Origin of the sequence: Brevibacterium sp. CT2-23B, from assembly GCF_013168765.1 — a bacterium.
Classification (GTDB): domain Bacteria; phylum Actinomycetota; class Actinomycetes; order Actinomycetales; family Brevibacteriaceae; genus Brevibacterium; species Brevibacterium sediminis.
Window position 1 is genome coordinate 689143 of the sequence record NZ_JABBYK010000001.1, and the last position, 230686, is coordinate 919828.

Genomic DNA, 230686 nt, shown 5'->3' on the forward strand with positions numbered 1-230686 from the left:
ACCGCACCGGCGGCCGAGCGCACGGCGGAGCTCGCGCAGACGATGCTCATACCGGCGTGGGACGAGCTCGTCGAGAAGGACCCGGATGTGCTCGAGATCTTCGAGGGCGAATCGGAGAAGGAGACGTTCTTCACATCTGCGCGTCGGCTCATCGATTCCTACTTCGTGCTCGAATATCCCGAGCATCTCGAACCGGAGGAGACGGAGAAGTTCGTCCGCACCACACTGGACAGCGGTCTCGAGCTGCGCGGGTTCATCGACCGCGTCGACGTCGCCCCGGGTGGGGAGCGGCGCCTCGTCGACTACAAGACGGGCAAGCAGCCGAAACCTCAGTACGGACGAGAAGCCAAGTTCCAGATGGGCTTCTACGCTCTCGTCGTCTACCGACTCTCGGGCGAGCTCGTCCACACTCTGCAGCTGATGTACCTGGGTTCGCGCAGCGTACTGAAGTCTCATCCGACGATGGCGGAGGTCGAACAGACCCAATTCGAGATCGATGCCGTCTGGAAGGACATCATCGCCTCGGCCGAGTCGGACCGGTGGCGGCCGAAGAAGTCACCGCTGTGCAACTGGTGCACCTTCAAGCCGCTGTGCCCGGCGTGGGGCAACACCGCTCCCCCGACCCCGGAGATCACGAAGATCGTGGGAGCGTAGAGCTCAGGCGCTCTGCTGCGCACGGAGTCGTCGCAGGTCGGCGACGCTGTGGCCTTCGAGACTGTTCCACAGGATCCGCCCCGGACGAGGTTCGAGGTCGATGAAATGCGGGATTCCGATCGCAATGGTGCCGGCCGCCTCGGCACTGGCCAGGCCCGGTTTCGAATCCTCCAGTGCCACACAGTCGGCCGGGTCGAGGTCGAGCAGCGCAGCCCCTCGCAGATAGGGCTCCGGATCCGGTTTGCCGGCGGTCACCTCATCGCCGGCGACGAGACCGGCGAAGCTGTCGGGCGGACAATTGGCGATGACCGCCTCGGCCAGCGGCCGGTACGACATCGTGACCATGACGTTCGGAATGCCTTCGGCCTTGAGCTCGGCCAGCAGCTCCAGCGCACCGGGCCGGAAGGGCACGGATTCGCGGATCTGTCCGATGACGTTGCCCATCAGGGTCTCGACGATCTCCTCAGCGGGCAGATCGAGGCCGGCCTCACGCATCATCCGGGCGGAGACGATGAGCTCGTTGCCGACGAATTCGAGCCCCTGCTCTTCCGACCAGGACAGCCCGTGGGCGTTCATGAGTTCGGTCTCGGCGCGGATCCAATACGGCTCGGTGTCGACGAGGGTTCCGTCCATGTCCCACAGGACGGCGGCAGGGTCGGCTGATGCATGGTTCGTCATACGCCCAGCGTAGTCTGGAACCATGAGTATTCTTCCATCCGGGTCCGGGGCACTCGTCTTCATCGCCTTCGAAGGTCAGGATGCCGATGCTTCCGAAGCAGCCAGCTCACTGGTCAAGGATCTCATCGAGGTCTGGCACCTGGATGACTCCGAGATCCTCGACACCGATGGGTTCTACGAATTCCGCTTCTCCGAACCCGAGATCATCCGCGACGAGGACGGGACGGCGTCGATCGCCTGGCCGGGTGTCGCGGTCCATCGAGGTTTCCTCGGCGAGCAGCCGATCACGGTCATCCACGGTCACGAACCGGGATTGAAATGGCGGGAGTTCCTCTCCCTCGTCCTCGCTCACGTCGGTGACGACGATACCGTCATCCTCCTCGGCGGTCTCCATGCCGAGGTTCCGCACACACGTCCGCTGCCGGTGGTGGCCAACACGGAGGACGCAGAGCTTGCGTCCGAGCTCGGCATCGACGCCAACGGCTATGAGGGTCCCATCGGCATTCTCGGTCTCCTCGGCGTCGCCTGCCGGTGGCGCGGGGTCCGCGCCATCAATCTGTGGGTGGGAGTGCCGGACTATCTGGCCGAGTCGCCGTCGCCGAAAGCCGAACTCGCGTTGGCGAAGGCCGTCGAACGCTATGCCGGCATCGAAATCGACATCCACGTGCTCGAAGAGGAGAGTCGGGCATGGGAGCTCGGCGCCGACGAACTCGTCTCCTTCAACCCGCGGCTGGCAGAACTCGTCCAAGCACTGGAGAAGCAGAACGATTCGACGGAGCTGCCCGAAGCCAGCGGGGATGCCATCGCGGCCGAGTTCGAACGCTATCTGCGCAAACGCGGCCGCGATAAGTGAATCACCGACTCCCGGAGGTCAGGCGGTGAACGCCGGTCGACATCGGTCCTGCGATGTCAGTCGAGCAGGCGGATGCCAAGCAGGGCGTCGACGGCGTCGGCGACTCGGTCGCCGGTGATGGCTGCTGTCTCCGAGGGTTCGGAGTCCGCGTAGTGTTCGGCCCATTCGTCGAGGATCCCCAGAGCCCGCGGGCTGTCGAGGTCATCGGTGAGTGCTTCGCGCAGCAGGCCGATGATGTGCTCACGCAGACCCTGGCGACATTCTGATTCGCATTTGGCCGCATGCTTCCATGCCTGCAGACGTGCTTCGGCGATGGACAGCTGCTCCTCGGTGAAGCTCCAGTCGCTGCGGTAGTGGTTGGACAGGATCACGGTGCGAATGGCCATGGGGTCGACTCCGCGCTCGCGCAGCTTCGAGACGAGGACGAGGTTGCCCTTGGACTTGCTCATCTTCTCGCCGTCGAGGCCCACCATTCCGGTGTGCATATAGGTCTTCGCCATGGGTGTGTCCCGCCAGGCAGCAGCATGGGCGGCACTCATCTCATGGTGAGGGAAGATGAGGTCGCTGCCGCCTCCCTGCACGTCGACGGGGAAGCCGAGATACCGATCGGCGATGACAGTGCATTCGACATGCCAGCCCGGTCGTCCCCGGCCCAGTGTGCCTCCGTCCCAGGACGGTTCGCCTTCGCGTTCGGCCCGCCACAGCAGCGGATCGATGGGATTCTCCTTGCCCGGAGTCTCGGGGTCACCGCCGCGTTCGGCCGAGAGCGCTGCCATGGTCTCGGCGTCGTCATGGCTGACTGTGCCGAACGGTGGGGTGATCTGCGTCGACACACGGTAGTAGACGTCACCGCTGTCGAGAGTGTAGGCGGCCCCCTTGTCCACGAGATCGCGGACGCCGGCGGCGATCTCGTCGACGGATTCGACGACGCCGATGAAGTTCGCCGGCGGGATCACCCGCAGGGCTTCCATATCCTCTCGGAAGAGATCGATCTGCGACGAGGCGAGTTCGCGCCAGTCGACTCCCGTGGCGTCGGCCCTCTCCAGCAGCGGATCGTCGACGTCAGTGGTGTTCTGTGCGTACTCGACCTCGAGTCCCGCATCACGCCAGATCCGGTTGAGCAGGTCGAAGGCCACATAGGTGGAGGCGTGCCCGAGGTGCGTCGCATCGTAGGGGGTGATGCCGCAGACGTAGAGTCGAGCGGTCTGCTTGGATCCGCGCAGCCTGCGCGGGCTGCGTGTGCTCGTATCAAAAACCGTAGGCACCTTGCCGGTGCTGGTCAGACGGGGCAGTTGAGGTTCGGGCCATGACTTCACGGCACCCAGCCTAACCGAGAGGCAGGCGTTCGGCACTTCCGAAGCAAAGTGATGCCGGTTTCAGATCGGCGGCCAGGGAATGACGGTGCGATCGTCCGGTGCGTCGGGGAAGAACTCGGCGGCGAGAAGCCGATCGGCCCGGTCCTTCAGAGCCTCGATCTCGTCTGCCGACAGGCAGTCGCTCAGCTGCGTCCGCAGCCTCTCGTCCATGGTGGCGACTTCCTGAAGCGCATCGATCTCTTCGGCGCAGAACGAGGTGCGAGAGAAACCCCACAGAACGGTGCGCAGCTTCTCCTCATTGTGGAAGGTCAGTCCGTTGTCGATGCCGAAGACGCCGATGTCGGCCGCGGCGGTGCTCGGCAGGCAGCTGCCGGTGATGACATGACCGGCTTTGCGGTCGGCGTTGTTCGCGAGCAGGTCGAAGAAGGCAATGGAACGCAGGCTCTCGTCGACGGAGTGCGAGAGCACGAGGTCACGTCCGTCCTCGGTGCGCAGAGCGAAGATCGGAGTGTGATCGACAGGGATCGCGTTGACCGTCGACAGCGTCACCGCTTCGTCATCGTCGGAGGCTTCGACATAGGCCTGCAGGGATCCGCGGCCGGCGGGCAGATCATCGCGCAGAACCGTCGGCGGAACGACCCCCAGGTCGAGTGCGGCGGAGAGTCGATACGCCGCCACCTCGCGCAGGGCCAGTGTCTGTGCCGGGAAATCGTGCAGGGGCCGCTCCCCCGAGATGGGTTTGTAGACGGCCTTGATCGCCCGGCCCTCGTGTTCGAGCACGAGCAGTCGGGTGTCGTTGCTGGCTCGAGGGATCGATCCCATCTCCGTCCACTCCCCCGCAGCCAGTGCGTCGAGGAGAATCCCGTGGTCCATCACGGTTCAGGCGCGCGGGATCCCGTTGGCCCGGGGACACAGATGGCCATCGGGTTCGAGCGGGAGGGAGCAGAACGGGCAGTCTCCGCGTCCGGCGCTGACGACCTGTTCTCCGCGGCGGGCGAATTCTCGCGCGGCGGCGGCGCCGAGGACGATGCGCAGGACTTCGCGTTCGACCTCGTCGTCATCGGGGTCGGCAGAGGTTCCGGCCTGGGCATCCGCCTCGGTGAGTTCGAAGCATTCGATGACGAGTTCGTGCTTGACAGTGTCCCAGCCCAGGCTCATCGTGCCGACGCGGAACTCCGGTTCGATGGGGACGTTGAGCCCGGCGTTGTCGATGAGATCGTCGAGCGCCGTCTGCGGCACCCGCGCGGCCGGATCCTTGATCATCACCATATCGAGCAGTTCGGTGATCCGGTCGGAGAGGATCTCGACCTGCTCCTTCTCGACGACCACGGTCGTCAGCGCGTTGCCGGACTTCGCCTGGAGGAGGAACGTCCTCTCACCGGGGAGTCCGATTGTGCCGACGACGAAACGATCGGGTGTGGGGTGGTCGTACAGAGCTGCCATGTCTTCAGCCTAGTTCAAAGACTTACATGACGGTCCGGCCTGGGATACATTTGAGTCATGAGCACTGATCCTCGTGAGGCCCTGGACGCATTCCTCGAAGCAGTGAGAGAGCACTACGCTGCATCCGCGCACCGCAATGGTGACCAAGACCCCCGAGTCGAAGCCGCTTATATGGCTTTGGCCGATGCCTTCGAAATCTACGAAGACGCGATCTACACCGCGTTCGACGAAGTCACTCCATTCGAACTCTTCGATGACGTCGAGGATGCCAAGGACGATGACGAGTTCCTCCTCGACGATGACGACGAGGACGACTGAGGGCCTGACAGAGCGTCGGACCTGCCGCTCTAGTCCGACGGACCCCAGGAGATCTGGTCGAGCACTTCGGCGATCTCATCCGCCAGTTCGACCTCGCTGGCGGTGACCTCGGCCAGCTGTGCCGAAGTGCGCGGCGAGACCAGAGTGCTCGCGATACCGTGCTGTCGGTTGAACGCCAGGGCGATGTCCAATGTCGACACGCCCAGAGCGGTCGCGGCACGACGGACGCCGGCAAGCACACGGTTCGACCGCTCGTCGAGGTAGGCACCGGCGTATTCGCTCAGCTCCCCCGCCAACCGCGAATCCTGGGGAGTCGCGTTCCGGTACTTGTCGGTGAGCACTCCGCGCCCCAGTCCCGCTCCGGCGATGAGTGAGACTCCCGCATAGTCGGCGGCCGGAACGAGCTCTGCCTCGGCCTCGCGGTTGAGCAGCGAGTATTCTGCGACGACACACGCGACCGGAATCCCGGCCCCGCGCATCTCCGCCAGCTGCCAACCGGTGTGGTGGGACACGCCCACGTAGCGGATCTTCCCGAGAGTGAGCAGGGTCTCGACCGCCGATGCGGTCTCGGCACGGTCGACCTCGGCATCGAAGACGTCGAGGACGAGCACGTCGAGGTGGTCGCGACCGACTGTGCGCAGCAGGGAATCGACTTGGCTGAGGATTCTCGAGCGCCCGAGTCCGGCCTCGATGTGGCCGGGTTCACTGATGGACACGCCCACCCGGGCCAGCAGCAGAATCTCTTCGGGAAGTCTCAGCCGTCCGAGAACCTCGGCGGAGATCGTAGCCGAGCTGGGCAGCTCGATGAGGTTGCCACCTGCGTCTTTGTACTCATCGACGAGGCGCTGGGCGACCTGGTCATCGACCCGATGCCCCCACTCGAAGGTTCCGAGACCCACATCGCTGACGTCCAGACCGGTAGTGCCGAGGCGTTGGTGCTTCATGCTTCTTGAGGTTACCCGATGCTGCGACTACCGTGGTTTCGTTCCCACCTCATATTCTCAAGGAGTCGTATGTACGACTGGCTGGTCGCTGCCGTGCTCGGAATCGTGCAGGCACTCACCGAGTTCCTCCCGATCTCCTCCTCGGCGCATGTGCGCATCGTCGGCGAACTTATGCTGCCCGGTTCGGATCCGGGCGCGTTCTTCACCGCCATCATCCAGATCGGCACCGAGGCGGCCGTCGTCGTCTACTTCTGGCGCGATATCGTCACAATCATCTCCAAATGGTGCAAGGCACTCGTCGGCAAGCATGATCGCAGGGACCCCGAGGTGCGCCTGGGTTGGCTCATCATCGTCGGTTCGATTCCCATCGTCATCATCGGCCTGCTCTTCCAGGACTACATCGAGGGTGCACTGCGCAGCCTCTGGATCACCGCGACGATGCTCATCGTCTTCGGTCTCATCATCGGCATCGCCGACTGGGCCGGGAAACGCGAACGCACCCTCGAGGACATGAACTGGGGTCAGGGCATCCTGTTCGGCTTCGCGCAGGCGCTCGCCGTCATTCCCGGCGTGTCACGCTCGGGCGGCACGATCATGGCCGGCCGTTTCATGGGCTTCGATCGTCCAGCAGCGGCTCGCTACTCGTTCCTGCTCGCCATTCCCGCCGTCGTCGGTTCCGGTCTCTACGGTGTGGCGCAGACGCTCGGTCGGAGTGAAGCCATGGTTCTCGGCTGGGGACCGACGATCCTCGCCACAGTGATTTCATTCGCTCTCGGTCTCGTCGTCATCCACTGGTTCCTCAAGTACGTGGAGACGAAGTCCTTCGCCATCTTCGTCTGGTACCGCGTCGCCCTGGGCATCGTCCTCTACATCCTGCTCGGCACCGGAGTCCTCGCAGCAGTCTGAGTCCGCACATTTCATTTTGGGCTGTCGTCCGACACTCCAGCATCATCTGATCCCGGCATTCACTTACGAGTGCCGGGATCAGCGCATTCCGCCGCCGCCGACGGCGGCCGATTGGGCGAGTCCGGCGGCGGTCACCGACATCGCCGCGAGCACCGGCTGGTCACCGGAGAAGTCGATGACCGTGAACGAACCGGGAGCGACGCTCAGCCGTTGGAAATCATCCAGCGGCATCCCCAGGGCGTCGGCGATGATCGCCTTGATGATGTCTCCATGGGAGACGATCATCGCCCACCGAGGCGGAGCCGATTTCTCGGTACCGTCCGTGGGCACTGCATCGGCCCGGGATTCGGCATCGGCACGTTCCTCCTCACGCAGCCGGGCCACGAGATCACGGACGCGGGCTGTGGAACGATCGGCCGCCTCGGTGATGGATTCCCCTCCGGGGAACCTGGCCTGCGACGCCGACTTCACTACGGTCGCCCACAGGGGCTCCTCGCCCAGTTCCTTGAGTGGCCGGCCCGTCCATTCGCCGTAGTCGAGCTCGATGACGGCCTCGTCGACGTCGATGCGATCGAAGTCAGCTGTTTCGGCTGCGATCGATGCGGTCTGTTCGCAGCGCTGCAGGGGCGAATGCAGCAGCTGGGTGAAGTGCCGATGCGGCAGCAGTTCGAGGTTGGCCCGCAGTGCCCGGGTTCCCTCATCGGTGAGGGACACGCCGGGTGCGCGTCCGGCCAGGATTCCGGAGACGTTGGCGCTGGAGAGGCCGTGCCGCAGCAGAACGATGACGGGCATACCCTCAAGATTAGCCCAGATCGTCTAGGGTGAGGCTATGAAACGTCAGCGTCCACGTATGACATACGAGTTCCGCAAGGTCTCGTTCTCTCGTGATGTGCCGCGGTCGGTCAGCCTGCAGGAACTCAACGACCAGGCGGAATACGGCCAATGGGAGCTCGCCCGCACCCGCATATCGGTCGGCGGAGTCCGCACCGTGTGGCTGCGCCGGAAGATCATGCCGTTGACGATGAGCAGCTGATGGTGTGAGATCGCCTTCCCTCGTTCCTGTTCTCACTGCCGGCCTCGTCACGATCACTGCAGGAGCGGCGATGTCCCTGCAGGGACGAGCGAACGGTCTGCTCGGGCAGGTGCTCGGACATGCCGTCTTCGCCGGGCTCGTCTCATTCTTCGTCGGCCTCCTCTGTGTCGGCATCGCCTTGGCAGTCTCGGCCCGATCCCGTGCTGCCGGCCGACGTCTCATCGTGCTGCTGCGGGATCGTACGCTGCCCTGGTGGATGCTCCTCGGGGGCTTGAGCGGCTGCCTCGTCGTCATCGCACAGGCCACGACCATTCCGCGGATCGGCGTGGCCATGTTCACGATGGCGTTCGTCTCCGGCCAGGTCACCGGTGGGCTCATCGTCGATGCCACCGAGCTGCCGCCGGGCGGCCGTCAGCGTCTGAGCGTCCTGCGCATCCTCGGCGTGGTCATCGTCCTCGCTTCCCTGGCCTTCGCCGCAGGTGACCGCCTGCAGTCGGGGATTCCGCTGTGGACTCCCCTGCTCCCGCTCGTCTCCGGGGCACTGACGAGTGTGCAGCAGGCGTCCAACGGCCATATCCGGGCTGCCACCGAATCGGCGGTGGTCGCGACGACGGTGAACTTCACGGTCGGCTTCGCAGCACTCGTCGTCGGCACATTCGTCCTGCTCATGACCGGACATCCCTGGCGCGAATTCCCGACCGCGCCGGATCAGTGGTGGATCCTCCTCGGCGGGGCCTTCGGGGTGGTCTTCATCGCCCTGACGACGGTCACCGTAGCCAGGCTGGGTGTGCTGCTGCTCAGCCTGTTCGCGCTCTTCGGCAACCTCGTCGGGGCATTGGCCCTCGATGTGCTGCTGCCGATTCCCGGCTCCGATGTCACGCTGACCACGGTGCTCAGCGCCATCGGAGTGCTCATCGGTATCGTCGTGACGATTCTGCCGGTGCCGGTCGGGCCTTCAACTTCAGCGGTCAGGCCCAAATCAGCGGTCAGGCCTTCATCAGGAAGTCGCCGAGGACCCGCGTCCCGAACTTGAGCGCCGAGATCGGCACCCTCTCGTCGACGCCGTGGAACATGGCCGGGAAGTCGAGGTCGCCGGTCAGCTGGAGCGGAGCGAAGCCGTAGCCGGTGATTCCGAGCTCGGCCATCGACTTGTTGTCCGTGCCTCCGGAGAGCGTATAGGGCAGGACGTTCGCGCTCGGGTCGTCGGCGAGCAGGCTCTTCTGCATCTGCGCGACCAGCGGAGTGTCGAACGGCGACTCGAGCGCCTCGCCTTCGTCCTCGGCGGTGATGTCGATCCCCTCCCCCGCGAGTTCCTTGATCTTGAGCATGACGTCCTCGTGCTGTCCCGGCAGAGTGCGACAGTCGACGTAGGCGGTCGCGGTGCCGGGAATGACGTTGTGTTTGTATCCGGCTTCGAGGAACGACGGGTTGGAGGTGTTCTGCAGGGTCGGTGCCACGAACTTCTCGACCGAACCCAGCTCGGCGAGCAGCTGCGGAATCGTCTCTGCCGTGAACTCGATTCCCGTGAGCTCCGAGACGCCTTCGAGGAGCTTCCTTGTGGCCAGGGGGATCTCCTGCGGCCACGGGTGGTTGCCGATCCGGGTGATCGCGGCGGCGAGCCGCGTGACGGGGTTGTCGTCGTTTCGCTGAGATCCGTGTCCGGCGGTGCCGTGAGCGACGAGGTTGAGCCAGGCCAGCCCCTTCTCTGCCGTCTGGATGAGGTAGATCCGCTGGCCGCGGACGTCGACGGAGTAGCCGCCGACCTCCGAGATCGCCTCGGTGGCTCCCGAGAACAGCTCGGGACGGTTGCGCACCATATGGCGGGCACCGTAGTTTCCTCCGGCCTCCTCGTCGGCGAAGAACGCGATCACGAGGTCCCGACGCGGAGTGAGTCCCTGACGGAGCATGGCACGGACGGACGCGACGATCATCGCGTCCATGTTCTTCATGTCCACCGCTCCGCGGCCCCACAGCAGACCGTCTTTGACGACTCCTTCGAAGGGGTCGACGCTCCAGTCCTCCGCGGCCGCCGGAACGACGTCGGTGTGGCCGTGGACGACGAGTGCCGGAGCCTCCGGCTCGGAGCCCTTCACACGAGCGACGAGATTGGCCCGGCCCGGGGAGGATTCGACGATTTCGGACTTCAGGTCAACCTCGGAGAGCCAGGACGCGATGAGTTCGGCGGCCGGCAGCTCCGGGTTGGCTTTGTTCCCGCCCCAGTTCTGTGTGTCGATGCGGATGAGCTGACGGCACAGTTCGGTGACTTCGTCCTCTGCGGTGCTGAAATCAAACACGGGACTCCCCTCGATGGTGGTTCGATCACGCGGCAGTGCTGTGATCGGCCTGACAGTCACCACCGTATCCCACCCGCGAGCCCGGCTCACAGACGATCGGGCGTGTATCAGCGGGTCAGAAGTTCATCCGTGGTGATCGTGATCGGGGCGGATGATCTTTGAACCCGCAGAAGCTGCCGTTGATGGCCCGGAAGCGAATACGAAAATGGCCTCCGGATCGAAATCCGGAGGCCATCTCCTCGTTGTGCGCGAAGGGGGACTTGAACCCCCACGCCCGATAAGTTGGGCACTAGCACCTCAAGCTAGCGCGTCTACCAATTCCGCCACTCGCGCTGGCAACAGAGATAACTCTACATGCGCGAAACGGTGTCGCAAAATCGAAATCGGCTTTTGTGACGCACTGCACTTATCACGCCATCATTCGAGGTGTGCCACCCGCGAGAGGACGTGCGGTTTGCCGTTCTTCAGGTCGAAGACGGCCGACTCCGCAGCCTCGTGACGACGCCCGGAGGTCAGCGCATAGCCGACCGTGCCGGGCAGCAGGATCGGCTTCGCGAAGGACACATCCCAGCGGTAGGACTCGAGCCGCGGATCCATTGCCGAGAACGCCCGGGAGGCGCTGTACATCCCATGGGCGATCTGCCGCGGGAATCCGAATCCCTTCGCGGCCAGACCGTTGAGGTGGATCGGGTTGTAGTCACCGGAGACCTTCGCATAGCGCTGACCGATGATCGGATCCAGACGCCACAGGGCACTGGGCTGCGGCGCCGTGAACTCGAGGTGCGGCACCTGTGCCTTCGGCTTGGCTCCGGAGAGCTTCCGCCCCTTGGCCAGGTACGTCGAGACCTCGTCCATCACGGGACGACCGTCGACCTTCGCCTCGAGCCGAACCTCGATCGTGGTGCCCTTCGTGTGCTCGAAGGGACCGGCGAGCTCGAGGTGGAAGTCCACAACCTCGCCGAGGCGGGCCTGCGAATGCATATCGACGCGATTGTGGATGTGGACCATCCCCATCATCGGCAGCGGCACTTCGGGGTCGGCCAACAGCTGCATGCTCAGCGGGAAGCCGAGGATGTGCAGGTAGCCGGGGTGGACGATATCGTCCAGACCGTGACCGACGACGTGGGCGAATCCCGCATAGGCGACCGGTTCGAGCGGAATGCTGCGATCGATCGCATGATCCGGCAGCTCCGGACCGGTGCGCGGACCCACCGGCAGGGTTTTGAGCAGGGCACGGGCATAGATGGGAAGCATCGAATCCGCCATCATGCACCCACCATGTTCTGACCGCATACGCGCAGCGTCTGTCCGTTGATGCCGCGGGCACCGCTGGATGCGAGGAAGCCGATGGCTTCGGCCACATCGACCGGCTGCCCGCCCTGCTGCAGGCTCGAGAGCCGGCGCGCGACCTGGCGTGTGAGAGTCGGCATCTTCGCGGTCATATCCGTTTCAATGAAGCCGGGTGCCACCGCATTGATCGCTCCCCCGCGGGCGGCGAAGTCCTCCGCCGAGGCGGCCGTGAGTCCGATGACTCCGGCCTTCGAGGTCGCATAGTTCGTCTGGCCGCGGTTGCCCGCGATTCCCGAGGTCGAGGCCAGGGAGACGACCTGGGCGCCGTCGGCGAAGAGTCCCTTCTCCGCCAGGCGCGCATTGATCATCGTCTGCGCGGCGATGTTGACGGCGATGACAGAATCCCATTTGGCCGCGTCCATGTTCGCCAGCATCTTGTCGCGGGTGATGCCGGCGTTGTGGACGAGGATGTCCACGGGTGCCCCGAGCGCCTCGGTGATCTTGTCCGGGGCATCGGCTGCGGTGATGTCGAGCTGCAGCGACTTGCCGCCGATCCGGTTCATCACCTGCGCCAGCGCCTGACCTGCCTGCGGCATGTCCACGCCGATGACGTAGGCGCCGTCGCGGGCGAGGTTCTCGGCGATCGCGGCTCCGATTCCACGTGCGGCACCGGTGACCACGGCGGTGCGTCCGGCCAGCGGGCCGGCGTCACCGGTGGACATGAATTCGTCCAGGCTCAGCCGCTGACCGGCGTCCGAAGACACCGTGAGGAACTGGCCGGAGACATAAGCGGATTTGCCCGAGAGAAGGAACCACAGGGCCGCGTTCACCGAGGGTGCGGTGAGGTCGACGCCGTCGAGCAGGATTCCGTTGGCGGTCGCGCCGGCGCGCATCTCGTGGGCGACCGACCGGGTGAAGCCGGTGATGCCCTGGGCGGTGGCGGCCTGCTCCGGTGTCTGGCTCTGCGCATCCGGTGCCGTCGAGATTGTGATCACTCGACCGCAGGCGGCCAGTGAACGCAGGGCGGCGCCGATCTCGAGGACGACCGGTGACAGGTCGGCCGGGGACTGCGCGTCGTCGAGGACGGCGATGACGGCCCGCAGCTTCTCGCCGGTCTGGGCGTTGCGACGGACCTCGAGTCCGTTCTCCAGCAGCTGATCGGCCAGCCCCTGGGCCCCGGGACCGGTGCCGAGGACGAGGACCGGTTTGTTCTCATAGGACGCCGGGGTGGAGCCGAAGCGGTTGAGTTCGACCGGCTGCGGCAGACCGAGGGTTTTGGCCACCTGCTTCAGCGGTCCGTTGACGAGGGAGAGATAGGTGTCTTTCATGCTGCCTCCACAATCGCAGTGAGTCCCTGTCCGCCTGCGGCGCAGATCGAGACCAGGGAGCGCTTCTTGCCGGTGGTCTTCAGGTGCTTGGCGGTGCTGGCGATGATGCGTCCGCCGGTGGCCGCGAAGGGGTGGCCGGCGGCCAGGCTCGAGCCGAGCGGGTTGAGCTTGTCGCGGTCGATGGTGCCCAGCGCCGCATCGAGACCGACCTTGTCCTTGCAGAACTCTTCGGATTCCCAGGCGGCCAGGTGCGAGAGCACGGTGGAGGCGAATGCCTCGTGGATCTCGAAGACATCGAAGTCATCGAAGGTCAGACCGTTGCGGGCCAGCAGCCGCGGAACTGCGTAGGCGGGGGCCATGAGCAGACCTTCGTCGCCGTCGACGAAATCGACGGCGGCGGCTTCGGCATCGACGAGGCGCGCCAACGGGGTGAAGCCGTGCTCGTTGGCCCAGTCCTCACTGCCCAACAGCACCGAGGAGGCGCCGTCGGTCAGCGGAGTCGAGTTGCCGGCGGTCATGGTCGCCTCGGTGGCGAGCTTCCTGCCGAAGACGGGGTTGAGCTTCGCCAGGGATTCCACGGTCGAGTCGGCACGCATGTTCGTATCGCGGCTGACCCCGAGGTACGGGGTGGTGAGGTCATCGAAGAAGCCGGATTCCCATGCCGCGGCGAGGTTCTTGTGGGAGGCCACGGCCAGTTCGTCCTGGGCCTGTCGGCTGATGCCCCAGGCGGCGGTGGTGATCGCCTGGTGCTCGCCCATGCTCAAGCCCGTGCGCGGTTCGCCCGTGCTCGGAGCCTGCGGTGCGAGGTAGGCGGGGCGGATCTGGGAGGCGATCTTCGCCTTCTGCACCATTGTCTTCGCACGGGTGAGCTCGAGGAGGATCTCGCGCATCGAATCGTTGATGACGATCGGAGCGTCGGACGTCGAATCCACGCCCGAGGCGATTCCGGATTCGATCTGCCCGGCATTGATCTTGTTGTTGAGGCTGACCACGGCTTCGAGGCCGGTGGCGCAGGCCTGACCGAGATCGAAGGCGGGGGTCGTCGGTGCCAGGGCGGAGCCGAGCACGGCTTCCCGGGTGAGGTTGAAGTCCTTCGAATGCTTGAGGACTGCACCTCCGGCGACCTCGCCGATGTTCTCTCCGGCCAGTCCAAAGCGGGCAACGAGCCCGTCGATGGCCGAGGTGAGCATATCGAGGTTCGTGGCCTTCGAGTACTGCTTGTTCGAGCGGGCGAAGGGAATTCGGTTGCCGCCGAGGATGACGGCGCGGTTGTTGGGAGCGGACATGTGCACCTCCGAGTGGTTGATTTAGCCGATACCGACAGTACCTGATACTGTCGGTTACATGAAATCGATCACAGACGGTCGCTCGACGAGATGGCAGAAGCATCGCGATGAGCGTCGTCGCGAACTTCTGCGTTCCGTGCGGCTCGTCGTCGACGAGTACGGCGACGATATGTCGATGGAGCAGATCTCTGACGCGACCGGGACGTCGAAGTCGGTGCTCTACCGATACTTCACCGACCGGGCAGGTCTGCAGGCGGCCATGGGCGAATGGGCGATGGGCGTCATCGTCCGGTCTCTCGACGAGGCCGCGGCCGCCTCGGCGAAGGGCGAGGGCTCAGCCGCGGCGCAGGAGTCCCTGGCCGCGATGATCCGCGCATTCGTCACGCTCGCCGCGAATTCTCCGAACGTGTATCGCTTCTGCGACACCGCGGTCAACCGGTTCGCGCCCGAGGAGACCGGCGGTTTCTTCAATTCAATTGCCGGGCAGCTGGCCGAACGCCTCGGCCTGAGCGGCGAACAGGCTCGGCTGTGGTCGGCCGGAGCGATCGGTTTCGTCCGCGCCGCCACCGAGACGTGGCTGTCCCGACCGGACCGGCCCGAGGAATTCGCCACCACCATCACCCATTGGCTCTGGGCAACCCTGCCCGAACAACGAGGAGTAGAACAATGAAGCTGTCTCTTGACCCGAAAGCCATCAACGACGTCCTCGACGGGCATTGGGCAGAAGCTCGCCGACGCGGGCGGACCCTGGCCGAAGAGCCGTCGACCCATGACGATCCGGCCGATGATCTCGACACCGCACGAGCGAAGACCCTCGACGGGGTCATGATGATGGCCGAGACCGGGCTGCCGATGACCGGGCTGTCACCGGAGATGGGCGGAAAGAACGAACACGCAACGAACGTCGCCGGGTTCGAAGAGACCGTCACGGCCAACCCGAGCCTGCAGATCAAAGCCGGCGTCCAGTTCGGACTCTTCGGCGGAGCGATCCTCCATCTCGGAGACAAGGAGCAGCATCAGAAGTGGCTGCTCGACGCTCAGTCCGGCCGTCTGCTTGGTTCGTTCGCGATGACGGAGATCGGGCACGGCTCCGATGTGGCGAACGTGGCGACCACCGCCACCTACGATGAGGCGACCGAAGAGTTCGTCATCGAGACCCCTTTCCGGGCCGCAACGAAGGAGTACATCGGCAACGCCGCCCGCGATGCCCGGGCCGCCGTCGTCTTCGCTCAGCTCATCACCAAAGGTGTCAAGCACGGGGTGCATGCCTTTTTCGTGCCCGTCCGCGACGAGGCCGGTGAGCCGATGCCGGGAGTCTCGATCGAAGACGACGGCTACAAGGGCGGGCTCAAGGGAGTCGACAATGGTCGCCTCGCCTTCGACTCCGTGCGGATCCCACGCACCAACCTGCTCAATCGCTACGGAGACGTCACCGCCGACGGCACGTACTCCTCCCCCATCGAATCGCCGGGACGCCGCTTCTTCACGATGCTCGGCACCCTGGTCCAGGGCCGGGTCTCGCTCGACGGCGCCTCCGTGGTCGCATCGAAGATCGCCCTCGACATCGCCGTGCGCTACGGACTCGAGCGCAAGCAGTTCACGGCCGGCGATGACTTCGCCGAGACGACTCTGCTCGACTACGGCCAGCATCAGCGTCGCCTCATGCCGGCCCTCGCCGCCGTCTACGCCTCGGCGTTCGCGCACGAGAAGCTGCTGACCTCCTTCGAAGAGGTCTTCGCCGGAGCCGATGACTCCGAGGAGAACCGGGCTCTGCTCGAGACCCGGGCGGCTGCGTTCAAGGCCGACTCGACCTGGATGGCGCTCGACGTCATCCAGGAATGCCGTGAGGCCTGCGGCGGTGCCGGATTCATGGCGGAGAACCGCCTCGTCGGGCTGCGCGCCGACCTCGACGTCTACGTCACCTTCGAAGGCGACAACACGGTGCTGCTGCAGCTCGTGGCCAAGCGCCTCCTCGGCGACTATGCCAAGGAATTCGCGAACCTCGACGTCGGCGGAGCCGCCCGCTTCATCGGCACCCAGGCCGCCGAACATACGCTCTACCGCACCGGTCTGGCCAATGCCGGACGGGCGATCTCGGATGCGCTGACCCCGAACCTCGGCGACAAGCGGATCAGGTCGGGACGCCTGCAGCGAACCCTGCTCGAAACGCGTCTGGAGGTCATGGTCGCCGGAGTCGCTCAGGCGCTGCGGCCCGCGACGAAGATGCCGGCCGCGCAGGCCGCCGATCTGTTCAACGTCCACCAGCATGAGCTCATCGAGATGGCACGCGCCTATGTCGAGCTCGAGAAGTGGAAGGCGCTGGACGAGAAGATGAAGGAGCAGACCGACGCCGATCAGGCCAAGGCTTTCCGTCGTCTGCGTGACACCTACGGTCTCGGACTGATCGAGAAGCACATGGCCTGGCACCTCATGTACGGTCGCCTGCCGATGTCGCGTGCACGCCAGATCAACGAGACGCTGAACCGTCTGTGCAAGAAGCTTGCCGCCAATGCCCTCGACCTCGTCGAAGCATTCGGCTACTCGGATGTCCACCGTCGGGCCACCATCGCCTCCGGCGTCGAAGCCGAGCGTCAGGCAGAGGCCGCCGACTACTACCGTCGGGCGCGGGCTCGTCAGGACTTCCCGGTCGACGAGAAGCAGCTGCGCAAGGCCGCGAAGAAGAAGGCGAAGGCCGCCGCACGGTGACCGCAGGCCCGTGATCCGGGCACACCAGAAGACCCCCGCAGCGAACGGTCTGCGGGGGTCTTCTGGTGCTTGGGGAGATTCGGGTCGCTGGCTGGCGACTGTGCTCGTCGCCAGCGGGCCCGACTGTCTCAGTCGGCGAGGAAGTCGGCGAGCACCGCGGAGATCTTCTCTGTCTCGGTGAGGAACCCGTCGTGACCGACCGGGGAGTCGATGATGTGGTGTCGCACTCTCCCCGGCAGCGCCTCGGCGAGGATGCCCACCTGTTCCGGCGGGAACAGCCGATCCGAGGACACGGAGACCACGAGGTTGTCGGTGCAGGCGTCGGCCAGTGCGACCGTGAGGTCGGAGGAGCGACCTCGGCGCACATCGTGGTCGCGCAGGGCACGTGTGAGCACGATATAGCTGTGCGGATCGAACCGGGCGGTGAGCTTCTTGGCCTGATGGTCCAGGTACGAGGTCACCTCGTAGTAGTCCTCCGAACGCAGGCGGCGGGAGAAGCGTTCATTGAGGTCGGCATCGTTGCGATACGTCAGGTGCGCGATCTGCCGGGCCAGTCCGAGACCATGACTGGGGAAGCTGCCGACGGCCGAATAGTCTCCGGAGTAGTAGTCGGCGTCGAGTTCGATCGCGCGTTCCTGCATCATCGCCCAGGCGATCTGGTCGGCTTCGCAGAAGGCCGGTGCGGCGATGACCGCGCATTTGCGGACCTTCCGGCTGTCCAACAGAGCGAACTCGAGCGCTCGCGCACCTCCCATGGATCCGCCGATGACGGCGACCCAGGAGTCGATGCCGAGGATCTGGGCGAGATTGTGCTCCAGACGTGCCATGTCGCGGATCGAGACCCGAGGGAATCGGGAGCCGTAGGCCAGACCGTCATCATAGGACGACTGCGGCCCGGTCGTTCCCGAGCAGCCTCCGAGGGAGTTCGCACACACCACGAAGTACTTGTCGGTGTCGACGGCTTCCCCGGGCCCGACGACACCCGCCCACCATTCGGTGACGCGGGTGTCGCCGGTCAGAGCATGCTCGATGAGGATCGCATTGGACCGGTCGGCGTTGAGGGCGCCGAAGGTCTCATAGGCGATCTCGACCGTGCCGAAGGTGTGTCCCGAGTCCGTGCCGAAGCCGAGGATCCGTTCGACGGAAGTGCTCTGGGTGGTCATCTCAGGCCGCGGTCTGCGCCTTCGCCGCAGCTGCCGCGAAGCCCTTGTCGAGGTCGCCGATGATGTCGTCGACACCTTCGATGCCCACGGACAGGCGGACCAGTGCCGGGTTGACTCCGGCCGCCTTCTGGGCTTCCTCGTCGAGCTGAGCGTGCGTGGTCGAGGCCGGGTGGATGACGAGCGAGCGGACGTCGCCGATGTTCGCCACCAGCGAGTGCAGTTCGAGGGCGTCGACGAAGGCCACAGCGGCGTCGTATCCGCCGGCGATGTCGAAGGCGAGCACCGAACCCACGCCGTTCGGCAGGTACTTCTTGGCCAGTCCGTTCCAGGGGCTCGACTCGAGTCCGGCGTAGGCGACGCGGTCGACCTGGCTGTGAGCCTCGAGGTAGGCGGCGACCTTGTTCGCGTTCTCCACGTGGCGCTCGATGCGCAGGCTCAGGGTCTCGATGCCCTGGGCCAGCAGGAATGCGTTCGTCGGACTGAGCGAGGGTCCGAGGTCGCGCAGGCCCTGCACGCGAGCCTTGAGTCCGAAGGACACGTTCACTCCGAAAGCTCCGTCGGCGCCGAGGTCGCGAGCGAAGACGAGTCCGTTGTAGGAAGCGTCGGGTTCATTGAAGCCGGGGAACTTCTCCGGCTGTGCTCCGTAGTCGAAGTTGCCGCTGTCGACGAGGACACCGGCAACGGAGTTGCCGTGGCCGCCGAGGTACTTCGTGGCCGAGTGGAGCACGACGTCGGCACCGTGTTCGATCGGACGCACGAGGTAGGGGCTGGCGAGGGTGTTGTCGACGATCAGCGGCACACCGGCATCGTGAGCGATTCCGGCGATCGCCTCGATGTCGAGGATGTCTGAGCGCGGGTTCGACACGACCTCGCCGAAGAGGAGCTTCGTGTTGTCCTGGATCGCGTTCTTCCACGCCTCGTGGTCGTCGACATTGACGAAGGTGGTCTCGATGCCGAGCTTGCGCAGGGTGACGTCGAGGAGGTTGACGGTTCCGCCGTAGAGGCTGGAGCTGGCCACGATGTGGTCACCGGCTCCGGCGACGTTCGTGATCGCGAGGAATGCCGCGGACTGGCCCGAGGCGGTGAGGACGGCGTGGACGCCGCCTTCGAGATCGGCGATGCGGTTCTCGACGACCTCGTTCGTCGGGTTCGTCAGGCGGCTGTAGACGGGGCCGACGTCGGTCAGCGCAAAGCGCGCTGCGGCGTGGTCGACGTCGTTGAACACGAACGAGGTGGTCTGGTGGATGGGCAGGGCGCGCGAACCGGTGGTCGGATCGGGAACCTGTCCGGCATGGATCTGACGGGTTTCGAATGCCTGGGTCATGGTGACTCTCCTGTATGAGTGCGGTGGCGGTGTCGCTGGTTGAGGCGATGTGATGTGTCTACTGTCATCGACTTCGCCGGCTGGCACCCGCCTGTGTGTCATGTTGGCGTCATCGTGTGTCATGTTTCGTCACACCGTGCCGTGCAGCTGTCATCTGGCAGTGCCGACGTTCACCGGAAGTTCCGCGCCTTCGTCGGCAGCTGCACCTCGAGGGGGACGAGTTTGTGCGCGTAGAGGCTGACCACGTCTCCCCCGCGCTGGATGAGTCCGGTGACGACGAGGGCGTTGCGGGAGGTCGCGACCGTGCGGAAGCGTTTCATCAGCCCGGCCGTGGCTACGACGTTGAGCATCCCGAATTCGTCTTCGAGGTTGATGAAGGTGATCCCCGAGGCGGTGGCCGGGCGCTGCCGGTGGGTGACGATCGCGGCCACCGTCATCCGGGTTCCGTCCGCCGCACGCGCCGCATCCGCGGTCGATGAGTATCCGCGGGCGCTCAGCGTCTCGCGCATCATCTCCGTGGGGTAGCCGTCGACGGTGATCCCGGTGGAGAAGAGTTCGGCCAAGGTCGTATCGAAGGCGTCCATGGTCGGCAGGCTCGGCGCCGAGTCCACGCTCGCCGTTCCCGGCAGCAGCCCCGGATGGGCACCGGCGACTCCCCCGGCCAGCCACAGGGCCTGCCGTCGGTCGAGGTCGAATCCGGACAGGGCCCCGGCCGTGGCCAGCGATTCCAGGGCCTGCTTGCCGATGCCGGTGCGTTCGGCCAGGTCCGCCACCGAGGCGAAGGGAGCGATCTCGCGTTCGGTCACGATCACCTCGGCGAAGGAGCCGACATGCGCGACCGTGTCCAGTCCCAAGCGGATCCCCAGCTCCCCCTCCGAGGCGGTCGTGTCCTTGTCCTCCCCCGCTGAGGCGGTGTCCCCATCCCCGGCTTCTGCGACCCATTCGAGGTCCGTGGCCGCCTGGGACCGGCGGATGTCGACGGGCAGGATCGGCACTCCGTGCCGGCGGGCATCGGCGATGAGCGACTGCGGGGAATAGAAGCCCATCGGCTGGCTGCGCAGCAGACCGGCGGTGAAGGCGGCGTGGTGATGGTATTTGAACCAGGCGGACTGATAGACGAGGTTCGCGAAGCTGATGGCATGCGATTCGGGGAATCCGTAGTTCGCGAAGGCCGCGATGGTGGAGAAGATCGTCTCGGCGGTCTCCGCGTCGACTCCGCGTTCCATGGCTCCGGTACGGAACTTCTCGGCGAGTTCGGCCATCCGCTTCTCCGACCGACGGGAGCCCATGGCCTGCCGCAGCCGGTCGGCATCGGCACCGGTGAACCCGCCGACGTCGATGGCCATCTGCATGAGCTGCTCTTGGAACAGAGGGACCCCGCAGGTCTTGGCCAAGGACTTCTCGAGTAGCGGGTGGAGGTATTCGACCTCATCCAGACCCTGCCGTCGGCGGATATAGGGGTGGACGGAGCCGCCTTGGATCGGCCCCGGTCGGATGAGGGCGACCTGGACGGCCAAGTCGTAGAACTTCTCCGGGCGCAGCCGGGGCAGGGTGGCCAGCTGGGCGCGGGATTCGACCTGGAAGACCCCGATCGCATCGGCACGGCAGAGCATCTCGTAGACGGCTTCGTCGTCGTCATCGATCTCCGCCCGGTCGATGAGGACCCCGGTGTGACGGTGGACGAGTCCGACCATCTCGTGCAGGGCAGTGAGCATGCCCAGACCGAGCAGGTCGAACTTGACCAGGTCCATGGCCGCGCAGTCGTCCTTGTCCCATTGGACGACGGTGCGGTGGCCCATCGTCGCCTTCTCGATCGGCACGACTTCGCCGATGGCACGGTCGGCCAGGATCATCCCGCCGGAGTGGATGCCCAGATGGCGCGGTGAGCCGAGCAGATCCTCGGCGACCTTGAGCACCGGTGCGGGCACCGGTGAGTCCTCGGCATCGGGCAGGCTCGACCACCGGTTGCTCGACTTCGAGAACGCATCCTGCTGGCCGGGGGCATAGCCGAGGCTGAAGGCGGCGTCCCGGATGGCCGATTTCGCACGGTAGGTGATGACATTGGCGACCTGGGCAGCCCGGTCACGGCCGAAATGGTCGTACACGTATTGGATGACCTCCTCGCGGCGGCCGGATTCGATGTCGATGTCGATGTCCGGGTACCCCTTGCGGTCCGGGGACAGGAACCGGTCGAAGAGCAGTCCGTGTTTGACGGCGTCGACGGCGGTGATGCCCAGGACGTAGCAGACCGCGGAGTTCGCCGCCGAACCCCGGCCTTGGCAGAAGATGCCCATATTGCGGCAGAACTCGGTGATGTCGAAGACGATGAGGAAGTAGCCGCAGAAGCCCAGTTGGGCGATCATGTCCATCTCCCGGTCCAGCTGCTCCCAGGCCCGCGGGTGCTCTGCTCGGGATCCGTAGCGGGTGCGGCCGCGTTCGGCGATGAGGCCACGCAGATACGTCTCCCCCTCGGTCTCATCGGGCATCGGTGCCTTCGGCAGGTCGGGACGGGCCGAGGAGAGGACGAAGGAGCAGTCCTGACCGATCCGCACCGCATTGTCCACAGCCTGCCGCGGGAATCGCGCGAGCATCTCCTGGCCGGTGTGGATGCGTGCGCTCGCCGTCGCCGGCAGCCATCCGGCCAGTTCGTCCAGGGACTTCCGCGACCGCACCGAGGCGCGCACCTGAGCCGACTTCCACTCGGCCCGGGTGGCGAAGTGGACGGCATTGCTGGCGATGATCGGCAGGCCCGTCCGCTGGGCCAGATCGCCGAGGTGGCCCAGCCTCTCGTCGTCATCCGGGGTTCCGTCCCGGCTGAGTTCGACGGCGACCCGGTCGGGTCCGAAAAGTGCGGTGAGTTCGCGCAGAGCGCTGAGCCCGCCGTCGTCGTCGCCCAACGCTCGTCGCAGCGGTCCTTTGCGGCAGCCGGTGAGGATCATCCAGTCTCCGTCCTCTGCAGCCAGTTCTTCGAGGTCGAAGAGCGGACGGTTCTTCTCACCGCGCAGGTTCGCCTCGGTGATGACCTGAGAGAGCTGGTGGTAGCCCTCGACGCTGCGGGCGAGGACGAGCAGGTGGGTGGCATCGGGGTCGGTCTGTCCGGGGATCTTCTCGGCCAGCCCGATGGACAGTTCGGAGCCGAACACGGTGTCCAGCCCCACCTCGGCGGCGGCATGGGCGAAGCGGACGGCACCGTAGAGTCCGTTGTGGTCGGTCAGCGCCAGGGAGCTCAGCCCGGCGGCGGCGCCGGCGGCGACGAGTTCTTCGGGGTCGGAGGCTCCGTCGAGGAAGCTGAACTGGGAGTGCACATGCAGCTCCGCCCAGTCGACCTGCTTCCGCAGCAGTCCCGGTCCGCGGTTCGGCCCCTGAGCGCTGCCGGCGCCTGCCAGCTCCTGATAGCGGCTGCGTCCGTCCGAACCGCCGGGGCCGACCGAGACTTGGTAGCGGTCGGGGCGGGAGAACGCAGGAGCATCGGAGCCGTCGGCGTGCTTGTCGACAGGCTGTCTTCCTGCCGGGTTCTCACCAGCAGGCTGTTTGTCCGCCGGGGAGGACGGGATGTCCTTGCCCTCGAGGCGGCGGGCCAGCTTCGACCACGGTGTGCGCGGGTTCGAGAATCCCATCGGGATCTCCTCCTCTCAAGTGGGGTCGTTCTCTCGGTTGGGGTCGTTGGTCGGCAGGTTGCCGGTCAGCGGTAACGGCCGGTGAGGTACCACTGGCCGTGCTCTTTGCTCAGCAGAAGGGCACGGCCGGCATCGGTGACCACCTGCAGCCGGGTGCGGTAGACGGCTCGGTTCGGGTCCCACCATCCGGATTCGATGGGCCAGGAACCGGAGTAGTCGGTGATGGTCTCGGTCTGCCCGGTGGGGAATCTGATCGTCGCCGGGGCCGCACCCAGACCCGAGGGGCGTGCTTCCACCGGTGAGCCGTCCGCGGCGAGCACGTCGACGGCGGAATGTTCGACGGTCGTCGGACGGGGTGCGTGCAGAGCACCGGGCCAGGGAGCGGCGGGGCTGCGTTCGGGGACGGCCGCCTGCTGCCACGGGGTCCACAGGTTCGTCTCTGCCGGGTCCCACCCGCCTTGGATGCCCGGAACCAGGACGGCATCGGGACCGAACAGTCCCTGCAGACGCTCGAGCGTATGGGTGATCTGCCCGGTGTTCTCGTCGAACAGGCTGCGTGTGGCACCGATCGGGGTGGTCAGTTCGGCCGCGATGAGGCGCAGCGCGATGATGCCATCCTCGGAGAAGTCCTCGGCGTCGGGTGCCGGCTCGTCGACGATGTCGAGTTCCTGCGGGTCAGGCTGTGCCGTGCGGGGATTCTGTCCCGGAGGCGAACCCCGGCCCACTCCCGCCAGCCAGCCTTCGGCCTGCCACCGCAGGCGGTCGGCGATCGCATTCTCCTGCATGTCCTCGATCCGCCAGGTCCGGGACGAGGACTGGCCGCCCGCGGCATCGAGTTCGATCGTGATCTGGGTGCAGACCAACCTCTGTCTGCGCACCTTGGCCAACAGGTCGGCACCGAGCTGGCGGGCGAGGAAGCCGAGGGTATCGCTGCGGGTCGTCGGGGCATCGAGGTCGAGTTCGACGTCGAGCTGTTCGCCGCGGACATGATCGGCGAGCGGGGCTCCTGCCCGCCCGGAGGCCAGGTCGTGCAGATGCCGACCGAAGGCGCCGAAGCGTGCGTTCACGTCTTTGGTCGCGAGGCGGGCGAGGTCACCGAGGGTGCGCAGCCCCAGCTGCAGGAAGACCTCGATCAGCGCGGTCGCCTCGGCGCCGGCGTATTCCAGGGTGGTGATCGGCTGGGCGGAGAGGAAGTCCACGGTCTGTCCGGGTTCGACGCGGCGCGCCTGTCCGGCGGCGAGGACCGCGGCGAAGACGGTGTCCGCGATCCCGGGGAAGAACTCCCATCCGGTGTCATCGACAAGCGCCGAGACCAGTGTCTCGACCGCATCGGCTTCGTCGGCGTAGCCGTGTCTGAGCGAGTCGAGAGGGATCGCCAATGTTCCCGGGCTGAGCAGGGTGAACCGTGCGACGAGGTTGTCGAGGGCACCGACGCCGGCACTGAAATGTCGGTTGTCGGCCTCTTCGTCCCAGACCGCGATGTGGGCTTCCGGACAGCGGTATCCCACGGCGCGTTTGTTGTTCCCGGCGGTGATTCCGGCGGCACGGGCCGGAGCATCGGCGGCGATGACCTTGCCGGCGTGGAGGACCGCGACAGGGCGGCCCGGTGCGATGTCGTGTTCGACCGCTGCGGCCACCGCCGGCCAGTCGGGAACAGTGAGCACGAGGGTGCGGCCGGACTCATCCGACATGGCTGATCACCTGCCGCAGCTGTGTGATCGTCGACCACCGAGGATCGTCGTCCGTGCCCGTGGCCGGATCTGTGCCCAGATCCGTTGTCGGGGCCTTGGACGCTCCGCCGTCTGCCACCACTTCCAGCGTCCCCGCGGGGACGCTGGCGGGAGTTCCTGACGGTCCCGGCAGCAGGAACCGGTGGGTTCCCGTCTGTGAACGAGCGCGGACGAGGCAGGACTGCAGACGGCCGTGACCGTGTTCGGCACCCGACCAGCGGGTGTCGGTGATCTCGATCTGCTCCGTACTGCCGGAAAGAGGTCGGAGGCTGATGAGGCTCATTCGTCGTTCACGGATCTTCGCCAGGAGTCGGGCCCGTTCCGAAGCACTCGGGGCGAAGCCGGGGTCGACGAGGATGATGTCGAAGGATTCGATGAGGATCGAAGCCACTCGCAGCCAGTCCTCACCAGGGGTCGCGAGGTTGACGAAATGGTCGAGATCGACACCGAGGTCGGCGATCGAGGACACGGACGGTTCGCCGAGCCCGATGCCGGCACACCACTTCTGCTCCCGGGTCGCCGCAGCGATCGTCGCCAGGCCGCAGCTCAGCGACAGCTCACCGGTGACAGTGACAAGTTCCCCACGCGGCAGACCGCCGCGACGGAACAGCGGAGAGAGCACAGGATCCACCGAATGAGGTGAGATCTTGTCGAACAGTGCCGCAGCCGTGGAGATCCCCGTCTCCCGACTGAGCTGTTCGATGACCGGTGCTGCTGACATGACATCCATTATCGAACTGGTGTTCTAAATTGGCAAGATTCAGACAACAGCTTTGCCTTCCCGGGCGTGTCGCCATTCGGCTTCGAACATCCATGCGATACAGAGGCCGAGGTCAAAGCCGTAACCGCCGCCGACAGTGCCGGGATCGGCCGCTTTCGTGATCTGCCTGACCTTGGCAACGCGAACCGCCGTGTTGAACATCATCCGTCCCCTCACCCGGCTTTCCAGAGGAAGCAGCTGGGAGCCGTCGGGCAAGTAGAAGGCAAAGGCGGCGGGACCGCGCATCGCTCCAGCGAAGTCCGCTCCGGTGCGTTCGATGCGCAGCTGGTATTTGTGTACCATGGTGTGATGTCTGCGACAGAGCAGGATGAGATTGTCCATATCGGTCCTCCCGCCCTGCGACCAAGGGCGGATATGGTGGGCATCACATCGCCTGCGGGCACGGCAGCCGGGGAATTGGCAGCAGACATCACGCACGCTCAGTGCCATTCGCTGTCGCCTGCTCACCAGACGCTTCGAGCGCCCGAGCATGAGGACGTCACCTCCGGCATCCTTGATCGCCCCGCTGATCAGCGCCTCACAGCTCAGGCGCTCCGCCGTCGCCGCAGTGATGCCGCCGAACCCTTCGATCCGGCAGGTCGTATCCGCGCCTCCGCTCGGCGTCCCCGCGGGGACGCTTCCCTCGACTCCTGCCGGATGGTCCGGTTCGCTTTCCGTCCCCGCGGGGACGCAGACGGCGGTCGGCTTTGCGGGGATGCTGAGCAGAGGGGGCTTGAACGCGGGCGCGGCTTCCATCGTGGCGCCGCTGCGGGTGATCACCTCTGCGGAGGCATGAACGAGCAGTCGGGCACGATCGGCGTCGATCGAACCCGTGGGCTCGGCACGAGGGAAGGCGTGGATGATCTCCATCAGGCACATGACCTGGGAGACCGGCTCATAAGGAGCCTCGTCCGCTTTGCCGCCCTCGCCCGCAGCCCCATCCCCATCGGAACCGCCATCATGGACGGGACGTTCGAGAACCTGGCGGGCGGCGTCGAGCATCGCGGCGATCTCTGCGGCGTCGTCTTCCTCGAGTTCGATCGTGATCCGGGTCCGACCAGGTGCCACCTGACGCATGCTCACACTGTCCTGAGCCAGGTACAGAGGGAACGGGCCGTTGTCGATCTTGTCGGCCAGCTGCTGGTAGTTCTGCGAGATCCGACTGATCTGGCTGCCGGTGGCGAGGGTGGCCAGACGCAGCGCCTCATCGTCGCCGATCCGCTCCCCCAGTCGGGTCACTTCCCTCACCTTTGAGAAGCTGACATCACCGCCCGCCAGACTCTTCTTCACCTTCGGCATCTCCCGCAGAGCCTTCATCACGCGCACATACTCGCGAGCCGTGTGCATGCTCACCGACGCCACATGCATCACCCACTCGGTCAGGGTCTTCACACCGACCCATTCCGCCCACAATCCCCGTCTCTCGACCTCGTCGATGAGGGTGATGACGCGGGCATGGCAGAAGGAGATGCATGAGATGCTGCGCCGGATATCCGTCACGATCTGCTCACAGGTGAGGGTGCTGGGGTCCGCATCGGCGTCAGCCCCTCCATAGTCCTTCGGATCGACGCTCAACCCCTCGAGCTCCGCGGTCTCGGCTGCGCGCGGTCGGCTCGATTCCTGTGCAGCCGAACTCGCTCCTGCCTCATCCCACCGAGCCGTGGTCTGCTGTCCCTTGCCCCTCGGGCCCGAGCCTGCCCATGCCTGAGCGGACGGAATTCCGCTCTGGCTTGCCGAGGCCACGGCCGCTTCCCTCACACGTCTTTCCCATTCCATGTCCTCGCCCCACGGATCGACCTGATCTTCGTTGTGCATGGCTTCGCTCCTCGTGCCGTTCGGCCCCGCAGCCCCCATGACCACCGACCGTGCTCCCACTCTAGAACTCGGCACTGACACGAGAATTTCCTCTAATACAAGCTGAACTGATTATTCATTGGTCATCTTCGATTCGTTTTCGTTTCTACTGGTGATGACTGCACACCTGCCGAAGCCACCGCAACTTGTTCTCGCCGACGCGCTCGCGTCAGTGCGTCCGGGTAGGGTGGCGTCATGACCGACGGCACAAACGGCACTTCGTCCCGCGAAGCGGCCACGCGTGATTCCTATGATGCGATCGCCCGGACCTACACGGAATGGGTCGCCGATGAGCTCACCGCCAAACCGCATGACCGCGCCGTCCTCGGGGCCTTCTCCGAGCTCGTCCTCGGCACCGGCTCGACGGAGGTCCTCGACCTGGGCTGCGGGCCCGGTCGCATCACCACGTTCCTCGCCGCCCTCGGACTCGAACCGCGTGGACTCGACCTCTCCCCTGCCATGATCGAACTCGCGCAGGGCCTCTATCCGGCGCATCAGTTCGACATCGGGTCGATGACCGCCCTGCCCTATGCCGATGAGTCCTTCTCCGGTCTCGTCGCCTGGTATTCGACGATCCACGTCCCGGACGATGAGCTTGTCCTCACCTTCGCCGAGGCGGCCCGTGCCCTGCGTCCGGGCGGTTGGTTCCAGTTGGCGTTCCAGCTCGGGGACCGGATCGATCACTTCTCCGATCTCGCCGGCTTCGACGTCGATCTCGACTTCCACCGCCGCTCGATCGATGACGTGCTCACCGCGCTCGAACCGCACGGCTTCATTCCTGCCACCCGCCTCGAACGCGAACCCGACCGGACCGGTCGCTTCCCGGAGACGACCAGGCAGGGATACCTCCTCGTTCGTAAGGCCAGCCTCTGAGGTGAGAAGATGAGGGTGATATGAACATCGACATCGTCTTCCACACTCCAGAGATCCCCGGCAACACCGGAAACGCCATCCGGCTCGCCGCGGTCACCGGAGCCCATCTGCATCTCGTCGAGCCTCTCGGCTTCGACCTCTCCGACGCGAAGCTGCGCCGAGCCGGTCTCGACTATCACGACCTCGCCCATGTCACCGTCCATCCATCGATCGACGAACTCTGGGGCCACCTCGGCGAACGTCGGGTGATCGCGTTCAGCACGCATACGGACAATTCCTTCGCCGAGGTGGACTACCAAGACGGTGATGTCCTCCTCTTCGGGCGCGAGTCGACGGGACTGCCCGACGAGGTCGTCAACGACGAGCATGTGGATATGACTGTGCGGATTCCGATGCTGCCGGCACGCCGTTCGCTCAATCTGGCGAATTCGGCATCCATCGCCATCTACGAAGCCTGGCGTCAGCACGGCTATGCAGGGGCCTGAACCCGCGTAGACTTCTTCGCGAACGCTTTACCTGAAAGGACCACTATGACCGCAAAGGTGCTCACTGTCGCCGGATCCGATGTCTCCGGAGGAGCCGGACTCGAAGCCGATCTGAAGATGTTCGACGAATACGGGGCCTTCGGCACTGCCGTCGTCACCTGCATCGTCACTTTCGACCCCGATGACGGATTCGCCCATGTCCTCGAGTTCATCGAGCCCGAGGTCGTCACCCGTCAGCTCGAATCGACGCTGGACGTGCACGAGTTCACCGCCATCAAGTCCGGCATGCTCGGCTCCGTCGACTCGGCACTGGTCCTCGCCGAAGAGCTGAAGACCAATGATCTGCCGTACGTCTTCGATCCTGTGCTCGTGTGCAAGGGCGCAGGCACCATGGTCGATCTCAAGGATCTCTTCGTCGAGAACCTCGTGCCCCTGGCCACCGTCGTCACCCCGAATCTCGAAGAGGCCGCGACCTTGGCCGGAGTCGACCCCATCGACTCCGTCGAGGGCATGGTCGAGGCCGCGAAGATCATCCACGGGCAGGGCGCGAAGAACGTCGTCGTCAAGGGCGGAGCCCGTCTCGCCGGGGACGATGCCATCGACATCCTCTTCGACGGTGAGACCGTGACGACTCTGCGCTCGCGCAAGGTCAACAACAAGCTCGTCAACGGCGCAGGATGCTCCTTCGCCTCCTCGATCGCGGCAGGAATCGCCACCGGTCTCGACATCAAGGACGCCGTCGTCTCCGCCAAGGAGAAGGTCGCTCACGGAATCGCGAACTGCCTCGACAATGCCACCGGCGTCGCTTCGCTCTACCATCCGGCGGCACGGGTGAGTCCCTCCTCCGAGGTCTCAGTCACCGTCGACTGATCACTGTTGCCAGGGTTGCGTCCCCGCGGGGACGCAACCCTGGCACGGTTCCGCGGAGCCGTCGTAACGGACAGAACTGTCGTAACGGACACTGCGGCCCGCAGACAGCAGATTGCCCCGCACACCTGATCGGTGTGCGGGGCAATCTGAATAAAGCTGTTGGAACGCCCGAGATCAGCGCTTGCCGAAGCCCTTGTAGCGGTCCTTGAACTTCTCCACGCGGCCGGCGGAGTCGAGGATGCGCTGCTTGCCCGTGTAGAACGGGTGCGAAGCGGACGAGATCTCGACGTCGATCACGGGGTAGGTGTTGCCGTCTTCCCACTCGATGGTCTTCTCGCTCTTAGCGGTGGAGCGGGTGAGGAACTTGGTGCCGGAAGCCAGATCGTTGAATACGATCGGTGCGTATTCCGGGTGGATGTCCTTCTTCATTTTCTTACCTCTGCTGAATTCTTTCAGGCGCCTGATATGAGTTGAACTCATCTGCCAGTGCCCGAATTCGTCTGCTGGACACGCTCCGAACCGTAGGAACCGGACACGGAGCGACAATCGATTCTAACTGATGGGCCCGGACAAAGCGATTCGACACGGATCTCCTAAACTGTGGCCATGACCACGAAGGAACGCCTCTCCACTCAGTTCACTCTCCGACCCGCCGCCACCGCCCCCGAACTCATGGCCGAATCGACGGCCACCGCCTTGTCCGCGGTATCCGGCGAAGTCGACGTCTTCGATATCGATCCGCAGATCGCCGATACCGCTGCTCTCCTCGATGCCACGGATCTGCCTCCGGCGACCTCGGCGAACTGCGTTCTCGTCGCCGGCTCGCGGGGCGGCGAGGAGCGGATCGCCGCCTGCATGGTGCTGGCGAACACCCGCGCCGACGTCAACAAGCGGGTCAAGAAGCTCCTCGATGTCCGCAAGGCCTCGTTCCTGCCGCTCGAACGCGCCGTGAACGAATCGGGGATGGAGTACGGCGGCATCGGACCGATCGGCCTGCCGGAGAATTATCGGGTGCTCATCGACTCCCGCGTTGCGGAGGCCGACGAACTCATCATCGGTTCCGGTATCCGCGGCTCCAAGCTGCTCCTCTCCGGATCCGCACTCGCGTCCCTGCCCGGCGCCGAGGTGATCGAGGATCTCGCGAACGAGATCGGCTGACCGTGGCGCTCGGTCCCGCGCCGTCCGTCAGCCAGATGCTGCCCGTCAGTTCAGTCCCGCTCGTTCGATGACGTAGTCGATGAGCGGGGCGTAGAGGTTCGGCACCACATCATCGTCCAAGGGGATGGTGGCTTCGATCTGTCCCTGCGCCTCGGCGACGAAAAGGGCGGGATCGTTGCAGTCGGCGTAGCCGATAGTTCGCAGTCCCCGGCTCGAGGCAGCACCAGCCCAACCATGATCGGCCACAACGAGGTCCGGGGCCGACCCGCCGCGGGCGGCGAAGTCGTTGAGCAGCGCATGCATCGGTTCAGCCAGGTGGGTGTGCGGGCTGCCGCCATGCTGGTGCCAGGTCCACACATTGTGGATCTGACGGACGTCGCCGCCGATCTCCGGGACCGGGATGAAGTGATAATGGGTGTCGATGACGGCGCCGGCGCTTTTCGCCGCGGCGGCAATTGCCATATGCACGGGCAGCAGTCCTGCCGGATGTCCGGTGGCGAAGAGGATCCGGCCGCCGGCGCGGGCGACCTGGCCGACCGCCTCGGCGAGCTTCTCCAGAGCGTCGATGCAGCCTTCGGTGGAGATCGTGTCCACGCCTTCGACGAACTCGGGATCGGGCCGCAGGCCGCAGCGTTCGACCATGAGCGCGAACACTGAGTCATAGTCCCAGTCGCGGGTGAGTTCGACGCCGAAGTCGAATTGGCGTTCCTGGTCGAGGAACCGGTGGATGTGCGAGAGGTTGTTCTCTCTCGGTGTGGCGACCTCCCCGGTGATCCGTCCGGCTTCAAGAGCAAGGGCTAGGGTGCTGCGGTCCACTGGGGTCCTCTCCGTCATGACTGCGGGAATGATCACTGTCTTTCTGAGACGATCATACGGATGATGAGCGCGATCATCAGTTCCTTCTCGGAAGGTTCACTCATCGCGACCAGCAGCGTCATCGCTGCCAGCGCATTGTCGTCGACTCGCCTGTTGCCATCGGGGTCGATCAGCGCGCCGTTGCGGTCAAGGAAGGTGACGAACAGCGCCGAGGCGCTGCGCTTGTTGCCGTCGGAGAGGGGGTGGTCTTCTCTTCGGCGGTCGGATAGGGTTCGTGGTCTCCGAACCCCTGATAGATCGCCCCGATGACAGCCCCTAGAGCATCGCCTCGTTCCCTCCCCAGCAATTTATCGTCGGGAAATGCCAATGACAGTCCGCCGATGATTCTGCGTGCTTCTTCCAGGGCCAATTCCCATCCAGGCACGGAGCTCGATTTCGACGACAAGTATCCTTCGTCATAATCTCTGAGCATGGTGAGACTTGGCAGGTACGTTGACAGTACGTCGGCAACCCCCGCAACCAATTCCTCCTGCGACTTCGTCAGCACGCTGACAATCTTTCCCAATTCTGACAACCGCCGTTGGTTGACGGCGGTTCCTTCGATCGCATAGCGATGAAGGACATCGTTTGCCCAACGGCGAAATCGCACTCCTTCCGACGACTTCACTCGAAATCCCACCGACAGGACCATGTCGAGGCTGTAGTGCTCAACCATACGTGTGACTGTTCGGGCGCCCTCTTTTTGAACTGTCGCAAATTTTGCGACAGTTGGCTCACCGTCGAGTTCCTCCCGCAGAGCGTTGTTGATATGTTTGCCGATCGTCTTCACATCACGTCCGAACAGATGCGAAAGCTGATGCCGTGTCAGCCAAACGGTATCGGAATCAGTGCGCACCTCGAGCGCGGTGTCACCGTCAGCGGTCGGATACAGCTCAATCGAATTGCTCATAATCAAACGTCAAAGTGCGCCACTGACACGGCTCAATCGTCCTGCAGGGCGAAGCAGGTGACCGCCGAGGCGGCCGCGACGTTGAGGGAGTCCACTCCCCCGCTCATGGGGATCATCACGGTCGAGTCACAGGCGGCGATCGTCGATCGCCTGAGTCCTTCGCCTTCAGTGCCGAAGACGACTGCGGTGCGCTCCGGTGCCGAGGCGGCGAAGTCGCGCAGCCCCACAGAATCATCGTCGAGTGCCAGGGCGGCCACGTGGATGCCGGCGTCGTGCAGGGCAGAGATTCCGGCAGGCCACGGGTCGATGCGCGTCCACGGCACTTGGAACACCGTGCCCATGGACACACGGATTGACCGGCGATAGAGCGGATCGGCGCAGCGTGGGGTCACGAGCACGGCGTCGACGCCGAATGCGGCCGCAGAACGGAAGATGGCGCCGACGTTCGTATGGTCGACGATGTCTTCGATGACGACGATTCGCTTGGCATCGGCAACCAAGGCCGCGGGGTCGGGAAGGGCCGGTCGGCCCATGGCGGCCAGAGCTCCTCGGTGGAGGTGGAATCCGGTCAGGGACTCCACAGCGGCATCCGTGCCGATGAAGATCGGCACATCGCTCTCAGCGATGATGTCGGCCAGGTCGAACAGCCATTTCGGGCTGGTGAGGAACGACCGAGGCGAGAGGCCGGCTGCATGAGCGCGGCGGATGATCTTCGAGGATTCGGCGATGAACAGCCCCTCGGCGGGTTCACGGACGCTGCGCAGGGCGACATCGGTCAGCTGCGTGTAGTCGCGCATGCCCTCGAGGCGCCCGTGCAGGGCATCGCCGGAATCATCACCCTGGCTCCCAGAGGTCAGGTCCGCCTCGTCGAAGAAGCGCAGACGCTCGACGGCGATCCCGAGCTCAGCGGACCGATCGATGACCTGCTGGCGGGTCATGGGTGCCTTGGCCGGAGTGTTCACAGCGTGCTCCCGTTCACAGCGGAACTCCGTTCACAGCGTGAGGATCCTCCAGATCGCGACGAGTCCGAGGGCCACGATGACGGCGCGCAGCAGCACGGGCGAGAACTTCCGCCCGATTCGGGCACCGAAGTACCCGCCGATGAGTGAGCCGATGGCGATGCAGACAACGGCGATCCAGTTGATCCGGTCGTGGCCGACGATGATGTACGTGCTTGCCGAGACCGTATTGACGACGAGGACGAGGACGTTCTTCAGCCCGTTGAGTCGCTGCAGATCATCGGGCAGCAGCAGACCGAGCAGGGCGATGAGGATGATGCCCTGGGCGGCGGCGAAGTAGCCGCCGTAGATCGCGGTGAGGAAGACGACGATGAGCACGACGATGTACCGGCCCGTGGACAGGCGATCCCCCGCCTTGGCGGCCCGATGCTCGACGCCGGCAGCCTCGGCCCGGCGCAGGGACCGGTTCTTCAGGTAGCGGGAGAGGTACGGCTGCCCGACCACCATGATCAAGGCCACGACGAGGAGGACCGGCACGATCGTCTCGAAAGCATCCTCGGGCAGGTGCAGCAGCAGATACGCACCGGTCAGCGACCCGAGCAGAGAGGCGGGAACGTATCCGAGAATCCGTTTCCACTGCCCTCGCAGCTCTTCACGGTATCCGAACGAGGAGGCGATATTGCCGGGGATGAGACCGACAGCGTTGCTCATCGTCGACACCACCGGCGGCACTCCGAAGGCGACGAGCGCCGGGAAGGTGATGAGCGTTCCGGAGCCGACGACGGCGTTGATGCCTCCTGCCGCGATTCCGGCGACGATGACAAGGCCGATCTGCCACGGCTCGAGGCTCAGGTTCGCCAGAAACTCCATGCTCAGAGGGCGGAACGTGCGTGGTAGCGCTGACCGTCCCGGGTGAGCTTGACGTCGATGCCGAAGGTCGCCGCGAGGTTCTCCGCCGTCAGGGTCTCCTCGATCGGACCTGCGGCCAGATCGGTGCCCTCGGACAGCAGCAGCACATGAGTGATGCCCTCCGGGATCTCCTCGACGTGGTGGGTGACCATGATCGTGGCCGGCGCCCACTTCGATGACAGGATCTCCGAGAGTGCGCCGAGCAGCTCCTCACGCCCGCCGAAATCGAGTCCGGACGCCGGCTCGTCGAGCAGCAGAAGCTCCGGGTCGGTCATGAGCGCACGCGCGATCTGCACACGCTTGCGCTCGCCCTCGGACAGCGTACCGAAGGTGCGATCGGCCAAGTGAGTGATGTGGAACGCGGCCAGCAGATCGCGGGCACGCTCGATATCGTCCTGCTCGTACTCCTCCACCCAACGTCCGGTGACGCCGTAGGCGGCGGTGAGCACGGTGTCGAGGACCGCTTCGGAACTCGGAATGCGATTGGCCAGAATCGTCGAGGCATAGCCGATGCGCGGGCGCAGCTCGAACACATCGACGCGGCCGAGCTGCTCCTCGAGGATGTTGACCGTACCCGTCGTCGGATGCATGCGACCGGCCGCGATTTCGAGCAGGGTCGTCTTGCCCGCACCATTGGGTCCGAGCACTGCCCAGTGCTCGCCTTCGGCGACGGTCAGCGAGAAATCGTCGAGGAGGAAATTCGTCCCCCGGCGCACGGACACAGAATCCAGATTCAGGACTTCACTCATATCTTCAGACTCTATCGCAGACGAGCCGTCTATCCTGGTTCGACATGGACCTCACGACCGACTCACTGCTGCTGACCCTGGCCCTCAACCACCGTCTGCGCTCGACCCTGCCCCCTGACGAGGTGACCTCTGCGTTCCTCGACGATGATCGTGATGTTCCTCTCATCGTCTCCGATGAGGTCTTCGACTCGGTCGTTCCCACCGGTCTGCTGCTCTTCATCGCTGAGGCGGCCGCCTCGGGAATCACCCATGCGCGCTTGGCGCTGCACCACCCGTCTCTGCCGCATGCGACTCCCCCGGTCGATCGCACCGCCCGGACGAAGGTCGGACGCCACACCGCCCCCGTCGTCCTCCATCGCGGCGATGAGCAGGCGGCGATCGCCCTCATCGGCGCCGAGGCGAACGTCGAGATCATCGCCTGTGCGCCCACCGTCTTCCGCCCCGTCACGGTCGGGTCCGCCCCCGAGGCGCTGCGGCGTCTGCGCCTGCTGGTGATGGAGGGCTTACGCCTCGTCGAGACCATCGACGTTCCCGAGGACTGGCGGCAGGGGCCGTGGCGTGACTGGCAAGAGGAGCTGTCGACGATGCACCCGATCTCCCGGCTCATCCCCACTGAGGCGGATTCCCGAGCGATCTACGCCGCCCTCGACATCCACCACCGGATGCGCACCGTGCTCGCACCTGCGACCGTCGCCCCGCCAGAGTTCGGTGCGCTGCTGTCTCAGCTGCACCCGGCCGCCGCGGACTACATCATGGCAGTGGCTACGATGAAGGGGTGAATGAGACGCCTCAGGCCACCGCCTCCCAGATCCCCGTCCAACTGCTCGTCATGGACGTCGACTCGACGTTCATCAACGAAGAGGTCATCGACCTCATCGCCGCCCATGCCGGGGTCGGAGACAAGGTCGCCGACATCACCGAACGCGCCATGGCCGGAGAGCTCGACTTCGCCGAATCCCTGGCTGAACGGGTCGCCCTGCTGAGCGGGCTGCCGGAGACCGTGCTCGATGAGGTGCGAGAGCAGATCACCCTCACCGAGGGAGCCGCCGACCTGGTCGCGACAGTGCACTCCTCGGGTGGCCAGGTGGCTCTGGTGTCGGGCGGCTTCACCGCCATCATCGCTCCCGTCGCCGCACAGCTGGGCATCACCGACGTCTTCGCCAACGGACTCGATATCCATGACGGGCTGCTGACCGGGCGGACGAACGGCCGTGTCATCGACCCGAACGCCAAGGCCGAGATCTTCGAGGATCTGCTCGCTGCCGGCGGATACGATCGTGCCGCCTCGGTGGCGATCGGTGACGGCGCCAATGACATCGGCATGGTCGAAGCCGCCGGTCTCGGAATCGCCTTCTGTGCGAAACCGGCGCTCGTCGCCGCAGCGGACGCGTCCGTGGAGACACGCGACCTGCGAGCCGTCATCGACCTGGTCGCTGCGCGTGCAGACGTGTGAGCGATCCCTCCCAGGGTGTGGCACCGGCGCCATTGAACGCTGACTGACCGAAGACGCCTGTGGCGCTGACGAATGTTTCGTCAGCGCCACAGGCGTCTTGTCGACAGATCGCGTCGGTCAGACGGTGCGTTCAGACTCCGTGGAAGACCCGGATCTGCGGGGCCGGGTAGTGTCCCGGCTCCACGTCCCAGCTCTCGAGGTCGAAGACCGCGATCGACGAGGGACGGAACGTATCGGGAACCCCGCCTTCCGGATTGAGGTGGCCGACCACCTCGGCGACGGTCGGCTGGTGGCCCACGATATACGCGCACTGCGCATCCGCGGGGATCGAGTTGATCGCATCCAACCAGTCGTCGACGGACCCGGAATACAGCGAGGGATCCTCGCGCAGGGTCAGGTCACCCGGTTCGTCGAGAGTTCCTCCATGAGCGCGGTTGACAGCTTCGACGACAGCCTGTCCGGTCTGCACGGTGCGCCTGGCCGCCGAGGCGATGGCCACATCGGGTGACCAGCGCTCGGCGATCTCGGCTCCGGCCTCGACCGCTTGAGCCAGACCCTTCGCATCCAGGGACCGTTCGAAGTCGGTCGGACCGTGCGCTTCCGCCTTGGCGTGGCGGGCGAGGATGAGCACAGGCATGAGTGGTCTCAGGCGCCGGTGGAGTGGAATCCGCCGTCGACGTGGATCATCTCGCCGGTAGTGGCGGGGAACCAGTCGGAGAGCAGGGCGACGATGGCCTTGCCGGCAGGGGTGGTGTCCTTCTGGTCCCAGCCCAGGGGTGCACGGTCGCCCCACATGTCTTCGAGCGTTCCGAAGCCGGGGATGGAGGTTGCGGCGGTGGTCTTCAGCGGTCCGGCCGAGACGAGGTTGACGCGCACGCCGTCTTCGCCGACGTACTTGGCGAGGTAGCGGGCGGTCGATTCGAAGGCGGCCTTGGCCACACCCATCCAGTCGTAGACCGGCCAGGAGATGGTCGCGTCGAAGGTCAGTCCGACGATTCCGGCGCCCTTGTTGAGCACGGGCTTCGCGGCCACGGCGATGGCCTTGAGCGAGTATGCGGAGACGTGGATGGCCGCGGACACGGAGTCCCAAGGCGTGTCGAGGAAGACTCCGCCGAGGGCGTCCTTCGGAGCGAAGGCGATCGCGTGGACGATTCCGTCGATGTTGCCGCCGAGGCGCTCGGGCAGGGCCGCGAGGTCCTCTTCGTTCGTGGCGTCGAGTTCGATGACCTGCGGGGTCTCGGGCAGGCGTTCGGCGATCACCTGAGTGATCTTCATCTGGCGACCGAAGCTCGAGAGGATGACCTCGGCTCCCTGCTCCTGTGCGATGCGAGCAGCGGCGAAGGCGATCGACGCCTCGGTGAGCACGCCGGTGACGAGAATGCGCTTTCCGTCAAGAATTCCCATGGTGGTCCTTTCGAAAGGAAGGTGGTTGCGTGTGCATGACGCCGCTTCGGGCGGTGTCTCTGTATCGAAGTCTACGGGCTGCGGCCCGGCGGGGCCGCATCGTCTGCGGCCGAGGATCCGGTTGTGACCGGCTCAGCGCCGTCTGAGTCAGTGGCCCATGCCTAGTCCGCCGTCGACGGGGATGACGGCACCGGAGATGTAAGCGGCTTCATCGGAGGCCATCCAACGGACGACCTTGGCGACCTCACCGGGTTCGGCGAATCGCTTCGCCGGGATGGTGGCGAGGTACTCTGATCGCTGCTTCTCGCTGAGCTCATCGGTCATATCAGTGCGGATGAAGCCCGGGGCGACGACATTGGCGGTGATTCCGCGGGAGCCGACCTCACGGGTGATGGAGCGGGCGAAGCCGACGAGACCGGCCTTCGAGGCCGAGTAGTTCGCCTGACCGGGCACGCCGTAGAGACCCGACACCGAGGAGATGAGGACGATGCGGCCCTTCTTCGCGCGGATCATCCCGGTGATTCCGCGCTTGACGGTGCGGAAGGCACCGGTGAGGTTCGTGTTGATGACGGACTCGAATTCGTCATCGTTCATCCGCATGAGCAGATTGTCGGCGGTGATTCCGGCATTGGCCACGACGACCTCGACGGGACCGAGCTTCTCCTCGATCTCGGTGAACGCCCGATCGATCGATTCGCTGTCGGTGACATCGGCGGCCACGGCCAGCGCTCCCTCCGGGGCCTGACCGTTGCGGGAGGTGACTGCCACCTTGTCCCCCTGGGCGAGGAATTCCTCGGCGATGGTGCGACCGATTCCGCGGTTGCCGCCGGTGACGAGGACTGTGCGTGGTTCTGACACGTTGGTCTCCTGTTGATCGACTGTGTTCTTCAAATCTATCGTGGACAAACCTATCCTGTCCTTTGGCCGATGGATATGACTCTCACAAAGGACGAGTATCATGTTTGGCAGTCATCGATCGAAGAAGGATATGGTCAGGCACGCTCAGCAGATCACAACGGCAGACACCGCCCTTGATGACGATATGCGGTCTCGGATCATCAAGTATTCGATCACCATGGGCATCAGGACGGTCTGCTTCGTGGCCGCCTATTTCGCTTTCGTCGCAGATATGCACATCCTCATGTGGATCTGCGTGGCAGGGGCGGTCGTCCTCCCCTACCCTGCGGTGATCTTCGCCAATGCGGGCCGCGAACGCACCCGAGATGATCGTTCCGCCCTGCTCGAACAGGCCCCGCTGACAGAGCTGCCGCCGGCGCGCGGTGAGACGATCTCCGGCGACACTCTCGGAGGGGAGACGGTCGATGACGAGACGGTCGACGGTGCAGATCCCGGAGGCGGCTCAGATACCCGAGGCGGCGCCCCTGACGAGACAGGTCCAGGCGCGGATCACCGACACGAAACGATCCGGGGCGAGACGGTCCCGGGCGACACCGTCCAAGGTGAGACCGTCGACGACAACGACGAGGACAGGAGGGACCAGGCTTGAGCGAGCAGCTGCAGTGTTCCGCGAAGGAATGCCGGGCGTTCGCGACCCGCGCCCTGCTGTGGAACAATCCCCGCGTCCACACTCCCGAGCGGAAGAAGACGTGGTTGGCCTGTGATGAGCACCTCGACTATCTGCGTGACTTCCTGACTCTGCGCGACTTCTTCATCACCGACGTCTCCGTCGACGAGATTCCGGAGGACGCAGGTTGAGCCGCTATTCCTTCCTCTTCTCCGCACGCTGGCTCAAATACATCGCCATGGCGATCATCGTCATCATCGCCTGCGTGTTCCTCGCCCTGTGGCAGAAGGACCGCCGCGATCAGCGGGAGCAGGAGATCGCGACGATCACCACGAACTACTCCGCCGAACCCGTCGACATCACCTCGGTGCTCTCGACACCGAATTCGACGCTGGAGACCACCGATGAGTGGACCCAGGTGGAGCTGACCGGATCGTTCTCCGACGAGGACACCGTCCTCGCACGCAACCGGACGGTCGAAGACAAACCCGGCTTCTATGTGGTGACTCCGTTCGAGATCACCGGCGGATCGACGATCGCCGTCGTCCGCGGCTTCACCGCCGAACAGGATTCCGTGCCGCCCGCTCCTCGGGGTCAGCAGACCGTGGTCGCCCATCTGCGTCCCGCTCAGGACGGATCCGAGGATGAGAACCCGAAGGGCCTCATCAAAGCCATCGATCCCGCGCGCATTCCGGGAATGGACGATGCCTATTCGCATGTCTACGTCGAGGCCTCACCGGCGGAGACAGGCGGTGCCCCGGAAGAGGGGCTGACCCCGCTGCCGATGCCCGAGCTCGATCCGGGCAACCACCTGTCCTATATGCTCCAGTGGTTCGCCTTCGGAATCATGATCATCATCGCCGTGGTCATCTCGGCCCGACGTGAGCGCAAGGCAGCCGCCGAGGCGGTCGAGCACGGCGCTGTCGAGAACGAAATGGTCGTCATCGACAAGGCCGCCCTCGACGCGGGCGCGAAGATCAGCCAGCCCGGCAGCCGCTATGGCCGCAACCGCTGGGCCTCGCCCACCGTGCGCGGGCAGGCCGAAGCCGAGGAGGATGCCCTGTTCGAGGAGCGCTTCCGCTCAAAGTGAACTTGCTCAGGCGAGCGTGACGAGATCGAGGTACGTGTCGTTCCACAGGTCCTCGTCGCCGTCGGGCAGCAGCAGCACGCGGTCGGGGTCGAGCGCAGACACCGCACCCTCATCGTGGGTGACGAGCACTATTGCACCTTCATAGCGGCGGATCGCCGAGAGGATCTCCTCGCGGGAGGCCGGATCGAGGTTGTTCGTCGGCTCGTCGAGCAGCAGCACGTTCGCGCTCGAGACCACGAGGGTCGCCAGAGCCAGACGCGTCTTCTCGCCGCCGGAGAGGACCCCGGCGGGTTTGTGCACATCATCACCACTGAAGAGGAACGAACCGAGCACATTGCGCACCGCGGTGTCATCGAGATGCGGAGAGTTCCGCGACATGTTCTCCAGCACTGTGCGTTCGAGGTCGAGGGTCTCATGCTCCTGCGCGTAGTAGCCGAGCTTGAGGCCGTGTCCGGGCACGACTTCTCCGGAGTCGGGTTCGTCGAGTCCGGCGAGCAGACGCAGCAGCGTCGTCTTTCCGGCGCCGTTGTAGCCGAGTACGACGACTCGTGTGCCCTTGTCGATAGCGAGGTCGACACCGGTGAACACCTCGGTCGAACCGAAGCTGCGAGAGAGTCCTTCGGCCGTCAGCGGCACACGTCCGCAGTCGGCCGGGGCCGGGAAGCGCAGATTCGCGACCTTCTCCGTGGCGCGTTCGTCCTCGAGACCGGCGAGCAGTCGGTCGGCACGCTTGGCCATCTGCTGGGCGGCGACGGTCTTCGTCGCCTTCGCCATCATCTTGTTCGCCTGGGCGTTGAGCGCCGCGGCCTTCTTCTCGGCATTGGCACGTTCGCGGCGGCGACGCCGCTCATCGTCCTCACGCTGTTTGAGGTAGAGCCGGTAGCCCATCGAGTAGATGTCGATGGTCTGACGGGTGGCGTCGAGGAAGAAGACCTTGTTGACCACTTCGTCGATGAGATCGAGGTCGTGGCTGATGATGATCAGACCACCGGAGTAGGCCTTGAGGTGGTCGCGCAGCCACAGCACGGATTCGGCGTCGAGGTGGTTCGTCGGCTCGTCGAGGATCATCGTGTCCGGGGCCGAGAACAGGATCCGGGCGAGTTCCACACGGCGGCGCTGACCGCCGGAGAGCGTCCCGATCTCCTGGCTGATAAGGGCCTCGTCGAGGCCGAGGTTCGCGGCGATCGCGAAGGCTTCGGATTCGGCTGCATAGCCGCCGGCGGCGATGAACTCCGCTTCGATGCGCGGGTAGCGGTCGATGGCCTTCGTTGCCACCTTCTCGTCCGGTGAGGCCATCTGCCGTTCGGCCTTGCGCAGACGCTTGACGAGGACATCGAGGTCGCGCACCGAGAGGATGCGTTCCATTCCGGTGGCGGTGAGGTCACCGCTGCGCGGATCCTGCGGCAGATAGCCGACGGTGCCGGAGATCGACACGGAACCGGATTGGGCCGGGTGTCCGCCCATGATCACCTTGGTCAGGGTCGTCTTGCCGGCGCCGTTGCGGCCGACGAGACCGACTCGGTCGCCCTTGTCGACGCGGAAGGACACCTCGGACATGAGGGTGCGGGCGCCGACGGCGACTTCGAGGCCGGAGGCCTGAATCATTCTGTCTCCAAACTGCGGCCGATGAGTTCGGCCAGAAATTCTTGGGGGTGGATGCCGCGGGCCTCTGCCCGGGCGACGAGTTCATCTGCGACTGAGGACGGCACACGACAGGACACGACAGTGGTGTCCGGCCCGGCCGCTGCGGTCACGGGCTCGACGGAAACATCGTCCTGAGCAACAGGTTCCGTCGGGTCGTCTGCCGGATCATCGTCGGCCGTCGCGGTCGACGTCCCCGCGGGGACGTATCCTGGGCCTTCCGGCACGGACGTGCCCTTTTGGAAGGCGGTGGCAGCCGCACGTGCGCGATCATCGGCGGCCTCATTGAGTTCGTGGTTGTTGTGTCCTTTGACCCACTCGAACTCGACAGTCCGCCCGCTCAGTGCCTCATCGAGAGACGCTAAGAGGTCCTTGTTGAGGACTTCTTTTCCATCGGCCTTCTTCCACCCTTTGCGTTTCCACCCCGGCATCCATTTGGTCAGGGCGTTGATGACGTACTGCGAATCACAGTATATCTTCAGCTCGTCGTCGCTGTCCGCGGTCGACCGGAGCAGGTCGAGGACGGCCATGAGCTCACCGCGGTTGTTCGTCGCGTTCTTCCACCCGCCGGCATGCCAGGAGGTGTCGTCGATGTACCAGGCCCACCCGGCGGGTCCGGGGTTGCCGAGCGCGGATCCGTCGGCGGCAGCGATGATCGTCAATGGTTCTCCTTGGAAAGTCGGATTCCATTCTTTCACGCCGCTCTCGGGTTCTCGGTCCGTGGGGCGGTGATCTCCGCGACCCTGCCCGGACACGAGTGCCGGATCGGACGACGATCGCCGAGGCGGGGCTGACCTTCTCAGGTCGCCCCGCCTCGGCGATGGTGTTCGTCTGCGTCCCCGCGGGGACGCAGACAACAGAACGTCGTCGGTGTCGGATCAGATGTTGAAGCCGAGGGCACGCATCTGTTCGCGGCCGTCCTCGGTGATCTTCTCCGGGCCCCATGGTGGCATCCAGACCCAGTTGATCCGGTAGGCCGGCACGATTCCCTCGAGCGACTGTGCGGTCTGGTCCTCGATGACGTCGGTCAGCGGGCAGGCTGCCGAGGTCAGGGTCATCTCGATCACGGCGGTGCCGTCGTCTTCGACCGAGAGTCCGTACACGAGGCCGAGATCGACGATGTTGACACCGAGCTCGGGATCGACGACGTCCATCATCGCCTCGCGCACTTCGTCGACGCTGGCATTCTGCGGTGCGTCAATGACTTCAGGCATTGTGTTTCTCCTCACGAGCTGCTTGTGCTTGGTTGAGTGCGTCCTTGAACGCCATCCATGCCAGGAGAGCGCATTTGATCCTGGCCGGGAATTTCGACACTCCGGTGAACGCCGCGGCGTCCCCGAGAATCGACTCATCCGCCTCCATTGTCCCACGTGAATGCATGAGTTCGTGGAACGCGCCTTCGATCTCGAGCATCTGCGCGACGGAGGATTCGGCGGCCAGCTCCGACAGCACCGAGGCCGAGGCCATCGAGATCGAACAGCCGTCGCCGGTCCACCTCACCGCGATCGTGCCGTCCTCACGCAGTTCGGTCTCGAGCTCGATCTCATCGCCGCACGTCGGGTTCACCTGATGCGAATATCCGTGCGGTGACCCTGCGGCATCACGGAGCAGTTCGGTGTTGCCGATGCGTGCCCGCGACTGGTCGAGGATCACCTGTTGGTAGAGCTGCTGCATCTGTGTGCTCATCGGTTCGCTCCCCTCCTCAGCCGACTCCGAAGAAGGGCCGCACTTCCGCCAGAGCGGTGAGGAAGCGGGTGCAGTCTTCGACGTTGTTGTACAGGTACGTGCTCGCCCGCGTCGAGGCGGTGACCCCGAAGCGGCGGTGCAGCGGCTGAGCGCAGTGGTGGCCCACCCGCACAGCGATGCCCTGCGAGTCGAGATACTGTCCGACATCGTGGGCGTGCACGCCGTCGACGTCGAAGGCCACGGTTCCGATCCGGTCTTCGGACTCGCCGAGGATGCGGATTCCGGGGATCTGGCCGATCCCGTCGAGGAGGACTCGGGCGAGCTCCTTCTCATGCTCGAGAACATTGTCCAGCCCCACCTCGGTGAGGTATCCGATCGCTGTCGCGAAAGCCGCCACCTCGGCGACCGGCTGAGTGCCGGCCTCGAACCGCTGCGGAGCGGGCATGAACTCGGTCTCCTCCATGGTCACCGTGGTGATCATGGATCCGCCGGTGAGCACCGGCGGCAGAGCGTCGAGCAGTTCGGACTTGCCCCACAGCGCGCCCAGGCCGGTGGGGCCGAGTGCCTTATGAGCGGAGAACGCGGCGAAGTCGACGTCGAGGTCGACGAAGTCCACGGGCATATGCGGAACGGACTGGCAGGCGTCGAGCACGACGTAGGCTCCGACGGCGCGGGCCCGGTCCACGAGGCGGTCGACCGGGTTGATCGTGCCGAGGACGTTGGAGACGTGCGTGAACGCGAGCACCTTCGTCGATTCGTCGACCATCGTGTCGAGATCGGTCAGATCGAGTTCACCGGAGTCAGTGACCGGCAGCCAGCGCAGCTGTGCTCCCGTGGAGGCAGCCAGCTGCTGCCACGGCACGAGATTCGCATGGTGCTCCATCTCGGTGACGACGATCGAGTCACCGGGGGCGAGGGCGAAACGCTCTGCGTCGTCTCCCCCGAAGCCATGGCTGGCCCGATCCATGCCGAGGGCCATGATGTTGAGCGCCTCGGTCGCGTTCTTCGTCCAGCACACCTGTTCCGGTGTCCCGCCGACGAGTCCGGCAGCGGCGATCCGACCGTTCTCGAAGGCGTCCGTGGCCTCGACGGCCAGGGAGTGCGCACCTCGGTGGACGGCGGCGTTGCGCTGCTGGAAGTACTCGACGAAGGTGTCGATGACGCACTGCGGCTTCTGCGATGTCGCTCCCGAGTCGAGATACGACAGCGGCGACTCCCCGACCCTCACATCGAGGATCGGGAAGTCGCCCCTCAGACGTGAGAACATCAGACGCCGGCGGTGAAGAAGCGGTCGTAGCCTTCGTTCTCGAGGCGTTCGGCCAGTTCCGGTCCGCCTTCCTCGGCCACCTTGCCCTTGATGATCACGTGGACGTGATCGGGCTTGATGTAGTTGAGGATGCGCGTGTAGTGGGTGATGAGCATGATGCCGACGTCGGTGGCGTCCTTGACGCGGTTGACGCCTTCGGACACGATGCGCAGCGCGTCGACGTCGAGGCCGGAGTCGGTCTCGTCGAGGACGGCGAACTTCGGCTTGAGCATCTCGAGCTGCAGGATCTCGTGACGCTTCTTCTCGCCGCCGGAGAAGCCTTCGTTGACGTTGCGCGAGGCGAAGGCGGGATCCACACGGAGGTTCTCCATGGCCTGCTTGAGGTCCTTGGTCCAGTTGCGCAGCTTCGGAGCTTCACCGTCGATGGCGGTCTTGGCCGAACGGAGGAAGTTCGTCACGGTCACGCCGGGAACCTCGACGGGGTACTGCATGGCCAGGAACAGTCCGGCCTTGGCACGCTCGTCGACGGACATCTCAAGGACGTCCTCTCCGTCGAGGGTGACCGAACCGGAGGTCACTTCGTACTTGGGGTGACCGGCCAGAGCGTAGGCCAGGGTCGACTTGCCGGAGCCGTTGGGGCCCATGATGGCATGGGTCTCGTTCGTGTTGATGACGAGGTCGATGCCGTTGAGGATGGGCTTGAGACCGGTATCGGTGTTGACACCGACGTGCAGGTCTTCGATTTTGAGAGTGGACATAATGATCCTTCTTCTTCGGTCTTGAGTCAGTTCAGGGTGGTGTTCGGGTCGACGAGGATGCGGCCGGCGATCTCTTTGCAGTCATAGACCGCGACGGGTTCGAACGCCGGCGGATTGACCGGCTTGCCCGTGTTGAGATCGAACTGCGAGCCGTGCAGCCAGCATTCGATGGTGCAGTCCTCGACGTCTCCTTCGGCCAGCGACACCTCACCATGGGTGCACAGGTCGTCGATGGCGTGTATCGTGCCGTCGGAGTCGCGAGCGATGCAGATCTCGTACTCGCCGACCTCGATGCGCATGGTGCCGCCGGGGGCCACCTCGTCGGTGGCCGCCACGTCGATCATGGTCACAGAACACTCCGGGACAGTTCGTCTTCGATGCGTTCGTTGAGCACGTCTTCGATCTCGGGCACCTGGATCTTCTGAATCACTTCGTTGAAGAATCCTCGGACCACGAGCTGACGAGCGACGTCCTCGGGGATGCCGCGGCTCATGAGGTAGAACAGGTGCTCCTCATCGAAGCGACCCACCGAGGAGGCGTGGCCTGCACCGGCGATGTCGCCGGTCTCGATCTCGAGGTTCGGCACCGAGTCGGCCCGGGCGCCATCGGTGAGGATGAGGTTCCGGTTGAGCTCGTAGGTGTCGATGTCGAGGGCCTCGGGACGGATGAGCACATCGCCGATCCACACGCTGCGCGCGTCCTTGCCCTGCAGTGCGCCCTTGTAATGGACGTTCGACTGGGCCTTCGGCGTGTTGTGGTCGATGTAGGTGCGGTGCTCGAGGTGCTGACCGGCATCGGCGAAGTAGAGTCCGAGCAGTTCGGCCTCTCCCCCGGCTGCCGAGTAGCGCACGTTCGTGTTCAGGCGCACGACGTCACCGCCGAGGGTGATGTGGATGTGCTTGAACTTCGCGTCCTTGCCCACGATCGCGTCGTGCTGACCGAGGTGCTGGGAGCCGTCGTCCCAGAGCTGCAGCGATACGAAGGTCACGTCCGCACCATCGCCGATGACGAGGGAGACGAGCTCGGAGTACCGGGCCAGTCCCTCGTGTTCGACGACGATGGTCGCCTTCGAATTCGCACCGACCGTGACGACGACATGGCCGTGGCCGAGCGCCTCACCGGTGCCGTCCGCGTGGATGATCGCGGCCCGCTCGAGTTCGGTGTCCGCGGGGACCGAGTAGTGCGTCACCGCAGAGGCGCGGTTGGCGGCGACGACCGCGGCGCGGTCCTCGGGCTCGAGGATGCCCAGTTCCTGGGCTGACTCGAGCGAGATCTCCTCGACGGACAGGCCCTCGGGCAGATCCGACTCGAACTTCAGCTTCGCCTCGGTGGCGGTGTCCTCGAAGAACTCGCTGAACTTGCGGACGGGAGAGAAGCGCCATTCCTCCTCCCGGCCGGTGGGCACGGGGAAGTCGGCGACATCGAAGCTGCGCGTGCGCGCATCGCGCTTCGAATCGGGCACCTGGACCTCGGAACCGTGCGAATGCTCCGAAAGGCCAAGCGGGTTGGTGGTATCAGTCACAGATTTACTCCTTTGAGTGCAGTGGGCGCCGGGTCGGGTCTCAGCCGACCGCGCCTTCCATCTGCAGTTCGATGAGGCGGTTGAGTTCGAGGGCGTACTCCATCGGGAGTTCGCGTGCGATCGGCTCGACGAAGCCGCGCACGATCATCGCCATCGCCTCGGTCTCCTCCATGCCGCGGGACATGAGGTAGAAGAGCTGATCCTCACTGACCTTCGACACGGTGGCCTCATGGCCGAGTGTGACGTCGTCTTCGCGGATGTCGATGTAGGGGTACGTGTCCGAACGGGAGACGTTGTCGACGAGCAGGGCGTCGCAGAGGACGTTGTTCGACGAGCCTTCGGCGCCCGGGTGGACGTGGACGAGTCCGCGGTAGCCGGCGCGGCCGCCGCCGCGGGCCACGGACTTCGACACGATCGACGAATGGGTGTGCGGAGCGGCGTGGACCATCTTCGCACCGGTGTCCTGGTGCTGTCCCTCGCCGGCGAAGGCCACGGACAGCGTCTCGCCGCGGGCGTGCTCACCGGTGAGCCAGATGGCCGGGTACTTCATGGTCACCTTCGAGCCGATGTTGCCGTCGACCCATTCCATGGAGGCGCCCTCTTCGGCGATGGCGCGCTTGGTGACGAGGTTGTACACGTTGTTCGACCAGTTCTGGATCGTCGTGTAGCGGACCTTCGCATCCTTCTTCGCGATGATCTCGACGACGGCCGAGTGCAGGGAGTCGGTCTTGTAGATCGGAGCGGTGCAGCCCTCGACGTAGTGGACCGAGGAACCCTCGTCGGCGATGATGAGCGTGCGCTCGAACTGGCCCATGTTCTCCGTGTTGATGCGGAAGTAGGCCTGCAGCGGGATCTCGACGTGGACGCCCTTGGGGACGTAGACGAAGGAGCCGCCGGACCAGACAGCGGTGTTCAGAGCGGCGAACTTGTTGTCACCGGACGGAATGATCGACCCGAAGTACTCTTCGAAGATCTCCGGGTGCTCGCGCAGGCCGGTGTCGGTGTCCATGAAGATGACACCCTGAGCCTCGAGCTCCTCGTTGATCTGGTGGTAGACGACCTCGGACTCGTACTGAGCGGCGACACCGGCGACGAGGCGCTGCTTCTCGGCCTCGGGGATGCCGAGCTTGTCATAGGTGTTGCGGATGTCCTCGGGCAGGTCCTCCCAGGACGTCGCCTGTCCCTCGGTGGAGCGAACGAAGTACTTGATGTCCGCGAAGTCGATTCCGGTGAGGTCGGCGCCCCAGTTCGGCATCGGCTTCTTGTCGAACAGACGCAGAGCCTTGAGTCGACGCTTGAGCATCCACTCCGGTTCGTCCTTGAGCTTCGAGATGTTGCGGACGACTTCCTCGCTGAGGCCGCGGGTCGCGGTCGCGCCGGCATCGTTCTCGTCGTGCCAACCGTATGCGTACTGCCCGAGGTCTTTGAGCTCGGGATTCGCATCGATGATCCGATTTCCTGTGTCAGTCATCGTGAACCTCCTTGAGGTCGATCATTGCTGTGGATGAGTGGTCTGGTCAGTTCCGAAGTCGGAATGTGGGTGGTGCACACATGGTCGCCCTGGGCCAGCGACGACAGCCGCCGCACGTCGACACCGAGGTAGTCGGAGAACATCGCGAGCTCTGCTTCGCAGATCTCCGGGTACTCCGCCGCCACGGCCTGGATCGGGCAGTGTCCCTGGCACAGCTGCATCGCCTCCAACGGGGTTCCGGCCGCGACCGGGGTCGCCGAGGCGGCGTACCCTTCCCGTGTGAGTGCGGCGGCAAGTGCACGTGAGCGAGACGCCACTGTGGTGCCGCCGCGCTTTTCGAGTTCCGGTCCGAGTCGCTCCCGCAGTCGGCTCACGAGGTCTTCCGTGAAGCCCTCCACTGCCGATCTGCCGTGCTTGTCCTCCATGAAGCGCAGGATGTTCACGGCCAACTCGTCGTAGGAATGACTGACCGAATCGTGTCCGGCCGTCGTGACCACATAGTGCCGGGCCGGTCGGCCCCTGCCCGCCTGTTTGCCGGCGAGTTCACGGACCTCGAGAAGGCCCTCACTCTCCAGCGCGTCCAGGTGACGACGGATCGCCGCGGGAGTCAGCTCGAGGGCTTTGGCCAAAGACGAAGCAGTGATCGGACCTTCGTCGAGCACCGACTGGAAGACCTTCTGCCGGGTTCGGCGATCTTCCGTGTCGTTTGCAGCCATAATCCACCTCCTTGACTAACACAACAATATTGTTGCGTAATTTGTTTCGTAAAACTAGGTGAGCCTAACCACCGCCCGCGTCGCGCGTGGACACCTGCGGTTTCGACACCCGTTTCGACGCGTCGTAGAATAGCCTGGTGTCATCTCCGGCCCTGACCATTCGCGGTCTCCAGTACTCCTACGGCACCCACCGTGTCGTCGACGGAATCGACCTCACGGCCGAGTCCGGATCCGTCCTCGGCGTGCTCGGACCCAACGGCGCAGGAAAATCCACGACCATCTCCCTGGCCGTGGGCACCCGCCGCCCCGAATCGGGCACGGTGGAGATCTTCGGGCACGACCCCGTCGCCGAACACGCGACGACGTCGCAGCTGGCCGGGGTCATGCTCCAGGACGGCGGACTGCCGATGAGCTCGAAGCCCCTGCAGGTGCTGCGGCACCTCTCCACCCTCTATGAGAATCCCGTACCGGTCGACGAACTCGCCGAACCGCTGGGTCTCCACGACTTCGCCGGACGCACGATGCGCAGGCTCTCCGGGGGACAGAAGCAGCGAGTCGCACTGGCCGCGGCCCTCATCGGACGGCCGCGCCTCGTCTTCCTCGACGAACCCTGCGCCGGTCTCGACCCGCAGGCTCGCGAGGTCGTCCACAGCTTCATCCGCGATCTCGCCGACCGCGGAGTCGCCGTAGTCCTCACCACCCACGACCTCGCCGAGGCCGAGGAGCTCTCCGACGAGGTCGTCGTCATCGATCGGGGACGGATCATCGCTCAGGGAGCGCCAGAGGAGCTGCGCAGCGCCTCCGCCGGGTCCCGGTCGCTGACGATACGCCTCGCCTCCCCCGTCCCCGCCGCCCTCGTCGATCGGCTCACCGAGCTCGGTCCCGCCTCGGCGCAGGGCTCACTCATCTCCCTCGACGGAGCACCGACGGCGAATCAGATCGCGGCCGCGTGCACTGCCGTCGCCGAGGCGGGACTGCAGATCACGGACATCGGCATGCAGAGGCAGTCCCTGTCCGACGTCTTCTTCGATCTCACCGGGAGGCCGCTGCGATGACCTCGACACGCATCGTCTCGCAGGCGAAGTTCGAGACCCTGTCCGTTCTGCGCAACGGCGAACAACTGCTGCTCTCAATCATCTTCCCGCTGGGACTGCTCGTCTTCCTCGCGAAGACTCCCCTGCTCACCGGGCTCGGGGTCATCGAGGCCGGTACCGATCCGCTGTCGATCGCCGTCCCCGGGGCGCTGAGCCTGAGCCTGGCCTCCAGCGCATTCACCGGGCAGGCGATCGCAACCGCCTTCGACCGCCGCTACGGGGTGCTGCGGCAGCTGGCAACGACTCCGCTGGGGACGAACGGACTCATCCTCGGCAAACTCGGCGCCGTCATCGTCGTCGTTCTCATCCAGTACGCACTCGTCTTCGCCGCGGCGGCGATTCTCGGCTTCCGAGGTCCCGTCGACATCCTCGGACTCTTCCTGGCCACGCTGTTCGGCACCGCCGCGCTGCTCTCGCTCGGTCTGCTCATGGCCGGCACAGTCCGCGCCGAGGCGACTCTGGCGGCGACGAACCTCATCTGGGTGCTCATGGCGGGCGTCGGTGGCCTCGTCATCGCACATCCGGGAGAATGGGGAACGGTTGTGAGCTACCTGCCCTCCGGTGCGCTCGGCGACGCCATGCGGTCGGCCATCGGACACGGCGGCACAGACATCAAGGCAATCATCGTGCTCCTGGTATGGGGGCTTGTGGGAACGCTTGCGGCACGCAGGTGGTTCCGTTTCGAATGAGGAGTGAAGTGGTCACGAAGAAGATCCGCATCGCCGCTTGGGCCATGCTCATCGCCCAGGCAGGGATCATCCTGACCGGGGGAATCGTCCGGCTCACCGGCTCTGGGCTCGGCTGTTCGGACTGGCCGAAGTGCACCCCTGATTCGCTCGTGGCCACCAGCGAGATGGGCATCCACGGCGCCATCGAGTTCGGCAACCGCCTGCTGGCTGTGGCGCTGGCGATCCTCGGCGTGTGCATTGCGCTCATGCTGTGGAGGCACCGGAAGCAGCGCCCGGATCTCTTCTGGCTCAATATCGGCCTGCTGGCCATCGTGCCCGTCCAGGCCGTCGTCGGCGGAATCACCGTGTGGACGAAGCTCAATCCCTGGGTCGTCGCCGGGCACTTCGTGCCCTCGGCCGTCGCTGTCGGCGTCGCCGCCTACTTCGTCCGCCGCACCTATGACACCGGCGTGCGGCTGGGCACCAAGGCCCCGGCTCCGCTGCCGACTCTGGGGTGGATCATCCTCGGTCTCACCGCGATCATCGTCGTCTTCGGCGTGCTCACCACGGGGGCCGGGCCCCATTCGGGTTCGACGATCTCGACCCGCAACAACCTCGACAACATCTGGGTCACCCGCTTGCACGCCGCGCCGGTGTGGCTGCTCGTCATCACCACGATCTCCGCTCTCGTCGTCGCCCGGAAGAAGACGCAGACGGCGATGGTCGCCCCGCTGACCGTGCTTCTCGTCGTCGAGGTGGCCCAGGGAATCATCGGCTACGTCCAGTACTTCCTCGGTGTTCCCGAACTGCTCGTGGCCTTACACATGGTCGGCCTGTCGGCTACGATTGCGGCAAGCGTTGCCGTCCTCGACAGCGCATACCCGAGGAGCACCGATGTCAGTCCCGATCGTTCCGTGTCTGTGGTTTCCTGACTGCGCCGAGGAGGCCATGGAGTTCTACTGCTCCGTCTTCCCCGATTCGCGCGTCCTGTCCATCGAACGCTATCCCGACGAATCCCTCGACGAACACTTCAGGGGGATGAGCGGGAAGGTCCTGACCGGCCGGTTCGTCCTCGACGGCACAGAGTTCATCTGCCTCGACGGCGGACCAGTGTTCACATTCAACGAGGCGATCTCGCTGACCGTCGAATGCGCGGACCAGGCCGAGATCGACCACTACTGGTCGCAACTGTCGGCGTCACCCGAGCACGAACAGTGCGGTTGGCTCAAGGACCGCTTCGGAGTCAGCTGGCAGATCGTTCCCGCGAACTTCGGCGAGCTGATGACCGGTCCGGCACAGACTCAGGCGCTCATGCAGATGAAGAAGATCGTCATCGACGACCTCGTCAACGCCGGCTGAGAATTTGCGTTCCGACCCGAAGCGCAAGGCACAGACGCACAACGGCCCAGTTTGAGTTGGATAGCACTGTTTCAAATCTGTGCTATCCAACTCAAACTGGGCCGAATGGATCAGCGGGTTCTTCGGCGAATCACCAGATACCGGGGATCAGGGTGGGCACGAACGGGTCGATGGCCACTGCCAGGAAGAGCAGTGACAGGTAGGTGATCGAACCGTGGAAGACCTTCATCGCCTTGAGCGAGGTGCCGTCCTTACCCTGCTTGGCACGGGAGACCAGCGAGTAGCACGACCACAGGAACCAGACTCCGGCGCCGACGGCCACGATCGTGTAGACAGGACCCATCGGAGCGACGGGAATGAGCGCGAGTGAGCAGGCGATCATCGCCCAGGTGTAGAGGATCATCTGACGGCCGACGGATGTCGGCGGAACCTTCGACGGCAGCATGGGCACGTCGGCGGCGTCGTAGTCGGCCTTGTACTTGATCGCCAGCGGCCAGTAGTGCGGCGGGGTCCAGAAGAAGACGACGAGGAAGAGCAGCACGGGCTCCCACGCGATTCCTCCGGTCACGGCCGACCAGCCGATGAGCACGGGCATGCAGCCTGCAGCGCCGCCCCAGACGATGTTCTGTGAGGTGCGGCGCTTGAGGACGAGGGTGTAGAAGACTGCGTAGAGCAGAATCGCCGAGGCGGTGAGTCCCGCCGTGACCCAGTTCGTGAATCCGCCGAGCCAGAAGATCGAACCGATGCCGAGCACGAAAGCGAAGATGAGTGCAGAACGGGGGCTGATCTCACCGGTGACGAGGGGACGGTCCTTCGTCCGTTCCATCTTCGCGTCGATGTCACGGTCGACGTAGCAGTTGAAGACCGAGGCCGAGGCCGCAGCGGCGGCTCCGCCGATGAGGGTGTTGATGACGAGCCAGATGTTCGGCAGTCCCTGAGCGGCCAGGAACATCACGGGCGCGGTCGTGACGAGGAGCAGCTCGATGACGCGCGGCTTGGTCAGCGCGATATAGGCGCTGATGATCGAACGCGGTCGGGTAGCGAGGCTCTGCTCGTCGATGGCCCTCTGCAGAGGTCGTTCACTCTGCTCTTCCCGGTTCTGACGAAGTTTGCTCACGCCCTAGATTCTACCTGTTGTCGAAGTTTTTGCCAGTCGCGCGCAGGCGAGTCGAGTCACTGACGATGCGGACGAGGAAGGCCACCGCCGCACACACCGGAGCAAGCACGACGACCTGCACGATGAGCACTGAGATGAAGCTCAGCGAGGCCGACTGCGGATCCGTGCGGAGGAGATTCGCATCGACGCACAAGCCGATGAATCCGGTGATGACGGAGTAGACGAGGGCGGTCGTCCACACCAGTCCGCCGCGCCGTGCATTGAGCATCACGGCCAGCGCTGCTGCGAAGGGGGTGAGCAGAAGGAGTGTGCCCAACGTCCACAGGCCGAGCTCCCCGATGTCGACGGTGCCGCGGAGCGGCTGGGCGATCGCCGACGACACGGCGACGGTAGCCACGGCGAAGAACACCGGGCACGCCGTGCCGATCCGGGAGATCAGCCGACGGAGCCCCCTCGTCTGTTCGGCCACCTCGGCGAAGTCGGGGCGCCTGCCCGCCGGCCGATCGGATCGCTGGTCCCCGCTGTCTGCGACGGCGGCATCGATCACGGGATCAGCACCTTTGCTCACCCTGTCATCCCTCCAGTCAGGCACAGTCCATTTTCGGTCTCCGCAGCACACAGCAGCCATTGGATGTCGAACCCGCAACTGTGCGCGAGACCACACTTTACCCGTCGGTAGCCTAAATGTCTCGCTCCCTCTCAGCACGGCGGGTGAACAGGGGCGGCGCTTCAGGCATCCGACGGGTAGAGTTTGAATGCACGCTCTTAAGACGAACGAAGGATCGCTCGACGACATGACAACTCTGTCCTGGACTGAACTCGACAATCGCGCAGTCGACACTGCCCGCCTCCTCGCCGCGGATGCGGTGCAGAAGACAGGGAACGGGCACCCGGGCACCGCAATGAGCCTGGCTCCCATCGCACACTACCTGTATCAGCACGGACTCACTCACGACCCGGCCGACCCGACTTGGGTCGGCCGTGATCGTTTCGTCCTCTCCTGCGGTCACAGTTCGCTCACGCAGTACGTCCAGCTCTACCTGGCAGGGTTCGGGCTCGAGCTCGACGACCTCAAGGCGCTGCGCACATGGGGTTCGCTCACCCCGGGGCACCCGGAAGTCGGCCACACCGCCGGCGTCGAGATCACCACGGGGCCCCTGGGCTCCGGACTGGCCTCGGCCGTGGGCATGGCCATGGCCGCTCGCCGTGAACGCGGACTCTTCGACCCCGAGGCGGCTCCCGGCAGCTCACCGTTCGACCACAACATCGTCGTGCTCGCCTCGGACGGCGACCTCGAAGAGGGAGTGTCCGGTGAGGCGTCATCGCTGGCAGGGACGCAGGAGCTGTCGAACCTGCTGGTGATCTGGGACGACAACAAGATCTCCATCGAAGACGACACCGCGATCGCCTTCGGCGAGGACACGGCCGCCCGGTACGCCGCCTACGGCTGGCACGTCCAGCACGTCGACTTCACTGCCGGCGGTGACTACCACGAGGACATCGAAGCCTTCCACGCCGCCGTCGAGGCTGCTCGCGCGGATTCCCGCCCCTCGTTCATCCGCCTGTCCACGATCATCGCCTGGCCGGCCCCGAACGCGCAGAACACCGGCGGGTCTCACGGTGCGGCCCTCGGCGAGGACGAGATCCGGGCGACCAAGGAGGTCCTCGGCTTCGACCCGGAGTCGACCTTCGCCGTCGACGACGAGGTTCTCGCTCACACTCGTCAGGCCCTGGACCGCGGTCGTGCCGCCCACCTCGAATGGGACAAGTCCTTCGCCGAATGGCGCACCGCCAACCCGGACAACGCCGCCCTCTTCGACCGTCTGTCCAAGCGCGAGCTGCCCGCCGGCCTCGATGCGGCTTTCCCGGTCTTCGAAGCCAGCGGGAAGGGCATCGCCACTCGCGCGGCGTCCGGTCAGGTTCTCAATGCGATCGCCGAGACCATGCCCGAACTCTGGGGCGGTTCCGCCGACCTCGCGGGCTCGAACAACACTCTGATCAAGGGTGAGCCGAGCTTCCTGCCCGCTCACCGCTCCACGGGTGCATTCTCCGGCCACGAGTACGGACGCAATATCCACTTCGGCGTCCGCGAGTTCTCCGCCGGTCTCATCGGCAACGGCATCGCCCTGCACGGCGGAACCCGCCCGTACAACGGCACGTTCCTCGTCTTCAGCGACTACCAGCGGCCGGCCGTGCGCCTGGCTGCCCTCCAGCAGCTGCCGAACCTGTTCGTGTGGACCCACGATTCGATCGGCCTCGGTGAGGACGGACCGACCCACCAGCCGATCGAGCACCTCTCCGCGCTGCGGGCGATCCCCGGCCTCGACCTCGTCCGACCGGCCGATGCGAACGAGACCGCGGTCGCATGGCGGAAGATCCTCGAACGCACCGACGGCCCCAGCGGACTCGTCCTGACCCGACAGGCCGTGCCGGTCCTCGACCGTGAGAAGTACGCCCCCGCCTCCGAGGCCGCACGCGGCGGCTATGTGCTCACCGATACCGGTGACCAGCCCGAGGTGGCCATCATCGCCAGCGGTTCCGAGGTCGCCATCGCTCTCGAGGCCGCCGAAGCTCTGCAGGCATCGGGCACAGCCGCTCGCGTCATCTCCATGCCGTGCCAGGAATGGTTCGACGCTCAGCCGGAGGACTACCGGGCCACCGTGCTGCCGCGAACGCTGAAGGCACGGGTAAGCATCGAAGCCGCCTCGGCGATGAGCTGGCACAAGTACCTCGGCGATGCCGGTCGTGCCGTGTCCATCGAACATTTCGGTGCATCCGCGGACTACCAGACCCTGTACGAGAAGTTCGGCATCACGGCCTCGGCCGTCGTCGACGCAGCCAAGGAATCCATCAACGCAGCAAAGGCGGAAGCATGAGTGAACGTCTCCAGCAGCTCAGCGCGGCCGGAGTCTCGATCTGGCTCGACGACCTCTCGCGCACCCGACTCGAATCCGGGGATCTCGCCCGCCTCATCGAGAGATCCTCCGTCACGGGTGTGACGACGAACCCGACGATCTTCGCGAACGCGATCTCGGCAGCCGACGACTACGACGCTGCGGTCGCCGAGCTCGGTGCCTCCGGTGCCGATGTGGATGAGGCCATCGAGGCACTGACCACAGCGGATGTCGCCGAGGCGGCCCGCCTGTTCCGTCCGGTCTTCGAGTCCACGAACGGCGAAGACGGTCGCGTGTCGATCGAGGTCGCTCCCCCGCTGGCTCATGATGCGCAAGCGACCGTCGCCTCGGCGAAGGCCCTGTGGGAACGGGTCGGCGAACCGAATGCGATGATCAAGATCCCGGCCACCGAGGAGGGACTCCGCGCGATCTACGAAACGATCGCGGCCGGGATCAGCGTCAACGTCACGCTCGTGTTCTCCCTGACCCGCTACCGCCACGTCGTCGAAGCCTTCCTCCAGGGGCTGGAGAAGGCCCGCGCCGCCGGTCATGACCTCTCGACGATCCGGTCGGTGGCCTCGGTGTTCGTCTCCCGGGTGGACTCCGAGATCGATTCCCGACTCGATTCCATCGACGACCCGAAGGCCGTGGAGCTCAAGGGCAAGGCGGGCATCGCGAACTGCGTGCTCGCCCACGAGATCCACTCGCAGCTGTTCACCTCCGAACGCTTCCGAGTCCTCGAACTCGCCGGGGCCCGTCCACAGCGTCTGCTGTGGGCTTCGACCGGAGTGAAGAATCCCGACTACGCCGACACGATGTACGTGACCGGGCTCATCGCACCGAACACCGTGAACACGATGCCCGAACCCACCCTGGAGGCGTTCGCCGACCACGGTGAGGTCACCGGCCAGATCACGTCCGAGCACTACCGTGCCGCCGACGAGGTCTTCGACGCTCTGGCACGACTGGGCATCGACTACGCCGAGGTCATGACCGTGCTCGAAGAGCAGGGGCTGGAGAAGTTCGACGTCAGTTGGACCGAACTCCAGGAAACGATCCGTACGGCTCTGGACCGCTCATGAAGCTCTCACTCTCTGTTCCCGTCGATGAGGAGTTCGAGGCAGAGGCCGCGCGTCTCATCGACGCCGGCCTGGCTTCCCGGCTGAGCGCCAAGGATGCGGAACTGTTCGACGGGGCCGCCGACGCCGCGGACCGGATGGGCTGGGTGGATCTTCCGCAGAACGCCGCAGATCTGCTCGATAAGATCGAATCCCTGCGGTTGCGTCTGCAGGAGCAGGGTCTGCGCACGATCAGCTTGGCCGGAATGGGCGGATCATCGCTCGCTCCCGAAGTGATGGCTCAGACGGTCGGTGTCCGACTCGAGATCATCGACTCGACCGATCCCAATCAGGTCGCCGAGGCGATCGGCACCGATCTCGAACACACGGTCCTCATCATCGCGTCGAAGTCCGGAACCACGGTGGAGACGGATTCGATCCGCCGCAGCTTCGCCGCGGCCTTCGAGTCGATCGGCGTCGATCCGGCGTCCCGGATGATCGCGATCACCGATCCGGGAACCGAACTCGAGGCGCTGGCCGCCGATCAGGGCTTCCTTGCGACCTTCCTCGCCGACCCCACGGTCGGCGGACGCTTCAGTGCTCTCTCGGCCTTCGGACTCGTCCCCGCGGGTCTGGCCGGTGCCGATGTGCGCGGGATCATCGCAGAGGCCGCCGCGGCCGCCACCGACCTGTCTGCCGACGGTCTGGACAATCCTGCACTGCGGTTCGGCGCTTGGCTGAGCATCGCCCACGCCCGGACGACGGAGAAGCTCGTCCTCGCCGAAACCGCAGAGCAGCTGAACGGGCTCGGGGTCTGGATCGAGCAGCTCATCGCCGAATCCCTCGGCAAGGACGGTCAGGGCATCCTTCCCGTCGTCGTCGACTCCCCCGCCGACATCGGGTTCTCCGATGCACGCGCAGACGCACTCCTGTGCCTGCTCGGGCCGGCAGCCGATGACTCGGAGCTGGGTGCGCCGTCCGGATTCGAAGCGACTATCACCGGTGGGTTGGGCGAGCTGTTCCTGTTCTGGGAATACGCCACGGCCATCGCCGGATACAGCATCGGGGTCAATCCCTTCGACCAGCCTGATGTGGAGGCCGCGAAGGCACAGGCCAGGCACCTGCTCGACGGACCGGACTCGGGTTCGACGGAGCAGCCGCGGTTCCGTGAGGGAGACATCGACGTTCTCGAGGTCGTCGACGAGGCCACTGATCTCGTCGGAGCTCTGGAGGAGCTGTTCTCGCAGGTCGACGAGTACGGATATGTCGGCATTCAGGCCTACCTCGATCGGATCGCCGATGCCGAGGCTGCGGATCTGCGTCCGCTCGTGTCCACACATGCCGGAGTGCAGACGACCTTCGGCTTCGGCCCCCGCTACCTGCATTCGACCGGTCAGTACCACAAGGGCGGTCATCCGAACGGAGTGTTCCTCCAGATCACCGGTGAGGCTCGCACTGACCTGCTGGTGCCGGGACGCGACTTCGGCTTCGCTCAGCTGCAGCGCGCCCAGGCCGCCGGCGATGCGGCGGTGCTGAGTGAGAAGGGCCGACCCGTGGTGCGTCTGCACCTGCTTGATCGTTCTCGTGGGCTCGAACAGCTGCGGGAGGCGATCGGGTCGATCAGCCCGCGCCACCACTTCGGCCACGACTGATCTGCCTGAAACGGCACTGATCCGCCGGAGCGAGGGACAGAGCACGAACAGAGAAGGACCCCGACCGATTCGGTCGGGGTCCTTCTCATTCGTCCACCGGGGCGTCGCCTCGGTGTCGGTGTCTCACGGTCTCGGCATCAGCGAGCCACGATGGCTCAGGAGTTGAACCGAGTGAGGACGCCCAGCAGGATGATGCAGGCCGCCCAGATGATCGCCATGAGCGTCGTGAACCTGTTGAGGTTGCGCTCCGCGACGCCCGAGGATCCCAGCGACGAGGACATTCCGCCGCCGAACATGTCGGACATGCCACCGCCCTTGCCCTTGTGCATGAGGATCAGCAGGGTGAGGAAGATGCTCGTGAGCACGAGCAGCGCGATGAGAATGATGTTGAGGATTTCCACGTCGGATTCAACCTATGTTTCGTCGAGTGTTTCGTCGAATGATGCGTCTGTCAGTCTACTTCGCGACCGCGGCCTTGCACAAAGCGGCGAAGTCCGGACCGCTGAGGCTCGCACCTCCGACCAGTGCGCCGTCGACGTCCGCGGAGGCGACGATTTCGGCGACGTTGTCGGCCTTGACCGACCCGCCGTAGAGAATGCGGGTGGTCTGGGCAAGAGCCTCGCCGTACTTCTCACCGATGCGTGCGCGGATCGCCGATGCCATCTCGGCGGCATCGGCGGCAGTGGCTGTCTCTCCGGTGCCGATCGCCCAGACGGGTTCGTAGGCGATGACGAGGCCGGAGAGGTCGCCTGCGTCGAATCCGGCCAGCGACTCCTCGAGCTGTCCGAGGGTGAACTCGACGTGGCTCTTCTCCTGCCGCTGTTCCAGCGACTCCCCCACGCAGAGGATCGGTGTGAGTTCAGCCGAAAGTGCGGCCTTGATCTTCGCGGCCACGACCTCGTTGGTCTCGTGGTTGTCGGCACGGCGTTCACTGTGGCCGATGACCACGTAGCTGCAGCCGAGGCGGGAGAGGAACGATGCGGCGATCTCTCCGGTATGCGCTCCGGGAGCGTGCTGGGAGACGTCCTGGGCACCGTACTTCAGCCAAAGCTTGTCCCCCTGGACGAGTGTCTGCACCGAACGGATGTCGGTGAACGGCGGAATGACGACGACTTCGCAGTCGGTGTCGTCGAGTTTGGCGTCCTCGAGTGCCCAGGCGAGCTTCTGGACAGCGGAGATCGCCTCCAGATGATCGTGGTTCATCTTCCAGTTGCCTGCCAGTAGCAGGGTGCGGTCGCTCATGGTGTCTGTCTTCCTCATCCGAGTGCGTCGAGTCCGGGCAGGGTCTTGCCTTCGAGATATTCGAGGCTGGCACCTCCGCCGGTGGAGATGTGGCCGAAGGCGTCATCGGCGAAGCCGAGGCTGCGCACGGCGGCTGCGGAATCGCCGCCGCCGACCACGGTCAGCCTCTGTCCCCCGCTGCTGCCTTCGTCGGCCAGAGCTTGGGCTACGGCTTTGGTGCCGGCGGCGAAGGCCGGGAACTCGAAGACGCCCATCGGCCCGTTCCAGAACACAGTGGTCGAGCCTGCGATGATCTCGGCATAGGCGCGCGCCGATTCGGGGCCGATGTCGAGGCCGAGGCCGTCGCCTCCGGCCGGAGTGTCTTCGAGTTCGGCGACGGGCCGGACCCAGTGCTCGGCGTCGGCGGCGAAGGAGGCGGCCATGACGATGTCCGTGGGCAGGACGATGCGTGCACCACCGGACCGGGAGCGTTCGAGGTAGCCCTTGACGTCGTCGATGCGGTCCTTCTCGACCAGGCTCGACCCGATGTCATGACCGAGTGCGGCGAGGAAGGTGAAGACCATTCCCCCGCCGATGAGCAGATTGTCGGCGCGGTCGATGAGGTTGTCGATGACGCCGAGTTTGTCCGAGACCTTGGATCCGCCGAGAACGACGGTGAACGGGGATTCGGGGTTGTTGAGCAGCCTGTCGCTGACCTCGACTTCCGCACGCACGAGTGAGCCGGCATAGTGCGGGAGGAGGCCAGCGATGTCGTAGACCGAAGCCTGCTTGCGGTGGACGACGCCGAATCCGTCGGAGACGAAATCGTCGGCCAGCGCTGCCAGCTGGGTGGCGAATTCCTGGCGCTCAGCATCGGACTTCGCCGTCTCGCCGGGATTGAAGCGCAGGTTCTCCAGCAGCAGCACGTCACCGTCGGACAGGGCTGCGGCCTTCGTCTGCGCATCGTCACCGACGGTGTCGGCGGCGAAGGCGACCGGACGGCCGATGGCTTCGGCGAGTTCGGGGACGATCGGGGCCAGTGAGAACTGCGGATCCGGTTCTCCCTTCGGCCGGCCCAGATGCGACATCACGATGACCTTGGCTCCCGCCTCGGCGAGGGACCTGATCGTTCCGGCCGAGGCCAGGATGCGACCGCGGTCGGTGATCGTGCCGTCGTCCATCGGCACGTTGAGATCGCTGCGGACGAGCACCGTGTGTCCGGCGAAGATGCCCGCATCGTCGAATGTCCTCATGAGTCCCTTTCGCTGAGAATGTAGCTGACCATGTCTTTGAGTCGGTTCGTGTATCCCCACTCGTTGTCGTACCAGGCCACGACCTTGATCTGGTCGCCCAGCACCATCGTGAGCTTGGAATCGACGATCGCCGAGGCGGTGGTGCCGACGATGTCGCTGGAGACGAGTTCGTCGGTGGAGAAGTCGAGGTAGGGCGATCCGTCCGCGGCGGAGGCGAGGATCGCGTTGACCTCGTCGCGGTCGGCGCTCTTGGAGGTGGTGAAGGTGAAGTCGATGATCGATCCGGCGGGCACGGGTACACGCACGGCGAGTCCGTCGAGCTTGCCCTCGAGGTGGGGCATGACGCGGCCGACGGTGCGTGCGGCTCCGGTGGTGGTCGGCACGATGTTGACGGCGGCGGCTCGGGCGCGACGCAGGTCCCGGTGGGGTCCGTCGACGAGCATCTGGTCGCCTGTGTAGGCGTGAACGGTGTTGAGCAGACCGGATTCGACGCCGAGGGCGTCGTCGAGCGCCTTGACGACGGTGGCCATGCAGTTCGTCGTGCACGAGGCGTTCGAGACGACGGAGTGCGCGGACGGATCGAAGGTGTCTTCGTTCACCCCCATGACGAGGGTCGCGTCGACGTCCTTTCCGGGGGCGGAGAGCACGACGGTCTGCACGGTGCCGCCGAGGTGGGCCTCGGCCTGGTCCTGCCGGGTGAAGCGTCCGGTGGATTCGACGACGAGTTCGACCTTGTGCGAACTCCAGTCGATGGCGGACGGGTCGGCTTGGCTCGTCACCGCGATCTCTCGTCCGTCGACGATGATCGCCTCGTCGGCGGCGTCGACATCATGGTCGAAGCGAGGCCACACGGAGTCGTGGGAGAGCAGATGAGCCAGGGTCGTCGTATCGGTGAGATCGTTGATGGCCACGACCTCGAAATCAGCATCGGGTTCGAGGGACAGACGGAACAGGGCACGGCCGATGCGGCCGAAGCCGTTGATGGCGATTCGTCTCATGCCTCGATCTTAGCGATCCTCGAGCATTTCCGGGGTCAGACTGGCTTCGGTGCCGGGAATTCCCAGTTCTTCCGCATGCTTGTCCGCAGTGGACAGCAGCCTGCGGATCCGGCCGGCCACCGCGTCCTTCGTCATCGGCGGGTCGGCGAGCTGACCGAGCTCTTCGAGGGACGCCTGTTTGTGGGTCACGCGAAGCTGACCGGCGTAGCGGAGGTGTTCGGGGACGTCGTCGCCGAGGATCTCCAGGGCGCGTTCGACCCGGGCGCCGGCGGCCACGGCGGCCCGTGCCGAGCGACGCAGGTTCGCATCGTCGAAGTTCGCCAGGCGGTTCGCGGTCGCGCGGACCTCCCTGCGCATCCGCCGTTCCTCCCAGACCAGCACGGCGCTGTGGGAGCCCATGCGGGTGAGCAGCGCGGCGATATCGTCGCCATCGCGGATGACGACGCGGTCGACTCCCCGGACCTCGCGGGCTTTCGCACTCAGTCCGAGTCGGCGGGCTGCGCCGACGAGGGCAAGAGCCGCCTCGGGGCCGGGGCAGGTGACTTCCAACGCCGAGGAGCGCCCCGGCTCGGTCAGTGATCCGTGGGCGAGGAAGGCTCCGCGCCAGGCGGCTTCGGCATCGGCGACGGAGCCGTTGACGATGGCCGAGGGCAGTCCGCGCACGGGACGGCCGCGGTTGTCGACGAGTCCGGTCTGGCGGGCCAGTGCTCCCCCGTCACGGGTGACGCGCAGCAGGTAGCGGTTGGAGCGGCGGATTCCGGCGGCATTGATGACGACGATGTCGGCATGCTGACCGTAGAGATCCTTGATCTCCGCTCGCAGCCGTTTGGCGGCCTGGGCAGTGTCGAGTTCGGCTTCGAGAACGATCGAGCCGTTGACGAGGTGGAGGGCGGAGGAGAAGCGGAAGATCGAGGACACCTCGGCCTTGCGGGCGGAGGTGCGAGTGATCTTCACTCGCGCCAACTCGTCCTTGACCTGAGCGGTCAGTGCCATAGCTCGTCCTCCTGCACCTGAAGTTCTACCACTGCTCGGCGACGCCGATCCCGGCGTCCAACAACATGTCACGGTAGCATGCCGCCAGCTTGAGGCTGTCATGCTGTCCCTGCCTCCGTGAGCGCAGGGGACGTTCCCAGAGTTTCGCTCCGAACATGTCCTCGGCCCGCTGCGGCAGGTCGGGTTCGAGTTCGGTGGCCGCCTCGTCGACGAGGACATAGTCCAAGGTCAGTGAGCGGGCATGACGGTGGAGGGAGACGAGGTGTTCGCCGAGGCTCAGGTCCTTCGTCTCACCGTCGGTGGAGCTGAGGTTGAGCGTGAGGGATTTCACCGCTTTTGAGGCCACGATCGCCTCGGCGAGCGAAGGCACGAGCAGGTGCGGCATCACCGAGGTGTACCAGGAGCCGGGGCCGAGGTTGAGAACATCGGCCTCCTCCACGGCTTCGATCGTCTCGTAGCGGGCAGGTGGAGCAGCCGGGTCGAGGCGCACGGTCTCGACGTGGCCGATCGTGGAGGCGAGCACGGACTGTCCGCGCACGACCTGGAAGGAGCCGGGGAACTTCACATCGGCTTCGATCGTCAGCGGGACCGAGGACATCGGCAGCACTCGACCGTGAGCGCGCAGCAGCCGGGCCATCCAATCCAGGCCGGCCACATGGTCGCCGTGGATCTGCCACAGTGCTGCGATGAGCAGATTGCCCACCGCGTGACCGTGCAGCTCACCTGTCGATTCGAACCGGTGCTGGATGACATCACGCCAGGTCTGGCCCCACGTGCCGTCGTCGCAGAGCGCGGCCAGAGCCATCCGCAGATCGCCGGGAGGCAGTCCGCCGAGTTCGTCGCGCAGTCGTCCGGATGAGCCGCCGTCGTCGGCGACTGTGACGACCGCGGTGAGGTCTTCGGTGAGCAGACGGAACGCCCTCAGCGCCGCGTAGAGTCCGTGGCCTCCGCCGAAGGAGACGATATTGGGACCGTCCTTCTGTGCGCCCGTGGAGATGACGGGCAGATCTTCGGTCTCCATGTCATTCTCTTCCCAGATCGCGGTGACGCACGGCCACTGGGATCCCGGTCTGGGCCGACAGCAGTCGTCCGACCCTTTCGCTGATCGCCACGGAACGGTGTTTGCCGCCCGTGCAGCCGATGCCGATCATCGCGTAGCCGCGGCCCTCGTGCAGATATCCCTCGGCGACGGTGGACAGGGTTGCGGCATAGCGTTCGATGAATTCCTCGGCGCCGTTCTGCTCGAGGACGTAGGCCGCGACATCGGAGTCGAGTCCGTTGTGTCCGCGCAGATGGGGAATCCAGTACGGATTCGGCAGGAAGCGGACGTCGGCGACGTGGTCGGCGTCCTTGGGCAGGCCGTATTTGAAGCCGAAGCTCATCACCGTCAGCCGCAGCGGCGGGGTGTCGTCGTCGCTGAAGCGTTTGCGCACCTCCGCGGAGAGCTGGTGCACGTTGAGGTCGGAGGTGTCGACGATGATATCGGCGCGGTGTTTGAGGGACTCGAGTTCGGCACGTTCGGCTTCGATGCCGTCGAGCAGGGTCCCCTCCCCCTGCAGTGGGTGGGGCCGCCTGGTCGATTCGAAACGTCGGACGAGGACTTCGTCGGAGGCGTCGAGGAAGACGATGCGCAGGGACAGACCCTGATCGACGAAATCGCTGATCGTCTCCTGCAGTTCGGTGTATTTGGTGCGCCCTTTGGCGTCGATGACGATGGCGATCTTCGGCAGGGCGCCGTCGGCACGGGCGACGAGTTCGACGAGCGGACGCATCATCTGCGGCGGCAGGTTGTCGACGACATACCAGTCCATGTCTTCGAGCACATTGGCCACGGTGGTGCGGCCTGCTCCGGACATGCCGGTGACGAGCACAACCTCGATGGGGTGGTCGGATCCGTTCGATTCGGCCTGCACGCTCACTCGTCCTCCTCTGTCCGTGCCCGATCGGTCGGTGGGCACTGTACCTCTCGGCACTACTCTAGGGCAGAATCGCAGAGCTCAGTCGGCCAGAGCCGTGACGATCTTCGCGGCGAGGGAGGGACCGATTCCCTTGACCTCGCAGATCTCCTCGGCGGTGGCAGCACGGACCTTCTTCACGGATCCGAAATGGCGCAGCAGAGCGGTGCGCTTCGACTCTCCGAGACCCGGAATGTCGTCGAGCACGGAACTCGTCATCGCCTTCGCACGTTTCGACCGGTGATAGGTGATGGCGAAGCGGTGGGCCTCATCACGCAGGCGCTGCATGAGGAAGAGCCCTTCGGAGTTGCGTGGGAGGATGACCGGGAACGGATCGTCCGGTATCCAGATCTCTTCGAGCCGTTTGGCCAGACCGACGACGGAGATGTCGACGATGCCGAGATCCGTCAGTGCCCGCGTCGCTGCCGCAACCTGCGGGCCGGCACCGTCGACGACGAGGAGGCTGGGCCGATAGCCGAAGCGCTCATCGGGCTCCTCGGAGGTCATCTGTTCGAGGTAGCGGCTGAAGCGACGGGAGACGACGTCGTACATCGAAGCCGTGTCGTCGGCCGCGGCTTCACCGTGGATGGCGAAGTGTCGGTAGTCGCGTTTCTTCGCCATTCCGTCTTCGAACACGACGAGGGAGGCGACGACGTTCGATCCCTGGGTATGGGAGATGTCGATGCATTCGATGCGCAGCGGTGCTTCCGGCAGGTCGAGGTGCTCCTGGATCTCCTTGAGCGCCTGGCTGCGGGTCGTCAGGTCGGACGAGCGTTTGAGCTTGTGCTGGATGAGCGCTTCCTTCGCGTTCTTCCCCACGGTCTCCAGGGCCGCCTTCTTCTCCCCGCGTTCGGGTACCCGCACGGTCACCCGCGAACCGCGCTGCTCGCTCAGCCAGGCCTCCAGGGATTCCAGATCCGCCGGCAGTGTGTCGACGAGGATCTCCTTCGGAATGGCATCGGCATCGAGCCCGGAGTATGCCTGTCGCAGGTAGTCGGTGGTCAGTTCCGCGGGGGTGTGATCATCGGAGCGTTCGATGATCCAGCCGCGTTGGCCGCGGATACGACCCTGGCGCACGTGGAAGACCTGGACGGAGGCTTCGAGCTCCTCGGTGACGAGGGCGAAGATATCGCAGTCGGCGCTCACCGACAGGACGACGGCGGACTTGTCGAGGACCTTCTGCAGGGCGGAGATCTCGTCGCGCAGACCGGCCGCGCGTTCGTAGTCGAGTTCGGCCGCGGCTGTGGCCATCTCCTTCTGCCGGTGGCTGATGAACCGGCCGGTGTTTCCGGACATGAAGTCGGAGATGCTGCGGGCCAGGTCCTTGTGATCGTCCTTGCTGATCTGACCGACGCAGGGAGCAGCGCATTTGTCGATATAGCCGAGCAGGCAGGGCCTGCCGCTGCGTTCGGCCCGACGGTAGACCCCTGCTGTGCAGGTGCGCATCGGGAAGGCCTTGAGCAGCAGGTCCAGGGTGTCCTTGATCGCCCACACCTGAGCGAAGGGACCGAAGTACTTCACGCCCTTGCGGCGTTTTCCCCGGGTGATGAAGGCCCGAGGCACCTCGTCATTCATCGTGATCGCGAGGTAAGGATAGGACTTGTCGTCGCGGAACATGACGTTGAACCGCGGGTTGAACTCGTTGATCCACGTCCATTCGAGCTGCAGGGCTTCGACCTCGGTGTCGACGACGGTCCATTCCACCGAGTTCGCGGTGTGGACCATCGTCGAGGTGCGCGGGTGCAGCTGGGCGGGGTTGGCGAAGTACGAGTTGAGTCGGTTGCGGAGGTTCTTCGCCTTTCCGACATAGATCACCCGCCGGTCGGGGTCACGGAATTTGTAGACCCCGGCCGATGTGGGGATCGACCCGGTGGCCGGACGGTAGGTGGATGGATCAGGCATTCGGATCAGGACTTGAGCATCGGTTTGAGGAACCGTCCGGTGTGCGATTCGGTCACCTCGGCGACCTCTTCGGGAGTGCCTTGGGCGATGATCTGCCCACCGCCGCGGCCGCCCTCGGGTCCGAGGTCGATGATGTGATCGGCATTGCCGATGACGTCGAGGTTGTGTTCGATGACGATGACCGTATTGCCTTTGTCGACGAGTCCCTGGAGGACCATGAGCAACTTCGAGATGTCCTCGAAGTGCAGACCGGTCGTCGGTTCGTCGAGCACGTAGACGGTGCGACCGCGGGAGCGCTTCTGCAGTTCGGCGGCGAGCTTGACACGCTGTGCCTCGCCACCGGAGAGAGTCGTGGCCGGCTGGCCGAGTCGGACATAGCCGAGCCCCACCTCGACGAGGGTCTTGAGGTGTCGCGAGATCGCAGGAATCGCGGCGAAGAAGTCGTTGGCCTCCTCGATGGGCATGTCGAGGACCTCGGCGATGTTCTTGCCCTTGAACGTGACCTCCAGGGTCTCCCGGTTGTACCGAGCGCCCTGGCAGACCTCACAGGGGACGTAGACGTCGGGCAGGAAGTTCATCTCGATCTTGATCGTGCCGTCGCCGCTGCAGTTCTCGCAGCGTCCGCCCTTGACGTTGAAGGAGAACCGACCGGGCAGATAGCCCCGGACCTTCGCCGATTCGGTTTCGGCGAACAGCCGGCGCACATGGTCGAAGACGCCGGTGTAGGTCGCGGGATTCGACCGCGGGGTGCGACCGATCGGAGACTGGTCGACGTGGACGACCTTGTCGAGATTGTCCAGGCCGGTCACGCGCTTGTGCCGTCCCGGCACCCGGGAGGCGCCGTTGAGGACGTTGGCCATCTGTGTGTAGAGGATCTCGTTGACCAGAGTCGATTTGCCCGAACCGGACACGCCGGTGACGGCGGTGAGCACACCAAGGGGGAAGGACACCGTGACGTCTCGCAGGTTGTTCTCCACGGCCTTCTCGACGGTGACCATCCGGTCCTTGTCGACGGGGCGGCGGGTCGGCGGGATCTGGATCGCCCGTCGGCCGGAGAGGTAGTCGCCGGTGATCGATCTCTCGGCATCCTTGAGGCCGGTGACGGGACCGGAGTAGACGACCTCGCCCCCGTGCTCGCCGGCACCGGGTCCGATATCGACGATCCAGTCGGCGGATTCGATGGTGTCTTCATCGTGTTCGACGACGATGAGGGTGTTGCCGAGATCCTTGAGCTTGTTGAGCGTTTCGATGAGTCGGCGGTTGTCGCGCTGATGCAGTCCGATCGAGGGCTCGTCGAGGACGTAGAGGACGCCGACGAGGCCGGAGCCGATCTGCGTGGCCAGGCGGATGCGCTGGGCCTCACCGCCGGAGAGCGTACCGGCGGCCCGGTTGAGGCTGAGGTAGTCGAGGCCGACGTCGAGGAGGAAACCGAGGCGGGCGTTGATCTCCTTCATCACCTGCGCCGCCACGGCGGCATCGCGGGAGCTCAGCTCGAGGGAGCCGAGGAAGGAAGCCGCTTCGTCGAGGGCGAGTTCGGAGACCTCGGCGATGGACCTGTCTCCGACCTTGACGGCGAGGATCTCCGGTTTGAGGCGCGTACCGTCACAGCTGGCACACGGGATCTCGCGCATATAGGACTCGTAGCGTTCCCGCGACCACTCGGATTCTGTTTCCTCGTGCTTGCGCTGAATGTATTGGTAGACGCCTTCGAAGCCCGTCGAGTACGTGCGTTCACGCCCGAAGCGGTTCTTGTACTTGACGTGGACCTTGTAGTCCTTGCCCGTCAGAATCGCGGTCTTCGCGGACTTCGGCAGCTTCTTCCACGGCGTCTTCATATCGAAGCCGAGTTCGTCGCCGAGGCCCTTGAGCAGACGGTTGAAGTACTTCGAGACCTGTTTGCCTCCCGACCAGGGGGCGATGGCCCCGGAGCCGAGGCTGAGGTCCTCGTCGGGGACGACGAGATCTTCGTCGACCTGCAGGCGGGTGCCGATGCCGTCGCAGGTGGGGCAGGCGCCGAAGGGCGAGTTGAAGGAGAATGAGCGGGGTTCGATCTCGTCGATCGTCAGCGGGTGCTCGTTCGGGCACGACATGTGCTCGGAGAAAGTGCGGGTCGTGCCTTCGTCGACGAGTTCGATGTCGATGCGTCCGTCGGCGAGCCCCAGCGCGGTCTCGACGGAGTCGGTCAGCCGCGGGCGCATTCCCGATTTGGCGACGAGGCGGTCGACGACCACGGAGATCGTGTGCTTGTACTGCTTCTCCAAGGTCGGCGGTTCGCTCAGGCTGATCTGCTCGCCGTCGACGATGGCCCTGGAGAAGCCCTTGGACTGCAGGTCGGTGAAGAGGTCGACGAATTCGCCCTTGCGGGACCGGACGACGGGTGCGAGGACGAGGAACTTCGTCCGCTCCTCGAGTTCGAGCAGCTGGTCGACGATCTGCTGCGGGGTCTGCTTCGTGATGACCTCACCGCAGACGGGACAGTGCGGGATGCCGATCCGCGCCCACAGCAGGCGGAGGAAGTCGTAGACCTCGGTGATCGTGCCGACGGTCGAACGCGGATTGCGCGATGTCGATTTCTGGTCGATCGACACCGCTGGAGACAGCCCTTCGATGAAGTCGACGTCGGGTTTGTCCATCTGCCCGAGGAACATCCGGGCATAGGAGGACAGGGATTCGACATAGCGTCGCTGCCCCTCGGCGAAGATCGTGTCGAAGGCCAGCGAGGATTTGCCGGAACCGGACAAGCCGGTGAACACGACCATCGAGTCGCGCGGCAGCGCGATCTCGACGTTCTTGAGATTGTGTGCTCGCGCTCCCTTGACCCACAGGGTGTCGAGATGGGAGACGCCTGTCACTTGCTCACCGTTATTGGTTTTCATCACCTGACCACTGTATTACTCGGCACTGACATTGCTGTATTCGCAGCGGTTTCCGGCTCATCTGCCGATCTCCCCGACGGAGATGATGCGGAGCACGATATCTCCGGATTCGTCGCTGGCGGCCACGTCCACCTCGGCGTCGATGGCCCAGTCCCTGTTGTCGTCGGGATCGGCGAGGATCTGTCGGACGCTCCATGTGTCTGAACCGGGTGTGATGTCGATATATTCCCGACCGCGGGCCTTCTGGTCGACGATGAGCTCCCCGTATTCGTCGTAGAAGTCCTCGATCGCGTCTTCCCAGGCCCGGGAGTCGAATCCGGATTCGGAGTCGAGGCGGCCGAGCTCCGTGTAGTTCGCACGTTCGGCCAGCAGCACTCGGTGGAACAGGGCATTGCGGACCTCTGCGGTGAACACCCTCGTATTCCCGGAGAAGCGGCGGTCGAGTGCCGGCAGATCGTCGGGAGCTTCGGTGGGGTCGAGTCCCTGCAGGGTACGCCATTCGTCGAGCAGCGACGAATCCGTCCGGGCGATGGTCTCACCACACCATTCGATGATGGTCTCGAGTTCCTCGGTCCGGTTCTCCGCGGGGACGTTGTGGAGCAGTGCGCGGTAGACGTCGGTGAGGTAGCGCAGCAGGCTGCCCTCGGCCCGGGCGAGACTGTAGTAGCCGACGAACTGGGTGAAGCCCATGGCCTGCTCGAGCATGTCGCGGACGACGGATTTGGGTTCGAAGCCGCCTCGGTGCAGCCAGGGATGAGTCTCGACGAAGTGGTCGAAGGCCGGGTCGAGCATCTCGGCCAGGGGTGCGGGACTTTCGATCTCGTCGAGGATCGCCATTCGTTCGGCGTATTCGACGCCCTCGGCCTTGAGTTCGGCCAGGGTCTCTCCCTTGATCCGGTCGAGTTGGCCCTTCAGTATCTGGAACGGCACCGAGGTGGTCGCCTCGACGACGGATACGACGTCGAGGGCGTAGGTGTCGTCGTTCTCGTCGAGAAGCTCCAGTGCGGCAAGCACGAAGGGAGCCAGGGGCTGGTTGAGCGCGAACTGGGGGCCGAGGTCCTGGGTGGCGATGAGTTCGCTGCCGCGGACCTCGATGAGTCCGGCGTCGATGAGGGAGCGTCCGATGCTGATCGCGGTGAGTTTGAGGTCGAGCCGGCGTTCCCGTGTCTCATGCGTCTTGTCGATGAAGTCGCTGATGGTCGACACATCGGAGCCGGGGCGGGCGACGAGGTTGAGGATCGTCGAATGGTCGATCTTCATCCGCGGACGCAGGGTCTCGGATTCGCCTTCGATGAGTTTTGCGAAGGTCTCTTCGGACCAGCCGACGAAGCCGACCGGGGCAGCCTTCTTCTTGACCTTCTTCTTTTTCTTCTTGTCATCATTGGCCGCTTTGGCTTCTGCCTTGAGGTTGTCGATGACGTGTTCGGGGGCTTGGGCGATGACGTAGCCGCGGGTGTCGAATCCGGCGCGGCCGGCGCGGCCTGCGAGCTGTTGGAACTCGCGGACGCTGAGTCGGCGCATCTTCCGCCCGTCGAACTTCGTCAGTCCGGTCAACAGCACGGAGCGGATGGGCACATTGATGCCCACACCGAGGGTGTCGGTGCCGGAGATGACGAGCAGCAGTCCCTTCAGCGCGAGCTGTTCGATGAGGCGGCGGTACTTCGGCAGCATTCCGGCGTGGTGGACGCCGACGCCGTGCAGCAGCAGTTTGCGCAGACTGGTCCCGAATCCCTTGCCGAAGGTGAAGCCCTTGATGGCTGCGGCGATGGCGGCCTTCTGTTCCTTGGAGGCAAGGTCGACCGAGAGCAGGTTGGTGGCGAGGTCGATGGCACCGTTCTGAGAGTAGGAGACGACGTAGACCGGGGCCTTGTCGTTGCGGACGAGTCCGCGGAGAGTGTCCGAGAGCGTCTCCGTCGAATATTCGTAGTCGAGCGGGACCGGCCTGGTCGCCGAGGTGACCACGGAGGAGTCGCGTCCGGTCGTCTCCGTCATCGTCCGTCGGATGTCGGTGGTGTCGCCCAAGGTGGCGGACATGAGGACGAACTGGGTCTGCGGCATCTCGAGGAGGGGCACCTGCCAGGCCCAACCGCGGGAGGGGTCGGCGACGTAGTGGAATTCGTCCATGACGACCATTCCGGCGTCGAGCATTCCGCCTTCGCGCAGCGCCTGGTTGGCCAGGATCTCCGCCGTGGCGCAGATGACGGGCGCCTCCGGGTTGACGGTGGAGTCGCCGGTGATCATCCCGACGTTCTCTGCGCCGAATGCGTCGATGAGGGAGAAGAACTTCTCGCTCACCAGGGCCTTGAGCGGGGCCGTGTAGTACGACCGGATCCCGCGAGTGAAGGACTGGTAGAGAGCGAACAGAGCGACGAGTGACTTCCCCGAGCCGGTCGGGGTCGCCATGATCGTATTATCTCCGGCGAGGATCGTGAGGAACGCCTCGTCCTGAGCCGGGTAAGGCTCGACTCCGATCTCTCGGCAGTATTCGCCGAAGGACTCGTAGATCGTGTCGTCGTCAGCGAATTCCGCTGGGATCTCCTGCAATCTGGCCACGCTGATGCACAGACCTTTCCGATTAGACTGATTCCATCCTATTGCTCGACACCGAGGAGTCACATATGCCGGTCTTCGCCGTCACCTACCACTATGGTCCCGATACTGATACGCGGATGGAACATCGCCCCGCGCATCGCCGCTGGCAGGCGGAGCTGAATGAGACCGGTACGATCCTCGCCTCCGGTCCCCTGGACAACGATCCGCAGCCGGGAGGGCTGCTGATCCTCAACGCTGCCGACCGTGCGGAGGTCGAAGGCCACCTCGCCGCCGATCCCTATGCCTCGCTCGGTGTCATCGAGTCGACGGACATCCGCGAATGGACTCCCGTGTTCGGCCCCTTCGCCCAGGGCTGAGCGTCGCACTGCCGGTCCGGTTCTGCCCTGACCGGGAAGACACGAGCGGGGTCCGTCTCGAGAGATCGAGACGGACCCCGCTCGCTCTGTACCGACACCGAGGCGGTGCCGACGCAAACGTATCCGATCGGCTCAGGCCTCTTCGGATTCGTTCGAGCTGACGTCTTTGAAGGAGATGCCGTCCTTCTTCATCTTCACGAGTGAGGCGACGGTGGCCACCACCATGGCGAGGACGATGACGGTCAGGGACAGCCACGTCGGCACCTCGGGGATCGAGTGACCCCACGAGAGGAACTCCCAGTCGCTCGAGTGCAGAGCGTGGATGATGAGCTTGACGCCGATGAAGCCGAGGATCGCGGCGATTCCGTAGTGGAGGTAGACGAGCTTGTCGACGAGTCCTCCGAGCAGGAAGTACAGCTGACGCAGTCCCATGAGGGCGAACACGTTCGCGGTGAACACGAGGAACGCATTCTGAGTGACGCCGAAGATCGCGGGGATCGAGTCGAGCGCGAACATCACATCGGTCGAGCCGATGGCGATGAACACGATGAACATCGGGGTCCAGTACTTCTTGTTGTCGTCGAGGGTCACCCGCAGCTTGTTGCCGTGGTATTCGTCGACGACGTTGATCCGCTTGCGCAGGAACCGGATGAGACCGTTTTCGCCGTCGCCGTCGTCTTCGGAGCTGAAGGCCTGCCGGTAGGCGACGATGAGGAGGAAGATGCCGAAGATGAAGAAGACCTCGACGAAGGCGCTGATGATCGCCGCACCCGCGAGGATGAAGATGCCGCGGAAGATGATGGCGATGATGATGCCGACCATGAGCACTTCCTGCTGGTACTTCCGCGGTACCGAAAAGCTGCCCATGATGATGATGAAGACGAACAGGTTGTCGATGCTCAACGAGTACTCGAGCAGCCAGCCGGTGAGGAACTCGCTGCCGTGCTGGGCATCGCCGATGGCGAAGAGCGCGCCGGCGAAGACCAGAGCCAGGGCGACGTAGAAGGCGACCCAGATGCTCGCTTCCCGCATCGACGGGGTGTGTGGGCGCTTGACGACCAGCAGGAGGTCGAAGACGAGGATCGCAACGACGATGATTCCCGAGGTGATCATGAACCAGACGGGAATCGGAGATTCGCTCGCAGCAGCGGCGTTGCCGCCGGCCGCGAGCGTGGAGGACAGAATATCCATGGATGCCTTTCGTGGTGAACAGGATGTATCCAGGTCGAAAGTCTCTCCCACGCGGTGATGCTGCGTGCGCTCCGCGGCCGGACCCCTTGTGGGGTCGTGGTGACGACCGCGGATGGACGGGATACTCCCTTTCGCCAGCACACCAGTATAAACACGCGAGCATCACTCGCGCGTCACCGGTGCGGATCAGGCGTGCCCGGCCTCCTTCATCTGGCGCAGCTCCTGCTTGAGGTCGGAGAGCTCATCGCGCAGTCGTGCGGCGAGTTCGAACTGCAGCTCCGCGGCGGCCGAATGCATCTGCGAGGTCAGCGATTCGATGAGTTCGGTGAGGTCGGCCGCCGGCGGGCGCAGCGAACCGGGTTTGCCGGCGGCTTCCCTCTGTTCGTCGGTCAGGGTCGAGTTGTAGCCGCGCTTGCCCTTGCCGTAGTCGAATTCGGTGAGCAGCTCTCGAGTGTCCTCGTCCTCACGCTGCAGTCGTTCGGTGATGTCGGCGATCCGCTTGACCAGCGGGGCAGGATCGATTCCGTGCTCTTCGTTGTAGGCGATCTGGATGGCGCGCCTGCGGTCGGTCTCGTCGATGGCGGTGCGCATCGAATCCGTGATCGTATCGGCGTACATGTGCACCTGGCCGTTGAGGTTACGTGCGGCACGACCGATCGTCTGGATGAGCGATGTCGACGACCGGAGGAAGCCTTCCTTGTCGGCATCGAGGATCGCCACCAGCGAGACCTCGGGAAGGTCGAGACCCTCACGCAGGAGGTTGATGCCGACCAGCACATCGAATTCGCCCGCACGCAGCTCTGTGAGCAGCTCCACACGTCGCAGAGTGTCGACATCGGAGTGGAGGTACTGGACCCGGATATCGTGTTCGAGCAGGTAGTCGGTGAGATCTTCGGCCATCTTCTTCGTCAGCGTCGTCACGAGCACACGTTCGTTCGCGTCGACTCGGGTCTTGATCTCGTCGAGGAGATCGTCGATCTGCCCCTTCGTCGGCTTGACCTTGATCTCGGGGTCGACGAGTCCGGTGGGGCGGATGATCTGCTGGACGTATCCGTTGGCGTTGCCGAGCTCGAAATTGCCGGGTGTGGCCGACAGGTACACGCTCTGTCCCACGCGCTCCCGGAACTCGTCGAATTTCAGCGGCCGGTTGTCCATGGCACTGGGCAGGCGGAATCCGTGCTCGACGAGGGTGCGCTTGCGAGACATATCGCCTTCGTACATTCCGCCGATCTGCGGGACCGTGACATGGGACTCGTCGATAACGAGCAGGAAGTCCTCGGGGAAGTAGTCGAGCAGGCAGTTCGGTGCCGAACCGGGATCGCGGCCGTCGATGTGCCGGGAGTAGTTCTCGATGCCGGAGGTGAAGCCCATCGACTCCATCATCTCGAGGTCATAGGTTGTGCGCATCTTCAGCCGTTGGGCTTCCAGCAGCTTGTTCTGCGATTCGAACTCGCTCAGCCGGTTCTGCAGCTCGTCCTCGATGCCGCTGATCGCAGTGGCCATCCGGTTCTCACCGGCGACGTAGTGGCTGGCTGGGAACACGTGGATGGTGTCCTCGTCGCGCACGATCTCACCCGTCAGCGGGTGGAGGGTCTGCAGCGATTCGATCTCGTCGCCGAAGAATTCGATCCGCAGCGCGAGCTCCTCGTACTGTGGGATGATCTCGACGGTGTCTCCTCGCACGCGGAAGGTCCCGCGGGTGAAAGCCATGTCATTGCGGGCGTACTGCATCGACACGAAGCGTTTGAGCAGTTCGTCCCGATCGCATTCGTCGCCCTTGTGAAGGGTGACCATCCGATCGACGTATTCCTCAGGAGTGCCGAGACCGTAGATGCACGACACCGTCGAGACCACGACGACGTCGCGTCTGGTCAGCAGCGAGTTCGTGGCCGAGTGCCGGAGACGTTCGACTTCGTCATTGATCGAGGAGTCCTTCTCGATGAACGTGTCAGTCTGCGGCACATAGGCTTCCGGCTGGTAGTAGTCGTAGTAGGAGACGAAGTACTCGACCGCGTTGTTGGGCAGCAGCTGTCGGAACTCGTTCGCCAGCTGCGCGGCGAGAGTCTTGTTCGGCGCCATGATCAGGGTCGGTCTCTGCACCTGCTCGATGAGCCATGCCGTCGTCGCCGACTTGCCTGTGCCGGTGGCACCGAGGAGGACGATGTCCCGCTCACCCGCGTCGAGCCGGTCGGAGATCTCTCGGATCGCCGTCGGCTGGTCACCGGAGGGAGAATACTCGGAGACGACCTCGAACGGCGCCACCTCGCGGGTGACGTCGGGGCGGTGGCCGATCGCTGGCAGGGGGCGTTCTGAGCTCATAGTCCAACCCTAGCCCCCGCCCCTGACATTGGGCAGACCGGAGTCGGAACGGCAGCCTCGGCGAAATGCCTGCCGACATGTGTCAGCGTGTCAGTCGAAGCTGTCGGGCACCAGTCGGCGGCGCATCTGCAGGAAGTACGGTTCCTTCGATTCCGCATATGTTCGCATCATCTGCCCGTTCGTCCCGCCCGCAGCCTTGGCTTCGGCCAAACGGTCTCTCTTCAACTCGAGGTAACGGTCCCGCTCCCCCGTGTCTGCGATGAGCAGGTCACGGAACGCGCGGGCGAAGCGCACACCGACCGAGTCCGCGGTGCGCACATGCAGATTGACGGCGCGGCCGGGGTCCGTGTTCGCGTGGAACCATTTCCCTTCGGTCGACTCTTCGCCGAGGTGGTCGCTCATCTCGGCTCCCGGATAGCCGAGTTCGGCCAGTCGGGGTGCCAGCTCCCTGGCGGCGGTGAGATCGGGGACGAGGAGCTGCAGATCGATGACGTCCTTGGCGGGCAGTTCCGGCACAGAGGTGGAGCCGATATGTTCGATGGCGAACTCCTCGCCCGTGCCGTGTCGCAGCTTCCTGATCGCTCTCTGCGCGTCACCGATCCAGTCGGCATCCGCGGGATCGACGAGTTCGAGGGCTGCCTTCGGTGCCCGCTGCCCGGACGCGAGATTGGCGGAGAAGGGCCGGATCCGCGATTCGATGAGCCGGGCGACCGCGGCCTTCGTCTCTTCGACGGGACCGGAGTTGTCGATGATGACATCGCAGGCTGCTCGGCGGGTGTCGTCATCGGCTTGGCGGGAGATCCGTGCGGCGGCGTCGTCGCGGTCCATTCCGCGGGAGTCCATGAGCCGCTGCAGGCGCACTTCGGCGGGCACGTCGACGAGGAGATTGAGGTGGTAGGCCGGTGTCATGTCGTTCTCGACGAGCAGCGGGACGTCGTGGACGACGATCTCGGCGTCGGCGTACATGGCGAAGTGTTCGGCGGTGCGGTCGCGGATCGCCGGATGCATGAGGCCGTTGAGCCGTGCTGTGTGCTCGGAATCGACGAAGGCTGCCGCGGCCAGTGCCGGCCGGTCGAGCGAACCGTCGGAGTGCAGCACCTGCGGCCCGAAGGCCTCGGCCAGTCTCTCGAGCAGCGGCTGTCCGGGTTCGACGACTTCGCGGGCGATCCTGTCGGCGTCGACGAGCACCGCCCCGTGTTCGACGAGCATTGCGGACACCGTTGACTTTCCGGCGCCGATTCCGCCGGTGAGACCGATTCTCAGCATGGGATCATCCTACTGATCCAGTCGGTAGACCCGCACTCCCTCATCGGCGAAGATCGGATCTCCGACGGCGGCATCGAGGAATGCTGCATAGTCTCCCTCACCGCCCGGCAGAAGCGGAGCCTCGGGGGCGAGGACGATGAAGTCGACCCCGGTCTCCCTCAGTTCGGCGATCGCCGAGGCGACTTCCGAGCTGTCCGCGCCCGGCATTGGCTCGCCGTCGAAGACGGAGCCGTGCAGGAGTTCGTCGAGGGCATCCTCGGGGGCGGAATAGGTCACCGCCGATTCCGGGCTCGAGCCGATGAAGTAGCCGCCGGTCTCGCGGTAGCGGAATCCGCTGACCGACTGCCACACCATGGCTTCGTCGGCGTGGGGCTCAGCCCATGCGAGGGGGCGGGGGAAGGTCTTGACGACGGATCCGGCAGGGATCACCTCGGCGATGGAGTGCTCGTAGAAGTCCGGAACGGTCACCTCATGGGCGGTCTGCGGAGCGGGGAGGACGGCCACGGCGGCGAGGACGAGCAGGATGAGGAGGGCGCGGGCGCGAAGCAGCTTCCGGTGGCTCAGCGCCCATTGGAGGCCGATTCCGAGCACGGCGAAGAGCGCGATCGTCGAGTGGAGGACGAGCCGCATGGGCAGGATGTTGTTGAGTACGGGGATGGCTTCGATGAGCGCGAACGGACCGGTCGCGAGGGCGATTCGGCCGCCGAGGAGGATCGGTGAGCCGAGTGCCAGCAGGCCGACGAGGATGCCGGTTGCCGCGGCGATGCGCACCGGCACCGCGTGTGCGGACCGGTGGGCGAGGCCGAGAACGATGAGCACAGCCGCCGCCAGAGCTGGTGCGCCGACGTAGGCGCCGAGTTCGGCGGGGTCGATCTCCATGATTCGGGGCAGAGGAGACACTCCGGAACTCAGCCAGGCCGGGGCTGCGGGCAAGATCGGGTCGAGCAGGTCGGTGTTCCATACTCCGTGTGGGCGGATGGCGCCCTGCGGGGCGTTCGGTCCGGACATGGTCACCAGCAGCGGGATCGCACACAGCATGGCGATACAGCCGGCGACTGCGGAACCGAGACCGAGGGCGACCCATGACCGGGCGCGGTAGAGGCGGCGTCCGAAGACGGCGAGGCTGGCCAGGAAGCAGAGTGCGGCGAGGAAGGTTCCGGCCAGAACTTCGGTGGAGACGTAGAACTGGAAGCCGAGGAGGAGCCCGAACCCTCCTCCGAGCAGCCACAGGCGACGGCTGCGCAGCAGAGAACGGCCGGGATCCACCTGTGTCGCGCGGCCGAGGTCGAGGAGAGCGAGGATCGCCCAGGCGGTCAGGGGCGGGGTGACGATATAGGCGAGGTTCGGGTGGCCGCCGAGCTGGGCGATGACATAGCTGGAGAAGCCGACTCCGGCAGCGGCGATGAAAGCGGGCAGGCGGTCGAGGAAGCGGCGGAAGAGCACAGCTGTGGCCAGGCTGCCGAGCACCGGGAAGGCGAGGATGAGGAGGTTGTAGCTCACGACGGGGCCGGCCACCCACGTCACGGGAGCGAGCAGGATCGCAAACCCTGCGAGCGAGGTGTTCCAGGCTCCGTTGACTCCCCCGCCGAGGGCGTTCATCGATTCCGTGTACAACAGGCCGCCGGTTTCCCCCGGTCCGAATCCGAGGATGTCTGCGAGAACCTGCGCGCCGTGCCCGAGCCACCAGATGAACAGTGAGGTGTCGTCGTTGGAGGCGACGACGCTGCCGCCGGGGTCCGCGGCGACGGAGCCGAAGACGGTCAGGCTGCCGACACAGAGGATGAGGGTGTACCACAGCCACGGGCGCAGGCGTGCCCGAGCCGTGGGGGCATACAGAAAGGGCTCCCGGCCTTCCGACCGGGAGCCCTTCTGGTGGCTGCTATCAGCTGCCTGCAAGCTTCTCACGCAGGGCTGCAAGAGCTTCGTCGCTGGCCAGGGTGCCCTCGTCGCTCGCCTCTTCGGAGGAGAACGATCCGGTGGCCGGAGCGGCCTCGGCAGATCCGACGGCATCGGCTGCGGAGGCCTCGGCATCCGCTGCGATGGCCTTGGCGACCTGCTTCTTGTGCTCTTCCCAGCGTTCCTGAGCGGCGGCGTACTGCTGCTCCCAGGTCTCGCGCTGAGCTTCGTAGCCCTCGACCCATTCGTTGGTCTCGGGGTCGAAGCCCTCGGGGTACTTGTAGTTGCCGTCCTCGTCGTACTCCTGCGGCATGCCGTACAGAGCGGGGTCGAGGAACTCTTCGGCCTCGGGGTCGACGCCTTCGTTCGCCTGCTTCAGCGACAGCGAGATGCGGCGGCGTTCCAGGTCGATGTCGATGACCTTGACGTAGATGGTCTCGTCGACCGAAACGACCTGCTCGGGCAGATCCACGTGGCGCACGGCCAGCTCGGAGATGTGGACGAGGCCTTCGATGCCGTCTTCGACGCGCACGAATGCACCGAACGGAACGAGCTTGGTGACCTTGCCCGGCACGATCTGTCCGATGACGTGCGTGCGAGCGAAGTGCTGCCAAGGATCTTCCTGGGTGGCCTTGAGCGACAGCGAAACGCGCTCACGGTCCATGTCGACGTCGAGAACCTCGACGGTGACTTCGTCGCCCACGGTGACGACCTCACCCGGGTGATCGATGTGCTTCCAGGACAGTTCGGAGACGTGGACGAGTCCGTCGACACCACCGAGGTCGACGAACGCACCGAAGTTGACGATGGAGGACACGACACCAGGACGGACCTGGCCCTTCTGCAGGGTCTGCAGGAAGTCGTGACGAACGGCCGACTGGGTCTGCTCGAGCCAGGCACGGCGCGACAGGACCACGTTGTTGCGGTTCTTGTCGAGCTCGATGATCTTGGCTTCGACCTGCTGGCCGATGTAGGGGGCGAGGTCGCGGACGCGGCGCATCTCGACGAGGGACGCGGGCAGGAATCCGCGCAGTCCGATGTCGACGATCAGACCGCCCTTGACGACCTCGATGACGGTGCCGGTGACAACGCCGTCGTCTTCCTTGATCTTCTCGATGTCGCCCCAGGCACGCTCGTACTGAGCGCGCTTCTTCGACAGCATGAGACGACCCTCTTTGTCTTCCTTCTGAAGAACGAGGGCTTCGATTTCGTCCCCGACCTCGACGACTTCGCCGGGATCGACATCGTGCTTGATGGAAAGCTCACGTGCGAGGATGACGCCTTCCGTCTTGTATCCGATGTCGACGAGGACTTCGTCACGGTCGACCTTGACGACTTCGCCCTCAACGATGTCGCCATCGTTGAAGTACTTGATGGTCTCATCGACGGCGGCGAGGAAATCCTCAGCGGTTCCGATGTCGTTGACAGCGACCTGCTTCGGCTGCACCGATTCCGGCGTGGTGGTGGTCATATAGGTAGGGACTCCGATGGAATATTGGTCCAGATCCGGTACCCTGGCGACAGGTCGTGTAAGTTGCCGCAAGAACCGAATCCGGTCTCGATTGCGAATTTGGACTTGTATGCACAGGCGCATACGGTTGTCAATGCTAGCACCTTTTCGGGTGTGAATGCACGCCGAAGAGACGAATCATCACCACCTGGGGCCACGGAGGAACCATGAGCGAAGGAACTGACGGAGCCGAGGTCATCAGCGGTGGCTATCTCCCGATCGACGAAGAGGCTTCCGTCCGGGCCAATCGCAGCTATTGGGACAACTCGGCCGAGGAGTATCTCGCCGAACACGGCACGTTCCTCGGGGCTTCGGATTTCATCTGGTGTCCGGAAGGAATTCACGAATCCGATGTGCGCCTCCTCGGCGATGTCGCCCGGAAGCAGGTTCTCGAGGTCGGCTGCGGAGCCGGTCAGTGCTCCCGGTGGCTGGCCGAGCAGGGCGCGATCACCACAGGTGTCGACGTCTCCGCCGGAATGCTCGAGCAGGCCTCGCGTCTGCAGCGCGAACATCCCCTGAGCGCCGAGGCGACTCCCCCGACGTTCCTCCTCGCCGATGCCCGACAGCTGCCGTTCGCATCGAACAGCTTCGATCGCGCGTTCTCCTCCTACGGCGCCCTGCCCTTCGTCAAGGACGCCGAGGTCGTCTTCGCCGAGGTGGCGCGAGTGCTGCGCAACGGCGGACAGTGGGTCTTCTCAACGACTCACCCGATGCGGTGGATGTTCCCCGATGTTCCGGGTGAGGCCGGCCTGACGGTTGAGTACTCGTACTTCGATCGCACTCCGTACGTCGAGCTGTCCTCGGACGGTCAGCCGGTCTACGCCGAGCATCACCGGACGATGAGCGATTGGGTCCGTCTCCTCGTCGAAGCCGGCTTCACGCTCGATTCGGTGACCGAACCCGAATGGCCCGAGGAGAATCGGACCGCTTGGGGCGGCTGGTCACCGCTGCGCGGTGCGCTCATGCCCGGTACCGCGATCTTCTCCACCACCCTGACCAAGGACTGACGGGGCCGGAACGGGGACGATCCTCAGCCGAGGACTGTGAAGTCCTCGGCCAGTCCCCCGCGGCCGGTCAGCCCGGCGAGCACTGAACTTCCTTTCCCGCTCTGCATCGCCAGCCCCGCTGCGATCGCCAATGATTCCCGGAGCGCGGCCTCCGGAACAAGTGGTTCGGCACCGAGTATCGTGGCGATGTCGATGCCGTGGACGGCGAGCTCGAAGGTCCGTGTGCGCCTCCCCCGAGGCGACGCCGCGTTCGCGGACGACATCATCGACTCCCGGCTGGGGCAGGACCGCGCAACTCACCCGTCGCGCTCTCGTTCAAGCGCTAGCGGGGAAGTCGTGTGGTACACGGCGCGAAAACTGCGGGGACGCTTGAACGAGCGTGGGCAAGATCGTTCTCTGCGCTTGCGCTTGAACGAGTTCGACGGGACAGCGGGCAGCAGCTCAGTGGGCGGCGGCGTGCCAGGAGCGTCCGGTGCCGACGTTGACGTCCAGAGGCACATCGAGTTCGAACGCCGACCCCATCTCCTCCGTGACGATCGTCTTCACCTCATCGATCTCTTCCGGACGGACGTCGACGATGATCTCGTCATGGACCTGCAGCAGCATCGGCGAGCGGAGACCGTCCAGACGGGCGGCCACCTTGAGCATGGCGATCTTCATGATGTCGGCTGCCGAACCCTGGATCGGAGCGTTGAGTGCGGCGCGTTCGGCCATGTCCCGCAGCTGTCGACGGTCGCTGTGCAGCGCCGGCAGATAACGACGACGGCCCATGATGGTCTCCGTGAACCCCTTGGCGCGAGCCTGCTCGACGATGTCGTCGAGGTAGTCCTTGACTGCACCGAAGCGTTCGAAGTACTGGTCCATCAGCCCCTTGGCTTCATCGACGCCGATCGCAAGCTGCCGGGAGAGGCCGTAGGCGGAGAGCCCGTACACCAGCCCGTAGGACATGGCCTTGACCTTCGAGCGCATCTCGGAGTCAACCTCGTCGATGCCGACTCCGAAGACCTTCGAGCCGACATAGGAGTGGAGATCCTCGCCGTCCTTGAACGCCTGGATGAGCGCGGCATCGCCGGACAGATGAGCCATGATCCGCATCTCGATCTGCGAGTAGTCGGCGGTGAGCAGAGTCCCCTCAGCCACCTCGGGGTCGGCGATGAAGATATCTCGGATGCGGCGGCCTGATTCGGTCCGCACCGGAATGTTCTGCAGGTTCGGGTCCAGGGACGAAAGCCGTCCGGTGGCGGCCACAGTCTGCTGGTAGGTGGTGTGGATGCGGCCGTCGTCGGCAACAGTTTTGAGCAGTCCGAGGACGGTCTGCTTGAGCTTCGTCGAATCCCGGTAGGCCAGCAGGTGTTGGAGGAAGGGGTGTTCGGTCTTGACGAACAGTTCGGCCAGGGCGTCGGCATCGGTCGTATAGCCGGTCTTCGTCCGTTTGGTCTTGGGCATATCGAGTTCGTCGAAGAGCACGGTCTGCAGCTGTTTGGGAGAACCGAGGTTCACCTCGTGGCCGATCGCGTCATAGGCCTCTCCTGCGCTGGCTTCGGCCTGTTTCGTGAATTCGTCGATGAGGTTCGACAGTTCGGTCTCGTCGACGGCGATCCCGGTCGCTTCCATGCGCGCGAGCACGGGCACGAGCGGCAGTTCGATCTCGCGGTAGACCTGCGTCATGTTCGCGTCTTCGACGGCCTTCGCGAGCACCTCGTGGACCTCGAGCAGGGCGGCGGCGCGTTGGCCGTGCGTGGTCACCGCGGCATCGGAGTCGAGGTCGAGGGCGAGCTGTCCGGAATCAGCCTCGGGTTCGCTGAGATCGATTCCCGCGCGGTCGGCGGCGATCTGACCGAGTTCGTAGGACCGGGCATCGGGAACGAGGAGGTAGGCAGCCAGGGCCGTGTCCCCGGCGATATCCGTCACGGACAGTCCCATCGACTCCCACGCTTTGATCTGCAGCTTCGAGCTGTGGAGGATGAGCGAATGCCCGCCCAGGGCGGAACCGAGCGCGCCGACGGCCTTCTGCCCCGCCTCGGCGAGGTCGACGACCCAGGCCTGGCCGGGTTCGGCGGAGACCGCCAGGGTCCGTGCCTGACCGTGGCCGAGTTCGAAGGAGGCGTCGGAATCAAGCGCCAGCACATCGTGGTCGGCGATCTTCGTCAGCAGAGTGTCGATGTCGACGGTCTCGATGTTCGTCTCGCGTGTCGGTGCCGGTTCGGACTCGGCTCCGGCCTCGGGGAAGATCGCGGCCAGACGCTTGCCGAGGGCCTGGAACTCGAGTTGGTCGAACAGGCTCGACAGCTCGGCCGGGTCGCCTTCGCCCCAGGCCAGGTCGTCGAACTCCAGTCCCAAGTCGACGTCGTCGAGGAGGCGGTTGAGTCGGTAGTTCCGCTCCACCTCGCTGATATGGTCGCGCAGCTTCTCACCGACCTTGCCGCCGATCTTGTCGGCGTTGTCCAACACCCCGGGCAGATCGCCGTGTGCGGTGAGCCATTTCGCGGCGGTCTTGTCACCGACTCCGGGCACACCGGGCAGATTGTCGGCCTTCTCACCGACGAGCGCGGCCAGCCCCCGGTAGTTCGCGGGGCTCACCCCGTACTTCTCCTCGACCGCGGCCGGCGTCATCCGGTTGAGATCGCTGACTCCACGTTTCGGGTAGAGGATCGTCACCCGGTCGGAGGCGAGCTGGAACGAATCCTTGTCTCCGCTCATCACCTCGACGAACGAGCCGGCATCCGTGCCCATCTTCGCCATCGTGGCCAGAGCGTCATCGGCCTCGAAGCCCTCCTTCGTCACCACCCGGATGCCCATCGCCGTGACGATGTCCTTGATGAGGTCGAGCTGCGGGTGGAACTCGGGTGGAGTCTTCGCCCGTCCGGCCTTGTAGTCGGGGTATTCCTCGAGGCGGAACGTCTGGCGTCCGAGGTCGAAGGCCACGGCCACGTGGCTGGGCTCCTCGTCGCGGAGGACGTTGATGAGCATGGAGATGAAGCCGTAGATGGCGTTCGTCGTCTGGCCGGTGCTGGTGGAGAAGTTCTCGACCGGCAGGGCGTGGAATGCCCGGTAGGCCAGGGAGTGTCCGTCGATGAGCAGGAGGGATTCGTTTGAGTGACTCACATGGCATAGCCTAGCGTTCGAAGCTGACTTGAAGGAGAACCGATGCTGCGTCCCGACGTGTCCCTGACCGCTCACACCTCCCCTGAGGAGATCGACACGCTGCTCGGACAGCTGCGCACGCCGGGGTCCGGGGGTGAGCTGGCCGAGAGGATGGGAATCGAGTTCGTCGAGCTCGCCCACGATCATGTCGTGGCCACCGCTCCGGTCGTCGGCAATCGGCAGCCGATGGGTCTCTTCCACGGAGGCGGCCACGTCGTTCTCGCCGAATCCCTGGCGTCGATGCATTCGTATCTGCTCTCCGGAGGTAAGAACGTCGTCGGGGTCGATCTCAACGCCACTCACCTGCGTGCCGCGCGAGAGGGCGTGGTGACCGGTCGCGCCGAGGTGCTCCACCAGGGACGCACGATCGTCTCCCATGAGGTCAAGATGACCGACGAGGCGGGGCGCCTGCTCTCGATCGTGCGGATCACGAATATGATCCTGAAGACCGAGCCGAAGGGCTGAGGCACGGCGCCGCCTCGGCGAAAGTCCACAGCGAAAGCAGAGGGCCGGCGAATCCATCTCGGGATTCGCCGGCCCTCTCGGGTTCCGGGTCCGGACCGTGACCGGTCCGGGAGGTGATTACTTCTTCGTGCCGATCTGCTTGAGCACGGTCTCAGCGACCTCGCGCATCGTCAGGCGACGGTCCATCGACGTCTTCTGGATCCAGCGGAAGGCTTCGGGCTCGCTCAGACCCATGGAGGTCTGCAGCAGGCTCTTGGCGCGCTCGACGAGCTTGCGGGTCTCGAAGCGTTCGGTGAGATCGGAGATCTCGGACTCGAGCGAGCTGATCTCGGCATGACGCGAGAGCGCGATCTCCAGGGCCGGGATGAGGTCGGCCGAGGTGAACGGCTTGACGACATAGGCCATGGCACCCGCATCGCGGGCCCGCTCGACGAGCTCCTTCTGCGAGAAGGCGGTGAGCAGCACGACCGGCGCGATGCGAGCCCTGGCGATGCGCTCGGCGGCGGAGATTCCGTCGAGGATGGGCATCTTGATGTCCATGACGACGAGGTCCGGGCGCAGCTCCTCAGCCAGGCGGATGGCGGATTCGCCGTCCGCCGCCTCACCGACGACGTCATAGCCGACCTCGCGGAGCATTTCTACGATATCGAGACGAATCACGGCCTCGTCTTCGGCCACGACTACGCGGCGGACCGGCACGGACTCATCTGAAGTTGATTCTTCGCTGTTTGAAAGCACGGCACCAGTCTAGACCAGGCGCTCAGCGTCATGGCCAGCGGACCCGGAAGTTTATTCTGTGAGGGTGGCCACGGGCGGTGACGGTGGCCACCGGAGGGCATCCTCGGCGGGTGGCGATTGTGCAATCGGTCCGCGCGCGCAGTAGAATCGTCCCCGTTGCACAGGCGGTCCTGACAGGACAGCTCGTGACGCGCCGGATTGGCGGAATCGGTAGACGCGGTGCACTCAAAATGCATTGTCGAAAGACGTGCGGGTTCGAGTCCCGCATCCGGTACAGACGAAGGCACTGTCGAACGTGATGTCGACAGTGCCTTCTGCATTTCCCCGGGAGCCGATGGGCGACCGAAGATCAGCGGCCTGCGCGCAGGTCGAGGGAGTACAGCAGCGTGTCGTATCGCTTCTCCCCCACCGCCACGAAGTCCGGGAGTCGTCCGTATCGGGTGAAGCCGAGGGATTCATAGAGGCCGATGGCGGCCGCATTGTCTCCGCGCAGGTCGAGAGTGACCACTTCCGTGCCGTGATGACGTGCCGCCCGAATGAGCGCCTCCATCAGCTTCCTGCCCGCGCCCTGACCTTGAGCGTCCGGAGCGACGGCCACCTTTTCGATGTCGACATGGGGGCGGAACGTCGGGCGAGCGTACCGATTCCAGTACGCGAAGCCGGTGATCTCGGTTCCGGTGCGAGCGATTGCGGCAGCGGAATCCCCGGTGTCAGTGCCCGCGGCCAGGCAGCCGATGAGATCCGCGATCTCCTCGACAGGCGGAGCTGAGACCCAGCCGAGCGCGGCACCTGCATCGACGAGGCGGCCGAGCAGCGATGTCACCTGCAGGACATCGTGCTCGGCCACCCCCTCGGCGGGGAGGAGATCAACTCTGACTGCGGGCGTCCTCGGTGCGGGTCTCGTCGACATCTGCGTCCTCCTCGGTCGGAACGTAGCCGTTGATGCGCGGGGCATCGTAGCGTTCGACGTCCAGGATCTCATGCCGCTTGGCCACGATGGCCGGGACGAGCGCCTGACCGGAGACGTTGAGCGCGGTGCGGCCCATGTCCACGATCGGCTCGATGGCCAGCAGCAGTCCGACGCCCTCGAGGGGCAGACCCAGGGTCGACAGGGTCAGGGTGAGCATCACGGTCGCACCTGTCGTGCCGGCCGTTGCGGCCGAGCCGATGACGGCGACGAAGATGATGAGCAGGTACTGGATGAGGGAGAGATCGATGCCGAAGAACTGTGCGACGAACACGGCGGCGATGGCCGGATAGATCGCAGCGCAGCCGTCCATCTTCGTCGTCGCACCGAAGGGCACGGCGAAGGCGGCGTAGGAGTGGGGCACCCCGAAGTTGTCGGTGGCGACCTTCTGCGTCACGGGCATGGTGCCGATCGACGACCGGGAGACGAAGCCCATCTGAGTGGCCGGCCAGACTCCGGAGAAGTACTGGCGCACCGACAGTCCATTGGCGCGAGCCAGGGCCGGATAGACGATGAAGAAGACGATCGCGAGGCCGATGTAGACGGCGACGACGAACCACAGCAGCGAGCCCATCGTCGACCAGCCGTAGGAGTTCACTGCGTTGCCGATGAGGCCGAGCGTACCGATCGGGGCGATGCGCACGATCCACCAGACGACCTTCTGGACCACGGCCAGGGCCGCCTCGGTGAACTGGAGGAACGGCTCTGCGGCCTTGCCGACCTTGACCGCGGCGATGCCGATGGCACCGGAGACGATGATGAGCTGGAGGATGTTGAAGTTGACCTCGGAGGTCATGACTCCGGCGTCATCGGGTGCGGTGGCCACCTCGAGCCCGAGGAAGTTCACCGGGATCAGTCCGGTGAGGAAGCCCAGCCAGCTGCCCTGGGAGTCTGGTGCACCGGCGTTGAGCGAAGCGGCATCGGCGTGGGCGCCGGGCTGCATGACGATGCCGATGATGAGTCCGAGGACGACGGCGATGAGAGCGGTGAGGGCGAACCACAGCAGGGTCGACATCGCCAGCCTGGCGGCGTTGGTGACCTTGCGCAGGTTGCCGATGCTCGCGATGATCGCGGTGATGACCAGTGGGACGACGGCGGCCTTGAGCAGTGTGACATACGACGAGCCGATGGTGTCCAGGGTCTGGCCGAGCCAGTTGTCAGCGGTGTCTCTGACCGGTCCCCATGAGCGGGCGATGAGCCCGAGGATGACACCGGCGACGAGTGCGATGGTCACCTGCACTCCGAAGGACTTGCTCCACGCGGGCAGTCTCATTGAATTCCTCTCCTAGCGGGTCCTCCCATCTGAGATCCGCAGGGAGGATTAGGCAACAGAGAGCACAACTGTTGAGCAATCCGCAAAATTCCCCGGCCACCTGTGATCTGTCTCGCAGTTTGGAATCGGTCCACGCTCGGCCCCGGATACAGAGACGCCGACGGCGCCCGCCCCGTGATCATGGGGCAGGCGCCGCCGGCGTTTGAGCCTCGTAGCGGTCAGTGGCGGGGCGAGTGGCCCTCGCGCACGATCGGCACTTCACGGGTGATCGGCGCTTCGGCCACGACTCCGTATCCGGCCAGCGGGTCCTCCTCGGAATCCGAGGCATCCTGATAGGCGGCCGTCACACCCTTGGCGGCATCACCGATGGTGTGGATGCGCAGGGCGTTCGTCGAACCGGGGATCCCGGGAGGCGAACCGGCCACGAGGATGCTCTGATCGCCTTCGCGGGCGGTGCCGTCCGCGAGCAGAACTGCGTCGACCTGACGCGCCATCTGGTCGGTGTGGCGCACGGTCTTCACGAGGTACGGGCGCACTCCCCAGGTCAGCGCCAGCTGGTGGCGGACCTGCGGGTCGGGCGTGAAGCCGAGGATGGGCCAAGCAGGGCGCAGCCGCGACATGCGCCGCACGGAGTCGCCGGTCTGTGAGAAGGTGCACAGGAGGTCGATATCGAGCTGCTCAGCAATCTGCACGGCAGCGGCGGTGACGGCTCCGCCCTTCGTGTGCGGGACGGTGCCCAGTGCCGGGATCCGCTCGAGACCGTGCTCTTCGGTGGAGCCGATGATCCGGCTCATCGTCCGGATCGCCTCGACCCAGTGCGCACCGACCGAGGTCTCACCGGAGAGCATGAGCGCATCGGCGCCGTCGAGGACGGCGTTCGCGCAGTCGCTGGCCTCGGCGCGGGTGGGCCGCGGCGCATCGATCATCGTCTCGAGCATCTGCGTGGCAACGATGACGGGCTTGGCCTGCTGGCGGGCGATCTCAACGGCCCGCTTCTGCACGATCGGCACCTGTTCGAGCGGCAGTTCGACGCCGAGGTCGCCGCGGGCGACCATGATTCCGTCGAAGGCATCGATGACCTCATCGAGCTGGTCGACGGCCTGCGGCTTCTCGAGCTTGGCGATGACCGGAGCCGTGATGCCGACCTCGTCCATGACCGCGCGCACATCGTTCATGTCCTCGGGGCTGCGGACGAAGGACAGGGCCACCCAGTCGAAGCCGAGCTGAAGCCCCCATTTGAGATCGTCGACGTCCTTCTCCGACAGGGCGGGGACGGAGACCGGGACGCCGGGGAGGTTGATGCCCTTGTGGTTGGAGATGGTTCCGCCGATCTCGACCTCGGTGACCACATCGGTGTCGGTCACCTCGGTGGCGCGCAGGCGCAGGCGCCCGTCGTCGATGAGCAGCGGATCGCCCACGGACACGTCTTCTGCCAGGGTCGGCAGGGTCGTGGATACGAGCTCTGCGGTGCCGGGGACGTCACGGCTGGTGATGGTGAAGGTGGCCCCTTCGACGAGCTCTTCCTTCCCGTTGGCGAAGGTGCCCACGCGGATCTTCGGACCCTGCAGGTCCAACAGGACGGCGACGGGGCGTCCGGTGTCGAGGGCGGCCTGGCGGACCCAGGCGAACTTCTCTTCGTGCTCTTCTCGCTTTCCGTGGCTCAGATTGAATCGGGCGACATCGACGCCCTCATCGACGAGCTCGCGGATCTCTTCATAGGAGTTCTGGTTCGGACCTAAAGTTGCGACTATCTTTGCACGCCTCATACGCTCCACCCTACCTAAAGTCTCAGCGGGCGGTTTCCACCGCTCTACGCTGGTCACGGGCGGTGAGAGTGCGGCACTTCGCTGTGCCGCACCACCACCCTTTCTCAATTCCTGACATGCATTATCTTAGCATTTGAACCCTTCGTCGGTGGGCCGCACGGGTGCCGGCAGTCGCGTCGACCCGGTCAGGAACCGGTCGACTTCCGCGGCCGCGGCACGGCCTTCCGCAATGGCCCAGACGATGAGCGACTGTCCGCGTCCGGCATCGCCGGCGACGAAGACTCCCGGCTGCGCCGCATAGTCCTCGGCCCGGTCGAATGCCCCACCTGCACCGGCTTCCAGATCGATCTGCGCGGTCTCCGGTCCGCTGAATCCCAGTGCCAGCAGCACGAGATCGGCGGGGATGACGTGCTCGGTGCCCGGTGTCGGGATGCGGCGGCCGTCGGCGAACTGCGTCTGTGCGACTTCGATTCCGCTCACCTTGCCCGAGTCGTCTCCGACGAACCGTGTCGTCGAGGCCAGATACCGCCTGGTTCCGCCCTCCTCATGTGAGGATTGGACCTCGAAGATCCGCGGCACAGTCGGCCACGGCGAGTCGGCATCGCGGTCGACCGGCGGCTGGGCGCCGATGGCCAGGGTCGTCACCGAGGCGGCTCCCTGGCGCAGAGCCGTGCCCAGGCAGTCCGCCCCGGTGTCGCCGCCGCCGATGATGACGACGTGCTTGCCGGCCGCGTCGATGAACGGTGCCGAGTCTGCCGCCGAGGCCGCGTCGGACGCCTGTGCCCGGTTGGACGGTACGAGGTAGTCCATCGCGAATTCGATTCCGTCCAGTCCGCGCCCGGAAAGCTCCATATCGCGCGGCACGGTGGCTCCGGTCGCCACCAGCACCGCGTCGAAGCGAGTCTGCAGTGCGGCGAAGTCGATGTCGCGGCCGATCTCGACTCCGGTTTCGAACCGAGTGCCTTCGGCACGCATCTGGGTCAGGCGGCGGTCGATATGGTGCTTCTCGAGTTTGAAGTCCGGGATGCCGTAGCGCAGCAGTCCGCCGAGGCGGTCCTCGCGTTCGAAGACGACGACCGTGTGCCCGGCTCGGGTCAGCTGCTGAGCGGCGGCGAGTCCGGCCGGTCCGGAGCCGATGACGGCGACGGTGTGCCCGGTGATCCGGTCGGGGACGACGGGGGTGATGAGTCCGGCGGCGAATCCGTCGTCGACGATGGAGACTTCGACCTGTTTGATCGTCACGGCGGGTTGGTTGATGCCGAGCACGCAGGCGTTCTCACACGGTGCCGGGCAGGCCCGGCCGGTGAATTCGGGGAAGTTGTTCGTCGCGTGGAGCAGTTCCACGGCGCGGGAGAGCTCCCCGCGATACATGGCGTCGTTGAACTCCGGAATGAGGTTGCCCAGCGGACATCCTTGGTGGCAGAAGGGCACTCCGCAGTCCATGCAGCGAGAAGCCTGTCGGCGCAGCTGTGCCGGATCACCCTTCTCGTAGACCTCGGAGTAGTCCATGAGCCGGATCGGCACGGGCCTGCGGGCAGGGAGTTCGCGTTCGGTGGTGGTGAGGAATCCTCGCGGATCAGCCATGTGCGGCCTCCAGAATGGTCTGCCAGGTGTTCTCGGAATCGGCAGTTTCGCCGCTGTTCTCGAGCTCTTCCTGGATGTCTTTGATTCGCGCATAGGCGACGGGAATGATCTTGGTGAAACGGGACAGGATGTCCTGCCCGCGGTCGAGTCCGGCCAGCAGTTCGCCGGCCAGCGGAGAACCGGTCGCCGCGACATGGTCGCTGAGCAGTCTCTGCAGGATCGGCACATCGGAGTCGCCGATGCCGCCGAATCTGAAGACGCCCGCGGCTCGTTCCTTCGGGTTGAGTCGACTGGGATTGAAGTCGAGGACGAAGGCCGTGCCTCCGGACATTCCGGCCGCGAAGTTGCGTCCGGTGGGTCCGAGGATGACCGCCACTCCCCCGGTCATGTATTCGAGTCCGTGGTCTCCGATGCCTTCGACGACGGCTTCGACGCCCGAGTTGCGCACGAGGAATCTCTCGCCGACCGTACCGGACAGGAATATCGACCCGGACGTCGCACCGTAGCCGATGACGTTGCCGGCGATGACGTTGTGTTCCGGTCGGGTGGAGTTCTCCGGGCGAGGCGCGACGCTGATCGTACCGCCCGACAGTCCCTTCCCGACGTAGTCATTGGCGTCGCCGCGCAGATCGATGCTCACACCGCGCGGCATGAAGGCGCCCAGGGACTGACCGGCCGTGCCGTTCAGGGACACCCGCACGGTTCCCGAGGGCAGCCCGTCCGCGCCGTGGGCCTGAGTCACTCGGTGGCCCAGCAGGGTGCCGACCGACCGGTCCGTATTCTCCACCTCGGCGTTCAGGTGCACCGGGGAACCGGCAGCGACAGCCGCTCCTGCCTGCTCCAGCAGTCGAACGTCGAGTTCGCCCGCGAAGTCACGTGGTGTGCGCGCCTGGCTCACCCTCGCCGAGGCGGGAGCGCCGTCGAGATCGGTCGGAACCGTCAGGATCGGTGTCAGGTCGAGATCCAGTCCCGAGGCGGTCGCCCGATCTGCGTCGATGCGCAGACGTTCGACGGCGCCGATCGCCTCGTCGAGGCTGCGCAGTCCCAGCTGTGCGAGGTAGCCGCGGACCTCCTCGGCGATGAAGGTGAAGAAGTTCACGACATGGTCGGCCTGACCGTGGAACCGTTCGCGCAGCTTCGGGTTCTGCGTGGCCACGCCGACCGGGCAGGTGTCCTGGTGGCAGACCCGCATCATGATGCATCCGGAGACGACGAGGGCGGTGGTGGCGAAGCCGAATTCCTCGGCCCCGAGCAGGGCGGCGATGATGACGTCGCGGCCGGTCTTCAGCTGCCCGTCGACCTGGACGCTGATCCGCTCGCGCAGACCGTTGAGCACAAGGGTCTGCTGGGCTTCTGCCAGTCCGAGCTCCCACGGGGTTCCGGCGTGTTTGAGCGAGTTGAGCGGGCTGGCACCCGTGCCCCCGTCATGGCCGGAGATGAGCACGACATCGGCTCCGGCCTTCGCCACTCCGGCGGCCACCGTGCCGACTCCGATTCCGGAGACGAGTTTGACGTGGACGCGGGCAGCCGCATTGGCCCGACCGAGGTCGTGGATGAGCTGAGCGAGGTCTTCGATGGAATAGATGTCGTGATGCGGAGGCGGCGAGATGAGACCGACTCCGGGAGTGGCGTGGCGGGTCTTCGCGATCCACGGGTACACCTTCTCCCCCGGCAGCTGACCGCCTTCGCCGGGCTTGGCACCTTGGGCCATCTTGATCTGCAGGTCGTCGGCGGCGGTGAGGTAGTGGCTGGTGACACCGAACCGACCGGAGGCGATCTGCTTGATCGCCGACCGACGCTCCGGGTCGAGCAGGCGCTCGGTGTCCTCGCCGCCCTCGCCCGTATTCGACTTTCCGCCGATCCGGTTCATCGCGATCGCCAGCGTCTCGTGCGCTTCGGCCGACAGCGAGCCGTAGCTCATAGCCCCGGTGGAGAACCGGCGCATGATGGCTTCGGCGGGTTCGACCTCGGAGATGTCGATCGGACCCGATTCGGTCGGGACCAGGTCGAAGAGCCCGCGCAGAGTCATCAGCTCGGCGGACTGTTCGTCGACGGCACGCGTGTACTGCCGGAAGATGTCGAAGCGACCGGTGGCCGTCGAATGCTGCAGTTTGAAGATCGTCTCCGGGTTGAACAGGTGCCCCGGGCCTTCCCTCCGCCACTGGAATTCTCCGCCGACGAGCAGGTTCCGGTGAGCCGGACGCGGATGGTCCTCACGATAGGCATCGGCGTGCCGCGCCGTCGTCTCGGCCGCGATGTCGTCCAGCGTCTTGCCGCCGAGCTGATGCGGGGTCGAGGTGAAGTGCTCATCGATGACCGAATCCGCCAGTCCGAGAGCCTCGAAGGTCTGCGCCCCGTGGTAGGACTGGACGGTCGAGATGCCCATCTTCGACATGATCTTCAGCAGGCCCTTATTCAGCGCCGTGAGCACATTGGCCACGGCCGCTTCGGCGCTGATGCCTCGGATCCGTTCGGACGTGACAAGATCCTCGGCCGATTCCATGAGCAGATACGGGTTGACCGCCGAGGCGCCGAAGGACACGAGCGTGGCTGCATGGTGGACCTCGCGAACATCTCCGGCCTCGACGATGATGCTCACCTGCGTGCGGCTGCGCTCGCGGACGAGGTGGTGGTGCAGGGCCGAGGTGAGAAGCAGCGACGGGATCGGCGCGTATTCCGAGTTCGACTCCCGGTCCGTGAGGATGAGGAACACTGCGCCCTCGGCGACCGCGGCGCTCGCCTCCGCGCAGAGGTCGGCGAGGCGAGAAGCCATCGCGTCCTCACCGGCGCCGACCGGGTACAGACCCGACAGCGTCACCGAGGGGCGGGTGATTCCCTCGCCGAGGTGGCTGCCGGACAGGTGCGCGATCGCCGTGAGCTCGTCGTTGTCGATCACCGGCCGCTCGAGCAGGATATGTGCGGAGTCCGGCCCGGTGGAGCACAGCAGGTTGCCTTCGCGGCCGATTCCGGCCGACATGCTCGTGACGATGTCCTCGCGGATGGAGTCCAGCGGCGGGTTCGTCACTTGGGCGAAGTTCTGGTGGAAGTGGTCGAAGAGCAGCCGGGGGCGGGTACTCAGCGCCGCGATCGCGGTGTCGCTGCCCATCGCGCCCAGCGGCTCGGCCCCGGTTTCGGCCATCGGGGCGATGAGCACACGCAGCTCTTCCTCCGTGTATCCGAAGGTCCGCTGTCGTCTCCGAACCGAGGCGCCGGGGTGGCTGACGTGGACGCGGGTGGGCAGTTCGGCCAGTCGGGTGGCCGAGGCGTCGACCCATTCCCGGTAGGGATGTTCGGTGGCGAGGCTGTTCTTGATCTCCGTGTCGGAGATGATGCGTCCGGCCTCCACATCGACGAGGAACATCCTGCCGGGGGTCAGTCGTCCGCGGGCGGTGACTTCGGCTTCGGGCAGGTCGACGACTCCGGCTTCGCTGGCGAGCACGACGGTGTCCTCGGTCATGATGTACCGGGCCGGGCGCAGGCCGTTGCGGTCGAGCACGGCTCCGGCGAGTCGGCCGTCGGTGAAGGCGACGCAGGCCGGCCCGTCCCAGGGCTCCATGAGCAGCGAGTGGTATTCGTAGAAGGCCCGCCGCTCCTCGGACATGGCCGGGTTGTTCTCCCAGGCTTCGGGAATCATCATCAGCATGGCCTGCGGCAGCGACCGGCCGGAGGCGACCATGAGTTCGAGGACCGAGTTGAAAGAGGCGGAGTCCGAGGCTCCGGCAGGAATGATCGGGAAGATCCGCTCGAGTCCCTTGGACGTCCCTGCGACCGGAGATTCGAGGAGGTCGCTGGCCAGGGCGGATTCGCGTGCCTGCATCCAGTTCCGGTTGCCGCGCACCGTGTTGATCTCGCCGTTGTGGGCGATCGTGCCGAACGGCTGTGCCAGCTGCCAGGAGGGAAAGGTGTTCGTGGAGAACCGGGAGTGGACGAGAGCGATCGCCGAGGTGAGGCGTTCGTCACCGAGTTCGGTGAAGAAGCGGTCGAGCTGGGCGGTGGAGAGCATTCCTTTGAACGTCAGCGTCGTCGGCGACAGCGACGGGAAGTAGAGGCCGGCGTTGTCGAGTCGCTTCCGCACGATGAACGCCCGGCGAGCGAGATCGTTCTCATCTCGGGCGGGATGGTTCTCATCACAGCCGAAGAACACGTAGCGCATGGCCGGCATGGTCTCGGCGGCGATCCGACCGAGCACTCCGGGGTCGACAGCCGCGGATTCCACGTGGAGGACCTGCAGTCCTTCTTCCGCGGCGATCCTGGACACGAGTGCGTCCTGGTCGACGCCTGCGGCGTCAACGCTGAAATCGGGCTGCGTCTCCTTGGTCAGCGGAGCGGTGGCGGCGTTGAGATCGGCGGCGTAGTCCTGAGCGAAGAAGCCGATGCCCATGGCATAGCTGCCCGGCGCCGGAAGAGAGATTCCGGATTCGCCGAGAACGGCGGCGAAATAGTCGTGCGGGATCTGGATGGTCAGTCCGGCACCGTCTCCGGTCCCATCGTCGGAACCGATTCCGCCGCGGTGTTCGAGCCTGCGCAGAGCGTCGAGGGCCTGGGTGATGACCGTGTGGTCGGCTCCGCCTCTGTAACGGGCGATGAGGGCCAGACCGCAGTTGTCGTGTTCGAGCGCCGGATCGTAGAGCCCGATGCGGCCAGGTGGGGCCGTGGTCTTGGGGGTCGACTGAGCGCTGTGGTTCATATACTGCCTTCTCGGTGTTGAGTGCTTCCCGAAAAGACGGCGCTGTCCTCTGCGGTTTGGACGAGTCCGGAAAGGGTGTCCCCGGACCCGGCTGTGAGATGACTCTCACAGCCGGAGTATCAACTTACACCATGTGCAATTTGAGAAAAAGCAGAAAAAGGAACGAAGTGCGAACCTATTTGTCTTGAGTATCGGACGTTCGAGGGTCTGCGTCGTGCGCTGCGGGGGCTGACTTCCCGCGCACATCCGGCACGATCGAGATCGCCGAGGTGACCGCCCCGAAGAATCCGAAGCTGTGGCGACCGCTGAGATCGATTCCGGATTCGTCCTCGGGCTCCGAGTCGTCCGGGTCGGCGCCAGTCGTGGTGCTGTCCCCTGTCGCAGACGCCGCATCGTCGACGTCTGCACGGCTCGCAGAAGCATCGGCAGTCAAGTCGGAAGCCGAGGCGGGGGACGCTCTCACGGTCGAGCGCCGCGATGTCGGTGCCCCGCCTCCGTCGTGACCGTGCTGATCGTCCGGATCGGCCACCCGCGCTACCGAAGGCAACGGGGCTCCGGAGGCGGCGGCCGCCTCGGCGATATTGGGTGCATTGATCTCAAAGGTGTGCTTTCCGCGGCGATGGCGGCGCAGCAGGGTCCGGGACCCGTGCATGTAGACACCGGTCTCATAGGTGCGGTGACGCAGTCGGGAGACGATGAGCCAGCCGAGGCCGATGAGCAGGGCGAGGATGGCCGTCCACACGTTGAACGGCAGTCCGAACAGCAGGCGCGCGTCCTCGGCCGCGGGGGTGCCGATCCGCAGGGCCTCGAGCAGAATGCGGCCGAGGCCGAACAGGCACAGATACAGGGCGAAGACCTGTCCGTAGCCGAGCCGGAGGCGTTTGGACACGATGATGAGCACAACACAGGCGATGAGGTTCCACGCCGATTCGGTGAGCACCGTGACCAGTTCGAGGCGACCGTCGAACCAATCGCTGAAGGCTCCGGCGACGTGGCCGAGGATGAGCCCCGGTGCGACCGAGTCGAGCAGCGGTCGGAACCTGATGCCTTGGATACGGGTGAGCACCCAGACGGAGAGGAAGCCGAGGATGGTGGCTCCCCAGAAGCTGAATCCGCCGTCCCAGACCGCCAGCGCCCGCAGCGGGCTGCCGTCGGGGCCGAAGTAGGTGTCCGGTGCCGAGAGCAGATGTCCGAGACGTCCGCCGATGATTGCCGCAGGCAGACCGACGACCGTGATGGCCCACAGGTCTCCCTTATGGCCGCCGCGGGCGCGCCATTGGATGCCTGTCATCCACAGCGCGAGTCCGATGCCGAGGACGGTGAAGACGACCCATGCCGGGCTGAAGCTCATGCACACCCTTCTGCGAGCTCGGCGGCGAGTCGACCGACTCCGGCCACTCCTTCGGAGTTCAGCGCCCGAACGAGGGCGGAGCCGACGATGACGCCATCGGCATATTCGGCGACCTCGGCCGCCTGTTCGCGGTTCGACACGCCGAGCCCGACGCAGGCGCGTTCGGCTCCGGCTTCCTTCAGCCGGGCGACGAGATCGCGCGCATGGTTGTCGACTTCGGAGCGGACGCCGGTGACACCCATGGTCGAGGCGGCGTAGACGAATCCGGAGCTGTGCTCGACGATGCGGGCCAGGCGCTCCGGCGTCGACGAGGGTGCGGCGAGGAAGATGCGGTCGAGGTGGTACTTCTCGGAAGCTGCCAGCCACGGTGCCGCCTCATCGGGGATGAGGTCGGGAGTGACGATTCCGCCGCCTCCGGCCGAGGCCAGGTCGCGGGCGAAACTGTCGACGCCGTACTGGAGCACGAGGTTCCAGTAGCTCATGACGACGGCGGTGCCGCCGGCTTCGGCGATGGCTTCGACTGCGGTGAAGACATCGGAGGTGCGCACACCGTTGTCCAGTGCCGCCTCACCGGCGCGCTGGATGACGGGTCCGTCCATTCCGGGGTCGGAGTACGGCAGACCGACCTCGATGATGTCGACGCCGTTGCGGACGAGTTCGACCATCGCCTCTGTCGAACCGGCCACGGTCGGGAAGCCGACGGGCAGGTAGGCGATGAGTGCGGCCTTGCGGCCAGCCTCGGCGACGGCGTCGAGGGTGGTTCCTGTGCGTGGACCTGAGTGCGTCATACCTGCACCGCTCCTTCGTCGATGTAGTCAAACCATTTCGCGGCGGTCGTCATATCCTTGTCGCCACGGCCGGAGAGATTGACCAGCAGGACCGCGTCGGGTCCGAGCTCACGGCCGATGCGCATGGCTCCGGCCAGGGCGTGAGCGGATTCGATGGCGGGGATGATGCCCTCCGTGCGGGAGAGCAGTCGCATGGCCTCCATCGCCTCCTCATCGACGACGGGTTCGTACGTCACGCGCCCGGTGTCGTGGAGGTGGGAGTGCTCGGGGCCGACCGATGGGTAGTCGAGTCCGGCGGAGACCGAGTGGGAGGCCTGCGTCTGACCGTCGTCATCCTGGAGGATGTAGGTGGCGGAGCCGTGGAGGACACCGGGGCGTCCGCCGGAGAACCGGGCGGCGTGATGGCCGGAGTCGACTCCTTCGCCGCCGGCTTCGAAGCCGAAGATCTTCACGTCCGCATCGCCGAGGAAGGCGGCGAAGAGTCCCATCGCGTTCGATCCGCCGCCGACGCAGGCGCAGACGGCGTCGGGCAGGCGACCGGCCATGTCCTGGATCTGTTCGCGGGCTTCGACCCCGATGACGTTCTGGAAGGAGCGGACCATCGCCGGGAACGGGTGAGGACCGGCGACCGTGCCGATGACATAGTGGGTGTCATCGACGTTGGCCACCCAGTCGCGCATGGCTTCGTTCATCGCGTCCTTGAGAGTGCGGGTGCCGTTGGTCACGGCGTTGACCGTGGCTCCGAGCAGACGCATGCGTGCGACATTGAGGGCCTGGCGCTGAGTGTCCTCCTCGCCCATGTAGACCACGCAGGACATGTCGAGCAGGGCCGCGGCGGTCGCCGTGGCGACTCCGTGCTGTCCGGCTCCGGTCTCGGCGATGAGACGGGTCTTGCCCATCCGCTTGGCCAGCAGAGCCTGCGCCAGGGCGTTGTTGATCTTGTGGCTGCCCGTGTGGTTGAGGTCTTCGCGTTTGAGGAACACTCGAGCACCGCCGCAGTGCTCGGCGAAGCGAGTGGCCTCGGTGAGCAGAGAGGGCCGGCCGATGTAGCTGCGCTGCAGAGTGAGGAGTTCGTCGGTGAAGGCCGGATCCACCTGGGATTTGCGCCAGGTCTCTTCGATCTCGTCGAGTGCCGGGATCAGCGCTTCGGGGATGAACCTGCCTCCGAACTCGCCGAAGTACGGTCCGGTCTCCTCGCTCAAATCGGTCATTGCGGTCCTTCTCGATCTCCTCGTGGCGCCGGCCTGTGGGGCGGAGAGACTCCGCCTCACCGGACGCCGGAATGGGTGCAGTGTCAGCCCATCGTCGGCCACGTGCAGCGGCCGACGCGGGCAGGGTTCAGGATACGGACAGGGAGCGGCGTTCCCGGCCGAGTGCGGTGTACTCCTCGACTGCGGCCTGCGGACGGCCGCCGGTGACGAGGGCTTCGCCGACGAGCACGAGATCGGCTCCGGAGTCCGCGTACTTCGACACCTCGGCGGCTCCGGCAACGCCGGACTCGGCCACGAGGGTGCAGCCGGCGGGAGCGAGTTCGGCCAGGGGCGCGAACCGGTCGGTGTCGACGCTGAGATCCTTGAGGTTGCGGGTGTTCACGCCGATGAGTTCGGCACCGAGTTCCGTCGCGGTCTCCAGCTCTTCGCGATTGTGGGTCTCGACGAGCGCCGTCATCCCCAGTTCCGTGGCCAGGGCATGGAACTCGCCCAGCTGCACGGGATCGAGTGCTGCGACGATGAGCAGAACGATGTCCGCGCCATGAGCGCGGGCCTCGTGGAACTGATATTCGTCGACCATGAAGTCCTTGCGCAGGACCGGGATGTCCACGGCCGCGCGCACCGAGTCGAGGTCGGCGAGACTGCCGTTGAAGCGGCGGGATTCCGTGAGCACGCTGATGGCCCGGGCTCCCCCGGCGGCGTACAGACCGGCGAGCGTGCCCGGGTCGGGGATCTCGGCGAGGTCACCGCGGGAGGGTGACTTCCGCTTGACCTCGGCGATGACGCCGAAGTCGGCGGACAGGTCGAAGGGGCGGACCGGTTCGGCCGCAGCGGCCCGCGCGGTGATCTCGCTCAGCGGTACCTCGTTCCGGCGTGCCTGCAGATCTTCCCGCACGCCGGAGATGATGTCGATGAGGACTGTCATTTCTTCTTCGGCTTGTTGCCCAGTCCGATGGCGCGCAGGATCAGGCCGACGACGACGCCGAGGGCGACGATGCCGATGGAGATGTAGGTGATCGTGGGGTTGTGGATCGTGAATCCCACACAGCCGACCGTGACGCCGATGAGCATGATGACGACTCCGGTCCATCCCGCCACCGAGTTGCCGTGACCGGGATCGGCGATCGCTGCGTAGTCGATCGTGGATTTGTCGAGATCTGCGGCTCCGTTGCGGGCGAGGGACTGCGACATGGCGCTCCTTTGTGTGAGTGCGTGACACGCGTGTGGAAACTTTCCTCCATTGTGTCACGCTTCTTCGGCTGACCGGACACCGACCCGGTCACAAGGTCATTTCGAATCCGGGTCGGTGTCCGGGTCGGTCGACGTTTCGTCGTCGGGTGCGTCTTCGACGTCTTCTCCGCGGGACAGTGCGTCCCAGGTCGCGGCGGAATCGAATTCCCCGGAAGCGGATTCGGCGGTGCGGGCGTAGCGGTTGGAGTTCGTCCACCCGTTCGAGGCGACGGCGACCCAGACGATGCCGATGACGCCGATGCCTGCGGCCACTGCGGCGATGATCGCCCAGGAAGTGGCTCCCGGCGCCGAGGCGGCGCTCAGTGCAGTGATCCCGTAGCCGATTCCGGCGATGCCGGCCAGTCCCAGGACGACGAAGCGGCCGATCCGTCCGAGCATTGCGGCGAGCAGTCCCGAGACCGCGATGATCGCCACACACGCGGTGGCCACGGGTGAGGTCTGGGAGCTCGGATCCTCGGTGACCTTTGCCACTCCGCTGGGTCCGAGCGTGTCGCCTCCGGCACCGGCCTGCCAGGCGGAGATCGTCAGCGCCCACAGGGCAGCGGCGATGACGAGGATGATGAGGACTCCACGTGATTTCGTCATGGCCTCACCTCTGACTTCCCTCCGCCGCATCCAATGCGTCGGCTGCGGCGGCGGCACGCAGCACAGCTGCGGCCTTGTTCTCGGATTCCTGGTACTCGGTCTCGGGCACGGAGTCGGCGACGAGTCCGCCTCCGGCGTAGACGCTCATCGTGCCGTTCCGGAGCACCCCGGTGCGGATGGCGATGGCGAGGTCGAGGTCGCCGGTGAAGGACATATAGCCGACCACTCCCCCGTAGATTCCGCGTCCGACGGGTTCGAGTTCGTCGATGATCTGCAGCGCCCGGGGTTTGGGCGCACCCGACAGCGTGCCGGCGGGGAACGTCGCCCGCAGCACATCGATGGCGGTGGTTCCGGGTTCGAGTTCGCCGCGCACGGTCGAGCTGATGTGCATGATGTGGCTGTAGCGGACGATGTCCATGAACTCGCTGACGTCGATGGTTCCGGCCGCGCAGACCTTCGCCAGGTCGTTGCGGGCGAGGTCGACGAGCATGAGGTGCTCGGCTCGTTCCTTCTCATCGGCCAGGAGCTCTCGGGCCAAAGAGTCATCGGCTTCCGGTGTGGTCCCGCGGGGGCGGGAACCGGCGATCGGGTGGGTGACCACCTCTCCCGACCGGACGGTCACGAGTGCTTCGGGTGAGGAGCCGATGATGCTCACCGGTTCCCCTCCGTCGTCATGGAGGTTGAGCAGGTACATGAAGGGGCTCGGGTTCGCATGCCGCAGCATCCGGTACACGCTCAGCGCATCGGCCTCGCACGGTGTGTCGAAGCGCTGGCCGATGACGACCTGGAAGATCTCACCGTCGACGATCTTCTGCTTCGCCGTCTCCACACCGTCGAGGTACACCTGCGGCTGGGTGCGGGTGGACACCTCGGGGTCGGCCTTCCGGGGGCGCAGGACATCTGCCGGGCTGGGCTGCTGCAGACGCTCGCACATCGCGGCGATGCGGGCGACTCCCGAGGCGTGGGCGTCGTCGATGCCGGTATCGGCGCCGTTGACGTTGAATACGTTGGCCACGAGGGTGACCATTCCCGAATAGTGGTCGAAGACGGCGATATCGCCGGGGATCATCAGCTGCACGGTCGGCAGGTGGTGTTCGTTGGGCCGCGGCGGCCCGAGCCTCTCGAAGCGACGGACGATGTCCCATCCGAAGTAGCCGACGAAGCTCGAGACCATGGGCGGCAGCTCCGATTCCGCTTCGGCCACGGCGAGGAGGTCGAGGGTGGCGGTGACCGCGTCGAGGACGTCGCCGTCGGTGGGGACGCCGACCGGAGGCGTGCCGGTCCAGTGGAATCCGTCTGCGGTCGAGATGAGGGTGGCCACGGGCGCCGAGCCGATGAAGGAGTACCTGGCCCAGGATCCGGCGACGGCGGATTCGAAGAGGAAGCTGCCCGGTCCGCCGTCGGTGAGTTTGCGGTAGAGGCTCAGCGGGGTCTCCGAGTCCGCGAGCACCTGGGTGTGGACCGGCACCAGGCGATGGTCGGCGCCGAGGGCGCGGAACTCGTCGAGGCTGGGTCGGATCGGCAGGTCGGTGGGGTTCGCCGCTGGGTCAGTCGACACTGATGGTCCTTCCGGTGAAGCAGGTCGGGGTGTTCGTATGGCAGGCGGGTCCGGTCTGGTCGACGAGCATGAGCAGGGCGTCGGCATCACAGTCGAGGCTGAGCGAGCGGACGTGCTGGACATGACCCGAGGTCTCCCCCTTCACCCAGTATTCCTGCCGGGATCGGGACCAGTAGGTGGCCCGGTTCGTCTCCAGTGTGCGGGAGACGGCTTCGACGTCCATCCACGCGAGCATGAGCACCTCTGCGCTCGTGGCCTCTTGGACGATGACAGGGATGAGCCCGTCGTCGTTCGTTCGGATGATCTCCCGCCAGTTCTCCGGAGTCGCGTCGATGTCGCTGCTCATCGGACGTCGATTCCCTCCGCGCGCAGGGCGTCCTTGACCTCGGCGATGCTCAGGGTGCCGAAGTGGAAGACGCTGGCAGCCAACAGGGCGTCGGCTCCGGCTTCCACTGCTCGAGCGAAGTGTTCGACCTTTCCGGCGCCGCCCGAGGCGATGAGCGGTACGTCGACGGCGGCGCGGGCGGCGCGGATGAGTTCGAGGTCGAACCCCTCACGTGTGCCATCGGCGTCGATGGAGTTGAGCAGGATCTCGCCGACCCCGCGGTCGGCGGCTTCCCGGATCCAGTCGATGGCGCAGCGGCCGGTGCCTTCGCGGCCGCCGCGAGTGGTGACCTCGAAGCCGGATTCCGTGCTCGCGCCCTGTGCGCGCCGTGCGTCGAGGGAGAGGACGAGGACCTGGTTGCCGAAGTGTCGGGAGATCTCGCTGATGAGTTCCGGGTTCTTCACCGCCGAGGTGTTGACCGAGACCTTGTCGGCTCCGTCGCGCAGCAGCCGGTCGACGTCGGCGACGCTGCGGATCCCTCCGCCGACGGTGAGCGGGATGAAGACCTCTTCGGCGCAGGCGCGGACGACGTCGTGGACGGTCTCCCGGTCACCGCTGCTGGCCGTGACGTCGAGGAAAGTGAGTTCGTCGGCTCCGGACTCGCCGTAGCGGCGGGCGAGCTCGACGGGGTCGCCGGCGTCCCTGAGGTCGGCGAACTTCACTCCCTTGACGACGCGTCCGCCGTCCACGTCCAGACAGGGGATGACTCTGACAGCTACCACGCAGTCCTCCTAGATTCCCAGGCCCCGGTAGCGATCCATTCGGCGGGCCAGCCGCCTGGCCGAAGGTTCGCGCATGAGCGAGATGAGTTCGTATTCGAGTGTCTCACCGACCCTGGCGACGAAGTCGAGCGGTTCGTCGCTGGCGTCGGAATGTTCGGCGATGATTCGGTCGACGACTCCGTTGGCCTGCAGCATGGGAGCGTGCACGCCCTGGCTCTGAGCCATCTCGGCGGCTCTTTCGGTCGTGCGGTGCACGATCGCCGAGGCGCCTTCGGGCGGCAGAGGCGAGAGCCAGCCGTGTTCGGCGCTGAGCACCCGATCGGTCGGGATGAGGGCCAGTGCTCCGCCCCCGGATCCTTCACCGAGGATGAGCGAGACGGACGGAGCGTCGAGGTTGGCGAGGTCGGCGAGGCTGCGGGCGATCTCGCCGGCGATGCCGCCTTCTTCGGCTTCCTTCGACAGAGCGGCGCCGGGGGTGTCGATGACGGTCACGAGCGGCAGGTGCAGCTCCGCGGCCAATCGCATTCCGCGTCTGGCCTCACGCAGGGCCGCCGGGCCCATCGGTTCGCGGGAGTCCTGCCGGAATCGGTCCTGGCCGAGGACGATGCACGGTGCGGAACCGAACTTCGCCAGGGCCAGCAGCAGTCCGGGGTCCTTCTCCCCTTCGCCGGTGCCGTTGAGCGGCAGCACGGTGTTCGCTGCGGTGCGCAGCAGATCACGGACCCCGGGACGTTCGGGGCGACGCGAGCTGGTGATCGCGGCCCAGGCATCGGAGTTCGGGTCGACGCTGTCCGGGGCCGTGTCCGGGTCCGGCACCGAGCTGGGAACCTCCTTGGCGCCCATGAGCACGTCGAGGACGCGGGAGACCGTACCGGCGATGCGTTCGGGTCCGATGACGGCGTCGACGATGCCCATCTTGTGCAGGTTCTCCCCGGTCTGCACGTTCTCCGGAAACTTCTCTCCGTAGATGGCCTCGAATACTCGAGGGCCCAGGAATCCGATGAGGGATCCGGGTTCGGCCACGGTGACGTGCCCCAGCGATCCCCAGGAGGCGAAGACTCCTCCGGTGGTGGGATGGCGCAGGTAGACGAGGTAGGGCAGTCCGGCCTTGCGATGGGCGATGACGGCGTTCGTGATCTTCACCATCGACAGGAAGGCGATGGTGCCCTCCTGCATGCGGGTGCCGCCCGAGGCGGGACCGGCCAGCAGGGGCAGCCCTTCGAGGGTCGCACGTTCGATGGCATCGACGAGGCGTTCGGCCGCGGCCACGCCGATCGACCCGGCGAGGAAGCGGAATTCGCCGGCGATCACGGCCACGCGACGGCCGGCGATGGTGCCTTCGCCGGTGATGATGGATTCGTCGACTCCGGACTTCTGCGCCGCGGCTTCGAGTTCAGCAGCGTAGGCGTCAGAGATCCCGCCGGCGGGCTGGACGGGAGTGGTGTCCCAGGACAGATAGGATCCTTCGTCGAGGACGATGTCGACGAGCTCGAGTGCGTTGAGACGCGTCATGGCGATTCCGTTCAGTTTCCGTCGGCGAGCCACGCCACGATGGATTCCGCGTCTTCGTCGAGCAGCGGCGGGGCATCGTGAGCGGTGCGGGTGGTTTCGACCTCACCGGAGGAATCGGCGTCGAAGAAGCGCAGCGGCGGTCCGGGCAGGTCGATGTCGCCGAGCACGGGGTGGTCGACGGAGACCTTGAGTCCCTGGCTGAGTGCCTGCTCCCACTGGTAGACCTCGGGCAGGGTGCGCACCGTGCCGGACGGGATTCCCGCCTCGGTGAGCCTGTTCAGCAGATCGGCTGCGTCGTAGGCAGAGAAGCGGTCTTCGATGAGTTCGATGACGGCGGCGCGGTTGTCCACGCGCTCGGAGTTGACGGCCATGCCCTCGGTGGCGGGATCGATGTCGAAGGCAGTGCAGAACTTCTGCCACAGGTTCTCGTTGCCCACGGAGATCTGCACGGCGCCGTCGCGGCAGTTGAAGAGTCCGTAGGGCGACAGCGAAGGGTGGTGGTTGCCGCCGGGCTGCGGTTCCTGACCGGCGACCGTGGCCCGGGTGCCCTGGAAGGCGTGGACGCCGACCATTCCCGCGATGAGCGAGGTGCGCACGACCTTGCCCTTGCCGGTGCGTTCGCGTTCGAGCAGGGCCGCCAGCACGCCGTATGAGCCGTAGATTCCGGCCAGCAGGTCAGCGATCGGCACGCCCACGCGCTGCATATCATCGGGTCCCGAGCCGGTCAGCGACATCAGCCCGGCTTCGCCCTGGGCGATCTGGTCATAGCCGGCGCGGGAGGCTTCCGGACCGTCGTGGCCGAATCCGGTGATGGACAGGATGACCAGGCGCGGGTTGATCTCCATGCAGCGGGCGGTGGAGAAGCCGAGTCGGTCGAGGACACCGGAGCGGAAGTTCTCGATGAGAACATCGGCGCGTGCGATGAGTCCGGTCAGGGTGTCCTTGCCCGTGTCGGATTTGAGGTCGAGGGCGATGGATTCCTTGTTGCGGTTGCACGAGAAGAAGTAGGTGGCCTGAGGATTGTCCGCAGGCCCAACGAAGGGAGGTCCCCACGACCGCGAATCATCGCCCTTGCCGGGGTTCTCGACCTTGATCACCCGCGCGCCGAGATCGCCGAACATCATTCCTGCATGAGGGCCGGCCAGGGCACGAGAGAGATCGACGACGGTGTATCCGGTCAGGGGGCCTGCCTCGGGTGTCTCGTTCGCCATTCCTAATCCTCCTTGAAGTGGGTGCGTCTCTTGATGAGCATACGCAATCGTGCGACCTCCGCATGGGCGCGGCGACCGTCTGCGTGCTGGATCGCCATCACCGCGCAGGTGGTGCCGTCCGTGAGGTCCAACAGGGGCCACGGATCATCGCCCTCGGGTGAGAACGTCACACCGAGGATCTGTCCCCAGTCGAGCCGACGGGTGCGCACCATGTTCTTGACCACCAGACCGTCCTCGGTGGGCCGGGCCTGGATATCGGAGATGCGCAGCAGGGCGGCTCCGAAGAGAATGCCCAGCAGGTTCATCCATATCATGTCGAGCACTGTCCACGGTTCCCAGTCCACGACGAACAGCGCCACGGACAGGACCGCGAACCCAGCGGTCACGGCAACGGCACCGACGATGCTGACGACGCGCACCTGTCGGGGCCGGAACACGGCCAGATCAGATTCGGCAGGCGCCAATGTTCGTCACCAGAATCGCACGCGCCCCGACTCCGTAGAGCCGGTCCATGACGTTGTTGACTTCCTTCGCTTCGACCATCACGCGCACAGCGACCCACCCGGTCTCCTGCAGCGGGGACACGGTCGGGGATTCGAGCCCCGGGGTCAGCGAGATCGCCTCGGGAACCAGGCGCTGTTCGATGTTGTAGTCGACGAGCACATACTGGCGGGCGACCATGACCGATTCGAGGCGGCGTTTGAGCACGCCGATGCGGGATTCGGCTCCGGCGCGCTGGATGAGCACACCTTCTGATTCGAGCAGCGGCTCGCCGAAGGTTTCGAGTCCCGCGGCGCGCAGCGTGGAGCCGGTCTCGACGACATCGGCGATGGCGTCGGCGACTCCGAGCTGGATGGAGACCTCGATCGCCCCGTCGAGCTGCACCGTGGTTGCCGCGATTCCGCGTCGCTGCAGGTCGGCATCCACGAGGTTCGGGAAGCTCGTGGCGATGCGGGCACCGGCCAGCTGCTCGGCCGAGGTGAACGAGCCGGCGGTGCCGGCGTAGAAGAAGCGCGAGGCACCGAATCCGAGTCCGAGCACCTCTTCGGCTTCGGCCTGTGACTCCAGCAGCAGGTCACGGCCGGTGATTCCGGCGTCGAGGATTCCGGAGCCGACGTAGATGGCGATGTCGCGGGGACGCAGGTAGAAGAATTCGACTCCGTTGACCTCGTCCTGATGGACCAGGGTCTTGGTTCCGCGTCGAGTGGAGTATCCGGCCTCGCTGAGCATGTCGGAGGCGGCTTCGGACAGTGCGCCCTTGTTGGGCACGGCTACACGCAGCATGGGGTCCCTTTGGAGTTCGATGGCGTCGGGTCGGTCAGGTTCGTGGGAGGGTCTTACAGGTGGGTGTTGACGTCGTCGAGGGTCAGTCCCTTGGCGATCATCATCACCTGTACGTGGTAGAGCAGCTGCGAGATCTCCTCGGCGAGCTCTTCCTTGGTTTCGTATTCGGCGGCCATCCATACTTCGGCGGCCTCTTCCACGACCTTCTTGCCGATCGCATGGACTCCGGCGTCGAGTTCGGCCACGGTCTTCGAACCGGTGGGGCGATCGAGGGATTTCTGCTGGAGTTCGGCGTAGAGAGTCTCAAAGGTCTTCACTTCTCCAGCCTAATGCATCTGCATCGGCCGCAGCATTCGGGGTCTCATGTTCTAGAACGCGGCAGGCCGGGTCTCACTGGTGCTGCCGGCGGCTGACCTCAGTCCTCGGGGTCGCGGCCGATGTCGGTGGCCGGACGGTGAGGCGCAGAGATCGTCTGGCGTGACCGTTTCGACCAGTCGATGAGTCCGAGGATGACCATGACGAGGAAGAACAGGTACACGGCTCCGGAGAAGACGAGTCCGCCGGAGATCGCCAGCGGGATGCCGACGAGGTCGACGGCGAGCCAGACGAACCAGAATTCGACGATGGCTCGGCCCTGGGCGTACATGGCCACGATCGAACCGATGAAGATATAGGCGTCGGGGTAGGGGTTCCAGGACCATCCGCCCAGGGCGAGGACCCAGCCGAAGACTCCGGTGCCGATGACGAGAGCTGCGAGCAGGATCGCCCGTTCCTTCCAGCTCGCCCAGCGGACGAGGACTTCACCGGCGGCGGCCTTGGACTTCTTCCATTGCGTCCATCCCCAGACCGCGGCGACGATGATGACGACCTGCCGAGAGGCGTTGCCGCCGAGGCCGGCGGAGAGGCTTGCGGAGAAGAGGAGGATGGAGCCGAGGATCTGCACCGGCCAGGACAGGATGTTCCGGCGCAGCGCCAGGACGACCGTGGCCAGCGCACAGATGTTGCCGAACAGGTCGGAGTACGGCACAGGCTTGCCCAGCAGTTCGAATGCCGGGGTGTTCAACCAGTCGAACAGGTCCATCGCAGGCTCTCTTCAGGTGTGGGCCGTAAGCATAGTTCGGCTCGGTTCGGTCAGTGGGTGTGTGCGGCGGCGAGGGTGCGCAGTTCGCTGATGGCGGCTGCCGCATCGTCGGCTCCGTAGACGGCGGAGCCGGCGACGAGGACGTCGGCGCCGGCGTCGACGACACGGTCGATCGTCGCCGCGGAGACTCCCCCGTCGACCTGCAGTTTGATCTCGAGTCCGGCAGCAGAGATCGCTTCGCGCGTCCGCGTGATCTTCGGCAGGCACACGTCGAGGAACTTCTGACCACCGAATCCGGGTTCGACGGTCATGATGAGGATCTGATCGAATTCGCCGAGGAGGTCGATGAAGGGTTCGATCGGGGTGGCCGGTTTGAGGGCGAGGCTGGCCTTGGCCCCGAGGCGGCGCAGTTCCCGGGCGAGACGGACGGGGGCGGCGGCTGCCTCGGCGTGGAAGGTCACCGAGGCACAGCCGATCTCCGCGTACACGGGAGCGTTGCGGTCGGCATCGGCGATCATGAGGTGGGCGTCGAGCGGGATCGGCGAGATCGCCTGGATGCGTTCGACGACGGGCGGGCCAAAGGTGAGGTTCGGCACGAAATGGTTGTCCATGACGTCGATATGGGCCATATCGGCGGTGCTGATCTTCGTAAGCTCACCGCGCAGATCGGAGAAGTCCGAGGACAGGATGGAGGGGTTGATGTCGATCGACATGGGTCATTTCGCCTTTCGCAGGAGAGCCAGGAACATTCCGTCGCTGTTGTGGACATGGGGCCAGAGCTGGGCGTATCGCCCGCCTTCCCGGGTCACCGACGCGAACGACTCCGCCTCGGTGCCGGTGATCGCCGACAGCGCGGCCGGGGTGTCGAGGACCTCGATGTCCGCGCTTCCCGACTTGGCTCGCAGGCGCAGAACCTCGTCGACGATGAGCACGGTTTCGGCGTAGTGCGGAGAGCACGTCGAGTAGGCGACCACTCCCCCGGGCGCGCAGGCATCGAGGGCAGCGGCGAGAAGTTCGCGCTGCAGTCCGGTCAGGGAAGTGATGTCTTCGGGCCGTCTGCGGTAGCGGGCTTCGGGACGGCGGCGCAGGGCACCGAGTCCGGAGCAGGGTACGTCGACGAGGATCTTCGAGTAGGGTCCGCGGGCGTCGCGTCCGTCGCGGACGGCGGCGATGACGTTGGTCAGCGCCTTGGTGGAGTCGCGGACGAGGTCGACACGGTGCTCGCTGGAGTCGAAGGCCTCCAATGTCGTCGATTCGCCGGCGGCTCTGGCTGCGAGGACGGCGGCCTTGCCGCCGGGTCCGGCGCACAGGTCGGCCCAGGTTCCGGTGGGTGCGTCGATATCGGCCAAAGCGAGGGCCACAAGCGCGGAACCTTCGTCCTGGACGCGGGCACGTCCGTCGGCCACAGCTGCCACGTCCCGGGGAACCGCGGTCTCCAGGGTGACGCCGATCGGTGACAGCGGGGTGGGTTCACCCGGCAGTTCGGCGCGGTCGATGAGTCCGGGCAGGGCGGTCACTCCGACCTTTGCGGGTGCGTTGTCGGCTTCGAGGAGAGCTTCGAGCTCGGCGGCATCGCGGCCATGTCCCTTGAGCGCCTGGTTCAATGCCCGGACGACCCATTCGGGATGGGAGTGTTCGATCGCCAGTCGGGTGGTCTCGTCGGCCTCGGCGGTGACGCGGTCGAGCCACTCGGTGGGTTCGGCTTCCGAGATACGGCGGAGCACGGCATTGACGAATCCGGCGGTCTTCGCCGCCGATCGTTTGACCACGGCCACGGTTTCGGACAGTGCAGCATGGTTGGGCACCCGCATCGACAGCAGCTGGTGGGCGCCGAGCCGCATTGCGGCCAGGGGTTCGGGATCGATCTTGTCGACGGCTCGGGACGAGGCGATTTCGATGACCGCATCGTAGAACTTCTGCCGACGCAGGGTTCCGTAGGTGAGCTCGGTGGTGAAGGCAGCGTCCTGAGCGCCCATATGGGTGCGGGAGAGTTTGGCCGGCAGCAGCAGGTTCGCGTAGGCGTCTTTCGTCGCCACGTCGAGGAGGACTTCCCAGGCGATGCGCCGCGGCAGGTTCTTACCCGCTCGTTCTGTGTTTCGGGGGCCGCCTCGGCGCTGCCCGTGATTGCCGTCGTTTCCGCGGCTGCCGCCTCGGCGGTCTCTGCCTGCTGACTCAGCCATGGCTTTTATGCATCCTCTTCGGTATAGGGGTCGAAGGTCACGTCTCCGCGGCCGCGCAGGAAGTCGGCCGTGGCCATCCGGGCCTTGCCGAAGGGCTGGATCTGTTCGACCCTGACCCAGGCGTCACCGCAGCGCAGCACCGGCTGCTGCTGCCAGGTGGTCAGTTCACCGACGGCCCCAGGGGTCGTCACTTCGGGTGCGGGTGAGAGTCCGAAGAGCTTCGTCCTCTTTCCGTCGAGTTCCACCCATGGTCCCGGTGCGGGACTGGTTCCGCGGGCCCTGTCGATGACCCGGGCGGCCGGAGCGGACAGGTCGAGGTGGGCGTCGGTGACGGTGATCTTCTCCGCATGGCTGGACTCGCCGGTCTGCGGGGTCGGGGCGGCGGTGCCGGCGGCGAGATCGTCGAAGGCGGCGACGAGTTCGGGTGCCCCGCGGCGTGCATAGTCCTCAAGAGCCTCGGCGACGTCCGCGTGGTCGAGCGGCAGTTCGAGTCGGCGCAGCACGGGGCCGGTGTCCATGCCCTCGTCGATGCGGAACACACTGATCCCACTCGTGGTCTCACCGCCGATGAGTGCGCGTTGGACGGGGGCGGCTCCGCGGTAGGCCGGCAGCAGTGAGAAATGGAGGTTGAACCAGCCAAGTCGGGCGGTGGCCAGTGCGGCGGGTCCGGCGATGGCGCCGAAGGCGACGACGGCGACGGCGTCGACATCGAGTGCCTGCAGCTGTGAGATGACATCGCCGCGCAGACGACCGGCTTCGATGACGGGCAGTCCGAGTTCGAGAGCGCGGGTCTTCACCGGTGACGGGGTGAGGACTCTCTTCCGTCCGACGGGCGCATCGGGTCGGGTGAGCACCGCACGGATGCGGTGGCTAGATTCGGCAAAGGCCTCGAGGGCGGGAACTGCGACATCAGGGGTGCCGGCGAAGACGATATCCACGACTTGGATTCTACTGGTTCGCCGCGCCGTCACAGCGACCGGGGATCGTCGATGCGCACACGCACCTGCCGTTGCTTCTTGGCGGACCGGGAGGCAATGATCTCGGCCGCTCTCGTTCCGACGCGGTCTCCGGCGGAGAACGGGTAGGCGCTGACGCTGCGCTGTCCGTCCTCGGCGTCCTCACGCAGGAGTTCCTCGACCTCGCCGATCTGTTCGAGCACCTCGTCGATGTCGGCGCCTGCTCCCGTGAGTTCGAGGATCCGTCGGTAGGGCGGGAAGCCGAGTGCCTTCCGGTCGCTCAGCTGTCGTGACATGAAGGTCGTGGGGTCGAAGGCGGTCAGGGTCTGCCGGATGAGTTCGTCTTCGTCGCCGAGGTAGACGGCTCCCCCGTCATCGCGGGAACGCACGAGTGAGGCGGCTCGCAGCCGGCGTGCCACACTTTCGTCGATCGAGCGCATCCAGGGCCCCGGCCACAGCGAGTCCAAGAGGATCGCCGCGGCATAGCCGCCGAGCACATAGGGTTCGGCTCCGGTGGTGGCGACCACGAGTCGCGGGGTCTCGTCGAGGGCAGTGGAGATGTGGTCGCCTCCGGATTCGACGATCTCGATGTCCGGCAGCGCCCGGGCAAGCTCTTCGACGGTGCGGGCCCGGCCGCGCACGATCGATCGCACACGGTTCGACCGGCAGCGCAGGCAGCTGAACGTCTCCGAGTGGAAGCCGCAGGACCGGCAGGCGAAGGGACCGACTTCCGACTGTGTGGTCAGCGTCGCCTGACATTGCGGGCAGCGGGCGACTTCCTGGCAGCGGGCACAGGCGAAGACAGGATAGTAGCCGGAACGCGGCACCTGCACGAGCACCGGACCGGGCACTCCGCCGTCCCGGGGACGCGGACGCAGCGCCGTTCGCATGATCTGCCAGGCGCGGCTGGGAATGCGCTGCCAGGCGAAGGGGTCCCGGTCCTCATCGGGGACGAAGACGACGGGGGCGGCATGCCGCCTGGCCGGACCGACCGGTGTGACGTCGGCCAGCCAGCCGATCTCGACGAGACGCTGCACTTCGGCGCTGCGGTCGGTGGAGACGAAGAGCAGCTCGGTGTCCTCGATCGTCGACCGCAGCAGGCAGACCTCCCGGGCGTGCGGGTACGGGGCGTGCTGATCGAGATAGTTGAGGTTCGCGTCATCGGTGCAGATGATGAGTCCGAGGTCCGCGACGGGGGCGAAGGCCGCCGCCCGCGTGCCGATCGTGATCCGCGTGTGTCCGAGCAGCCCGCGCAGCCAGGCCTGCCACCGCAGCTCCGGTGACTGGTCGGCGCTGAGCACCGAGACCTCCGCGATCCCAGCGTGGGTGAGAGTCGAATGGAGCACGGCGAGTTCACGATGATCGGGCACAAGCCAGAGCACCGATCGGCCGGCCTCGAGACTCGCCCGTGCGGCATCGAGTCCGGCACGGATCCAGCTGAGACCCGGCGTCGGCCCGGGTGTGCACGCCACGGCTCTGCGCCGAGGCGGGCCCGAGACGTTGTCGACCGTGGGTTCCGTCCCCGCCGCGAGAACCCATTCGCCGAGGCGGCCGAGCAGCTGCGGATCATCCGCCGGCCCGTCGTTCGGTCCGGTCGCTGGGTCCGCGGCGTCGGCATCGGTCTGCGCGGCCGGCTGTCCCGTCTTCTCCGCCTTGAGCACTGCTTTCTCGCCACGGGCATGACGCGGTGGGATGGCCAGGCGCAGCACATCGGCGAGGGTGCCGCCGTAGCGACGGGCGACGGCGCCGCTCAAGGCGAGCAGATCCGCACTCAGCACCTGAATGGGACCGCTGATGCGTTGGATCGTCGCCAGCGGACCGAAGTGGTCCGAGCTCTCGACACGTTCGAGCAGATAGCCGTCGCGCAGCTTTCCAGCGAACTTCACCCGCACCCGCACTCCGGGCAGGGCAGCCTCGGCGAGCTTCTCCGGCACCGCGTAGTCGAAGGTCCGCGCCAGGTGCGGGACGGGATGGTCGATGAGCACTCGGGCGACCGGTTCGATCGGGGCCAGGGGAACCTGGCCCTCGGCCGAGGTGCCGGTGTCGATCGGGAGGGGTTCGTCCACGCCGACGGCAGACTAGCTGGAGGACACGGCGCGCAGCAGATCCTCGGCGCGGTCCGTGACCTCCCAGGTGAAATCGGGCAGCTCACGGCCGAAGTGGCCGTAGGTCGAGGTCTGCGAGTAGATCGGGCGCAGCAGGTCGAGTTCCTGGATGATCATCGCAGGGCGGAGGTCGAAGACCTCGCGGATGGCAGCCGAGATGGCCGCCGGGTCCGCCTTCTCCGTCCCGAAGGTCTCGACGTAGAGCCCCATCGGGTCGACTCGGCCGATCGCATAGGACACCTGCACCTCGGCGCGGTCGGCGAGACCGGCGGCGACGACGTTCTTCGCCACCCAGCGCATAGCGTAGGCCGCCGAACGGTCGACCTTCGAAGGGTCCTTGCCGGAGAACGCACCGCCACCGTGACGGGAGAAACCGCCGTAGGTGTCGACGATGATCTTCCGTCCGGTCAGACCGGCATCGCCCATCGGCCCGCCCGTCACGAAGGGGCCGGCAGGGTTGATGTGGATGTTCGCGCCCGAGGTGTCGAGACCGGAATCGGCGATCACCGGATCGATGACGAGTTCCTTGATCTCCGTGTGCAGCTGGGACTGGCTGGTCTCCGCCGAGTGCTGGGTGGAGACGACGACGTTCTCGATCGACACTGCCTCATCGCCGTCATAGCCCAGCGTCAGCTGGGTCTTCCCATCGGGGCGCAGGTAGTCGAGCCGACCGGACTTGCGCACCGCGGAGAGCTGCTCGGCCATCCGGGAGGCCAAGTGGATGGGCAGCGGCATGAGCACATCGGTGGAGTTGTCGGCATAGCCGAACATCAGTCCCTGATCTCCGGCGCCGAGGCTGGTGCCGTGGTCGGAGGATTCGACGGCCTCGCGGAAGTCCAGCGGATTCGTCACACCGGAGTGGATGTCCGTGGACTGGCTTCCGATGGACACTGAGACTCCGCAGGAGTGTCCGTCGAAGCCGGTGTCCGAGGAGTCGTAGCCGATGCCCGTGATGAGGCTGCGCACGATTCCGGCGACGTCGGCGTAGGCGGCCGTATTCACCTCACCGGCGACGTGGACGAGGCCGGTGGTGACCATGGTCTCCACGGCCACTTTGGCGTTGGGGTCCTGCCGGAGCAGGTCGTCGAGCACCGCATCGCTGATCTGGTCGCAGATCTTGTCGGGATGTCCCTCGGTGACGGACTCGGATGAGAAGAAACGCAGATTTGTGTGTGTCACGTTGTCGATTCTACGTGGGTGATTTGGTCGGAGACGGCCGCGATGACCTTTTGTGAAACATGGTCCTTCGACCCGTGGAATTCCTCACCGACGACGATCTCGCCGCGGTCGGCGGAGATGATCTGGACCATGGTCTCATCGTGGCCGAAGGCGCGGTCGTCGGAGACGTCGTTGAATACGAGAAGGTCGACGCCCTTGCGCTGGAACTTGGCTCGAGCGTAGTCGAGGGCTGCGGTGGCGGCGTCCCCGGTCTCGGCGGCGAATCCGACGATGATCTGATGGCGGAGGCTGGACTGACGGCTGCGCTCGTCGACGAGTCCGCGGAGGATGTCCGGGTTCTGCACGAGACGCAGAGTCAGACCGTCGTCTCCGGACTTCTTCATCTTCGAGTCCGTCGTCTCGGCCGGCCGGTAGTCGGCGACGGCAGCGGCCATGATGATGGCATCAGCCCACACCTGGGCCGAATGCATCGCCGACTGCAGCTCAAGAGTGGATTCGACCGGAGTGATCGTGATGCCCGCAGGCAGTCCCGTCAGCAGACCGGTGTCGATGTTCGCGGCGACGAGTTCGACTGATGCGCCCGCGGCATGGGCGGCCTTGGCCAGCGCGATGCCCTGTTTGCCTGAGGAGCGGTTGCCGAGGAAGCGCACGGGGTCGAGTGCTTCCCGCGTGCCGCCGGCGCTGATCACGATGCGACGACCGGACAGAGCACCGCTGGGGTCAGTGGACGCATCTGCCGAGTCGCCGGCGGTGCCGTCCTTGACCGAGAGCGCGAAGTCGACGATCGCTTCGGGTTCGGGCAGTCGTCCGGGACCGGAATCGGGGCCGGTGAGGCGTCCGACAGCAGGGTCGAGGACATGGACGCCGCGGGAGCGCAGGGTCGCGATGTTGGCGACTGTGGCGGGGTTGAGCCACATCTCCGTGTGCATGGCCGGGGCCACGACCACCTCGGCGGTGGTGGTGAGCACGGAGGCGGTGAGCAGATCATCGGCTCGTCCGGCGGCGATCTTCGCGATCAGATCGGCGGTCGCCGGGGCGATGATGACGAGTTCGGCTTCCTGTCCGATGCGGACGTGATTGACGGTGTCGATCTCGTCGAAGACATCGGTGGTCACGGTCTGGCCGGACAGTGCCTCGAGAGTGGGGGCACCGATGAATTTCAGTGCGTTGGCCGTTGGAACGACCTTGACGCTGTGGTCGAGTTCCCGGAGTCGCCGGATGATGTGTGCCGCTTTGTAGGCGGCGATCCCACCGGCGACGCCGAGTACGATTCTCACTGGTCGCTGAAGTCGATCGCGCCGTCGTTGCTCACAGGAGCGGTGGCTTCGGCCTCGGGTGCGGCCTGGATGAAGTCGGCTTCGGAGACCTCGCGGGCGACGATCTTCGACTCGTTGACCTCACGCAGAGCGATCGACAGAGGCTTCTCGTTGGTGCCCGGCGTGACGAGCGGACCGACGTTCTCGAGCAGTCCCTCCTGCAGCTGGGCGTAGTACGAGTTGATCTGACGGGCGCGCTTTGCCGCGATCGAGACCAGTTCGTACTTCGAACCGGTGACGTTGAGCAGATCGTCGATCGGAGGGTTGGTGATGCCTTCAGGCTGTGCGGGCAAGGAGATTCCCATCTAATCGGAAGTGGATATACCCATCAATGATAGGAGTTCTTCGGCCGCAGTGCGAACGTGGTCGTTCACAATGGTCACGTCGAACTCCGATTCGGCGGCCAATTCGCGTTTCGCGGTGGCCAGTCGTCGTTCCTGCTCCTCCTCCGTTTCGGTGCCTCGACCGGTCAGTCGGGAGACGAGTTCGTCCCAGCTGGGCGGGGCGAGGAAGACGAAGCGGGCATCGGGCATCTTCTCTTTGACTTGGCGGGCTCCCTGCAGATCGATCTCCAGCAGCGCGGGAATCCCCTGGTCGAGCTTCTCCTCCACCGGGGCCGAAGGCGTGCCGTAGCGGTGGCGTCCGTGGACGACGGCGTATTCGAGCAGGCGATCCTCGGCGATGAGGGTGTCGAAGGCGTCGTCGGTGAGGAAGTGATAATGGACACCATCGATCTCACCGGGGCGTCTGGGTCGGGTCGTGGCCGACACGGAGAACCAGACCTCGGGGTGGTTCTGCCGAATATAGGTGCTGATGGTGCCTTTTCCGACGGCGGTCGGACCCGCGAGGACGGTGAGTCGATTATTCACAGATCTGAGGTTGTCACACTCAGGAATATTTCTCCAACAGGGCGGACTTCTGGTGGACGCCCAGACCTTTGATCCGACGGGAGGTGGCGATGCCGACCTCTTCCATGGCGGCTTCGGCGCGCCGGTCGCCGACTCCGGGCAGAGCTCTGAGCAGATCGAGCACACGCATCTTCGCCAGTGCTTCGTCGTCTGCTGCCTTCTTGAGCACGGCCGCGAGATCGGTATCGCCGGTCTTCAGCGCCGACTTCACTTCGGCTCGTGCCTGACGTGCCTTGAACGCTTTGTCCAACGCAGCGGAACGCTGTTGCGGGGTCAACGGTTCGAGTGCCACTTTGTCTCCTCTGTCACCATGAACGGGCAGGTAGGGAAGTTGTCTCAGTCTAAGACAAAATCCCTGCCGAGAGGCGATATGAGCAGAAATTTGTGTCGTGGCGAGCCGGAATCCGCCCGTCGACGGAACACCGAAACCGGTGTTCGGACCGCCCCCGCGATCCGAACACCGCTGTTCAGTCGGTGACCGTCAGCGCACGATTGAGCGCGGCGGCGGTTTCGGCCAGACCGTCGGGTCCGGCACCGAGCACCGCCCGGGAGGCGGTGGCGAGCACCTGTCCCGATTCCAGCGCCCGGCCGCCGAAGACCGCCCGCAGCTCGGTCAGGCCCGCACCCTGTGCACCGACGCCCGGAGCGAGGATCGGTCCCCCGCAGTCACTGGGATCGAAACCCAGATCGCGCGCTGCGGTGCCGATGGTCGCGCCGACGACGAGTCCGAAGGGACCGAGCTCGTCGGGTGTCCCCAGTGCCTGAGCATTGCGCTGCCGGACTCGGGACACGATCGATCCGGCCACCGATTCGCGGTCTCTCACGGCATGCTGGACTTCTGCCCCTTCCGGATTCGAGGTCAGTGCCAGGACGAACACGCCCTTGCCGTGAGCGGCAGCGAGTTCGAAGGCCGGCTCCAGAGCGCCGAATCCGAGGTAGGGCGAGACCGTGATCGAGTCCGCGGCCAGCGCCGAGGCAGGGTCGAGGTACGCCTTCGCGTAGGCACCCATGGTCGACCCGATGTCACCGCGTTTGATGTCGAGGACGGTGAGCAGTCCGGCGTCCCTGGCCGCGGCCAGCGTCTCTTCGAGAGCAGCGACTCCGGCGGAGCCGTACTGTTCGAAGAACGCAGACTGCGGTTTGACGGCGGCCACCGAGCCCTTGAGCTCGGAGACCGTGCGGAGGGCGAACTCCCGTACGCCTGCGGCGCTGGCGGGCAGCCCCCAGGAGGCGAGAAGATGCTCGTGCGGGTCGATGCCCACACACAGCGGTCCGTGTTCGTCCATGGCGGCTGCCAGTCGGGTGCCGAACATCAGGCGTTCCAATCCTGCAGGCTGCGCACGTCGAACTTCGAGTCGCGGATGACCTCGAGAGAGGTCACGGCGGCGGCGAACTCGGCCAGCGTCGTGATCAGCGGCACGGAGTTCGCGGTCGCCGCGGCTCGGATCTCATAGCCGTCGGCGCGTTCCTGCCGACCCGACGGCACGTTGATGACCATATCGATGGTGCCCGCGGTGAGGTAGTCGATGACCGTGCGGTCTTCGGCATCGGCCTCGAAGTGCTTGTGCACCTGTGTGGTCTTGATTCCGTAGCGGGAGAGCACGGCCGCGGTGCCGGTGGTCGCGACGACGTCGAAGCCCATGTCGACGAGCTCCTTGACCGGCAGCACCATGGCGCGCTTGTCCCGATCGGCCACCGACACGAACACGGTGCCCGAGGTCGGCAGCTTCACAGATGCCCCGAGCAGTCCCTTCGCGAAGGCGGTCGGGAAGTTGTGGTCGATGCCCATGACCTCACCGGTCGAGCGCATCTCGGGACCGAGGATCGAGTCGACGATCTTGCCTTCGACGGTGGTGAACCGTCGGAACGGCAGGACTGCCTCCTTGACGGCGATCGGATGGTCGAGCGGCAGGGTCGAGCCGTCGCCGGCCGCTGCCAGCAGATCTCCGCGCAGATCCTCGATCGTGCGGCCCACGGCGATGAGCGCCGCGGCCTTGGCCAGCTGGGTCGAGGTCGCCTTCGAGACGAAGGGCACGGTCCGCGAAGCCCGCGGGTTGGCTTCGATGACGTGGAGGACATCCGCGGCGATGGCGAACTGGATGTTGAGCAGTCCGCGTACGCCCACACCTTCGGCGATGGCCTTCGTGCCCTGGCGGACGCGCTCGAGCACGTCCTCACCCAGAGTCAGCGAGGGCAGTACGCAGGCGGAGTCACCGGAGTGGATTCCGGCCTCCTCGATGTGCTCCATGATTCCGCCGATGTAGACCTCGTTGCCGTCGTAGAGGGCGTCGACGTCGATCTCGATGGCGTCTTCGAGGAACCGGTCGACGAGGACCGGACGGTCGGTCGAGATCTCCGTGGCGCTGGCCATATAGTCGAGCAGCTGGGTGCGATCGTAGACGATCTGCATTCCGCGTCCGCCGAGGACATAGGAGGGCCGCACGAGCACCGGGTAGCCGATGTTCTCCGCGATCGCTGCGGCTTCCGCTGCGGTCACTGCGGTGCCGTGCTTGGGGGCAGTGAGACCGGCCCTCTCCAGCACGGCTCCGAACTCTCCGCGGTCCTCGGCCAGATCGATGGCTTCGGGCTGGGTGCCAAGCACCGGCACACCCGCGGCCTTGAGCTTGTCGGCCAGGCCCAGCGGGGTCTGTCCACCGAGAGTGCACACGACGCCGAGGACCTCGCCGGCGGCGAGTTCGGCGTGGTAGACCTCCATGACGTCTTCGAACGTCAGGGGTTCGAAGTACAGGCGATCGGCGGTGTCGTAGTCCGTCGACACGGTCTCCGGGTTGCAGTTGACCATGATCGTCTCGTAGTCGGCCGACCCGATCGCCATGGTCGCGTGCACGCACGAGTAGTCGAACTCGATGCCCTGGCCGATGCGGTTCGGTCCCGAGCCGAGGATGATCACTGCCGGGCGTTCGCGCGGCATGACCTCGGTCTCGGAGTCGTAGCTCGAGTAGTGGTAGGGAGTCTTCGCTTCGAATTCTCCGGCGCAGGTGTCGACCGTCTTGAACACCGGGCGCACGCGCAGTGCATGGCGGATGCCGGTGACGACGCTCGTGTCGAGGCTGCGCAGTCCCGCGATCTGCTCGTCGGAGAAACCGTGGTTCTTCGCGACCCGCAGGACCTGCTCGTCCAGTTCGTCGGCGTCGCGGACATAGGCGGCCACCTCGTTGATGAGCTGGATCTGGTCGAGGTACCAGGGGTCGATCTCGCAGGCGTCGAAGACCTCCGCCGCGCTCAGGCCGGCGGCGAGTCCGCGCTGGACCGAGTGGATGCGGTCGGCAGTGGCGTGCGAGATCGCTTCGAGGACGGATTCGCGGACGTCGTCGTCGGAGACGTCGGGCAGGTCGGTCCAGCTGAACGCGGAGTCCTTCTGCTCGAGTGAACGCATCGCCTTCTGCAGCGCGGTGGTGAAATTGCGGCCCAGGGCCATGACCTCACCGACGGATTTCATCGTCGTCGTCAGGGTCGGATCCGCGGCCGGGAACTTCTCGAAGGTGAAGCGCGGGATCTTCACGACCACATAGTCCAGGGTCGGTTCGAAGCTGGCCGGAGTGACCTTCGTGATGTCGTTGGGGATCTCGTCGAGCGAGTAGCCGACGGCGAGCTTCGCGGCCATCTTCGCGATCGGGAAGCCGGTGGCCTTCGATGCCAGCGCCGAAGACCGGGAGACGCGTGGGTTCATCTCGATGGTGATGATGCGTCCGGTCCTGGGGTCGACGGCGAACTGGATGTTGCAGCCGCCGGTGTCCACGCCGACGGCCCGGATGATGGCGATGCCGATATCGCGCATCGACTGGTATTCCCGGTCGGTCAGCGTCAGGGCCGGGGCCACTGTGATCGAGTCACCGGTGTGCACGCCGACGGGGTCGACGTTTTCGATCGAGCACACGACGACGACGTTGTCCTTGTTGTCGCGCATGAGCTCGAGCTCGTATTCCTTCCACCCGAGGATCGATTCCTCGAGCAGCACCTCGTGGGTGATGGAATCGGACAGGCCGGCGCCGGCGATGCGGCGCAGATCGGCTTCGTCATAGGCCATACCCGAGCCGAGGCCGCCCATGGTGAACGAGGGGCGGACGACGACCGGGTAGTTGAGCTCCTCGGCGGCGGCAAGGGCTTCGTCGAGGGTGTGGCAGATGGCGGATCTGGCCACTTCGGCGCCGCAGGCCTCGGCGATGTCTTTGAACTTCTGGCGGTCCTCGCCGCGCTGGATGGCGTCGACGTCGGCACCGATGAGTTCGACGCCGTACTTCTCGAGCACTCCGGCGTCGTGGAGGGCGATGGCCGCGTTGAGTGCGGTCTGTCCGCCCAGGGTGGGCAGGAGCGCGTCGGGGCGTTCCTTCTCGATGATCGTCTCGATGACGTCCGGATCGATCGGTTCGACGTAGGTGGCGTCGGCGATGTCCGGGTCGGTCATGATCGTCGCCGGGTTCGAATTGATGAGGATGACGCGCAGGCCCTCGGAGCGCAGCACGCGGCAGGCCTGGGTGCCGGAGTAGTCGAATTCGCAGGCCTGGCCGATGACGATGGGGCCGGAGCCGATGACGAGGACGGATTTGAGGTCGTGTCTCAATGGCATTGGGGGTTCTCCTTAGGCCTGGGCAGCCGAATCGGCCTGGGAAGCGGACATGAGGTCGACGAAGCGATCGAACAGGTAGCTCGAATCGTGCGGGCCGGCCGCAGCCTCGGGGTGGAATTGGACGGAGAAGGCGGGAATGTCGAGGCAGGCGAGTCCCTCGACGACGTCGTCGTTGAGGCACACATGGGAGACGGTCACCCGGCCGTAGTCGGCCTTGTGCGGGGCGGTGGTCTCGCCTGTCAGCGGAGCGTCGACGGCGAAGCCGTGGTTCTGCGAGGTGATCTCGACCTTCTCCGTGTTCCGGTCCATCACGGGCACGTTGATCCCGCGGTGGCCGAAGGGCAGCTTATAGGTGCCGAAGCCCAGGGCCCGACCGAGCAGCTGGTTGCCGAAGCAGATGCCGAAGAACGGGATTCGGGCGTCGAGCACGGCGCGCAGCAGTTCGACCTGGTCGTCTGCGGTGGCGGGGTCGCCGGGGCCGTTCGAGAAGAAGACTCCGTCGACGCCCAGGGCCCGGATCTCGTCGAAGCTGATCGTCGACGGCAGCAGGTGCACGTCGATTCCGCGTTCGCTCAGTCGTTCGGGGGTCATCGATTTGATGCCGAGGTCGACGGCGGCGACGCTGAAGCGCTTCTCCCCGCGGGCGGGGATGAGTCGGGGTTCGGTGATCGAGACCTCGTCGACGAGGTTGGCTCCGGCCATCTGCGGAGACGCCTGGACACGGGCGAGGAGTTCGGATTCGGGCGCCTCGGCGGCGGGTCCGGAGAAGATGCCCACGCGCATGGCTCCCTTGTCGCGCAGGTGGCGGGTCAGGGCTCGGGTGTCGACGTCGGAGATGCCGACGATCCCGGACTCGGTCAGCCAGTCGGCCAGGTCGCCTTCGGAGCGCCAGTTCGATGAGATCCGGGAGGCATCGCGGACGACGTAGCCGGCGGCCCAGATCTGGGCGGATTCGTCATCGGTGCGGTTGACTCCGGTGTTGCCGATGTGCGGAGCGGCCTGGATGATGATCTGTCGGTGGTAGGACGGGTCTGTCAGCGTCTCCTGGTAGCCGGACATGGCGGTGACGAACACGGCTTCACCGGTGGTTTCGCCGATGTGTCCGTAGGCGGATCCGTGGAAGGTCCGGCCGTCTTCGAGGACGAGGACGGCGGGGGTGGTGGAAAAGCTCATTGTGCCTCTTCGATCATTTCGCGGATGCGGTCGACGGTGGGGGTGGTGGATGCGGCGTAGCGGGCGCGGAAGCCCGTGTCGACGAGGGTGTCGCCCAGGTGCCAGGTGATGCGGATGATGCCTCCGCGTTCGACGAATTTCCCGATCATCCCGTTCGTGGTGTCCACGGAGACGATGTCGCGGCGCGGGATGAGGAAGTCCTCGCGTCCGGCAAGGTCCATGATCACTCCCCCGTCGGTGACGACGAGTTCCCCGGTGGTGCGGATGCCCAGGCCGTGGACGGCGACGCGTTCGAGCGGATGGCCGGCCTTCGTCGTCGACACATAGGAGCCTTCGACCGGCTCGCCCACGGCCTTGATGCCCATATGGGGCTTCGGCGGGGTGACGACCTCTGACTGGGCCCGTTTGCGTCGGCTCCATCCCCAGGCGATCGCGACGATCACGAGGAGGATGACTGCCGCGACGATGAGTGTGCCTATTGTTGTGTCCATGTTGCTCCTGCCGGGTGGGGTGTGGTGAGTGCCCCTGCGGCCAAGACCCGGTGGCCGTAGAAGAAAGTGTCGGTGACCTGCGCGGTGACTTCGACGCCGGCGAAGGGGTTGTTGCGTCCCTTTGTGGCGTGGTCAGCGGGTTCGATGCGGTGCGGTGCTGCCGGGTCAACGAGGACGATGTTCGCACTCGCTCCGAGCTCGAGGCTGCCGTGCCCGGAGGCTCCGGTGATCCGGGCCGGAGCCGAGGACATCACGCGCGCCACATCGCCGAAGTCGAAGTCGTGGTCGGCCATGGCGGCGACGACGATCGACAGGGCGGATTCCATGCCGACCATGCCCATGGCCGCTGCGGTCCATTCGCTGCACTTGTGTTCGGCGGTGTGCGGGGCGTGGTCGGTGCCGACGACGTCGATCGTGCCGTCTGCCAGTGCAGCCCGGAGTGCCTGCACGTCGCGGTCGGTGCGCAGCGGCGGGTTGACCTTGTAGACGGGGTCGAACGTGCGCACGAGTTCGTCGGTGAGCATGAGATGGTGCGGTGTGACCTCGGCGGTCACGGCGATCCCCCGTGCCTTGGCCCAGCGGATGAGGTCGACGCTGCCGGCCGTGGAGACGTGGCAGATGTGGAGTCGGGACCCGACGTGTTCGGCCAGGAGCACATCGCGGGCGATGATCGACTCCTCGGCGACGGCTGGCCAGCCGGGCAGTCCGAGTTCGGCCGAGACCGTTCCCTCGTTCATCTGTGCGCCTTCGGTCAGGCGTGGTTCCTGTGCGTGCTGGGCGATGATCCCGTCGAAGGTCTTGACGTATTCGAGGGCGCGGCGCATGAGCAGCGGATCGGAGACGCAGATTCCGTCATCGGAGAACATCCGCACGCGAGCTCCGGAGCGCGCCATGGCTCCCAGCTCGGCGAGCTGCTTTCCCTCGAGTCCGGTGGTCACGGCGCCGACGGGTACGACTTCGGTGAATCCGGCGGCGCGGCCGAGGCGGTGAACCTGTTCGACGACGCCGGCGGTGTCGGCCACGGGCGCGGTGTTCGCCATGGCGTGAACGCAGGTGAACCCTCCCGAGGCGGCTGAGCGTGATCCGGTGAGCACGGTCTCGGCGTCTTCCTTGCCGGGTTCGCGCAGGTGGGTGTGCATGTCGACGAGTCCCGGCAGGGCCACGAGTCCTGCGGCGTCGACTGTTTCATAGTCGCTTGTGCTCAGCAGTTCGGGGTCGACGATGCGACCGTCCTGGATCGCGATATCGGCGACTCCGCGTCCGAGCACATCGGCACCGCGGATGAGGTAATCAGTCATTGGTCTCCTCCTGACCGGTCAGCAGACGGTAGAGGACCGCCATGCGCACGCTCACTCCGTTCTCGACTTGGTCGAGGACGAGGGCGCGGGGTGAGTCCGCTGCGGCAGCGGAGATTTCGAAGCCGCGGTTCATGGGCCCTGGGTGCATGATGAAGCTCGTCTCCGGCAGTTTGGCCAGACGAGCCGCGCTCAGTCCCCACAGGCGGGCGTATTCGCGTTCGTTGGGGAAGAAGGATTCGTGCATCCGCTCGTGTTGGACGCGCAGCATCATCACGGCTGCAAAGTCCTCGGCGCTCAGCGCCGAATCGAAGTCGTAGTGGATGGTCACCGGCCAGTTCGACACTCCCCAGGGCAGCAGGGTGGGTGGTGCGATGAGGTGGACGTCCGCGCCGAGGCGGGCGAGCAGGTGGACGTTCGACCGAGCCACTCGGGAGTGCAGGATGTCTCCGACGATGGCAACCTTCGCTCCGTCGAGTCCCTGACCGCGGGGTCCCCCTTGCACCGGCCCCGAGGCGGGGACTCCGGCGAGTGCCCGACGCAGGGTGAAAGCGTCGAGGAGCGCCTGGGTGGGGTGTTCGTGGGTGCCGTCGCCGGCGTTGACGACGGGGACGTCGATCCACCCGGTATGGGCGAGGCGGTGGGCGGTGCCCGCTCCGGAATGGCGGACGACGATGGCATCGGCGCCCATCGCCGAGATCGTCTGGATCGTGTCCTGGAGGCTCTCACCCTTCGACACGGAGGAGCCCTTGGCGGAGAAGTTGAGCACATCGGCCGAGAGCCGTTTGGCTGCGGCCTCGAAGGACAGTCGGGTGCGTGTGGAGTCCTCGAAGAACAGGTTGACCACTGTGCGTCCCCGCAGCACGGGGAGCTTCTTGACCTCGCGTTCGGAGACGAGAGTCATCTCCTCGGCGATATCGAGGATGCCGATGGCGTCGTCTCGGCTCAGCGATGCGGTGTCGAGCAGATGTTTCATTCGCGGCCTCCCGAGATGCTTACGGAGTCGTCTCCGTCGATTTCGGTCAGGGAGACGTTGACGCGTTCACTGCTAGAGGTCGGAAGGTTCTTGCCGACATGGTCGGCACGAATCGGAAGGTCCCGGTGGCCGCGGTCGACGAGGACGGCGAGGCGGACCTTGGCGGGCCGACCGACATCGGCAAGGGCGTCGAGGGCGGCGCGGATGGTGCGTCCGGAGAAGAGCACATCGTCGACGAGGACGACGGTCTTCGCATCGATTCCCGCACTCGGGATGGTGGTGGGTTCGGGCGCCCGGTAGGAGCCGCCGCGCAGATCGTCACGGTACATGGTGATGTCGAGGCTGCCGGCGAGTTCGCCTGCGGTCTCGGGCCGGCCGGAGATGGAGGCGATCGCCTCGGCGAGTCGGTGGGCGAGCGGGACTCCGCGGCGCGGAATGCCCAGGAGGACGAGGTCGTCGCTGCCCTTGTTGGATTCGATGATCTCGTGCGCGATGCGGGTGATCGCCCGCGAGATATCGGGGGCGTCCAGCACTGTTCGCTGTGTCATATTTCCCCTTCTCCGCCTCTCTGGACGGTGGTTAAAGGAGTGGTTCGATTCGATTGTAAACCCGGTGGGGTGCCCACCGGCGGGCGGGTCCGGAGTGCGGACCCGCCGCCTCAGATGAGTGTCGGTTTGACGTCGAGGATGCGGGAGAGCAACCCCGAGACGAAGCCGGGAGAGTCATCTGTGGAGAACTGTCTGGCCAGGGACACTGCTTCGTCGATGGCCACTTTGTCGGGTACCTCGTCGTTGTACAGCATCTCCCAGGTCCCGATCTCCAGCAGCGACCGGTCGACGGCCGGCATCCGATCCAGGGTCCAGCCTTCTGAGTAGGTGGAGATGATCTCGTCGATCTCCGCCTGCTTCTCGGTGATGCCCTTGACGATCTCGACCGCGTATTCCTTCATCGGGTAGTCGGGATCGTTCGACCGCATGGTGACGAGTTCGTCCATGGCCAGTCGACGCTGCCCGGCTTCGAAGAGCAGCTCGAGAGCCCGGCGACGGGCTCGGGTACGTGCGGACGCCACTTACTTGACGCGACCGAGGTAGTCGCCGCTGCGGGTGTCGACCTTGACCTTCACGCCTTCTTCGAGGAACAGGGGCACCTGGATCTCGTAGCCGGTCTCGAGGGTCGCGGGCTTCGAACCACCGGTCGAACGGTCGCCCTGGAGTCCGGGTTCCGTGTGGGTGATGGTCAGTTCCACCGAGGGCGGCAGCTCGACAGAGAGCGGGGTGCCCTCGTGGAAGGAGATCTGCAGATCCTGGTTCTCGAGCATGTAGTTCGCGGCGTCGCCGACGAGGTCTGCGGAGATGTTGACCTGGTCGTAGTCCTTGGCATCCATGAACACGTAGTCGGTGCCGTCATGGTAGAGGTACTGCATATCGCGGCGGTCGACATTCGCGGTCTCGACCTTGGTGCCGGCGTTGAAGGTCTTGTCGATGATCTTGCCGGAGATGACATTCTTCAGCTTGGTGCGGACGAAGGCCGGTCCTTTTCCGGGCTTGACGTGCTGGAATTCGAGCACCTGCCACAGCTGGTTGTCGAGGTTGAGCACAAGGCCGTTCTTCAGGTCGTTCGTTGTCGCCACTAATTCGTCCTTCTTCGGTTCAGTCCTGATCACCGAATGGTGATCGCAGTCGGCACGACGCGTCGGAGGACCCCGAGGTGCGGGGTCGACGAACGCGCCACTGGGCAAGTCTAGCAAGCCCAGCGGGACGCTTCCATCCGGGCGGGGTCAGTCGAGGCCGAGGCCGATGCCGAGGGGAACCGTCGGCGAATCCTCGCCGATCTCCTGGTAGGCGGTGAAGAGGATGGAGGCATCGGGGATCTCGACGGTGCTCGGTTCGCCGATATCACTGAGCAGCACCATCCGCAGCATCGCCCCGCGGGCCTTCTTGTCCCTCTTCATCGTGTCCAGCAGCTGCGGCCACACATCGGAACGGTAGCCCACCGGCAGTCCGAGTTTGCCGAGCAGTTCACGGTGGAGGTCGACGACTTCATAGGGCAGGCTCTTGATCATCGACGCCACCTCGGCGGCGAAGACCATGCCCACCGATACGGCGGCACCGTGACGCCACTGGTAGCGCTCCTTGTGCTCGATCGCATGGCCGAGGGTGTGGCCGTAGTTGAGTATCTCCCGGCGTCCGGACTCCTTGAAGTCTCCGGAGACGACATCGGCCTTGACCCGGATGGAACGTTCGATGAGTTCGCGCAGCACAGGGCCGTGCACATCGGCGATCTCGTCCTTCGAGTGGTTCGATACGAGATCGAGGATCGCGGGGTCGGCGATGAATCCGGTCTTGACCACCTCGGCGAGGCCGGTGAACAGTTCGTTCTCCGGCAGGGTTCCGAGCGTGTCGAGGTCGACGAGGACACCGGCGGGTGCGTGGAAGGAGCCGACGAGGTTCTTGCCTTCGGCCGTGTTGATCCCGGTCTTGCCGCCGACGGAGGCGTCGACCATGCCGAGCACGGTGGTGGGGATGTGGATGACCTTGATTCCGCGCAGCCAGGTGGCGGCGACGAATCCGCCGAGGTCGCTCACCGCTCCCCCGCCGACGGTGATGATCGCGTCGGTGCGGGTGAAGTCGGATTGGCCGAGGACCTGCCAGCAGAATGCGGCGACCTGGACGTGTTTGGCCTCTTCGGCGTCGGGGATCTCCGCGGCCACGGCCTCGAGACCGGCTGCGGCAAGGTCGTCGCGAACGGTCTCACCGGTGGTGCGCAGTGCGCGGGGGTGGATGACGAGGACCTTCTCGACGCGGTTTCCGAGCAGCTCGGGCAGTTCGCCGAGCAGTCCCTGGCCGACGAGGATGGGGTAGTTCCCGCCGGCGTCCACATTGATGCGTGTGAGGCTCATTCGTCCGTCTTCCTGATCGTTCATCGTCTTCTCTCAAGGCTCGGCCGCCCGGTGAGTGCTCGGAGTCGAGGCACCTGTTCCGTGGGCCGGATCCAGCCTAGCCCTCACCGGCTCCCGGCGGCGAAACGGGTGACCGATGTGGTCGCGGACGTCTCACCGCAGGGCCTGTGCTCAGCGCTGTTGGCCGGATCCGTCGTCGTCGGGATCGGCGTATTTCGCGTACTCCTCGGCTCGCTGCAGGCCGGTGAGGACGTCGACGACTCGGTTGACCACCGTCGACGGCGGTGAGTTCGAGGCCTGAACCCGGAAGGTCGCGACCTGTTCGTACAGCGGTTCGCGTTCGTTGACCAGGGCCAGCCAGTTCTCCACCGGGCTGCCGGCACCGCGCAGCAGCGGTCGGTGCGGGGCGGTCAGCCGCTGGGACACTGTGTCGACGTCGATATCGATGTGCACGACCTTGATCGCCGGATGTCGCAGCTGGGCCCGGGTGCCGGGGTTGAGGATCGCTCCCCCGCCCAGGGACACGATGCCCGGACGATCGAGCAGACGACGCAGTGCTCTGCGCACGACCTCGCGTTCGATGCGTCGGAAGTGGTCTTCGCCGCGTTCGACGAAGATCTCCGAGATGACCCCGTACTTGTCGACGATGTTCGCGTCCGTGTCCGTCAGCGGCAGGCCGAGCCGGTCGGCGAGCAGCCGACCGATCGTCGATTTCCCTGCCGCCGGCGGACCGGAGAGCACGATGCGCGAGAGCGCGGCGGGGACCGGTTCCAAGGGCGGAACCGGTTTGGGCAGCGGGGTGTGGTTCATCGTCCGATGCGGAGGTTCTCCGGAATGGCCGCAACGTAGGCGTCCAGGTTCCGCTTCGTCTCGGCAACGGAGTCTCCGCCGAACTTCTCGGCGACGGCTTCGGCGAGCACCAGTGCCACCATGGCTTCCGCGACGACTCCCGAGGCGGGAACCGCGCACACGTCGGAACGCTGATGGTTCGCCTTCGCGGCCTCACCGGTTTCGACGTCGACCGTCGCCAGGGCACGCGGCACCGTGGCGATCGGCTTCATCCCCGCCCGCACCCGCAGCGGACCGCCCGTGGACATTCCGCCTTCCGTGCCGCCGGCACGATTGCTCGTGCGACGGAATCCGTCGGGTCCGACTTCCAGTTCGTCATGGGCCTGCGAGCCGGGACGCTTCGTGGTGAGGAATCCGTCTCCGACCTCGACGCCCTTGATCGCCTGGATGCCCATGAGGGCACCGGCCAGACGGGAGTCGAGACGACGGTCCCAATGCACGTGGGAGCCCAGCCCCGGAGGCAGGTCGTAGGCGAGGACTTCGACGACTCCGCCGAGGGTGTCCCCGGCCTTCTTCGCCGCGTCGATCTCGGTGACCATCGCCGCCGAGAGGTCGGCGTCGAAGCAGCGGACCGGATCGGCGTCGAGGGCTTCGACATCGGACGCGGTCGGCAGCGCAGGCAGCGTATCGGCAGCGTGTTCGGCGCCGCCGATGGCCACGGTGTGGGAGACGAGGGTGATGCCCAATTCGCCGAGGAACTTCGCGGCCACCGTGCCCAGTGCCACGCGCATCGCGGTCTCACGCGCCGAGGCGCGCTCCAACACGGGGCGGGCTTCGTCGAAGCCGTACTTCTGCATGCCGACGATATCGGCATGGCCCGGACGCGGCCGAGTCAGCGGGGCATTGCGCGCCAGACCCTCGAGTTCTGACGAGTCGACGGGATCCGGGCTCATCACGGATTCCCACTTCGGCCATTCGGTGTTGCCGACCTCGATCGCCACCGGTGAGCCCAAGGTCTGACCGTGTCGGACACCGCCGAGGAGACGCACCTCGTCGGCTTCGAACTTCATCCGTGCGCCGCGGCCATAGCCGAGTCGGCGGCGAGCCAGGCTCGCACGAATATCGTCCCTGGTGATCGGTACATGGGCGGGAAGCCCCTCAATGATCCCAGTCAGCGCTTCGCCGTGGGATTCGCCTGCAGTCAGCCATCTCAACATTCCACCGATTCTACAAAAGTATTGGGGCGAACAGGCACCCGAGCCACATGCCGGAAAGCATGGCCGGTCCGAAGGCGATGGTCACCCCGCGCACCCGCCCGGCTCGGATCGCTCCGATGAGCGCCCAGGCCCCGCTGATGAGCATCATGGCGACAAGCACGAGCGCAGGTGCCCACGGATCGAAGAGACCGGGCACGGCGAAGACGATGAACGCGAGCTTGACGTCCCCGAGCCCCATCGTCCGCGCCCGCAGCGCTCGACCCACCAGGTGCACTGCCGTGAAGAAGACGAGGCCGATGAGTCCTGCGAAGAATGACGCGAACCACATCGGCAGTTCTCCGAGCACGGAGCCCGTGATCAGGAGTCCCAGGGCGACCAGAGACAGGGGAATGACGATCCGATCAGGCAGTCTGCGGACGCTCAGGTCTGCGGTGACGAGGAATGGCGTGGCGCCGGAGACGAGTCCCAGCAGCAGGGCGGAGACGATGCGATCGGCGGAGTTCGGCTGGCCCGGGGCGAACGTCGTTCCGCCCAGCGGCGCATAGGCGCTCCACCCGGTCTCCAGTGGTGCGAGCACGAAGAGGGTGAATACGACGGCGACTGCCGCGGCGATGATGGGGCCGAGCAGCATCGGTCCCATGCCGCGAGCCCATCTGGATGACTGCCACCGTTGCAGGTGCGCGGAGTCGTTGAGCCAGGCCCGTGGGGTCACGGCGAGGATGAGACCGCAGGCCAGAGCGGCCAGAACCGTGACTCCGATGGTCATCCCGTGCAGCACTCCGGTGTCCATCGCGATCGCCGGTTCAGTCCTGCGCCCGGACCGGCGGGACCTCGAGTGCTGCGTACATGGCCGCCGTGACCCGCGCGGTCAGGTCGTCTGCCGCCGGCAGGGTCTCCGTCGTCGTCGGGCCGTCGGCCCTGGCTGCGGCGAGGAACATCTCGAACTGGGCGACGGCCTGTTCGACGAGCATGGCGGTTCCGGCGACGGGGCGCAGACCGTGCGCGGCAGCCGCGGCGAGGAAGGTCGAATCGGCGGCGTAGGCGACGTCGAGGGCGATCGCACCGGGGGCGAAGGAGTCATCCCAGATCGGGTCGGGGGCCGCCTCGGCGGGCAGGGTCGAGACGACGATCTCCGATGGACCGATCCAGGTCAGGTCGCCCACCGAGGCGGTCAGACCGATCCGCTCGGCCAGGTCGAGGACCCGGCGGGCACGGTCCGGGCTGCGGACGCGGAAGTCCACGTGTGCGATCCCGAGATCGCGGCAGGCCACGAGCGCCGAGGCGGCCGTGGCTCCGGCGCCGAGGATCGTCGCGCGACCGGCTCCCGCACCACCGGACGCGGACGGTCCTGATTCCCTGTGCGGGGCGATGGCACGCACGATGCCCTCGACGTCGGTGTTTGCCACCTGCACTTCTCCGCGGTGGCGCACAAGGGTGTTGCCGGCGGCCGTCAGTGCCGCCGTCTCGTCGAGGTTCCACCCGCGTTCGGCGGCGAGTGTGACGAGTCGGTCCTTCAACGGCATCGTCAGCGAGAAGCCGGTGTGATCGGGGTGAGAGCCGAGGAATTCCTCGAGCTCATCGGCCCCGAGTTCGTACCGGAAGTACTCGCTGGATTCCAGGTTCAACGCTGCGAAGGCGGCGCGGTGGAGCAGCGGGGACTTCGAGTGTGCGATCGGCGAACCGAGCACTGCGGCAAGTATCCTCACCGGCTATCCGTCGTCCTTGCTGTGCTCGCGCAGCCACTTGCGGTAGATCTCGACGTTCTTCTTGTGGTCCTCGTAGTTGTCGGCGAACTTGGTCTCCCCCGTGTCCGGGTTCGTCGCGACGAAGAACTGCCAGTCACCGTCGGCGGGTTCGAGCGCCGCCTCGACGGCGCCCTTGCTCGGCGAGTTGATGGGCCCGGGAGGCAGACCCTTCTTCTTGTACGTGTTGTACGGCGAGTCGGACTGGCGTTCCTTCTTCGTCGTCGTCAGGTCGGAGCGGGCACCGTGGATATAGGCCACGGTCGCATCCGATTGGAGCAGTCCCCCGGTCTGCGATTTGTCGGAGATGCGGTTGAGGAAGGACCTTGCCACCTTCGAGCGCACCTCGGGGTCTCCCGGGGATTCCTTCTCCACGAGGCTGGCCAGCGTGAGGATGCGGTTGGCGTCCTTGCTCTCGATTCCCAGTTCGTCGAGTTCGGTTTCGGTCTTGTCGACCATCTCCTGAACGATGTCCTCGGCGGTCTTCTGCTTGTTGAGGTCGTAGGTCGCCGGGTACAGATAGCCTTCGAGGCTCGGCGCGTCGATCTCGAGTCCGTAGTCCTTCGGGGTCTTATCGTCGATGGCTTTGTCGACCTCGTCGGCGTTCATCCCCGATTCGATCATGATCGCCTTGATCTCTTCGACCTGTTTGCCTTCGGCGACTGTGATCTTCGGCGGGGCGATGGGGTTGATGAGCGCTTCGACCGCGGCCTTCGAGCTCATCTTCTCCCGCATCGTCCAGGTCCCGGCCTGGATGGTCGCCTCACGGCGTTCGATCTCGTCGAGGAAGGGCTCGGAGTTCATGATCACTCCGGCTTCGACGAGCTGGTTGGCCACGGTGCGCGCCGAGGATCCGGGAGCTATCTCGATCGAGACCTCGTTCGTGCCCTGCCCCTCGTAGTCGCCTTTCGGTCCGAACAGGTCGTCGAAGACTCCACCGGCCGCACGCACGCCGAAGAAGCCGCCGACGCCGAAGACGAGGATGCAGATGATTACGATCGTCGTCGTCCGTCGGCGGCGCATCATTCTGCGCCGTTTCTTCGCGCGGATCTCTGCGCGGGACAGTCCTTCGTCGGTCGAGAACTCTTCGGTGATCGGGCTCATACGTCGTTCTCCTCGTCGGGCATCTCACGGCCGGCGGGGACACCGGTGTTGTGTTCGTACTCGAGGGCGTTCTGGAGGATGATCACGGCGGCTTGGGCATCGACGATCTCGCGTCGCTGGCGTGACGATTTCCCGGCCGCGGCAAGAGCCTGGTGGGCCTCGACGGTGGTGAAGCGTTCGTCGACGAGACGGACAGGGGTGCCGGTGGCCGCGGCGATCCGGCGGGCGAATTCCAACGCCGAGGTGGCTGCGGCCCGGGCGGCGCCGTCGAGGGACTTCGGGTCCCCCACCAGGAGTTCGATGGGTTCGTATTCGTCGACGATGTCGCGCAGCTGCCGCAGCGCCGCCGGTTCGTCTGTTCGACGAACGACGGTGAGCGGGGTGGCCAGAATCCCGTCGGGGTCGCTGGAGGCGACACCGATCCGCACGGAACCGATGTCGAGACCCAGCCGGCGACCTCGGCGGAAACTCACTGGATGGCTGCCTTGACCGCCGCGATGGCTGACGGGATCGCCGCGGGGTTGCTGCCCCCGCCCTGGGCGAGGTCGGGCTTGCCGCCGCCTCCGCCGCCGAGTTCGCCGCAGGCCAGCGACACGAGCTTTCCTGCCTGCAGACCGGCGGCGCGGGCCGCCTCGGTGGTGGCGATGACGACGACGGGCTTTCCGTTGCTGACTCCGATGCCGAAGATCACCGCCTGACGGTCGGCGACCCGGTTGCGCAGGTCGGTGACCAGTGTGCGGATGTCTCCGGCGTTGGCGATGTCGCCGAGTTCGGCCTGCACGAACAGCGTCTGGCCCACGGTCTGCGCCTCATCGAGGAACTTGCCCGAAGAGGCCAGCAGCTGCTGGGCGTTGAGGCGAGCGATCTCCTTCTCGGCGTCCTTGAGCCGGCTCATCAGGTCGGACACGCGTGAGGTGACGTCGGTGCCGGGGACCTTGAGCATCTCCGAGAGTGAGGACACGATGGTCCGCTCGGCGGCCAGGGACCGGAAGGCGTCCATGCCGACAGCGGCTTCGATGCGCCGGACTCCGGAGCCGACGGAGGCTTCGGAGAGCACGGAGATCGGGCCGACCTCCGCGGAGGCACCGACGTGGGTGCCGCCGCAGAGTTCGCGGGAGAAGGGTCCGCCGATGTCGACGACGCGCACGACGTTCGGGTACTTCTCGCCGAAGAGCGCCATGGCACCGGACTTCTTCGCGTCGTCGAAGGACATGTATTCGGTGCCGACTTCGTAGTTCGAGCGCACCGCGAGGTTCGCGACCTCTTCGATCTCGGCCCGCATCTGGGTGCTCGGGGCTTCGGGGAACGAGTAGTCGAAGCGCATGTATCCGGGCTGGTTGAGCGAACCGGCCTGCACGGCGTGGCTGCCGAGGATCTCGCGCAGCGCAGCGTGGACGAGGTGGGTGGCGGTGTGGGCCTGTGCGCCCTGGAACCGGTGGTCGTGGTCGACGGCGGCGAGCACCTCGTCACCGACGCGCAGCTCTCCGTCGATCACCTCGACCCGGTGGGCAGGCAGTCCCTTGACCGGATTCTGGACGTCGCTGACCCGGGCGGTGAAGCCATGGCCGGAGATGAGGCCGACGTCGGCGCGCTGACCGCCGGATTCGGCGTAGAACGGGGTCAGGTCGAGGACGACGTCGCCGCTCTGACCGGCGGTGAGCACCTCGGCGGCGACCCCATCGACGACGATTCCTCGCACGCGGGAGTCGGACTCGAGTCGGTCATAGCCGACGAATTCGCTGGCACCTTCGTCGAGCAGCGCCGAATAGGCGGACAGGTCGGTGTGGCCGCCGCCCTTCTTCGCCTTGGCATCGGCCTTGGCGCGGGTGCGCTGTTCACTCATCAGCTCACGGAACCCGGCCTCGTCGACGCTCAGTCCGGCTTCGGACGCCATCTCGAGAGTGAGGTCGATGGGGAATCCGTGGGTGTCGTGGAGAGCGAAGGCGATGTCCCCGCTGATGGTCTTGTCCGCGCCGTCGAGTGACTTCGCGGCATTGGCGAACAGCTGAGTGCCGGATTCGAGGGTGCGCAGGAACGCCTTCTCCTCGGCGTAGGCGACCCGGGAGATGCGGTCGAAGTCCGTTTCGAGTTCCGGGTAGGACAGCTTCATGGCCTGCATGGAGACGGGCAGCAGCTCGGGCAGGACTTCTTCCTTGACTCCGAGCAGACGCATGGCACGCACGGCACGGCGGAGCAGGCGGCGGAGGATGTAGCCGCGGCCTTCGTTGCCGGGGCGGACCCCGTCGCCGATGATGATCAGGGCCGAACGGACATGGTCGGCGACGACGCGCAGCTGCACATCGGCGTGCTCGTCCTCGCCGTAGGTCCGACCGGCCAGACGGCTGGCGGCCTCGATGACGGGGAATACCTCGTCGATCTCGTACATGTTCTCCACGCCCTGGAGCAGGAAGGCGACACGTTCGAGTCCCATGCCGGTATCGATGTTCTTCGCCGGCAGCTCGCCGGCCACGTCGAAGTCGACCTTCGAGCGAACCTCGGAGAGTTCGAACTCCATGAACACGAGGTTCCAGATCTCGATGTAGCGGTCTTCGTCGGCCACGGGTCCGCCGTCGACGCCGTAGGCGGGGCCGCGGTCGAAGTAGATCTCCGAGCAGTAGCCGCCGGGGCCGGGCTGGCCGGTGTGCCAGTAGTTGTCCTCGTTGTCGCGCAGCTGGATGCGCTCACGGGGAACGGAGGTCTCCTCGAGCCACATGTCGATGGTCTCGAGATCGTCTTCGTGCACTGTCGCCCACAGCAGATCCGGGTCGAAGCCGAGGCCGCCCTCGGCGACGGGGGTCGTCAGCAGTCCCCAGGCGAACTTGATGGCATCGCGCTTGAAGTAGTCGCCGAAGGAGAAGTTGCCGTTCATCTGGAAGAAGGTGCCGTGGCGGGTCGTCTTGCCGACCTCTTCGATGTCTCCGGTGCGCACGCATTTCTGGACGCTGGTGGCGCGGTTGAACGGGGCCGGCTCCCGGCCGGTGAGGTAGGGAATGAACTGGACCATTCCCGCGATGTTGAACAGGATGGACGGATCGGAGCTGATCACCGACGCCGAGGGGACCACGGTGTGCCCGTTCGCTTCGAAGTAGTCCAACCAGCGTTGTTTGATCTCTGCCGTCTTCAATCCAAGGCCTTTCAGATATTGCCTGTGCTCCGCCGGGCGGATGAGCCCGGCGCGACACTTACTCGTGCGTACCCGCACTTAACAGGGACCAGTTTAATGGCTCCGCCGCAATATGCGATGTGGCGCGGCGTGCCGGGTGGGTCAGAGTCGACCGCTCCCCGAGTCCGCCGCTCCCACTCCGTTCGGCGGACCACTTCCGCCCCCGCGACGTGCGTCCTGCGGAGTTTCTAAGCGAACAGCCCACTTTCAGGTGAATAGCCCCTGTTTGAAACAGTGCTATTCGCCTTTGAGTGGGCCGAAGCCGAACCCGCTGACGCCCGCGCCGAAACTGCGGGTGCACGCGCCGTACAGTGGACGCCCGTGCCGTGAATGCGCGACTGCCCGGAACCAAGAGGCCCCGGGCAGTCGCGGTGGCGCGATGCGCTGTGTTCAGCAGATCAGCGCGAGTAGAACTCGACGACGAGCTGAACGTCACAGGTGATCGGCACCTCTTCGCGCTTCGGGGTGCGCAGCAGAGTTGCCTGCAGGCCCTCGAGGTTCACGTTGAGGTATCCCGGCGTTGCGGGCAGAACGTCCTTGTGACCACCGGCGGCGGCGACCTGGAACGGATCCATCGAAGCCGAACGCTCGTGCACCTGGATGGTCTGGCCTTCCTTCACGCGGAAGGAGGGACGGTCCACGCGCTGTCCGTCGACCGTGATGTGACGGTGGACGACGAACTGACGGGCCTGGGCCATGGTGCGGGCGAATCCCGAACGCAGGACGAGGGCGTCGAGACGCGATTCGAGGAGCTCGACCATTGTCTCACCGGTCAGACCGGGCAGACGGTTGGCTTCCTTGTAGGTCTTGAGCATCTGGGCCTCACGGATGCCGTACTGCGCGCGCAGACGCTGCTTCTCCTTGAGGCGGACCGAGTAGTCGCTGTCGTTGCGACGACGGGCGCGACCGTGCTCACCTGGAGGGTACGGGCGACGCTCGAAGTACTTCTCGGCCTTGGGTGTCAGAGCAATGCCGAGGGCGCGCGAGAGGCGCGTCATACGGCGATTACGTGCTGGTGCTGGCACTGTATTACCTTTCATCAATGTGTTCTGCCGCGGCGGGCCTCTGCGGTTCTCGCCCCGAACGCGACTGTTGTTTCCCCGGATGGGAAAGAGGGATTGAGCGTCGAGATCCGCTCGCACCGACCGCCTTTAGGGTGCAGGCACAACAGCTGTCCATCTTAGCGGGTGCACACCGCCCGTCGCAAAGCCGATCGGCGGCCTCGCCGCTGTGATCTTGCCGACTGAGGCGAACCGTCCGCCCCTGCCGGCCGACCGATCCGCAAGTACCGCTGTCACTGCCGGCAGCCCGCTGTCACTTCCGACAGTCGTCTTCGTGGCTGTCGATCGCGGCATCGGCCACGGCCGCTCCTGACCCGCTGTAGATGTTGATCACCGCGTGGACCCCGGCACGGGCGAAGTGCTCGGCCTGATCGGGGCGTTGGACGACCGCGGCGATGGTCCCAGGGAAGCCGGCGATGCGCAGCTGTTCAAGAGCGAAGGTGTTCGAGTCGTGCAGGGCCATGGCGAGAACGACGGTGTGGGCGCTGCCCCCGACGACGAGGCGGTGCCAGAATTCGTGGTCGGTGGCGTCGCCTTCGAGCACTGTGAACTCGTCGGCGTGCAGGGCTTCGATGACTGTGTGGTCGTTGTCGATGCCGATGACGCTGCGGTCGCCGCGTTCGACGAAGCGCTCGTAGGCTCCGCGACCGATGCGGCCCATGCCGAGGACGACGACCTCCGCATCTCCGGTGTCGAGCGGCCGATCGTTCGCCCGCAGCCGGCTCTCGTTCTCGTCCGGCAGAATCGCGTCGAGCTTCGCGACGATCTGGAGGCTGTAGGCGTTCGCCAGGGAGGAGCCGATCATCCCCAACGCCACGGCGAGGGCGGTGATGGTCAGCCAGTTGTCCTCGAAGAGTCCGTTGTCGACTCCGACGGCGACGACGATGAGTGCGAATTCGGAGAAGTTGCTCAGGGCCAGGCTGGTGCGCACGCTGGTGCGGTTGCGCAGGCCGAAGAGGCGACCCATGAGGTAGAAGCTCGCGAAGTTGAACGGCAGGAGGACGACGCACAGGGCCAGCGCCATGAGCAGATCCGACCAGGTGGGGACCGCTTGGAGCCCGATGACGACGAAGAACCCGACGAGGAAGAGCTCTTTGACGCTGAACAGCGACTTCGACATCTCCACGGCTCGCGGGTGGGTGGAGAAGAGAAGTCCGAGCACCAGGGCTCCGAGGTCGCCGTGGATGCCGACTGATTCGAAGGCGACATAGCCGGGCCCCAAGGCCATGACGACGCCGAAGAGGACGAGCAGCTCACCGCGTCCGACGCGGTCGAGAAGCCGTCGCAGCACCCAGACCACGGGAACGATCAGGACGAGCGCGAACGCCCAGGGGCTCGGCGGCTCTTCGCCTGCGATCGTGATGAAGGCGACCGCAGCGAGGTCCTGGAGGACGAGGATCGCAATCGCGATCTGCCCGTAGTAGGACCCGTCGTCGGAACGGTCTTCGAGCACTTTGACCACGAGCACCGTGGAGGAGAACGAGAGGGCGAAGCCGAGCAGCGCCAAGGTGCCCAGTCCCCCGCCGACGCTGACGATGCCGATGGCTGCGGCAGCTCCGATCGTCCCGGCACCGAGGAGGACCACCGTGATCATGTGCAGCGCAGCGGTGCCATGGGCTTCGGGTTGGAGCAGGGAGCGCAGATCGAATTTCAGTCCGATCGTGAACAGCAGCAGGACGACTCCGATGTCCGAAACCTGCTGCAGTCCCGCGAAGGCGGTGAAGCCGAAGACGTGCAGGAGGAATCCGGCCGCGAGGAATCCGACGAGCGGCGGAATGCGCAGCTCATGGGCGATGAGTCCCAGCGCCAGCGCGGCGGCGATCGTGATGACGATATCTGCCACGTCGCGCCTCCTCAGTCTCGGACCACGCCGATTGCCCAGCGGCGGCAACTCGCAGTCAGTTTCCAAACTATCGTGCCAGAGGCCCAAAGTGGTAGGGCTAGGTTTCGACCATGGAAGATCCACCGTGGAAGGTCAACTCTTGACTCCAAGCGGCATGTCTACGACCGATTCGTTCGGTTCAGCTAGAACGACGGACATGACCCTGCACACCTGCGAACGGATTCGGTACGAGTTCAACGGATCCCTCTCCTGCGGGGTCGGACTGCTCAGCAACACAAACGCGGGTCGACTGCGCCTGACCCGGCAGTACAGACACTTGCTTGGTCGCCGGATCTTCGATCCTTCCGAGTGGTGCGGCCGAACGGTGCGAGGATCCGATCGTCGCGAGACGGGGAAGAGTTCGGATTCCGTCCTCTCCACCTCGAGCACAGGTACAGCTTCGGCCAGGATCTTAGATGCGGGACCTGTCAGGATGCCCCTCTTTCTGCCAGCGGGTGAGAATCGGTGCAGGGGTGACCGATGTTTCGCAGGAGGTTGCCCACAGCGTGGAGATGTCGATTGCAGAATTCGATGAGCTGAACGCCTGCGGTGAGATGACCGATCCCGGTTGTGTCATCGGAAACCTCATCGCCGCGAAGAGAATCCTGCTTCCGCCGATCGGTCAGGTCCTGATTCCGCGGCCGCGAAACCGGATTCGAAAGCACGAATGACAGCCTGCGTGCGATCCCGTACGTTGAGTTTGAGCAGGACACTGCTGACTTGAGACTTCACGGTGTCCACAGTGACGTGAAGACGTTCCGCGATCTCCGCATTGTTAAGACCGGCAGCCACTTGTTTAAGAACAACTTGTTCACGCGGTGTGAGCTCCGCCTCGATTTCACCCGAACTTCGCTTCGGCGGTGAGCCGTGGTCAGCAACGATCCTGGCAAGCGAATCAGGAAACACGACGCTCTCTCCTGCGGACGCTATGGAGATCGCATCCGCGATTCTGGCGATCGGCCACCGTTTGAGGAGGAAACCCCGGGCGCCGAGAGCCATCGCCTGGTAGACGTAGTCATCCGAGTCGAATGTGGTGAGCACAAGGATCGCGCCTGAGAACGACCTGTCATCGGTCAGTTCCTTCGTTGCGCTCAGTCCGTCTCTTCCGGGCATTCGGACGTCCATGAGAACAACGTCAGGGCGAAGTTGTCGCGCTGCGGTGACTGCTGTCTCACCGTCTTCAGCTTCGCCGACGATTCGAAGGTGCGGAAATTGGCTCAGGGCCCCAGAGAGACCTGACCGAATGAGAGGCTCGTCGTCGACGATGAGCAGATCGATCATGCAGGGACTTCCTCAAGGTGAGGAAGTCTTACGTCCAGCACAAACCACCCCGCAACGACGTGAGCCGAAGATGATCCGCCGAGCAGAAGCGCGCGAGCCTCGATACCTTGCAATCCCTTGCCGACACCACTATCGGTTCCTCCATCTACCGGGTTCTCAGCGACGAGTCGAAGCCCATCGGCGCTGTTCTCTATTCTCAGGCGAAGTTCATGCGGACGCGCGTACCGCATAGCGTTGGTCAGTGCCTCCTGGACGATTCGGTAAAGAACAGGCAGACGGTCCTCGGCAACGTCGAGATTGAGCGGTATCGCCGCGTCGACGACGAGACCGGCATTGCGGACCTCATCGATCAGATCACCGATGCTGCGCAGATCCTTCACCTGAGTGCTGCTGCGAGGCTCTCCAGTGCGGAGGACTCTCAGGACATCGTCAAGGTCTGCCTGAGCTCGCTGACACACAGACAGAACGGTTGACAATGCATCCTTTGCGTCTCCTGCGTCGACATCGATTCTGGCGCGGCCGCGCTCGGCCTGCAGACTCGCAATCGTCAATGCGTGACCAACTGAGTCATGGATGTCACGGGCTAGCTCGTTCTGAATCGCCAGTCTATTGCGATCGGCTTCGCTCTCTGCGAGTTTGTCCTCGAGACTCCTGCCGAGGACCCGTGTAGCCAGAAAAGCACATCCGATGAAGAAAACGACGGAATAGGATATGGCACCGGCGAAGACGACGAACAGAAGCACTCGAAATGGAGAGTCGAGAACTGTCCCCATGAGCAGTTCTACAGCCGTTGAAGTCGCCCATTTCCCAGAGAATGCGTCTTTGAGTCGCCATGAGAGCTCTCCGATAGCCACCGGAATTAGGCACACCGCTATCACCGTGGACGTCCCAGCAAGGAGGTGAAGGCCCGCAAAGATCGCGCTGTTTCGGTAGGCACCGTCTTCATCAACATCGGTGCCTAGCAGCTCAGATGCCAGCGATTTCTCGCCTCTGTGAATCACCGGCAGGAAGCACAGGGCCACACTGGCAATCAACCCGACGACGCCGATTACGGTCAACGCAGGATCGTCCACGAAGAAGTATGTAAAGACCACGAATAGCACTGGCAAGCCTGCTATGGCGGCCGGAATGACGAAGAGAATCCTCTGGAGAAGAGTCATAAAGCGATTCATGGTCCAATCTTCTCCTCGCCGGGCTTCTCGGGCATCCCACCCGAGAGTGAAATCATCCGCGTCCGAGAATCGCTCTGAGGTTCTCGAGCCTCTCAGCCATGCTGCGTTCCATTCCGTTGCCCGTCGGAGAGTAGTAGCGCTTGCCTCGCAGCGACTCCGGCAGGTACTCCTGATCGGCGACCCCGTGCGGATAGTCGTGCGAGTATTTGTAGCCCTCACCGTGGCCGAGCTCTTTCGCCCCCGGATAGTGGGCGTCGCGCAGATGCATCGGCACTTCTCCGGCAAGTCCGTTCTTCACATCGGCGATCGCGGCGTCCAGGGCGCGGTAGCTCGCGTTCGACTTCGGGGCCAGCGCGAGGTAGGTGACCGCCTCGGCGAGGGGGATCCGTCCTTCGGGCATGCCGATGTTGGCAACCGCGGTCGAGGCGGCCACGGCGATCGGCAGCGCCTGCGGGTCGGCCATGCCGATGTCCTCGGCTGCGGAGATGACGACGCGACGGGCGATGAAGCGCGGGTCCTCACCGGCGACGATCATCCGCGCGAGATAATGCAGGGCCGCGTCGACATCGGATCCGCGGATGGATTTGATGAACGCGGAGACCACGTCGTAGTGCTGGTCGCCGTTCTTGTCGTAGCGCAGAACGGTTTCGCTGCTCGCCTCGGCGCAGGCCGATTCGGTGATCGCGATCGGTTCGTCGCCCTCCTCCTCCGACTGCGCGGCGGCGATTCCGGCGGCAGCTTCGAGGACGGTCAGTGATCGGCGTGCGTCGGCGCCGGCGATGCGGACGATGAAGTTCCGGGCCTCCTCGGTGAGGGTGAACTGTCCGGCCAAGCCGCGATCGGATTCGACGGCACGGTCGAGCAGATTGCCGACCGCCTCGTCGTCGAGCGGACGCAGCGTGAGCATGAGCGACCGCGACAGCAGGGGTGAGATGACGGAGAACGACGGGTTCTCCGTGGTGGCGGCCACGAGCACGACGAGCCGGTTCTCCACCGCTGGCAGCAGGGCATCCTGCTGGGCCTTCGAGAACCGGTGGATCTCGTCGAGGAAGAGAACGGTGGTCCGTCCGTACATCTCCCGTTCGCGGCGGGCGCTCTCGATCACCTGGCGCACGTCCTTGACGCCCGCGGTGATGGCGGAGAGCTCGACGAAGGTACGGCCCGGGGCATGGGAGATGACATGGGCCAGCGTGGTCTTTCCGACTCCGGGCGGACCCCACAGGATCACCGAGGATGCTCCCGCCCGGTCTCCCCCGCTGGCTTCGACGAGTTGGTTGAGCGGGGATCCGGGGAAGGTCAGGTGCTCCTGACCGACGACTTCCTCCAGGGTCCGGGGACGCATCCGCACCGCAAGCGGGTCCAGGGCCCTGCCCGAGGAGGTCCGGGAGGAACCGGCGAAGCCCGGACCAGGGGAATCCTGGTCCGGGCCGTCGGAGAACAGATTGGGTTCGTGGCTCATCAGGCCTCGGAGTCGTCGTCTTCCGGTTCGTAGTCAACTCCGGCCTCGGCGCGCTGGGCGTCGGTGATCGGGGCCGGTGCCTGGGTCAGCGGATCGAATCCGCCGCCGGACTTCGGGAAGGCGATGACCTCACGGATCGAGTCGACGCCGGCCAGCAGGGACACGATGCGATCCCAGCCGAAGGCGATGCCGCCGTGCGGGGGTGCTCCGAACTTGAAGGCTTCGAGGAGGAAGCCGAACTTCTCCTCGGCCTCTTCGGCGGAGATGCCCATGATCTCGAACACCCGTTCCTGGACGTCCTTGCGGTGGATGCGGATCGAGCCGCCGCCGATCTCGTTGCCGTTGCACACGATGTCGTAGGCATAGGCCAGAGCGGCGCCCGGGTCTTCTTCGAGGGTGTCGAGGAATTCGGGCTTCGGAGCGGTGAAGGCGTGGTGGACGGCTGTCCACTGTCCGCCGCCGACGGCGACGTCTCCGGCGGCTTGCGCTTCGGCGGCCGATTCGAACAGAGGCGCGTCGACGACCCACACGAAGGCCCAGTCTCCGTCCTTGATGAGACCCGTGCGTTCGGCGATCTCATTGCGGGCGGCACCGAGAAGGGCACGCATGCTGCGATCACCTGCGGCGAAGAAGATCGCATCGCCCGGCTGCGCACCGGCCGCCTCGGCGAGTCCCGCCTTCTCCTCATCGGAGATGTTCTTGGCCACCGGACCGGACAGGGTTCCGTCTTCGCCGATGAGCACATAGGCCAGGCCCTTCGCCCCGCGCTGCTTGGCCCAGTCCTGCCAGCCGTCGAGCTGACGACGCGGCAGCGAGCCGCCGCCGGGGTAGACGACGGAGCCGACATAGGGCGACTGGAAGACGCGGAACGGGGTGTCGGCGAAGAACTCGGTGAGGTTGTGCAGCTCGAGGCCGAAGCGCAGGTCCGGTTTGTCCGAACCGTACTTCTCCATCGCCTCGTGGTAGGTGATGTGCGGGATCGGCGTGGTGATGTCGTAGCCGATGAGCTTCCACAGTGCGGTGAGGATCTCTTCGGCCAGTGCGATGATGTCCTCCTGCTCGACGAAGGAGGCTTCGATGTCGAGCTGGGTGAACTCGGGCTGGCGGTCGGCGCGGAAGTCCTCGTCGCGGTAGCAGCGGGCGATCTGGTAGTAGCGTTCCATGCCGGCGACCTGAAGCAGCTGCTTGAACAGCTGCGGCGACTGCGGCAGGGCGTACCAGGAGCCGGGCTTGAGGCGGGCCGGGACGAGGAAGTCGCGGGCACCTTCCGGAGTCGACTTCGTCAGGGTCGGAGTCTCGACCTCGACGAAGCTGTGGGCGTCGAGGACCGACCGTGCGGCCTTGTTGACATCGGAGCGCAGACGGATCGTCTTTGCCGGGCCCGAACGGCGCAGGTCGAGGTAGCGGTAGCGCAGACGGGTCTCCTCGCCCACGGCGCCGGAGTCCTCGGCGTGGTCGGAGACCTGGAACGGCAGGGCCGCTGCTTCGGAGAGCACCTCGACGGCGGTGTCGATGATCTCGATCTCACCGGTGGGCAGGTTCGGGTTCGTATTGCCCTCGGGGCGCACCGAGACGGTGCCGGTGGCCTTGACGACGGTTTCGTTGCGCAGCTGGTGGGCATCGTCCTCACGGACGACGACCTGCACGATTCCCGAAGCGTCGCGCAGATCGATGAAGGCCACACCTCCGTGATCGCGACGACGATCGACCCACCCGGTGAGGGTGACGGTTTCTCCTGCGTTCGCGGCTCGCAGGCTTCCGGCTTCGTGGCTTCGCAGCACCTAGGGCTCCTTTGTGATGTTGTGGTCTAGCGCCTGAACAATGATAGTCGCCCCGCGCTCAGCTCCGATACACGCGGGGCCAGAGGTCGTCTTCCGCGGGCGTCCACGTGTCCGGGTCGGCCGTGGTCTGCTCTCCCGAGCGGATGTCCTTGACCTCGTGGCCGGACTCACCGTCGGTGAACCAGACGAACGGGATGTCGCGGCGTTCCGCGTAGCGGATCTGCTTGCCGAACTTCGCAGCGTTCGGCGAGACTTCGCACGGGATGTCCCGGGACCTCAGCGTCGCGGCCACGGCGTCGGCGTCAGCCCGTCGGGCCTCCTCGGTGACGGCGATGACGACGGCCGAGGGGGTACCGCGGGTGGCACGGATCTCCGAGGTCTCGCCGAGGATGAACGCCATGAGGCGGGAGACGCCGATGGACATGCCTACCCCGGGATAGTTCTTCTTGCCCACGGTGACCAGCGAGTCGTAGCGACCGCCGGAGGATACGGAACCGAGTTCTTCGTGGCCGATCAGCTGGGTCTCGTAGACCGCGCCCGTGTAGTAGTCGAGGCCGCGGGCGATCTTGAGCTGGGCGACGACGACTCCGGGCGCGCGTTCGGCTGCGGCTCGCAGCAGAGTCGTCAGCGATTCGAGTCCGGCTTCGAGCAGGGGGTGGTCGACGCCGAGGGCGCGCACCTCGTCGGCGAAGTCCGGGGAGTCGGATTCGATGGCGGCCAGCTCCAGGCACAGGCGCTGCTGCTCCTCATCGGCGTCGGCTTCGGCGGCCAGCAGCTTCGCCACTTCGGCGGGGCCGATCTTGTCGTATTTGTCGAGGCAGCGCAGCACGGCTTGGATGTTCGTCAGCCCGATTCCGCGGGCGAAGCCCTCGAGCAGCCTGCGGTCGTTGACGACGATCTTGATTCCGGGTACGCCGAGCGGGGCGAGCCGGGAGAATGCATCGGCCACGGCCAGAGGGATCTCGACCTCGAAGTGTCCGGGCAGCTCCCCATCGGCGATGACGTCGATATCGGCCTGGATGAACTCACGGTAGCGACCGGCCTGCGGCCGTTCGCCGCGCCAGACAGGCTGGACGCGAGCGGCCTTGAACGGGAAGCTCAGTTCGTTCGCATTGTCGGCGATATAGCGGGCCAGGGGCACCGTGAGGTCGAAGTGGAGTCCCAGCGGGTTGCGTTCGGCACCCTCGGAGTGGAGGCGGGAGACGGCGAAGATCTCCTTGTCGATCTCGCCGTCCTTGGCCAACTGGCTGATCGGTTCGACGGCGCGGTGGTTGAGTGCGGAGAACCCGTGCAGGGCGAAGGTGTGTTCGAGGGTGTCGATGATGGTCTTCTCGATCACGCGTTCGGCCGGGAGTCGTTCCGGGAATCCGGACAGACGGGCTGACTTCGCCATGGTGCTCCTTGCTTTCGGTGCGGTTGCGGTGCCGTGCGGCGCCGTTGAATCGTGTCGTGTCTGTATCGGGTGGGGTCTGAATAGTGTGGTGTCGTCCGGGACTGCGCGAACGCCTCGGGCAGGAAGACCCGAGACTTCGGTCGCTCAGTCCTCAGAAGAACGGATTCGTCGCGAGCTCCGTGCTCACCCGAGAGCCAGGGCCGTGTCCAGGATAGATCGGCACGTCCGGCAGTGTCGCGAATGCCCGCAGGGATTCGGACATCGCCTGGGGGTCTCCCCCGGGCAGGTCGACGCGGCCGATGGCTCCGGCGAAGACGACGTCACCGGTGAAGATGACTTCCTCGTCCCCGTCCTTCACTCGCAGCAGCATGGAACCTTCCGTATGCCCGGGTGCGGAGACTGCCGTGATGGTGAGTCCGGCGATCTCGAAGCTCTGCCCGTCATTGATGTCAATGGCTGCCGGGGCGTTCCAGTCTGCGACGAGCGGCGCCAGCATTGCCGCGAACTGCGGGTTGAGCGTCGTGGCCGGTGAATCCAGGCGGTAACGGTCGGCGGCACCGAGGTGGACGGGCACGTTCCAGCGGGCGAGCACGTTGGTCAGGCCCAGAATATGGTCGGGGTGGCCGTGGGTGAGGAAGATCGCCTGAGGTTCTAGTCCCTCTTCGCTGAGCAGCTTCTCGAGGCCTGGGGCGCAGTCGTATCCGGAGTCGATGAGAATGCAGTCGCTGGAGCCGTCTGCGCGCACGGCATAGCAGTTGACGTCGAGGAATTCGGCGTTGGTCGAGAACACATCCATGTGCAAAGTCTATCTACACGCTCGCCGATGGTTATGCTGGGATAACGTCTATCCCACAATCGAGTGATCGGCGGGTGGAATGACCTGCCGGTTCGACCGATGGAAACAAGGTGAGAACCATGTCGACCCCGACACCGAAGCCGACCCCCCGTCCGTCGTCGCTGCCGCGTCCGCAGGCGGCACAGGTGGTCAATGCCAGCCATATCGACCACGACGCCGAGGTGGCTCGCGCGGTGACTCATGGTCGTGCCGATTCGGACGGCAATGTGTTCGTCACCACTCCGGAGGGCGAGCGTGCCGTCGGGCAGTACCCGGACGCCACTCCCGAGGAGGCTCTCGAGTACTTCGCGAAGAAGTACGTCGAACTCGCCGAGAGCGCGGTCCTGCTGCGTAATCGTCTCTCCGCCGGCGCTCCCGGCCGTGAGGTCGTGTCTGCGGCGAAGACGCTGCAGGAATCACTGCCGGAAGCCAACGTCGTCGGAGATCTCAAAGGGCTGAGCGCCACTCTCGACACCCTCATCTCCGATGCCGAGGCCACGGAGTCCCGTCAGGCGGCCCGGGCGCAGGCCGCGAAACTCGCCGCTGCCGAGGATCGTGAGGCTCTCGTCGTCGAGGCCGAGACCCTGGCCAAACAGGATCCATCGAAGATCCAGTGGAAGCAGTCGGGCGCGCGTCTGCGTGAGCTCTTCGCCCAGTGGAAGGACATGCAGCGCAGCGGACCCCGTCTGCCGCGTGCCGTCGATCAGGAGCTCTGGGGCAGGTTCTCGCAGGCTCGGAACACCTTCGAACACAAGCGCAAAGAGTTCTTCGCCGAGCTCGACAAGGTCAATGCCGAGGGCAAGCGGATCAAGGAGAAGATCGTCGCCGAGGCGGAGTCGCTGTCGGCCTCGACCGATTTCCGCACCGTGTCGCAGAAGTACAAGGACCTGATGAGCCAGTGGAAGCGCGCCCCGCGTGCTTCGCGCAAGGACGATGATGCGCTGTGGGCACGGTTCCGTGCAGCACAGGACGTGTTCTTCTCCGCCCGTGATGCGGAGAATGCCGCTCTGGACGAGGAGTTCAAGGGAAACCTCGTCGTCAAGGTAGAGCTGCTGAAGAAGGCTCAGGCGCTGCTGCCGATCACCGACCCGGTGGCAGCCAAGCGCGAGCTGCGCACCATCCAGGACCAGTGGGAGGAAGCCGGCAAGGTCCCTCGCGCCGATGTCTCGCGGATGGAGAACGGTCTGCGCGATGTCGAACGCGCGCTCGCCGATGCCGAGGAAGCCGCGTGGCAGCGCAGCAACCCGGAGACGAAGGCCCGCACCTCGGGTGCGCTGAGTCAGCTCGACGAGTCGATCGTCGACCTCGAGAAGAAGCTCGAGGCTGCGAAGGCCGGGGGCGATGAGAAGTCCGTCGCCGAGGCGCAGGAAGCTCTCGACGCTCGCCGCGCCTGGCGGGATCAGCTCGCCCAGACAGCCGCAGAACTCGACTGAGGCCGCAGTGCTCGGCTGAGGCCGCAGCGCTCGTCCACAGCTTCTGACGTTCGAGTCAGCACCTGTCCACAGGCGCTCTCCGAAGTCTTGTCAACGCCTCCACATCCGACGATAGTTCGGGTATGGAGGCGTTGTTTCATCTGCGGGACTTCGGGTACGAGCAGCTCACCGAGCTCACCCTCGACGGTCTGCTCATCCGACTGACCGAATCGACCTGGGTGCGCAAGGGTGCGATCCTCTCCCCCGCTGAGCGGATGGCCGCCCTGCATTCGCTCATCCCGCCCGGACTCGCGCTCTCCCACGACAGCGCTTGGTGGGTGCACCGCGGACTCGGCCGGGCTCCCGCTCCGCTGAGCTTCATCACGCTGCCCAGGCGCCGGTGGATCGCCGATGACGGTTTCGACGTCCACGAGACGAATCTGGTGCAAGATGATTGGTGCCTCATCGACGGGCTGCCGATCACCACGGAGGAACGCACGCTCTACGATCTACTCTTCCCGCACTTCCGGAACTGGACCGCGGAGTCGCCGCGGGCGCTCAAGGGCATCATTGCGGAGATTCCCAGCGGTCTTCGCCACCGTCTCCGGGACTACCTCACCGAGGTGGCCCGTCGACCGTTCGTCGCTCAGATGCGCGCGGCGCTGGACAGAGAGGATCAGCCGCCGGAGATGCGGTAGACGTCGAAGACGCCTTCGACCTTGCGCACGGCCGAGAGCACAGTGTCGAGATGGCTGGCGTCACTCATCTCGAAGACGAACTTCGATTGCGCCACGCGGGCCCGGGAGGTGCCGACCGACGCCGACAGGATGTTCACATGGGTCTCGGTGAGCACCTTGGTGATATCGGAGAGCAGACCGGCACGGTCGAGGGCCTCGACCTGGATCTGGACGAGGTAGATTCCGCTCGTCTTCTCGCCCCACGAGACCTCGACCATGCGTTCGGGTTCACGTTTGAGTGAGGTGACGTTCGGGCAGTCGACGCGATGCACGGAGACTCCCGAACCGCGGGTGACGAAACCGAGGATCTCGTCTCCCGGCACCGGGGTGCAGCAGCGAGCCAGTTTGACGAGCACATCGTCGACGCCTTTGACGATGACGCCTTCGGACGAGGAATGGTGCCCTGAGGACTGTCCCGTGCGGTTGCGAGGCTCCGGTGGCAGCACGACCGACTCGTCGTCCTCCCCGACTTCCTTGGCCAGCAGATCGACGACGTGCTGAGCCGAAGACACGCCGTTGCCGATCGCGGCATAGAGGGCGCTGACATCGGGCAGACGCATCTCCGTGGCGACGACTTGGAGAGCTTCCTGGCTCATCAGCGAAGCGGCGGAGATCGTATGGCGGCGCATCGCCCGGGCGAGCTGTTCGCGACCGTTCTCGATCGCCTCTTCGCGGCGCTCTTTCGAGAACCACTGCCGGATCTTGCTGCGGGCACGTGGACTCTTGACGAAGCCGAGCCAGTCGCGGCTGGGGCCGGCGTTCTCGTCCTTCGAGGTGAAGACCTCGACGGAGTCCCCGTTCTTCAGCTCCGTGTCCAAAGCGACGAGGCGACCGTTGACGCGGGCGCCCATCGTCTTGTGCCCGACCTCGGTGTGCACTGCGTAGGCGAAGTCGATGGGGGTGGCTCCCGACGGCAGGCTCATCACCTCGCCCTTGGGCGTGAAGACGTAGACTTCCTTCGAGTTCACCTCGTAGCGGAGGCTGTCGAGGAATTCGTCGGGGTCGGAGACCTCTCGCTGCCAGTCCAGCAGCTGTCGCAGCCAGGCGGCGTCGTCGACCTCACCGGCGTCGGAGACCTTCACCGAACGCGCGGTGTTCGAGGTCACGGCCTTCGACGACTTGTTGAGATCCTTGTACTTCCAGTGAGCGGCGACGCCGAATTCTGCACGGCGATCCATCTCGTGGGTCCGGATCTGGATTTCGACGGGCTTGCCGGCCGGCCCGATCACCGTGGTGTGCAGGCTCTGGTACATGTTGTACTTCGGCATCGCGATATAGTCCTTGAACCGTCCGGGAACAGGATTCCAGCGGGCGTGGACGATGCCGAGGGTGGCGTAGCATTCGCGTACGGATTCGACGAGGACGCGGACTCCGACGAGATCGTAGATGTCGGCGAACTCGTGTCCGCGCACGACCATCTTCTGATAGATCGAATAGTAGTGCTTGGGGCGCCCCGTGATGGAGGCGTCTATTCCGGATTCCTTGAGTTCGCCCTGGAGCTCCTCGGAGACCGTGGCCAGATACTTCTCACGCTCGGGAGCCCGATCCGCGACGAGTCGGACCACTTCGTCGTAGACCTTGGGATGGAGGACCTGGAAGGACAGGTCTTCGAGCTCCCATTTGATCGTGTTCATGCCCAGCCGGTGTGCCAGCGGAGCGAAGATGTCGAGGGTCTCGCGAGCCTTCTTCGTGCTTGACGAGGCGGGCACGAAGCGCCAGGTGCGCGCATTGTGCAGGCGGTCTGCGAGCTTGATGACGAGGACGCGGATGTCCTTGGCCATCGCGACGATCATCTTGCGCACGGTCTCGGACTGCGCGGCCTGCCCGTACGTGAGCTTGTCGAGCTTCGTCACCCCGTCGACCATGGCCGCGACTTCGGAGCCGAATTCCTCGGTGAGTTCGTCGAGCGAGTACGAGGTGTCTTCGACGGTGTCGTGCAGCAGAGCGGCGGCGAGCGTGACCGGCAGCATGCCGATCTCCGCAAGGATCGTCGCCACCGCGATGGGGTGGGTGATATAGGCATCACCGGACTTGCGAGTCTGCCCTCGGTGGGCCTCCTCAGCGACCTTGTAGGCCCGGACGACGAGGTCGATGTCCGCCTTCGGATGGTTCGACTGCAGGGCCCGGATCATCGGGCCGAGCACTCGAGGGTAGCCAGGGTTGTTCTGTGCCCTGGCCGCCCACCAGGCTAAGCGGGAGATGCCTCGCGGACGGCGCGAATCAGCGGACGAAGCCACAACATCTCCTCTCTCGGGAATCAGACTTCGGCGTGTGTCACCGGTGGGACGTCTGCTCCCCCATCCTTCAAGCGTAGTTCACGCACGGCCTCCTCCTGTGCCTTGACCGCCGGTTCATTTGCACGGAGGAGGGCGTAGAGGGGGCTCGCGACGAACAGCGTCGAAGCGGCTGCCACTATAGTACCGATGAACAGGGACAGTGAGATGTCGACCAGTGTTCCCGCGCCGAGCAGGAACACACCGATGAAGAGGATCGAGGCGATCGGGAGCACCGACACCACTGAGGTGTTGATCGAGCGCACGGTCGTCTGATTCACACCGAGGTTGACGAGTTCGGAGAACTTGAGATTCCGCTTCTCCTCGAATCTCGTCGTGTTCTCTCGGATCTTGTCGAAGACCACCACCGTGTCATAGAGCGAGAAGCTGAGCACGGTGAGGAAGCCGATGATGGCCTCCGGGGTGACTTCGAAGCCGGTGGCCGAGTAGATGCCCATCGTCACGATCATCACGACGAAGAGGCCGACGATCGCCGCGAGCGACATCTTCCACGTGCGGAAGTACAGGGCCATGACGACGAGGGCGATGGCCACGAAGATGACGAGTGCGCGGATCATCTTCGACGTCACGTCCTGACCCCATTCGGGTCCGACGAACGTCGAGGTGACGTCTTCGACCTTCACGTCGTAGCCGGAGACGAGAGCGTCTCGGACTTCCTGCATCTGCGGGTCGGTGAGCTGGTTCGTCTCGATCTGGACGGCCGTGTCGCTGGTCGGCGTCAGGCGCGGCTCAGAACCGGAGACGACATCGTTGATGATGCCTTCCCCCTTGGCGGCCGAGGTGTCGCTGACATGGTCGACCTGGAACTGCGAACCGCCCTTGAAGGCGATGCCGAAGTTGAAGCCGAAGATGAGCGGGACGAGCAGGGACAGGAGGACGAGGACTCCGGAGATGGCCAGCCACAGCTTCGCCTTGCCGACGAAGGGGATCGATGATTCGCCGCTGTGCAGGCGGTTGCCCCAGGCAAAGAACCGTTTCATTTGTCAGCCTCCTTGCCGTCGTCAGCCGTCGAGTCTGCGACGGCATCGTCTTCCTCGGCCCGTCGGGCCGCGGCCTTCCGCTCGGCGATGGTCATTCCGCCCGTCGCAGCAGCGGACTTCGCCGCTTTCGTGCTCTTCGACTTCGTGGCCTTCGACTTCGTGGTCGTGAACCTGCCGGTCGCGGCCTTGTCCGTCTCGGACGTCGTCGTGGTCTCCCCCGACTCGGACGCAGCTGCTGCAGCAGTCGTATCGGAGCTGTCGTCTGTGCTCATCCCGGCCTTGCGCATCCGTGCCTTCTCGCGCCGCTTGGCTTCGGGAGTCTTGTCCTTGTCGTCGATGGACAGGTTGAGCGCTCCGCGGTAGGCGGCGGGTTTGACTCCGAGCAGACGCGGATCCATTCCGGACATCGGGTGGCCCTCGCCGAAGAACTTCGTGCGGGCCAGGAACTGCAGCATCGGGTGGGTGAACAGGAAGACGATGAGCACGTCGATGATCACGGTCAGGCCCAGGGTGAAGGCGAAGCCTCGCACCGAGCCGACGGCCAGGATGTAGAGAATGACCGCGGCGAGCATGTTCACTGCCTTCGAGGCGTAGATCGTGCGCTTGGCACGGTCCCAGCCGACCTCGACCGCGGAGAGCAGATTGCGACCGCTGCGCAGTTCGTCTCGGACACGTTCGAAGTAGACGATGAACGAGTCCGCCGCCATGCCGATTCCGATGATGATACCGGCGACACCGGCCAGGGACAGTCGGTAGCCGTATCTCCACGATGCCAAAAGCAGCAGCAGGTAGGTGAGCACACCGGCGACGACGAGGCTCGAGACGGTGACGAGGCCGAGCACCCGGTACTGCAGCAGCGAATAGACGACGACGAGGAGGAGTCCGACCAGGCCGGTGAGCAGACCGATCTTGAGGTAGTTCGAACCCAGGGTCGGTGAGATCTGGTCCTCGCTCTGGACCTGGAAGCTCAGCGGCAGCGAGCCGTTCTTGAGCTGGTTGGCCAGAGTCTGTGCCTCGTCGAGGGAGAAGTCGCCGGTGATCTGGGCGTTGCCGTCGTTGATCACCGCGTTCGAAGACGGAGCCGACAGCACGAGACCGTCGAGTTCGATCGCGAACTGGTTGTAGGGCTGCTGTTTGCCGGTGATGTCCGAGGTGATCTGCTTGAAGATCTCACGACCGGTGGAGTCGAAGGAGAGGTTGACGGCAGGGTTGTTGGTCTGCACGCCATTGGCTCCTGCGGCATAGCCGGCACTGGCATCGGCGAGGTGATCGCCGGAGAGTTCGACAGGCCCGAGGATGTACTTCGCCTGTCCGTCTTCGGAGCACGAGACGACCGGTTCGTCCGAGGGCTGCTGTTGGCCGCCCGTCCGGTTCTTCTTGTTCGTGCAGTCGAGCTCGGTGTACTCCTTGATGATCTTGTCGGACTGCCATTCGGAGGCGTCCTTCTCCGGATCGAAGAGGGGCCGCGGCGTCGAGTCGGTGACCTTCGTGCTGTCGCTCGATCCGCTGCCTTCTCCGGACTTCTCCGCGTCCTTGCTCTCCGACTCCGAAGACTTCGTCTCCTCGGAGGACTCGGCCGTCTTCTTCGTCTCGCCGCCGGCATTGACGACATCGCCGCCGCCGGACGGGGCCTGGTCCTCGCTCTGTCCATCGCCCTGCGAGTCGGCGCCGGTGAGGTCCTCGAGGCGTTTGCGCTCTTCGTCGCTCAGCCCGTCATCGCCACCCGATTCCTCGCCGCTCTTCTCCTGCTCCTTCTGGATCTGTTCCTGTGAACGCGGGTCACCGACCAGCGCCACACGACGGAAGACCAGCTGAGCAGACGAGCGGACGAGGTTTCGGGTCTCCTCGTCGGGGTTGCCCGGCAGATTCACGACGATGTTGCGGTCGCCCTGCGTCGTGATCTCGGCTTCGGAGACACCGGTCGAGTCGACGCGCTGGCGGATGATCGCCACGGCCTGATCGAGCTGCTCCTTGCTGATGTCCGTGCCCTTGGACACCTGCGGTTCCAGAATGATCGACGTTCCACCCTCGAGGTCGAGCGCGAGCTTCGGAGTCGTCGTGGCATTCGACCAGATGACACCGCCGGCGATGATTGCGGCCAGCACCAGAGTGATGATGGTCAGCCACAGGAAGCGCAAACCAGGGCGTGGTTTTTCTTCGATATCGGACACGTTTCAGCTTTCAGTCGGGAGAAGAGTGCGAGAACGGATCAGTTCTTCTTGTCGGAATCCGAATCAGTCGGGTCCGCGGACTCCGCAGCGGCGGAGTCGGCATCGGTCTCAGCGGCGGCCTCGGCGTCGACGTCCTCGGTCTTCGCAGCGGACTCATCGGCGATGACGTCATCGGATGCGTCGTCCGGGGTGTCTTTCTCGGCGCGTTTGCGTTCGTTCATGGCGTCGAGCTCGGCGTCGGTGATGGCCGGCTTCTCGTCTGCGTCGACATCGGCATCGGCGGCGGGGGCGGCGGCGTCGGGAGCGTCGACGGGCGCTGCGGCCTGGTTGTTCTCGATCTGACCGATGGCCTGGCGGTGGACGCGCAGAACCGTGCCGGGACCCGACTCGATGGTCACCTGGTTGTTCTCTTCGTCGATGGAGAGCACGGTGCCGAAGACACCGAAGGTCGTCATCACGGTCGCGCCGGGCACGAGGCCCGATTTGATCTGCTCCGCACGCGCCTTCTGCTTACGCCGAGAATTGAACAGGAAAAAGATCAGCAGCGCGGCAAGCGCAAGAGGGATCAGCAAATCCACAGATATCAGCCTTTCATATGAATGAATCAGTGAACCAGCTTAGTTCGTCCTCACCTCTCATAGCGAACTCAAAGGCACGGTCAGAACTCATAGTTTGCTGGGATCTGCATTTTCAGGTGCTTCCAGGCCGCCGTGGTGGCCACACGTCCACGTGGGGTGCGACTGATCAGGCCCTCTCGGACGAGGTAGGGCTCGGACACGGTTTCGACTGTATCCGCTTCTTCGCCGACGGAGACGGCGAGGGTTCCCAATCCCACCGGGCCTCCGCCGAAGCGCTTGCACAGAACCTGCAGAACCGACCGGTCGAGGCGGTCGAGACCGAGCTCGTCGACCTCGTAGACGCGCAGGGCATTGGTGGCGGCCTCCTCGTCGATGATTCCGCTCCCCCGCACCTGGGCCCAGTCGCGGACGCGGCGCAGCAGGCGGTTTGCGATTCGCGGGGTTCCACGGGAACGTGTGGAGATCTCTTCGAGCCCGGCGAGTTCGGCATCGATGCCGAGCATCCTGGCCGAACGCTTGAGAACCGTGAGCAGATCGGCGCTCGAATAGAAGTCGAGCAGGGCGGTGAAGCCGAAGCGGTCACGCAGCGGCGCGGGCAGCAGACCGGATCGGGTGGTCGCCCCGACGAGGGTGAATTGCGGGAGGTCGAGCGGGATGGCGGTGGCACCTGGTCCTTTGCCGACGATGACGTCGACTCTGAAGTCCTCCATCGCCACGTACAGCATCTCCTCGGCGGCCCGGGCCATGCGGTGGATCTCGTCGATGAAGAGGACTTCACCTTCTTCGAGGGAGGACAGGATGGCTGCGAGGTCACCGGCGTGCTGGACGGCCGGGCCGGACGTCACTCGCAGGCTCGAGTTCATCTCGTGGGCGATGATCATCGCCAGCGTGGTCTTGCCGAGCCCGGGAGGACCGGAGAGCAGCACATGGTCGGGTGCCTTCTGTCTGGCCTTCGCCGCGTCGAGGACGAGGGAGAGCTGCTCACGCACCTGCGGCTGGCCGATGAAGTCGGCCAGGCCCTTCGGACGCAGCGCCGCCTCGGCATCGCGTTCGGCCGTCTCGGCACGACCGGAGACGAGTCTCTCCTGTTCGGCTCCGGTCAGGTCCTGATCACCGAAGTCCACCTCATAGGAGTCGGGGTCGAACGAGCCTGTCATCTCTTCGCACCCAGGACCTTCAGAGCGGCCTTGAGGACCACGGAGGGGCCGGCTTCAGCACCGGTCTCCTTGACGACGTCGGCGACGACGTCCTCGGCCTGCGCTTCCTTCCACCCGAGTCCCACAAGGGCGTCGACGACCTGCTGGTTGCCGCCGCCGAAGGACAGAGTGGGTCCGGGAGAGGCAGCGGTGAGCTTCGGCAGTTTGTTCTCCAGCTCGAGGATGATGCGCGAGGCGCCCTTCTTCCCGATTCCGGGGACACGGGTGAGCGCGTTGGCATCCTGATTCGTGATCGCGGCGGCAAGTTCGTCAGGTCCCATCACCGAGAGGATCGCCATCGCCAGACGCGGACCGATTCCGGAGATCGACAGCAGCACCTCGAAGGTGTGGTTCTCGTCCTCGGTGCCGAAGCCATAGAGGGTCATCGAGTCTTCGCGCACCACGAGGCTGGTGACCAGTTCGATCTCGGCGCCGTGCCGAGTCCCGGCCAAAGTGTCAGGGGTGACGTGGACCTTCCGGCCGACACCTTGGGTGAGAACGACGAGGTGGTCAGCTGCGATCCGATGCACCGTACCGCTGAGGAAACTGATCACGGACAGCCTTTCTTAGGGGAACACGTGTACGAATCCAGGTTAGCAGGCACCCGCTCCCCCATGCTCACTTGGCGCGCCGCATGGCCTCGGCCCACTGCTGCTGGGCCTTCGTCAGTCCGCTGCCCTGCCTCCCGCCGGCCTTGCGCTCGGTCAGATCCTTATTTGCCCCCGGCGTCGATTGGGCCGACAGCGCACCACGCCAGGAATGGCAGATCGCGATCGCCAGGGCGTCGGCGGCGTCGGCGGGCTTCGGCGGTGCGTCGAGACCGAGGATCCGCGTCACCATCGAGGTGACCTGCTTCTTGTCCGCACGGCCCGAACCGGTGATCGCGGCTTTGACCTCTGATGGGGTGTGCATGGCCACTGGCAGGCCGCGTCGGGCCGCCAGTCCCATGGTCAGTCCCGATGCCTGGGCGGTGCCCATGATCGTGGACACATCGTTGCGGGCGAAGACGCGCTCGATGGCCACGACATCGGGACGGTACGTGTCCAGCCAGCTGTCGAACGCCTCGGCGATGGCACCGAGACGGAGGTCGACGGAATCGGCCGAAGGAGTCCGCAGGACGTCGACGGCGACCATCTTCGCCTTCCGGGCGGGCAGGGTGTCGATGACACCGAGCCCGCACCGGGTCAGGCCGGGATCAACACCGAGGATGCGCATCAGGCATCGAGTTCGGCGAGGACCTCATCGCTGACATCGGCGTTCGAGTAGACGTTCTGCACCTCGTCGCTGTCTTCGAGCGCATCGATGAGGGAGAAGACCTTGCTTGCGGTCTCTGCGTCGAGGCTGACCTCGAGTTCGGGCACGAAAGAGGCCTCGGCCGAGTCGTAGTCGATTCCGGCGTCGACGAGGGCCGTACGCACGGCCACGAGGTCGGTGGCCTCGCAGATGATCTCGAACTTCTCGCCGACTTCCTTGACCTCTTCGGCTCCGGCGTCCATGGTCGCCAGCAGAATGGCCTCTTCGTCGGTCTCCTCAGCGCCCACGGTGATGACGCCCTTGCGGTTGAAGTTGTACGTCACCGAACCGGGATCGGCCATCGAACCGCCGTTGCGGGTCACGGCCACGCGCACCTCGGAGGCGGCGCGGTTGCGGTTGTCGGTGAGACATTCGATGAGCAGTGCCACACCGCCGGCGGCGTAGCCTTCGTACATGATCGTCTCGTAGTTGACTCCGGAGCCGTCGAGACCGCCGCCGCGCTTGACCGCACGGGTGATGTTGTCCGCGGGAACCGAGTTCTTCTTCGCCTTCTGGATCGCATCGAACAGCGTCGGGTTGCCGTCGGGGTCGGGTCCACCGTTGCGTGCGGCCACCTCGATGTTCTTGATCAGCTTGGCAAAGAGCTTGCCGCGCTTGGCATCGATGGCAGCCTTCTTGTGTTTAGTCGTTGCCCATTTGGAATGACCTGACACTGGTGTTCCTTCCTGTAGTTACAGCCTCTCAAGTCTATACGCTGACCGCGCCGACTCGTGCAGACTTCCCGTTCGCGATTCCGTGCGGACTCCCACCGGACCGCACTGCGGACCTGCACAGGACCGCGATCGTGAGCTCAGTCGATGACAAGCGGCACGTCGGGAACGGACCCGGCGGTGGCCAGGTCGATGAGGCCGAGGAGGTTCTTCGGGTAGATCGTCTCCGTCGTGGCCAGGAGCTCCTCCCGGGTCCACCAGCGGAATTCGAGCAGGCTGCGCTTCTCGATGTCCGTCCAGACCGCGTCTTCGAGCTCGATGTCCTCGCTGGTGCGGAATGCGAAGTAGGTTTCGACCTGGCGCAGCGACTTCTCCGTGAATTCGAAGACCTCGTCGCGCGTGGCCAAGGGACCGATGAGTTCGTGAGGTTCGCATTCGATCCCGGTCTCCTCGGCCAGTTCCCGGGCCGCCGTCTGCGCTGCCGACTCGCCGAGTTCGGAACCGCCTCCGCAGGTCATCCACCATTGGTGGCTGGGGGTCAGCAGATCCTGGGCACGGATCAGGAGAACCTCGTCGCGCTCATTGAGTAATACGACCCGTGAGGCTTTACGAGGTTTCATGTTTCTCCAGTGGTCGGCGGCGAAGGGAGGCAAGTGTTTGCAGAATAATGACGCTGGGGGATTTCGGCAAGAGCGCGACAGCGGCCCAGAGAACGATATCGGCTCTGCGCGGTCCCGGCCAACTCGGCGCTCATGACGCGGAGTTGGCCGCTGCGGCCACAGCGGGATCAGCTGCCTCAGGACGATGTCGGCCATCCTGTGACTGTTCCCGATCTTCGCCGCCCAGACGGCGATCCCACCAGTCGAGGATGGCTTCGAAGCGCTGCCTGCGGTGGCGGGGCTGCCCGGCCCGGGAGAGCTCGTGGTTCTCCCCGGGGAAGATGAGCATCTCGGTGTCGACCCCGGCTCTCTGGAGGGCCGCATAGTACTGCTGTGCCTGCTCCAGCGGGCAGCGCAGATCGAGTTCCGAGTGCATCACCAAGGTCGGTGTGCCGACCTGTGGAGCGTGGGCCAGAGGTGATTGGGCCGCGATCGCCTCACTGCTGCGGCTCGTGTACTCCTCGGTGAAGAAGCGGCCGATGTCGGAGGTCCCGACGAAGCTGTCGGGGTCGAGGTAGCCGCGTTCGACGATGGCGGCGCGGAAGCGATGGTCCGCGGCGATCGTCATGGCTGTGAGATATCCCCCATACGATCCGCCCTGGATGCCCAGACGGCTGCGATCGAGCGAGGGATCGAGGTCGAGGGCATGGTCGAGGACGGCGAGCACATCGGCCATCGCCGGTGCCGCCATGTCACCTTGGACGGCGGTCCCCCAGCTGCGGGTGCGGCCGCCGGATCCGCGCGGGTTCGAGAACACGACGGCGTAACCAGCGGACGTGAGCACCTGGGTCTCGTCGAACCACGAATGCTTGTACTGGGCGAAGGGCCCGCCGTGGATGTTGAGGATGACGGGGAACGGCCCGTCTCCGTGCGGTTTGGCCAGCCAGCCGGTGATCGTCCCCGAAACGCCAGGCACCCGCAGCACCTGGGGCAGGACGGAGTTCGCCGGTGCCGGATGCTCCTTGACGATCACAGAGGACCCCCTCGCCGAGGCGGCCCCGGACTCCGTGGGTCCGCCGAGGGCGATGCGGCCGAGCACGGCCGGAGAGTGCGGGGTCGATCCGGTGAAGACGAGCGTGTCGTCGTCGGCATCGAAGCCGTTGACGACAGTGGTGTCGTCGGTGAGGAACTCGAGGTCATCCACGCCGATCTCTGCGGCGTCGAGGCCGATGCGAACGACCCGGGTGGCCCCGTCCGTGTCGACGGCGGCGATGACCGCTCCCCCGCGGATCTGCGGCGGGATCGGTGCCAGCGCCACGGTCTCCGGGTCGGTCAGCCGCCTCGTGGAGCCGGTCGATACGGTGTGGATGAAGAGCCCGGGCATCTGGCCGACGAAGTCGAGTTCGTCACGGGTCAGCGCATTGCCGAGCAGCACAACGGTGTCTTCGTCGAGCCACCGGTGCAGACCGACGTCCATGGACGGCAGCTCGAGTGGTGTCGGCGCCTCTCCCCCGAGCAGCCAGACCGTCGAGCGCAGATCGGGCTGCCCCTGGTCGGGGTGAAGCGCGGAGACCACGGACACTCGCGTGCCGTCCGGGGAGAACTGCGGATCGTGGACGTCGCTGTCCGGGGTCGTCAGCAGAGTCGACAGCGGAACTTCGGAGGCCCCGCGCAGGCCCACGGTGCCGAGACCGGGTTCGGCGAGGTCGACGAGGAAGGCGCGGGCCGGACGGTCGTTCGTATAGCCGAGGCCGTTGGCCAGGTAGGAGGCCGTGGTGATCCGGCGTGGAGCTTCTTCGGCCGCCGGAATGGCATCGTCGAGCCCGTAGCGTCCGGGTTCGGCGACGCGGGCGACGTAGAGGGCCCTGGAACGGGTGTCGTCGAGGGCGAATTCGGACACGCCGAGGTGGTTGTCCGTGATCTGGTGTGCCGTCTCCAGGCTGTCGCCGACGAAGAGCTGCGGGGCGGCTTTCTTCTCCGCGCTCAGATAACCGGACCAATTCAGGCCGCACTCTGGATTCGAGTCCGACCATGAGTGAGTCAGCCGTCTGGAGCTGTCGTCGCTCAAGGAGAACAGCTGGGAGAGGTAGCTGTTGGTCTCGAGCTCGGGTCGTCGGATCGTGATGACGGCGTCGTCGCCGCGCAGCACGGGTGAGGAGTACTCGGCAAGAGTGCCGAGGTCTTCAGGATTCATCTGTTCCATTCCTTTTTGAGCCGTGCCTGCACATCGGCGTGCACTTGCGGCAGGGCTTTGGTCTGGGCGATCACGGGCAGGAAGTTCGCGTCTCCGCCCCAGCGTGGGACGACGTGCTGGTGCAGGTGGGCGGCGATGCCTGCGCCGGCCACGGGTCCTTGGTTCATGCCCAGGTTGAATCCGTGAGGTCCGGATACGGCCCGGATGACGCGCATCGCCTTCTGCGTGAACTCGGCGAGTTCGACGGTCTCCTCTTGGGTCAGATCCGTGTAGTCGGCCACGTGACGATAGGGGCAGATCAGCAGGTGGCCCGGGTTGTACGGGTAGAGGTTGAGCACCGCGTACACGTGCTGACCGCGGGCGACGATGAGTCCGTCCTCGTCGGTCTTCGACGGCGCAGTGCAGAACGGGCACTCCTCGGCGCGGTCGTCCTTCGGTTTGTCCTGTCCGTCGATGTAGACCATCCGGTGCGGGGTCCACAGGCGCTGGAATCCGTCGGGTTCGCCGGGGAACCCGGCGGCAGCCTCGGGGTAGGGAGTCCCTTCGCCGAGGCGGCCGTCCGAGTTCTCCGCTGCGGTTCGGCCGTCGTCGCCTCCGCTCATACCTGGGCCTTGGTCTCGATCGCGTCGAGGATCCGTCGCACCGCCTCGGCGACGGGGACGCCGTTCTCCTGTTCGCCGTTGCGGAAGCGGAAGGACACGGCACCGGCGTCGCGGTCCTCTCCGCCGGCGATGAGGGTGAAGGGCACCTTCGACTTCGAGGCGTTGCGGATCTTCTTCGGGAATCGGTCGTCGCTGTCGTCGATCTCGACGCGGACCCCGGACCTGCGCAGCTGGTCGGCCACCTCGGCGAGGTAGTCGTTGAACTCATCGGCCACGGGGATGCAGGTGACCTGCACGGGCGCCAGCCACACTGGGAAGGCACCGGCGTAGTGTTCGGTGAGCACGCCGAGGAAGCGTTCGATGGAACCGAACTTCGCGGAGTGGATCATCACCGGCTGTTTGCGGGAGCCGTCGGCTGCGACGTATTCGAGTCCGAAGCGCTCGGGCTGGTTGAAGTCGAGCTGGACGGTCGACATCTGCCAGGTGCGGCCGATGGCGTCACGGGCCTGGACGGAGATCTTCGGGCCGTAGAAGGCAGCGCCGCCCGGGTCGGGGACGAGTTCGAGTCCGGTCTCCTGAGCGACCTCTTCGAGCACGCTGGTGGCTTCGGCCCACTGTTCGTCGGAGCCGATGAACTTGTCGGCCTTCTTTCCGTCCTCGTCGCGGGTCGACAGCTCGAGGTAGAAGTCGTCGAGGCCGAAGTCGCGCAGCAGGCTGAGCACGAAGTTCAGCAGGTGGCGGATCTCCTTGCCCGCGTCTTCCTGAGCCACATAGGAGTGGGAGTCATCCTGGGTCAGGGCGCGGACACGGGTGAGGCCATGGATGACTCCGGAGGCCTCGTCACGGTAGACGGTGCCGAACTCGAACAGCCGCAGCGGCAGGTCGCGATAGGAGCGGCCTCTGGAGCGGTAGATCAGGTTGTGCATGGGGCAGTTCATGGCCTTGAGCCGGTAGGGAGTGCCCTCCTTGACGACTTCGCCGGACTCGTCGCGGACCTCGTCGACGGACATCGCCGGGAACATGTTCTCTCCGTAGTAGGGCAGGTGTCCGGAGGTGTAGTACAGCGTCTCTTTCGAGATGTGCGGGGTACCGACGTATTCGAAGCCCTCGTCGATATGACGGGCGCGGACGTAGTCCTCCATCTCGCGTTTGATGACCCCGCCCTTGGGGTGGAAGACGGGCAGGCCGGAGCCGAGCTCTTCGGGGAACGAGAACAGGTCCATCTCGGCACCGAGCTTGCGATGGTCGCGACGCTCGGCTTCGGCGATGCGGTCTTGGTAGGCCTTGAGGTCGTCCTTCGACGCCCAGGCGGTTCCGTAGACGCGCTGCAGGCTCGCATTCGCCTGGTCGCCGCGCCAATAGGCCGCCGAGGATCGGGTGATGGCGAAGCCGTTGCCGATGAGCTTGGTGTTGGGCAGGTGGGGGCCGCGGCAGAGGTCCTGCCAGACGACCTCGCCCTTACGGTCGACGTTCTCGTAGACGGTGAGTTCACCGGCGCCGACCTCGACAGAGGTCTCCTCGTCGCCGCCCTTGCCCTTGTCGTTGATGAGTTCGAGCTTGTACGGTTCGTCGGCCATCCGCTCGCGGGCTTCCTCTTCGGAGACGACGACGCGGTTGAAGGTCTGACCGGACTTGACGATCTGGGCGGCCTTCTTCTGAATCGCCTTGAGGTCCTCAGGGGTGAAGGGTTCGGCAGCGTCGAAATCGAAGTAGTAGCCGTCGGTGATGTAGGGCCCGATGCCGAGCTTGGTTCCGGGGAAGAGCTCCTGGACGGCCTGAGCGGTGACGTGACCGGTGGAGTGGCGCAGGATGTCGAGTCCGGCGTCGGAGTCGATGGTGATCGGAGCGATCCGGTCTCCTGACTGCAGCTCGCGGCTGAGGTCGGCGGGTTCGCCGTTCAGCCACATGGCGACGACTGTGCGGTCGGTGGAGAAGATCTCCGTTCCGGTCAGACCCTCTTTCCAGGGAATGCTTTCGCCCGCGCAGTCGATGCTGTCTGCCACTGATCTTCTCCGTTCGTCATGTGTTCATTCGACCGGCCCTTTCGGTGGGCTGGTCACCCTCAGATTCTAGTACCAATTCGCTTGTGACAAATCAGTTGGGTGGCAGTCGAATGACTGCCACCCACACTGAGTCTGCCGAAGCCTGCACCCGAGGCGTCAGGGCCGAAAGGGCCTGGTCACCTCGGGGAACAGGGTGTCACTGCTTGTAGAACTCGAAGTCAGTGCCCTTGCCGAGGTCGTCGATGAGTTCGAGCTTGAGGTGCATGCCATCGATTTCGGCCTTGGGGACGGCGTAGGCGAATTCATAGGTCGTTTCGCCGCCGGCAGGAACCGGATCGGTGAAGGCCAGAGAGCCCTTGTAGTTTCCGCCGTCGAAGACGTCGTCATATTCCGTGCTGCCGCCGTTGTTGGCAGTCAGGTTTGTGAGAGTCATCTCGACATCGGAGCTCGAGTTGTTCTTCACGGTCATCGTCACGATGGCGATCTCACCATTGGTCGATTCGGCTCCGGAGGCGGACGACGATGCGGTGCCCTCGCGGACACTGATCTGGGCAGTGACGTCGGTGCCGATCTCGACCTCGCCGGCCTGAGCAGGTGCGCCGGCTCCGCCGTCGGAGCTGCCGGAGCCCTGGCTCGGGTCCTGGCCCGCACCCTGGCTCGGGTCGGCGGGGGCGGATGAGCTGGCAGCTTCGTCGATGGCCTTGCCGAGCATGCCGATGCCGAGGATGGTGAAGATGACGACGGCGATCGAGATGACGACCGACACAATGCCGAGGATGATGCCGGTGATGTTGAGGCCCTTGTTGCTGGCCAAGCCCTTCTTGACCGCGGAGAGTCCGACGAAGCCGAAGATCACCGCTGCGATGCCGAAGAGAGCGCCGCCGCCGAAGACGAACGCGCCGAGGACGCCGACGATGCCGCCGATGAGGGCGAGGATGCCCCAGATGTTCTTCGAGGTGTTGCCGCCCGACCCGGATGGGTACTGGCCGTAGCCGGAGTTCGGGTTGGCCGGGATGAACTGATCCGAGGATCCGTCGGCACCGGCGTAGGCCGGCTGCTGACCGTACTGGTTGGCGTCGTATCCCTGCGCGTTGGCGTCGTAGGGGTTCTGTCCGTAGTGGTTGTCCCCGTACTGATTCTGGTCAGGCTGGCCCTGACCGTACTGGTTCTGATTGTTCGGGTCCTGGCCGTACTGGTTCTGGCCATACTGATTCTGATCGTTCGACGCACCGTAGTTCGGCTGGGAGCCGTACTGGGGAGCCTGCTGTCCGTACTGCTGCGAGCCGTCGTTGCCGCCCTGACCGTAGTTCGGCTGCGAACCATTGGGCTGGTCGCCCGATGATCCGTACTGCTGACCGGGCTGCCCCGAACCGTACTGACCGGCGTTCTGATCGTTGCCGTAGTTGGGGGCATTCGGCGGCTGGTTGTTCGGGTTCTGCCCGTTGGGGTTGTTGGGCGAACCGTCACCCGAACCGTACGGGTTCTGAGGAGTAGACATAGGTGCTCCGAGTCATCGTCGTTTAGTACAACACCTAGCGTACTAGCAAACCCCTTTGATACCGCATGCTGACCGCGTTTCAGTCCTGGAACACGATGAACTAAACGTACACAATCCAGTTTCGCGGGTTCAGCCCAGCTTAGAGTGAACAGCCCTGTTTCAAACATGGGCTATTCACCCAAAAGTGAGCTATTGCGAAAGAAGCTCAAGCGTGAATGCACGAAGCCCCGAGTGGATCACTCGGGGCTTCTTCTGTGCGCGATACTGGGATCGAACCAGTGACCTCTTCCGTGTCAGGGAAGCGCGCTACCGCTGCGCCAATCGCGCTCTATTCATTTGTTGCACCGGAACCCGAGGGTCCCTGTGCGCGATACTGGGATCGAACCAGTGACCTCTTCCGTGTGAAGGAAGCGCGCTACCGCTGCGCCAATCGCGCTGGTCAACCGACATTCCTGCCGGTCATCCGAGGTGGCGACGGGATTCGAACCCGTGTATACGGCTTTGCAGGCCGCTGCCTCGCCTCTCGGCCACGCCACCGCCAAGGCAGTGCCATGACGCCTCCGAGCGGATGACGGGACTCGAACCCGCGACCCTCACCTTGGCAAGGTGATGCTCTACCAACTGAGCCACATCCGCATTTCTCGCTGCCCGGTTTCCCTGGCAACGAGATATAACTCTATACGCAGGTGGCGGCTTACGCAAAATCAGAATCGGGTGATCGTGGTCACACGCATCGATCAAGCTTTCAGGGTCACCATCTTATAGTGGTTGGGTGAATGCAGAGAGCCCGCAGACCCGCCCGAAAGGCTGGTTGTCACGCCACCACCGGCAAGGTCCCCGACCGTGGCGGAAACTGCGTTTGGGCTTCCTCCGCTGGCGGCGCACAGTGTTGGCCAACCCGCACACTGCACGCCTCTATCGCACCGTCGTCGGCGGCCTCGGCACACTCATCGTGCTCATCGGCCTCGTTCTCGTTCCGCTGCCCGGCCCCGGTTGGCTCATCGTCATCATCGGCCTGTTCATCATCTCCAGCGAGTTCCACTGGGCTCGGCGGCTTCTGCACTTCGTGCGCGTGAACGTCGAACGCTGGACGCGCTGGATCATGGCTCAGCGGCTGTGGGTGCGGTGGACCATCGGGGCCGTGACGGCCGCCTTCGTGGCTGTCATCGTGTGGCTCACCCTGAAACTCACCGGCCTGCCCGATTGGGTCCCGGACCTGCGTCTCTTCGATGTGATCGGCCTGCGCTGACAGACGACCGACGCCCGCCCCACCTTCGTCAGAGGTGCGACGGGCGTCGATGGCCTCTCGGCTCAGGACGACAGAGCGGTCAGTCGCGAGAGGCAGCGCATGTACTTCTTCTTGTACCCGCCGGCCAGCGATTCTTCAGTGAAGACCTTGTCGAGAGCGGCACCGGAGTTGATGATGTGCACATTGCGATCGTAGAGCCGGTCGACAAGCGCCACGAAGCGCAGAGCCACACTCTCGTTGTCGATCGTGCGCACGTTCTCCCACACAGCCGCGTCGATTCCGTCGACCATCCGCCCGTAGCGTGAAGGGTGAACGGTGGACAGGTGGCTGAGCAGCGCGGAGAAGTCATCGCGAGCCACAACTCCGTCAAGCTGGCTCGCGGCCGAATCGAGTTCGGATTCCGGCAGCGGGTCGGCTGGCGCGGTGAGCTCACGGGCACGGTAGTCCTTGCCGTCGATGCGATAGACCTCGAACTGATCGGCCAGCGCCTGAATCTCGCGCAGGAAATCCTGAGCGGCGAAGCGCCCCTCCCCCAGGGACCCTGGCAGAGTGTTCGATGTCGCGATGATCTTCACTCCGGCGTCGGTGAGTTCACGCATCAGCCGGGACATGAGCACGGTGTCGCCGGGATCGTCGAGTTCGAATTCGTCGACGCAGACGAGCTTCATCTTCGACAGGTCGTCGCGAGCCCGGGCGAAGCCCAGGGCACCGACGAGGTTCGTGTATTCGACGAAGGTGCCGAATGTCGCCGGCTTCTCGTTGGCATGCCAGGCCGAAGCCAACAGGTGGGTCTTGCCGACACCGTAGCCGCCGTCGAGGTAGACGCCCTTGGCACCGGATCTTCCCTTCGAGAACAGCTTGCCGAGGAATCCCTTGTCGGTCGAGCGCTGGGTGAATTCCCGCAGCTTATTCTGTGCCTCTTCCTGCGAGGGCTCTGCGGGGTCGGTGCGGTAGCTGTCGAAGGACACGTCCTCGAACTGAGGGGGCGGCACGAGACCTGCGATGAGCTCTTCGGGGGCAACCTGTGGGGATCGGTCGCTCAGTGCGACCAGAGTCTGCTCGGCATTCACTCGGCCTAGTCTAGGGCAGGCTCGAGTGCCCGGTTCAACTCGGGCCCAGCAGGGTGGTGCCCGTCACAGGCAACGCATCCGCGGCGCTTCCGCCGTCCGTCCACTGCCGCGCCGACGCTCTGTTCGCATCACCAGCGGCGACCGACCCGGCAGATCAGTTGTTGAAGTCGAAGCCGAGGCGGCCGAGCTGTTTGGGATCGCGCTGCCAGTCCTTGGCCACCTTGACATGCAGGTCGAGGTAGACCTTCGTACCGAGGAGCCGCTCGATGCCCTGCCGGGATTCCGACCCGATGGTCTTCAGCCGGCTGCCGCCCTTGCCGATGATGATGGCCTTCTGGCTGGGACGTTCGACATAGAGGTTGACGTGGACGTTCCACAGCGGATTGTCCTCGCTGCGTCCTTCCCGCGGGTACATCTCCTCGACCTGCACAGCCAGGGAATGAGGCAGTTCGTCACGCACTCCCTCGAGGGCCGCTTCGCGCACAAGCTCGGCGATCATCTTCTCTTCCGGCTCGTCCGTGAGGTCGCCGTCGGGGTAGAGCGGAGGAGATTTCGGCAGATGCGCCGCGAGCACCGAATCGACGGTGTCGACCTGGAAGTCCTCGACTGCGGAGACTGGGACGACATCGGCGAAGTCGGCGAGCTCGCCGACGGCCAGCAGCGCCTCGGCGATCTTGTCCTTGGGCACCCGGTCGACCTTCGTCACAAGCGCGACGATCGGGGTCCGTCCATCCAGCAGCGCCAGCTGGGAGGCGATATAGCGGTCGCCGGGACCGATCGGCTCATCAGCGGGCAGGCAGAAGCCGATGACGTCGACCTCACCCAGCGTGGATGCCACCAGATCGTTGAGTCGGGAACCGAGCAGGGTGCGCGGTTTGTGCAGTCCGGGGGTATCGATGAGGATGAGCTGATGGTCGTCCTTGTGGACGATTCCGCGGATCGTATGCCGGGTCGTCTGAGGTTTGGCCGAGGTGATCGCGACCTTCTCCCCCACCAGGGCGTTCGTCAGGGTTGATTTGCCCGTGTTGGGGCGACCCACGAAGCAGGCGAAACCGGCCCGATAGTCATCGGGGTAGTCCGTGCGAAATTCCATCTCAGTCCTCCTCCTTCGTCCCCGAACCTTCGGCTGCGGCGGTGCGCGGTGCGTGTCTGCTGTTCTCGTGGGTGCGGGTGACCCGCACGTGGGTGATCCGGTGGCGTCGGCCCTGACCCTCCATGGCTTCGATCTCGAGGCCCTCGATCGACGCATGCGAGCCGTCGATGGGCACTCGGTCGATGAGCTTCGAGAGCAGTCCGCCGACGCTGTTGACATCGTCTTCGTCGATGCGCACATCGAAGTATTCGGCGAAGTCGGAGATCGACATGCGGGTGCTGATGATGAACGATCCGTCTTCGGCGGCGACGAGTTCGTCATCGCCGTTGTCGTACTCGTCTTCGATCTCGCCGACGATCTCTTCGACGATGTCCTCGATGGTCACCAACCCTGCGGTGCCGCCGTATTCATCGATGAGGATCGCCAGATGCGTCGAATCCAGCTGCATCTGCCGAAGCAGGTCATCGGCCGGCTTCGTCTCCGGGACGAACAGGACGGTGCGGGCCAGGTTGCCCACGGGACGGTCGGCCTCCTCGGGGTGGAGGTGGAGGCGGCGGGCGACGTCCTTGAGGTAGGCGACTCCGCGGACGTCGTCGAGGTCCTCCCCGCAGACGGGGATGCGGGAGAAGCCGGAGCGGAAGAACAGGTTCATCGCCTTCTGCAGGCTCACGTCCGCATCGACGGTGATGAGGTCGGTGCGCGGCACCATGACCTCGTTCGCCGAGGTGTCTGAGAGGTTGAACACCGACTGGATCATCTCGCGTTCGCCGTCTTCGATGATGTCGGATTCGCTCGCCCGCTCGACCAGGTCGCGCAGCTGTTCGGAGGTCACGAACGGACCGTCCTTGTACACCTGGTCCGGTGTGAGCAGATTGCCGAGCACGACGAGGATGCGGGTGAGCGGTTTGAGCGCGACGAGGACGATGCGCACGACCCAGCTGAGGTTGAGGCTGACGGCCAGCGACCGGCGCTTGCCGATCGTACGTGGGGAGACTCCGGCGATGATGAAGACCGCCACCGAGGCGGTGATCACCGTGAGGAAGACCATGAGCGGTCCCACGGAGTAGTAGGAATCGTAGGCTAGGGCGATGAACACCGTGGCGAGTGCTTCGAGGAAGTTGCGGACGAAGATGATGACGTTGATGTTCGTCGGCAGGTCCGCGAGGATCCTCTCGACACGCACCGCTGAGCGCTTGCCGTCCTCCTTCGCCTCTTCGACCGCATGGTGGGAGACGTTGAGCAGCGCGGCATCCACGGCGGAGAGGGTGGCTGCGATGATGAGGCACAGTGCCGCCCCGAGGAAGAACATGAACACGATCAGACCTCAGTGGGGGTGGGAATGTCGGTGCGACCGTCGTAGCGAGCCGCGAAGAAGGTCAGCAGCAGATGCCGCTGGAGAGCGAACATCTCTTCGCGCGCTTCGGGCTCACCGTGGTCGTAGCCGAGCAGGTGGAGGAATCCGTGGACGGTCAGCAGCAGGACCTCGTCCATCGTCGAATGACCGGCCGCCCGGGCCTGCGCCTCGGCGACCTCGGGGCAGATGATGATATCGCCCATCTGACCTTCGGTCGGCTTCTCCGGCTCGCCCTGGTGGAGCTGATCCATGGGAAAGGACATCACATCGGTCGGACCTTCGAGGTCCATCCAGGTGACGTGGAGTTCGGACATGGCCGCTGAGTCGACCATGGTTACGGCCAGCTCCGCACCGGGGTGCATATGCAGGGCTTCGCCGAGATACTCGGTCAGGGCAACGACTTCGTCGAGGTCCACCTCGGCGTCGGTCTCGTTGAGGATCTCGGTGTTCATTCGGCATTCCCCCACAGGTCGTAGGCTTCGACGATCTTCGTCACCAGCGAATGCCGGACGACGTCCTTGCTGCCCAGTTCGCAGAACTGCAGGTCCTCGATTCCGTCGAGGATGTCGCGGACGACCTTGAGTCCGCTGCGGGTCTTGCCCGGCAGGTCGATCTGGGAGATGTCACCGGTGACGACCATGCGTGATCCGAAGCCGAGGCGGGTGAGGAACATCTTCATCTGCTCGGCCGTCGTGTTCTGCGCTTCGTCGAGGATGATGAACGCGTCGTTGAGGGTGCGCCCGCGCATATAGGCCAGGGGCGCGACCTCGATCGTTCCGGTCTCGATGAGCAGCGGGATCGATTCGGGGTCGACCATGTCGTGCAGGGCGTCATAGAGCGGACGCACATACGGGTCGATCTTGTCGTTGAGCGTGCCCGGCAGGTAGCCCAGGGACTCCCCGGCTTCGACGGCCGGCCGGGTGAGGATGATCCGTGAGACCTCTTTGTGCTGGAGGGCGTTGACGGCCATGGCCATCGCCAGGTAGGTCTTGCCGGTTCCGGCCGGACCGATGCCGAAGGTGATCGTGTGGTTGCGGATGGCCCTGACGTAGTCGTGCTGGCCCATCGTCTTCGGACGGATCGACTTTCCCCTGGTGGAGAGGATGTTCGTGCCCAGCACCGCCGAGGCGGCCGCTCCCTCGGAGGAGAACGTCGTGACCCTCTCGATCGTCTCTTCGTTGATGCGATGGCCGGCCGCGTGGAGTTTCTTGAGTTCCCCGATGACGCTGACGAAGGCTTCGACGCGTGACGCCTCGCCGGTGACCTGGACCTGGTTGGCCCGGACGTGGATGTCGAGGTCGGCGAAGGTCTTCTCCAGGGCGCGCAGGTTCGATTCCCCGGGACCGAAGAAGGCGACGAGGTCGATGGAGTCGGGGATGACCAATCGCACGGTGTCACGATCGGCACCTTGGGTGTCCGTCACGGCATCATCGCGTGCGGCACCGTCGCCGGTGTCCGAGTCGGTGGGGTTCATGGAGTTCGGGTTCGGTGGGGTGATGTCCAGAATGTTCCTTTGCAAGTGAGCGCACCGTCACCGGCAGCGCCTGAGTGTGCTTCCATCCTAGTCCGATGCCTCACCAACGGCCCAATGAATTCTGGGCCAGGACGAGACCGGCGGGTCCCGCCGATGACGAGCGCAGGATCGTCGGTCCCAGCAGCACCGGGGTTGCTCCACGGCCGGTCAGTGCATCGAGTTCGCCGTCGCTGATGCCGCCCTCGGGGCCGACGACGAAGACGATGCGCTCCGGCAGCTGTGCCGAGTCGTTCGCGATCAGGTCGTTCAGCGCTTCGGAGAGCCTGCGCTGAGCGGTCTCGTGGAGGACGAAGACCGCATCGGCGTCGTTGAGGGTCTTGGCCAGGGCGGCACCGCGGACGAGGTCGTGGAGGATGGGAAATCGTGCTCGTCTGGCCTGCAGGGAGGCCGCTCCGAGGAGGTTCTCCCATTTCGCGGCCATCTTCTCCCGCTTCTTGGCCGGCCAGTCGGCGATCGAGCGTTCAGCGGCCCAGGGAATGACGTCGTCGACGCCGATCTCCGTGGCTGTTTCGATGGCCTGCAGGTCCCGGTCGCCCTTGGCCAGGGCTTGGACGAGGACGAGGCGCGGGCCCGTGCGCTCCTCGACCGTCACCTCGGTGACATCGATCGTCAGCTCATTCGCCGAGGCGGCCGTGACGGTTCCGCGCGCACGTGTGCCTTCCCCGTCGACGATGTCGATTTCCTCGCCGGGACCGATCCGACGCACCCGCACCGCATGCCCGGCCACGTCCTCACCGAGGGTGAGGGCGGACCCGACGACCGCCTCGGCGGCGGTGGCGGAACGGAAGACGGGAAGACTCACCGACCGGCGAACCTCTCACGCATGCGGGAGAACATTCCGCGGTTCTCGGTCGAGATCTGGGCGCGCGGAGTCTCTTCGCCGCGCAGTTCGGCGAGTTTCTCGAGCAGTTCGCGCTGTTCGTCGTCGAGTTTGTCTGGGGTGAGGACGTCGACGGTGATGAGCAGGTCGCCGCGGGTCTCCGAACGCAGGCGGGCGGCTCCGAGCCCGGGAAGTTTGACGATGGTGCCGGACTGGGTGCCGGCGGCGATGGTGAGGTCCTGAGTGCCGTCGAAGGTCTCGAACGGGATGGTCGCACCCAGGGTCGCTGCGGTCATCGGCACGGAGACGGCGGCCCGGAGGTTGTCGCCGTCGCGCTGGAAGACCTCGTGGCGGGTGACCATGACCTCGACGAACAGGTCACCGGCGGGTCCGCCTCCGGGGCCGACTTCACCCTGGCTGCTCAGCTGGATGCGGGTGCCGTCGGAGACCCCGGCGGGGATCCGGATCTTCATGGTCCGCTGTTTGCGCACTCGTCCGTCGCCCTGGCAGTTGAGGCAGGGGTTCGGGATGACGGTGCCGAAGCCGTGGCAGGAGTTGCAGGTCTGGTTCGTGACCATCTGCCCCAGCAGGGTCCGGGTCATGCGCTGGACGCTGCCGGCTCCGTGGCACAGCGAGCAGGTCTCGATCTTCGTGCCTTCCTGCGTGCCGGCGCCCGAACAGGTGTCGCAGACGACTGCAGTGGTGACATCGAGGTCGACGGTGCCGCCGAAAGCCGCGGTCTTCAGGTCGATATTGACGCCGACGAGGGCATCCTTGCCGCGCTGGGTGCGTGGGATCGGACCCCCGGCCTGACCGCCGCCGCCGCCGAAGAAGGTCTCGAAGATGTCGCCGAATCCGCCGAAGCCGCCGCCGGCTGGGAAGCCCTGGCCGTTCTCGCCGCCGCCCATATCGTAGTTGCGGCGCTTCTCCGGGTCGGAGAGCACATCGTAGGCCAGTGAGATGGCTTTGAATTCGTCTTCGTGACCGGGATTGACGTCCGGGTGGTACTTGCGTGCCAGCTTCCGGTACGACGACTTGATCTCAGCCGCGGAAGCGTCTTTGGACACTCCGAGTGTTTCATAGTGATCGGCCACAGAAACTTCTCTCTCCCTGACGTAGTGGTCTTCTCTGTTCGTGGTGGTGGCTGCGCTGCTGCGCGGTGCTCACCGGTTCTGCGCTGCCCGTCTGCGGGTGCCCCTGGTCGATGTCAAGAGACCTACCCTCGATCGAGGATCGAGGACACGTATTTGGCGACGGCACGGACTGCCGAGATCGTCGTCGGATAGTCCATTCGGGTCGGGCCGAGCACTGCCAGTCTGGCCGAGGAACCCGCGTCATGACCATATTCGGCGGCGACGACGGAAGTCGAGCTGAATGATTCGTGAGTATTCTCACGCCCGATGCGCACGCTGATCTCCTCGTGGTCTTCTGCCATCGAGGTGAGCAGCCTGAGCAGGACGACCTGTTCTTCGAAGGCTTCGAGGATCGGGGCCATCTTCTCTCCGAATTCGCTTCCGGAGCGGGCGAGGTTCGCGGTGCCGGCCATGATGATGCGCTCTTCACGCGTCGCGGCCACGAGGTCGACGACGGCGGCTCTGACCTGTTTGAGCCCGGAGTCGTCACGGGCGGTCGGCTCACTCGATTCGGTGGCGGTCGCCTCGGCGGCGGGGGCCGATCCGAAGACCTGCGCGAGTGTGCGTCCGGCGAATTCGGCGTTGATCTGATCGCGCAGTCCGCGGACGGCGTCTTCGTCGAGCGGGCTCGGGGTGATCACGGTCTTCTGCTCGACCTGGCCGGCATCGGTGATGAGGACGACGAGGATCCGGCCGGGTCCGAGACCGACGATCTCGATGTGCTTGATGCGCGCCCGCGACACCGTCGGGTATTGGATGAGCGCGACCTGTCGGGTGAGGCCGGAGAGGACGCGGACGGTGCGGTCGAGCATCTCGTCGAGATCGACGTCGCCGTCGATGAGCTGGAAGATCGCGCGCCGCTCGGCGGTGGTCAGCGGTTTGAACTCGTCGATCCGGTCGACGAACATCCGGTAGCCGAGGTCGGTGGGGATCCGCCCGGCAGAGGTGTGGGGCTGGGCGATATAGCCCTCTTGTTCGAGCGCGGCCATATCGTTGCGGATCGTGGCGGGAGAGACGCCGAGGGTGTGGCGCTGCACGATCGCCTTCGAACCCACGGGTTCGTTGGTGGCGACGAAGTCCTCGACGATGGCGCGCAGCACCTGTGCACGTCTGCTGTCGTTCATCGCGGATCTCCTCTCCGTCTCGCCGATCCATCGCGGTCCCGTGCCTGCGCTTGGCACTCTGTGAGTCTGAGTGCCAATTCTACGCCTCTCGTTCCCGGAATTCATTTCTGGGGTGGCCTGCGGGTCTGCACGCCTGCGGGTCCGTCCTTGATTATGGTGGATGCCCGTGAATGCTTTTGATCGATATGGCCCCGATGTGCTCTCCGGCTCCTCCCCGTCGTCGCACCGCCCGAAGAAGTCCCGTCAGGTCGAGCTCGGCCTGGGCATGGTTCTCGAGGATGCGATGAGCGGCTATGTCGGCGCTGTCGTCGGCGCGGAGAAGACCACGGCCGGTGTCGTCGTCAAGCTCGAAGATCGCGTCGGCAAGGTACGTGCCTTTCCCCTGGGGCCGGGCTTCCTCCTCGAGGGCCAGCCCGTCGATGTGCAGCTGCCGAAGAAGAAGGCGCAGCAGCCCGGACGGACGGCCTCGGGGTCTCGCGCCGTGGTCGGAGCGAAGGCTCGGGTGGCTCGTAGGTCGCGAATCTGGGTCGAGGGCAAGCACGACGCCGAACTCGTCGAGAAGATCTGGGGCGATGATCTGCGCATCGAAGGCGTCGTCGTCGAACCCCTGGGCGGTCTCGATGATGTCGCCGACAAGCTCGAGGCCTTCGGTCCGGATCGGGACCATCGAGTCGGTGTCCTCGCCGACCATCTGGTGAGCGGGACGAAGGAATCGAAGATCGCCGAGGCGGTCCGTGCCGATCCGCGCTACCGCGATGTCGTCCACATCATCGGTCACCCGTATGTCGATATCTGGCAGGCGGTGAAGCCCCATGTCGTCGGCATCCGCGAGTGGCCGGTCGTCCCCCGCGGTGAGGATTGGAAGACGGGAATACTGCGTCGCATCGGATGGCCGCACGCCGACCATCGGGACGTTGCCCGCGGGTGGGTGCGCATCCTCGGGAAGGTGAGCACCATTGCTGATGTCGAACCGACGCTGTCCGGTCGGGTCGAGGAGCTCATCGACTTCGTCACCGTCGGCTGAGAGTCGGCGGTGGTGCGGCGCGGTGGAGCGTCATGGTCACGCGGAGCTGTCGGCGTGTGCCGAATCTGTCACAGGAGTGAGGCTTTCCCGACATCCTCGGGACACCTGGCTCGGCTAGGGTGAATGGCAAGCACTCTTCGAAAGGATCCCCATGTCGTACCACCCCGAGCAGCCGGGCAGCCGACCGATGCCGCCGAACTACTCCCAGGCCTCCGGTTCGCAGCAGCCCTACGCGCCGCAGGGCCAGCAGTATTCGCAGCCGCAGACGCACAGCGGTCAGCCGGGCTACGGTGGGCAGTCGGGGTATGGTTCGCAGCAGGCGTACGGCGCTCAGCCGAGCTACGGGGGCCAGCCGGGATACGGCGCACAGCCGGGCTACGGTATGCCGCAGATGCACAACCCGGCGATGTTCGACTCCCGCTCCCTGCCTGAGCAAGCCTACGGACCCGGCTCCGAGCAGTTCTGGATGGCCCACGAACCCGACCGGACCACGGCATTGTGGACCCACCTCGGCTCGCTCATCTTCGGCTTCATGCCGCTCATCATGTTCCTTGTGAAGAAGGACGAATCCCCGTTCGTCCGCGAGCACTCACGCCAGGGGCTCAACGCGATGATCACGAACACGATCGTCACCTTCGGTGCACTCTTCGTCTTCGGCTTCGTCGGTTTCATCCTGGCACTGGTGACCTTCGGGATCGGCATCATCGTCATGTATGCGGCGCTCATCGTCCCGCTCGTCTACTGCGTCTTCTACATCATCGCGGCCGTCGCAGCGAACAAGGGTGAGGGGTATAAGTTCCCGCTCACCATCAATTTCGTGAAGTGACCATTCCCGCTCACCCCGGATTCTCTGGGGCTGCCCGGACTCTCTGGGTTAGTGTGGAGTGATCGCACACTCTGAAGGGACTCTCATGTCGGACAACCCGCAGCAGCCGAACAACGAACAGTCACAGCCGATGCCTCCGAACTACTCCCCGCAGTCGGGCTCGCAGCAGCCGTACACCCAGCAGCCACAGCAGGGTTCGCAGCCACAGCAGAGTGGTCAGGCCCAGCAGGATCGTCAGGCCCAGTACGGCTCGCAGCCGCAGACCCCTCAGCAGGGATCGCAGTCGGGCTATGGCTCGCAGCCGCAAGCCGGGTACGGCTCCCAGCAGCAGAATCCGGCCTACGGCTCCCAGCAGCAGAATCCTCAGCAGTCGTATGGTTCGCAGCCGGGCTACGGTTCACATCAGGCGGACGGCGCCCAGCAGCCGTACGGTTCTCAGCAGCCCTACAGCGCTCCGCAGGGACACTCTCAGCCCGGTTACGGATTCCAGGGAGCATCCTCGGCGCAGTCGGCTGCCGCCGGAGTGCCCATGGGGGCCGAACTGCCGGATGCGGCCTACGGCCCGACTTCGCTCGGCTTCTGGAATGCAGATCAGAGTGAACGGACGACCGCACTGTGGTCGCACCTCGCTCACGCCGCCACCTACGTCGTCGGTGTCGGCTGGATCGTCACGCTCATCCTCTTCATCATCAACAAGGACAAGTCGCCGTTCCTCCGCCATCATGGCGCACAGTCGCTGAATCTGCTGATCGTCGGCGTCATCGCAGCGTTCGGCATCGGACTGATCGGCGGAATCCTCACGATCGTCGGCATCGGCTTCCTCATCCTCCTGCTCCTGCCGGTGCTCTCGATCTACATGATCGTCATCGAGATCATCGCCGGCATGGCAGCCAACCGCGGTGAGGGCTACCGCATTCCGATGACGCCGAACTGGATCAAGTGATCTGACGCGCAGTGACAGCCTCACCCCGCCAGATTAGCTGAGCATCTCGCCCTGCCGCTCGTTCCCGAGTGGCGGGGCGAGACACTTTCACACGTATTCGGTGAGGATGCGCACCATATAGTCGGCTATGAGACGTCCCTGCAGAGTCGGTTGGAACCAGCCGGCCGCGGCACCATCGGCGTCGAGCAGACCCTGTTTGACGAAGGTTCTGATCGCCTGCTCGCTGCCCGGGGCCAGAGAATCCAGACGCAGCTCGCGGTCGATCCTGGCCGCCAGCATGATCCGTTCGATCTCCCGGGTCTGATCGTCGAGGACCTCACGACCGATCGACGGAGACTCCCCCGCCAACAGCCGATCGGCCCAGGCACGGGGGTGCTTGGCATTCCAGAACCGCACACCTCCGACGTGTGAGTGGGCCCCGGGCCCGAATCCCCACCAGTCCGCATTGCGCCAATAGGCCATATTGTGCTCACAGCGGGTTTCAGGTCCGGTCGACCAATTGCTCACTTCGTACCAGTGCAGACCAGCAGCGGAGATCGCTGCGTCGGCGATCTCGTACTTGTCGGCCAGGTCATCCTCATCAGGCATCGGCAGTTCGCCACGGCGAACCATCGCGCCCATCTTCGTTCCCGGTTCGACGATGAGGGAATATGCCGAGATGTGATCGACCTCGTTGGACAGGGCCACGTCGAGAGAGCGCCGCCAATCGTCGATCGACTCCCCCGGGGTGCCGTAGATGAGGTCGAGGCTGAGCTCGAGGTCGGCGTCCTTGACCCAGCGCGCCACCTCGGGGATCTTCTCCGGATCGTGGGTGCGGTCCAAGGTCGCAAGCACGTGCGGCACGGCCGACTGCATACCCATGGAGATCCGGTTGAAACCGGCTCCGGCAAGGGTCGCGATGTAGGCGGGGGCCAAGGTGTCGGGGTTGGCTTCGGTGGTGATTTCGACATTCTCGGCCAGGCGGAAGCGGGCGCGGACATCGTCCATCACCCCGGCGAGCACATCCGCTGCGAGCAAGGTCGGGGTGCCCCCGCCGAAGAAGATCGTCGAGACCTCACGGTCGCCGGCCCCCGCCTCGGCGAGGGTGGCCACGGACAGATCGAGCTCACGGGCGAGATTACTGCGGTAGTCCTCGCGGGACGCGCCCGGGCCGAGATCGTCGGCGGTATAGGTGTTGAAGTCACAGTAGCCGCAGCGGACCCGGCAGTACGGGACGTGGATGTAGAGGCTCAGCCCCCGCTCCGCGGCCCCGATCCCCACCGATGTCGGCAGCGAACCGTCGCTCGGAGGGACCTCACCGGTCGGTTGTGCGGGCACTTACTTCTTGCTGTCCTTCGTCTCCGGCTCGTCGGAGGACAGGGCCGCGATGAACGCTTCCTGCGGAACCTCGACGGTGCCGACCATCTTCATCCGCTTCTTGCCTTCCTTCTGCTTCTCGAGCAGTTTGCGCTTACGGCTGATGTCGCCGCCGTAGCACTTCGAAAGGACGTCCTTGCGGATGGCGCGGATGGTCTCGCGGGCGATGATGCGTGAGCCGATGGCCGCCTGGATGGGCACCTCGAACTGCTGACGCGGGATGAGCTTGCGCAGCTTTCCGGCCATCGCCACACCGTAGGAGTAGGCGTTGTCGCGGTGGACGATCGCAGAGAACGCATCGACCTGGTCGCCGTGCAGCAGGATGTCGACCTTGACGAGGTCGGAGGCGTCCTGGCCGTCATCGGAGTAGTCGAGGGAGGCGTAGCCCTTCGTCCGGGACTTCAGCTGATCGAAGAAGTCGAACACGATCTCCGCCAGCGGCAGGCGATAGCGGATCTCCACACGGTCCGAGGACAGGTAATCCATGCCCTGGAGTTTGCCGCGGCGATCCTGGCACAGTTCCATGACCGCCCCGATGTAGTCGCTGGGGGTGAGGATCGTGGCCTGCACCATCGGCTCCCGGACTTCCTTGATCTTGCCCGTCGGGTACTCGCTCGGGTTCGTCACCACGGTCTCCGAACCGTCCTCCATGGTCACGTCGTAGATCACGGACGGGGCGGTGGAGATGAGGTCGAGATCGAACTCCCGTTCCAGGCGGTCGCGCAGGACTTCGAGGTGGAGGAGACCGAGGAATCCGCAGCGGAAGCCGAAGCCCAGCGCCGTCGAGGTCTCGGGTTCGTAGGCGAGAGAGGCGTCGTTGAGTTTGAGTTTGTCCAGCGCGTCGCGCAGCACCGGGTAGTCGGACCCGTCGATCGGGAAGAGTCCGGAGAACACCATCGGTTTGGGCTCCCGGTAACCGCCGAGGGCCTCTGTCGCGGGCCCCGCAGCGGCGGTGACGGTGTCGCCGACCTTCGACAGACGCACATCCTTGACACCGGTGATGAGGTAGCCGACCTCACCGACGCCCAGTCCCTTCGTCGCCTTGGGCTCGGGCATGGAGGCGCCGATCTCCAGCAGCTCGTGGGTGGTGCCGGTCGACATCATCTCGATCTTCTCGCGTGGGGACAGAGAACCGTCGATGACGCGGACATAGGTGACCACACCGCGGTAGGTGTCGTAGACGGAGTCGAAGATCATCGCGCGGGCCGGGGCCTCGGCATCGCCGACGGGCGCGGGGATATCGGTGATGATGCGGTCGAGGACCTCCTCGACGCCTTCGCCCGTCTTGCCGGACACGAGCAGGCAGTCCTCGGGTTCGCAGCCGATGAGGTTGGCGAGCTCTTCGGCGTACTTCTCCGGCTGTGCAGCCGGCAGGTCGATCTTGTTGAGCACGGGGATGATCGTCAGATCGTTCTCCATGGCCAGGTACAGGTTGGCCAGCGTCTGGGCTTCGATGCCCTGAGCGGAGTCGACGAGCAGCAGGGCACCCTCGCAGGCGGCCAGGGACCGCGAGACCTCGTAGCTGAAGTCGACGTGCCCGGGAGTGTCGATCATGTTGAGCGCGTACGGGGTGTCCTCGTGCTCCCACGGCATGCGCACAGCCTGGGATTTGATGGTGATTCCGCGTTCGCGTTCGATGTCCATCCGGTCGAGGTACTGGGCACGCATATCGCGGTTCTCGACGACGCCGGTCATCTGGAGCATGCGGTCGGCCAGGGTCGATTTGCCATGGTCGATATGAGCGATGATGCAGAAATTGCGAATCAGCTCGGGTGAGGTGGCAGACGGTGAGATCCGCTTTGCAGCTTCCTTATTCACCTGAGGTGACATGAACGCCCTTTCTTTGACAGACCAGGTCCCCAGACAGACCGGATCCCCCATTGTTTCATGACTTGCGCGCGGACCTGGAATCCACGGGCGTGCACGTCGTGATCGTCCGGATCTTTCGCGATTCGCCCCGCCGAACGGTGCCGATCGGGGAAGATGGTCTCATGAGCGAATTCCGGGTCATGAGCTTCAACCTCCGCTATCCCGCGATGGACGGTCATCCGGTGGCCGAGCGGCTGCCCATCGCCGCCGATCTCATCCGGCGTGCACGTCCGCACCTCATCGGCACCCAAGAGGGCGAGCTCGACCAGCTCGAGACGCTCATCGACCTGCTGCCCGAGGAGTACATCTGGCTCGGAGAGGGCCACTCCGGTGGCAACTCCGGCGAGTTCACAGCCGTGATCCTCGATTCGAAGCGCTTCGACGTGGAAGCCGTGGACATCAGCTGGCTGTCCGAACAGCCCGACACCGTGGCCTCGGAATCGTGGGGAGTCTCGCATGCGCGCACCCTGACGACGGTCGATGTCCGCGACCTCGAATCCGACCGGCGTCTGCGTGTGCTCAACACCCACCTCGATCACAAGTCCGAGCGCGCCCGTCTCGAGTCCGGTCGGATCATGGCCGAGACCATCGCCGAGGCGGCCCGTCCCTGCGTGGTCACCGGTGACTTCAATGTCGCCACCGGCTCCCCGGTCTACAACTTCTTCTGTACTGAGCTCGGCCTCACCGACACCGCAGCCGAGGTTCCCGGTGAGGACATCGGCACCTTCCACCGCTACAAGGGTCCGAAGGCAGGCGAGCCGCGCATCGACTGGATCCTCACAACACCGGGCCTGCGCACACTGTCCACGCGCATCGACACGTTCGAGGTGGACGGGAAGTACCCTTCCGACCATTTCCCCGTCGAGGCGGTCCTCGAATTCTCGTGACTGTGAGGGCTCGCTCGCCCGATCAATACGGGTCGTTTGCCCGTCCGCGTCGGCTCGTTCGCCCGACCGGGTCGGCACATTGTTCTCTGCAGCCTGTGACAGCCGGCTCGTTTAGGCTGGACATATGAATTGGAGATCACTGGTCAATCGGGCCGCGAGAATCGGTGTCCGCGAAGGGCTGCGCTATCTGCGCCAATCGCAGTCGAAGAAGAACTCCGGAGGCGCATCGCAGCCAACGGATGCCAGCCGGCCGAATCCGGCACGGTCCGGCGGTGGAGGTGCCGCCTCGGCGGGTTCTGCCGATCGTTCCGACTCGGGCGGCCAGGGCGGATCCGGTGCGTATCCCGGCGATTACACGGGCACGATCACGGTCAGCTACTCCCCCGACCTCGACGGCGACGCCGATCCGGGCGAAGTCGTCTGGGGGTGGGTCCCCTTCGAGGAGGACCACTCGCAGGGCAAGGATCGACCGTCCCTCGTCGTCGGACGTGACGGCAGATGGGTGCTCGCGCTCATGCTCACCAGCAAGGATCACATCCCCGGCGGCGTCGGCGAGGTCCGGCAGGACCGGCACGCGAAGTGGATGAACATCGGCACCGGGGACTGGGATTCGCAGGGTCGGCCCTCAGAGCTCCGCCTCGATCGCATCATCCGGCTCGATCCCGATTCGATCCGCAGGGAAGGCGCGATCATGCCCCGCGACGTCTTCGACCGGGTGGCTGAGCACATCTCTGGCTGAGCCCCGGCAGACCGACCGAGCGAAGCCTTCATCTTCCCTGCGCTGCTGGGCGCGCAGGGATTTCCAGCCCGGGACCAGAGCCTGTATCATGGGTGATTGTGTCTTCATCAAGGCGTGTGTCTCGCCGAGGTCGGGTGAAGACGCCGTCGGATTCGATGTCGTCGATGTGTTTCCCCGCGGAGATGATCAAGTCGGTTCGATGCGCCCTCACGACCATGTACCACTAACACGAAAGAGTGTTGAAATTGGCTAATATCAAGTCCCAGATCAAGCGGATCAAGACCAACGAGAAGGCTCGTCAGCGCAACAAGGCTGTCCGGTCCGAGGTTCGGTCCTACGTCCGCGTCGTTCGCGAGAACATTGCTGCCGGCAACAAGGAAGCGGCACAGCAGGCTTATGCTGTGGCTGCCCGCAAGCTCGACAAGGCTGTTTCGAAGGGTGTTCTGCACAAGAACAACGCTGCGAACCGCAAGTCGCGCCTGGCCACGCAGATCAACGCTCTCTGAGCGCACGACTGAGGCTATAGCTTCACGGGGTCCGAACCACACGGTTCGGACCCCGTACTTTTTACTTATTACTACCTGACGGCGGCCCAGCAACCTCGCGCGAGGTTGCTGGGCCGCCGTCAGGTAGTAATTAGCGGAGGCGGGCTAGGCGGGCGACTTCTGAGACGAACCATTCGACGGCGTAGACGGGGTCACGTCCACCGCCCTTGACTGCCGCATCGGCCTCGGCTGCGGCGATGAGCGACTGGCCGAGCGCCACCTCGTTCCACCGCCTCACCTCCCGGCGGGCCCGGTCGACCTGCCACGGAGCCATCTTCAGCTCGGAGGCCAGCTCGCCGCTGGTGCCGGAGAACCCCTGCACCTTCGCCATACCGCGCAGCTTCATCGCAACTGCCGCCACCAGCGGGACCGGATCGGACCCGGTCGACAGGGCATGCCTGAGCAGGCTGAGTGCGTTCTTCGCGTCTCCGGCCACTGCCGCATCGGCGACCTTGAAGCCGGTGGCTTCGACCCGGCCGCCGTAGTACTGGTCGACGACCTCGGCGGTGATCGTGCCTTCGGTGTCTTCGATGAGCTGGTCGACCCCGGCATTGAGTTCGGCGAGATCAGAGCCCAGCGCCGACATGAGCGCGGCCATTCCCGCCTCGTCGATGCGCCGCTTCGCGGTCTTGAACCGGGTCTGGGCGAACTTCGCCCGATCGCTTTCGTTCTTCAGCACCGCCGCGTCGATGCGCGGGAAGCCGGCGGAGTCGAGTTTCTTGATGAGCTTCGCTCCCCTGTTGCCGCCGGCGTGCAGCAGCACCACGACGGCGTCATCGTTCGGAGCGTCCAAATAGGCCAAAGCGTCACCCAGGAAGTCCTCCGAGCACTTCTCGACGGCATCGACGACGATGAGCTTCGAGGACGAGAACAGAGACGGTGAAGCCGCCATCGCCAACTCGCCGGCCTGGTATCCCGCTGCGTCGAATTCGATCTCTTCGGGATCCTGTTTCCGTGCGGCCGATACGATGCGGTCCTTGGCCATGCGCACGAGCACCGATTCGCCACCGGAGATCATGACGACAGGTGCCGGTTTCGCCGAGCTCCACGGGATCAGGGTCTTCTTCACTGCCATGGACCCCAGCCTATCGCGGCTTCCCGACATGACCGGCAAGGCGGACCGACACCCGCCGTCTCACCCCTTGTCCTCGGAACAGCTGTGGCCGGTGCTGAATCGACTCTGGGCGTAGAGCGCAACCGAACCGCAGTGATCGGTGCGCAGCACGGGCACGGGGCCGAAGGAGCGCAGTGACTTCTCACTCGGATGCCCGTAGCTGTTCTCCCCCACCGAGACGACGCCGAGGCCGGGAGCCGCGGCCGCGAAGAACTCGGGAGCCAGATCGGAGGAACCATGGTGCGGTGCGACGAGCATATCCACCGGCCGCACCTGCTGGGCGAGCACATACTGCTCCTCGGCTCCGACGTCGCCGGGCAGCAGAGTGCTCAGACCTTCCTGTTCGACCCGCACCACCAGGGAGTCTTCGTTGCGCAGCTCCTCGTCCTCTGCCGCAGGTACCGAGCGCAGGGGCGGCCACAGCACCTCCAGGCTCGCTGCCTCGAAGCTCAGCGTCCGGCCGCGGTGGGTGGGAACCAGCTCGGCACCGGTGTCAGCGATCACGCGCCTGACTTCGGGCGAGGTCGCGACGTTCGCGGAGACGAACAGCCGATCGACCGTGCGCCCCCACGTCGTGCCCGCATAGCCGGCGAAATGGTCGGCGTCGAAGTGGGAGATGAGCAGATCGAATTCCTCGATCCCGGATTCGTCGAGGCAGGTGTCGATGGGTTTCGGCTCACGCCCAGTATCGACGACGAGACCCCGACCATCACCGAGGTTGATGATGGCAGCCGAACCCTGACCGACATCGCAGACGAGCACCAGCCAGTCCGCTGCAGGCGGCTTCGCCCTCACCGTGACGATGACGGCCGCCGTGAGCAGGCAGCACAGGACGAGGACGGGCAGACCCCAGAGGCGACGCCGCACGAGCATCCACGTACCGGTCACGGCGAGACCGAGCAGCCCGAGCGCCAGCAGCGTTCCGAGCGGCGGCACCGGCCAGTCCAGTGCCGCTCCCGGCAGTGCGGCGCAGAATCGGGCGACGAGGACGATCCACCAGGCAGGAAAGGACCCGATCCACGCCAGCAGGGCAGAGGCGAAGTCGGCTCCGGGCAGCCCTGTCGTCGCAACGCCGGTGGCCACGAGGCTGAGGAAGCCCGCCACCGTCGCCGGCATGACCGCGGGTGCGGCCGCGGCGTTGGCAGCGACCGACCACAGTCCGATGCGCGGGTCGATCGCCACCAGCACCGGGGTGCACGCGAGCTGGGCGACGAAGGGCACGATGAGCGCGGTCACGAGCACCGTGGGCAGCAGCGGCAGGTGCACGGCGAGACGGCGCAGCAGAATCGGGACGACGAACATGATCGCGGCCGTCGACACCACGGACAGGACGAACCCCACCGAGGTGGCCAACACCGGCACGAAGGCGAGCAGCAGGCTCGCGGTCGAGCACATGACCGCAACCGGGGAGATCCCGCCGCCGCGCAGGAAGACGAGCGCCGCAGCAATCGCCATGCCGGCGGCCCGGATGGCGCTGGGTTCGAATCCGACGATGAAGACGTAGCCGAGGCAGGTGAGCACTCCGATGCTCACGCGCAGCCGTGGACCGGCTCGGCAGGCGCCGGCGAGCAGTCCGGCACCGAGGCTGACGATCGTGACGTTGCTGCCCGACACGGCCGAGACGTGAGTGAGGGAGACGACCCGCATATCGTCGACCATTCGGTCGTCCTGGGGCGAGGTGTCACCGACGACGAGTCCGGGCAGCAGCCGTCCTCCGTCGTTGCCGGCGGCGAGAGAATCGACGCGGAGTTCGGTGCGCAGCCGCTCACGCCACTGCCACAGTCCGTTCGGTGCTTCGAGCACCTGTGGTTCCGTATCGGTCGAACGGATATCGTCGAGGCGCTGAGTGCGCATCCGCACGGTCGCTCCGTCGGCAGCGATCTCGGGACTGAGCACATGAGTGAATCCGGTGGTGGTGAGCAGGGTCAGTCGCGTCCAACCGGACGCTCCGGGTTCGCTGTGGCCGACGACGATCCCCGTGGTCTCGGCCTCATCATCCGGTCCGTGGGCGGCGGCCAGGGCGGTGATCTGGATCGTCAGCAGACATGTGAAGACGAGAACCCCGACACTGAGGTGGTGGTGCCGAAGCAGGATCACGATCCCGAGGAGTCCGAGCACGGGAACGCCGAAGAGCACCCACGGCTCCGGTGACAGGAGTGCGCTGGCCCAGAGCCCGACTGCACAGCAGAGGAGACGGACGGAGCCCGGCCACAGCGCCGCCCGCTCCCGCACCCAGGCAACCGCAGCCGCGCACACATGTCGCAGGGCAATCAGTCTGCGCTCCCACGCCTGCTGCCAGGATCGCCTCGTTCGCAGCTGTGAGTGCGCGGCTGCGGAACCCGGGTCAGCCGACCGTGACAAGGTCTTTGAGGCTTTCGAAGGTCTTCGGCCCGATGCCTTTGACGAGCAGCAGATCATCGACGCTCGCGAACGGCTGCTGGGTACGGTGGCTGATGATCGCCTCGGCTGTGACGGGTCCGACCCCGGGCAGCGTCTCGAGGGTCGTGGCATCGGCGGTGTTGAGGTCGACCTTCCCCGCCTGACCGGGTGCCCCGCCGCTCGCGGCTGCAGATGAATCCGCGGATCCCGGCGAACCGCCTCCTCCCGCGCCCCCTCCCCCACTTCCAGACGAACCGGTTCCGTCCTGACCGGTTCCGTCCTGACCGGTCCCGTTCGCCCCGGTCCCGTTCGCATCGGCACCATCGACTCCGGCTGCCGGTTCTTCGCCTTCTGTCGGGATGTGGATCTGCTCACCGTCGGCGAGCACGCGCGCCAGATTCACCGCTTCACCGTCGGCTCCGGCGCTCAGTCCTCCAGCGGCTTCGACGGCGTCTTGGACCCGCGCACCTGCCTTCAGCGTGACCACGGAGGGGTCGTTGACCGCCCCGGTGATATGGACGGTCACCTCGCCGTTCGCATTCGCCGACTTCGCCGAGGCGGCTCCTTCCTGTTCTGCGGCCGATCCCGCCGATCCCTCACCGGCTTCTCCTGTTTCACCTCCCTCGCCGGTCGCGGCAGGCGACTGACCGGTTCCTGTGCCTTGGCCGGGATCGTCACCGCCGCCCACGGGCGAATGCTGTGCAGCGGGACGGAAGAGGAAGAAGGCGAGAACGAGGATTCCGACCGTGGCGATGCCGAGAGCTGCCAGCACGGGCAGACGCACGCGACGGGGCTCGACGGGTTCTTCCTCACCGGCGGTGTCGGCGGTATAGACGTCGCCCGGCACCCAACCGCCGCGCTCGGCACTGGCGCCCAGGAGGCCGGCGAAACGATCATCCGGAGACACAGCCATGGTCCGAGGTTAGGAAGCGCCGGTACGCAGCGGCCAGGGCAGAAGCGTCGCCTGTGGACAGAGCATCTGCGTCCACAGGGCAGAGGTGATCAAGTCACCCGAGCATCCCCAGGCAGGAATGTGTGAGTCAGGGTGTGGTCTGCACGGTCACACCGACCGTACCGGGGCCGACATGCGCGGTGATGATCGTCGACAGCGTCCTGAACGACGAGTCGAATCCGAGCTCGCGCAGCCGTGAGCTCAACAGCTCGGCATCCGCTGTGTCCATCTCCCCTTCGGCGTTCTGGACCTCGACGTGCACGGTGTCCTCGGGATCGGCCACCTCCGCAGCGGCCTGCGCGGCCAAGGCGACGATCTTCTCCAGGGCTTTGGTGCGAGTGCGCACCCGGGCCAGCGGAACGACGACTCCAGCGCTGAGACCGAGCACGGGGACGATCTGCAGGGCCCGGCCGAGCAAGGAGGACGCGGCGCCGATCCGGCCGCCTCGGCGCAGGTGTTCGAGGCTGCCGGGGGCGAACACGGAACGGGTCTCGGCCGCGCACCAGTCGGCGATGGTTCCGGCGATCGATTCGACGTCGAGTCCCTGCCGGATCCCGGCCACGGCCACAGACAGTGCCCCGGCCAGTCCCGCCGAGGTGGTCCTCGAGTCGACGACATCGACGAGGATGTCCTCGGCTTCGGCGGCCTTGACCGCGGAATCGCGGGTGCCCGAGAGCTCCGCGGACATGGTCACGACGATGATGGCTTCCGCGCCGTCCTCGCGCAGCCGTGCATAGGCGTCGGAGAACTGGGCCGGGGTGGCCATGGACGTGGTGACCTCGACTCCGTCGGTCATCTTCGCGCACAGATGCCCGGCATCGACCTCACCGTCGGCGAAGGCGACTCCGCCGATGAGCACGGTCAGCGGCACCACGGCGAAGAGACCGCCGGTGGCCTCGCTCAGCGCTTCGCGTTCGTCCGCGGAGAGCTGCGCCGTGGAGTCGGTGACCAGCCCGATTCTCATGGACGGCCCAGGGCTCGGTAGGTCCAGCCCGCTGCCCGCCACAGTTCGGGAGTGAGCACATTGCGGCCGTCGACGAGCACTTTCCCACTCACGAGCTCGGCGGTCGCCGCCGGGTCGAGGTCGCGGTATTCGCGCCATTCCGTCAGCAGCAGCACGGCTTGCGCCCCGGTGATCGCCTCGGCGGTGTCGGCGACGTAGTCGAGTTCGGGGAATGACTTCTGCGCATTCCCGATCGCCTGCGGATCGGTGACGGTGACCAGCCCGCCCTGGGTGGCGATGAGCCTGGCCACGGCCAGGGCCGGCGAGTCGCGGACGTCATCGCTGTCGGGCTTGAACGCGGCGCCGAGGATGGTGATCTTCTTGCCGATGAACGACCCGCCCAGGGCGTCGCGGGCGATGTCGACCATCCTCACACGACGGCGCATGTTGATCGAGTCGATCTCCTTGAGGAACGCCACCGCCTGATCGGCGCCGAGCTCTCCGGCCCTGGCCATGAAGGCGCGGATGTCCTTGGGCAGGCATCCGCCGCCGAATCCGAGCCCGGCGTTGAGGAACTTGCGGCCGATCCGGTCATCCATGCCGATCGCGTCGGCGAGCAGGGTGACATCGGCTCCCGAGGCTTCGCAGAGTTCGGCCATGGCATTGATGAATGAGATCTTGGTGGCCAGGAACGAGTTCGCGGCGGTCTTGACCAGCTCAGCGGTCGCGAAGTCAGTGATCATCCGGGGCGTGTCTTCGGCGAGTATCGAGGCGTAGACCTCGTCGAGGGTCGCGGCCGCGGCCTGCCCCGGCTCACCGTCGGCGACTCCGTACACGAGACGATTCGGGTGGAGGGTGTCTTCGACGGCATGGCCCTCGCGCAGGAATTCCGGGTTCCACATCATGGCGGCGCCGGTGTCGGAGATGATTCCGGCCAGACGCTCGGCGGTGCCCACGGGAACGGTCGACTTTCCCACAACCACCGACGTCGCAGTCAGGTGCGGGTGCAGGGATTCCACGGCCGCATCGACATAGGTGACATCGGCGGCGAACTCACCGGGCTTCTGCGGAGTGCCTACACATACGAAGTGCACGGTGGCGTCGGCGGCGCGGGAGATATCGGTGGTGAATTCGAGTTTTCCGCGCTCCTGAGCCTTCACGAGGAGTTCACTCAGTCCCGGTTCGTAGAAGGGCGGACGACCGGAGGTCAGGGCCTCGACCTTCTCCGTGTCGACGTCGACTCCCGTGACCTCATGGCCCAGAGACGCCATGGCCGCCGCATGGACCGCGCCCAGATATCCGCAACCGATGACTGAAATCTTCAAACCGAGCTCTCCTGGGTATTGGCATGCGTTTTCGACCACACTATATGCCACCCGGTTGCACGATATGTGGAGGTTGAAACAGTAGGCTTGGAATTGTGAAGCGTTTCCTTGATTTCCTCACCAACTCACCGGCCGCCGTGACGTTTGCGGTGCTCACCGTGCTCGGCATCATCGCCTTCGCCATCCCCGGGCTGCACTCTGCAGCCTGGATCATCGGACTCGTGCTGTGCCTCGGCGTGATCGCCGCGCTGCTGATGTTCCACGGCGAATGGCGACGTGCTCAACAGCAGATCGACGCACTGCGCCAGCAGCTCAGCGTCGAGCGTGGTCGGATGGACACTCTCGGACTGACCCCGGTGGAGGACAAGGTCGAGCTGCTTCCCGATGAGCGTCGCGCCCGTCGCATCCTCGAGCTCATCCCGGACTCGTCGGGCCTCGTCCAGTCCCTGCGACTCGATGCGACCTTCGCCACCGTCGCCGTCGACGAACTCGAGCCGCTCACCACCTTCTGTGCCGAGTTCAAGAAGGCCAGCTTCGACAACCCCCGTTCGCACACCGCGTTCATGAACCTCTATCGGGCAGCCGAGGGGCTGTCGATCTGGGTGAAGGAGGAGACCCAAGTCTCTCCCGATGATGCCGGCACCCGTGAGATCCGTCCCGGCGATGCCCGCAAGGACGGCTGGCGCGGTTACACCGAGGCTCAGAGCCGGGGCGAACGCCTCAGCGACGACTTCGTCTCCTCCCGATGGGAGTTCAACCAGACAGCACTCGAACTCGGACTCGTCTCAGGCACCCCGCCGTTCAACGACTGACAACGTTCGACAGACGACGTTCGGTAAAAAATTGAGGCCCTCACATTGTGAGTGCCTCAATTGCTGCCAGTGTTCACGTGCTCGGCTCAGTGCCGGATCCACCACGAATCCAACGGAGCCACGGGGGTGCGGCGTTTGTGCTCTGAGCGGCGGTACTTCTCGATGAGCGCTGAGGCGGCCGCGGGCTCGATCTCCTTCCCCTCGAGGAAGTCATCGATCTGGTCATAGCTCAGACCCAGCGACGATTCGTCCGTCTGCCCGGGTTCGTCATCGAGCAGATCCGCGGTGGGGACCTTGACGATGAGATGTTCGGGAGCGCCGAGGTGGCGCAGCAGTTCCCGTCCCTGCCGTTTGTTCAGACCTGCCAGGGGGATGACGTCGGCCGCGCCGTCACCGAACTTCGTGAAGAACCCGGTGACCGCCTCGGCGGCGTGGTCCGTGCCGACGACGAGCGCTTTCTTCTCCCCTGCCAGCTCGAACTGGGCGATCATCCGCATCCGGGCCTTGACGTTGCCCTTGCCGAAATCGGTGATCGGCTCTCCGGTGGCCTTCTCGTACTCCTCGGCGGCCGCATCCGTGGCGGCGCCGATGTTGATCGCGAGTTCGTGATCGGCGGCGATGAACGACAGAGCGTCCTGGGCATCGGCCTCATCGGTCTGCACATGGTGAGGCAGGCGCACGGCCCAGAATTCGGCATCGGCCCCACGGCGGCGCAGGTCCTCCACCGCCAGCTGGCAGAGCCTGCCGGCCAGTGTGGAGTCCTGCCCGCCGCTGATGCCGAGCACGAGACCTCTGACTCCGGTGGTGAGCACATAGTCGACGAGGAACTCGACACGCCGGGCGATCTCCGTCGCCGGATCGATCTGCGGTCGCACGCCGAGGGCGTGCCGAATCTCGTCTTGGACTCTGTCGTTCGTCATGCTCACACCAGTCGTAGTCGGGGGCGAAGCGCCGCCGTTCGGCGCCCGCACTCATGCAGTCTCCCAGATGCCGTGTTACGGCGAAGTATCGGCCGGGTCTCAGGCGTCGGGGACGATGTTGACGAGCTTGGGGGCTCGCACGATCACCTTGCGCACTCCGGCGCCGCCGAGGGCCTTGACGGCGTTCGGCGATTCGAGAGCCAGCTTCTCGAGTTCTTCTGCGGTGATGTCCGGGGCCACCTCGAGCCGTGCGCGCACCTTGCCCTTGACCTGGACCACACAGGTCACGGTCTCGGCGACGAGGTGGTTCGGGTCCGCCTCGGGGAAGGCCGCATAGGTGACCGTCGACTCGTGTCCGAGACTTGACCACAGCTCTTCGGCCAGGTGCGGTGCGAAGGGTGCGAGCATGATCGTCAGCGGTTCGAGGACGTCCCGGGTCGCACCGCCCTGTTTGGTGGCATGGTTGGTGAGCACGATGAGCTTGGAGATCGCGGTGTTGAACCGCAGATGGTCCATGTCCTCGCGCACACCGTCGATGACCTGGTGGAGGACCTTGAGCGATTCGGCGTCGGCCTCACCGTCTGCGACCACGGACTCGCCGGTGGTCTCGTCGACGAAGAGTCGCCACACGCGCTGCAGGAACCGCTGTGCGCCGACGACGGCGCGGGTGTCCCAGGGACGGTCCTGCTCCAGCGGGCCCATCGACATCTCATAGACGCGGAAGGTGTCGGCACCGAAGGCGTCGTACATCTCGTCGGGCATGACGGAGTTCTTCAGCGATTTGCCGATCTTTCCGTACTCCCGATTGACCTGTTCGCCGTTGTACCAGAACGTCAGCTCACCGTTCGATTCGGTTCTCTCCTCCACCTCGGCGGCGGGGACGTAGACGCCGCGGGAATCGGTGTAGGCATAGGCCTGGATGTATCCCTGGTTGACCAGACGGTGGAACGGCTCGGACGAGGAGATGTGCCCGAGGTCGAAGAGGATCTTGTGCCAGAAGCGGGCATAGAGCAGGTGGAGCACAGCGTGCTCCTGTCCCCCGACGTAGAGGTCGGCGCCACCGCGCGGTTTCGAGGCCCGCGGGCCCAGCCAGTACTTCTCGTTGGCGGGGTCGACGAGGCGTTCGTCGTTGTGTGGGTCCGCGTAGCGCAGCTGGTACCACGAGGATCCGGCCCAGTTGGGCATCGTGTTCGTCTCACGCTGGTAGGTCTTCGGACCGTCGCCGAGGTCGAGTTCGATGCTCGTCCATTCCTGATTCCGGCTCAGCGCCGGTTCGGGACGGCTGTCGGCATCGTCGGGCGCGTAGGTCCGCGGTGCGAAATCGTCGACTTCGGGCAGCTGGACGGGCAGCATCTCGTCGGGCAGAGCAATCGGGGTGCCGTTCTCGTCGTAGACGATCGGGAACGGTTCGCCCCAGTAGCGCTGGCGCGAGAACAGCCAGTCGCGCAGACGGTACTGGGTGGACTCGGTGGCCAGTCCTTTTCCGGCCAGCCATTCGGTGACCCGGGCCTTCGCCGCGTCGATCTCGAGGCCGTTGATGTCGATCTCGGCGTTGGCCGAGTTGATCATCACGCCGGTGCCGGTGAACGGCGCGTCCTCGTCGTGGTCGGCCGGAGGCTGCACAGTGCGGATATAGGGCAGTCCGAACGCCTTTGCGAAGTCCCAGTCACGGGCGTCTTCGGCCGGCACGGCCATGATCGCTCCGGTGCCGTATCCCATGAGCACATAGTCGGCGATGAAGATCGGAACCTCGGCCCCGGTGGCCGGGTTGAGCGCATAGGAGCCGGTGAAGATGCCGGTCTTCTCCCGGCTCTGCTGCCGGTCGGCGTCGGTCTTGGCCGCAGCGGCGCGCTGGTAGGCGGCGATCGCCTCGGCGGGGGTGTCCTCTCCCCCACGCCAGGACTCGGGGGCGGACTCATCCCATGACTCAGCAGTCAGGTCGGCGACCTGCGGGTGTTCAGGGCTGAGGACGAGGTACGTGGCGCCGAACAGGGTGTCCGGGCGGGTGGTGTAGACCTCGATGTCGGACGCATCGTCACCGGCGATGGGCAGGCGCAGCAGGGCGCCCTTCGACCGGCCGATCCAATTGACCTGCATGGCGTGGATCGCATGCGGCCAGTCCAGCACGTCGAGGTCGTCGATGAGGCGGTCGGCGTACGCCGTGATGCGCATGTTCCACTGGCGCAGACGGCGGGTGAATACCGGGTAGTTTCCACGCTCGGACAGACCCTCGGCGGTGACCTCTTCATTGGCCAGCACGGTGCCCAACCCTGGGCACCAGTTGACCGGGGATTCGGAGACGTAGGCGAGGCGGTAGCCCTGCAGAATGTTCTCGCGCTCCGCCGAGCTCAGCTCCGACCAGGTGCGACCGTCGGGTGTGGGGCGGGCACCGGAGGCGAACTGCTCGATGAGCGTGTCGATCGGTCGAGCCGCGCCTTTGGCCTCACCATCCGGGGTGGTCGCCTCGGTGTCGTACCAGGAGTTGAAGATCTGCAGGAAGATCCACTGCGTCCATTTGACGAATTCGTCGTCGGTCGTGGCGAAGCGACGGCGCACATCGTGGGCCAGCCCCAGGCGACGCAGCTGCTCGGTCATGTTCGCGATATTGGCATCGGTGGTGATGCGCGGGTGCTGACCGGTCTGCACCGCGTAGAGATCGGCGGGCAGTCCGAAGGCGTCGTAGGACAGGGCGTGCATGACGTTGTGTCCGCGCATCCGCTGGTAGCGGCCGTAGACGTCGGTGCCGAGGTAGCCCAGCGGGTGGCCGACGTGCAGTCCCACACCGGAGGGGTACGGGAACATGTCCATGATGTACAGGGACTCGCGCTCGCTGAGGTCGGCCGGCGGACCGTAGGGCGACGAAGCATCCTGGGAGTCGAGCTCGCCGAGGTCTCCGGTGGGGTTCGGGGTGTGGAACGTGCCCGATTCCTCCCAAGTGCGCTGCCAAGACTTCTCGATCTTTTCGGCCAGCGCCGCATCATAGCGGAAACCGGTCTCCTCAGGGTTCGTCGTCATTACCTTCCTTCGCAGAACAGACGTGAGCGGGTTCTGACCATCGTACTCTGAACGCTCCCTGATTCGACTTGGTTAGACTGCTCACAGGTCAGCGGACGCCGGTTATCTCGGCAAACGTGATCGATTTCACTGAGACCCGGCCGAACTGTAAGATAACCGAGCAGTAACTTACGTCCTCGAAGGAGACTCATGAGCTCAACGACCATGCCGCAGTCGTCAACACCCGTCGTCGGTTTCGAGGTCGATACCGTCTCGTCGACCACCGATATCTTCCTCAGCACAGTCGCTGAGAACCCCAGCCGCCCTCTGGTCGCCAAGCCCGACGGGGACGGTTGGGACGAACTGACCGCGGCCGAATTCCTCGCTGAGGTCAAGGCGGCCGCGAAGGGGCTCATCGCCTTGGGCGTGGGAGTCGGTGACCGGATCGCGATCTTCGGCCCCACCTCCTACGAGTGGACGCTCAGCGACTATGCCATCTGGTACGCCGGCGGAATCTCCGTGCCGTTCTACGACACATCATCGGAGAGCCAGCTCGGTTGGATGCTCACCGACGCCGATGTCACTCGTGGGCTCGTCGCCTCACGCGAGCATGCCGATAGGGTGCGGGCGGCGGCCAAGGCTGCCGGACGGGAAGAGCCGGCCCTGCGGGTCTGGAACGAAGGCGCTTTCGCCGATCTCGCCGAGGCCGGCAAGGCCGTCACCGATGAGGAGCTCGAAGCCGCTCGCTCGCAGGTCGGCTCCGAATCCGTGGCGACGATCATCTACACCTCCGGCACCACCGGAAAGCCCAAGGGCTGTGTGCTCACCCACGCGAACTTCGTGCAGACCGCCCAGGCCGCGCGCCACCAGATCCCCAGCGTTCTCGACACGAAGATGCGCTGCCTGCTGTTCCTGCCGCAGGCTCACGTCTTCGCCCGGTTCATCGAGGTCCTGGCCATCAGCAACGGTGCTCTGCTGGCGCATCAGTCGGACCTGACGAAGCTCACCGATGCCATGGGCAGCTTCCGTCCCTCGTTCATCCTCGGTGTGCCCCGGGTCTTCGAGAAGGTCTTCAATTCCGCGCTGGCGACCGCTCAGGCAGGCGGCAAGGAGAAGATCTTCCGCCGTGCCGAGCAGGTCGCCGTCGCCTATTCGAAGGCACTCGACACCGGCAAGGTGCCCACCGGGCTGAAGCTCCAGCACGCCCTGTTCGACAAGCTCGTCTATTCGAAGCTGCGCGCGGTCATGGGCGACAACGTCACTCATGCGGTCTCCGGCGGCGGTGCGCTCGGCTCTCATCTCGGCCACTTCTTCCGCGGACTGGGCATCATCGTTCTCGAAGGCTACGGACTCACTGAGACCACGGCACCGATCACCGTCAATATTCCGGAGAAGTCGAAGATCGGAACCGTCGGCGTGCCGCTGCCGGGCGTCTCGGTGGCGATCGCTCCCGACGGTGAGATCCTGGCCAAGGGCGTGCCGGTCTTCCGCGAGTACTGGAACAACCCCGAGGCCACGGCCAAGGAGTTCCACGACGGTTGGTTCGGCACCGGTGACCTCGGCTCGCTCGATGACGACGGCTACCTCACGATCAACGGCCGCAAGAAGGAGATCATCGTGACCTCCAGCGGCAAGAACGTCGCCCCGGCTCCGCTCGAGGACGTGCTGCGTCGGCACCCGATCATCGGCCAGCCGGTGCTCGTCGGCGAGAACCGCAAATTCGTCTCGGCGCTGATCTTCCTCGATTCGGAGATGCTGCCGGGCTGGCTGAAGAACCACGATCTGCCGCAGATGAGTCTGCGCGAAGCCGCCGAGGACGATGCGGTCCAGGCCGAAGTGGCCAAGGCCGTCGACCAGATGAACAGGACCGTCTCGCGGGCCGAAGGAGTCAAGAAGTTCACAATCCTGCCGATCGAGCTCAGCGAGGAGAACGGCTACCTCTCTGCCAAGCAGTCGGTCAAGCGTCACCTCATCAATAAGGACTTCGCCGCCGAGATCGACGCGCTCTACGCCGGCTGACGCACAGCCGCTGCCGGCTGGGACACAGTCGCTGAACTCAGCCTGCGGGGTACGGCCCGGGCACGGACTCGAACGGTCCGTCCCGGGCCGTCGTCGTCCCACCTCGGTGGCGGTGGGCGGACTCTTCCCAATCGGGTCGGCACGGCAACGGTGACGTCGTCCCGCATCGGCGAGGGCTTGCCTCAGCGTCGTAAGCTGAGGACAGAAGTCGAACTCATCGATCTCATTGGAGGCAGCGTCATGTCCGAGACCACCGATCACACTCCCAGCTACGTGACGGAAGGGGCGGCATTCAACCGGGATACGAACTACATCGACGATCGCATCCTCAACGATCCGAACGCTCAGTGGCCCGTCGAACCGGGCCGGTACCGCCTCGTCGCCGCCCGCGCCTGTCCGTGGGCGAACCGGACGATCATCGTCCGACGCCTCCTCGGGCTCGAGGACGTCATCTCCCTCGGCATGCCCGGCCCCACTCATGATGCGCGGTCGTGGACGTTCGATCTCGATCCGGGCGGGGTGGATCCTGTGCTCGGCATCGAACGGCTGCAGCAGGCGTTCTTCGCCCGTTACCCGGACTATCCGCGCGGAATCACCGTGCCGGCCGTCGTCGACGTGCCCACCGGCGTCGTCGTCACCAACGACTTCCCGCAGATCACGGAGGACTTCTCCACCCAGTGGACCGAATACCACCGAGAGGGTGCCCCGAATCTCTGGCCCGAGGAATCGCGGGAGGAGATGGAGAAGGTGATGCGCCATATCTACACGGAGATCAACAACGGGGTCTACCGCTGCGGTTTCGCCGGCTCCCAGGACGCCTACGAGGCGGCCTTCGACCGCCTATTCAACGCGCTCGATATCGTCGAGGATCGGCTCAGCCGGTCACGGTTCCTCATGGGTGAGACCATCACCGAGGCGGATGTGCGACTGTTCACGACGCTCGTGCGCTTCGATCCCGTCTATTTCGGTCACTTCAAGTGCAACCGGCAGCCGCTCACGGCGTTCGAGAACCTGTGGGGCTACGCCCGCGACCTGTACCAGACGCCGGGCTTCGGCGACACGGTGGACTTCGAGCAGATCAAACAGCACTACTACATCGTCCACCAGGATGTGAACCCGACGCAGATCGTGCCCAAGGGCCCCGATCTCTCGGGTTGGCTCAGCGATCACGGTCGCGACCGGAAGTTTGGCGGATCCCCCTTCGGCGAGGGAACCGCTCCCGGACCCGTCGAGCCCGGCGAAGAGGTCACACCCGCGCATACGGCGACGGCTTGGGTGAGCTGAGCCGAGGAATCACCTCAGACCTCGAATTCTCCGGGCTCGATATGATCGTCTTCGGTCGTGTCGAGCCCGGCGGCTTTCTTCCGCCGCTGTTTGCGGACCTTGAACACGATCCACACGAGGACGAATACGACGACGGCGACGATGACGACGTTCTGGAAGTAGCCGGCGTAGGTCTCGACGACCGACCAGTTCTCACCGAGGGTGAAGCCTGCGACGATGAGGATCGTGTTCCAGATCGCGCTGCCGGCCGTGGTCAGCAGCAGGAACTTGGTCAGGCGCATGTCCCGCATTCCGGCGGGGATGGAGATGAGCGACCGGAAGATCGGGATCATCCGACCGAAGAACACGGCCTTGTCCCCGTGCTTGTCGAACCAGTCAACGGTCTTATGCACGTCGTCGACGTCGACCAACGGCATCTTCACCGCGATCCGGGCGATGCGTTCGATGCCGATCCACTTGCCCAGCGCCCACAGCAGAACCGCGCCGACGACCGAACCGATCGTCGCGAAGACGATCGCGGCCACAATGTTCATCTGGCCTTGGCTGGAGGTGAATCCGGCCAGAGGCAGGACGAGCTCACTGGGGATGGGCGGGAAGATGTTGTCGAGGAAGACCATGAACCCGACACCGGCCGGCCCCAGAGTCTCCATGATCGTCACGGTCCAGGCCGAGAACCCGCTGAGATTGTCAGCAGCGCTGCCGCCGGCGGCGAGGACATCGGCAGGGACTCCGCCGGCAGGCAGGCCGGCAAGGCTGTCGGTGGCAACGGGTGCGAAATCGGCAGTCGGAGCGAACGAATCAGTGATCGGCATGGTCAAAAGTCTAGATAAGGGCGCGGCCTGCCGCTCACAGTACGCTCACAGCGGCTAGTGTGGAAACGAACACCTCAGACCGGAATACGAACGCACCTTGCGGATACGCATCGAAGGAGCACACACGTGGCACCTGCCAAAGTACTGGCCTCGCGCAACACCGTCGCTGAGGTCGGCCACAATGCCGTCAACCGACCCGGACCCGCCCACCTCATGCGCGCAGTCCAGCGTTTCGGACAGCGTCTGGGCAATCAGTTCGGTGCCGCGATCACCTACTTCCTCGTTCTCGCGGTCATGCCCATCGCCATGGTCAGCCTCGCGAGCATCGGATTCGTCCTCGACGTCGCACGCCCCGAGCTCCTTCCCGAGGTCACGAAGCAGATCGAGACCTTCACTGCCGGCAACTCCTCGCTGACCGAGCAGCTCGAGAGCTTCCTCCTCGACTGGCAGGGAGTGGGAATCATCGGTATTCTCACCGGCCTCTACACAGGTCAGGGATTCATCGGCAACCTCGGTGCCGCGGTGAGAGCTCAGCTGCACGACGACTTCGACGATGCCGTGCCGGAGAAGTCCTTCGTCAGCAAGGTCATCAACAACGTGGTCACTCTCATCGGCCTCATCATCGGCCTGCTCCTGGCCGTGGCGCTCACGGTCGTCGGCACCGGTCTTCGCTCGATGATCGCCGACTTCCTCGGGCTCGGCGGATTCGCCGGCAGTCTGCTGTTCATCGTTCCGGTCATCCTCACCTTCGGCGCCGCCTGGCTGATCTTCTGGTTCCTGTTCACGATGCTGCCGGAGAAGCCGGTCGACAAGCAGGCGAAGAACCGCGGTTCGCTCATCGGCGCGACCGCGTTCCTCATCCTCATCAACTTCTCCACGGTGCTCGTCAATCTCTTCTCCGGGAACAAGGCCGCCGGTGTGTTCGGGTCGATCATCGCGATCATGCTCACCCTCAACGTCTTCGCCCGCATCATCCTGTTCATCGCCGCGTGGATCGGCACGGCGAAACCACCGCGGCCGCGCGAAGAGGAGCCGGAGTATCGGTTCGTCGAACCGAAGGTGCAGGCGCAGAGCCTCGGCGCGCTCATCACCGGTGCGGGAATCGTGGCGCTGACCCTGCTGGGCTTCAAACGGTTCGAGGAACGCCGGTCCGATCGCGAATAGGCGAGACGGTAGACTGTTGGCGCATCCGTTATAACTGACCGAGGGGACACGACCTTTGACTGACGCTACGACTGCTCGCCTGGACGATTGGGCGAAGAAGCAGACCGCCGCCGAAGAACTCATTCCGCTAGTCGGACGCCTGTACCGTGAGAACGACGTGCTGCTGACCCTGTTCGGGCGGTCGCTGCTGAACAAGTCGGTGACCGGCATGATCAAGGCGCACCGCTATGCTCGCCACTTCCTCGGCGAAGAGCTCGACATCCAGATCACCCACCGCATCGTCAAGGCGCTGTCGGGTCTCAATCTGGCTCCGGCTCGCATCGATCTGGGCCGTCTCATCGAGAAGCTCGATGATCCGAACGCGGACGTCGACGCCTTCCTCGCCGCCGAGCTCGCCGAGGTCGTCCAGTCGCAGTCCGGCAAGGGCGAGGTCCGCGACGTCGTCCTCTACGGCTTCGGTCGCATCGGTCGTCTGCTCGCCCGCATCCTCATCGATCGCGCCGGCGGAACCGGTATGCGTCTGCGTGCGATCGTCGTGCGCCGCAATGGGGAGAACGACATCGTCAAGCGCGCCTCCCTGCTGCGCCGTGACTCGGTGCACGGAGCCTTCGACGGCAGCATCGTCGTCGACGAGGAGAACAGCACCATCCAGGCCAACGGCACCCTCATCCAGGTCATCTACTCGAATGACCCGTCGGAGGTCGACTACACCGCCTACGGAATCGATGACGCCATCATCGTCGACAACACCGGAAAGTGGCGTGACGAAGAGGGCCTGTCCAAGCACCTCGCGTGTCCCGGTGCGTCGAAGGTCCTGCTCACGGCTCCCGGCAAGGGCGATGTGAAGAACATCGTCTTCGGAGTCAACGACGACGCGATCCTCGACACGGACACCATCGTCTCGGCAGCTTCGTGCACGACGAACGCGATCACCCCGGTGCTCAAGGCCATCAACGACAAGTTCGGCGTCCGCAACGGCCACGTCGAGACGGTCCACTCGTTCACGAACGACCAGAACCTCATCGACAACTTCCACAAGGGCTCCCGCCGCGGCCGTGCGGCCGGACTCAACATGGTCCTCACCGAGACCGGTGCCGCCAAGGCCGTCGCCAAGGCTCTGCCGGAGCTGGCCGGGAAGCTCTCGGGCAATGCGATCCGCGTACCCACCCCGAACGTGTCCATGGCGATCCTCAACCTCAACCTGGACAACGCCACCACCGTCGACGAGCTCAACACGTTCCTCCGCGAAGTGTCGATGCATTCGCCGCTGCGCAACCAGGTCGACTACGTCACCTCTCCCGAGCTCGTGTCCACCGACCTCGTCGGCTCCAAGCGGGCCGGTGTCGTCGACGGCCTGGCCACGATCGTCGATGAGGACCGCGTCGTCGTCTACGTCTGGTACGACAACGAATTCGGCTACTCCTGCCAGGTCGTGCGCTGCGTGGCCAAGATGGCCGACGTCGACGTCCCGGCATTTCCCTGATATCGCCGAGGCGGCCCACCGAAACGCTCGGATGAGCGCTCGGTGACCGGCTGAGACAGGCGCCCGGAGTCACATGACTCCGGGCGCCTTCGTCATTCACCTCCGTCTCCATCCCGTACCCTCGGTTGCAAGCTCTGTACTTCGGGCCGCACCATCTCTCACCGGTACTGCCACGCCCTACACCTCCCGCCGAAACCTCTCGGGAATGACAGAACCTCCCGCAGGAACGAGAGGTTCTGCCGGCAACGAGGTGTTCTGCCTAATTCGCGGCGTCGGACTCCATGGCCTCATGCAGCCAGATCGGGGTGAAGGTGGCGAATCGCTCCGCCAGATCATCGTCGCTGTCGAGGATGACGGCGAGTCGGTCATCGGCATTTGCCAGCTCATTCGCCCAGATGGGACCCAGGCAGGCCAGCAGCAGGCAGGCGATGACGACGGCGCCGGCCAGTATCGGAGTCTCAGCCCACAGCAGCATGCCGAACAGGATTCCGACGATGGCGAAGCCTACCGCGACGGCGAGTCCGGCATTCCGCGTCCGCGGCGCCTTGGCACGAGCCGGTCGCGACGCAGCGATCGAGTCGAGCACGTCCCGGTTGATCCGCGTCCAGGCGATGATCGCGCCCAGCGCGCAGACGATGCCGATCATGATGAGGCTGAACGCCGAGAACAGCAGCACCGCATCGATGTGATCTCCTTGGGCTTGGAGGGCGGCCCCGAGTCCGGCGACGAGCATTGCCAGGGCGAGCACCAGCATGCTGAGCAGACGGGCACGGCGCACGGCGATGAGTTCGGCGATCACCCTGGCCAGGAACACCCGCTCCGCCGCGGTGTCGTCGGCCTGGCTCACCGCACGTACCCGAGCTGCTTGTCCACGGTGTGCGGGAACTGCTCACCGGCCAGATACTGTTCGAACAGGGCGTGGAACTGCTCCGCCAGTCGCATTCTCCACCCGTCGGTATCACCGCTCATATGCGGGGTGATGATGACATTGTCCAGCGACCACAGAGGATGGTCGGCGGGCAGCGGCTCTTCGTCGAAGACGTCGAGTCCGGCCCCGCTGATCTGTCCCTCGCGCAGCGCGGTCACGAGTGCGTCGGTGTCGACTGTGTCTCCGCGTCCGACATTGATGAACACGGCGGTGTCGTCCATGGCGGCGAACGTCTCGGCGCCGATGAGCCTCTCGGTCTTCTCCGTCAGCGGTGCGATGTCGATGACCCAGTCGTATCCTGCAACGTGCTCGGGCAGGGTGGCGGAGTCGATCACCTCACCGAAGTCGGCGTCGCCGCTGCGGGCGCGCGATCCGGCTCCGGTGACGTCGATGTCGACGGCCTTCAGCAGGCGTGCGATGCCTCGACCGATGGCTCCGGTGCCGACGATGAGCGCCTTGGTGCCGACGATATCGCGGGTCGACCGGCGGTTCCACCTGCCCTCCGCTTGGTCGTCGAGCGAGCCGATCGAGCTCTTCGCGTGCATGAGGATGTAGCTGAGGACGAACTCGGCGATCGGGCGGTCGAAGATTCCCCGGGCGTTCGTCACCGTCACCGGTGAATCGACGAGCTCATCGAAGAGGAGCGAGTCCACGCCCGCCGCGGCGGCATGGACCCACTCGAGCTTGTCGGCGCTGCCATAGGCGTCCTTGAGCGCGGTGGAGAAGAAATCCCACATCAGCAGCACATCGGTGCCGGGCAGCGCCTGGGACAGGGTCGACGCCTCGGCGATGCGCAGTTCGATCCCGTCCCGCTCCCCCAGATCAGTGATCAGTGCGGGGATCTCGGTCCCGGGTGAGTTGAGTATGGTCAGTACCGTCATTCCTCGGCTCCTTGGACATTGGGCTTTCTGCCACACTAACCGATGAAGTCTCTGCCGGGGTGGAAACCGGCGCGGACACGGCACCCGCATGCTCGGCTTCGACATCGAGGCTCTCGCGCTTCGCCGGTTCGTTCTTCAGGGTCTGCGCCAGCGGAGTGTTCGGCAGGAAGCAGAGGAAGACGAAACCGAGGACGGCCAGCGGAGCCACCCACAGGAACAGTGGCACGAGGGCATCGTTGTAGGAGGTGATGATGAGCGAGTGCATCGGCTCCGGCAGCTTCGACACGATCTCCGGAGTCAGCCCCGTCGAGGAGATCTTGGGCATCTGGCCGTGTGGGGCCGCCTTCGCGATCTCCGTGATTCCGGACTTGATGTTGTCCATGAGCCGCTGGGTGAACACGGATCCGATGAAGGCCATGCCGAGTGTGGCGCCGACCTGGCGGAAGTAGTTGTTCGACGCGGTCGCGGTGCCGACCATGGACACCGGGAAGGCGTTCTGGACGACGAGGACGAGTGTCTGCATGCTCAGGCCCAGGCCGAGTCCGAGCAGCGCCAGGCAGCCGATGGTCTCCCAGGCCGAGCTCTCGGCCTTCAGCTGGGAGAGCAGGACTAGCGAGGCGGCCATGATGAGGATTCCGGTCAGCGGGTACTTCTTGTACTTGCCGGTGCGGGAGACGATGAACCCGACGAGAGTCGAGGACACGAGCATGGTGCCCATCATCGGCACCATCATCAGCCCGGCGACGGTGGCGTCGATTCCGTGGACCATCTGCAGGTAGGTCGGCATATAGGAGAGCACACCGAACATGCCGATGCCGACGAAGAGGCCGGCGATGGTGCACAGCAGGAAGTCGCGGTTGGTGAACAGGTGCATCGGGATTACCGGTTCGCTGACCTTGAGTTCGACGAAGACGAAGGCGACTGCGGCGATGATTCCGGTGACGATGAGCCCGTTGATCTGCCAGGATCCCCATTCATAGTCGTGTCCGCCCCAGGCGGAGGTGAGCACGATGCAGGAGGTGACGATCGAGATGAGCGCCATGCCGATGACATCGATCTTCGGGCGAGGGCCGGCACCCTTGGTGTGCTTGGGCACTTTGAGGAACACGGCGGCGGCGATGAGGGCGATGATGCCCAACGGGAAGTTGATGGCGAAAGCCCAACGCCAGCCGGGTCCTTCGGTCAGCCAGCCGCCGATCAGCGGTCCGGCCACGGACGACACGGCGAAGGCGGAGCCCATGATGCCCATGTATTTGCCGCGTTCGCGGGCGGGGACGACGGAGGCGATGATCGACTGTGAGAGGATCATCATTCCGCCGCCGCCGATGCCCTGGAGCACTCGACCGAAGATCAGCGTCGACATCTCATTCGCGATGAGGGCGAAGACCGAGCCGAGGAGGAAACAGCAGATCGCGAACATGAACAGCGGCTTCCGCCCGAACAGGTCGCCGACCTTGCCGTAGACGGGCATCATGATCGTCGAAGCGAGCATGAATGCGGTGGAGACCCACAGCATCTGGTCGACGCCGTCGAGTTCGCCGACGATGGTCGGCAGCGCGGTCGCCAGCACCGTCTGGTTGAGCGAGAACATGAACATCGCGATCATCAGGCCCACGAAGAGCAGAATGATCGCCGAGGTGGCCATCGGCTCTGTCTGTGCGTCGGGTCCCGCGGGGGCGGAGTTCTTCGAGGTGGTTGCCGTCATCGTCTTCTCATCGGTTTCGTGGTTGCTTCTCATCACAGCTTTCGTCATGGCAGTCGGTCCAGGACCTTGCGGAACAGGTTCAGGGAGTCTTCGAAGATCGCTTGGGTGCCGCCCTTGTCCTCGACCGCCTCAGGATCGGCCTTGATCACCTGTCCAGCATGGTTGAGCGGGACCCGGCAGAGTAGGGTGAGCATGCGCGCGCTGCGCCAGGCGGAGTCCTCTGAGGAGAACTCCTGGCCGAGGTGTCGCAGTCGGTCGAGCACGTGACCGGTGACGATCTCTTCGAGTTCTTCTGCTCGGTCGAAGCTCTTGCTCACGAGTTCCGGATACAGCGCGAAGAGGCGGCGTCGCCGCGCCGGAAGTTTCGGATCGACGGAGCCGACGAGCAGCGCTTCGCGGACGAAGCGCGCCGTGTCCTCGGCCAGCGTGTCGAGCCCGGCGGGGCTGTGGACATAGTCGAAGGCGAGGCCCTCATCGACGCCGACCTCGGCTCCGAGGCCGACGATCGCGTCCTCCTTCGTCTCGAAGTAGTTGAAGAAGGTTCGTGTGGACACTCCCGCGTCGGCGGCGATCGTCGCCACGGTGGCGCAGGCCAAGCCGTCTTCGAGCACGCGAGTGATCGCCGCTTCGTGGAGGGCGTTGCGAGTCAGGCGCGCCTTTTTCGAGCGCAGGGATTCTTCAGCGGACATAGGTACATTTTGCACCACATGCAAACTTTCACCAACTGCAAATCTGCAATTGTGCACTATTTCACTGTGCGCAGTCTTTCACATGAGCATCTTCAGCCGTGCCCGGTGCTGCTCGAGGGTCTGCAGCTGACCGAGCAGTGCTGCCTGACCTGCTCCGTCGGCGGTGTCCTGGCGCTGCAGGCGGGAGTGGAGTTCCTTGGCGATGCGTTCGAGGTCGTAGTCGAAGAGGCGAGCGACGATCCCGCGGGCGAACCGATCGATCCCGTCTCCCTCGATGACAGGCAGCGGGGTCACGAGCAGCTGGGCCACATAGGGCTTGAGGTCCTCGGCTGCGGCGTCGAGCACGCGTTCGGCCCATTTCGACTGAGCCGTGCCGGCTGCACCCAGTCCCCCGGCCTGTTTGATGGCGTCCTGGATCCGCCGGTAGCCGGGGTGCTCGAAGGCCTTCGCGGACAGCGAGTCGAAGAGCTTCGCATTGACCACCTCCGGATGTTGGAGGGCGACCATGAGAGCCCCCTTCTCCGTCTTCAGCCGGGCGGGGCTGATCGGGGCCGAGAGGTTCGAGACGTCGGGGCGTTCGTCGTAGACGTATTCGATGCTGCGTTCATCGGAGACCTCCCCCGCCGAGGCGGGACCGGGCCCGCGTGCGCCTCCGGACGGGGCGATTCCCGGCTCGGTACCGGGACCGGTCCCCTGTCCCGGACCGGGCCCGTGCCCGGGTCCGGATGTGGCCGGCGACGAGGGTGCGGGTGAGCTCGGTGCCGGCGGTGGGCCGTCGCGGTAGGACGACTGGCGGGCGGGCGCCTCGGCGGGCTGGCGGTTCTGCTTCGGTTGGCGGGCGGCGGTGCGGACCGCGGCCTCCACCTCGTCGATATCGACGCCGATGCGACCGGCGACGAACCGGTAGTAATGGGAGAGGCTGTTGCGGTCGCGGATGTCGGTGAGCACCTCGGCGGCGGCGCGGACCGCGGAGATCCGTCCTTCGACGGTGTCGAGGTCGAAGCGGGAGATCGCGGTGGTGATGACGAACTCGAAGAGCGGCTTGCAGCCGTCGATGAGTTCGCGCAGGGCCGCGTCGCCCTTCTGCATGCGCAGGTCACAGGGATCGAGGCCATCGGGTTCGACGGCGACGAAGGTCTGGGCGGTGAACAGGTTCTCGAATTCGAAGGCTTTGAGCGCAGCCTTCTGACCGGCGGCGTCGCCGTCGAAGGTGAAGATCACCTGTCCGGTCGGGTCGTCGCCGAGGAGGCGGCGGATGATCTTCACGTGTTCGGCGCCGAAGGCCGTGCCGCAGGTGGCCACGGCCTGGTCGACTCCGGCGAGGTGGGCGGCCATGACGTCGGTGTAGCCCTCGACGACGACGACGCGTTTGGTCTTCGCGATGGACTTCTTCGCCAGGTCGAGTCCGTAGAGAACCTGATTCTTGTGATAGAGAGCGGTCTCGGGAGTGTTGAGGTACTTCGGTCCCTTGTCATCGTCATAGAGTCGGCGGGCGCCGAAGCCGATGGTCCGGGCGGTCATGTCCTTGATCGGCCAGATCACCCGACCACGGAATCGGTCGTAGATTCCCCGACCGCCCTCGCTGGCCAGGCCGCCGGCGAGGATCTCCTCATCGGTGAAGCCGGCCTTGCGCAGATGGCTCGTCAGGGCATCCCAGGATTTCGGGGCGAACCCTATGCCGAATTCCCGGCTCGACTCGGCGGGAAAACCGCGGCCGGACAGGAACTCCCGGCCGATCTGCCCGGCCTCGGACTCGAGGGCCTGGGCGAAGAAGCGCCCCGCGACCTCGTGCATCTCCAGCAGTCGCTGCCTGCGGCTGGCCTGTTCCCGGTCCGGGCCCTTCCCATCCTCGTAGCGCAGGTGCATTCCGGCCTTGCCGGCCAGCGTCTCGACGGCTTCGACGAAGCTGAGCTGTTCGACCTTCTGCAGGAAGGTGAACACGTCTCCGGACTCACCGCAGCCGAAGCAGTGGTACATCCCGACCTGCGGACGCACCGTGAACGACGGAGTCTTCTCGTCGTGGAACGGGCACAGTCCTTTGAGGGATCCGATGCCCGCGGTCTTGAGGGTGACGAATTCCCCGATCACCTCGTCGATGCGGGTGCGGCTGCGCAGTTCGTCGATGTCCTCGCGTTTGATGAGTCCGGCCATGGTCTAGAGCCGATCCTCCGCTCCGGCGTTGAGGTGGTGGTACAGGGCCCAGGCGGAATGGTCGGTCAGGGAGGCGATCTGGTCGACGATGACGCGTAGTCGTGCGGAGTCGTCGGCGGCCTCGGCGTGGTCGGCGCGGAACATCGGATCGAGCATGTCCGGTGACTGCGAGTACCATTCGGCGAGTTCGTTGATGACCGCCGCCTGGATGTCATGCAGCCGCAGTCGATCCTCGGCGACCATGACCGTCAGCGTGGCCATGCCTTTGAGCACGGCGATCTCCACGGTGGTCGCCTCGGGGACGACGAGCGAGGCCGAGTATCGGGCGAGGGGCTCCCAGCCGAATTCCTCACGGGTCGCGGATTCCGCGGCACCGACGAAGCGCCCGATGAGCTGACTGGTCATGTGTTTGAGGCCGGCCTGAGCACGTCGGGATCCGTCGAAGGCCTCCTTGGGCCAGTAGGCGGCGGCCTGCAGTCGGCCGAGTGCCTTGTCCATCTCCGCATCGGTGGTCTCCGGCAGGTACCACTGACGGGTGATGTCGAAGAGCTCGGCCCGCCGCTCATCGGCGGCGAAGTCGGCAAGGTCCAGATGGCCTGCGACGATGGCGTCCTCGACATCGTGGACGGAATAGGAGATGTCGTCGGCCAAGTCCATGACCTGGGCTTCGATGCATTTCTGGCCGTTGTCGATGCCGTCGCGGTAGAAGTCGAAGACAGCCCGGTCGTCATCGTAGACACCGAATTTGCGCACCCCGGAGTCGCGGCGACCGGCCGTGGCTTCGGCTCGCGGCCATGGGTACTTCGTCAGTGCATCGAGGCTCGCGCGGGAGAGGTTGAGGCCGGCCGGGCGGCCGTCATCGGCGATGACCTTCGGTTCGATCCGGGTGACCAGACGCAGGGTCTGGGCATTGCCCTCGAAGCCGCCGATGTCTGCGCACAGGGCATCGAGGATCGTCTCACCATGGTGGCCGAAAGGAGGGTGTCCGAGGTCGTGGGACAGACATGCGGTGTCGACGATATCGGGATCGCAGCCGAGGTAGCGGGCGAGTTCGCGGCCGACCTGGGCGACCTCGAGGGAATGAGTGAGACGGGTGCGGACGAAATCGTCCGTGCCCGGGGACACGACCTGGGTCTTCGCGCCGAGGCGGCGCAGACCCGAGGAGTGGAGGACGCGGGCGCGGTCGCGTTGGAAGGCCGAGCGCCGCGGATTCTTCGCCGGTTCGCTCACCCACCGCTCCTCGTCCCACGACGAGTAGACCGCCACGGTCCCCGTCCCCACCGAGGTGTGCGGGTGAGTGTCGAAGGGCATTCTCATCCTCCTGAGATGTCGAGTTCGGCCTCCGACAGCAGCGACTTCCCGCTGGGATCGAAGATGCGGGAGTCCAACCACCCCTCGGGCAGGTGCGGCTTCTTCGGCCGGGTGGTGCGGCCGCGGGACCCTTCGGCGGCTTCTCCCGGGTAGGGCGCGGTCATGTCGAGCTGGTCGAGCAGTCCGGCGAGTTCCTCGAGAGAGGAGACCATGGCCAGCTGGCTGCGCAGCTCTCCCCCGACGGGGTAGCCCTTGAAGTACCAGGCGATGTGTTTGCGCAGGTCACGGACACCGAGGAATTCGTCCTCGAAGTGATCGACGAGGTATTCGCCGTGTTTGTACACGGCACGAGCCACCTCGGCGAGTCCGGGACGGTGGCGTTCGTCGCTGCCGTTCAGCGCGTTCGCGAGGTCGCCGAACAGCCACGGCCGGCCCTGACAGCCGCGCCCGATGACGACGCCGTCGCAGCCGGTCTTGGCCATCATGTCCAGGGCATCTTCGGCGGCGAAGATATCACCGTTGCCGAGCACCGGAACGGTGTCGCCGAGGTGGTCCTTGAGCCGGGCGATCGCGTCCCAGTCCGCGGTCCCCGAGTAGAGATCGGCCGCGGTGCGGCCGTGCAGTGCGACGGCGGCGACGCCGGCGTTGCGCGCGGTCTCGGCGGCGTCGAGGAAGGTCGTGTGGTCAGCGTCGATGCCTTTGCGCATCTTCACGGTCACGGGCACGTCCCGGCGGGCCGCCTCGGTGACGGCCGTGGTGACGATGGATTTGAACAGGTCCTGCTTCCACGGCAGCGCGGAGCCGCCGCCCTTGCGGGTGACCTTGGGGACGGGGCAGCCGAAGTTGAGGTCGATGTGATCGGCGCGGTCCTCTTCGACGAGCATCCGCACGGCCTGGCCCATGGTCACCGGATCGACTCCGTAGAGCTGGACGGAGCGTGGGGTCTCATAGGGCTCGTGGTGAATGATGCGCATCGTCTTCGGATTGCGCTCGACCAGGGCCCGGGTGGTGACCATTTCGGTCACGTACAGGCCGGCGCCGTATTCGCGGCACAGACGGCGGAAGGCGGTGTTCGTGATTCCGGCCATGGGCGCGAGCACGACGGGCGAGGACAGCTCGATGGGCCCGATGCGCAGGGCTGTTTCGGGCTTCGGGGATGCGGCTTCTGGGGCAGGGCTGATGACACTCACGCAACCATTATCCCAGTCAAGTCAAAATCGCACATTCGTCTGCCTCTTCCGCCTGCTTCGCCGCCTCGGCTCGTCCTTTTCGTCTCAACTCAATCAACGGCTTCCGTGCGCAGAAATTCCCGCACATCCCATTCGGTGTCGACGGAGAGCTCGGCGGCGAGCCGGTCGTCGTGGGTGACGATCACCATGGCACCGCCGAATCCTTCGAGAGCGGTCACCAGCGCCTCGAGGGATGACAGGTCGAGATTGTTGCCCGGTTCGTCGAGGATGAGCAGCTGCGGAGCCGGGTCCTGGAGGAGGCCTGAGGCCAGGGCGACACGGAAGCGCTCCCCTCCGGACAGGGTCTGACAGATCTGGTCGGTGCGTCCGGCGCGCAGTCCCATGGCCGCGAGCACCTCGTGGACGCGGTGCGGGTCGAGCTGCGGGTTGCCCGCGCGCACTGCCTCCATCACCGTGAGCTCCCCCGGCAGTCGGTACTGCTGGTCGAGGTGAGCCGTCGGCGCGGAGACGGTGATGGCGAGGTCGCCGAAGAGTTCAGCGACCGGCGGACCGGTTTCGGCTCCCGCGTGTCCCTCGACAGTGTCGCCCGTGTCCCCGCCCGGTCCGTCCTGGCAGTTGGCAGCCGCCAGGATCGCTGCCAGCAGGGTCGACTTGCCCGCCCCGTTCGGTCCGGTCAGTCGGATCCGCTCGGGACCGACGATCGTCTGGGGTCGTTCGGACCTCGCCGAGGCGGCCGTGGAGATCTCGAGGACCCGTTTGCTCGCGTGGACCTGGGTGTCCGGCAGGTCGAGGCGGACGCTCGAGGACCGGCGCAGCGCATCCTTGGCGTTGGTGAGTTCGTCCCAGGCAGCCGCTTCGTCGGCGGCTTTGTCGCCGCGGCGTTTGGCCGCGGACTTCTCGGCGAAGTTCGTCAGCCCGTTCATCACGATCTTCGGTCGACGTTTGTTCTCTTTGTCCTTCTTGGCCTTCCGGTCGGCTCGAGCGAGTTTCGTCTCCAGTTCGATCCGTTGGCGCTTCTCGACCTGGTGGGACTTCTTCGCATCCGTGACCTTCTGCTGCTTCGCCTCCTCCTCCGCGGCGACCATGGCTTCGTAGTCGTCGAAGTTCCCTCCGTAGACCCGCAGCCGGTCGGTCATCTCGATGATCGAGGTCATATGCGACAGCAGCGTGCGGTCGTGGGAGATGACCAGGGTCGGTCCGCGTCGGTCGGTGAGCAGCGTCGTCAGCAGAGTCCGTCCGTCCTCGTCGAGGTTGTTGCTCGGCTCGTCGAGGATCAGCCAGGTGTCACCGACCAGTGCCGCTCGGGCCAGTCCGATGCGTGTGGCCTGTCCACCGGAGAAGCTGCTCAGACTCCGATCGAGATCGCTGACACTCATCTGCAGACCGAGTTCGGACAGCGCCGCCTGGGCTCGCTCTTCGATATCCCAATCGTCGCCGATGAGGTCGAAGTCGGCCCCCGTCGCCTCTCCGGCCAGGGCGCAGCCCAGCGCTTGTCGGACGGGGGCGATGTCCAGCGCGGCATCGACCCGCTGCGTCGAATGCGGCAGCAGCTGGTCGATGTAGACGGCGCCATCGGCACCCGTGACGGTTCCTGACGAGGCACTCAGCCGACCGGCGAGGATGCGGGCGAAGGTGGATTTGCCGATTCCGTTGTCGCCGACGAGTCCGACGAGGCCGGCCGGGATGGTGGCGGTGAGTCGGGAGAAGATCTCGGTATCATCGCCGAGGCGGTAGTCCAGTTCGGACACAGTGATTGCTGCAGGCATGAGGGTCCTCATTTCGTGTACGCAGAAGCGCTGCGGGCCCGTGGCACCCGCAAGTCACGGTATGAGGATTCACTTCACAGCAGAGACGTCCTTGAACGGAAATGGAACATAACAATGATCGCCGAGGCAGCTCGCCCGGTCAAGACCACCCCTTATTGCTACCTGACGGCGGCTGAGCAACCTGGCGCGAGGTTGCTGGGCCGCCGTCAGGTAGCAATAAGGGGTCAGGCAGGTTCAGATGATGATGAGCATGAGTTCGGCGGGCTCGTCGTGAGGGTTGGCCAATTGGTGCGGAACGTCACCGGGAGCCTGGGCGCAGTCACCGGCGTGCAGGGTCGTGCGGCGGTCGATGGTGACGACCTCGATGCTGCCCTTGAGGACGAAGAAGCTCTCACGTGACCCGCTGCGGTGGGCGGCGAAGGCCGAGGTCTCGCTGCGCGGGTCGAGGCGGTAGTGCACGACATCCATGTTCTCGATCGCCGAAGGCAGATCCCGCCGCCAGACCCCCTTGCCGAAGGTCGAGGTCGTGGGGATCGCCTCACTGCGGGTGATCGTGACTTCCGGAGCGGCCAGCAGCTCGCCGACGTCGACGCCGAGGGCGCGGGAGAGACCCATGGCGTTCGATACCGATGTGTCCTGCTCGCCTCGTTCGATCTTCGACAGAGCGGCGCGGGACAGTCCCGCCCTCACCGCGAGCTCATTGAGGGTGAGGTTGTTGTACTTGCGCCGGGCTCTGATGCGGGCGCCGAAGACACGTGCGCCGAGATCCTCTTCTTTCGCCATTGGAGCATCATATTCTATTCTTGGATCATAGAATCATATCTCACAAAGGAAACTTCACCCATGGCGGCAGTGCTGGCTCTCACACCGATCCTCATTGCCATCGTCCTGCTCCTGCTCAAACAGAGTTCCTGGGTCGCCGCTCTCGCCGGCGCCGTGCTCGCGGCCGGTCTCGTCGCCTTCGTCTTCCCCACCCCCGCCTCGGTGTTGGTGGAATCGGGGATCGACTACTTTCCGCTCATCCTCGAGGTCGCGCTCATCCTGCTCTTCGGCATGCTGCTCGCCCGCCTGCTCGAGTCCGCAGGGTCGATGTCGCAGATCTCGTCCTGGGTCGAGTCGCTGTCACCGGGGCGCCCGCTCGGGGTCGCGCTCGTCGTGTTCGGCATCGTGCCCTTCGCAGAATCGGTCACCGGCTTCGGCATCGGCGTCACCGTCGGGGTGCCGATCCTCCGTCATCTCGGCTGCACCCTGCGGCAGTCCGCGATCCTCGGCCTCCTCGGCCTCATCGCGGTGCCGTGGGGTGCCCTGGGACCGGGCACCACCGTCGCAGCGGCGCTGGCCGGACTGGACGTCGACGAGCTCGGTCTGGCCACGGCGTGGATCAACGCGATTCCGGTCATCATCGTCGCGATTGCCGTGGTCGCGATCATGCGACCGTCCGCCGCCTCGGCGCTGGGGATCATCGGCGCCGGCGCACTCCTGTGGGCGGGGATCCTCGCCTCCAGCTCCGTCATCGGCATGGCCCCGTCGGGAATCATCGGATCGCTGATCGTCATCCTCCTCGTCGGTGCGCTGTTCATGATCCGCAAGAGAGCCACGGGGCTCACGCGCCGCCTCGGCGTGGCCGTTCTTCCCTACGGGGTGCTCACGGTGGGCCTGCTGTTGGCACGGGCCCTGCATGCCGCGCTGCCGTCGACCTTCACGCAGATCATCGCCTCTCCCCCGTTCTGGCTGGCCGCCGCCTGTCTCATCGCTGCCATCACCGTCGCCGGCAGACGCGATGTCACGGTTGCGGCCGTGCGTTCCTGGGTTCCCATCGGCGTCGGCACCGCCGCATTCATGCTCATGGGTTGGATCATGACGACGACGGGGATGAGCGAGGCGATCGGTTCCCTGCTGCCGGCCGGGCTCATTCTGCTGACTCCCTGGCTGAATTCCATCGGAGCGGTGCTCACCGGGTCGAACACTGGAGCGAACTCGATGTTCACCGGCACTCTGACCGCGGCCGCCGCATCATCGCATGTTTCGGCCCTGCCGGTCGTCGCGGCCGGAAACGCGGCAGGATCGCTGGCCGCTCTCGCCGCTCCCCCACGGGTGGCGATGGCTGTGCAGATCGCCGATTCATCGGTGGCCGCCTCGGCGAAGGACATCTCCTGGGTGCAGGGCCGAGCACTCGCGGTGGCGGGGATCAACGCCCTTGCCCTCGGCCTGTGGATCCAGTTCTTCGCCTGATCGTCGCCGGCGAGTTCGGCTCGGGGATGCGGACGGAGACTGCTGAGGCGGGCGGGCTGTGCCCGAGGGCGGCCGCGGAACGCCTCAGACGCGGATGATCTCACGCGGGAAATGGGTGAACGGTTCGCAGCCGGTGTCGGTGATGAGCACCGGTTCTGAGAGCTCGATTCCATAGCCGTTCATCCACATTCCGCCGATGAGGTGGAAGGTCATTCCCGCCTCGAGGATCTGGTCGTCCTCGGTGCGGATCGAGATCGTCCGCTCGCCCCAGTCGGGAGGGTAGCCGATCCCGATCGAGTACCCCAGGCGACTGGGTTTCTCCAGTCCCGACAGGGCGAGCACGCGATTCCAGGTGCGGGCGAGTTCCGCGGTGGGCACCTCGGGTGCGGCGACGTCGAGGACCGCGGACAGCGCCTCGGCGACCACGCCCTCGAGGCGGACGAGCTCCTGCTTCGGTCGCCCGGTCACCGCGGTGCGAGCCAGCGGAACATGATAGCGGCGGTGGACTCCGGCGAGTTCGATGCTCACCGATTCGTCGCGTTCGAACTTCCGATCGGTCCAGCTCAGATGCGGGGTGTCCGCGCTTTCTCCGGTGGGCATGAGAGGGACGATCGAAGGATAGTCGCCCCAGACTCCGTCGCCTCCTCGGGTCTGGGCTTCGGAGATCGCGGCCGCCACTTCGTTCTGGCCGACGCCGACGCCGATCGTGCCCAGTGCCGCGTCCATGGCGGCGGTGGTCACCTTTGCGGCCTTGCGCATGAGCGCGATCTCCGCCGGAGACTTGACCGCGCGGATCCAGTTGACGAGTTCGAAGGAGTCGACGAGGCGCCATTCAGGCACGCCGTTGACCAGGGCCCGGAAGGCTCGCGGGGAGAAGAAATGCGAATCCATCTCCACCCCGACCGGAGAAGTCGAGGCACGGGCGACCTCCCACCGCTGGCGCAGGGCGAAGGCGACCCAGTCGAAGGGGTGGATATGCGGACGCTGCACATAGCGTTCGGGATAGCCGACGATGTCCTCGGGCGGCAGCCAGGAGGTATGCGAGGCTCCCCGTGCGTCCATATCGCGCATGAACAACGTCATCGGTCCCGACGACGGCACGAAGAGCAGCTGCGGGGTGTAGAACGACCACGCGTTGTAGCCGGTGAGATAGTAGATGTTCGCCGGGTCGGTGACGATGAGCGCGGCCAAGCCCTGGTCGACCATCCGGTTGCGCACCGAAGCGATCCGCCCGAGGTACTCCTCGGCGCTGAACGACAGTTCGTTCGCACCGATCGTATCGACCTCGCCGGGAACCGGCTGCGGGCGCGCCTTGACCTCTTTGCCGGCCTGCCCCTGCTCGGCTCCGGGACGCATCCCGTACACATCCGGGCGATTGTCATCGCCGCCGTAGAACAGCTCACCCTCATTCATGATCCCAGTGTGGTGATCTCGCTCACATACTGTCAATCACTGTCGATGCGCGTGTTGTCGGCGGTCTGCCGATCCGCGCACCCGCGGGGATCGGCGGGCTTTCGCAACGGCGGTTCGCAGTCCTTCGCAACAGGGATCCGGGCAACCGCCGAGCGGCCGCCCCAGTGATCCGCGAACGACGATTTCGGGCGGTCGGCGAGTTGCAGTTTCAGACGGTCGGCAAACTGCGGTTTCAGGTGGACGGCAGCGGCGGATCCGGGCGCCGCGGAAACGGCACTCGACATGGATACCCGTCGGCCGCCTCGGCGATATTGACGAATCCAGAACCAAACATTTTCAGTTTCGACTGAATTCGCATACATAACAGCGCATTTCAGCAGATTCGGTGATAGATTGTTCTGAGACGCACATCACGGAGGTGAAGAATGGACCCGCTTCTGCCGAACGGCAGCGGTTCCCGACTGGGGAATCTCGACGAGAAATCTAAGGCGATCATCGTCGAGCTGCAACACGACGGAAGGAAATCCTATTCGGCCATCGGCAAGTCCGTCGGCCTGTCCGAGGCCGCCGTGCGCCAGCGGGTGTCGCGGCTCATCGATTCGGGCGTCATGGAGATCGTCGCCGTGACCGACCCGCTGAGTCTGGGATTCGCGCGGCAGGCGATGGTGGGGCTCAAGGTCCGCGGGGATATCTCCGCGGTCGCCGAGAAGCTGCACGACTACGACGAGATCGACTACCTCGTCGTCACCGCCGGTTCGTTCGACCTCCTGGTCGAGATCGTGTGTGAATCGGATCGGCATCTGATCGAGTTCGTCAATGAGGAGCTCCGCTCGATCGATGCCGTCGTGGATACGGAGCTCTTCATGTACCTCTCACTCGAAAAGCAGAAATACAACTGGGGGACGCGATGACAGACAATGTCACCAGGGCCGGCACTCCTTATCAGGATGCCATCCGCAACAACGTGTGGATGCACATGTCACCACACCAAGCACTGTTCAACGGTGGTGAGGCGCCGGTCATCGTACGCGGCGAGGGCCACCACATCTTCGACGACAAGGGCAAGAAGTACCTCGACGGCCTCGCCGGCCTGTTCACCGTTCAGGTGGGCCACGGTCGTGAGCAGATCGCGAAGGCGATGTATGACCAGACGCTTAAGCTGCCGTTCATGCCCCTGTGGTCGTATGCCCACCCACAGGCGATCGAGGTCTCGGAACGTCTGGCCAGCTATGCGCCGGGCGATCTCAACCGGGTCTTCCTCACCTCCGGCGGCGGCGACTCGGTCGAGTCTGCCATGAAGCTGGCGAAGAACTACTTCAAGCTCGTCGGCAAACCCGGCAAGCACAAGATCATCTCGCGGGCGACCGCCTACCACGGCACGCCGCACGGTGCGCTGTCGGTGACCTCGCTGCCGGGCCTGCGTGAGCAGTTCGCTCCGCTGGTCCCCGGTGCGCACAAGGTGCCGAACACGAACTTCTACCGGGCACCTGAGCACCTCGCCCACGATGAGAAGGCCTTCGGCCGCTGGGCCGCCGACCGCATCGGTGAGGCCATCGAGTTCGAAGGTGCCGACTCCGTGGCCGCCGTGTTCCTCGAGCCCGTGCAGAACTCCGGCGGCTGCTTCCCGCCGCCGCCCGGATACTTCGAGCGGGTCCGCGAGATCTGCGACGAGTATGACGTGCTGCTGGTGTCGGACGAAACGATCTGCGCCTACGGCCGCATCGGCGACATGTTCGCCTGCAACGACTTCGGCTATGTTCCCGACATCATCACCTCGGCCAAGGGCATCACCTCCGGCTATGCACCGCTGGGTGCGATGATCGCCTCCGATCGGCTCTTCGAGCCCTTCGGCCCCGGCGGAGACGAGACCTTCTACCACGGCTACACCTTCGGCGGTCACCCCGTCGCCTGTGCCGCGGCGATGGCGAACTTCGACGTCTTCGAAGAGGAGAAGCTCAACGACCACGTGCACGAGAATGCTGCGGCGTTCAAGTTCACGCTCGAGAAGCTCAAGGACCTGCCGATCGTCGGCGACGTCCGCGGTGAGGGATTCTTCTACGGAATCGAACTCGTCAAGGACAAGGACACGAAGGAATCGTTCACCGAAGAGGAGTCCGAGCGGATCCTCAAGAACTTCGTGTCGGCGAAGATGTACGACAGCGGCCTGTACTGCCGCGCAGACGACCGCGGCGACCCGGTCATCCAACTCTCGCCTCCGCTGACCGTCGGTCAGAACGAGTTCGACGAGATGGAGCAGATCATCCGCGGCGTCCTGCAGGAAGCCTGGACAATGTTCTGACCCCAATTGCTACCTGACGGCGGCCCAGCAACCTCGCGCGAGGTTGCTGGGCCGCCGTCAGGTAGTTCCGGGGTTAAGTTAAGCGGTTCTGGTCGCGTTCACGGGCCTCGCGACGGGTCATCGGCGGCCGCTCCTCGGCGGGGTCCGCCGCCGTGATCGTGCCTGGGTCCGCAGCCGTGATCGTGCCGGGCGCAGCAGCGGATCCGGTGGTCCGCCTCGGCGGTCGCACTCCCGATTTCACCACGAGGACACCGAGTCCGGTCGTCAGCGGGATCGCGATGACCAGACCGATGGAGCACACAAGGATGCTCACCACCTCGATCGACATGTCTCCGAGTGTGAACGTGTCGAACAGCGGCTGATCGTGCGCGGAGACGATGATGAGCGTCATCAGCGCCGAGCCCACATACGCGAACGTGATCGTATAGACGGTCGAGGCGATATGGTCACGCCCGATGCGCATCGCCCGGGAGAACAGCTGACCGGGCTTCATCTCCGGGGCAGCGGCTGCCAGCTCCCACACCGCCGAAGCCTGTGTGATCGTGACGTCGTTGAGCACTCCGAGTCCGGTGATGAGGATCGCGCACACGATGATGTCTGTCATCCCCAGATCGGTCGTATCGACCAGCAGATACCCGTCCTCCGAATAGGCGATGCCCAGATTCGCCCAGGACGTCATCCACGCACCGAGGATGCCCGTGATGACGATGCCGAGCACCGTTCCGAACAGCGCCGTCGACGTCCGCGTCGAGATTCCGTGTGCCAGGTAGAGCGCGATGACCATGATCAGGCTCGCCGAGACCATCGCCACCAGCACCGGCGGTTTGCCGTCGAGCATCGCCGGAAGCATGAAGACGAACAGCACGGCACCGGCGAAGCCGAGTCCGATGAGTGCGCGCAGTCCCCGCAGACCGGCGACGAGGAGGACGACGATCCCGTAGATGATCGCCAGGGCGAGCATCGGCACGTTCCGGTCGAAATCGATGAACACGTAGTCGGTGCCCATCTCCGCCCGGTCCGGTGACTTCGTGAAGTCGAGGACCTTGATCGTGTCTCCGACATCGACGCCGGCCTTGACCGCGTCGGGGGTGACGTAGAGGCTGCCTTCCTGCCCGTCCGCCTCCACGGTGTATGTCGTGCAGTCGGCGCGGACCATCGGGTCCGTCTCCCCCGGGTCGCAGTCCGAAGCGTCGACGGCGGTGACGGTGACCTTCGTATCGGTGGTCCCCTCGGCCGTGTTCGTCGTCGGCCCGCCACCGGGCAGATCCTTGTCGGGTCCCGACGGCCACAGTACGAAGAGTCCGGCGATCGTGACGACGATGAGCGGGATGAGGCAGGCGAGCATGATCAGACGAACCTTCGGCGAGGCCTTCGGTTCGAGTGTGGACGTCATATGCATGGCGATCCTTCAGGGACGGCTGACCGGACAGATGCGGGGCGGTCGACCAGGGCGGAATGGCGGCTGGTGCTCACCGAGGCAGCCAGCCCAGAACTACCTGACGGCGGCCCAGCAACCTGGCGCCAGGTTGCTGGGCCGCCGTCAGGTAGTAATTGGGGTCAGGCTCCGGCGAGGTGGTCGGCCAGGTAGTTCTCCACCTGATCGATGCTCACGCGCTCCTGGCTCATGTCATCACGCTTGCGGATCGTCACTGCCTGATCATCGAGGGTGTCGAAGTCGACGGTGATGCACAGCGGCGTTCCGATCTCGTCCTGGCGACGGTAGCGACGGCCGATGGCGCCGGCATCATCGAAGTCGATGTTCCAGCGTCGACGCAGCGTCGCAGCGAGATCCTTCGCCGCCGGAGTCAGCTTCTCGTTGCGGCTCAACGGCAGCACCGCAGCCTTGACCGGGGCCAGACGCGGATCAAGCTTGAGCACGACGCGCTTGTCGACGCCGCCCTTCGTGTTCGGCGCCTCGTCCTCGCTGTAGGCCTCGACGAGGAAGGCCATCATCGACCGGGTCAGGCCGAAGGAGGGTTCGATGACATATGGGATGTAGCGGTCTCCGCTGGCCTGGTCGAAGTACTGCAGCTTCGCCCCCGAGACCTCCGTGTGAGTGCCGAGGTCGTAGTCGGTGCGGTTGGCCACACCCATCAGCTCGCCCCATTCGGACCCCTGGAAGCCGAAGCGGTATTCGATGTCGATGGTGCCCGCCGAATAGTGCGCACGGTCCTCGGCGGGAACGTCGAGGCGGCGGACGTTGTCTTCGGAGATGCCGAGATCGAGGAACCAGGACCAGCAGTCTTCGACCCACTGCTTGTAGTAGTCATCGGCCTCGTCAGGGTGGACGAAGTACTCGATCTCCATCTGCTCGAACTCACGGGTGCGGAAGATGAAGTTGCCGGGGGTGATCTCGTTGCGGAAGGCCTTGCCGATCTGGCCGATGCCGAACGGCGGCTTCTTCCTGGCGGCGGTGAGCACATTGTTGAAGTTCACGAAGATGCCCTGCGCGGTCTCCGGACGCAGGTAGTGGAGTCCGGCTTCGGAGTCGACGGGTCCGAGGAAGGTCTTGACCAGACCGGAGAACTCCTGCGGCTCGGTCCACTGACCGCGGGTTCCGCAGTCGGGGCAGACGATATCGGCCATGCCGTTCTCCGGAGCCTTCTTGTTCTTCGCCTCATACGCCTCGACGAGGTGGTCCTCGCGGTGGCGCTTGTGGCAGTTGAGGCACTCGACGAGAGGATCGACGAAGGTGGCGACGTGGCCGGAGGCTTCCCAGACGCGCTTGGGCAGGATGATCGAGGAGTCGAGGCCGACGACGTCTTCGCGACCGCGCACGAACTGCTGCCACCACTGGGCCTTGATATTGTCCTTGAGCTCCACGCCCAAGGGCCCGTAGTCCCATGCCGAGCGGGAACCGCCGTAGATCTCTCCTGCTTGGAAGACGAATCCTCTGCGCTTGGCCAGGGCGATGACGGCATCCAACTTGGACTGTGCCACTAGTTCTCTCCTTGTTTCAGTTCGCCGACGGCCGGCTGCCGTGGCTCGCAGGTACCAGCCTAACTGGTCACGCCTTCGCTTCCTCAACGCCGACCCGACCCTCCCTGACGCCCGACCTCGGCAACGGCAGGAGACCACCGGAGGCGACTGATCTCACACTCGGATTCCTACTCCGGGACCGCCTCGGCGAGCGTGTGGCATGTAGACTTGGGGTACACCCAAACCTTTCTCCGTACCGACGTCTTCACGTCTGTCCAAGCGAGTTCTTGGATCTCTACGGTTTCGGCCCGGATTGCTCACGATGATTGCACAAGCGGCCGCAGGGTAGATCGCCACTACAGTCATCTGCGATCAAGTGTGTGCCGACGTGAGAGAGATCACTCATGACCGATGTGTCCGCAAACGACGAAACCACTCCGAGATTCTCCGAACTGGGACTTCACCCGCTCGTGCTCAAGGCCGTAGAGGCGCAGGGCTACGAGATCCCCACCCCCATCCAGGCCGAGACGATCCCGACCCTCCTGTCGGGCCGTGACGTCATCGGTCTCGCCCAGACCGGAACCGGCAAGACCGCGGCTTTCGCCCTGCCGGCCCTGTCCGACCTCGCCGAGGCGGGGCGCGCCGACGACGGCCCGTTCGCCCTCGTACTCACCCCCACTCGCGAACTCGCGATCCAGGTCGCCGAGGCGTTCACCTCCTACGCCACGGAACTGTCCGACTTCTCCGTGCTCCCGATCTACGGCGGTCAGGCCTACGGCCCGCAGCTGGCGGGTCTGCGCCGTGGCGCGCAGGTCGTCGTCGGCACCCCCGGTCGCGTCATCGACCACCTCAAGAAGGGTTCGCTCAAGCTCGGCAGCCTCAAGCACCTCATCCTCGATGAGGCCGACGAGATGCTCAAGATGGGCTTCGCCGAAGACATCGAAGAGATCTTCAGCCAGGTCGGTCCCGACCGTCAGGTCGCACTGTTCTCGGCCACCATGCCGTCCTCGATCCACCGGATCACCGGCAAGTACCTGGACGACCCGAAGGAAGTCCGGATCGCTGCGAAGTCGCAGACCGGCGCGAACATCCGCCAGCGCTACTTCATGGTTCAGCACTCGCACAAGCTCGATGCGCTGACCCGGATCCTCGAGGTCGAGGAGTACGAGGGCATCATCATGTTCGTGCGCACGAAGCAGGCCACCGAGGAGCTGGCCGAGAAGCTGCGTGCCCGCGGGTTCAAGACCGCCGCGATCAACGGCGACATCCCGCAGCAGGCACGTGAGCGCACGATCGACATGCTGCGTGAGGCGAAGATCGACATCCTCGTCGCCACCGATGTGGCCGCCCGCGGTCTCGACGTCGAGCGCATCACGCTCGTCGTCAACTACGACATTCCGCACGACACCGAGTCCTACGTCCACCGCATCGGCCGCACCGGTCGTGCCGGACGCTCCGGTGAGGCGATCCTCTTCGTCACTCCGCGCGAGCAGCGCATGCTCGGCTCCATCGAGCGCGCCACGAAGCAGAAAGTCGAACCGCTGACCCTGCCCAGCGTCGAAGAGCTGACGAACACTCGCGTCGACAAGTTCACGAAGCGCATCGACGATGTGCTCGCGCAGACCGAACTGTCCGAACTCACCGACGTCATCGAGGCGTACTCGCTCTCCCGTGATGTGCCGGCCTCGAACATCGCCGCCGCGCTGGCGTCCCTCGTCCTCGAGTCGAACACGCTCAAGGCCGAGCCGATGCCCGAACCGGCACGTCGTCAGGGACGTGACCGCGACGGCGGTCGTGACGGCGGCCGTCCGGGCCGTGGCGGACGTGCCCGTGATGAGAACATGACGACCTACCGTCTGGCCCTCGGACGCAATGAGCGCCTGCAGCCGGGCGCCGTCGTCGGTGCGATCGCGAACGAAGGTGGAATCACCTCGAAGCAGATCGGCCATATCGACATCCGTTCGAACCACACACTCGTCGACCTGCCCAAGGACCTCGACCCGTCGGTGCTGCGCAAGCTCTCCCACACCGAGATCCAGGGCCGTCCCATCGACATCCGTCCGGATTCCGGTCGCCCGGGACGCCCGTTCAAGAAGCGCAACTTCGACAAGCAGCCCGGTGACGGCCGCAACTTCCGCGGTGATCGCCGAGGCGGCAAGAAGTTCGGCGGACGCGGCGACCGCTCCCGCGACCACTACTGAACCGATCGCGTCATGACCGTGACTCCCCCGGAGTCGTGAGAACGGTGAAGCGCCGATCCGGCCGAAGCCATGACGAGGGCCCCGCAGCAAGATGCTGCGGGGCCCTCGTCGTCAGCAGAGTGGAACGGGCCGGCCGAGCCTCAGAAGCCCGTGGAAGCTGTGACTCAGTCCTCAGCCTTCGCGTCAGGCAGAGGGCGTGTCCACGGCTCCGCCGAAGCGACGGTCGCGGCGGGCGTACTCTTCGATCGCCGCCCACAGGGTGCGCCTGTCGACGTCGGGCCACAGCACATCCTGGAAGACCATCTCGGCATAGGCTGACTGCCAGAGCAGGAAGTTCGAGGTCCGCTGCTCCCCCGAGGACCGCATGAACAGGTCGACGTCGGGCACGATGGGTGCGTAGAGGCGGGAGCGGACGGTCTTCTCCGAGACCTTGCCGGGTTTGAGCTTCCCGGCGGCCACCTCGGCGGTGATCTCATTGATCGCGTCGACGATCTCGGAGCGTCCACCGTAGTTCACGCAGAACTGGAGCACGAGACCGGTGTTGTTCTTCGTCATCTCCGCGGCGGTCTCGAGTTCGTCGATGACCGAACGCCACAGCCGTCCGCGCCGGCCGGACCACACGATCCGCACGCCCAGGGCGTTGAGCTCATCGCGACGGCGGCGGATGACGTCACGGTTGAACCCCATGAGGAAGCGCACCTCTTCGGGTGAGCGCTTCCAGTTCTCCGTCGAGAACGCATACGCCGACAGATAGTCCACGCCGACCTCGATCGCGCCGTGGATGACGTCGAGCAGCGAAGCTTCCCCGGCTCTGTGCCCTTCCGTGCGCGGCAGCCCCCGCTGATTCGCCCACCGACCGTTGCCGTCCATGACGATCGCGACGTGCCGGGGCACGAACTTCGCGTCGATGCGCGGAGGTCTCGCTCCGCTGGGGTGGGCCGGTGGTACGGGGTAGCTCATGTGCTCTCCAGAATTCTCAGTGATCGGATATTGCGCTCGAGGTGCCAGGACACCCAGTCCGAGACCAGCTTCGACCCGTCGATCTGATCGTGCAGGTCGGAGGCCTCGGCGCGCTCCCAGTCGCCGGACAGGAGCGCGGCCATGTGTTCGAGCGCATCGGTGTCGGGCAGCGCGGCACCGGAGGGGCGACAGTTCGTGCACACGGCCCCGCCCAAGGCTGCGGAGAACGCGCGGTGGGGTCCGGGATTCCCGCACTGGGCGCAGTCGAGCAGGCTCGGTGCCCACCCGGCCACGGACATCGCGCGCAGCAGGTACGCATCGAGGGACAGCCTCGGCGGGTGTTCGCGGTTGCACAGCGAACGGATCGCAGAGACGAGGAGGAGGAAATGCGTGCGGGATTGGGGCTCGGCTTCGGTGATGCTGCGCGCCGTTTCGGCCATCACCGAGGCGGCCGAATAGACATCGAAGTCCGTGGCGATTCCGCGGGCGAAGGGTTCGACGAGTTCGACCTGGGTGACGATGTCGAGGCTGCGCCCGACATGGCATTGCAGGTCGACGAGCATAAAGGGTTCGAGGCGGGAGCCGAACCGCGATTTCGTCCGGCGCACCCCCTTCGCGACGGCGCGGACGAGGCCGTGGCTGCGAGTGAGCACGGTGACGATGCGGTCGGCTTCGCCGAGTTTGTGCCCCTGGAGCACGATGCCTTCATCACGATAGTTGTGCACCCGCCCATTATCGCTGAAGCGCGGCGGGGAATCACCCCGCCGCGCTTAAGCGACTGCTGTGAGATCGACCGCGCAGCCTCAGCTCTGGCGGTCGCGAGCCGCACGGTTGACGGCTGAGACGACGGCCTTGAGCGAGGCCTTCGTGATGTTCGGGTGCAGACCGGCGCCCCAGACGACGCGGTCTTCGACGGCGAGTTCGACATAGGCTGCGGCGTTGGTGTCAGCGCCGGAGCCGATGGCGTGCTCGGAGTAGTCCTGGAGTCGCACGTCGACGTCGAACTGGTCGATGAGGATCTTCACCAGCGCGTCGATCGGTCCGTTGCCGCGTCCTTCGTAGGTGCGCTCCTGACCGTCGACGATGAGGTCGACCTCGATGCGCTCCGCCGATGAGCCGCCACCGTCGACATTGCCCGATTCGGTGCGCAGACCGACGATCTGGAAGCGGCCCCATGCCTTCTCTGGGTCGTCGGCGGGCAGGTATTCGTAGTTGAAGATGCGGCGGATCTCCTCGGCGGTGACCTCGCCGCCGGCTTCGGTGTGCTGCTGCACGGCGCGGGAGAATTCGACCTGCATCCGACGCGGCAGGTCGAGTCCGTACTCGCTCTTGAGCAGGTAGGTCACTCCGCCCTTGCCGGACTGCGAGTTCACACGGATGATCGCCTCGTAGCTGCGGCCCAGGTCCTTCGGGTCGACCGGCAGGTAGGGCATGTCCCATTCCATGAGGTCGACGGGGGTGCCCTGGGCGTGCGCCTTCTTCTCACGATCGGCGAAGGCCTTGTTGATCGCGTCCTGGTGCGAGCCCGAGAACGAGGTGAAGACGAGGTCGCCGCCGTAGGGGTGACGTTCATGGACACCGATCTGGTTGCATTCGGTGACGGTGTGGATGACCTCGTCGATATCGGAGAAGTCGAGCTCCGGGTCGATGCCCTGCGTGTACAGGTTGAGAGCGACGGTGACGAGATCGAGGTTGCCGGTGCGTTCACCATTGCCGAACAGGCAGCCTTCGATGCGGTCGGCGCCGGCCATCATTCCCATCTCCGCAGCGGCCACGCCGGTGCCCCGGTCGTTGTGCGGGTGCAGGGACACGGCCACTTCGTCGCGGTAGGGCATATTGCGGCAGAACCATTCGATCTGGTCCGCGTAGGTGTTCGGTGTGCCGCGTTCGACCGTGGCCGGCAGGTTGACGACGGTCTCGCGGCCGGCTGCCGGCTGCCACATGTCGAGGACGCTGCCGACGATGTCGAGGGCGAACTCGGGTTCGGTGTCGACGAAGATCTCCGGCGAATACTGGTAGCCGAAGTCCGCGTCGGACAGCAGAGTCTCGGCGTGCTTCATCACGGCCTGAGTGCCCTGCAATGCGATATCGCGAGTCTGGTCGAAGCCGTCTCCGTCGAAGCCGAAGACGACCTTGCGGAAGACCGGCGCGGTTGCGTTGTAGAGGTGCACGGTGGGCATCTTCGCGCCGACGAGGGATTCGACAGTGCGTTCGATGAGGTCCTCACGAGCCTGCGTGAGCACGGAGATCCGGACGTCATCGGGAATCGCGTCCTGTTCGATGATCTCGCGGACGAAATCGAAGTCGACCTGGCTGGCGGCCGGGAACCCGACCTCGATCTCCTTGAAACCGAGCTTGACGAGCAGATCGAACATCTTGCGTTTGCGGTCCGGGGTCATCGGATCGATGAGCGCTTGGTTGCCGTCGCGCAGGTCGGTGCTCAGCCAGCGAGGCGCCTTGCTGATGATCTGGTCGGGCCAGGTGCGATCGCGCATATCCAGCGCGATGCGGTCCTGGAAAGACTTGTACTTGCCGAACGGCATGGGAGAAGGCTTCTGCAGTTTCATTGTTCCTCTAACTTAAGTTTCTCAGCGCTTGACCAGCATACGAGGACTCCGCGACGAGCGTGCTGTCCGTTCAGGACTCGTCGCGGCAAGGAAGGAGGAGGAACCTATGAGCCACACGATCACCGTAGTCCCCCTTCCGCGATCCGTCCGAATCCCGTCCACATCCTAAGATCGCCGACGCGGCTCCGGGCTCCTACTTGAGGAAGTCGACCGAGGCGCGGCGGACGTTGAATCCGACTCCGGTGTCGTCGGATTTGCAGGTCATGCCCTCTTCGCTGGAGGTGCAGGTCATCCCTGCCGCGGAGATCGAATCCCCGTAGCCGAGGACACGTGCCGGGCCGTTGCTCTCGGGAGCCTCGACGCAGGAGAAGCCTGAGCCTTCCTTGTTCGCCACGACGATGGAGCCCCAGTCGTCGAGCTTGCAGTCGTCGGGCTTCTCCGGTGGTGAGTACTCGTAGTCCTTGATCACGCAGCGCACTCGTTCGGAGTCGATGGTGCAGGCGATATTCCCCGACGGGGATGTGAAGGTCTCTTCGGCGACGGGAGCCTTCGAGCTGCCCGAATCGGACGGCTCGGGATCATCGGTCTGACCGATCGACGGTTCGTCCGTGGGTCCCACGGTGGTGGTGTCGTCACCCTGGGTGGAGTCCCAGACGATATAGCCGACGATGCCGAGGGCGAGGATGAGCGCGATGGCAGCGAGCACCCACAGCCACGCGGGGACCTTCTTCGTATCATTTCGCCGACCATAGGGGTCGTGCGGGCCGCCGGGATTCCCCGGTCCGCCGGGTCCTCCCGGCCCTCCCGGTCCTCCCGGTCCTCCGGGTCCTCCGGGACCGGCAGGTCCGCCCGGCGCATAGCCGGCGGCATAGGCACCGCTGTACGCGGGAGCGTGGCCCGCCTGCCCGTATCCGGGCCCCGCGGGGCGACCGGGGCCGGGCTGTGCATGATCGGGTCCCGCCGGCGACTGCACCGGCCCGGCAGCCTGCGGCTGAGATGCTGCGGCATGACCGGAAGCACCGAACTCTCCGCCCCACTGCCCCTGGTGCGGCTGAGGATCTCCCTGATGCGGGTGTGATTCGGGCTGCTGCGAATGCGGCTCGGCCCGGTGCGCGTCCGCAGGCGCCGGCTGCGAGCCGGGCAGCGGGTTCCACTGCTTCGGAGCCGAGGGAGCCTCCGCAGCGGCGATATCGTCGGAGTTCACCTTGCGCGGCGCGGCCGGCAGCCCTCCCGTCTGATATCCATCGGCGGCGGCCAGTCCGCGCAGCTCTTCGAGGCTGAGCACCTCGGTGGCATCGGTGCCGTCGGATTCGACCATCGACCGCAGCCTCTGCAGTTCTGCGGGAGTGAGTGCTTGGGTGGAGCCATCAGCGGCCGCGGACTCATCCTCGCCGATGAACAACTGGGTTGTGATCGACTCCGGAGACTCCTCGGCCGGCTTCCGACGCCCGGGGCGCGGAGGATGGTTCGGCACAGGTGGAATGCTCATGGTGTCATTTTCGCATAGTCGCTACCGGCGAGTTCTCATGCTTCGTGAGATGATGACCTCATGTCCGATGGAGTCCTCCGGCGCGCGGGAGTGCCCGCGCTTCTCGCCTGCGCTCTGCTGGTGACCGCCTGCGGCGCCGATGCCGACGACGGCACGGACGATCCCTCGGCGGCCGAGTCCGCCGGTTTCGCCGCTCCGGCACAGCAGACGAGCTTCGGTGATTTCGCAGCCCCGGCCCAGGACTCCCCCACCGGCGCCGACTCGGATTCGACTGCATCCGATCAGCCCGGCACCGAGGCGACCGGACCGGTCCACCCCGTCCCTGTCCCCGGTCTGGCGAAGGAGTTCACCGACCAGATCCCGGCAGAGACCTCGCAGGTCCTCGTCGCGACCTCGCCGACAGCCGCTTCGGAGAAGTCGAGCCTGAGCTTCTATGAGTTCACGGACAGGAAATGGAAGAAGCTCAAGACCTTCGACACCCACAACGGCTCCAAAGGATGGCTGAAGGATCGCCGCGAGGGCGATAAGACCACCCCGATCGGAGTG

Annotated in this window: 203 protein-coding genes and 6 tRNA genes (2 of these 209 running past the window's edge); 47 read left to right on the forward strand and 162 right to left on the reverse strand. The window is 65.3% G+C overall.

Annotated elements, in window-relative coordinates; all coding sequences use genetic code 11:
* Window positions 1-654, forward strand: the 3' portion of a protein-coding gene (locus tag HIM68_RS03230; protein WP_172169524.1) for a PD-(D/E)XK nuclease family protein. Its footprint begins 156 nt before the window's first position; 654 of the gene's 810 nt are visible here — the last part of the coding sequence; its start codon lies off the left edge, out of view; the stop codon is at window positions 652-654.
* Window positions 655-657: 3 nt separating this feature from the next.
* Here HIM68_RS03230 and HIM68_RS03235 read toward each other — a convergent pair whose 3' ends face one another.
* Complete coding sequence (locus HIM68_RS03235) at window positions 658-1332, reverse strand: HAD family phosphatase (RefSeq protein WP_172169527.1); 675 nt, start codon at window positions 1330-1332, stop codon at window positions 658-660.
* A 22-nt stretch (window positions 1333-1354) separates the two neighbouring features.
* On the opposite strand from HIM68_RS03235, the gene HIM68_RS03240 reads away from it, so the two are divergent.
* Window positions 1355-2185, forward strand: coding sequence for a proteasome assembly chaperone family protein (locus HIM68_RS03240; RefSeq protein WP_172169530.1), 831 nt, complete (start codon window positions 1355-1357; stop codon window positions 2183-2185).
* A gap of 56 nt (window positions 2186-2241) precedes the next feature.
* Here the strand turns inward: HIM68_RS03240 and mshC are convergent, their stop codons facing one another.
* The 3 genes from mshC to HIM68_RS03255 are packed head-to-tail and all read right to left on the reverse strand — an operon-like array spanning window position 2242 to window position 4944.
* Window positions 2242-3501 carry a cysteine--1-D-myo-inosityl 2-amino-2-deoxy-alpha-D-glucopyranoside ligase gene (gene mshC, locus HIM68_RS03245; protein ID WP_139908045.1) on the reverse strand — a complete coding sequence of 420 codons (1260 nt, stop codon included), beginning with the start codon at window positions 3499-3501 and terminating at the stop codon, window positions 2242-2244.
* Window positions 3502-3561: 60 nt separating this feature from the next.
* Window positions 3562-4374, reverse strand: coding sequence for an SCO1664 family protein (locus HIM68_RS03250; RefSeq protein WP_172169533.1), 813 nt, complete (start codon window positions 4372-4374; stop codon window positions 3562-3564).
* A 6-nt stretch (window positions 4375-4380) separates the two neighbouring features.
* On the reverse strand, window positions 4381-4944 hold the full coding sequence (locus tag HIM68_RS03255) for a DUF3090 family protein (protein WP_139467242.1): 564 nt from the start codon (window positions 4942-4944) through the stop codon (window positions 4381-4383).
* A 57-nt stretch (window positions 4945-5001) separates the two neighbouring features.
* Here HIM68_RS03255 and HIM68_RS03260 point away from each other — a divergent pair, with 57 nt between their 5' ends.
* Window positions 5002-5262, forward strand: coding sequence for a hypothetical protein (locus HIM68_RS03260; RefSeq protein ID WP_025778383.1), 261 nt, complete (start codon window positions 5002-5004; stop codon window positions 5260-5262).
* A 29-nt stretch (window positions 5263-5291) separates the two neighbouring features.
* Here the strand turns inward: HIM68_RS03260 and HIM68_RS03265 are convergent, their stop codons facing one another.
* Complete coding sequence (locus HIM68_RS03265; protein WP_172169536.1) at window positions 5292-6206, reverse strand: aldo/keto reductase; 915 nt, start codon at window positions 6204-6206, stop codon at window positions 5292-5294.
* A gap of 69 nt (window positions 6207-6275) precedes the next feature.
* On the opposite strand from HIM68_RS03265, the gene HIM68_RS03270 reads away from it, so the two are divergent.
* Window positions 6276-7112 (forward strand): undecaprenyl-diphosphate phosphatase, encoded by an 837-nt coding sequence (locus HIM68_RS03270; RefSeq protein ID WP_139467244.1) that lies wholly within the window; start codon window positions 6276-6278, stop codon window positions 7110-7112.
* 78 nt (window positions 7113-7190) lie between these two features.
* On the opposite strand, the gene HIM68_RS03275 is transcribed toward HIM68_RS03270, so the two are convergent.
* On the reverse strand, window positions 7191-7904 hold the full coding sequence (locus tag HIM68_RS03275; protein ID WP_172169539.1) for a histidine phosphatase family protein: 714 nt from the start codon (window positions 7902-7904) through the stop codon (window positions 7191-7193).
* Between the two features lie 58 nt (window positions 7905-7962).
* On the opposite strand from HIM68_RS03275, the gene HIM68_RS03280 reads away from it, so the two are divergent.
* Together HIM68_RS03280 and HIM68_RS19275 are read left to right on the forward strand one after the other, a co-directional pair.
* Entirely contained in the window at window positions 7963-8145 is a 183-nt protein-coding gene (locus HIM68_RS03280; RefSeq protein WP_139467246.1) for a DUF5703 family protein, read from the forward strand.
* A gap of 4 nt (window positions 8146-8149) precedes the next feature.
* On the forward strand, window positions 8150-9178 hold the full coding sequence (locus tag HIM68_RS19275; RefSeq protein ID WP_172169542.1) for a DMT family transporter: 1029 nt from the start codon (window positions 8150-8152) through the stop codon (window positions 9176-9178).
* Here the strand turns inward: HIM68_RS19275 and HIM68_RS03290 are convergent.
* From HIM68_RS03290 to HIM68_RS03310, 5 genes are all read right to left on the reverse strand, one after another.
* On the reverse strand, window positions 9132-10439 hold the full coding sequence (locus HIM68_RS03290; RefSeq protein ID WP_172169545.1) for a M20/M25/M40 family metallo-hydrolase: 1308 nt from the start codon (window positions 10437-10439) through the stop codon (window positions 9132-9134). The two genes, HIM68_RS19275 and HIM68_RS03290, sit on opposite strands and share 47 nt — an antisense overlap.
* A 245-nt stretch (window positions 10440-10684) precedes the next feature.
* A tRNA-Leu gene (locus HIM68_RS03295) sits at window positions 10685-10772 on the reverse strand.
* Between the two features lie 84 nt (window positions 10773-10856).
* Window positions 10857-11708 (reverse strand): MaoC family dehydratase, encoded by an 852-nt coding sequence (locus HIM68_RS03300; protein WP_139467249.1) that lies wholly within the window; start codon window positions 11706-11708, stop codon window positions 10857-10859.
* Window positions 11705-13057 (reverse strand): 3-oxoacyl-ACP reductase, encoded by a 1353-nt coding sequence (locus HIM68_RS03305; protein ID WP_172169548.1) that lies wholly within the window; start codon window positions 13055-13057, stop codon window positions 11705-11707. The genes HIM68_RS03300 and HIM68_RS03305 overlap by 4 nt, the downstream gene beginning before the upstream one ends.
* On the reverse strand, window positions 13054-14343 hold the full coding sequence (locus tag HIM68_RS03310; RefSeq protein WP_172169551.1) for an acetyl-CoA C-acetyltransferase: 1290 nt from the start codon (window positions 14341-14343) through the stop codon (window positions 13054-13056). The genes HIM68_RS03305 and HIM68_RS03310 overlap by 4 nt, the downstream gene beginning before the upstream one ends.
* 58 nt (window positions 14344-14401) lie before the next feature.
* Between HIM68_RS03310 and HIM68_RS03315 the strand changes: the two genes are divergently transcribed.
* Both HIM68_RS03315 and HIM68_RS03320 read left to right on the forward strand, forming a co-directional pair.
* Window positions 14402-15013, forward strand: coding sequence for a TetR/AcrR family transcriptional regulator (locus HIM68_RS03315; protein ID WP_139467252.1), 612 nt, complete (start codon window positions 14402-14404; stop codon window positions 15011-15013).
* Window positions 15010-17049: an acyl-CoA dehydrogenase gene (locus HIM68_RS03320; RefSeq protein ID WP_172169554.1), complete on the forward strand. Its 2040-nt coding sequence runs from the start codon at window positions 15010-15012 to the stop codon at window positions 17047-17049. Before HIM68_RS03315 ends, HIM68_RS03320 begins: the two co-directional genes overlap by 4 nt.
* A 128-nt stretch (window positions 17050-17177) precedes the next feature.
* On the opposite strand, the gene HIM68_RS03325 is transcribed toward HIM68_RS03320, so the two are convergent.
* The 6 genes from HIM68_RS03325 to HIM68_RS03350 all read right to left on the reverse strand — a co-directional run bounded on the left by HIM68_RS03325 (window position 17178) and on the right by HIM68_RS03350 (window position 27458).
* Window positions 17178-18212, reverse strand: coding sequence for a homoserine O-acetyltransferase (locus HIM68_RS03325; RefSeq protein WP_139467254.1), 1035 nt, complete (start codon window positions 18210-18212; stop codon window positions 17178-17180).
* A gap of 1 nt (window position 18213) precedes the next feature.
* Window positions 18214-19536: an O-acetylhomoserine aminocarboxypropyltransferase/cysteine synthase family protein gene (locus HIM68_RS03330; RefSeq protein WP_139467255.1), complete on the reverse strand. Its 1323-nt coding sequence runs from the start codon at window positions 19534-19536 to the stop codon at window positions 18214-18216.
* Window positions 19537-19706: 170 nt separating this feature from the next.
* Window positions 19707-23153, reverse strand: coding sequence for an error-prone DNA polymerase (locus HIM68_RS03335; RefSeq protein WP_172169557.1), 3447 nt, complete (start codon window positions 23151-23153; stop codon window positions 19707-19709).
* Between the two features lie 65 nt (window positions 23154-23218).
* Window positions 23219-24844 (reverse strand): DNA polymerase Y family protein, encoded by a 1626-nt coding sequence (locus tag HIM68_RS03340; protein WP_172169560.1) that lies wholly within the window; start codon window positions 24842-24844, stop codon window positions 23219-23221.
* Entirely contained in the window at window positions 24834-25604 is a 771-nt protein-coding gene (locus HIM68_RS03345; protein ID WP_253903696.1) for a DNA recombination/repair protein RecA, read from the reverse strand. The genes HIM68_RS03340 and HIM68_RS03345 overlap by 11 nt, the downstream gene beginning before the upstream one ends.
* A gap of 39 nt (window positions 25605-25643) precedes the next feature.
* Complete coding sequence (locus HIM68_RS03350; protein WP_172169563.1) at window positions 25644-27458, reverse strand: HNH endonuclease signature motif containing protein; 1815 nt, start codon at window positions 27456-27458, stop codon at window positions 25644-25646.
* A gap of 234 nt (window positions 27459-27692) precedes the next feature.
* On the opposite strand from HIM68_RS03350, the gene HIM68_RS03355 reads away from it, so the two are divergent.
* The 3 genes from HIM68_RS03355 to HIM68_RS03365 are packed head-to-tail and all read left to right on the forward strand — an operon-like array spanning window position 27693 to window position 29725.
* Window positions 27693-28370, forward strand: a complete 678-nt coding sequence (locus tag HIM68_RS03355; RefSeq protein ID WP_172169566.1) for a class I SAM-dependent methyltransferase — start codon at window positions 27693-27695, stop codon at window positions 28368-28370.
* Between the two features lie 20 nt (window positions 28371-28390).
* Window positions 28391-28855 carry a tRNA (cytidine(34)-2'-O)-methyltransferase gene (locus tag HIM68_RS03360; RefSeq protein ID WP_139467259.1) on the forward strand — a complete coding sequence of 155 codons (465 nt, stop codon included), beginning with the start codon at window positions 28391-28393 and terminating at the stop codon, window positions 28853-28855.
* Window positions 28856-28900: 45 nt separating this feature from the next.
* Entirely contained in the window at window positions 28901-29725 is an 825-nt protein-coding gene (locus HIM68_RS03365; protein WP_172169569.1) for a PfkB family carbohydrate kinase, read from the forward strand.
* A 174-nt stretch (window positions 29726-29899) separates the two neighbouring features.
* Here HIM68_RS03365 and HIM68_RS03370 read toward each other — a convergent pair whose 3' ends face one another.
* Window positions 29900-30154: a type B 50S ribosomal protein L31 gene (locus tag HIM68_RS03370; protein WP_101544255.1), complete on the reverse strand. Its 255-nt coding sequence runs from the start codon at window positions 30152-30154 to the stop codon at window positions 29900-29902.
* 177 nt (window positions 30155-30331) lie between these two features.
* On the opposite strand from HIM68_RS03370, the gene HIM68_RS03375 reads away from it, so the two are divergent.
* On the forward strand, window positions 30332-30883 hold the full coding sequence (locus HIM68_RS03375) for a YbaK/EbsC family protein (protein WP_172169572.1): 552 nt from the start codon (window positions 30332-30334) through the stop codon (window positions 30881-30883).
* Window positions 30884-30928: 45 nt separating this feature from the next.
* On the opposite strand, the gene HIM68_RS03380 is transcribed toward HIM68_RS03375, so the two are convergent.
* From HIM68_RS03380 to HIM68_RS03400, 5 genes are all read right to left on the reverse strand, one after another.
* Window positions 30929-31699, reverse strand: a complete 771-nt coding sequence (locus HIM68_RS03380; protein WP_259356771.1) for a phosphatase — start codon at window positions 31697-31699, stop codon at window positions 30929-30931.
* A gap of 169 nt (window positions 31700-31868) precedes the next feature.
* Window positions 31869-32648 carry a virulence RhuM family protein gene (gene rhuM / locus HIM68_RS03385; protein ID WP_216656721.1) on the reverse strand — a complete coding sequence of 260 codons (780 nt, stop codon included), beginning with the start codon at window positions 32646-32648 and terminating at the stop codon, window positions 31869-31871.
* A gap of 32 nt (window positions 32649-32680) precedes the next feature.
* Complete coding sequence (locus HIM68_RS03390) at window positions 32681-33586, reverse strand: RNA methyltransferase (protein ID WP_172169578.1); 906 nt, start codon at window positions 33584-33586, stop codon at window positions 32681-32683.
* A gap of 54 nt (window positions 33587-33640) precedes the next feature.
* A complete protein-coding gene (locus HIM68_RS03395; protein WP_172169581.1) occupies window positions 33641-34477 on the reverse strand; it encodes a sulfite exporter TauE/SafE family protein in 837 nt (278 codons plus the stop codon).
* A 2-nt stretch (window positions 34478-34479) separates the two neighbouring features.
* A complete protein-coding gene (locus HIM68_RS03400; RefSeq protein ID WP_139908060.1) occupies window positions 34480-35265 on the reverse strand; it encodes an ABC transporter ATP-binding protein in 786 nt (261 codons plus the stop codon).
* Between the two features lie 44 nt (window positions 35266-35309).
* Between HIM68_RS03400 and HIM68_RS03405 the strand changes: the two genes are divergently transcribed.
* Complete coding sequence (locus HIM68_RS03405) at window positions 35310-36044, forward strand: hypothetical protein (protein WP_139908061.1); 735 nt, start codon at window positions 35310-35312, stop codon at window positions 36042-36044.
* Window positions 36041-36718, forward strand: a complete 678-nt coding sequence (serB, locus tag HIM68_RS03410; RefSeq protein WP_259356773.1) for a phosphoserine phosphatase SerB — start codon at window positions 36041-36043, stop codon at window positions 36716-36718. Before HIM68_RS03405 ends, serB begins: the two co-directional genes overlap by 4 nt.
* Window positions 36719-36848: 130 nt before the next feature.
* Here serB and HIM68_RS03415 read toward each other — a convergent pair whose 3' ends face one another.
* The 3 genes from HIM68_RS03415 to HIM68_RS03425 all read right to left on the reverse strand — a co-directional run bounded on the left by HIM68_RS03415 (window position 36849) and on the right by HIM68_RS03425 (window position 38980).
* Window positions 36849-37355: a histidine phosphatase family protein gene (locus tag HIM68_RS03415; protein ID WP_172169584.1), complete on the reverse strand. Its 507-nt coding sequence runs from the start codon at window positions 37353-37355 to the stop codon at window positions 36849-36851.
* A gap of 8 nt (window positions 37356-37363) precedes the next feature.
* Complete coding sequence (gene fabI, locus HIM68_RS03420) at window positions 37364-38122, reverse strand: enoyl-ACP reductase FabI (protein WP_101544266.1); 759 nt, start codon at window positions 38120-38122, stop codon at window positions 37364-37366.
* Window positions 38123-38269: 147 nt separating this feature from the next.
* A complete protein-coding gene (locus HIM68_RS03425; RefSeq protein ID WP_139908064.1) occupies window positions 38270-38980 on the reverse strand; it encodes a beta-ketoacyl-ACP reductase in 711 nt (236 codons plus the stop codon).
* Between the two features lie 100 nt (window positions 38981-39080).
* Between HIM68_RS03425 and HIM68_RS03430 the strand changes: the two genes are divergently transcribed.
* Genes HIM68_RS03430 through HIM68_RS03440 form a run of 3 tightly spaced genes read left to right on the forward strand, consistent with a single transcriptional unit; the run spans window position 39081 to window position 40737 of the window.
* Window positions 39081-39629: a DUF3099 domain-containing protein gene (locus HIM68_RS03430; protein ID WP_253903698.1), complete on the forward strand. Its 549-nt coding sequence runs from the start codon at window positions 39081-39083 to the stop codon at window positions 39627-39629.
* On the forward strand, window positions 39626-39838 hold the full coding sequence (locus HIM68_RS03435; protein WP_101544269.1) for a hypothetical protein: 213 nt from the start codon (window positions 39626-39628) through the stop codon (window positions 39836-39838). The genes HIM68_RS03430 and HIM68_RS03435 overlap by 4 nt, the downstream gene beginning before the upstream one ends.
* The gene (locus tag HIM68_RS03440) at window positions 39835-40737 is read left to right on the forward strand and encodes an SURF1 family protein (RefSeq protein WP_172169590.1); all 903 of its coding nucleotides are present in this window, start codon (window positions 39835-39837) and stop codon (window positions 40735-40737) included. The genes HIM68_RS03435 and HIM68_RS03440 overlap by 4 nt, the downstream gene beginning before the upstream one ends.
* Before the next feature lie 6 nt (window positions 40738-40743).
* On the opposite strand, the gene HIM68_RS03445 is transcribed toward HIM68_RS03440, so the two are convergent.
* The 10 genes from HIM68_RS03445 to HIM68_RS03490 all read right to left on the reverse strand — a co-directional run bounded on the left by HIM68_RS03445 (window position 40744) and on the right by HIM68_RS03490 (window position 49798).
* Window positions 40744-42342 carry an ABC-F family ATP-binding cassette domain-containing protein gene (locus HIM68_RS03445; protein WP_092013696.1) on the reverse strand — a complete coding sequence of 533 codons (1599 nt, stop codon included), beginning with the start codon at window positions 42340-42342 and terminating at the stop codon, window positions 40744-40746.
* Window positions 42339-43040, reverse strand: coding sequence for a ribonuclease H (locus HIM68_RS19280; RefSeq protein ID WP_172169593.1), 702 nt, complete (start codon window positions 43038-43040; stop codon window positions 42339-42341). The genes HIM68_RS03445 and HIM68_RS19280 overlap by 4 nt, the downstream gene beginning before the upstream one ends.
* Before the next feature lie 216 nt (window positions 43041-43256).
* Complete coding sequence (locus HIM68_RS03455; RefSeq protein ID WP_025778421.1) at window positions 43257-43592, reverse strand: metal-sulfur cluster assembly factor; 336 nt, start codon at window positions 43590-43592, stop codon at window positions 43257-43259.
* The gene (sufU, locus tag HIM68_RS03460; RefSeq protein ID WP_172169596.1) at window positions 43585-44064 is read right to left on the reverse strand and encodes a Fe-S cluster assembly sulfur transfer protein SufU; all 480 of its coding nucleotides are present in this window, start codon (window positions 44062-44064) and stop codon (window positions 43585-43587) included. The genes HIM68_RS03455 and sufU overlap by 8 nt, the downstream gene beginning before the upstream one ends.
* A gap of 16 nt (window positions 44065-44080) precedes the next feature.
* Window positions 44081-45331, reverse strand: coding sequence for a SufS family cysteine desulfurase (locus tag HIM68_RS03465; RefSeq protein ID WP_172169599.1), 1251 nt, complete (start codon window positions 45329-45331; stop codon window positions 44081-44083).
* Entirely contained in the window at window positions 45331-46089 is a 759-nt protein-coding gene (sufC, locus tag HIM68_RS03470) for a Fe-S cluster assembly ATPase SufC (RefSeq protein ID WP_139467277.1), read from the reverse strand. The genes HIM68_RS03465 and sufC overlap by 1 nt, the downstream gene beginning before the upstream one ends.
* 26 nt (window positions 46090-46115) lie before the next feature.
* The gene (locus tag HIM68_RS03475; protein ID WP_172170281.1) at window positions 46116-46433 is read right to left on the reverse strand and encodes a non-heme iron oxygenase ferredoxin subunit; all 318 of its coding nucleotides are present in this window, start codon (window positions 46431-46433) and stop codon (window positions 46116-46118) included.
* A gap of 2 nt (window positions 46434-46435) precedes the next feature.
* Window positions 46436-47611, reverse strand: coding sequence for a Fe-S cluster assembly protein SufD (sufD, locus tag HIM68_RS03480; protein WP_139467279.1), 1176 nt, complete (start codon window positions 47609-47611; stop codon window positions 46436-46438).
* A gap of 40 nt (window positions 47612-47651) precedes the next feature.
* Window positions 47652-49082, reverse strand: coding sequence for a Fe-S cluster assembly protein SufB (gene sufB / locus HIM68_RS03485; RefSeq protein ID WP_039207512.1), 1431 nt, complete (start codon window positions 49080-49082; stop codon window positions 47652-47654).
* Complete coding sequence (locus HIM68_RS03490) at window positions 49079-49798, reverse strand: metalloregulator ArsR/SmtB family transcription factor (protein ID WP_139467280.1); 720 nt, start codon at window positions 49796-49798, stop codon at window positions 49079-49081. Before HIM68_RS03490 ends, sufB begins: the two co-directional genes overlap by 4 nt.
* 137 nt (window positions 49799-49935) lie before the next feature.
* Between HIM68_RS03490 and HIM68_RS03495 the strand changes: the two genes are divergently transcribed.
* Genes HIM68_RS03495 through HIM68_RS03510 form a run of 4 tightly spaced genes read left to right on the forward strand, consistent with a single transcriptional unit; the run spans window position 49936 to window position 52919 of the window.
* Window positions 49936-50853 carry an ABC transporter ATP-binding protein gene (locus HIM68_RS03495; protein ID WP_172169602.1) on the forward strand — a complete coding sequence of 306 codons (918 nt, stop codon included), beginning with the start codon at window positions 49936-49938 and terminating at the stop codon, window positions 50851-50853.
* Complete coding sequence (locus tag HIM68_RS03500) at window positions 50850-51581, forward strand: ABC transporter permease (RefSeq protein WP_172169605.1); 732 nt, start codon at window positions 50850-50852, stop codon at window positions 51579-51581. The genes HIM68_RS03495 and HIM68_RS03500 overlap by 4 nt, the downstream gene beginning before the upstream one ends.
* An 8-nt stretch (window positions 51582-51589) precedes the next feature.
* Window positions 51590-52492 (forward strand): heme A synthase, encoded by a 903-nt coding sequence (locus HIM68_RS03505; RefSeq protein ID WP_229663932.1) that lies wholly within the window; start codon window positions 51590-51592, stop codon window positions 52490-52492.
* A complete protein-coding gene (locus tag HIM68_RS03510) occupies window positions 52455-52919 on the forward strand; it encodes a VOC family protein (protein ID WP_172169611.1) in 465 nt (154 codons plus the stop codon). The genes HIM68_RS03505 and HIM68_RS03510 overlap by 38 nt, the downstream gene beginning before the upstream one ends.
* Window positions 52920-53049: 130 nt before the next feature.
* Here the strand turns inward: HIM68_RS03510 and HIM68_RS03515 are convergent, their stop codons facing one another.
* Together HIM68_RS03515 and HIM68_RS03520 are read right to left on the reverse strand one after the other, a co-directional pair.
* Window positions 53050-54036, reverse strand: coding sequence for a heme o synthase (locus HIM68_RS03515; RefSeq protein ID WP_101544292.1), 987 nt, complete (start codon window positions 54034-54036; stop codon window positions 53050-53052).
* 10 nt (window positions 54037-54046) lie between these two features.
* Window positions 54047-54604 (reverse strand): hypothetical protein, encoded by a 558-nt coding sequence (locus HIM68_RS03520; protein ID WP_172169614.1) that lies wholly within the window; start codon window positions 54602-54604, stop codon window positions 54047-54049.
* 226 nt (window positions 54605-54830) lie between these two features.
* Between HIM68_RS03520 and tkt the strand changes: the two genes are divergently transcribed.
* The 3 genes from tkt to HIM68_RS03535 are packed head-to-tail and all read left to right on the forward strand — an operon-like array spanning window position 54831 to window position 59640.
* Window positions 54831-56912, forward strand: a complete 2082-nt coding sequence (gene tkt, locus HIM68_RS03525; RefSeq protein WP_172169617.1) for a transketolase — start codon at window positions 54831-54833, stop codon at window positions 56910-56912.
* A complete protein-coding gene (tal, locus tag HIM68_RS03530) occupies window positions 56909-58012 on the forward strand; it encodes a transaldolase (RefSeq protein ID WP_172169620.1) in 1104 nt (367 codons plus the stop codon). The genes tkt and tal overlap by 4 nt, the downstream gene beginning before the upstream one ends.
* A complete protein-coding gene (locus HIM68_RS03535) occupies window positions 58009-59640 on the forward strand; it encodes a glucose-6-phosphate isomerase (RefSeq protein ID WP_172169623.1) in 1632 nt (543 codons plus the stop codon). Before tal ends, HIM68_RS03535 begins: the two co-directional genes overlap by 4 nt.
* A gap of 155 nt (window positions 59641-59795) precedes the next feature.
* Here the strand turns inward: HIM68_RS03535 and secG are convergent, their stop codons facing one another.
* From secG to HIM68_RS03585, 10 genes are all read right to left on the reverse strand, one after another.
* Window positions 59796-60041 carry a preprotein translocase subunit SecG gene (secG, locus tag HIM68_RS03540; protein WP_101544300.1) on the reverse strand — a complete coding sequence of 82 codons (246 nt, stop codon included), beginning with the start codon at window positions 60039-60041 and terminating at the stop codon, window positions 59796-59798.
* A 55-nt stretch (window positions 60042-60096) separates the two neighbouring features.
* Window positions 60097-60882, reverse strand: a complete 786-nt coding sequence (gene tpiA, locus HIM68_RS03545) for a triose-phosphate isomerase (protein ID WP_172169626.1) — start codon at window positions 60880-60882, stop codon at window positions 60097-60099.
* A 14-nt stretch (window positions 60883-60896) separates the two neighbouring features.
* Window positions 60897-62114, reverse strand: a complete 1218-nt coding sequence (gene pgk / locus HIM68_RS03550) for a phosphoglycerate kinase (RefSeq protein ID WP_172169629.1) — start codon at window positions 62112-62114, stop codon at window positions 60897-60899.
* Window positions 62111-63112 (reverse strand): type I glyceraldehyde-3-phosphate dehydrogenase, encoded by a 1002-nt coding sequence (gene gap / locus HIM68_RS03555; protein WP_172169632.1) that lies wholly within the window; start codon window positions 63110-63112, stop codon window positions 62111-62113. Before gap ends, pgk begins: the two co-directional genes overlap by 4 nt.
* 9 nt (window positions 63113-63121) lie before the next feature.
* Entirely contained in the window at window positions 63122-64105 is a 984-nt protein-coding gene (whiA, locus tag HIM68_RS03560; RefSeq protein WP_139467292.1) for a DNA-binding protein WhiA, read from the reverse strand.
* 25 nt (window positions 64106-64130) lie between these two features.
* Entirely contained in the window at window positions 64131-65126 is a 996-nt protein-coding gene (gene yvcK, locus HIM68_RS03565) for a uridine diphosphate-N-acetylglucosamine-binding protein YvcK (RefSeq protein WP_172169635.1), read from the reverse strand.
* Window position 65127: 1 nt separating this feature from the next.
* The gene (gene rapZ, locus HIM68_RS03570) at window positions 65128-66024 is read right to left on the reverse strand and encodes an RNase adapter RapZ (protein ID WP_139467293.1); all 897 of its coding nucleotides are present in this window, start codon (window positions 66022-66024) and stop codon (window positions 65128-65130) included.
* A 78-nt stretch (window positions 66025-66102) separates the two neighbouring features.
* Complete coding sequence (uvrC, locus tag HIM68_RS03575; protein WP_172169638.1) at window positions 66103-67962, reverse strand: excinuclease ABC subunit UvrC; 1860 nt, start codon at window positions 67960-67962, stop codon at window positions 66103-66105.
* Between the two features lie 5 nt (window positions 67963-67967).
* Entirely contained in the window at window positions 67968-70838 is a 2871-nt protein-coding gene (gene uvrA / locus HIM68_RS03580) for an excinuclease ABC subunit UvrA (RefSeq protein ID WP_172170283.1), read from the reverse strand.
* Between the two features lie 57 nt (window positions 70839-70895).
* Window positions 70896-73391 carry a DUF3516 domain-containing protein gene (locus tag HIM68_RS03585; protein ID WP_172169641.1) on the reverse strand — a complete coding sequence of 832 codons (2496 nt, stop codon included), beginning with the start codon at window positions 73389-73391 and terminating at the stop codon, window positions 70896-70898.
* A gap of 65 nt (window positions 73392-73456) precedes the next feature.
* Between HIM68_RS03585 and HIM68_RS03590 the strand changes: the two genes are divergently transcribed.
* On the forward strand, window positions 73457-73747 hold the full coding sequence (locus HIM68_RS03590) for a YciI family protein (protein WP_172169644.1): 291 nt from the start codon (window positions 73457-73459) through the stop codon (window positions 73745-73747).
* Window positions 73748-73879: 132 nt separating this feature from the next.
* Here the strand turns inward: HIM68_RS03590 and HIM68_RS03595 are convergent, their stop codons facing one another.
* From HIM68_RS03595 to rpsA, 5 genes are all read right to left on the reverse strand, one after another.
* Window positions 73880-74938, reverse strand: a complete 1059-nt coding sequence (locus HIM68_RS03595; RefSeq protein ID WP_139908084.1) for a TerC/Alx family metal homeostasis membrane protein — start codon at window positions 74936-74938, stop codon at window positions 73880-73882.
* Window positions 74939-75124: 186 nt separating this feature from the next.
* Window positions 75125-77257 carry an excinuclease ABC subunit UvrB gene (uvrB, locus tag HIM68_RS03600; RefSeq protein WP_253903699.1) on the reverse strand — a complete coding sequence of 711 codons (2133 nt, stop codon included), beginning with the start codon at window positions 77255-77257 and terminating at the stop codon, window positions 75125-75127.
* 90 nt (window positions 77258-77347) lie between these two features.
* Window positions 77348-78523, reverse strand: a complete 1176-nt coding sequence (gene coaE / locus HIM68_RS03605; RefSeq protein WP_172169647.1) for a dephospho-CoA kinase — start codon at window positions 78521-78523, stop codon at window positions 77348-77350.
* Between the two features lie 9 nt (window positions 78524-78532).
* Window positions 78533-80428 (reverse strand): hypothetical protein, encoded by a 1896-nt coding sequence (locus HIM68_RS03610; protein WP_367647419.1) that lies wholly within the window; start codon window positions 80426-80428, stop codon window positions 78533-78535.
* The gene (gene rpsA, locus HIM68_RS03615) at window positions 80406-81890 is read right to left on the reverse strand and encodes a 30S ribosomal protein S1 (RefSeq protein ID WP_139467300.1); all 1485 of its coding nucleotides are present in this window, start codon (window positions 81888-81890) and stop codon (window positions 80406-80408) included. Before rpsA ends, HIM68_RS03610 begins: the two co-directional genes overlap by 23 nt.
* A gap of 206 nt (window positions 81891-82096) precedes the next feature.
* On the opposite strand from rpsA, the gene HIM68_RS03620 reads away from it, so the two are divergent.
* On the forward strand, window positions 82097-82936 hold the full coding sequence (locus HIM68_RS03620; RefSeq protein ID WP_139467301.1) for a class I SAM-dependent methyltransferase: 840 nt from the start codon (window positions 82097-82099) through the stop codon (window positions 82934-82936).
* Between the two features lie 23 nt (window positions 82937-82959).
* On the opposite strand, the gene HIM68_RS03625 is transcribed toward HIM68_RS03620, so the two are convergent.
* Both HIM68_RS03625 and polA read right to left on the reverse strand, forming a co-directional pair.
* A complete protein-coding gene (locus HIM68_RS03625; protein WP_172169650.1) occupies window positions 82960-83199 on the reverse strand; it encodes a hypothetical protein in 240 nt (79 codons plus the stop codon).
* A gap of 178 nt (window positions 83200-83377) precedes the next feature.
* A complete protein-coding gene (gene polA / locus HIM68_RS03630) occupies window positions 83378-86041 on the reverse strand; it encodes a DNA polymerase I (RefSeq protein ID WP_172169653.1) in 2664 nt (887 codons plus the stop codon).
* 42 nt (window positions 86042-86083) lie between these two features.
* On the opposite strand from polA, the gene HIM68_RS03635 reads away from it, so the two are divergent.
* Window positions 86084-86545: a PaaI family thioesterase gene (locus HIM68_RS03635; RefSeq protein ID WP_139467304.1), complete on the forward strand. Its 462-nt coding sequence runs from the start codon at window positions 86084-86086 to the stop codon at window positions 86543-86545.
* A 117-nt stretch (window positions 86546-86662) separates the two neighbouring features.
* On the opposite strand, the gene HIM68_RS03640 is transcribed toward HIM68_RS03635, so the two are convergent.
* The gene (locus tag HIM68_RS03640; protein WP_101544335.1) at window positions 86663-87244 is read right to left on the reverse strand and encodes an ANTAR domain-containing response regulator; all 582 of its coding nucleotides are present in this window, start codon (window positions 87242-87244) and stop codon (window positions 86663-86665) included.
* 231 nt (window positions 87245-87475) lie between these two features.
* On the opposite strand from HIM68_RS03640, the gene HIM68_RS03645 reads away from it, so the two are divergent.
* Window positions 87476-87557 (forward strand) — tRNA-Leu (locus HIM68_RS03645).
* A gap of 75 nt (window positions 87558-87632) precedes the next feature.
* Here HIM68_RS03645 and HIM68_RS03650 read toward each other — a convergent pair.
* From HIM68_RS03650 to HIM68_RS03915, 54 genes are all read right to left on the reverse strand, one after another.
* Entirely contained in the window at window positions 87633-88193 is a 561-nt protein-coding gene (locus tag HIM68_RS03650) for a GNAT family N-acetyltransferase (protein WP_172169656.1), read from the reverse strand.
* Entirely contained in the window at window positions 88150-89523 is a 1374-nt protein-coding gene (locus HIM68_RS03655) for a dicarboxylate/amino acid:cation symporter (RefSeq protein ID WP_172169659.1), read from the reverse strand. Before HIM68_RS03655 ends, HIM68_RS03650 begins: the two co-directional genes overlap by 44 nt.
* Window positions 89524-89741: 218 nt before the next feature.
* Complete coding sequence (gene pyk / locus HIM68_RS03660) at window positions 89742-91289, reverse strand: pyruvate kinase (protein ID WP_139467307.1); 1548 nt, start codon at window positions 91287-91289, stop codon at window positions 89742-89744.
* A 126-nt stretch (window positions 91290-91415) separates the two neighbouring features.
* Window positions 91416-92873 carry a glutamate synthase subunit beta gene (locus HIM68_RS03665; RefSeq protein ID WP_172169663.1) on the reverse strand — a complete coding sequence of 486 codons (1458 nt, stop codon included), beginning with the start codon at window positions 92871-92873 and terminating at the stop codon, window positions 91416-91418.
* Window positions 92866-97560 carry a glutamate synthase large subunit gene (gene gltB, locus HIM68_RS03670; RefSeq protein WP_172169666.1) on the reverse strand — a complete coding sequence of 1565 codons (4695 nt, stop codon included), beginning with the start codon at window positions 97558-97560 and terminating at the stop codon, window positions 92866-92868. Before gltB ends, HIM68_RS03665 begins: the two co-directional genes overlap by 8 nt.
* 175 nt (window positions 97561-97735) lie before the next feature.
* Complete coding sequence (locus HIM68_RS03675) at window positions 97736-98911, reverse strand: prolipoprotein diacylglyceryl transferase (RefSeq protein ID WP_172169668.1); 1176 nt, start codon at window positions 98909-98911, stop codon at window positions 97736-97738.
* Window positions 98908-99699, reverse strand: a complete 792-nt coding sequence (gene trpA / locus HIM68_RS03680) for a tryptophan synthase subunit alpha (protein WP_172169670.1) — start codon at window positions 99697-99699, stop codon at window positions 98908-98910. Before trpA ends, HIM68_RS03675 begins: the two co-directional genes overlap by 4 nt.
* Window positions 99696-100910 carry a tryptophan synthase subunit beta gene (gene trpB, locus HIM68_RS03685; RefSeq protein WP_172169672.1) on the reverse strand — a complete coding sequence of 405 codons (1215 nt, stop codon included), beginning with the start codon at window positions 100908-100910 and terminating at the stop codon, window positions 99696-99698. The genes trpA and trpB overlap by 4 nt, the downstream gene beginning before the upstream one ends.
* Before the next feature lie 127 nt (window positions 100911-101037).
* Window positions 101038-101835, reverse strand: coding sequence for an indole-3-glycerol phosphate synthase TrpC (gene trpC / locus HIM68_RS03690; RefSeq protein ID WP_172169674.1), 798 nt, complete (start codon window positions 101833-101835; stop codon window positions 101038-101040).
* Window positions 101832-102101, reverse strand: a complete 270-nt coding sequence (locus tag HIM68_RS03695) for an HGxxPAAW family protein (protein WP_139467314.1) — start codon at window positions 102099-102101, stop codon at window positions 101832-101834. Before HIM68_RS03695 ends, trpC begins: the two co-directional genes overlap by 4 nt.
* 96 nt (window positions 102102-102197) lie before the next feature.
* Window positions 102198-102746, reverse strand: a complete 549-nt coding sequence (locus HIM68_RS03700; protein WP_139467315.1) for a Trp biosynthesis-associated membrane protein — start codon at window positions 102744-102746, stop codon at window positions 102198-102200.
* A 4-nt stretch (window positions 102747-102750) separates the two neighbouring features.
* Complete coding sequence (gene trpE / locus HIM68_RS03705; protein WP_248283846.1) at window positions 102751-104304, reverse strand: anthranilate synthase component I; 1554 nt, start codon at window positions 104302-104304, stop codon at window positions 102751-102753.
* Window positions 104294-104650: a phosphoribosyl-AMP cyclohydrolase gene (gene hisI / locus HIM68_RS03710; protein WP_172169676.1), complete on the reverse strand. Its 357-nt coding sequence runs from the start codon at window positions 104648-104650 to the stop codon at window positions 104294-104296. Before hisI ends, trpE begins: the two co-directional genes overlap by 11 nt.
* The gene (gene hisF / locus HIM68_RS03715) at window positions 104647-105411 is read right to left on the reverse strand and encodes an imidazole glycerol phosphate synthase subunit HisF (RefSeq protein ID WP_172169678.1); all 765 of its coding nucleotides are present in this window, start codon (window positions 105409-105411) and stop codon (window positions 104647-104649) included. Before hisF ends, hisI begins: the two co-directional genes overlap by 4 nt.
* 9 nt (window positions 105412-105420) lie before the next feature.
* Complete coding sequence (locus HIM68_RS03720) at window positions 105421-106923, reverse strand: carboxyl transferase domain-containing protein (RefSeq protein ID WP_139467319.1); 1503 nt, start codon at window positions 106921-106923, stop codon at window positions 105421-105423.
* An 11-nt stretch (window positions 106924-106934) separates the two neighbouring features.
* Window positions 106935-108134: a CaiB/BaiF CoA-transferase family protein gene (locus tag HIM68_RS03725; protein WP_172169680.1), complete on the reverse strand. Its 1200-nt coding sequence runs from the start codon at window positions 108132-108134 to the stop codon at window positions 106935-106937.
* Window positions 108135-108136: 2 nt separating this feature from the next.
* Window positions 108137-108571: a PH domain-containing protein gene (locus HIM68_RS03730; RefSeq protein WP_229663936.1), complete on the reverse strand. Its 435-nt coding sequence runs from the start codon at window positions 108569-108571 to the stop codon at window positions 108137-108139.
* Between the two features lie 7 nt (window positions 108572-108578).
* Window positions 108579-109418: an ATP phosphoribosyltransferase gene (gene hisG / locus HIM68_RS03735; protein ID WP_172169683.1), complete on the reverse strand. Its 840-nt coding sequence runs from the start codon at window positions 109416-109418 to the stop codon at window positions 108579-108581.
* Between the two features lie 53 nt (window positions 109419-109471).
* Complete coding sequence (locus tag HIM68_RS03740; protein ID WP_101544371.1) at window positions 109472-109735, reverse strand: phosphoribosyl-ATP diphosphatase; 264 nt, start codon at window positions 109733-109735, stop codon at window positions 109472-109474.
* Window positions 109736-109833: 98 nt separating this feature from the next.
* Window positions 109834-110499, reverse strand: a complete 666-nt coding sequence (locus HIM68_RS03745; RefSeq protein WP_101544373.1) for a nicotinamide mononucleotide transporter family protein — start codon at window positions 110497-110499, stop codon at window positions 109834-109836.
* 50 nt (window positions 110500-110549) lie between these two features.
* Window positions 110550-111212: a ribulose-phosphate 3-epimerase gene (rpe, locus tag HIM68_RS03750; RefSeq protein ID WP_172169686.1), complete on the reverse strand. Its 663-nt coding sequence runs from the start codon at window positions 111210-111212 to the stop codon at window positions 110550-110552.
* A gap of 3 nt (window positions 111213-111215) precedes the next feature.
* Window positions 111216-112679: an RsmB/NOP family class I SAM-dependent RNA methyltransferase gene (locus HIM68_RS03755; protein WP_172169689.1), complete on the reverse strand. Its 1464-nt coding sequence runs from the start codon at window positions 112677-112679 to the stop codon at window positions 111216-111218.
* 5 nt (window positions 112680-112684) lie between these two features.
* The gene (locus tag HIM68_RS19155) at window positions 112685-113617 is read right to left on the reverse strand and encodes a methionyl-tRNA formyltransferase (protein WP_172169691.1); all 933 of its coding nucleotides are present in this window, start codon (window positions 113615-113617) and stop codon (window positions 112685-112687) included.
* A 29-nt stretch (window positions 113618-113646) separates the two neighbouring features.
* A complete protein-coding gene (locus HIM68_RS03765; protein ID WP_172169694.1) occupies window positions 113647-115701 on the reverse strand; it encodes a primosomal protein N' in 2055 nt (684 codons plus the stop codon).
* Window positions 115702-115713: 12 nt separating this feature from the next.
* Entirely contained in the window at window positions 115714-116919 is a 1206-nt protein-coding gene (gene metK / locus HIM68_RS03770) for a methionine adenosyltransferase (protein ID WP_139467327.1), read from the reverse strand.
* Window positions 116916-118196 carry a bifunctional phosphopantothenoylcysteine decarboxylase/phosphopantothenate--cysteine ligase CoaBC gene (gene coaBC, locus HIM68_RS03775; protein ID WP_172169697.1) on the reverse strand — a complete coding sequence of 427 codons (1281 nt, stop codon included), beginning with the start codon at window positions 118194-118196 and terminating at the stop codon, window positions 116916-116918. Before coaBC ends, metK begins: the two co-directional genes overlap by 4 nt.
* Window positions 118193-118540: a DNA-directed RNA polymerase subunit omega gene (gene rpoZ, locus HIM68_RS03780; RefSeq protein ID WP_025777823.1), complete on the reverse strand. Its 348-nt coding sequence runs from the start codon at window positions 118538-118540 to the stop codon at window positions 118193-118195. The genes coaBC and rpoZ overlap by 4 nt, the downstream gene beginning before the upstream one ends.
* Window positions 118541-119104, reverse strand: a complete 564-nt coding sequence (gene gmk, locus HIM68_RS03785) for a guanylate kinase (protein ID WP_139467329.1) — start codon at window positions 119102-119104, stop codon at window positions 118541-118543.
* A 19-nt stretch (window positions 119105-119123) separates the two neighbouring features.
* A complete protein-coding gene (gene mihF / locus HIM68_RS03790; RefSeq protein ID WP_025777825.1) occupies window positions 119124-119435 on the reverse strand; it encodes an integration host factor, actinobacterial type in 312 nt (103 codons plus the stop codon).
* 175 nt (window positions 119436-119610) lie between these two features.
* Window positions 119611-120456 carry an orotidine-5'-phosphate decarboxylase gene (gene pyrF / locus HIM68_RS03795; protein ID WP_172170289.1) on the reverse strand — a complete coding sequence of 282 codons (846 nt, stop codon included), beginning with the start codon at window positions 120454-120456 and terminating at the stop codon, window positions 119611-119613.
* A complete protein-coding gene (gene carB / locus HIM68_RS03800; protein WP_139467330.1) occupies window positions 120456-123731 on the reverse strand; it encodes a carbamoyl-phosphate synthase large subunit in 3276 nt (1091 codons plus the stop codon). The genes pyrF and carB overlap by 1 nt, the downstream gene beginning before the upstream one ends.
* Before the next feature lie 12 nt (window positions 123732-123743).
* On the reverse strand, window positions 123744-124904 hold the full coding sequence (gene carA / locus HIM68_RS03805; RefSeq protein ID WP_172169700.1) for a glutamine-hydrolyzing carbamoyl-phosphate synthase small subunit: 1161 nt from the start codon (window positions 124902-124904) through the stop codon (window positions 123744-123746).
* Entirely contained in the window at window positions 124901-125395 is a 495-nt protein-coding gene (locus HIM68_RS03810) for a hypothetical protein (protein WP_139467332.1), read from the reverse strand. The genes carA and HIM68_RS03810 overlap by 4 nt, the downstream gene beginning before the upstream one ends.
* Window positions 125380-126693: a dihydroorotase gene (locus tag HIM68_RS03815; protein WP_139467333.1), complete on the reverse strand. Its 1314-nt coding sequence runs from the start codon at window positions 126691-126693 to the stop codon at window positions 125380-125382. Before HIM68_RS03815 ends, HIM68_RS03810 begins: the two co-directional genes overlap by 16 nt.
* Window positions 126686-127666 (reverse strand): aspartate carbamoyltransferase catalytic subunit, encoded by a 981-nt coding sequence (locus HIM68_RS03820; protein WP_139467334.1) that lies wholly within the window; start codon window positions 127664-127666, stop codon window positions 126686-126688. The genes HIM68_RS03815 and HIM68_RS03820 overlap by 8 nt, the downstream gene beginning before the upstream one ends.
* Window positions 127663-128214 carry a bifunctional pyr operon transcriptional regulator/uracil phosphoribosyltransferase PyrR gene (pyrR, locus tag HIM68_RS03825; RefSeq protein WP_139467335.1) on the reverse strand — a complete coding sequence of 184 codons (552 nt, stop codon included), beginning with the start codon at window positions 128212-128214 and terminating at the stop codon, window positions 127663-127665. The genes HIM68_RS03820 and pyrR overlap by 4 nt, the downstream gene beginning before the upstream one ends.
* Window positions 128215-128324: 110 nt before the next feature.
* The gene (nusB, locus tag HIM68_RS03830) at window positions 128325-128735 is read right to left on the reverse strand and encodes a transcription antitermination factor NusB (RefSeq protein WP_139467336.1); all 411 of its coding nucleotides are present in this window, start codon (window positions 128733-128735) and stop codon (window positions 128325-128327) included.
* Complete coding sequence (gene efp, locus HIM68_RS03835; protein WP_101544394.1) at window positions 128736-129296, reverse strand: elongation factor P; 561 nt, start codon at window positions 129294-129296, stop codon at window positions 128736-128738.
* Between the two features lie 147 nt (window positions 129297-129443).
* Entirely contained in the window at window positions 129444-130565 is a 1122-nt protein-coding gene (gene aroB, locus HIM68_RS03840; protein WP_172169703.1) for a 3-dehydroquinate synthase, read from the reverse strand.
* 171 nt (window positions 130566-130736) lie between these two features.
* Entirely contained in the window at window positions 130737-131375 is a 639-nt protein-coding gene (locus tag HIM68_RS03845) for a shikimate kinase (protein WP_139467338.1), read from the reverse strand.
* Window positions 131372-132571, reverse strand: a complete 1200-nt coding sequence (gene aroC, locus HIM68_RS03850; RefSeq protein WP_172169706.1) for a chorismate synthase — start codon at window positions 132569-132571, stop codon at window positions 131372-131374. Before aroC ends, HIM68_RS03845 begins: the two co-directional genes overlap by 4 nt.
* 10 nt (window positions 132572-132581) lie before the next feature.
* Window positions 132582-133361 carry a prepilin peptidase gene (locus tag HIM68_RS03855; RefSeq protein WP_172169709.1) on the reverse strand — a complete coding sequence of 260 codons (780 nt, stop codon included), beginning with the start codon at window positions 133359-133361 and terminating at the stop codon, window positions 132582-132584.
* A gap of 13 nt (window positions 133362-133374) precedes the next feature.
* The gene (locus HIM68_RS03860; RefSeq protein ID WP_172169712.1) at window positions 133375-134277 is read right to left on the reverse strand and encodes a shikimate dehydrogenase; all 903 of its coding nucleotides are present in this window, start codon (window positions 134275-134277) and stop codon (window positions 133375-133377) included.
* A gap of 3 nt (window positions 134278-134280) precedes the next feature.
* A complete protein-coding gene (gene mltG / locus HIM68_RS03865) occupies window positions 134281-135417 on the reverse strand; it encodes an endolytic transglycosylase MltG (protein ID WP_139467342.1) in 1137 nt (378 codons plus the stop codon).
* Entirely contained in the window at window positions 135414-135890 is a 477-nt protein-coding gene (gene ruvX / locus HIM68_RS03870) for a Holliday junction resolvase RuvX (RefSeq protein WP_172169715.1), read from the reverse strand. Before ruvX ends, mltG begins: the two co-directional genes overlap by 4 nt.
* Complete coding sequence (gene alaS / locus HIM68_RS03875) at window positions 135887-138541, reverse strand: alanine--tRNA ligase (protein WP_172169718.1); 2655 nt, start codon at window positions 138539-138541, stop codon at window positions 135887-135889. Before alaS ends, ruvX begins: the two co-directional genes overlap by 4 nt.
* 437 nt (window positions 138542-138978) lie before the next feature.
* Window positions 138979-139578 (reverse strand): 30S ribosomal protein S4, encoded by a 600-nt coding sequence (gene rpsD, locus HIM68_RS03880; protein ID WP_101553457.1) that lies wholly within the window; start codon window positions 139576-139578, stop codon window positions 138979-138981.
* A gap of 316 nt (window positions 139579-139894) precedes the next feature.
* Window positions 139895-141484, reverse strand: a complete 1590-nt coding sequence (locus HIM68_RS03885; RefSeq protein WP_172169721.1) for a cation:proton antiporter — start codon at window positions 141482-141484, stop codon at window positions 139895-139897.
* A gap of 624 nt (window positions 141485-142108) precedes the next feature.
* The gene (locus tag HIM68_RS03890; RefSeq protein ID WP_172169724.1) at window positions 142109-142804 is read right to left on the reverse strand and encodes a response regulator transcription factor; all 696 of its coding nucleotides are present in this window, start codon (window positions 142802-142804) and stop codon (window positions 142109-142111) included.
* On the reverse strand, window positions 142801-143964 hold the full coding sequence (locus HIM68_RS03895; RefSeq protein WP_172169727.1) for a sensor histidine kinase: 1164 nt from the start codon (window positions 143962-143964) through the stop codon (window positions 142801-142803). Before HIM68_RS03895 ends, HIM68_RS03890 begins: the two co-directional genes overlap by 4 nt.
* Before the next feature lie 64 nt (window positions 143965-144028).
* The gene (locus HIM68_RS03900; protein WP_172169730.1) at window positions 144029-145435 is read right to left on the reverse strand and encodes a replication-associated recombination protein A; all 1407 of its coding nucleotides are present in this window, start codon (window positions 145433-145435) and stop codon (window positions 144029-144031) included.
* Window positions 145435-147216: an aspartate--tRNA ligase gene (aspS, locus tag HIM68_RS03905; protein WP_172169733.1), complete on the reverse strand. Its 1782-nt coding sequence runs from the start codon at window positions 147214-147216 to the stop codon at window positions 145435-145437. The genes HIM68_RS03900 and aspS overlap by 1 nt, the downstream gene beginning before the upstream one ends.
* A gap of 58 nt (window positions 147217-147274) precedes the next feature.
* Window positions 147275-148609, reverse strand: a complete 1335-nt coding sequence (gene hisS, locus HIM68_RS03910) for a histidine--tRNA ligase (RefSeq protein WP_139467347.1) — start codon at window positions 148607-148609, stop codon at window positions 147275-147277.
* 151 nt (window positions 148610-148760) lie between these two features.
* Window positions 148761-149405 (reverse strand): MBL fold metallo-hydrolase, encoded by a 645-nt coding sequence (locus HIM68_RS03915; RefSeq protein ID WP_139467348.1) that lies wholly within the window; start codon window positions 149403-149405, stop codon window positions 148761-148763.
* Window positions 149406-149524: 119 nt separating this feature from the next.
* Between HIM68_RS03915 and HIM68_RS03920 the strand changes: the two genes are divergently transcribed.
* Together HIM68_RS03920 and HIM68_RS03925 are read left to right on the forward strand one after the other, a co-directional pair.
* The gene (locus HIM68_RS03920; protein ID WP_172169736.1) at window positions 149525-150877 is read left to right on the forward strand and encodes a DUF349 domain-containing protein; all 1353 of its coding nucleotides are present in this window, start codon (window positions 149525-149527) and stop codon (window positions 150875-150877) included.
* Window positions 150878-150999: 122 nt separating this feature from the next.
* A complete protein-coding gene (locus HIM68_RS03925; protein WP_139908126.1) occupies window positions 151000-151554 on the forward strand; it encodes a hypothetical protein in 555 nt (184 codons plus the stop codon).
* On the opposite strand, the gene HIM68_RS03930 is transcribed toward HIM68_RS03925, so the two are convergent.
* The 17 genes from HIM68_RS03930 to HIM68_RS04010 all read right to left on the reverse strand — a co-directional run bounded on the left by HIM68_RS03930 (window position 151533) and on the right by HIM68_RS04010 (window position 168308).
* The gene (locus HIM68_RS03930; RefSeq protein WP_139467351.1) at window positions 151533-153830 is read right to left on the reverse strand and encodes a bifunctional (p)ppGpp synthetase/guanosine-3',5'-bis(diphosphate) 3'-pyrophosphohydrolase; all 2298 of its coding nucleotides are present in this window, start codon (window positions 153828-153830) and stop codon (window positions 151533-151535) included. The genes HIM68_RS03925 and HIM68_RS03930 overlap by 22 nt on opposite strands.
* Window positions 153831-153850: 20 nt before the next feature.
* Window positions 153851-154867, reverse strand: a complete 1017-nt coding sequence (secF, locus tag HIM68_RS03935; RefSeq protein WP_139908127.1) for a protein translocase subunit SecF — start codon at window positions 154865-154867, stop codon at window positions 153851-153853.
* On the reverse strand, window positions 154864-157038 hold the full coding sequence (secD, locus tag HIM68_RS03940; RefSeq protein WP_367647420.1) for a protein translocase subunit SecD: 2175 nt from the start codon (window positions 157036-157038) through the stop codon (window positions 154864-154866). The genes secF and secD overlap by 4 nt, the downstream gene beginning before the upstream one ends.
* Window positions 157039-157076: 38 nt before the next feature.
* A complete protein-coding gene (gene yajC / locus HIM68_RS03945) occupies window positions 157077-157616 on the reverse strand; it encodes a preprotein translocase subunit YajC (RefSeq protein ID WP_367647421.1) in 540 nt (179 codons plus the stop codon).
* An 80-nt stretch (window positions 157617-157696) separates the two neighbouring features.
* Window positions 157697-158773: a Holliday junction branch migration DNA helicase RuvB gene (ruvB, locus tag HIM68_RS03950; protein WP_139467353.1), complete on the reverse strand. Its 1077-nt coding sequence runs from the start codon at window positions 158771-158773 to the stop codon at window positions 157697-157699.
* Window positions 158770-159366, reverse strand: a complete 597-nt coding sequence (ruvA, locus tag HIM68_RS03955) for a Holliday junction branch migration protein RuvA (protein WP_172169739.1) — start codon at window positions 159364-159366, stop codon at window positions 158770-158772. Before ruvA ends, ruvB begins: the two co-directional genes overlap by 4 nt.
* A 64-nt stretch (window positions 159367-159430) precedes the next feature.
* Complete coding sequence (gene ruvC, locus HIM68_RS03960; RefSeq protein WP_139908129.1) at window positions 159431-160027, reverse strand: crossover junction endodeoxyribonuclease RuvC; 597 nt, start codon at window positions 160025-160027, stop codon at window positions 159431-159433.
* Window positions 160027-160779 carry a YebC/PmpR family DNA-binding transcriptional regulator gene (locus tag HIM68_RS03965; protein WP_139467356.1) on the reverse strand — a complete coding sequence of 251 codons (753 nt, stop codon included), beginning with the start codon at window positions 160777-160779 and terminating at the stop codon, window positions 160027-160029. The genes ruvC and HIM68_RS03965 overlap by 1 nt, the downstream gene beginning before the upstream one ends.
* Before the next feature lie 137 nt (window positions 160780-160916).
* Entirely contained in the window at window positions 160917-161396 is a 480-nt protein-coding gene (locus HIM68_RS03970; protein ID WP_062242804.1) for an NUDIX hydrolase, read from the reverse strand.
* Between the two features lie 130 nt (window positions 161397-161526).
* On the reverse strand, window positions 161527-163569 hold the full coding sequence (locus HIM68_RS03975) for a S9 family peptidase (protein WP_172169742.1): 2043 nt from the start codon (window positions 163567-163569) through the stop codon (window positions 161527-161529).
* Window positions 163566-164171, reverse strand: a complete 606-nt coding sequence (locus tag HIM68_RS03980) for an HIT domain-containing protein (protein WP_172169745.1) — start codon at window positions 164169-164171, stop codon at window positions 163566-163568. The genes HIM68_RS03975 and HIM68_RS03980 overlap by 4 nt, the downstream gene beginning before the upstream one ends.
* Window positions 164168-166174, reverse strand: a complete 2007-nt coding sequence (gene thrS, locus HIM68_RS03985; RefSeq protein WP_172169748.1) for a threonine--tRNA ligase — start codon at window positions 166172-166174, stop codon at window positions 164168-164170. The genes HIM68_RS03980 and thrS overlap by 4 nt, the downstream gene beginning before the upstream one ends.
* Window positions 166175-166370: 196 nt before the next feature.
* Entirely contained in the window at window positions 166371-167672 is a 1302-nt protein-coding gene (locus HIM68_RS03990; protein ID WP_172169751.1) for a DUF4352 domain-containing protein, read from the reverse strand.
* Between the two features lie 255 nt (window positions 167673-167927).
* A tRNA-Val gene (locus tag HIM68_RS03995) sits at window positions 167928-167999 on the reverse strand.
* Window positions 168000-168036: 37 nt separating this feature from the next.
* Window positions 168037-168108: transfer RNA gene (locus HIM68_RS04000), tRNA-Val, on the reverse strand.
* Window positions 168109-168138: 30 nt separating this feature from the next.
* Window positions 168139-168209: transfer RNA gene (locus HIM68_RS04005), tRNA-Cys, on the reverse strand.
* 26 nt (window positions 168210-168235) lie between these two features.
* Window positions 168236-168308: transfer RNA gene (locus HIM68_RS04010), tRNA-Gly, on the reverse strand.
* A gap of 136 nt (window positions 168309-168444) precedes the next feature.
* On the opposite strand from HIM68_RS04010, the gene HIM68_RS04015 reads away from it, so the two are divergent.
* On the forward strand, window positions 168445-168921 hold the full coding sequence (locus tag HIM68_RS04015) for a TIGR02611 family protein (protein ID WP_367647423.1): 477 nt from the start codon (window positions 168445-168447) through the stop codon (window positions 168919-168921).
* Window positions 168922-168983: 62 nt separating this feature from the next.
* Here HIM68_RS04015 and zapE read toward each other — a convergent pair whose 3' ends face one another.
* From zapE to hrcA, 8 genes are all read right to left on the reverse strand, one after another.
* Window positions 168984-169991 carry a cell division protein ZapE gene (gene zapE, locus HIM68_RS04020; protein ID WP_172169754.1) on the reverse strand — a complete coding sequence of 336 codons (1008 nt, stop codon included), beginning with the start codon at window positions 169989-169991 and terminating at the stop codon, window positions 168984-168986.
* A 154-nt stretch (window positions 169992-170145) separates the two neighbouring features.
* A complete protein-coding gene (era, locus tag HIM68_RS04025; RefSeq protein ID WP_172169757.1) occupies window positions 170146-171084 on the reverse strand; it encodes a GTPase Era in 939 nt (312 codons plus the stop codon).
* 1 nt (window position 171085) lies between these two features.
* A complete protein-coding gene (locus HIM68_RS04030) occupies window positions 171086-172393 on the reverse strand; it encodes a hemolysin family protein (RefSeq protein ID WP_216656915.1) in 1308 nt (435 codons plus the stop codon).
* 8 nt (window positions 172394-172401) lie between these two features.
* A complete protein-coding gene (gene ybeY, locus HIM68_RS04035; protein WP_172169763.1) occupies window positions 172402-172890 on the reverse strand; it encodes an rRNA maturation RNase YbeY in 489 nt (162 codons plus the stop codon).
* A complete protein-coding gene (locus HIM68_RS04040; RefSeq protein WP_172169766.1) occupies window positions 172887-173912 on the reverse strand; it encodes a PhoH family protein in 1026 nt (341 codons plus the stop codon). Before HIM68_RS04040 ends, ybeY begins: the two co-directional genes overlap by 4 nt.
* Window positions 173913-174012: 100 nt before the next feature.
* Window positions 174013-174774 (reverse strand): 16S rRNA (uracil(1498)-N(3))-methyltransferase, encoded by a 762-nt coding sequence (locus tag HIM68_RS04045; RefSeq protein WP_172169769.1) that lies wholly within the window; start codon window positions 174772-174774, stop codon window positions 174013-174015.
* Entirely contained in the window at window positions 174771-175886 is a 1116-nt protein-coding gene (gene dnaJ, locus HIM68_RS04050; protein WP_139908137.1) for a molecular chaperone DnaJ, read from the reverse strand. The genes HIM68_RS04045 and dnaJ overlap by 4 nt, the downstream gene beginning before the upstream one ends.
* A 122-nt stretch (window positions 175887-176008) precedes the next feature.
* Window positions 176009-177049, reverse strand: a complete 1041-nt coding sequence (gene hrcA, locus HIM68_RS04055; RefSeq protein ID WP_139908138.1) for a heat-inducible transcriptional repressor HrcA — start codon at window positions 177047-177049, stop codon at window positions 176009-176011.
* A gap of 160 nt (window positions 177050-177209) precedes the next feature.
* On the opposite strand from hrcA, the gene HIM68_RS04060 reads away from it, so the two are divergent.
* The 3 genes from HIM68_RS04060 to HIM68_RS04070 all read left to right on the forward strand — a co-directional run bounded on the left by HIM68_RS04060 (window position 177210) and on the right by HIM68_RS04070 (window position 179842).
* Window positions 177210-178073 (forward strand): DUF3097 family protein, encoded by an 864-nt coding sequence (locus HIM68_RS04060; protein ID WP_172169772.1) that lies wholly within the window; start codon window positions 177210-177212, stop codon window positions 178071-178073.
* Between the two features lie 151 nt (window positions 178074-178224).
* Window positions 178225-178899: a DUF4870 domain-containing protein gene (locus HIM68_RS04065; protein ID WP_172169775.1), complete on the forward strand. Its 675-nt coding sequence runs from the start codon at window positions 178225-178227 to the stop codon at window positions 178897-178899.
* A gap of 85 nt (window positions 178900-178984) precedes the next feature.
* Window positions 178985-179842: a DUF4870 domain-containing protein gene (locus HIM68_RS04070; protein WP_172169778.1), complete on the forward strand. Its 858-nt coding sequence runs from the start codon at window positions 178985-178987 to the stop codon at window positions 179840-179842.
* Between the two features lie 87 nt (window positions 179843-179929).
* On the opposite strand, the gene hemW is transcribed toward HIM68_RS04070, so the two are convergent.
* Entirely contained in the window at window positions 179930-181159 is a 1230-nt protein-coding gene (gene hemW, locus HIM68_RS04075) for a radical SAM family heme chaperone HemW (RefSeq protein WP_172169781.1), read from the reverse strand.
* Window positions 181160-183028, reverse strand: coding sequence for a translation elongation factor 4 (lepA, locus tag HIM68_RS04080; RefSeq protein WP_253903700.1), 1869 nt, complete (start codon window positions 183026-183028; stop codon window positions 181160-181162).
* Between the two features lie 161 nt (window positions 183029-183189).
* On the opposite strand from lepA, the gene HIM68_RS04085 reads away from it, so the two are divergent.
* The 3 genes from HIM68_RS04085 (at window position 183190) to rpsT (ending at window position 185199) form a co-directional block, all read left to right on the forward strand.
* Window positions 183190-183954: an endonuclease/exonuclease/phosphatase family protein gene (locus HIM68_RS04085; protein ID WP_139908144.1), complete on the forward strand. Its 765-nt coding sequence runs from the start codon at window positions 183190-183192 to the stop codon at window positions 183952-183954.
* 124 nt (window positions 183955-184078) lie between these two features.
* Window positions 184079-184693 carry a type II toxin-antitoxin system PemK/MazF family toxin gene (locus HIM68_RS04090; RefSeq protein ID WP_139908145.1) on the forward strand — a complete coding sequence of 205 codons (615 nt, stop codon included), beginning with the start codon at window positions 184079-184081 and terminating at the stop codon, window positions 184691-184693.
* A gap of 245 nt (window positions 184694-184938) precedes the next feature.
* Window positions 184939-185199: a 30S ribosomal protein S20 gene (rpsT, locus tag HIM68_RS04095; protein WP_139908146.1), complete on the forward strand. Its 261-nt coding sequence runs from the start codon at window positions 184939-184941 to the stop codon at window positions 185197-185199.
* A gap of 130 nt (window positions 185200-185329) precedes the next feature.
* On the opposite strand, the gene holA is transcribed toward rpsT, so the two are convergent.
* The 5 genes from holA to HIM68_RS04120 form a co-directional block, all read right to left on the reverse strand.
* On the reverse strand, window positions 185330-186313 hold the full coding sequence (holA, locus tag HIM68_RS04100; RefSeq protein ID WP_172169784.1) for a DNA polymerase III subunit delta: 984 nt from the start codon (window positions 186311-186313) through the stop codon (window positions 185330-185332).
* A gap of 60 nt (window positions 186314-186373) precedes the next feature.
* Window positions 186374-188713, reverse strand: a complete 2340-nt coding sequence (locus HIM68_RS04105) for a ComEC/Rec2 family competence protein (RefSeq protein WP_253903701.1) — start codon at window positions 188711-188713, stop codon at window positions 186374-186376.
* Window positions 188697-189644: a ComEA family DNA-binding protein gene (locus HIM68_RS04110; protein WP_172169787.1), complete on the reverse strand. Its 948-nt coding sequence runs from the start codon at window positions 189642-189644 to the stop codon at window positions 188697-188699. The genes HIM68_RS04105 and HIM68_RS04110 overlap by 17 nt, the downstream gene beginning before the upstream one ends.
* 127 nt (window positions 189645-189771) lie before the next feature.
* A complete protein-coding gene (locus HIM68_RS04115) occupies window positions 189772-190647 on the reverse strand; it encodes a DegV family protein (protein WP_139908148.1) in 876 nt (291 codons plus the stop codon).
* Window positions 190644-191951 carry a UDP-glucose/GDP-mannose dehydrogenase family protein gene (locus HIM68_RS04120; RefSeq protein ID WP_139908149.1) on the reverse strand — a complete coding sequence of 436 codons (1308 nt, stop codon included), beginning with the start codon at window positions 191949-191951 and terminating at the stop codon, window positions 190644-190646. The genes HIM68_RS04115 and HIM68_RS04120 overlap by 4 nt, the downstream gene beginning before the upstream one ends.
* A gap of 95 nt (window positions 191952-192046) precedes the next feature.
* On the opposite strand from HIM68_RS04120, the gene HIM68_RS04125 reads away from it, so the two are divergent.
* Window positions 192047-192763 carry a hypothetical protein gene (locus tag HIM68_RS04125; RefSeq protein ID WP_172169790.1) on the forward strand — a complete coding sequence of 239 codons (717 nt, stop codon included), beginning with the start codon at window positions 192047-192049 and terminating at the stop codon, window positions 192761-192763.
* Window positions 192764-192849: 86 nt separating this feature from the next.
* Here the strand turns inward: HIM68_RS04125 and nadE are convergent, their stop codons facing one another.
* A complete protein-coding gene (gene nadE / locus HIM68_RS04130; protein WP_139467382.1) occupies window positions 192850-193683 on the reverse strand; it encodes an ammonia-dependent NAD(+) synthetase in 834 nt (277 codons plus the stop codon).
* A gap of 99 nt (window positions 193684-193782) precedes the next feature.
* Window positions 193783-196698, reverse strand: a complete 2916-nt coding sequence (leuS, locus tag HIM68_RS04135) for a leucine--tRNA ligase (RefSeq protein ID WP_172169793.1) — start codon at window positions 196696-196698, stop codon at window positions 193783-193785.
* A 189-nt stretch (window positions 196699-196887) separates the two neighbouring features.
* Here leuS and HIM68_RS04140 point away from each other — a divergent pair, with 189 nt between their 5' ends.
* Entirely contained in the window at window positions 196888-198696 is a 1809-nt protein-coding gene (locus tag HIM68_RS04140; RefSeq protein WP_172169796.1) for a long-chain fatty acid--CoA ligase, read from the forward strand.
* A gap of 240 nt (window positions 198697-198936) precedes the next feature.
* Complete coding sequence (locus HIM68_RS04145; RefSeq protein WP_172169799.1) at window positions 198937-199980, forward strand: glutathione S-transferase C-terminal domain-containing protein; 1044 nt, start codon at window positions 198937-198939, stop codon at window positions 199978-199980.
* Window positions 199981-199994: 14 nt separating this feature from the next.
* Here HIM68_RS04145 and HIM68_RS04150 read toward each other — a convergent pair whose 3' ends face one another.
* Window positions 199995-200792 (reverse strand): DedA family protein, encoded by a 798-nt coding sequence (locus HIM68_RS04150; RefSeq protein ID WP_367647425.1) that lies wholly within the window; start codon window positions 200790-200792, stop codon window positions 199995-199997.
* A gap of 126 nt (window positions 200793-200918) precedes the next feature.
* On the opposite strand from HIM68_RS04150, the gene HIM68_RS04155 reads away from it, so the two are divergent.
* Both HIM68_RS04155 and HIM68_RS04160 read left to right on the forward strand, forming a co-directional pair.
* The gene (locus HIM68_RS04155) at window positions 200919-201956 is read left to right on the forward strand and encodes a YhjD/YihY/BrkB family envelope integrity protein (protein WP_139908153.1); all 1038 of its coding nucleotides are present in this window, start codon (window positions 200919-200921) and stop codon (window positions 201954-201956) included.
* Between the two features lie 55 nt (window positions 201957-202011).
* Entirely contained in the window at window positions 202012-203439 is a 1428-nt protein-coding gene (locus HIM68_RS04160) for a glyceraldehyde-3-phosphate dehydrogenase (RefSeq protein ID WP_139467387.1), read from the forward strand.
* 259 nt (window positions 203440-203698) lie between these two features.
* Here HIM68_RS04160 and HIM68_RS04165 read toward each other — a convergent pair whose 3' ends face one another.
* The 9 genes from HIM68_RS04165 to HIM68_RS04205 all read right to left on the reverse strand — a co-directional run bounded on the left by HIM68_RS04165 (window position 203699) and on the right by HIM68_RS04205 (window position 214843).
* Window positions 203699-204286 (reverse strand): hypothetical protein, encoded by a 588-nt coding sequence (locus HIM68_RS04165; RefSeq protein WP_172169802.1) that lies wholly within the window; start codon window positions 204284-204286, stop codon window positions 203699-203701.
* A complete protein-coding gene (locus HIM68_RS04170) occupies window positions 204283-205248 on the reverse strand; it encodes a D-2-hydroxyacid dehydrogenase (protein WP_172169805.1) in 966 nt (321 codons plus the stop codon). Before HIM68_RS04170 ends, HIM68_RS04165 begins: the two co-directional genes overlap by 4 nt.
* The gene (locus tag HIM68_RS04175) at window positions 205190-206953 is read right to left on the reverse strand and encodes an MDR family MFS transporter (protein ID WP_253903702.1); all 1764 of its coding nucleotides are present in this window, start codon (window positions 206951-206953) and stop codon (window positions 205190-205192) included. Before HIM68_RS04175 ends, HIM68_RS04170 begins: the two co-directional genes overlap by 59 nt.
* A 44-nt stretch (window positions 206954-206997) precedes the next feature.
* Window positions 206998-207642 (reverse strand): TetR/AcrR family transcriptional regulator, encoded by a 645-nt coding sequence (locus tag HIM68_RS04180; RefSeq protein WP_172169809.1) that lies wholly within the window; start codon window positions 207640-207642, stop codon window positions 206998-207000.
* A 78-nt stretch (window positions 207643-207720) separates the two neighbouring features.
* The gene (gene dnaG, locus HIM68_RS04185) at window positions 207721-209793 is read right to left on the reverse strand and encodes a DNA primase (RefSeq protein WP_172169811.1); all 2073 of its coding nucleotides are present in this window, start codon (window positions 209791-209793) and stop codon (window positions 207721-207723) included.
* A 3-nt stretch (window positions 209794-209796) separates the two neighbouring features.
* The gene (locus tag HIM68_RS04190) at window positions 209797-211104 is read right to left on the reverse strand and encodes a deoxyguanosinetriphosphate triphosphohydrolase (RefSeq protein WP_172169813.1); all 1308 of its coding nucleotides are present in this window, start codon (window positions 211102-211104) and stop codon (window positions 209797-209799) included.
* Between the two features lie 2 nt (window positions 211105-211106).
* Window positions 211107-212294, reverse strand: a complete 1188-nt coding sequence (gene dusB, locus HIM68_RS04195) for a tRNA dihydrouridine synthase DusB (protein ID WP_172169815.1) — start codon at window positions 212292-212294, stop codon at window positions 211107-211109.
* A gap of 89 nt (window positions 212295-212383) precedes the next feature.
* On the reverse strand, window positions 212384-214060 hold the full coding sequence (locus tag HIM68_RS04200) for an ATP-binding cassette domain-containing protein (protein WP_172169817.1): 1677 nt from the start codon (window positions 214058-214060) through the stop codon (window positions 212384-212386).
* A gap of 234 nt (window positions 214061-214294) precedes the next feature.
* On the reverse strand, window positions 214295-214843 hold the full coding sequence (locus tag HIM68_RS04205; protein ID WP_172169819.1) for an XRE family transcriptional regulator: 549 nt from the start codon (window positions 214841-214843) through the stop codon (window positions 214295-214297).
* 60 nt (window positions 214844-214903) lie between these two features.
* Here HIM68_RS04205 and HIM68_RS04210 point away from each other — a divergent pair, with 60 nt between their 5' ends.
* A complete protein-coding gene (locus HIM68_RS04210) occupies window positions 214904-216292 on the forward strand; it encodes an L-lactate permease (protein ID WP_172169821.1) in 1389 nt (462 codons plus the stop codon).
* Window positions 216293-216376: 84 nt separating this feature from the next.
* Here HIM68_RS04210 and HIM68_RS04215 read toward each other — a convergent pair whose 3' ends face one another.
* Complete coding sequence (locus HIM68_RS04215) at window positions 216377-217705, reverse strand: M24 family metallopeptidase (protein WP_172169823.1); 1329 nt, start codon at window positions 217703-217705, stop codon at window positions 216377-216379.
* A 32-nt stretch (window positions 217706-217737) separates the two neighbouring features.
* Window positions 217738-217989 carry a hypothetical protein gene (locus tag HIM68_RS04220; RefSeq protein WP_172169825.1) on the reverse strand — a complete coding sequence of 84 codons (252 nt, stop codon included), beginning with the start codon at window positions 217987-217989 and terminating at the stop codon, window positions 217738-217740.
* 141 nt (window positions 217990-218130) lie between these two features.
* On the opposite strand from HIM68_RS04220, the gene HIM68_RS04225 reads away from it, so the two are divergent.
* The gene (locus HIM68_RS04225; protein ID WP_101547408.1) at window positions 218131-218616 is read left to right on the forward strand and encodes an Lrp/AsnC family transcriptional regulator; all 486 of its coding nucleotides are present in this window, start codon (window positions 218131-218133) and stop codon (window positions 218614-218616) included.
* Window positions 218613-220004: an aspartate aminotransferase family protein gene (locus HIM68_RS04230; protein ID WP_169252425.1), complete on the forward strand. Its 1392-nt coding sequence runs from the start codon at window positions 218613-218615 to the stop codon at window positions 220002-220004. Before HIM68_RS04225 ends, HIM68_RS04230 begins: the two co-directional genes overlap by 4 nt.
* A gap of 73 nt (window positions 220005-220077) precedes the next feature.
* Here the strand turns inward: HIM68_RS04230 and HIM68_RS04235 are convergent, their stop codons facing one another.
* Together HIM68_RS04235 and HIM68_RS04240 are read right to left on the reverse strand one after the other, a co-directional pair.
* Window positions 220078-221397 carry a YibE/F family protein gene (locus tag HIM68_RS04235; RefSeq protein WP_172169827.1) on the reverse strand — a complete coding sequence of 440 codons (1320 nt, stop codon included), beginning with the start codon at window positions 221395-221397 and terminating at the stop codon, window positions 220078-220080.
* 164 nt (window positions 221398-221561) lie between these two features.
* Complete coding sequence (locus tag HIM68_RS04240) at window positions 221562-222944, reverse strand: glycine--tRNA ligase (protein ID WP_172169829.1); 1383 nt, start codon at window positions 222942-222944, stop codon at window positions 221562-221564.
* 383 nt (window positions 222945-223327) lie between these two features.
* Between HIM68_RS04240 and HIM68_RS04245 the strand changes: the two genes are divergently transcribed.
* Window positions 223328-225124 carry a DEAD/DEAH box helicase gene (locus HIM68_RS04245; RefSeq protein ID WP_172169831.1) on the forward strand — a complete coding sequence of 599 codons (1797 nt, stop codon included), beginning with the start codon at window positions 223328-223330 and terminating at the stop codon, window positions 225122-225124.
* A gap of 183 nt (window positions 225125-225307) precedes the next feature.
* Here the strand turns inward: HIM68_RS04245 and HIM68_RS04250 are convergent, their stop codons facing one another.
* The 4 genes from HIM68_RS04250 to HIM68_RS18790 all read right to left on the reverse strand — a co-directional run bounded on the left by HIM68_RS04250 (window position 225308) and on the right by HIM68_RS18790 (window position 230140).
* Window positions 225308-226084, reverse strand: coding sequence for an isoprenyl transferase (locus HIM68_RS04250; protein ID WP_172169833.1), 777 nt, complete (start codon window positions 226082-226084; stop codon window positions 225308-225310).
* Window positions 226081-226809 (reverse strand): DNA repair protein RecO, encoded by a 729-nt coding sequence (gene recO / locus HIM68_RS04255; protein WP_139469816.1) that lies wholly within the window; start codon window positions 226807-226809, stop codon window positions 226081-226083. The genes HIM68_RS04250 and recO overlap by 4 nt, the downstream gene beginning before the upstream one ends.
* A gap of 78 nt (window positions 226810-226887) precedes the next feature.
* Entirely contained in the window at window positions 226888-228651 is a 1764-nt protein-coding gene (leuA, locus tag HIM68_RS04260) for a 2-isopropylmalate synthase (RefSeq protein ID WP_172169836.1), read from the reverse strand.
* 193 nt (window positions 228652-228844) lie between these two features.
* Window positions 228845-230140, reverse strand: a complete 1296-nt coding sequence (locus HIM68_RS18790; RefSeq protein ID WP_216656723.1) for a DUF6636 domain-containing protein — start codon at window positions 230138-230140, stop codon at window positions 228845-228847.
* Between the two features lie 60 nt (window positions 230141-230200).
* Between HIM68_RS18790 and HIM68_RS04275 the strand changes: the two genes are divergently transcribed.
* Window positions 230201-230686 carry the 5' portion of a L,D-transpeptidase family protein gene (locus tag HIM68_RS04275; RefSeq protein WP_172169842.1) on the forward strand. The gene runs 357 nt beyond the window's last position, so the window shows 486 of its 843 coding nt (coding positions 1-486); the start codon lies at window positions 230201-230203; its stop codon lies off the right edge, out of view.

Coding starts and splice junctions, on each gene's coding strand:
- HIM68_RS03455 (WP_025778421.1), bottom strand. CDS start 43,592: ATGCCTGAAGTCATTGACGCACCGCAGAATGCCAGCGTCGACGAAGTG.
- HIM68_RS03465 (WP_172169599.1), bottom strand. CDS start 45,331: ATGTTCTCACGTCTGAGGGGCGACTTCCCGATCCTCGATGTGAGGGTC.
- HIM68_RS03430 (WP_253903698.1), top strand. CDS start 39,081: ATGTTTGGCAGTCATCGATCGAAGAAGGATATGGTCAGGCACGCTCAG.
- HIM68_RS03900 (WP_172169730.1), bottom strand. CDS start 145,435: ATGAGCCACGAACCCAATCTGTTCTCCGACGGCCCGGACCAGGATTCC.
- HIM68_RS03360 (WP_139467259.1), top strand. CDS start 28,391: ATGAACATCGACATCGTCTTCCACACTCCAGAGATCCCCGGCAACACC.
- HIM68_RS03695 (WP_139467314.1), bottom strand. CDS start 102,101: ATGTCGCAGTCCCTCGCCCGCAACGGAGCCGCAGATCTCGACAAATCC.
- HIM68_RS04200 (WP_172169817.1), bottom strand. CDS start 214,060: ATGCCTGCAGCAATCACTGTGTCCGAACTGGACTACCGCCTCGGCGAT.
- HIM68_RS04060 (WP_172169772.1), top strand. CDS start 177,210: ATGCCCGTGAATGCTTTTGATCGATATGGCCCCGATGTGCTCTCCGGC.
- nadE (WP_139467382.1), bottom strand. CDS start 193,683: ATGACGAACGACAGAGTCCAAGACGAGATTCGGCACGCCCTCGGCGTG.
- HIM68_RS04040 (WP_172169766.1), bottom strand. CDS start 173,912: ATGAACCCCACCGACTCGGACACCGGCGACGGTGCCGCACGCGATGAT.
- HIM68_RS03405 (WP_139908061.1), top strand. CDS start 35,310: ATGGACCTCACGACCGACTCACTGCTGCTGACCCTGGCCCTCAACCAC.
- HIM68_RS04225 (WP_101547408.1), top strand. CDS start 218,131: ATGGACCCGCTTCTGCCGAACGGCAGCGGTTCCCGACTGGGGAATCTC.
- HIM68_RS03500 (WP_172169605.1), top strand. CDS start 50,850: ATGACCTCGACACGCATCGTCTCGCAGGCGAAGTTCGAGACCCTGTCC.
- HIM68_RS04245 (WP_172169831.1), top strand. CDS start 223,328: ATGACCGATGTGTCCGCAAACGACGAAACCACTCCGAGATTCTCCGAA.
- HIM68_RS03975 (WP_172169742.1), bottom strand. CDS start 163,569: ATGAATCCTGAAGACCTCGGCACTCTTGCCGAGTACTCCTCACCCGTG.
- HIM68_RS03590 (WP_172169644.1), top strand. CDS start 73,457: ATGCCGGTCTTCGCCGTCACCTACCACTATGGTCCCGATACTGATACG.
- HIM68_RS03920 (WP_172169736.1), top strand. CDS start 149,525: ATGTCGACCCCGACACCGAAGCCGACCCCCCGTCCGTCGTCGCTGCCG.
- dnaG (WP_172169811.1), bottom strand. CDS start 209,793: ATGGCCGGACTCATCAAACGCGAGGACATCGACGAACTGCGCAGCCGC.
- HIM68_RS03535 (WP_172169623.1), top strand. CDS start 58,009: ATGAAGCTCTCACTCTCTGTTCCCGTCGATGAGGAGTTCGAGGCAGAG.
- HIM68_RS03270 (WP_139467244.1), top strand. CDS start 6,276: ATGTACGACTGGCTGGTCGCTGCCGTGCTCGGAATCGTGCAGGCACTC.
- HIM68_RS03925 (WP_139908126.1), top strand. CDS start 151,000: ATGGAGGCGTTGTTTCATCTGCGGGACTTCGGGTACGAGCAGCTCACC.
- HIM68_RS03490 (WP_139467280.1), bottom strand. CDS start 49,798: ATGGCTGCAAACGACACGGAAGATCGCCGAACCCGGCAGAAGGTCTTC.
- coaE (WP_172169647.1), bottom strand. CDS start 78,523: ATGCTGAGAATCGGTCTCACCGGCGGAATCGGCGCCGGAAAGTCAACG.
- rhuM (WP_216656721.1), bottom strand. CDS start 32,648: ATGAGCAATTCGATTGAGCTGTATCCGACCGCTGACGGTGACACCGCG.
- pyk (WP_139467307.1), bottom strand. CDS start 91,289: ATGAGGCGTGCAAAGATAGTCGCAACTTTAGGTCCGAACCAGAACTCC.
- uvrA (WP_172170283.1), bottom strand. CDS start 70,838: ATGAAAACCAATAACGGTGAGCAAGTGACAGGCGTCTCCCATCTCGAC.
- HIM68_RS04210 (WP_172169821.1), top strand. CDS start 214,904: ATGGCGGCAGTGCTGGCTCTCACACCGATCCTCATTGCCATCGTCCTG.
- HIM68_RS04085 (WP_139908144.1), top strand. CDS start 183,190: ATGAGCGAATTCCGGGTCATGAGCTTCAACCTCCGCTATCCCGCGATG.
- HIM68_RS04145 (WP_172169799.1), top strand. CDS start 198,937: ATGTCCGAGACCACCGATCACACTCCCAGCTACGTGACGGAAGGGGCG.
- HIM68_RS03595 (WP_139908084.1), bottom strand. CDS start 74,938: ATGGATATTCTGTCCTCCACGCTCGCGGCCGGCGGCAACGCCGCTGCT.
- rpoZ (WP_025777823.1), bottom strand. CDS start 118,540: ATGGGAATCTCCTTGCCCGCACAGCCTGAAGGCATCACCAACCCTCCG.
- rpe (WP_172169686.1), bottom strand. CDS start 111,212: ATGTCGATCGACATCAACCCCTCCATCCTGTCCTCGGACTTCTCCGAT.
- HIM68_RS03275 (WP_172169539.1), bottom strand. CDS start 7,904: ATGCCCGTCATCGTTCTGCTGCGGCACGGCCTCTCCAGCGCCAACGTC.
- HIM68_RS04140 (WP_172169796.1), top strand. CDS start 196,888: ATGAGCTCAACGACCATGCCGCAGTCGTCAACACCCGTCGTCGGTTTC.
- HIM68_RS03890 (WP_172169724.1), bottom strand. CDS start 142,804: ATGATCGATCTGCTCATCGTCGACGACGAGCCTCTCATTCGGTCAGGT.
- HIM68_RS03365 (WP_172169569.1), top strand. CDS start 28,901: ATGACCGCAAAGGTGCTCACTGTCGCCGGATCCGATGTCTCCGGAGGA.
- holA (WP_172169784.1), bottom strand. CDS start 186,313: ATGGCAGTGAAGAAGACCCTGATCCCGTGGAGCTCGGCGAAACCGGCA.
- HIM68_RS04190 (WP_172169813.1), bottom strand. CDS start 211,104: ATGCCCTTCGACACTCACCCGCACACCTCGGTGGGGACGGGGACCGTG.
- HIM68_RS03720 (WP_139467319.1), bottom strand. CDS start 106,923: ATGACGCGTCTCAACGCACTCGAGCTCGTCGACATCGTCCTCGACGAA.
- fabI (WP_101544266.1), bottom strand. CDS start 38,122: ATGGGAATTCTTGACGGAAAGCGCATTCTCGTCACCGGCGTGCTCACC.
- HIM68_RS03915 (WP_139467348.1), bottom strand. CDS start 149,405: ATGGATGTGTTCTCGACCAACGCCGAATTCCTCGACGTCAACTGCTAT.
- mltG (WP_139467342.1), bottom strand. CDS start 135,417: ATGAGCCCGATCACCGAAGAGTTCTCGACCGACGAAGGACTGTCCCGC.
- gltB (WP_172169666.1), bottom strand. CDS start 97,560: ATGAACCACAGCGCTCAGTCGACCCCCAAGACCACGGCCCCACCTGGC.
- HIM68_RS03345 (WP_253903696.1), bottom strand. CDS start 25,604: ATGTCAGCAGCACCGGTCATCGAACAGCTCAGTCGGGAGACGGGGATC.
- HIM68_RS03845 (WP_139467338.1), bottom strand. CDS start 131,375: ATGAACCACACCCCGCTGCCCAAACCGGTTCCGCCCTTGGAACCGGTC.
- HIM68_RS03310 (WP_172169551.1), bottom strand. CDS start 14,343: ATGTCCGCTCCCAACAACCGCGCCGTCATCCTCGGCGGCAACCGAATT.
- HIM68_RS03665 (WP_172169663.1), bottom strand. CDS start 92,873: ATGGCTGATCCGCGAGGATTCCTCACCACCACCGAACGCGAACTCCCT.
- HIM68_RS03725 (WP_172169680.1), bottom strand. CDS start 108,134: ATGGCGAACGAGACACCCGAGGCAGGCCCCCTGACCGGATACACCGTC.
- HIM68_RS03810 (WP_139467332.1), bottom strand. CDS start 125,395: ATGGACACAACAATAGGCACACTCATCGTCGCGGCAGTCATCCTCCTC.
- HIM68_RS03745 (WP_101544373.1), bottom strand. CDS start 110,499: ATGGACCTGTTCGACTGGTTGAACACCCCGGCATTCGAACTGCTGGGC.
- HIM68_RS04115 (WP_139908148.1), bottom strand. CDS start 190,647: ATGAGAATCGGGCTGGTCACCGACTCCACGGCGCAGCTCTCCGCGGAC.
- HIM68_RS03280 (WP_139467246.1), top strand. CDS start 7,963: ATGACATACGAGTTCCGCAAGGTCTCGTTCTCTCGTGATGTGCCGCGG.
- HIM68_RS03980 (WP_172169745.1), bottom strand. CDS start 164,171: ATGAGCGGAGGCGACGACGGCCGAACCGCAGCGGAGAACTCGGACGGC.
- ruvB (WP_139467353.1), bottom strand. CDS start 158,773: ATGACAGGCTCGTTCGACCCCGACTCCTATGAGGTGGACTTCGGTGAT.
- HIM68_RS04250 (WP_172169833.1), bottom strand. CDS start 226,084: ATGAGCTACCCCGTACCACCGGCCCACCCCAGCGGAGCGAGACCTCCG.
- HIM68_RS03635 (WP_139467304.1), top strand. CDS start 86,084: ATGCTGCGTCCCGACGTGTCCCTGACCGCTCACACCTCCCCTGAGGAG.
- trpC (WP_172169674.1), bottom strand. CDS start 101,835: ATGACAGTCCTCATCGACATCATCTCCGGCGTGCGGGAAGATCTGCAG.
- HIM68_RS03815 (WP_139467333.1), bottom strand. CDS start 126,693: ATGACTGATTACCTCATCCGCGGTGCCGATGTGCTCGGACGCGGAGTC.
- HIM68_RS03335 (WP_172169557.1), bottom strand. CDS start 23,153: ATGGGATTCTCGAACCCGCGCACACCGTGGTCGAAGCTGGCCCGCCGC.
- hrcA (WP_139908138.1), bottom strand. CDS start 177,049: ATGAACGACAGCAGACGTGCACAGGTGCTGCGCGCCATCGTCGAGGAC.
- lepA (WP_253903700.1), bottom strand. CDS start 183,028: ATGTCACCTCAGGTGAATAAGGAAGCTGCAAAGCGGATCTCACCGTCT.
- HIM68_RS03375 (WP_172169572.1), top strand. CDS start 30,332: ATGACCACGAAGGAACGCCTCTCCACTCAGTTCACTCTCCGACCCGCC.
- HIM68_RS04220 (WP_172169825.1), bottom strand. CDS start 217,989: ATGTCGAGTGCCGTTTCCGCGGCGCCCGGATCCGCCGCTGCCGTCCAC.
- pyrR (WP_139467335.1), bottom strand. CDS start 128,214: ATGACACAGCGAACAGTGCTGGACGCCCCCGATATCTCGCGGGCGATC.
- rpsD (WP_101553457.1), bottom strand. CDS start 139,578: ATGACGCGCCTCTCGCGCGCCCTCGGCATTGCTCTGACACCCAAGGCC.
- hisS (WP_139467347.1), bottom strand. CDS start 148,609: ATGGCGAAGTCAGCCCGTCTGTCCGGATTCCCGGAACGACTCCCGGCC.
- HIM68_RS04215 (WP_172169823.1), bottom strand. CDS start 217,705: ATGAATGAGGGTGAGCTGTTCTACGGCGGCGATGACAATCGCCCGGAT.
- HIM68_RS03315 (WP_139467252.1), top strand. CDS start 14,402: ATGAAATCGATCACAGACGGTCGCTCGACGAGATGGCAGAAGCATCGC.
- HIM68_RS04110 (WP_172169787.1), bottom strand. CDS start 189,644: ATGGCTGTGTCTCCGGATGATCGTTTCGCCGGCCTCCTGGGCGCCAGT.
- hisG (WP_172169683.1), bottom strand. CDS start 109,418: ATGCTGCGTGTAGCCGTGCCCAACAAGGGCGCACTGTCCGAAGCCGCC.
- HIM68_RS03970 (WP_062242804.1), bottom strand. CDS start 161,396: ATGAAACCTCGTAAAGCCTCACGGGTCGTATTACTCAATGAGCGCGAC.
- HIM68_RS03305 (WP_172169548.1), bottom strand. CDS start 13,057: ATGAAAGACACCTATCTCTCCCTCGTCAACGGACCGCTGAAGCAGGTG.
- sufB (WP_039207512.1), bottom strand. CDS start 49,082: ATGACTGACACAGGAAATCGGATCATCGATGCGAATCCCGAGCTCAAA.
- HIM68_RS03240 (WP_172169530.1), top strand. CDS start 1,355: ATGAGTATTCTTCCATCCGGGTCCGGGGCACTCGTCTTCATCGCCTTC.
- ruvC (WP_139908129.1), bottom strand. CDS start 160,027: ATGCGCATCCTCGGTGTTGATCCCGGCCTGACCCGGTGCGGGCTCGGT.
- sufU (WP_172169596.1), bottom strand. CDS start 44,064: ATGAGCACACAGATGCAGCAGCTCTACCAACAGGTGATCCTCGACCAG.
- trpA (WP_172169670.1), bottom strand. CDS start 99,699: ATGACGCACTCAGGTCCACGCACAGGAACCACCCTCGACGCCGTCGCC.
- HIM68_RS03260 (WP_025778383.1), top strand. CDS start 5,002: ATGAGCACTGATCCTCGTGAGGCCCTGGACGCATTCCTCGAAGCAGTG.
- HIM68_RS04090 (WP_139908145.1), top strand. CDS start 184,079: ATGAATTGGAGATCACTGGTCAATCGGGCCGCGAGAATCGGTGTCCGC.
- HIM68_RS03400 (WP_139908060.1), bottom strand. CDS start 35,265: ATGAGTGAAGTCCTGAATCTGGATTCTGTGTCCGTGCGCCGGGGGACG.
- HIM68_RS04065 (WP_172169775.1), top strand. CDS start 178,225: ATGTCGTACCACCCCGAGCAGCCGGGCAGCCGACCGATGCCGCCGAAC.
- HIM68_RS04175 (WP_253903702.1), bottom strand. CDS start 206,953: ATGACGGCAACCACCTCGAAGAACTCCGCCCCCGCGGGACCCGACGCA.
- HIM68_RS03395 (WP_172169581.1), bottom strand. CDS start 34,477: ATGGAGTTTCTGGCGAACCTGAGCCTCGAGCCGTGGCAGATCGGCCTT.
- HIM68_RS03250 (WP_172169533.1), bottom strand. CDS start 4,374: ATGGACCACGGGATTCTCCTCGACGCACTGGCTGCGGGGGAGTGGACG.
- HIM68_RS03390 (WP_172169578.1), bottom strand. CDS start 33,586: ATGACCCGCCAGCAGGTCATCGATCGGTCCGCTGAGCTCGGGATCGCC.
- uvrB (WP_253903699.1), bottom strand. CDS start 77,257: ATGAGCTCAGAACGCCCCCTGCCAGCGATCGGCCACCGCCCCGACGTC.
- hisI (WP_172169676.1), bottom strand. CDS start 104,650: ATGAGCAGCGACATCGACGCGACTCCGGAGAACTGGCGGGAGATCATC.
- HIM68_RS03820 (WP_139467334.1), bottom strand. CDS start 127,666: ATGAAACATCTGCTCGACACCGCATCGCTGAGCCGAGACGACGCCATC.
- HIM68_RS04070 (WP_172169778.1), top strand. CDS start 178,985: ATGTCGGACAACCCGCAGCAGCCGAACAACGAACAGTCACAGCCGATG.
- HIM68_RS03675 (WP_172169668.1), bottom strand. CDS start 98,911: ATGAGCTTCAGCCCGGCATGGGTCGTCTTCACCGTCCTCGGCATCGGA.
- HIM68_RS04205 (WP_172169819.1), bottom strand. CDS start 214,843: ATGGCGAAAGAAGAGGATCTCGGCGCACGTGTCTTCGGCGCCCGCATC.
- leuS (WP_172169793.1), bottom strand. CDS start 196,698: ATGACGACGAACCCTGAGGAGACCGGTTTCCGCTATGATGCGGCGCTG.
- HIM68_RS03895 (WP_172169727.1), bottom strand. CDS start 143,964: ATGACTCTTCTCCAGAGGATTCTCTTCGTCATTCCGGCCGCCATAGCA.
- pyrF (WP_172170289.1), bottom strand. CDS start 120,456: ATGTTCGGCACCCGACTGGCAGCCGCCATGGACGAACACGGACCGCTG.
- HIM68_RS03300 (WP_139467249.1), bottom strand. CDS start 11,708: ATGATGGCGGATTCGATGCTTCCCATCTATGCCCGTGCCCTGCTCAAA.
- HIM68_RS04150 (WP_367647425.1), bottom strand. CDS start 200,792: ATGCCGATCACTGATTCGTTCGCTCCGACTGCCGATTTCGCACCCGTT.
- era (WP_172169757.1), bottom strand. CDS start 171,084: ATGGAATTTCGCACGGACTACCCCGATGACTATCGGGCCGGTTTCGCC.
- carB (WP_139467330.1), bottom strand. CDS start 123,731: ATGCCATTGAGACACGACCTCAAATCCGTCCTCGTCATCGGCTCCGGC.
- tal (WP_172169620.1), top strand. CDS start 56,909: ATGAGTGAACGTCTCCAGCAGCTCAGCGCGGCCGGAGTCTCGATCTGG.
- HIM68_RS03370 (WP_101544255.1), bottom strand. CDS start 30,154: ATGAAGAAGGACATCCACCCGGAATACGCACCGATCGTATTCAACGAT.
- HIM68_RS03415 (WP_172169584.1), bottom strand. CDS start 37,355: ATGCCTGTGCTCATCCTCGCCCGCCACGCCAAGGCGGAAGCGCACGGT.
- HIM68_RS04170 (WP_172169805.1), bottom strand. CDS start 205,248: ATGACGGTACTGACCATACTCAACTCACCCGGGACCGAGATCCCCGCA.
- whiA (WP_139467292.1), bottom strand. CDS start 64,105: ATGGCACTGACCGCTCAGGTCAAGGACGAGTTGGCGCGAGTGAAGATC.
- tpiA (WP_172169626.1), bottom strand. CDS start 60,882: ATGAGCGACCGCACCCTGCTACTGGCAGGCAACTGGAAGATGAACCAC.
- secF (WP_139908127.1), bottom strand. CDS start 154,867: ATGAAACGGTTCTTTGCCTGGGGCAACCGCCTGCACAGCGGCGAATCA.
- pgk (WP_172169629.1), bottom strand. CDS start 62,114: ATGAGGACATTCGACGATGCGGGCATCTTCGCCGGACACACGGTGCTC.
- leuA (WP_172169836.1), bottom strand. CDS start 228,651: ATGAAACTGCAGAAGCCTTCTCCCATGCCGTTCGGCAAGTACAAGTCT.
- gap (WP_172169632.1), bottom strand. CDS start 63,112: ATGAGACGAATCGCCATCAACGGCTTCGGCCGCATCGGCCGTGCCCTG.
- HIM68_RS03235 (WP_172169527.1), bottom strand. CDS start 1,332: ATGACGAACCATGCATCAGCCGACCCTGCCGCCGTCCTGTGGGACATG.
- ybeY (WP_172169763.1), bottom strand. CDS start 172,890: ATGAACACCGAGATCCTCAACGAGACCGACGCCGAGGTGGACCTCGAC.
- yvcK (WP_172169635.1), bottom strand. CDS start 65,126: ATGGAGACCGAAGATCTGCCCGTCATCTCCACGGGCGCACAGAAGGAC.
- HIM68_RS04235 (WP_172169827.1), bottom strand. CDS start 221,397: ATGACGTCCACACTCGAACCGAAGGCCTCGCCGAAGGTTCGTCTGATC.
- aroB (WP_172169703.1), bottom strand. CDS start 130,565: ATGAGCCTCACACGCATCAATGTGGACGCCGGCGGGAACTACCCCATC.
- HIM68_RS03855 (WP_172169709.1), bottom strand. CDS start 133,361: ATGGACACCGGAGTGCTGCACGGGATGACCATCGGAGTCACGGTTCTG.
- HIM68_RS03330 (WP_139467255.1), bottom strand. CDS start 19,536: ATGACCCAGGCATTCGAAACCCGTCAGATCCATGCCGGACAGGTTCCC.
- HIM68_RS03700 (WP_139467315.1), bottom strand. CDS start 102,746: ATGACGAAATCACGTGGAGTCCTCATCATCCTCGTCATCGCCGCTGCC.
- HIM68_RS04030 (WP_216656915.1), bottom strand. CDS start 172,393: ATGTTCTTCCTCGGGGCGGCACTGTGCCTCATCATCGCAGCCACCCTC.
- HIM68_RS03990 (WP_172169751.1), bottom strand. CDS start 167,672: ATGTCTACTCCTCAGAACCCGTACGGTTCGGGTGACGGTTCGCCCAAC.
- uvrC (WP_172169638.1), bottom strand. CDS start 67,962: ATGCCTGATCCATCCACCTACCGTCCGGCCACCGGGTCGATCCCCACA.
- rpsA (WP_139467300.1), bottom strand. CDS start 81,890: ATGACCACCACCACGCCGGAATCGGTGCAGCCGAAGCAGGTCGCTGTC.
- HIM68_RS04230 (WP_169252425.1), top strand. CDS start 218,613: ATGACAGACAATGTCACCAGGGCCGGCACTCCTTATCAGGATGCCATC.
- HIM68_RS03340 (WP_172169560.1), bottom strand. CDS start 24,844: ATGTCGGATGAGTCCGGCCGCACCCTCGTGCTCACTGTTCCCGACTGG.
- aroC (WP_172169706.1), bottom strand. CDS start 132,571: ATGTTGAGATGGCTGACTGCAGGCGAATCCCACGGCGAAGCGCTGACT.
- HIM68_RS03355 (WP_172169566.1), top strand. CDS start 27,693: ATGACCGACGGCACAAACGGCACTTCGTCCCGCGAAGCGGCCACGCGT.
- HIM68_RS03620 (WP_139467301.1), top strand. CDS start 82,097: ATGAGCGAAGGAACTGACGGAGCCGAGGTCATCAGCGGTGGCTATCTC.
- HIM68_RS03510 (WP_172169611.1), top strand. CDS start 52,455: ATGTCAGTCCCGATCGTTCCGTGTCTGTGGTTTCCTGACTGCGCCGAG.
- HIM68_RS03625 (WP_172169650.1), bottom strand. CDS start 83,199: ATGTCGTCCGCGAACGCGGCGTCGCCTCGGGGGAGGCGCACACGGACC.
- HIM68_RS03755 (WP_172169689.1), bottom strand. CDS start 112,679: ATGGCTGAGTCAGCAGGCAGAGACCGCCGAGGCGGCAGCCGCGGAAAC.
- HIM68_RS03265 (WP_172169536.1), bottom strand. CDS start 6,206: ATGAAGCACCAACGCCTCGGCACTACCGGTCTGGACGTCAGCGATGTG.
- HIM68_RS18790 (WP_216656723.1), bottom strand. CDS start 230,140: ATGAGCATTCCACCTGTGCCGAACCATCCTCCGCGCCCCGGGCGTCGG.
- HIM68_RS03325 (WP_139467254.1), bottom strand. CDS start 18,212: ATGACCACCCAGAGCACTTCCGTCGAACGGATCCTCGGCTTCGGCACG.
- trpB (WP_172169672.1), bottom strand. CDS start 100,910: ATGACCGATTTGAGCGAGGAGACCGGACCGTACTTCGGCGAGTTCGGA.
- HIM68_RS03650 (WP_172169656.1), bottom strand. CDS start 88,193: ATGTCGACGAGACCCGCACCGAGGACGCCCGCAGTCAGAGTTGATCTC.
- HIM68_RS03350 (WP_172169563.1), bottom strand. CDS start 27,458: ATGCACAACGAAGATCAGGTCGATCCGTGGGGCGAGGACATGGAATGG.
- HIM68_RS04180 (WP_172169809.1), bottom strand. CDS start 207,642: ATGTCCGCTGAAGAATCCCTGCGCTCGAAAAAGGCGCGCCTGACTCGC.
- HIM68_RS03255 (WP_139467242.1), bottom strand. CDS start 4,944: ATGGCAGCTCTGTACGACCACCCCACACCCGATCGTTTCGTCGTCGGC.
- HIM68_RS03655 (WP_172169659.1), bottom strand. CDS start 89,523: ATGAGACTGCCCGCGTGGAGCAAGTCCTTCGGAGTGCAGGTGACCATC.
- tkt (WP_172169617.1), top strand. CDS start 54,831: ATGACAACTCTGTCCTGGACTGAACTCGACAATCGCGCAGTCGACACT.
- sufC (WP_139467277.1), bottom strand. CDS start 46,089: ATGTCCACTCTCAAAATCGAAGACCTGCACGTCGGTGTCAACACCGAT.
- carA (WP_172169700.1), bottom strand. CDS start 124,904: ATGAGCTTTTCCACCACCCCCGCCGTCCTCGTCCTCGAAGACGGCCGG.
- HIM68_RS03445 (WP_092013696.1), bottom strand. CDS start 42,342: ATGATTCAGGCCTCCGGCCTCGAAGTCGCCGTCGGCGCCCGCACCCTC.
- HIM68_RS03475 (WP_172170281.1), bottom strand. CDS start 46,433: ATGATCGACGTGGCGGCCACCGACGAGGTGGCCCCCGGCGGCACCATG.
- HIM68_RS03320 (WP_172169554.1), top strand. CDS start 15,010: ATGAAGCTGTCTCTTGACCCGAAAGCCATCAACGACGTCCTCGACGGG.